This window comes from Bacillus sp. SRB_8, assembly GCF_003264205.1.
GTDB classification, from domain to species: domain Bacteria; phylum Bacillota; class Bacilli; order Bacillales; family Bacillaceae_G; genus Bacillus_A; species Bacillus_A mycoides.
This window is the reverse complement of sequence record NZ_NADT01000026.1, coordinates 149,131-379,816: the sequence shown is the minus strand read 5'-3', so window position 1 is coordinate 379,816 and position 230,686 is coordinate 149,131. Positions and strand designations below refer to the sequence as shown.

Annotated in this window: 231 protein-coding genes, 13 pseudogenes, 1 riboswitch and 4 other annotated features (1 of these 249 cut by a window edge); of the genes and pseudogenes, 68 read left to right on the top strand and 176 right to left on the bottom strand. The window is 34.5% G+C overall.

The features are described from left to right. Window positions 1-409: 409 nt before the first annotated feature. Both B5P40_RS23740 and B5P40_RS23735 read left to right on the top strand, forming a co-directional pair. Window positions 410-613, top strand: a complete 204-nt coding sequence (locus B5P40_RS23740) for a hypothetical protein (RefSeq protein WP_060749956.1) — start codon at window positions 410-412, stop codon at window positions 611-613. A gap of 233 nt (window positions 614-846) precedes the next feature. Further along, complete coding sequence (locus tag B5P40_RS23735; RefSeq protein WP_113710012.1) at window positions 847-1,050, top strand: hypothetical protein; 204 nt, start codon at window positions 847-849, stop codon at window positions 1,048-1,050. A gap of 77 nt (window positions 1,051-1,127) precedes the next feature. On the opposite strand, the gene B5P40_RS23730 is transcribed toward B5P40_RS23735, so the two are convergent. Continuing rightward, window positions 1,128-1,988, bottom strand: coding sequence for a DegV family protein (locus tag B5P40_RS23730; protein ID WP_002136810.1), 861 nt, complete (start codon window positions 1,986-1,988; stop codon window positions 1,128-1,130). A gap of 226 nt (window positions 1,989-2,214) precedes the next feature. On the opposite strand from B5P40_RS23730, the gene B5P40_RS23725 reads away from it, so the two are divergent. Next, window positions 2,215-2,646 carry a GNAT family N-acetyltransferase gene (locus B5P40_RS23725; RefSeq protein ID WP_012261114.1) on the top strand — a complete coding sequence of 144 codons (432 nt, stop codon included), beginning with the start codon at window positions 2,215-2,217 and terminating at the stop codon, window positions 2,644-2,646. Window positions 2,647-3,009: 363 nt separating this feature from the next. Here B5P40_RS23725 and B5P40_RS23720 read toward each other — a convergent pair whose 3' ends face one another. The 3 genes from B5P40_RS23720 to B5P40_RS23705 form a co-directional block, all read right to left on the bottom strand. After that, on the bottom strand, window positions 3,010-4,353 hold the full coding sequence (locus B5P40_RS23720; RefSeq protein WP_113710011.1) for a BC_2427 family protein: 1,344 nt from the start codon (window positions 4,351-4,353) through the stop codon (window positions 3,010-3,012). A gap of 127 nt (window positions 4,354-4,480) precedes the next feature. Continuing rightward, window positions 4,481-5,176: a CsxC family protein gene (locus tag B5P40_RS23710; RefSeq protein ID WP_060749952.1), complete on the bottom strand. Its 696-nt coding sequence runs from the start codon at window positions 5,174-5,176 to the stop codon at window positions 4,481-4,483. A 593-nt stretch (window positions 5,177-5,769) separates the two neighbouring features. Continuing rightward, complete coding sequence (locus tag B5P40_RS23705) at window positions 5,770-6,540, bottom strand: GNAT family N-acetyltransferase (RefSeq protein WP_113710010.1); 771 nt, start codon at window positions 6,538-6,540, stop codon at window positions 5,770-5,772. A 490-nt stretch (window positions 6,541-7,030) separates the two neighbouring features. On the opposite strand from B5P40_RS23705, the gene ycaC reads away from it, so the two are divergent. Then, complete coding sequence (gene ycaC, locus B5P40_RS23700; protein ID WP_113710009.1) at window positions 7,031-7,666, top strand: isochorismate family cysteine hydrolase YcaC; 636 nt, start codon at window positions 7,031-7,033, stop codon at window positions 7,664-7,666. Between the two features lie 543 nt (window positions 7,667-8,209). Here the strand turns inward: ycaC and B5P40_RS23695 are convergent. Further along, a complete protein-coding gene (locus B5P40_RS23695) occupies window positions 8,210-8,992 on the bottom strand; it encodes a BC_2878 family exosporium-associated protein (protein WP_016101230.1) in 783 nt (260 codons plus the stop codon). A 412-nt stretch (window positions 8,993-9,404) separates the two neighbouring features. Between B5P40_RS23695 and B5P40_RS23690 the strand changes: the two genes are divergently transcribed. After that, a complete protein-coding gene (locus B5P40_RS23690; protein ID WP_002189904.1) occupies window positions 9,405-9,725 on the top strand; it encodes a hypothetical protein in 321 nt (106 codons plus the stop codon). A gap of 54 nt (window positions 9,726-9,779) precedes the next feature. Here the strand turns inward: B5P40_RS23690 and B5P40_RS23685 are convergent, their stop codons facing one another. The 5 genes and pseudogenes from B5P40_RS23685 to B5P40_RS23665 form a co-directional block, all read right to left on the bottom strand. Next, window positions 9,780-11,315, bottom strand: a complete 1,536-nt coding sequence (locus B5P40_RS23685) for an MDR family MFS transporter (RefSeq protein WP_002127801.1) — start codon at window positions 11,313-11,315, stop codon at window positions 9,780-9,782. A gap of 23 nt (window positions 11,316-11,338) precedes the next feature. Beyond that, window positions 11,339-12,046 carry a polymer-forming cytoskeletal protein gene (locus B5P40_RS23680; RefSeq protein ID WP_113710008.1) on the bottom strand — a complete coding sequence of 236 codons (708 nt, stop codon included), beginning with the start codon at window positions 12,044-12,046 and terminating at the stop codon, window positions 11,339-11,341. Window positions 12,047-12,071: 25 nt separating this feature from the next. Continuing rightward, window positions 12,072-12,782, bottom strand: coding sequence for a bactofilin family protein (locus B5P40_RS23675; RefSeq protein WP_078176547.1), 711 nt, complete (start codon window positions 12,780-12,782; stop codon window positions 12,072-12,074). A 13-nt stretch (window positions 12,783-12,795) separates the two neighbouring features. Continuing rightward, the gene (locus B5P40_RS23670; protein ID WP_113710007.1) at window positions 12,796-13,419 is read right to left on the bottom strand and encodes a YhbD family protein; all 624 of its coding nucleotides are present in this window, start codon (window positions 13,417-13,419) and stop codon (window positions 12,796-12,798) included. 158 nt (window positions 13,420-13,577) lie between these two features. Next, a pseudogene (locus B5P40_RS23665) lies at window positions 13,578-15,353 on the bottom strand (ABC transporter substrate-binding protein). 62 nt (window positions 15,354-15,415) lie between these two features. Between B5P40_RS23665 and B5P40_RS23660 the strand changes: the two are divergent. Then, on the top strand, window positions 15,416-16,621 hold the full coding sequence (locus tag B5P40_RS23660; RefSeq protein ID WP_113710006.1) for an MDR family MFS transporter: 1,206 nt from the start codon (window positions 15,416-15,418) through the stop codon (window positions 16,619-16,621). A 14-nt stretch (window positions 16,622-16,635) separates the two neighbouring features. Here the strand turns inward: B5P40_RS23660 and B5P40_RS23655 are convergent, their stop codons facing one another. The 8 genes from B5P40_RS23655 to B5P40_RS23620 all read right to left on the bottom strand — a co-directional run bounded on the left by B5P40_RS23655 (window position 16,636) and on the right by B5P40_RS23620 (window position 21,961). Then, window positions 16,636-17,340: a YjgB family protein gene (locus B5P40_RS23655; RefSeq protein ID WP_113710005.1), complete on the bottom strand. Its 705-nt coding sequence runs from the start codon at window positions 17,338-17,340 to the stop codon at window positions 16,636-16,638. A gap of 24 nt (window positions 17,341-17,364) precedes the next feature. Beyond that, on the bottom strand, window positions 17,365-18,210 hold the full coding sequence (locus tag B5P40_RS23650) for a DUF5700 domain-containing putative Zn-dependent protease (protein ID WP_002165597.1): 846 nt from the start codon (window positions 18,208-18,210) through the stop codon (window positions 17,365-17,367). Window positions 18,211-18,463: 253 nt separating this feature from the next. Then, a complete protein-coding gene (locus B5P40_RS23645; protein ID WP_002084959.1) occupies window positions 18,464-18,859 on the bottom strand; it encodes a hypothetical protein in 396 nt (131 codons plus the stop codon). A 92-nt stretch (window positions 18,860-18,951) separates the two neighbouring features. Then, window positions 18,952-19,194, bottom strand: coding sequence for a GlsB/YeaQ/YmgE family stress response membrane protein (locus B5P40_RS23640; RefSeq protein ID WP_002013368.1), 243 nt, complete (start codon window positions 19,192-19,194; stop codon window positions 18,952-18,954). A gap of 124 nt (window positions 19,195-19,318) precedes the next feature. Further along, window positions 19,319-20,284 (bottom strand): nucleoside hydrolase, encoded by a 966-nt coding sequence (locus B5P40_RS23635; protein ID WP_078203356.1) that lies wholly within the window; start codon window positions 20,282-20,284, stop codon window positions 19,319-19,321. 77 nt (window positions 20,285-20,361) lie between these two features. Continuing rightward, a complete protein-coding gene (locus tag B5P40_RS23630; RefSeq protein WP_002065918.1) occupies window positions 20,362-20,550 on the bottom strand; it encodes a DUF3970 family protein in 189 nt (62 codons plus the stop codon). Window positions 20,551-20,619: 69 nt separating this feature from the next. Next, window positions 20,620-21,405 (bottom strand): class I SAM-dependent methyltransferase, encoded by a 786-nt coding sequence (locus B5P40_RS23625; RefSeq protein ID WP_002192837.1) that lies wholly within the window; start codon window positions 21,403-21,405, stop codon window positions 20,620-20,622. 217 nt (window positions 21,406-21,622) lie between these two features. Next, window positions 21,623-21,961: a hypothetical protein gene (locus B5P40_RS23620; protein ID WP_002127815.1), complete on the bottom strand. Its 339-nt coding sequence runs from the start codon at window positions 21,959-21,961 to the stop codon at window positions 21,623-21,625. Window positions 21,962-22,445: 484 nt separating this feature from the next. On the opposite strand from B5P40_RS23620, the gene B5P40_RS23615 reads away from it, so the two are divergent. Beyond that, the gene (locus tag B5P40_RS23615) at window positions 22,446-22,598 is read left to right on the top strand and encodes a YqbF domain-containing protein (RefSeq protein WP_080017262.1); all 153 of its coding nucleotides are present in this window, start codon (window positions 22,446-22,448) and stop codon (window positions 22,596-22,598) included. Between the two features lie 31 nt (window positions 22,599-22,629). Here B5P40_RS23615 and B5P40_RS23610 read toward each other — a convergent pair whose 3' ends face one another. Continuing rightward, the gene (locus B5P40_RS23610; RefSeq protein ID WP_002168183.1) at window positions 22,630-22,998 is read right to left on the bottom strand and encodes a hypothetical protein; all 369 of its coding nucleotides are present in this window, start codon (window positions 22,996-22,998) and stop codon (window positions 22,630-22,632) included. A 240-nt stretch (window positions 22,999-23,238) separates the two neighbouring features. Here B5P40_RS23610 and B5P40_RS23605 point away from each other — a divergent pair, with 240 nt between their 5' ends. From B5P40_RS23605 to coaW, 6 genes are all read left to right on the top strand, one after another. After that, window positions 23,239-24,441, top strand: coding sequence for an MFS transporter (locus tag B5P40_RS23605; protein WP_113710004.1), 1,203 nt, complete (start codon window positions 23,239-23,241; stop codon window positions 24,439-24,441). A 305-nt stretch (window positions 24,442-24,746) separates the two neighbouring features. Continuing rightward, window positions 24,747-25,052, top strand: coding sequence for a hypothetical protein (locus B5P40_RS23600; RefSeq protein WP_113710003.1), 306 nt, complete (start codon window positions 24,747-24,749; stop codon window positions 25,050-25,052). Window positions 25,053-25,231: 179 nt separating this feature from the next. Next, window positions 25,232-25,600 carry a hypothetical protein gene (locus B5P40_RS23595; protein WP_002127817.1) on the top strand — a complete coding sequence of 123 codons (369 nt, stop codon included), beginning with the start codon at window positions 25,232-25,234 and terminating at the stop codon, window positions 25,598-25,600. A 176-nt stretch (window positions 25,601-25,776) separates the two neighbouring features. Then, the gene (locus tag B5P40_RS23590; protein ID WP_002127818.1) at window positions 25,777-26,976 is read left to right on the top strand and encodes an LL-diaminopimelate aminotransferase; all 1,200 of its coding nucleotides are present in this window, start codon (window positions 25,777-25,779) and stop codon (window positions 26,974-26,976) included. A 55-nt stretch (window positions 26,977-27,031) separates the two neighbouring features. Then, window positions 27,032-27,430: a 3-hydroxyacyl-ACP dehydratase FabZ family protein gene (locus tag B5P40_RS23585; protein ID WP_002127819.1), complete on the top strand. Its 399-nt coding sequence runs from the start codon at window positions 27,032-27,034 to the stop codon at window positions 27,428-27,430. A 27-nt stretch (window positions 27,431-27,457) separates the two neighbouring features. Further along, window positions 27,458-28,279, top strand: a complete 822-nt coding sequence (gene coaW, locus B5P40_RS23580; RefSeq protein WP_002127820.1) for a type II pantothenate kinase — start codon at window positions 27,458-27,460, stop codon at window positions 28,277-28,279. Here coaW and B5P40_RS23575 read toward each other — a convergent pair. Then, a pseudogene (locus B5P40_RS23575) lies at window positions 28,264-28,461 on the bottom strand (hypothetical protein); the annotation flags it as partial. The gene coaW and the pseudogene B5P40_RS23575 overlap by 16 nt on opposite strands. Here B5P40_RS23575 and B5P40_RS32925 point away from each other — a divergent pair. Then, a complete protein-coding gene (locus B5P40_RS32925) occupies window positions 28,436-28,579 on the top strand; it encodes a hypothetical protein (protein WP_181462960.1) in 144 nt (47 codons plus the stop codon). The pseudogene B5P40_RS23575 and the gene B5P40_RS32925 overlap by 26 nt on opposite strands. A 34-nt stretch (window positions 28,580-28,613) precedes the next feature. On the opposite strand, the gene B5P40_RS23570 is transcribed toward B5P40_RS32925, so the two are convergent. From B5P40_RS23570 to B5P40_RS23550, 5 genes are all read right to left on the bottom strand, one after another. Beyond that, window positions 28,614-29,093, bottom strand: coding sequence for a CcdC family protein (locus B5P40_RS23570; protein WP_033729220.1), 480 nt, complete (start codon window positions 29,091-29,093; stop codon window positions 28,614-28,616). A 41-nt stretch (window positions 29,094-29,134) separates the two neighbouring features. Further along, complete coding sequence (locus tag B5P40_RS23565) at window positions 29,135-29,806, bottom strand: DUF4052 family protein (protein ID WP_113710002.1); 672 nt, start codon at window positions 29,804-29,806, stop codon at window positions 29,135-29,137. Beyond that, window positions 29,803-30,675, bottom strand: coding sequence for an ATP-binding cassette domain-containing protein (locus B5P40_RS23560; RefSeq protein WP_113710001.1), 873 nt, complete (start codon window positions 30,673-30,675; stop codon window positions 29,803-29,805). The genes B5P40_RS23565 and B5P40_RS23560 overlap by 4 nt, the downstream gene beginning before the upstream one ends. Beyond that, window positions 30,672-31,052, bottom strand: a complete 381-nt coding sequence (locus B5P40_RS23555; protein WP_000805181.1) for a GntR family transcriptional regulator — start codon at window positions 31,050-31,052, stop codon at window positions 30,672-30,674. The genes B5P40_RS23560 and B5P40_RS23555 overlap by 4 nt, the downstream gene beginning before the upstream one ends. A gap of 169 nt (window positions 31,053-31,221) precedes the next feature. Next, complete coding sequence (locus B5P40_RS23550) at window positions 31,222-31,815, bottom strand: DUF4825 domain-containing protein (RefSeq protein WP_002035178.1); 594 nt, start codon at window positions 31,813-31,815, stop codon at window positions 31,222-31,224. Between the two features lie 441 nt (window positions 31,816-32,256). Here B5P40_RS23550 and B5P40_RS23545 point away from each other — a divergent pair, with 441 nt between their 5' ends. From B5P40_RS23545 to B5P40_RS23515, 7 genes are read left to right on the top strand one after another with little or no spacing between them, the layout of a single operon-like run. Then, on the top strand, window positions 32,257-32,397 hold the full coding sequence (locus tag B5P40_RS23545; RefSeq protein WP_000156202.1) for a YrzI family small protein: 141 nt from the start codon (window positions 32,257-32,259) through the stop codon (window positions 32,395-32,397). Window positions 32,398-32,424: 27 nt separating this feature from the next. Next, window positions 32,425-32,568 carry a YrzI family small protein gene (locus B5P40_RS23540; RefSeq protein WP_000142704.1) on the top strand — a complete coding sequence of 48 codons (144 nt, stop codon included), beginning with the start codon at window positions 32,425-32,427 and terminating at the stop codon, window positions 32,566-32,568. 28 nt (window positions 32,569-32,596) lie between these two features. Then, window positions 32,597-32,740, top strand: coding sequence for a YrzI family small protein (locus tag B5P40_RS23535; protein ID WP_002013394.1), 144 nt, complete (start codon window positions 32,597-32,599; stop codon window positions 32,738-32,740). A 26-nt stretch (window positions 32,741-32,766) separates the two neighbouring features. Next, window positions 32,767-32,910: a YrzI family small protein gene (locus B5P40_RS23530; protein WP_002035179.1), complete on the top strand. Its 144-nt coding sequence runs from the start codon at window positions 32,767-32,769 to the stop codon at window positions 32,908-32,910. A 26-nt stretch (window positions 32,911-32,936) separates the two neighbouring features. After that, window positions 32,937-33,080, top strand: a complete 144-nt coding sequence (locus B5P40_RS23525; protein ID WP_002013394.1) for a YrzI family small protein — start codon at window positions 32,937-32,939, stop codon at window positions 33,078-33,080. A gap of 26 nt (window positions 33,081-33,106) precedes the next feature. Continuing rightward, a complete protein-coding gene (locus B5P40_RS23520; RefSeq protein WP_000672237.1) occupies window positions 33,107-33,247 on the top strand; it encodes a YrzI family small protein in 141 nt (46 codons plus the stop codon). A 27-nt stretch (window positions 33,248-33,274) separates the two neighbouring features. After that, window positions 33,275-33,415, top strand: a complete 141-nt coding sequence (locus B5P40_RS23515) for a YrzI family small protein (protein ID WP_113710000.1) — start codon at window positions 33,275-33,277, stop codon at window positions 33,413-33,415. 390 nt (window positions 33,416-33,805) lie between these two features. On the opposite strand, the gene B5P40_RS23510 is transcribed toward B5P40_RS23515, so the two are convergent. Continuing rightward, window positions 33,806-34,891, bottom strand: coding sequence for an AI-2E family transporter (locus tag B5P40_RS23510; protein ID WP_000837889.1), 1,086 nt, complete (start codon window positions 34,889-34,891; stop codon window positions 33,806-33,808). A gap of 149 nt (window positions 34,892-35,040) precedes the next feature. On the opposite strand from B5P40_RS23510, the gene B5P40_RS23505 reads away from it, so the two are divergent. Next, window positions 35,041-35,862, top strand: a complete 822-nt coding sequence (locus tag B5P40_RS23505; protein WP_000189680.1) for an HNH endonuclease — start codon at window positions 35,041-35,043, stop codon at window positions 35,860-35,862. 228 nt (window positions 35,863-36,090) lie between these two features. Here B5P40_RS23505 and B5P40_RS33095 read toward each other — a convergent pair whose 3' ends face one another. The 14 genes from B5P40_RS33095 to B5P40_RS23440 form a co-directional block, all read right to left on the bottom strand. Next, window positions 36,091-36,183, bottom strand: coding sequence for a putative holin-like toxin (locus B5P40_RS33095; protein WP_001289318.1), 93 nt, complete (start codon window positions 36,181-36,183; stop codon window positions 36,091-36,093). A 141-nt stretch (window positions 36,184-36,324) separates the two neighbouring features. Beyond that, complete coding sequence (locus tag B5P40_RS23500; protein WP_078176533.1) at window positions 36,325-36,852, bottom strand: ribonuclease FAU-1 family protein; 528 nt, start codon at window positions 36,850-36,852, stop codon at window positions 36,325-36,327. Window positions 36,853-37,070: 218 nt separating this feature from the next. Further along, complete coding sequence (locus tag B5P40_RS23495; protein WP_113709999.1) at window positions 37,071-38,126, bottom strand: hypothetical protein; 1,056 nt, start codon at window positions 38,124-38,126, stop codon at window positions 37,071-37,073. Window positions 38,127-38,138: 12 nt separating this feature from the next. Next, window positions 38,139-38,612 carry a tetratricopeptide repeat protein gene (locus tag B5P40_RS23490; RefSeq protein WP_002013416.1) on the bottom strand — a complete coding sequence of 158 codons (474 nt, stop codon included), beginning with the start codon at window positions 38,610-38,612 and terminating at the stop codon, window positions 38,139-38,141. A 183-nt stretch (window positions 38,613-38,795) separates the two neighbouring features. Next, window positions 38,796-39,485 (bottom strand): phosphopantothenoylcysteine decarboxylase domain-containing protein, encoded by a 690-nt coding sequence (locus B5P40_RS23485; protein WP_002165585.1) that lies wholly within the window; start codon window positions 39,483-39,485, stop codon window positions 38,796-38,798. A gap of 12 nt (window positions 39,486-39,497) precedes the next feature. Next, on the bottom strand, window positions 39,498-40,298 hold the full coding sequence (locus B5P40_RS23480; protein WP_125930143.1) for an AAC(3) family N-acetyltransferase: 801 nt from the start codon (window positions 40,296-40,298) through the stop codon (window positions 39,498-39,500). Window positions 40,299-40,546: 248 nt separating this feature from the next. Next, a complete protein-coding gene (locus B5P40_RS23475; protein ID WP_012261139.1) occupies window positions 40,547-40,948 on the bottom strand; it encodes a GNAT family N-acetyltransferase in 402 nt (133 codons plus the stop codon). Between the two features lie 61 nt (window positions 40,949-41,009). Next, entirely contained in the window at window positions 41,010-41,948 is a 939-nt protein-coding gene (locus tag B5P40_RS23470; RefSeq protein WP_113709998.1) for a DMT family transporter, read from the bottom strand. 72 nt (window positions 41,949-42,020) lie between these two features. Further along, window positions 42,021-42,539 carry a DinB family protein gene (locus B5P40_RS23465; protein ID WP_002127841.1) on the bottom strand — a complete coding sequence of 173 codons (519 nt, stop codon included), beginning with the start codon at window positions 42,537-42,539 and terminating at the stop codon, window positions 42,021-42,023. A gap of 15 nt (window positions 42,540-42,554) precedes the next feature. Continuing rightward, on the bottom strand, window positions 42,555-43,055 hold the full coding sequence (locus B5P40_RS23460; RefSeq protein ID WP_113709997.1) for a GNAT family N-acetyltransferase: 501 nt from the start codon (window positions 43,053-43,055) through the stop codon (window positions 42,555-42,557). Window positions 43,056-43,088: 33 nt separating this feature from the next. Next, entirely contained in the window at window positions 43,089-43,634 is a 546-nt protein-coding gene (locus B5P40_RS23455; protein WP_113709996.1) for a GNAT family N-acetyltransferase, read from the bottom strand. A gap of 15 nt (window positions 43,635-43,649) precedes the next feature. Next, window positions 43,650-44,351: a nucleotidyltransferase domain-containing protein gene (locus tag B5P40_RS23450; RefSeq protein ID WP_063225791.1), complete on the bottom strand. Its 702-nt coding sequence runs from the start codon at window positions 44,349-44,351 to the stop codon at window positions 43,650-43,652. Window positions 44,352-44,367: 16 nt separating this feature from the next. After that, window positions 44,368-45,051 (bottom strand): DNA alkylation repair protein, encoded by a 684-nt coding sequence (locus tag B5P40_RS23445; protein WP_012261143.1) that lies wholly within the window; start codon window positions 45,049-45,051, stop codon window positions 44,368-44,370. Window positions 45,052-45,198: 147 nt separating this feature from the next. Beyond that, window positions 45,199-45,867, bottom strand: coding sequence for a hypothetical protein (locus tag B5P40_RS23440; RefSeq protein WP_113709995.1), 669 nt, complete (start codon window positions 45,865-45,867; stop codon window positions 45,199-45,201). 219 nt (window positions 45,868-46,086) lie between these two features. Between B5P40_RS23440 and B5P40_RS23435 the strand changes: the two genes are divergently transcribed. After that, window positions 46,087-46,914, top strand: coding sequence for a peptidoglycan-N-acetylglucosamine deacetylase (locus tag B5P40_RS23435; RefSeq protein WP_002127847.1), 828 nt, complete (start codon window positions 46,087-46,089; stop codon window positions 46,912-46,914). 42 nt (window positions 46,915-46,956) lie between these two features. Here B5P40_RS23435 and B5P40_RS23430 read toward each other — a convergent pair whose 3' ends face one another. Both B5P40_RS23430 and B5P40_RS23425 read right to left on the bottom strand, forming a co-directional pair. Continuing rightward, on the bottom strand, window positions 46,957-47,382 hold the full coding sequence (locus B5P40_RS23430; RefSeq protein WP_002127848.1) for a WapI family immunity protein: 426 nt from the start codon (window positions 47,380-47,382) through the stop codon (window positions 46,957-46,959). A 118-nt stretch (window positions 47,383-47,500) separates the two neighbouring features. Next, the gene (locus tag B5P40_RS23425; protein WP_113709994.1) at window positions 47,501-48,046 is read right to left on the bottom strand and encodes a TetR/AcrR family transcriptional regulator; all 546 of its coding nucleotides are present in this window, start codon (window positions 48,044-48,046) and stop codon (window positions 47,501-47,503) included. Between the two features lie 173 nt (window positions 48,047-48,219). Between B5P40_RS23425 and B5P40_RS23420 the strand changes: the two genes are divergently transcribed. Continuing rightward, a complete protein-coding gene (locus tag B5P40_RS23420) occupies window positions 48,220-49,668 on the top strand; it encodes a DHA2 family efflux MFS transporter permease subunit (RefSeq protein ID WP_113709993.1) in 1,449 nt (482 codons plus the stop codon). A gap of 47 nt (window positions 49,669-49,715) precedes the next feature. On the opposite strand, the gene ltaS is transcribed toward B5P40_RS23420, so the two are convergent. The 7 genes from ltaS to B5P40_RS23380 form a co-directional block, all read right to left on the bottom strand. Next, window positions 49,716-51,689, bottom strand: coding sequence for a lipoteichoic acid synthase (gene ltaS, locus B5P40_RS23415; protein ID WP_078206849.1), 1,974 nt, complete (start codon window positions 51,687-51,689; stop codon window positions 49,716-49,718). A gap of 384 nt (window positions 51,690-52,073) precedes the next feature. Further along, window positions 52,074-52,292: an ATPase gene (locus tag B5P40_RS23410; protein WP_242473726.1), complete on the bottom strand. Its 219-nt coding sequence runs from the start codon at window positions 52,290-52,292 to the stop codon at window positions 52,074-52,076. A 4-nt stretch (window positions 52,293-52,296) separates the two neighbouring features. After that, entirely contained in the window at window positions 52,297-52,482 is a 186-nt protein-coding gene (locus tag B5P40_RS23405; protein WP_113709992.1) for an SRPBCC family protein, read from the bottom strand. 160 nt (window positions 52,483-52,642) lie between these two features. Further along, window positions 52,643-54,268, bottom strand: a complete 1,626-nt coding sequence (locus B5P40_RS23400) for an ABC-F family ATP-binding cassette domain-containing protein (protein WP_002032778.1) — start codon at window positions 54,266-54,268, stop codon at window positions 52,643-52,645. A 312-nt stretch (window positions 54,269-54,580) separates the two neighbouring features. Then, on the bottom strand, window positions 54,581-57,697 hold the full coding sequence (locus B5P40_RS23395) for an MMPL family transporter (RefSeq protein ID WP_113709991.1): 3,117 nt from the start codon (window positions 57,695-57,697) through the stop codon (window positions 54,581-54,583). Window positions 57,698-57,880: 183 nt separating this feature from the next. Next, window positions 57,881-58,447, bottom strand: a complete 567-nt coding sequence (locus B5P40_RS23385) for a TetR/AcrR family transcriptional regulator (RefSeq protein WP_113709990.1) — start codon at window positions 58,445-58,447, stop codon at window positions 57,881-57,883. A 186-nt stretch (window positions 58,448-58,633) separates the two neighbouring features. Continuing rightward, complete coding sequence (locus tag B5P40_RS23380; protein WP_113709989.1) at window positions 58,634-59,797, bottom strand: GNAT family N-acetyltransferase; 1,164 nt, start codon at window positions 59,795-59,797, stop codon at window positions 58,634-58,636. A gap of 127 nt (window positions 59,798-59,924) precedes the next feature. On the opposite strand from B5P40_RS23380, the pseudogene B5P40_RS34430 reads away from it, so the two are divergent. Continuing rightward, window positions 59,925-60,042 (top strand): annotated as a pseudogene (locus B5P40_RS34430) (IS1595 family transposase); the annotation flags it as partial. A gap of 44 nt (window positions 60,043-60,086) precedes the next feature. Here B5P40_RS34430 and B5P40_RS23375 read toward each other — a convergent pair. The 7 genes from B5P40_RS23375 to B5P40_RS23345 all read right to left on the bottom strand — a co-directional run bounded on the left by B5P40_RS23375 (window position 60,087) and on the right by B5P40_RS23345 (window position 71,001). Further along, a complete protein-coding gene (locus B5P40_RS23375; RefSeq protein WP_113709988.1) occupies window positions 60,087-60,593 on the bottom strand; it encodes a SpoIIAA family protein in 507 nt (168 codons plus the stop codon). Between the two features lie 17 nt (window positions 60,594-60,610). Then, entirely contained in the window at window positions 60,611-61,900 is a 1,290-nt protein-coding gene (gene aroA / locus B5P40_RS23370; protein WP_113709987.1) for a 3-phosphoshikimate 1-carboxyvinyltransferase, read from the bottom strand. A gap of 16 nt (window positions 61,901-61,916) precedes the next feature. Further along, entirely contained in the window at window positions 61,917-63,017 is a 1,101-nt protein-coding gene (gene tyrA, locus B5P40_RS23365; RefSeq protein WP_002084896.1) for a prephenate dehydrogenase, read from the bottom strand. Continuing rightward, window positions 63,010-64,110: a histidinol-phosphate transaminase gene (gene hisC, locus B5P40_RS23360; protein WP_113709986.1), complete on the bottom strand. Its 1,101-nt coding sequence runs from the start codon at window positions 64,108-64,110 to the stop codon at window positions 63,010-63,012. Before hisC ends, tyrA begins: the two co-directional genes overlap by 8 nt. Before the next feature lie 18 nt (window positions 64,111-64,128). Further along, entirely contained in the window at window positions 64,129-65,301 is a 1,173-nt protein-coding gene (gene aroC / locus B5P40_RS23355) for a chorismate synthase (protein WP_002013434.1), read from the bottom strand. A 53-nt stretch (window positions 65,302-65,354) separates the two neighbouring features. Continuing rightward, window positions 65,355-65,574: a binding site (T-box leader), on the bottom strand. A 9-nt stretch (window positions 65,575-65,583) separates the two neighbouring features. Beyond that, window positions 65,584-66,660, bottom strand: a complete 1,077-nt coding sequence (locus tag B5P40_RS23350) for a bifunctional 3-deoxy-7-phosphoheptulonate synthase/chorismate mutase (protein ID WP_002013433.1) — start codon at window positions 66,658-66,660, stop codon at window positions 65,584-65,586. A 194-nt stretch (window positions 66,661-66,854) separates the two neighbouring features. Next, window positions 66,855-67,089 (bottom strand) — a binding site (T-box leader). A 54-nt stretch (window positions 67,090-67,143) separates the two neighbouring features. Beyond that, window positions 67,144-67,380: a binding site (T-box leader), on the bottom strand. A gap of 108 nt (window positions 67,381-67,488) precedes the next feature. Further along, window positions 67,489-71,001, bottom strand: a complete 3,513-nt coding sequence (locus B5P40_RS23345; protein WP_113709985.1) for a DUF4020 domain-containing protein — start codon at window positions 70,999-71,001, stop codon at window positions 67,489-67,491. A gap of 150 nt (window positions 71,002-71,151) precedes the next feature. Between B5P40_RS23345 and B5P40_RS23340 the strand changes: the two genes are divergently transcribed. Further along, a complete protein-coding gene (locus B5P40_RS23340; RefSeq protein ID WP_113709984.1) occupies window positions 71,152-71,589 on the top strand; it encodes a YndM family protein in 438 nt (145 codons plus the stop codon). 204 nt (window positions 71,590-71,793) lie between these two features. On the opposite strand, the gene B5P40_RS23330 is transcribed toward B5P40_RS23340, so the two are convergent. The 3 genes and pseudogenes from B5P40_RS23330 to B5P40_RS23320 form a co-directional block, all read right to left on the bottom strand. Next, a complete protein-coding gene (locus tag B5P40_RS23330) occupies window positions 71,794-72,318 on the bottom strand; it encodes a cysteine hydrolase family protein (protein WP_078176516.1) in 525 nt (174 codons plus the stop codon). Between the two features lie 42 nt (window positions 72,319-72,360). Further along, window positions 72,361-72,900 carry a GNAT family N-acetyltransferase gene (locus B5P40_RS23325; RefSeq protein ID WP_113709983.1) on the bottom strand — a complete coding sequence of 180 codons (540 nt, stop codon included), beginning with the start codon at window positions 72,898-72,900 and terminating at the stop codon, window positions 72,361-72,363. A gap of 22 nt (window positions 72,901-72,922) precedes the next feature. After that, a pseudogene (locus B5P40_RS23320) lies at window positions 72,923-73,221 on the bottom strand (YfzA family protein); the annotation flags it as partial. Window positions 73,222-73,430: 209 nt separating this feature from the next. On the opposite strand from B5P40_RS23320, the gene B5P40_RS23315 reads away from it, so the two are divergent. Together B5P40_RS23315 and B5P40_RS23310 are read left to right on the top strand one after the other, a co-directional pair. Then, entirely contained in the window at window positions 73,431-73,850 is a 420-nt protein-coding gene (locus tag B5P40_RS23315; RefSeq protein WP_061674140.1) for an SgcJ/EcaC family oxidoreductase, read from the top strand. A 120-nt stretch (window positions 73,851-73,970) separates the two neighbouring features. Continuing rightward, window positions 73,971-74,474 (top strand): annotated as a pseudogene (locus B5P40_RS23310) (kinase). A gap of 28 nt (window positions 74,475-74,502) precedes the next feature. Here B5P40_RS23310 and B5P40_RS23305 read toward each other — a convergent pair. The 3 genes from B5P40_RS23305 to B5P40_RS23295 form a co-directional block, all read right to left on the bottom strand. Beyond that, the gene (locus B5P40_RS23305) at window positions 74,503-75,177 is read right to left on the bottom strand and encodes a hypothetical protein (protein ID WP_113709982.1); all 675 of its coding nucleotides are present in this window, start codon (window positions 75,175-75,177) and stop codon (window positions 74,503-74,505) included. 500 nt (window positions 75,178-75,677) lie between these two features. Further along, window positions 75,678-77,216 carry a cell wall-binding protein EntB gene (entB, locus tag B5P40_RS23300; RefSeq protein WP_113709981.1) on the bottom strand — a complete coding sequence of 513 codons (1,539 nt, stop codon included), beginning with the start codon at window positions 77,214-77,216 and terminating at the stop codon, window positions 75,678-75,680. 217 nt (window positions 77,217-77,433) lie between these two features. Further along, entirely contained in the window at window positions 77,434-77,925 is a 492-nt protein-coding gene (locus tag B5P40_RS23295) for a nitroreductase (RefSeq protein WP_078176511.1), read from the bottom strand. 260 nt (window positions 77,926-78,185) lie between these two features. On the opposite strand from B5P40_RS23295, the gene B5P40_RS23290 reads away from it, so the two are divergent. Beyond that, window positions 78,186-78,566 (top strand): VOC family protein, encoded by a 381-nt coding sequence (locus tag B5P40_RS23290; protein ID WP_113709980.1) that lies wholly within the window; start codon window positions 78,186-78,188, stop codon window positions 78,564-78,566. 52 nt (window positions 78,567-78,618) lie between these two features. Then, a complete protein-coding gene (locus B5P40_RS23285) occupies window positions 78,619-79,104 on the top strand; it encodes a GNAT family N-acetyltransferase (protein ID WP_113709979.1) in 486 nt (161 codons plus the stop codon). Between the two features lie 100 nt (window positions 79,105-79,204). Here the strand turns inward: B5P40_RS23285 and B5P40_RS23280 are convergent, their stop codons facing one another. The 6 genes from B5P40_RS23280 to B5P40_RS23255 all read right to left on the bottom strand — a co-directional run bounded on the left by B5P40_RS23280 (window position 79,205) and on the right by B5P40_RS23255 (window position 87,720). Next, window positions 79,205-79,750 carry an NADPH-dependent FMN reductase gene (locus B5P40_RS23280; RefSeq protein WP_113709978.1) on the bottom strand — a complete coding sequence of 182 codons (546 nt, stop codon included), beginning with the start codon at window positions 79,748-79,750 and terminating at the stop codon, window positions 79,205-79,207. Window positions 79,751-80,304: 554 nt separating this feature from the next. After that, window positions 80,305-81,741 carry a GntP family permease gene (locus tag B5P40_RS23275; protein ID WP_002168153.1) on the bottom strand — a complete coding sequence of 479 codons (1,437 nt, stop codon included), beginning with the start codon at window positions 81,739-81,741 and terminating at the stop codon, window positions 80,305-80,307. Between the two features lie 111 nt (window positions 81,742-81,852). Further along, window positions 81,853-82,644, bottom strand: coding sequence for an enoyl-CoA hydratase (locus tag B5P40_RS23270; RefSeq protein ID WP_002032823.1), 792 nt, complete (start codon window positions 82,642-82,644; stop codon window positions 81,853-81,855). A gap of 65 nt (window positions 82,645-82,709) precedes the next feature. Next, on the bottom strand, window positions 82,710-84,314 hold the full coding sequence (locus B5P40_RS23265) for an ATP-dependent acyl-CoA ligase (RefSeq protein ID WP_002142268.1): 1,605 nt from the start codon (window positions 84,312-84,314) through the stop codon (window positions 82,710-82,712). A 256-nt stretch (window positions 84,315-84,570) separates the two neighbouring features. Beyond that, the gene (locus tag B5P40_RS23260) at window positions 84,571-86,310 is read right to left on the bottom strand and encodes a sigma-54-dependent Fis family transcriptional regulator (protein ID WP_002168152.1); all 1,740 of its coding nucleotides are present in this window, start codon (window positions 86,308-86,310) and stop codon (window positions 84,571-84,573) included. Between the two features lie 363 nt (window positions 86,311-86,673). Next, on the bottom strand, window positions 86,674-87,720 hold the full coding sequence (locus B5P40_RS23255) for a DUF2332 domain-containing protein (protein ID WP_002189992.1): 1,047 nt from the start codon (window positions 87,718-87,720) through the stop codon (window positions 86,674-86,676). A gap of 420 nt (window positions 87,721-88,140) precedes the next feature. Here B5P40_RS23255 and B5P40_RS23250 point away from each other — a divergent pair, with 420 nt between their 5' ends. Then, window positions 88,141-89,643 carry a malate:quinone oxidoreductase gene (locus tag B5P40_RS23250; RefSeq protein ID WP_002142270.1) on the top strand — a complete coding sequence of 501 codons (1,503 nt, stop codon included), beginning with the start codon at window positions 88,141-88,143 and terminating at the stop codon, window positions 89,641-89,643. A 63-nt stretch (window positions 89,644-89,706) separates the two neighbouring features. On the opposite strand, the pseudogene lsrB reads toward B5P40_RS23250, so the two are convergent. The 4 genes and pseudogenes from lsrB to B5P40_RS23230 all read right to left on the bottom strand — a co-directional run bounded on the left by lsrB (window position 89,707) and on the right by B5P40_RS23230 (window position 94,200). Continuing rightward, window positions 89,707-90,750, bottom strand: a pseudogene (lsrB, locus tag B5P40_RS23245) (autoinducer 2 ABC transporter substrate-binding protein LsrB). Beyond that, complete coding sequence (locus B5P40_RS23240; protein WP_002189993.1) at window positions 90,747-91,745, bottom strand: ABC transporter permease; 999 nt, start codon at window positions 91,743-91,745, stop codon at window positions 90,747-90,749. Before B5P40_RS23240 ends, lsrB begins: the two are co-directional and overlap by 4 nt. Further along, entirely contained in the window at window positions 91,742-92,710 is a 969-nt protein-coding gene (locus tag B5P40_RS23235; protein WP_002142273.1) for an ABC transporter permease subunit, read from the bottom strand. Before B5P40_RS23235 ends, B5P40_RS23240 begins: the two co-directional genes overlap by 4 nt. Continuing rightward, window positions 92,707-94,200 (bottom strand): sugar ABC transporter ATP-binding protein, encoded by a 1,494-nt coding sequence (locus B5P40_RS23230; RefSeq protein ID WP_113709977.1) that lies wholly within the window; start codon window positions 94,198-94,200, stop codon window positions 92,707-92,709. The genes B5P40_RS23235 and B5P40_RS23230 overlap by 4 nt, the downstream gene beginning before the upstream one ends. A 197-nt stretch (window positions 94,201-94,397) precedes the next feature. On the opposite strand from B5P40_RS23230, the gene B5P40_RS23225 reads away from it, so the two are divergent. Genes B5P40_RS23225 through lsrF form a run of 4 tightly spaced genes read left to right on the top strand, consistent with a single transcriptional unit; the run spans window position 94,398 to window position 98,069 of the window. Further along, window positions 94,398-95,330 (top strand): sugar-binding transcriptional regulator, encoded by a 933-nt coding sequence (locus tag B5P40_RS23225; protein WP_002165567.1) that lies wholly within the window; start codon window positions 94,398-94,400, stop codon window positions 95,328-95,330. Further along, window positions 95,330-96,892, top strand: coding sequence for an autoinducer-2 kinase (lsrK, locus tag B5P40_RS23220; protein ID WP_113709976.1), 1,563 nt, complete (start codon window positions 95,330-95,332; stop codon window positions 96,890-96,892). The genes B5P40_RS23225 and lsrK overlap by 1 nt, the downstream gene beginning before the upstream one ends. A 25-nt stretch (window positions 96,893-96,917) precedes the next feature. Further along, window positions 96,918-97,280 (top strand): cupin domain-containing protein, encoded by a 363-nt coding sequence (locus B5P40_RS23215; protein ID WP_000909986.1) that lies wholly within the window; start codon window positions 96,918-96,920, stop codon window positions 97,278-97,280. Between the two features lie 6 nt (window positions 97,281-97,286). Further along, entirely contained in the window at window positions 97,287-98,069 is a 783-nt protein-coding gene (gene lsrF / locus B5P40_RS23210) for a 3-hydroxy-5-phosphonooxypentane-2,4-dione thiolase (RefSeq protein ID WP_113709975.1), read from the top strand. A gap of 166 nt (window positions 98,070-98,235) precedes the next feature. On the opposite strand, the gene B5P40_RS23205 is transcribed toward lsrF, so the two are convergent. Further along, entirely contained in the window at window positions 98,236-99,018 is a 783-nt protein-coding gene (locus tag B5P40_RS23205) for a class I SAM-dependent methyltransferase (protein ID WP_016101165.1), read from the bottom strand. A gap of 233 nt (window positions 99,019-99,251) precedes the next feature. Here B5P40_RS23205 and B5P40_RS23200 point away from each other — a divergent pair, with 233 nt between their 5' ends. Continuing rightward, window positions 99,252-99,854 (top strand): chorismate mutase, encoded by a 603-nt coding sequence (locus B5P40_RS23200; protein ID WP_012261172.1) that lies wholly within the window; start codon window positions 99,252-99,254, stop codon window positions 99,852-99,854. A 38-nt stretch (window positions 99,855-99,892) separates the two neighbouring features. On the opposite strand, the gene B5P40_RS23195 is transcribed toward B5P40_RS23200, so the two are convergent. From B5P40_RS23195 to B5P40_RS23175, 5 genes are all read right to left on the bottom strand, one after another. After that, a complete protein-coding gene (locus B5P40_RS23195) occupies window positions 99,893-100,600 on the bottom strand; it encodes a nucleotidyltransferase domain-containing protein (protein WP_113709974.1) in 708 nt (235 codons plus the stop codon). A 180-nt stretch (window positions 100,601-100,780) separates the two neighbouring features. Beyond that, the gene (locus B5P40_RS23190) at window positions 100,781-101,218 is read right to left on the bottom strand and encodes a VOC family protein (RefSeq protein ID WP_000250787.1); all 438 of its coding nucleotides are present in this window, start codon (window positions 101,216-101,218) and stop codon (window positions 100,781-100,783) included. Between the two features lie 184 nt (window positions 101,219-101,402). After that, window positions 101,403-101,729: a heme-degrading monooxygenase HmoA gene (gene hmoA, locus B5P40_RS23185; RefSeq protein ID WP_002084853.1), complete on the bottom strand. Its 327-nt coding sequence runs from the start codon at window positions 101,727-101,729 to the stop codon at window positions 101,403-101,405. A 97-nt stretch (window positions 101,730-101,826) separates the two neighbouring features. Next, window positions 101,827-103,041 carry an MFS transporter gene (locus tag B5P40_RS23180; RefSeq protein WP_113709973.1) on the bottom strand — a complete coding sequence of 405 codons (1,215 nt, stop codon included), beginning with the start codon at window positions 103,039-103,041 and terminating at the stop codon, window positions 101,827-101,829. A 57-nt stretch (window positions 103,042-103,098) separates the two neighbouring features. Beyond that, complete coding sequence (locus B5P40_RS23175; protein ID WP_113709972.1) at window positions 103,099-104,142, bottom strand: ArsR/SmtB family transcription factor; 1,044 nt, start codon at window positions 104,140-104,142, stop codon at window positions 103,099-103,101. Window positions 104,143-104,493: 351 nt separating this feature from the next. On the opposite strand from B5P40_RS23175, the gene B5P40_RS23170 reads away from it, so the two are divergent. Next, a complete protein-coding gene (locus B5P40_RS23170; protein ID WP_113709971.1) occupies window positions 104,494-104,985 on the top strand; it encodes a DinB family protein in 492 nt (163 codons plus the stop codon). 237 nt (window positions 104,986-105,222) lie between these two features. On the opposite strand, the gene B5P40_RS23165 is transcribed toward B5P40_RS23170, so the two are convergent. Continuing rightward, window positions 105,223-107,511, bottom strand: coding sequence for a glycoside hydrolase family 3 C-terminal domain-containing protein (locus B5P40_RS23165; protein WP_113709970.1), 2,289 nt, complete (start codon window positions 107,509-107,511; stop codon window positions 105,223-105,225). A 226-nt stretch (window positions 107,512-107,737) separates the two neighbouring features. Between B5P40_RS23165 and B5P40_RS23160 the strand changes: the two genes are divergently transcribed. From B5P40_RS23160 to B5P40_RS23150, 3 genes are all read left to right on the top strand, one after another. Continuing rightward, entirely contained in the window at window positions 107,738-108,973 is a 1,236-nt protein-coding gene (locus B5P40_RS23160; RefSeq protein WP_113709969.1) for a helix-turn-helix domain-containing protein, read from the top strand. A 246-nt stretch (window positions 108,974-109,219) separates the two neighbouring features. Next, the gene (locus B5P40_RS23155; protein ID WP_113709968.1) at window positions 109,220-110,413 is read left to right on the top strand and encodes a nucleoside transporter C-terminal domain-containing protein; all 1,194 of its coding nucleotides are present in this window, start codon (window positions 109,220-109,222) and stop codon (window positions 110,411-110,413) included. Window positions 110,414-110,739: 326 nt separating this feature from the next. Next, window positions 110,740-111,222: a DUF4367 domain-containing protein gene (locus B5P40_RS23150; RefSeq protein ID WP_060750435.1), complete on the top strand. Its 483-nt coding sequence runs from the start codon at window positions 110,740-110,742 to the stop codon at window positions 111,220-111,222. 372 nt (window positions 111,223-111,594) lie between these two features. Here the strand turns inward: B5P40_RS23150 and B5P40_RS23145 are convergent, their stop codons facing one another. Continuing rightward, window positions 111,595-112,842, bottom strand: a complete 1,248-nt coding sequence (locus B5P40_RS23145; RefSeq protein WP_113709967.1) for a glutamate-5-semialdehyde dehydrogenase — start codon at window positions 112,840-112,842, stop codon at window positions 111,595-111,597. Between the two features lie 123 nt (window positions 112,843-112,965). After that, complete coding sequence (proB, locus tag B5P40_RS23140) at window positions 112,966-114,069, bottom strand: glutamate 5-kinase (protein WP_113709966.1); 1,104 nt, start codon at window positions 114,067-114,069, stop codon at window positions 112,966-112,968. 144 nt (window positions 114,070-114,213) lie between these two features. Further along, window positions 114,214-114,424 (bottom strand) — a binding site (T-box leader). 381 nt (window positions 114,425-114,805) lie between these two features. Here proB and proC point away from each other — a divergent pair. After that, window positions 114,806-115,624 (top strand): pyrroline-5-carboxylate reductase, encoded by an 819-nt coding sequence (gene proC, locus B5P40_RS23135; protein WP_113709965.1) that lies wholly within the window; start codon window positions 114,806-114,808, stop codon window positions 115,622-115,624. A 537-nt stretch (window positions 115,625-116,161) separates the two neighbouring features. On the opposite strand, the gene desA is transcribed toward proC, so the two are convergent. Continuing rightward, window positions 116,162-117,193 carry a Delta(5) desaturase DesA gene (desA, locus tag B5P40_RS23130; RefSeq protein WP_002013512.1) on the bottom strand — a complete coding sequence of 344 codons (1,032 nt, stop codon included), beginning with the start codon at window positions 117,191-117,193 and terminating at the stop codon, window positions 116,162-116,164. Window positions 117,194-117,809: 616 nt separating this feature from the next. Here desA and B5P40_RS23120 point away from each other — a divergent pair. Beyond that, entirely contained in the window at window positions 117,810-118,400 is a 591-nt protein-coding gene (locus B5P40_RS23120) for a hypothetical protein (RefSeq protein WP_002190006.1), read from the top strand. 456 nt (window positions 118,401-118,856) lie between these two features. Here the strand turns inward: B5P40_RS23120 and B5P40_RS34110 are convergent. Next, window positions 118,857-119,387: pseudogene (locus B5P40_RS34110) on the bottom strand (ATP-binding cassette domain-containing protein); the annotation flags it as partial. Window positions 119,388-119,549: 162 nt separating this feature from the next. Here B5P40_RS34110 and B5P40_RS23110 point away from each other — a divergent pair. Both B5P40_RS23110 and B5P40_RS23105 read left to right on the top strand, forming a co-directional pair. Continuing rightward, a complete protein-coding gene (locus B5P40_RS23110) occupies window positions 119,550-120,032 on the top strand; it encodes a DUF2975 domain-containing protein (protein ID WP_113709964.1) in 483 nt (160 codons plus the stop codon). Between the two features lie 10 nt (window positions 120,033-120,042). Further along, a complete protein-coding gene (locus tag B5P40_RS23105; protein WP_000974615.1) occupies window positions 120,043-120,258 on the top strand; it encodes a helix-turn-helix domain-containing protein in 216 nt (71 codons plus the stop codon). 42 nt (window positions 120,259-120,300) lie between these two features. Here B5P40_RS23105 and B5P40_RS23100 read toward each other — a convergent pair whose 3' ends face one another. The 11 genes and pseudogenes from B5P40_RS23100 to B5P40_RS23055 all read right to left on the bottom strand — a co-directional run bounded on the left by B5P40_RS23100 (window position 120,301) and on the right by B5P40_RS23055 (window position 125,230). Further along, window positions 120,301-120,612, bottom strand: a complete 312-nt coding sequence (locus tag B5P40_RS23100; RefSeq protein ID WP_002190010.1) for a hypothetical protein — start codon at window positions 120,610-120,612, stop codon at window positions 120,301-120,303. Between the two features lie 108 nt (window positions 120,613-120,720). Next, window positions 120,721-120,885: pseudogene (locus B5P40_RS23095) on the bottom strand (DUF3887 domain-containing protein); the annotation flags it as partial. Between the two features lie 198 nt (window positions 120,886-121,083). Continuing rightward, window positions 121,084-121,668, bottom strand: a complete 585-nt coding sequence (locus tag B5P40_RS23090) for an SMI1/KNR4 family protein (protein WP_113709963.1) — start codon at window positions 121,666-121,668, stop codon at window positions 121,084-121,086. A gap of 210 nt (window positions 121,669-121,878) precedes the next feature. Then, on the bottom strand, window positions 121,879-122,067 hold the full coding sequence (locus B5P40_RS23085; protein ID WP_113709962.1) for a hypothetical protein: 189 nt from the start codon (window positions 122,065-122,067) through the stop codon (window positions 121,879-121,881). A 22-nt stretch (window positions 122,068-122,089) separates the two neighbouring features. Next, on the bottom strand, window positions 122,090-122,533 hold the full coding sequence (locus B5P40_RS23080) for a hypothetical protein (RefSeq protein ID WP_113709961.1): 444 nt from the start codon (window positions 122,531-122,533) through the stop codon (window positions 122,090-122,092). 23 nt (window positions 122,534-122,556) lie between these two features. Continuing rightward, window positions 122,557-122,919 carry a hypothetical protein gene (locus B5P40_RS23075; protein WP_002032883.1) on the bottom strand — a complete coding sequence of 121 codons (363 nt, stop codon included), beginning with the start codon at window positions 122,917-122,919 and terminating at the stop codon, window positions 122,557-122,559. A gap of 43 nt (window positions 122,920-122,962) precedes the next feature. Further along, a pseudogene (locus tag B5P40_RS23070) lies at window positions 122,963-123,288 on the bottom strand (hypothetical protein). Window positions 123,289-123,613: 325 nt separating this feature from the next. Next, a pseudogene (locus B5P40_RS34425) lies at window positions 123,614-123,715 on the bottom strand (DUF3887 domain-containing protein); the annotation flags it as partial. Beyond that, window positions 123,705-124,289, bottom strand: coding sequence for a kinase (locus tag B5P40_RS23065; RefSeq protein ID WP_113709960.1), 585 nt, complete (start codon window positions 124,287-124,289; stop codon window positions 123,705-123,707). The pseudogene B5P40_RS34425 and the gene B5P40_RS23065, both read right to left, overlap by 11 nt. After that, window positions 124,289-124,831 carry a GNAT family N-acetyltransferase gene (locus B5P40_RS23060; protein WP_113709959.1) on the bottom strand — a complete coding sequence of 181 codons (543 nt, stop codon included), beginning with the start codon at window positions 124,829-124,831 and terminating at the stop codon, window positions 124,289-124,291. Before B5P40_RS23060 ends, B5P40_RS23065 begins: the two co-directional genes overlap by 1 nt. 15 nt (window positions 124,832-124,846) lie before the next feature. Then, the gene (locus B5P40_RS23055; RefSeq protein WP_002013534.1) at window positions 124,847-125,230 is read right to left on the bottom strand and encodes a VOC family protein; all 384 of its coding nucleotides are present in this window, start codon (window positions 125,228-125,230) and stop codon (window positions 124,847-124,849) included. A gap of 298 nt (window positions 125,231-125,528) precedes the next feature. On the opposite strand from B5P40_RS23055, the gene B5P40_RS23050 reads away from it, so the two are divergent. Together B5P40_RS23050 and B5P40_RS33735 are read left to right on the top strand one after the other, a co-directional pair. Beyond that, the gene (locus B5P40_RS23050; protein WP_000433610.1) at window positions 125,529-125,777 is read left to right on the top strand and encodes a hypothetical protein; all 249 of its coding nucleotides are present in this window, start codon (window positions 125,529-125,531) and stop codon (window positions 125,775-125,777) included. 142 nt (window positions 125,778-125,919) lie between these two features. After that, window positions 125,920-126,215: pseudogene (locus B5P40_RS33735) on the top strand (hypothetical protein). 109 nt (window positions 126,216-126,324) lie between these two features. Here the strand turns inward: B5P40_RS33735 and B5P40_RS23040 are convergent. Then, on the bottom strand, window positions 126,325-126,861 hold the full coding sequence (locus tag B5P40_RS23040; protein WP_016120425.1) for a DUF2812 domain-containing protein: 537 nt from the start codon (window positions 126,859-126,861) through the stop codon (window positions 126,325-126,327). A 7-nt stretch (window positions 126,862-126,868) separates the two neighbouring features. Beyond that, window positions 126,869-127,186, bottom strand: coding sequence for a PadR family transcriptional regulator (locus tag B5P40_RS23035; protein ID WP_098238245.1), 318 nt, complete (start codon window positions 127,184-127,186; stop codon window positions 126,869-126,871). Between the two features lie 204 nt (window positions 127,187-127,390). Here B5P40_RS23035 and B5P40_RS23025 point away from each other — a divergent pair, with 204 nt between their 5' ends. From B5P40_RS23025 to B5P40_RS23015, 3 genes are read left to right on the top strand one after another with little or no spacing between them, the layout of a single operon-like run. Further along, the gene (locus tag B5P40_RS23025) at window positions 127,391-128,320 is read left to right on the top strand and encodes an AAA family ATPase (protein ID WP_113709958.1); all 930 of its coding nucleotides are present in this window, start codon (window positions 127,391-127,393) and stop codon (window positions 128,318-128,320) included. After that, a complete protein-coding gene (locus B5P40_RS23020; protein WP_016101150.1) occupies window positions 128,317-129,480 on the top strand; it encodes a DUF58 domain-containing protein in 1,164 nt (387 codons plus the stop codon). Before B5P40_RS23025 ends, B5P40_RS23020 begins: the two co-directional genes overlap by 4 nt. Further along, entirely contained in the window at window positions 129,455-130,564 is a 1,110-nt protein-coding gene (locus B5P40_RS23015; protein WP_113709957.1) for a DUF4018 domain-containing protein, read from the top strand. The genes B5P40_RS23020 and B5P40_RS23015 overlap by 26 nt, the downstream gene beginning before the upstream one ends. A gap of 68 nt (window positions 130,565-130,632) precedes the next feature. Here B5P40_RS23015 and B5P40_RS23010 read toward each other — a convergent pair whose 3' ends face one another. Together B5P40_RS23010 and B5P40_RS23005 are read right to left on the bottom strand one after the other, a co-directional pair. Continuing rightward, window positions 130,633-132,084 (bottom strand): MFS transporter, encoded by a 1,452-nt coding sequence (locus B5P40_RS23010; protein ID WP_012261183.1) that lies wholly within the window; start codon window positions 132,082-132,084, stop codon window positions 130,633-130,635. Between the two features lie 303 nt (window positions 132,085-132,387). After that, window positions 132,388-133,605: an aspartate aminotransferase family protein gene (locus tag B5P40_RS23005; RefSeq protein WP_002032900.1), complete on the bottom strand. Its 1,218-nt coding sequence runs from the start codon at window positions 133,603-133,605 to the stop codon at window positions 132,388-132,390. Between the two features lie 270 nt (window positions 133,606-133,875). Here B5P40_RS23005 and B5P40_RS23000 point away from each other — a divergent pair, with 270 nt between their 5' ends. Next, entirely contained in the window at window positions 133,876-135,255 is a 1,380-nt protein-coding gene (locus B5P40_RS23000; RefSeq protein ID WP_113709956.1) for a catalase, read from the top strand. A 218-nt stretch (window positions 135,256-135,473) separates the two neighbouring features. Here B5P40_RS23000 and colA read toward each other — a convergent pair whose 3' ends face one another. From colA to B5P40_RS22965, 7 genes are all read right to left on the bottom strand, one after another. Further along, entirely contained in the window at window positions 135,474-138,110 is a 2,637-nt protein-coding gene (colA, locus tag B5P40_RS22995; RefSeq protein ID WP_012261185.1) for a collagenase ColA, read from the bottom strand. A 500-nt stretch (window positions 138,111-138,610) separates the two neighbouring features. Further along, window positions 138,611-139,117 carry a hypothetical protein gene (locus tag B5P40_RS22990; protein ID WP_002032903.1) on the bottom strand — a complete coding sequence of 169 codons (507 nt, stop codon included), beginning with the start codon at window positions 139,115-139,117 and terminating at the stop codon, window positions 138,611-138,613. Between the two features lie 113 nt (window positions 139,118-139,230). Next, complete coding sequence (locus B5P40_RS22985; RefSeq protein WP_113709955.1) at window positions 139,231-140,985, bottom strand: adenine deaminase C-terminal domain-containing protein; 1,755 nt, start codon at window positions 140,983-140,985, stop codon at window positions 139,231-139,233. Between the two features lie 212 nt (window positions 140,986-141,197). After that, window positions 141,198-143,096, bottom strand: a complete 1,899-nt coding sequence (asnB, locus tag B5P40_RS22980; RefSeq protein ID WP_113710075.1) for an asparagine synthase (glutamine-hydrolyzing) — start codon at window positions 143,094-143,096, stop codon at window positions 141,198-141,200. Between the two features lie 166 nt (window positions 143,097-143,262). Then, entirely contained in the window at window positions 143,263-144,210 is a 948-nt protein-coding gene (locus tag B5P40_RS22975) for a LysR family transcriptional regulator (protein WP_113709954.1), read from the bottom strand. Between the two features lie 240 nt (window positions 144,211-144,450). Beyond that, window positions 144,451-144,771 carry an iron-sulfur cluster biosynthesis family protein gene (locus B5P40_RS22970; protein ID WP_113709953.1) on the bottom strand — a complete coding sequence of 107 codons (321 nt, stop codon included), beginning with the start codon at window positions 144,769-144,771 and terminating at the stop codon, window positions 144,451-144,453. An 18-nt stretch (window positions 144,772-144,789) separates the two neighbouring features. Continuing rightward, the gene (locus tag B5P40_RS22965; protein WP_181462959.1) at window positions 144,790-145,701 is read right to left on the bottom strand and encodes a pyridoxamine 5'-phosphate oxidase family protein; all 912 of its coding nucleotides are present in this window, start codon (window positions 145,699-145,701) and stop codon (window positions 144,790-144,792) included. 642 nt (window positions 145,702-146,343) lie between these two features. On the opposite strand from B5P40_RS22965, the gene B5P40_RS22960 reads away from it, so the two are divergent. Beyond that, window positions 146,344-146,982 (top strand): HD domain-containing protein, encoded by a 639-nt coding sequence (locus tag B5P40_RS22960; protein WP_088292134.1) that lies wholly within the window; start codon window positions 146,344-146,346, stop codon window positions 146,980-146,982. A gap of 217 nt (window positions 146,983-147,199) precedes the next feature. Here the strand turns inward: B5P40_RS22960 and B5P40_RS22955 are convergent, their stop codons facing one another. From B5P40_RS22955 to B5P40_RS22935, 5 genes are all read right to left on the bottom strand, one after another. Continuing rightward, on the bottom strand, window positions 147,200-148,366 hold the full coding sequence (locus tag B5P40_RS22955) for a serine hydrolase domain-containing protein (protein ID WP_113709951.1): 1,167 nt from the start codon (window positions 148,364-148,366) through the stop codon (window positions 147,200-147,202). A gap of 451 nt (window positions 148,367-148,817) precedes the next feature. After that, a complete protein-coding gene (locus B5P40_RS22950) occupies window positions 148,818-149,324 on the bottom strand; it encodes a DUF3902 family protein (protein ID WP_113709950.1) in 507 nt (168 codons plus the stop codon). A 305-nt stretch (window positions 149,325-149,629) separates the two neighbouring features. Beyond that, window positions 149,630-149,923: a putative quinol monooxygenase gene (locus B5P40_RS22945; protein WP_113709949.1), complete on the bottom strand. Its 294-nt coding sequence runs from the start codon at window positions 149,921-149,923 to the stop codon at window positions 149,630-149,632. Between the two features lie 46 nt (window positions 149,924-149,969). Then, the gene (locus tag B5P40_RS22940) at window positions 149,970-150,608 is read right to left on the bottom strand and encodes a nitroreductase family protein (RefSeq protein WP_000185377.1); all 639 of its coding nucleotides are present in this window, start codon (window positions 150,606-150,608) and stop codon (window positions 149,970-149,972) included. Window positions 150,609-150,626: 18 nt separating this feature from the next. Then, complete coding sequence (locus tag B5P40_RS22935; protein ID WP_000204168.1) at window positions 150,627-151,055, bottom strand: MarR family winged helix-turn-helix transcriptional regulator; 429 nt, start codon at window positions 151,053-151,055, stop codon at window positions 150,627-150,629. A gap of 266 nt (window positions 151,056-151,321) precedes the next feature. On the opposite strand from B5P40_RS22935, the gene B5P40_RS22925 reads away from it, so the two are divergent. Further along, window positions 151,322-153,265, top strand: coding sequence for an elongation factor G (locus tag B5P40_RS22925; protein ID WP_113709947.1), 1,944 nt, complete (start codon window positions 151,322-151,324; stop codon window positions 153,263-153,265). A 68-nt stretch (window positions 153,266-153,333) separates the two neighbouring features. On the opposite strand, the gene B5P40_RS22920 is transcribed toward B5P40_RS22925, so the two are convergent. The 21 genes from B5P40_RS22920 to B5P40_RS22815 all read right to left on the bottom strand — a co-directional run bounded on the left by B5P40_RS22920 (window position 153,334) and on the right by B5P40_RS22815 (window position 175,328). Then, entirely contained in the window at window positions 153,334-154,446 is a 1,113-nt protein-coding gene (locus B5P40_RS22920; RefSeq protein ID WP_113709946.1) for a cupin domain-containing protein, read from the bottom strand. Between the two features lie 14 nt (window positions 154,447-154,460). Then, on the bottom strand, window positions 154,461-154,961 hold the full coding sequence (locus B5P40_RS22915) for a DinB family protein (RefSeq protein ID WP_113709945.1): 501 nt from the start codon (window positions 154,959-154,961) through the stop codon (window positions 154,461-154,463). Continuing rightward, complete coding sequence (locus tag B5P40_RS22910) at window positions 154,958-155,902, bottom strand: fumarylacetoacetate hydrolase family protein (RefSeq protein WP_078175730.1); 945 nt, start codon at window positions 155,900-155,902, stop codon at window positions 154,958-154,960. Before B5P40_RS22910 ends, B5P40_RS22915 begins: the two co-directional genes overlap by 4 nt. An 80-nt stretch (window positions 155,903-155,982) precedes the next feature. Further along, a complete protein-coding gene (locus tag B5P40_RS22905) occupies window positions 155,983-156,540 on the bottom strand; it encodes a hypothetical protein (RefSeq protein WP_078175731.1) in 558 nt (185 codons plus the stop codon). A 55-nt stretch (window positions 156,541-156,595) separates the two neighbouring features. Next, window positions 156,596-157,825: an FAD-dependent oxidoreductase gene (locus tag B5P40_RS22900; protein ID WP_078175732.1), complete on the bottom strand. Its 1,230-nt coding sequence runs from the start codon at window positions 157,823-157,825 to the stop codon at window positions 156,596-156,598. A gap of 55 nt (window positions 157,826-157,880) precedes the next feature. Next, window positions 157,881-158,297 (bottom strand): acyl-CoA thioesterase, encoded by a 417-nt coding sequence (locus B5P40_RS22895; RefSeq protein WP_078175733.1) that lies wholly within the window; start codon window positions 158,295-158,297, stop codon window positions 157,881-157,883. A 20-nt stretch (window positions 158,298-158,317) separates the two neighbouring features. Beyond that, window positions 158,318-159,874, bottom strand: a complete 1,557-nt coding sequence (locus tag B5P40_RS22890) for a class I adenylate-forming enzyme family protein (protein ID WP_078175734.1) — start codon at window positions 159,872-159,874, stop codon at window positions 158,318-158,320. Window positions 159,875-159,982: 108 nt separating this feature from the next. Then, window positions 159,983-161,161 carry an acetyl-CoA C-acetyltransferase gene (locus tag B5P40_RS22885; protein WP_113709944.1) on the bottom strand — a complete coding sequence of 393 codons (1,179 nt, stop codon included), beginning with the start codon at window positions 161,159-161,161 and terminating at the stop codon, window positions 159,983-159,985. A gap of 15 nt (window positions 161,162-161,176) precedes the next feature. Next, entirely contained in the window at window positions 161,177-161,956 is a 780-nt protein-coding gene (locus B5P40_RS22880) for an enoyl-CoA hydratase/isomerase family protein (protein ID WP_044438180.1), read from the bottom strand. A gap of 18 nt (window positions 161,957-161,974) precedes the next feature. After that, window positions 161,975-162,829, bottom strand: coding sequence for a 3-hydroxyacyl-CoA dehydrogenase family protein (locus B5P40_RS22875; RefSeq protein WP_060750405.1), 855 nt, complete (start codon window positions 162,827-162,829; stop codon window positions 161,975-161,977). Window positions 162,830-163,086: 257 nt separating this feature from the next. After that, entirely contained in the window at window positions 163,087-164,472 is a 1,386-nt protein-coding gene (locus B5P40_RS22870) for a glycoside hydrolase family 1 protein (protein ID WP_078175736.1), read from the bottom strand. Window positions 164,473-164,521: 49 nt separating this feature from the next. Continuing rightward, on the bottom strand, window positions 164,522-164,842 hold the full coding sequence (locus B5P40_RS22865) for a PTS sugar transporter subunit IIA (protein WP_061674867.1): 321 nt from the start codon (window positions 164,840-164,842) through the stop codon (window positions 164,522-164,524). 113 nt (window positions 164,843-164,955) lie between these two features. Further along, on the bottom strand, window positions 164,956-166,257 hold the full coding sequence (locus B5P40_RS22860; protein ID WP_078175737.1) for a PTS sugar transporter subunit IIC: 1,302 nt from the start codon (window positions 166,255-166,257) through the stop codon (window positions 164,956-164,958). Between the two features lie 33 nt (window positions 166,258-166,290). Continuing rightward, entirely contained in the window at window positions 166,291-167,073 is a 783-nt protein-coding gene (locus B5P40_RS22855) for a histidine phosphatase family protein (RefSeq protein WP_113709943.1), read from the bottom strand. 87 nt (window positions 167,074-167,160) lie between these two features. Beyond that, a complete protein-coding gene (locus B5P40_RS22850) occupies window positions 167,161-168,453 on the bottom strand; it encodes a prolyl oligopeptidase family serine peptidase (protein WP_113710074.1) in 1,293 nt (430 codons plus the stop codon). Window positions 168,454-168,495: 42 nt separating this feature from the next. Then, complete coding sequence (locus B5P40_RS22845) at window positions 168,496-168,798, bottom strand: PTS sugar transporter subunit IIB (protein WP_078175740.1); 303 nt, start codon at window positions 168,796-168,798, stop codon at window positions 168,496-168,498. Between the two features lie 423 nt (window positions 168,799-169,221). Beyond that, complete coding sequence (locus tag B5P40_RS22835) at window positions 169,222-170,043, bottom strand: MerR family transcriptional regulator (protein ID WP_113709942.1); 822 nt, start codon at window positions 170,041-170,043, stop codon at window positions 169,222-169,224. 174 nt (window positions 170,044-170,217) lie between these two features. Then, window positions 170,218-172,422, bottom strand: a complete 2,205-nt coding sequence (locus tag B5P40_RS22830; protein WP_078175743.1) for a helix-turn-helix domain-containing protein — start codon at window positions 172,420-172,422, stop codon at window positions 170,218-170,220. A gap of 129 nt (window positions 172,423-172,551) precedes the next feature. Continuing rightward, entirely contained in the window at window positions 172,552-173,910 is a 1,359-nt protein-coding gene (locus tag B5P40_RS22825) for an MFS transporter (protein ID WP_044438168.1), read from the bottom strand. Between the two features lie 278 nt (window positions 173,911-174,188). Beyond that, window positions 174,189-174,839, bottom strand: coding sequence for an alpha/beta hydrolase (locus tag B5P40_RS22820; RefSeq protein WP_113709941.1), 651 nt, complete (start codon window positions 174,837-174,839; stop codon window positions 174,189-174,191). 21 nt (window positions 174,840-174,860) lie between these two features. Continuing rightward, window positions 174,861-175,328 (bottom strand): NUDIX hydrolase, encoded by a 468-nt coding sequence (locus tag B5P40_RS22815; RefSeq protein ID WP_078175745.1) that lies wholly within the window; start codon window positions 175,326-175,328, stop codon window positions 174,861-174,863. A 206-nt stretch (window positions 175,329-175,534) separates the two neighbouring features. Between B5P40_RS22815 and B5P40_RS22810 the strand changes: the two genes are divergently transcribed. After that, window positions 175,535-176,326 carry a DUF4240 domain-containing protein gene (locus tag B5P40_RS22810; RefSeq protein WP_078175746.1) on the top strand — a complete coding sequence of 264 codons (792 nt, stop codon included), beginning with the start codon at window positions 175,535-175,537 and terminating at the stop codon, window positions 176,324-176,326. Window positions 176,327-176,385: 59 nt separating this feature from the next. Here B5P40_RS22810 and B5P40_RS22805 read toward each other — a convergent pair whose 3' ends face one another. Together B5P40_RS22805 and B5P40_RS22800 are read right to left on the bottom strand one after the other, a co-directional pair. Further along, window positions 176,386-177,423 carry an SDR family oxidoreductase gene (locus B5P40_RS22805; RefSeq protein WP_113709940.1) on the bottom strand — a complete coding sequence of 346 codons (1,038 nt, stop codon included), beginning with the start codon at window positions 177,421-177,423 and terminating at the stop codon, window positions 176,386-176,388. 548 nt (window positions 177,424-177,971) lie between these two features. Next, window positions 177,972-178,271 (bottom strand): hypothetical protein, encoded by a 300-nt coding sequence (locus B5P40_RS22800; RefSeq protein ID WP_113709939.1) that lies wholly within the window; start codon window positions 178,269-178,271, stop codon window positions 177,972-177,974. Between the two features lie 173 nt (window positions 178,272-178,444). Here B5P40_RS22800 and B5P40_RS22795 point away from each other — a divergent pair, with 173 nt between their 5' ends. Then, on the top strand, window positions 178,445-179,200 hold the full coding sequence (locus B5P40_RS22795) for a CPBP family intramembrane glutamic endopeptidase (RefSeq protein ID WP_113709938.1): 756 nt from the start codon (window positions 178,445-178,447) through the stop codon (window positions 179,198-179,200). Between the two features lie 180 nt (window positions 179,201-179,380). Here the strand turns inward: B5P40_RS22795 and B5P40_RS22790 are convergent, their stop codons facing one another. The 4 genes from B5P40_RS22790 to B5P40_RS22775 are packed head-to-tail and all read right to left on the bottom strand — an operon-like array spanning window position 179,381 to window position 182,189. Continuing rightward, complete coding sequence (locus tag B5P40_RS22790; protein WP_113709937.1) at window positions 179,381-180,337, bottom strand: serine hydrolase domain-containing protein; 957 nt, start codon at window positions 180,335-180,337, stop codon at window positions 179,381-179,383. A 23-nt stretch (window positions 180,338-180,360) separates the two neighbouring features. After that, window positions 180,361-181,251, bottom strand: a complete 891-nt coding sequence (locus B5P40_RS22785) for an AraC family transcriptional regulator (protein WP_113709936.1) — start codon at window positions 181,249-181,251, stop codon at window positions 180,361-180,363. Between the two features lie 48 nt (window positions 181,252-181,299). Continuing rightward, window positions 181,300-181,770, bottom strand: coding sequence for a GNAT family N-acetyltransferase (locus B5P40_RS22780; RefSeq protein ID WP_113709935.1), 471 nt, complete (start codon window positions 181,768-181,770; stop codon window positions 181,300-181,302). A 17-nt stretch (window positions 181,771-181,787) separates the two neighbouring features. Further along, complete coding sequence (locus tag B5P40_RS22775; RefSeq protein WP_113709934.1) at window positions 181,788-182,189, bottom strand: DUF3980 domain-containing protein; 402 nt, start codon at window positions 182,187-182,189, stop codon at window positions 181,788-181,790. A 96-nt stretch (window positions 182,190-182,285) separates the two neighbouring features. Between B5P40_RS22775 and B5P40_RS22770 the strand changes: the two are divergent. Next, a pseudogene (locus B5P40_RS22770) lies at window positions 182,286-182,706 on the top strand (NUDIX domain-containing protein). 18 nt (window positions 182,707-182,724) lie between these two features. Here B5P40_RS22770 and B5P40_RS22765 read toward each other — a convergent pair. Next, the gene (locus B5P40_RS22765; RefSeq protein ID WP_113709933.1) at window positions 182,725-183,636 is read right to left on the bottom strand and encodes a DMT family transporter; all 912 of its coding nucleotides are present in this window, start codon (window positions 183,634-183,636) and stop codon (window positions 182,725-182,727) included. A gap of 124 nt (window positions 183,637-183,760) precedes the next feature. Here B5P40_RS22765 and pdxR point away from each other — a divergent pair, with 124 nt between their 5' ends. After that, a complete protein-coding gene (pdxR, locus tag B5P40_RS22760) occupies window positions 183,761-185,203 on the top strand; it encodes a MocR-like pyridoxine biosynthesis transcription factor PdxR (protein WP_113709932.1) in 1,443 nt (480 codons plus the stop codon). 80 nt (window positions 185,204-185,283) lie between these two features. Then, a complete protein-coding gene (locus B5P40_RS22755; protein WP_016101131.1) occupies window positions 185,284-185,724 on the top strand; it encodes a YaiI/YqxD family protein in 441 nt (146 codons plus the stop codon). Window positions 185,725-185,810: 86 nt separating this feature from the next. Here B5P40_RS22755 and B5P40_RS22750 read toward each other — a convergent pair whose 3' ends face one another. From B5P40_RS22750 to B5P40_RS22705, 10 genes and pseudogenes are all read right to left on the bottom strand, one after another. Beyond that, entirely contained in the window at window positions 185,811-186,125 is a 315-nt protein-coding gene (locus B5P40_RS22750) for a DUF3892 domain-containing protein (RefSeq protein WP_016101130.1), read from the bottom strand. Window positions 186,126-186,188: 63 nt separating this feature from the next. Further along, window positions 186,189-187,184 (bottom strand): sensor histidine kinase, encoded by a 996-nt coding sequence (locus tag B5P40_RS22745; RefSeq protein ID WP_088031502.1) that lies wholly within the window; start codon window positions 187,182-187,184, stop codon window positions 186,189-186,191. Continuing rightward, the gene (locus B5P40_RS22740; RefSeq protein ID WP_002032977.1) at window positions 187,181-187,852 is read right to left on the bottom strand and encodes a response regulator transcription factor; all 672 of its coding nucleotides are present in this window, start codon (window positions 187,850-187,852) and stop codon (window positions 187,181-187,183) included. Before B5P40_RS22740 ends, B5P40_RS22745 begins: the two co-directional genes overlap by 4 nt. 34 nt (window positions 187,853-187,886) lie before the next feature. Further along, window positions 187,887-188,873, bottom strand: a complete 987-nt coding sequence (locus B5P40_RS22735; protein WP_002168102.1) for an alpha/beta fold hydrolase — start codon at window positions 188,871-188,873, stop codon at window positions 187,887-187,889. A 133-nt stretch (window positions 188,874-189,006) separates the two neighbouring features. Continuing rightward, a complete protein-coding gene (locus B5P40_RS22730; RefSeq protein WP_002168101.1) occupies window positions 189,007-189,831 on the bottom strand; it encodes a DUF2785 domain-containing protein in 825 nt (274 codons plus the stop codon). Window positions 189,832-190,106: 275 nt separating this feature from the next. Next, window positions 190,107-190,649 (bottom strand): GrpB family protein, encoded by a 543-nt coding sequence (locus tag B5P40_RS22725; protein WP_113709931.1) that lies wholly within the window; start codon window positions 190,647-190,649, stop codon window positions 190,107-190,109. Window positions 190,650-190,698: 49 nt separating this feature from the next. Continuing rightward, the gene (locus B5P40_RS22720) at window positions 190,699-191,361 is read right to left on the bottom strand and encodes an AAA family ATPase (protein ID WP_113709930.1); all 663 of its coding nucleotides are present in this window, start codon (window positions 191,359-191,361) and stop codon (window positions 190,699-190,701) included. A gap of 144 nt (window positions 191,362-191,505) precedes the next feature. Further along, on the bottom strand, window positions 191,506-192,249 hold the full coding sequence (locus B5P40_RS22715) for a metallophosphoesterase family protein (protein WP_002013591.1): 744 nt from the start codon (window positions 192,247-192,249) through the stop codon (window positions 191,506-191,508). A 13-nt stretch (window positions 192,250-192,262) separates the two neighbouring features. Beyond that, window positions 192,263-193,200, bottom strand: a pseudogene (locus tag B5P40_RS22710) (aminoglycoside phosphotransferase family protein). A gap of 14 nt (window positions 193,201-193,214) precedes the next feature. After that, the gene (locus B5P40_RS22705; RefSeq protein WP_113709929.1) at window positions 193,215-194,012 is read right to left on the bottom strand and encodes a VOC family protein; all 798 of its coding nucleotides are present in this window, start codon (window positions 194,010-194,012) and stop codon (window positions 193,215-193,217) included. 207 nt (window positions 194,013-194,219) lie between these two features. Here B5P40_RS22705 and B5P40_RS22700 point away from each other — a divergent pair, with 207 nt between their 5' ends. Next, window positions 194,220-195,122, top strand: a complete 903-nt coding sequence (locus B5P40_RS22700; RefSeq protein ID WP_078175766.1) for a sulfite exporter TauE/SafE family protein — start codon at window positions 194,220-194,222, stop codon at window positions 195,120-195,122. Window positions 195,123-195,162: 40 nt separating this feature from the next. Here the strand turns inward: B5P40_RS22700 and B5P40_RS22695 are convergent, their stop codons facing one another. Then, window positions 195,163-195,612 (bottom strand): GNAT family N-acetyltransferase, encoded by a 450-nt coding sequence (locus tag B5P40_RS22695; RefSeq protein WP_113709928.1) that lies wholly within the window; start codon window positions 195,610-195,612, stop codon window positions 195,163-195,165. A gap of 384 nt (window positions 195,613-195,996) precedes the next feature. Further along, window positions 195,997-196,189: riboswitch (Lysine riboswitch) on the top strand. Between the two features lie 112 nt (window positions 196,190-196,301). Here B5P40_RS22695 and B5P40_RS22690 point away from each other — a divergent pair. The 3 genes from B5P40_RS22690 to B5P40_RS22680 all read left to right on the top strand — a co-directional run bounded on the left by B5P40_RS22690 (window position 196,302) and on the right by B5P40_RS22680 (window position 198,992). Further along, window positions 196,302-197,768 (top strand): amino acid permease, encoded by a 1,467-nt coding sequence (locus B5P40_RS22690; protein ID WP_002013597.1) that lies wholly within the window; start codon window positions 196,302-196,304, stop codon window positions 197,766-197,768. A gap of 114 nt (window positions 197,769-197,882) precedes the next feature. After that, window positions 197,883-198,188 carry an iron-sulfur cluster biosynthesis family protein gene (locus B5P40_RS22685; protein ID WP_113709927.1) on the top strand — a complete coding sequence of 102 codons (306 nt, stop codon included), beginning with the start codon at window positions 197,883-197,885 and terminating at the stop codon, window positions 198,186-198,188. Between the two features lie 33 nt (window positions 198,189-198,221). Continuing rightward, the gene (locus B5P40_RS22680) at window positions 198,222-198,992 is read left to right on the top strand and encodes a DNA alkylation repair protein (protein WP_113709926.1); all 771 of its coding nucleotides are present in this window, start codon (window positions 198,222-198,224) and stop codon (window positions 198,990-198,992) included. Window positions 198,993-199,102: 110 nt separating this feature from the next. Here B5P40_RS22680 and B5P40_RS22675 read toward each other — a convergent pair whose 3' ends face one another. After that, complete coding sequence (locus B5P40_RS22675; RefSeq protein ID WP_113709925.1) at window positions 199,103-200,083, bottom strand: hypothetical protein; 981 nt, start codon at window positions 200,081-200,083, stop codon at window positions 199,103-199,105. 486 nt (window positions 200,084-200,569) lie between these two features. Here B5P40_RS22675 and B5P40_RS22670 point away from each other — a divergent pair, with 486 nt between their 5' ends. Then, the gene (locus tag B5P40_RS22670; RefSeq protein WP_113709924.1) at window positions 200,570-201,334 is read left to right on the top strand and encodes a class I SAM-dependent methyltransferase; all 765 of its coding nucleotides are present in this window, start codon (window positions 200,570-200,572) and stop codon (window positions 201,332-201,334) included. 81 nt (window positions 201,335-201,415) lie between these two features. Here B5P40_RS22670 and B5P40_RS22665 read toward each other — a convergent pair whose 3' ends face one another. Beyond that, window positions 201,416-201,940: an NUDIX hydrolase gene (locus tag B5P40_RS22665; protein ID WP_113710073.1), complete on the bottom strand. Its 525-nt coding sequence runs from the start codon at window positions 201,938-201,940 to the stop codon at window positions 201,416-201,418. 182 nt (window positions 201,941-202,122) lie between these two features. On the opposite strand from B5P40_RS22665, the gene B5P40_RS22655 reads away from it, so the two are divergent. Next, window positions 202,123-202,746, top strand: coding sequence for a cephalosporin hydroxylase family protein (locus B5P40_RS22655; RefSeq protein WP_113709923.1), 624 nt, complete (start codon window positions 202,123-202,125; stop codon window positions 202,744-202,746). 189 nt (window positions 202,747-202,935) lie between these two features. On the opposite strand, the gene lepB (B5P40_RS22645) is transcribed toward B5P40_RS22655, so the two are convergent. The 3 genes from lepB (B5P40_RS22645) to B5P40_RS22635 all read right to left on the bottom strand — a co-directional run bounded on the left by lepB (B5P40_RS22645) (window position 202,936) and on the right by B5P40_RS22635 (window position 206,675). Continuing rightward, window positions 202,936-203,457, bottom strand: coding sequence for a signal peptidase I (lepB, locus tag B5P40_RS22645; protein WP_078175774.1), 522 nt, complete (start codon window positions 203,455-203,457; stop codon window positions 202,936-202,938). Between the two features lie 110 nt (window positions 203,458-203,567). Beyond that, window positions 203,568-205,724 (bottom strand): peptidoglycan D,D-transpeptidase FtsI family protein, encoded by a 2,157-nt coding sequence (locus tag B5P40_RS22640; protein ID WP_181462958.1) that lies wholly within the window; start codon window positions 205,722-205,724, stop codon window positions 203,568-203,570. 225 nt (window positions 205,725-205,949) lie between these two features. Further along, the gene (locus B5P40_RS22635) at window positions 205,950-206,675 is read right to left on the bottom strand and encodes an NAD-dependent protein deacylase (RefSeq protein WP_113709921.1); all 726 of its coding nucleotides are present in this window, start codon (window positions 206,673-206,675) and stop codon (window positions 205,950-205,952) included. 287 nt (window positions 206,676-206,962) lie between these two features. On the opposite strand from B5P40_RS22635, the gene B5P40_RS22630 reads away from it, so the two are divergent. Beyond that, window positions 206,963-208,450 carry a peptide MFS transporter gene (locus tag B5P40_RS22630; RefSeq protein ID WP_016101120.1) on the top strand — a complete coding sequence of 496 codons (1,488 nt, stop codon included), beginning with the start codon at window positions 206,963-206,965 and terminating at the stop codon, window positions 208,448-208,450. A gap of 492 nt (window positions 208,451-208,942) precedes the next feature. On the opposite strand, the gene pcp is transcribed toward B5P40_RS22630, so the two are convergent. The 9 genes from pcp to B5P40_RS22585 all read right to left on the bottom strand — a co-directional run bounded on the left by pcp (window position 208,943) and on the right by B5P40_RS22585 (window position 215,963). Next, complete coding sequence (gene pcp, locus B5P40_RS22625) at window positions 208,943-209,590, bottom strand: pyroglutamyl-peptidase I (RefSeq protein WP_113709920.1); 648 nt, start codon at window positions 209,588-209,590, stop codon at window positions 208,943-208,945. A gap of 16 nt (window positions 209,591-209,606) precedes the next feature. Next, window positions 209,607-210,569, bottom strand: a complete 963-nt coding sequence (locus tag B5P40_RS22620; protein WP_078175779.1) for a DUF979 domain-containing protein — start codon at window positions 210,567-210,569, stop codon at window positions 209,607-209,609. Window position 210,570: 1 nt separating this feature from the next. Beyond that, a complete protein-coding gene (locus B5P40_RS22615) occupies window positions 210,571-211,266 on the bottom strand; it encodes a DUF969 domain-containing protein (RefSeq protein WP_002142352.1) in 696 nt (231 codons plus the stop codon). 34 nt (window positions 211,267-211,300) lie between these two features. Then, the gene (gene pxpA, locus B5P40_RS22610) at window positions 211,301-212,074 is read right to left on the bottom strand and encodes a 5-oxoprolinase subunit PxpA (RefSeq protein WP_113709919.1); all 774 of its coding nucleotides are present in this window, start codon (window positions 212,072-212,074) and stop codon (window positions 211,301-211,303) included. Between the two features lie 18 nt (window positions 212,075-212,092). Continuing rightward, window positions 212,093-213,082: a 5-oxoprolinase subunit C family protein gene (locus B5P40_RS22605; RefSeq protein ID WP_113709918.1), complete on the bottom strand. Its 990-nt coding sequence runs from the start codon at window positions 213,080-213,082 to the stop codon at window positions 212,093-212,095. Next, window positions 213,073-213,786: a 5-oxoprolinase subunit PxpB gene (gene pxpB, locus B5P40_RS22600; protein WP_113709917.1), complete on the bottom strand. Its 714-nt coding sequence runs from the start codon at window positions 213,784-213,786 to the stop codon at window positions 213,073-213,075. The genes B5P40_RS22605 and pxpB overlap by 10 nt, the downstream gene beginning before the upstream one ends. 14 nt (window positions 213,787-213,800) lie before the next feature. Beyond that, the gene (locus B5P40_RS22595) at window positions 213,801-214,553 is read right to left on the bottom strand and encodes an IclR family transcriptional regulator (protein ID WP_113709916.1); all 753 of its coding nucleotides are present in this window, start codon (window positions 214,551-214,553) and stop codon (window positions 213,801-213,803) included. A 157-nt stretch (window positions 214,554-214,710) separates the two neighbouring features. Then, on the bottom strand, window positions 214,711-215,262 hold the full coding sequence (gene lepB, locus B5P40_RS22590; protein ID WP_113709915.1) for a signal peptidase I: 552 nt from the start codon (window positions 215,260-215,262) through the stop codon (window positions 214,711-214,713). A 23-nt stretch (window positions 215,263-215,285) separates the two neighbouring features. Continuing rightward, on the bottom strand, window positions 215,286-215,963 hold the full coding sequence (locus tag B5P40_RS22585) for a copper homeostasis protein CutC (RefSeq protein ID WP_113709914.1): 678 nt from the start codon (window positions 215,961-215,963) through the stop codon (window positions 215,286-215,288). A 187-nt stretch (window positions 215,964-216,150) separates the two neighbouring features. Here B5P40_RS22585 and B5P40_RS22580 point away from each other — a divergent pair, with 187 nt between their 5' ends. Further along, on the top strand, window positions 216,151-216,621 hold the full coding sequence (locus B5P40_RS22580; protein ID WP_113709913.1) for a hypothetical protein: 471 nt from the start codon (window positions 216,151-216,153) through the stop codon (window positions 216,619-216,621). Between the two features lie 164 nt (window positions 216,622-216,785). Here the strand turns inward: B5P40_RS22580 and B5P40_RS22575 are convergent, their stop codons facing one another. The 6 genes from B5P40_RS22575 to B5P40_RS22550 all read right to left on the bottom strand — a co-directional run bounded on the left by B5P40_RS22575 (window position 216,786) and on the right by B5P40_RS22550 (window position 221,152). Then, the gene (locus tag B5P40_RS22575; protein WP_113709912.1) at window positions 216,786-217,934 is read right to left on the bottom strand and encodes an acyl-CoA dehydrogenase family protein; all 1,149 of its coding nucleotides are present in this window, start codon (window positions 217,932-217,934) and stop codon (window positions 216,786-216,788) included. 154 nt (window positions 217,935-218,088) lie between these two features. Next, window positions 218,089-218,721: a YdcF family protein gene (locus B5P40_RS22570; RefSeq protein ID WP_002128006.1), complete on the bottom strand. Its 633-nt coding sequence runs from the start codon at window positions 218,719-218,721 to the stop codon at window positions 218,089-218,091. Between the two features lie 322 nt (window positions 218,722-219,043). Then, the gene (locus B5P40_RS22565; protein WP_078206973.1) at window positions 219,044-219,631 is read right to left on the bottom strand and encodes a GNAT family N-acetyltransferase; all 588 of its coding nucleotides are present in this window, start codon (window positions 219,629-219,631) and stop codon (window positions 219,044-219,046) included. 160 nt (window positions 219,632-219,791) lie between these two features. Further along, a complete protein-coding gene (locus B5P40_RS22560) occupies window positions 219,792-220,172 on the bottom strand; it encodes a VOC family protein (protein ID WP_002013657.1) in 381 nt (126 codons plus the stop codon). Window positions 220,173-220,262: 90 nt separating this feature from the next. Then, window positions 220,263-220,778, bottom strand: a complete 516-nt coding sequence (locus B5P40_RS22555) for an SRPBCC domain-containing protein (RefSeq protein WP_113709911.1) — start codon at window positions 220,776-220,778, stop codon at window positions 220,263-220,265. A gap of 29 nt (window positions 220,779-220,807) precedes the next feature. Next, window positions 220,808-221,152, bottom strand: a complete 345-nt coding sequence (locus B5P40_RS22550; protein WP_000014568.1) for an ArsR/SmtB family transcription factor — start codon at window positions 221,150-221,152, stop codon at window positions 220,808-220,810. A 439-nt stretch (window positions 221,153-221,591) separates the two neighbouring features. Here B5P40_RS22550 and B5P40_RS22540 point away from each other — a divergent pair, with 439 nt between their 5' ends. Then, a complete protein-coding gene (locus tag B5P40_RS22540; protein ID WP_242473724.1) occupies window positions 221,592-222,107 on the top strand; it encodes a hypothetical protein in 516 nt (171 codons plus the stop codon). Between the two features lie 249 nt (window positions 222,108-222,356). Further along, window positions 222,357-222,599, top strand: coding sequence for a hypothetical protein (locus B5P40_RS22535; RefSeq protein WP_080118808.1), 243 nt, complete (start codon window positions 222,357-222,359; stop codon window positions 222,597-222,599). 187 nt (window positions 222,600-222,786) lie between these two features. Here the strand turns inward: B5P40_RS22535 and B5P40_RS22530 are convergent, their stop codons facing one another. The 6 genes from B5P40_RS22530 to B5P40_RS22505 all read right to left on the bottom strand — a co-directional run bounded on the left by B5P40_RS22530 (window position 222,787) and on the right by B5P40_RS22505 (window position 228,152). Continuing rightward, window positions 222,787-224,115, bottom strand: a complete 1,329-nt coding sequence (locus B5P40_RS22530) for a YjiH family protein (RefSeq protein WP_113709910.1) — start codon at window positions 224,113-224,115, stop codon at window positions 222,787-222,789. A 125-nt stretch (window positions 224,116-224,240) separates the two neighbouring features. Next, window positions 224,241-225,119 (bottom strand): aminoglycoside phosphotransferase family protein, encoded by an 879-nt coding sequence (locus tag B5P40_RS22525; RefSeq protein WP_002142368.1) that lies wholly within the window; start codon window positions 225,117-225,119, stop codon window positions 224,241-224,243. Next, the gene (locus tag B5P40_RS22520; protein WP_002084694.1) at window positions 225,120-225,635 is read right to left on the bottom strand and encodes a GNAT family N-acetyltransferase; all 516 of its coding nucleotides are present in this window, start codon (window positions 225,633-225,635) and stop codon (window positions 225,120-225,122) included. It lies immediately after the preceding gene. 23 nt (window positions 225,636-225,658) lie between these two features. Further along, window positions 225,659-226,126, bottom strand: coding sequence for a DUF2691 family protein (locus B5P40_RS22515; protein ID WP_002013648.1), 468 nt, complete (start codon window positions 226,124-226,126; stop codon window positions 225,659-225,661). Between the two features lie 215 nt (window positions 226,127-226,341). Beyond that, the gene (locus B5P40_RS22510) at window positions 226,342-226,776 is read right to left on the bottom strand and encodes a ferritin-like domain-containing protein (protein WP_113709909.1); all 435 of its coding nucleotides are present in this window, start codon (window positions 226,774-226,776) and stop codon (window positions 226,342-226,344) included. A gap of 194 nt (window positions 226,777-226,970) precedes the next feature. Next, window positions 226,971-228,152 (bottom strand): YhgE/Pip domain-containing protein, encoded by a 1,182-nt coding sequence (locus tag B5P40_RS22505; protein WP_113709908.1) that lies wholly within the window; start codon window positions 228,150-228,152, stop codon window positions 226,971-226,973. 170 nt (window positions 228,153-228,322) lie between these two features. On the opposite strand from B5P40_RS22505, the gene B5P40_RS22500 reads away from it, so the two are divergent. Next, on the top strand, window positions 228,323-228,940 hold the full coding sequence (locus tag B5P40_RS22500; RefSeq protein ID WP_002084688.1) for a TetR/AcrR family transcriptional regulator: 618 nt from the start codon (window positions 228,323-228,325) through the stop codon (window positions 228,938-228,940). 55 nt (window positions 228,941-228,995) lie between these two features. On the opposite strand, the gene ppsA is transcribed toward B5P40_RS22500, so the two are convergent. Further along, a protein-coding gene (gene ppsA / locus B5P40_RS22495; protein ID WP_078422138.1) for a phosphoenolpyruvate synthase crosses the window boundary here: on the bottom strand, window positions 228,996-230,686 show its 3' portion. 916 nt of this gene lie beyond the right edge of the window; 1,691 of the gene's 2,607 nt are visible here — the last part of the coding sequence; its start codon lies off the right edge, out of view; it ends in the stop codon at window positions 228,996-228,998.

The window sequence follows — 230,686 nt, the reverse complement described above, 5'->3', positions numbered from 1 at the left end:
TACTCTCCCTGTTTAATCATTTCATGCTTTTTACTAATTAAGTCATTATGTATCTACATATTTTTCATACTAAATAAAATATACAATTTCACAAATGAAAAAAAATGTATCATTCATTTTAATATTACATTCATATTATGATTATTTCTAGATAGCTTGTTAAATTTAATGGTTTAAATTTAAGGTTTTTGCCCACTTTTTTCATACAATTTTACTTCTTGTTATTAACAAAGACGGCGCCATATACTTGAATTACGATAAACTTAATGAAAAGGATTTAACTACATGTAAGACATCTATTGTAAATGAAATGAAAATAAATTAAATGAGCTCAATAGATGAATTATCAATATCACATCCTAGAAATTAGTTTGTCGAATTATTTAGTAAACTCGAAAGGAAGATAAACATGATTGTAAGACTTAAAGATGAATCCGCACGAAAAATAGTAAGATATGTTGGAGGCGCTGTTTTACTTTTAATAATCGCTTCTTTCCTTTATCAGTGGAAAAATGACTTAGTAATTGATCATACTGAAAGAGTCAGCTTTGCACTAGCTATCACTACTTTCCTATCTACCTTCTTACCTTTTAAAGAGAAAGTTAAGAAGTAATTAAATATTTTTCATTCGCATAAAACAATTATTTTAGAATTTAAAAAGGATTGAATCAAAAGTTAACTATCATTCTTAATTTAAATAATATGATTGATTAAACTTGCCGATTACATATAGGGCATCTATTGTAAAGCAAAAATAAATTAAATAGGCTTAATAGATGAATTATAAATATCAATCCAATAAGTTAGTTTATCGAATTATTTATTAAATATGAAAGGATGATAAATATGATTGTAAAATTTAAAAATGATTCAACACGCAAAATAGCAAGATATGTTGGAGGCACTGCTACTCTTTTATTGCTAGCATCCTTCCTTTATCAGTGGAACAATGGTTTAGTAGTTGATGATACTGAAACATTTGGTTTCATGCTAGCCTTCACCGGTTTCCTAACTACCTTCTTACCTACTAAAAAGAAAGCTACTAACTAATAAAACATTACATATTTTTCATTCGCATAAAACAATTATATTAGAATTAAAAAAGGATTGATCAAAAGATCAATCCTTTACTCTACTTCATTTAAGAAGAACAACGTTAACGCACCTGGTCCTGTATGCGCTCCGATTGCAGCTCCAATTGTATTTACGATAAATACTTCACAACCGAATCTTTCAGTAATTAATGCTTTTAATGCTTCGGCAGTTTCTAAATCATCACCGTGAGTCATACCGATTGTTTGACCTTTAAGGTCTTTCCCACGCTCTTCCATAATATCAACAATTCGGCTTAATACTTTCTTTTTCCCTCGTACCTTTTCAAGTGGTACAAGTTTTCCTTCATCCACATTTAAGATTGGCTTAATGTTTAGCAAACCACCGATGAAACCGGCTACTTTACTTAAACGTCCACCTCTAACAAGGTACTGTAAGTCAGCTACAGTGAATATATGCTCCATATGCTCCATTAGAAAAGCGACACGGTTTAATATTTCTTCTTTTGATGCGCCCTCTTTTGCCATTTTTGCAGCCTCTAATACGACAATACCCTGACCGAGTGAGGCACATTTTGTATCGATAATTTCTAAATCTAAATCAGTGTATGTTTCTTTCACTTCTTTTTTAATGAGAACTGACGATTGATATGTACCAGACAATTCAGATGAAAAAGCTAAATATATACAAGGGTTACCTTCTTTTGCATAGGAAACAAATTTTTCTTGGAATGTTTCAAGTGAAGGCAATGACGTTTTATAAACTGCGCCTTCTCTCATTTTTTGCAGTAATGTAACCGATTTTAATGTAACCCCATCTAAATACTCTGTTTCTGCTTCATCATATACACGGAGTGGAATTAAATCAATATCATATGCTTGCAGCAATTCTAACGGTAAATCCGCCGCACTATCCGTAATGATTTTAACACCCATTTTTAAACCTCTATTCTGTTATAAATATATAATAAATAAAATAAAAAATATTACTTTTAAATTATATACGTAAAACTAAAATGAAGAAAGGAAAAGACTTTATATTGTATGCACTATTATTCAAAACTTGAACTGCAAATAAAAATGATTTCATTTTAACCTCTTTTTACAAGTTATTACACTGTGTATAATGAGAATATTACATTTTTTCTGAGGGAGGATACATATGAGTATTCAACTAGCTACATCTAATGATTTAGAATGGGTTAATAATCATTATGAATCGATAGGATTTGTACCAAGTGATTTAACACAAGACACAGTTGCGATCATTACATACAACAACGAGTATGCAGGTGTTGGACGTTTAGTCCAAATAGATGAAAATACTATTGAAATGGGTGGGATTTTTATTCTCCCTAAATTCAGGGGTCTACAATTAGCTGGGGAACTCGTATCATTTTTAGTACAAACTGCGAAAAAATTACAAATACAAAATGTGTATTGTCTTCCTTTCGAGGAACTAGAAAACTTTTATAAAAAATATGGCTATACTGAAGTCGATACTACGAAAGAAGTTGTCCACCCAATTATTCTAAAAAAATATAATTGGTGTTTGGAAAATTACGATAAACATGTTTTACTATTTAAATTGTGAGTTTTGTAAAAAAGGAGTCAATGCACTTTGTATTACACATCAGATTATACAAGCAATTATCTGTGAATTAGCTTCTTTATTCAAACAACATTTACGCCACATTTTATACCCGTTTTTAATAAGTGTTAGCAAGTTCGTTGACAAACTTGTTAGCACCTTTTTAAAACTTAAACCTGAAGAAATTCATACAATTAAGTAACTATCCTAGCTAGCAATAATATCATCCTTCATAAATATTAAAATGAATTCATTGAGGATAAACCGTTTGGAGGATATTCTATAGCACTGAATGATTTACAAAAGATTACGCATTAATACGCTACGAATAAAAATAATGAGCTAATCAAGGGAATATAATCATTTTTATGTAATTCGCACTTGTACTTCCTGTTCTTGTATCACTTGAATGATTAATTCCAATACAATATTTTGTACTAACTGATACACATTGTCATGAAATGTACTTTGTTCTGATATGTATTCAATACATTGATATATATATCCTTCTACCAATAAGCTCCCTTTTTCAACTGTAAATTTATTTTGTCCATTCTTTTTTACTTTTGGTACTAAAAATTCGGTTTTTGTCAAAACAATCTCCTGTTCCACCTCTTTTATTCCTATGACTTTTTCTGTAAATACCACTTTTTCTCGTAAACTAATTTCACCTTTATATCTTCCTATTTCTATTGGTAGTCTGGCTGTTATATAATTACTTACTTCTCCCCCATTTTCACTCTCTAATATTATGCTGTGAATAGGAATCCATGAAGATGTCTCTACCTTATTCTCTTCATTATTCCCTTTAACTTTTTGATTATATAATTCAACAAGCACTCTCTTTTCATGAAGATTTAAAGAAACTAATTTACAATAAGCCTCCGAATGATACTGTTGCACTGTAGTTAATAACTTAGAATCTAATTCACGCCCCTCCGCATCTTTTTCATTTCGAAATACAAATGCATCTTGATTTTTCACATTTATTTTTGGAAATACTTTAAAGCTAGACACTTCTGAAATAATAGAAAATGGCGTTTTCACTACCATTGAATGCACTGAAGTCTCTATTTTTGATCCTAAACCTATACTTTCTCTCTTTGATTCAGTTTCTTCACTTTTTTTCTCTGATTCATTTGCTACTTCTACTTTCTCTAATCCAATCACTTTATTTTCTTTTGCTGGTTCAGTCTCTTCACTTTCTTTGTTTGATTCAATTGCTATTTCTTCTTTCTCTAATTCTCTTTCTTCATATTCTTTTACTGATTCAATTTTCACCTCTTCTTCCTCTAATCCAATCGCTTTATTTTCTTTTGTTAATCCAGTTTTTTCACTCTCTTTCTCTATTCCAATTACTTTATCTTCTTTTTTTGACTCTGTTTCTTTACTTTCTTTCTCTATCCCCATTGCTTTATCTTCTTTTTTTGACTCTGTTTCTTTACTTTCTTTCTCTATTCCCATTGCTTTATCTTCTTTTTTTGACTCTGTTTCTTTACTTTTTTTCTCTATCCCCATTGCTTTATCTTCTTTTTTTGACTCTGTTTCTTTACTTTCTTTCTCTATTCCCATTGCTTTATCTTCTTTTTTTGACTCTGTTTCTTTACTTTCCTTTTTTTCTCTTATTTCGCGCGAATCATCTTGAACATTCAGCATTTTCCATTTGTAAACTTTGTTCCATATTTCCTTACCAACCCATGGCTTATTCATCACCATCCCCCCATCTGATGAAATTCATAAAAATATGCTTTTTGTACGCGACCATTCCATCATTATATATGTTTTATAATAATAAAAAAGACATTGTCTTTTTATTAAAGACAATGCTTTTTTAGTCTTATACTTGTACTTGTTGTACTTGTAAAACTTTTAAAGTAAGATCTAGTACAATTTTTTCACGAAGAGTTCCAAATGGCTCGTTTAATTCTGTTGGACAAGGTGAAAAGTCTAATTCAAAAAATTGTGCGCTTACTAATTCACAATATGGTTGTTCATTATAAAAAACTGTATTTTCGAAGAAGTATTTGTCTAAACGTGGTAAATCACCATTTTTAGGATTAATAAAGTGAGATGTAGTATCTGATGAAGAAGCTACTAAAGCTAGTGAAAGAAAATCAGCTGCTGTCAAATCTGCAAAACCAGAAAATGGAACATTTGCAATACGATCATATAGCACTCCATTACACTCATCATTTGCATATTCAATATTTTTACGAATATATCCTTGTACAAATAATTTTGCTCTTGTAACTCGGCGGTAATTTGTACCTGGTACTGGAGTAAATGCTACAGGAACTAACTTACATTGTGTTAAAAATACATTTTTTAACACACGTTTAATCTCAGTTGCTGGAGGATCTAATGAAATATCAGATTCTACAACAATTTGAATTGTTCTTTCTGCTAATACAACTGGTATTTTTACAATCGGTGTTCCTGGAGTAAGAATTGGTGTTGCAGCTGCATCACTTAATGGCGTTTGAGTTTGTCCATCTACCTGACATGGTACATTAATTGGGCATTGTTCGCTCATATTTTATAATCTCCTTTATACAATATTTTGGAGTTTTTTAACTCTCTATACTGTATATGTATCTCTTCTATTAATGCGTGGGTTTGTATAATAGTTACTTTCATCATTTACAAAAAAATAGCAAATTTATTGTTAGTTAAACACACATAACTTAATATATTAAGCCTTTATGATTATCTACCTATATAAAAAGAGAATTTCTGAACCCTCATCGTGGAAGTAGGAACTGATGTGTTAATTATATTCACTAGTAATAGAAGAAAAATCAATATTAGTATCACTCTACTGTTGAAAAAAATAAAAACCGACTAAAAAAAGTCGGTTTTTATACCCAAATTCTTGCGGAATCCCTTCATCCTTATCATTAATATCATTGTTTTATTCTCAAATTTTTCACTAAAATTTATCAACTCTTCTTAGGAAACCAATCTTGTCGTCATTCTTTTCCCTTAATTTCATTTATTAACATCTCTTTTAATACCTTTTTATCTTTGGATAGTTTAGTTTTTGTTTGCAATTATAAAAAATAAGACTACTAAACGTTAATTTACTAGTCTTATGACGTTGTACAATCCGTACACGCTCCCGTTCATTCACTTATTATTTACAAAATAAGTATCATATGCCTTATCAAAAACATACCCTAGCTTTTCTGCTAATTTGACAGAAGTACTATTCGCTGCGTCCCAGTTTGGATACCTCCCCTTTTCTAAACAATCCAATATTAAGGTCGCACAAACTACAGTTGCCAATCCCTTTCTTCTATGATCAAGATCAGTAGCAACTTCAATTTCAATACCATCATTATAAATACTATATGATGATGCACCGCATACGACTTCTCCATTATACAAAATGCTATAACCTATACCTCGATTTACATAATCATCTATTGATCGAAATTGACTTGTAAAATCTTCAGAAACGTTGTGTAATGTTGGATTATTTGCGATATGCTCATCTATTTTTCTTAATTCATATCCTTTTGGAAGTGCAGTTATAAAAGATTGTAATTTTGAGCGATTAAACACTTCTGCATTTCTTTTAAATTTATATCGTAAAAACTTATCTATTTTTCTTTCATGGAATGTTTCTAAACGCTTTTTCCATTGATCACTATTTACGATTACTAAAATTTTTTCAGGGATGTTACGTAATAACTCTTCTGTCTCTTTTGCATTTGGATCCCCAGCGTAAAATGTGAAAATCCCTACCGTAATTTGCGCTACTGTCGGGTTTTCAAGATCGTTCACCCAGGCATTGCCCATATGTCCTTGTAAATAAGAAAGTAGAACAACATTATTAAAATCCTCGAACATAGAAACTAATTTTTTTCTTGTATGTATTTTTGCCTCATATATCATTTACATTCCCGCTTTCTTTAAAATCAACTAGACTCAACATTTTCATGAGTTAACTTTTATTAGTATTCTTATACACACTTATTTATTATCTAAGTAAATGTCTATGAAACTCAACTCTAAAATATCAAATAATTATAAATTATACATAAATTAAATTTTATTATAACATCTAATTTCATTGAAATGATTTACCAATCAAGAATTGCTATTTTCAGATTCATTTTAGTCCTCATATCTCATTTTCTATTTACAGGTAAAAACATTATTATTCACAAATAATAGATAGCATTAGGACCATACCACATAGCTATCCACTCAATTAATACATTGTTTCCCAAAACGAAAAATTTGTAATTCCTCAATATGAAAATACATACATCCCAATATTCTAATGAAAACTATTTGTTGATAAATTTTTGCATGTATACCAAATCAAGATAAATAACTGTAAGATTGATTTGTAAATAAGCTTATTAAGGGGGATTATAAAATGTCTGATTTGTATTCTCGTCTTTCAAAAAGTGATGCCGCGGTTCTTCTAGTGGATCATCAAACAGGTCTTATTTCCAGTCTAGTGCGTGACTATGGTGTTGATGAATTCAAGAATAATGTTTTAGCTCTTGCGAATACCGCTAAGTTTTTTGATTTACCTGTTATTTTAACAACTAGCTTCGAAGACGGTCCTAATGGTCCACTCATGCAGCAATTAATCGAACTATTTCCAAATGCGCCTAAAATAGCGCGTCCTGGACAAATTAACGCGTTTGACAATGATGAATTTGTAAAAGCTATTGAAGCAACGGGTAAAAAACAGTTAATTATCGCAGGTGTCGTTACTGATGTTTGTGTTGCGTTCCCAGCTCTATCAGCTATAAATGCAGGGTATGAGGTATTTGTTGTAACGGATGCATCTGGAACTTTTAGTAAACAAGTTGCTGATGCCGCTCTTATGCGTATGGCTCATGGAGGGGTGCAACTAATGAACTGGTTTAGCGTTGCAGCAGAATTACAGCGTGACTGGCGAAATGATGTTGAAGGTTTCGGAGCTTTACTTGCTAAGCATCTTCCAAGTTATCAAAATATCATTGGAAGCTATATGGGGGCTCAAAGAGAGCTTAGCAAGTAAAATCTTAATATAAAATCAGAATTGGTATTGTATTTTCGTTAACTTGATAGCGATATATGGTAACAATGATGACTAATTATTCCTAATAAAATTCACTCTCAAAAAAACTTACAGCAGGTATTTACATAATTAAAAAAAGGGCTGTCGTAGCAGCCCTTTTTTTAATTATTTTACTAATATTGTATAATCCCCTACTCCACCGCTATATTTATTTACACTTAAATAAATATCCCCCTGCAATTGACTTCTTTCATATTTTGTTGCGTAAGCAGGGTACCTAATTTGCATGTTTATGGCAGTGACGCATTAAGGAATAACACGTATCAATTGATAGTACAAACCAGCCTATTTCCCGCTACTACGGCCTATACAGTATAGAAAACAATAAATACCTTTACTTTCATTAGTGTATCTAAAGAGAAGCTAAAAAATTTCCGATTCCACACAATAAATAGCTAAATTCAAATGTAACAATATTTCATTTAATCATTTTTATGTAAAAACCCTCATTATAGTGTACGAGGGTTAATTACGATAAATACGTTATAACTCCTTCTTAGAAATGTAAGATTCCGTCTCACCATTTTTATATATTCTAGTTAACTTAATAATTGAATTGTACATCATACTATTGTCGTTAATAATCTCTTTTTTCATCTCTTCTATTTCGGCATTTCCAGTTCCACTCTCTATTTTTAAACAGTTTGAAATGTTGAGGTATCCATTTGATGCGAAAAGAATGATAAACGTAATATCAGGGAAGTTAATAAACAGTAATCCAAATTTCAATGGATTTCCAGTTATATCCGATAAGATTAATCGAAAATCTAACAGTTCAGGTACCGGAACGAAATCTTTAGAAACAATCGCTTCACCTACTATAGTAATTTGCTTTACTACATTCCCAAGCTCATCTACAAATTCAATACATCTAGGTGGATCAATCGTTGTTGCCTGTAAAGATAAACTTAATTCAGGATTATTAAAATCGAAGAATAGTGTACTTCCCTCATTTAAACAATGTGGACAAACATTTCCAAGTAAACTGAATTCATCTTCAATAAATTTAACTTTCGTTTTACAACTACAAACTTTCCCTATTCGAATCGCATCAATTCTTGAACAATCTACAAATATTACCTCACTGTCTTCTTGTGCAAACGACACTATACCTTTTATCTCATTAAATGAAATAAAATAGGATACAACTATTTCGTTTCCGTCTATTACGATACTCTCAACCCTAGAATAAGGATGTAAACTTTTCAAAAATTCACATATACTATTTTGACAACATTGACAATCACGTTTCGGCTCACAATCCACTGATTCTCCATTCCTTTCCTATATGTTTTACCTAATAAATATAATATGAAAGGTATGTAAGAAAAGCTTGGACAATATAACTCTAATATTAGTCTAGATAAGTATACAGACATATGCCTGTCAAATTAAGAAACTCATCGTTCCTCAAATAAGTAATAAAATATATTTTTCACTATAAATGCATATAACAATTTCATCTTTCAACAAAAAAGCGTTATAATAAAGTGAAACTTCTATTAGCGGGGAGCTTTATCTCCTACTAATGGTTAGCCCTCACCAATCGGGCTCTTACGGGCAGTTATCTCCTGCCGTCCTCATCATTTGCTTCTTCACCTTGAGGCGGGAGTCTACTGCTCGTTATTGCGGGATGAATTGCAGCCTCTAAGATTACGTAATAAAGGAGATTAAAACAATGACTAAAATTAAAGTATATCAAGTAAAAGAAGAAAATATGGAAGCAGTAAAAAACATCATTGATGTTGAGGAACAAAACCCAACTGCTGAGAACTTACAAAATCTATATACATGTGTATTAGATACTGAAGATATGGCATTACCTGAATCATACGTTGAAGAAGATATCTTAATTGATTCTATGGAAGTTATGGTTAACGCTTCTCAAAGCAAGCTAAGAGACTTAGGTACATATGATGTAATCGAAGTTCAAAACAAGGGTAAGAAAACACAAATTTTATTATTAGCAGACGAAGAATACGAAATTATCGAAAGCTAATTCGACTCCGTACATAAGAAAAAGCTCCTTTCAAAATTGAAAGGAGCTTTTTCTTTATGCTTTTGATGTTTCACTTTTCACCTTGTTTTGTTCTTTTTTATATACCATGCGCTCATTTCCCATAAAGAAAACGAATACGAACGCTAAACTTGCGGGGACTAACGCCCACATAAATGTCTGAACGATTGAACTAGAGAGAGCTTCAATAATTTTATCTAATATTTGCGGCGGAATTTGAGATCTTGCCGATTCTGATAGAATAGCTCTTGAATCTCCTAAAGCGTTTGTATTCATTCCCCCGCTCATACCTTTAAACGATTCTTCTAATTGATCCTGGAAACCAGTTCTTTGAATCATTCCGAAGATTGTAATACCAAGTGTCATACCTAATGAACGAATGAAGTTACTCGTTGAAGTCGCAGAACCGCGTTGCTCCATACCGAAGTTATGAATAGCAGCCATACTTAGTACAGAGAATGAGAAACCAACTCCAAAACCGATAATAACCATATAAATTGTTAATAATATACGACTTGTTTCTGGCGTTAATGTACTTAATAAGAATAATCCGATTAGCATAATTACAGCAGAAATAATCATAATGTTTCGGTAGCTAAGTTTCGATGTTAAAAATCCACCTAACTGCGCTGTAACTACTGATCCTAACATCATTGGTAATAACAATAATCCTGAGTTTGTTGCGGTACCACCGTATACGCCTTGAATAAATAACGGAATGTACACAGTTGCTGACATAAATGCCGCCCCGTAACATAAGGCAATAATTGTACTCATTCCGAATAGACGTTGTTTAAACATCTCAAATGAAATGATTGGTTCTTCTACTTTTCGTTCAATAACAATAAAAGCAATTACTAAAATAGCGAACCCAGCAAATAAACTTAAAATAAAGCTAGAATCCCAATCATACTTTTGTCCGCCTAATTCTAAGGCGAACATTAAACAAATTACTGCACCAACTAAAGTAATTGCGCCAAACCAATCAATCTTTTGTTCTCTATGAACTCGTGACTCTTTATAAAATAATGTAATAAAAATAAGTGCTAAAATTCCAAGTGGTAAGTTAATATAAAACACCCAGTGCCAGCTAATATAATCCGTAATATATGCGCCAAGTAATGGCCCGAAAATACTTGATAAACCAAATACTGCTCCGAATAAACCACCCATTTTCCCGCGCTTTTCTGGAGGGAAAATATCAAAAACGATAGTAAATGCGATCGGCACTAGTGCCCCGCCGCCAATACCTTGAATGGCACGATAAATACCTAACTGTGTAATATTTTCAGCAGTACCACAAAGTGCCGAACCAATCATAAAGACGATTAAACCGAAAATAAAGAATCTCTTTCTACCATACATATCTGATAGTTTACCGAAAATCGGCATACCTGCCATTTCTGCAACCATATAGGCAGAAACAACCCATACAAAGTTTTCAAGACCTCCTAAATCACCAACGATTGTTCCCATCGCTGTTACGACAATGGTATTATCCATTGATGCCATTAAGATACCTAGCAATAAACCGGCAACAACGAAGCCGAGTTTATTATTCTTCTCAACCATAACCTTGCTCTCCCTCATACTACTTATATTTGTTTATGTTCTTTTACGACTGAATTCCCTTTCAGGTTAAAACTAGTATGATATTCTACTACACTAATTTCACAGCCAGGGCCAATTATAACATGATTTCCTCTAACTACGTCTGCTATTGTATGTTCTAAATAAATATCATCCCCTTCAATAATTGATGTTTGAAGGCTTCCTGCATGACTTGTAAAAGGAATAAATCTCGTTTTTTTACGTACTGTAATCTTTTTCCCACCGATTTCTCTCACTTTACTTCCTTCATAACGAAGTGAGATTTCAATATTTTCAGCATTAAGCAAACCATCACTTTCAAGACCACCAGTTAGTAATAATTCCTCTAGTTCTATATCTCCCTTCACATTTAAAGCGCCTTTCACATCTACGAAATCACCTGATAGCTTCCCTTTAAATTCTATCATACCTCTAACTTTTATTTTATTAATTTGTCCGTCGCCTTGTACTTGGGCATTGCCATATACTTTTACATATTCCGCCTCGATATTCCCCTGTACTTCACTATCTCCATACACGACATAATTTTTTGCTTTCATATTGCCACGTACTTCACTCGTACCATACGTTTTAAAATCATTACAACTCATATGATTAGAGATTGTTCCTTCGCCGCGTATCTTTACTTTGTTATAATCTCCACCTGCTGAGCTACCTGATCCATTTCCAGTAAGACTATGTTGATTTTCCATACCGATTCCTCTCTCCCTTTTAAACTTAAACTTGCTTAATTTCTTTTACATTTGCGCTTTTATCAACAGTAAGAACCCCAGTATATTCAATTAGTTCAATCTCACAGTTCGGCCCTACAGTAACATTGTTTCCCCTTACTGTTTTAATGTGAGCATAATCAATATCGATATTGTCACCTTCTAGCAGTTCAGCTTCTAACTGTAAGCCAAATACTGTTTTAAATAGTCTACTAAAAGCACTCAATCTATGTTTTACTTTAATGGTTTGGCCACCAATTTCTTTCGCTCTACATGTACCGTGAATATTTATATTAATTTCATCTGCGCTTAATAATCCACCAACTGTAAATTGCCCTTCTGAAGAAAAAATATCAACTTCACAATTACCATCAATCGTCGCTTGACCATTGATTTTAAATTCTTCACCAGTTACATTACCACCTATCGTCCCTTTTCCTGCAATTTTTAAAGTGGTCGCCTTTACATCTTGTGTAATTGTCCCTTTCCCATCGATTCGCATCATCTCTGCACTAACTGTACCCTCAACTTTACCTGATCCGCTAATTCTCGCATCGCTACTTTTCAAATCACCAGTAACAATTCCGTAACCATTACATTCAAATTGGTCGCACTCAACGTTTCCATTAACAGTTCCTTTTCCATTTAGTTGCACTTTATAAAACTCTCCACCGTTTGATGAACCATATCCGTTTATAATTAAATTTTCTGTACGCATTATTTCTCCTCCACTACAACAGTTTAGTTTTTAATGCTTCGGTATATTTCATAATTGCTACACGTAAAACAATCTTTGTTCCCTTTTCAAAAATTAAATCCTCAACGCTTGATACTAAGAAGCATGTAGAAATCCCTAACTTCCGAATAATAACTAAGTCACAATTTTTATGTTTAATCGCTTCATAATTTTCACGTAAAACTTGTAAAACCATTTTCCCTTCTTCTAAGCTAACGTCTCCTGATTGAAGAAGTTCTTCTAACACGTATACATAAAGAATATCTGCAAATTGAAAATCTGCCGTTTTGTTCGTTTGTTCTATAAAAAATTGTAAGACTGGTTCTGATGCAATACCCTTACGTAACAAATCATCCTTTGTTAAAAGAATTTCTGTTACGCTTGGTGAAAACATATTTGCCAATTCATCAAGCGATAGATCCTCTTTCATCGTTTGAATTTTATCAATACGCTCTAATATCTTTTCTTTTGGAAAAAATGTTTCCTGACCTGTGAACGTTGACTTCCGTACAAACCAATCTTCCGGTATTAAATTTTTTCTCTTCCACCTATATAACTGTCCGTATGAAATACCAGTTAACTCTAATAAATCTTTTTTTGAAATTAAATTTGTAATCAACTGTATATCACTCCTTCCTAATAACAATGTAACATAACACTGTTACACTGTAAATGGACTTTTATAACATGTAGCGTAACAATGTGCAAAACAAACTTCATTTCCATACAAAAAAGGTTCTTACACATCTTACTAAAATGCATAAGAACCTTTATATATCAAGCCTTAAACCATATTTGATAAAAATCAATCCAACCTTGTGGATTAATCATTATATTTTGCACTTTTTCGTGTGAACTTACTTGCTGTTTGTTACGATATAAAGGAATAGTATGAATTTGACGTAACAATGTGTCTTCAATATCGTGTAACAGTGTCATCCGTTTCTCTAATTGATTCTCTATAAAATAAGACTGCAATACTTCGTTAAATTTTATATTGCTATGTTGATGAATAAAGCTGTTTTTTGTAAGAAACATATATAGTAAACTTTCTTCAATACGCTCACTAATTGTCGCACTATCATGTATTATATCAGCCTTTTGTATCGTACTTGTTTGCAATAACTCTTTTGTTTCAAGAAAAACGACTTCAATAGTGACGCCATACTTCGCACACTCTTTTTGTATCCAATATGAGTCTTCAACATGATCTTGTTCTGTAAATGTATATAGTCGCAGTGTTTCATTACGGTAAGAGCTCTCTTTAATAAGCGTATATATGTCCTCATTTATATGTATAGTGCCACCCTTTGTTAGAACCAATTCTTCTGCTATTTCTCCGCGCGCTCCTTGCAATTCCTCGATAAGCGCATTGCTATGAATGATTTTATATAGAGCTTTCCGAAACATCGTGTTTTGCATAGGTCCTTCTTTTGCGGTATTTAATGTAATGTATGTTACATTCGACTCAAGTCTAGTTAGTTCTTTATGATGCTTTTCTATATTGTTATAGTGTGCTTTCGCTAAAATATCGCACGTATTTACGCTGTGCTCTACATTCCATAATTCAATTCGATCGAGAAATGGTCGCTCGCGAAAATATAAATCATTTGCTTCTAATACGAATACATCCTCATTCTTTTCACATAATCGAAACGGTCCAGTACCGATTAACCTTCCATCTCCATCTTCATTTACAATAGAACACTGTTCTGTACTTAAAGCATGTAAAAACAGCTTATTATCTGTAGATAAACGAATCTGCACAATGTAGTCATCAAGAATATGTAAACTTTCAACGTGCTGTAACATCCACGCATGCGGATTATTTTTCGCTTTCAAGAATCGTTTAAATGTATGTACAACGTCATAAGCAGTAAATTCTTTCCTGTTATGAAACTGAACACCTTTTCGTAAGTAGAAGGTCCATATATATTTCTGGTCATCATATTCCCAATAAAACGCAAGTCTTGGCTCTACACTGTTTGTATTTCCGTCTATATACACTAACGTGTCGTATATATGTTTTACCATATGACATTCCGAACGCATCGTAGCGTATACAGGATCTAATGCAATATCTAGATTCATTTGGACTTGCAAACGTAGCACATCTCTTCTCCCTTTAGATGTCCTTTCGACTTGATAACCGAATATCGAATCAATCCACGTTTGAAATTGCGTTTGAAGTGATGGAAAATACGAGCTATATCTTTCAATAAATGCACTTCCACTTTTTACGTCCCCTTGTTACGTTATTTCTTTTCCTCTTTCTAAAATTAAAGAAAGTGGATGTTTTTGAAATAACAACTTTGAACGATTTCCTCTCCCTCGGCCTGGAAACCACATAATCCAATTAAATTCTTCTAATTTTTTTATGATTAATTTACTATTTCGCTCTGTACAAAATAAAGTTTCAGATATATTTTGTATTGTTATTTCTAATTGTTCTCCCTCTGCTCTCCCATTTCCATACTGGAGCCACAGGTGCATATATTGCTCCAAAATAATCATAAAACGCCCCCTAAAAGATGAAAAATCTTCCTCTTTCATTCTACCCTTTTTCATTTCTGGCTTCCATCTTATCATTTCAATATAGAAAGGAGGAAATAAAAATGAAGTATCTTTTAAAACGTTATAATAAGCCTATTCTCATTCGATTGTTCGGTGAATTGTTAGTCCGAACGACTGAAGCGATGTTAGCTATCATTTTTATTGTTCACGTTAATAAAGCGTTAAATGGTAATGTCATCGTTACAATGCTTCTTTTCGGATTACAGCCTCTCGCTGATATTGTGTTTACATTAATCGCTGGGGGTGTAACAGATAAATACGGCCGAAAGAAAATAATGTTACTCGGATTACTTTTACAAGCTTTTGCCGTAAGCGGATTCGTTTTTGCTGAATCGGTCGCCTTTTTCGCCTTATTGTATGTAGTAAATGGTATTGGACGCTCTTTATATATTCCGGCACAGCGAGCACAAATCGCTGACTTAACGAAGGAAGAACAACAGGCAGAAATATTTGCTGTTCTGCATACTACGGGAGCAATCGGCTCTGTAATTGGCCCATTAATCGGCGCCTTTTTCTATACTAGTCACCCTGAGTATTTATTTATTTTGCAAGGTGTAGCCCTTACGCTATATGCTATTCTCGTTTGGACGCAGCTTCCTGAAACAGCTCCACTCATGAAAAACGTTAATAAAACTAAAGAAGTATATTCGCCAAAACAATTTATTTCAAAGCATTACGCTGTGTTTGGACTTATGGTTTCTACGCTACCGATTAGTTTTTTCTACGCCCAAACCGAATCAAATTATCGTATATTCGCCGAAAGTGTATTCCCAAATTTTCTATTTGTACTCGTGTTTATCTCAACTTGTAAAGCTGTCATGGAAGTGATTCTCCAAATTTCCCTTGTGAAATGGTCTGAACAGTTTTCTATGCCTAAAATCATTGTTATTTCCTATACTTGCTTTACGTTAGCTGCGATTGGCTACGGTTATTCCACAACAATATGGTCATTATTCTTCACATTGCTCTTTTTAGTAATTGGGCAAAGTATAGCTTTGAATCACTTACTACGATTCGTTTCACAAATCGCTCCAAGTCATAGACGCGGATTATATTTTTCTATATACGGTATACATTGGGATATTTCAAGAACTTGTGGGCCTTTTGTAGGTGCATTGTTATTAAGTAAATTAAGCGGTAGTACTCTATTTTATATTTGTGCCTTCTTATTAATAATCGGTGGTATCATTCAAGCTTTTTTTGTTCAATCGTTAGAAAGAAACAAAACAAAAGAGCTGTCCCTATAGGAACAGCTCTTCATTTAACCTGCCATTTTATTAATACTATCCTCCGGTGAGAACACAGAAATATGATGTACTTTACCAGTCGATTTTGGAATTACGAATTTCAATTCAAACTGGTCATTTACTTTATAAACATAAATTTTATCATTACCATTTTCTTTAACAGACGCTGGTTTTCCTAAAGCCTTTTCGATTTCTTGTAACGTAATCGATTTGAGCTCTGAATGGTAAGAGCGTACGTCAAAGACTTGTGATCCTTTATTAAAGCCAAATGCTACATTTTTACTTGTAAAAGTTGCATACATCCCGTTTCCTGCTTGCTCAGTCTTATCTGCCTTTCCCCATGCCTTCTCTATTTCTTCAATATCTCCTGTATGCGCTGCATATGGTACGTTAGGTACTTTACCTTCTTTCGCTTGCTCAAATAAATCTTTTACATGGTTAATTGATTTTTGATTAAGCACTGTATTTTTCGTATTAGACTTCGTTGAAGGTTTTACCGATTCTTGACCTTTTGGTTTTTCCACAGGTTCTTTCTCTTTTTTGGGAGCAGTCTCTTCATTCTTTTTACTCTTTTCTGACGTATCGCTCTTTTTTTCCGTACTATTTTCTGATGTTGAATTAGTTTGCTTCTTTTCCTCAGCGTTAGTACATGCAGTTAAAGCCGCTACACACGTTAAAGTTAGAAAAAATATAAGTACTTTCATATATACTTTCATCATTTTCAGCCTCCCTCTTCAACATATTCACTTTTGTAACCATTCCATTACACTACTCTTTAAATTATTTTTAGTCCAAAAAGTAAGTGCTTCGCTTTCCCCGAAAGTATTCACAATATACTCCATATACGATGTTCCTAAAAAATAACCGAGTCGGTTGCATCCGAAATAAGTCCCTCCTGATAAACGGAACCATTCTTTCTCTTTTTCATCTGTCCACCCTTTAACATAATCTTGTAAAAAATGTTTCTTAATATGATCTTTATGTTCTTCATAGCAATACAACCAATCGTCACCATCATTATCATATGAATAATAGACTGATTTACTTAATCCTTTAGCTATTCTTTGCGATAAATATGTCGCGACTCCCTCACGATATAAACTAACCGCTGCATCAGTCCATTGTGCTTTAGTCCAATCCATTCCACTCTCTTGCAATACGAAATTATGATATATATGACCAATTTCATGAGCAACGATAACACGAAGATGCTCCCTTTCAGGAGATAATTTTTCTGCCGAAAGAAATATATCCCCAATAATATCTCTTTCTACAAATGCATTGGAGCCAAACCCACCTACAAATAGATGAAAAGTCAAATCTATATTAAAACCAAATTGAATGTGATACTCCTCACTAATTTCTTGAATAATAGATGGTAAAGTTTCCGAAATAATACGGATGTCTTTTAGTTTTTCAGGATATTTTTTAATTGCACTAGAAAGACGTTCTTCCGTCTTAGGACAATGATAATTAAAATACTCTTCAAATGCTTCTGGATACATATCATAATATTTGTCCAAGTCATGTAATCCTATATCATCGCTTTCCAAAAGCTTCAAAAAGCTTGGAATTGTATTGTTAATCATCTTATTCATCTCCTTGTATACACCTTCTCTCCATACTCGCTATATCCTTTTTGTAACTTGAATTAAACTGCTACAAAATCTCCTTTAAATGCAAAAAACCAGCAGAAAGTGAATACTCATTCTCTGCTGATTTAATGTTTTGTTCCTTCTGAATCTTATTCAAATCATTTGTCATGATCAGAAATTCATTAAGATTAACTATTTATATAATTAAAAAAGCTGTCCTATTAAAGGACAGCCTCAATTATGTATTTTATACTTCGATAGATTTACCGTCTTCAACGATATGGTAAAGTAAGTGCGCTAAATGATGAATTGGACCATTTTCTTCCTCTTCTTCATTTGTCTCACCTTGGAATTCAAGATCATTTAAGTATAGTGCTAAAAATTGATAGAACAATTTCAAATCAAATCCGTAGCAAGCACTTGGTTCTTCATGATCTCCTTCATATTGTAACATTAAGTATTGCTCGTTTCCTTCTGTATCTTCAGCATCAAAGAATACGAAGAAACCAACGTTTGTATCTAAATCAAATAGATGACGAGTACCTTTTTCTGTTGCTTTCTCGAAGTCCTCTTCACTTAATTTATGTACTGTTGTTGCCTTTGCATTATCCTCTTGATGAAAATTTACTGTAAATGATTTCAATGCTGACACCTCCTGATTGTATAACAGTAGCATAACAGATTAGACAACATAATACAAAGGGACTGCTTACAAATGTAAACAGTCCCCTGTATTCATTTCCGCATTGCACGGAATATAAAGCTTACGATGAAAATCAAAACAATCGCGCCTATTAAAGCCGGAACAATCGCATATCCGCCTATAACAGGTCCGAATTTACCAAGTAACGCTGTACCAAGCCAAGAACCGACAATACCTGCAATAATATTACCGATTACACCGCCAGGTACATCCTTCCCAGTAATTAAACTTGCAAACCATCCTAATATACCACCAACGATTAAAGACCAAATCATATCATTTCCTCCTTTATAATTGACCAATAAAAATTATAATCAGAAACAATTGCTTACCATTAGTTATGTTACATTTTTCGTAAGTTATTCGTCTTATGAAAATCATTCAAATCTGCTCACCCTTTTAAGGACAATCTGGCTTCAATATTGTTCTCATAAATTCATCTTTAAACGCTTGATAATTAAATTCAACGGCAATTTTTTGTATAGGACGATTATCAAACGTCGTTGGCTCAGCTATTTTTCTAAAATCGGCAACACTTTGACCTCTCGTTACATCATTCGTCGTACTAATCCAAACTGCTGATTTTTTATATTCAAAAATATCATCATTTATAAATGAAATGAACGGAAGTAAATCGTGAATCGGACTCCCAGCAATACCTGGATATTCTTTTTTGTAAAAGTTCTCGTAATAAAAATCGATCATTGGCTTTATGAGTTTCGCCTGCCCTGTTCCTTCTTTATCAATAATATCGACCATTTCAGGGGTGATAAGAGCACGCTGCGTTACATTTAACGGATATATTGTAGCATTCTGCGCATATTTCATAACGATATTCGCGGCAATTGGATCACCGTAAAAATTAGCTTCTGATACAGGTGTAACGTTTCCCGGAAATAGAAAAGCACCGCCCATTATATAATAAGAACATACTCGATTCATTAAATTGGGGTACAATAAAAATAATGTTGCAAGTGTTGTTAATCGTCCCGTCGCGACTATAATAATATCTTCTGGACAAGGCTCAATTAATTTAATCAATTCACAAAAATTTTCTCTGTCACAAATTCTCATTTTCGGTGGAATAATTGGACCTAAACCGTGATCCCCATGAATTTCAGGGAAAAACAAAGGTTCTTCAGCTGTCATCGGTCTACTGGCACCTTCAATAATCTTCACTTTTGTAGCATAGTATCTTTCTAAAAAATAAACATTTTCCGTTACAATTTCTCTTGACACATTTCCATACTCTGCAACGATACCTATAATATCTAATTTGCATGTTTTATTCGCATAAATTAAGGTTACTGCATCATCAATACCAAAATCTCCGAAAAAGATTATTTTTTTATTAACATTCCTCACCCCTCTCCAGCATAATCTACTATCATTATTATGCGAAAAAGACAAGGTGGTGAAACGGAGATAATTAAAAAAGCCGCCTATTTATTGGCGACTTCAATCTTTTTATAAGATAAATATGCTAGTATACTTTTGCTTGAATCATATTTCGGATTATTCCCTTTTCTCGGTTCTCTCATATGTGTTTTTTCAAACCCAGGAATGTCAGGCATTTTCTCTAAAAATTCAAGCATCTCTTCCTCAGTTCCCTCAATACGTACACGAATCATTATTACTATTCCTCAATTCTCATTTTCTCTGTACTAAGTATATCGTACATCAGAAAGACTGCAAGAAATTTATCTTTTTAATGTTGAACTTTTTTTACATACGAACAGTGCCATTTCAGTATAAAACGATTCTATTTTATTGTTTCCAAATTGAATTTTGAAAAATTCTTGCATTTCATTTGATGTTTTCATCATACACTCTGTTAACTTTACACGTTTTTGCATAGGAACATCCATCATATCGCACCACCAATCAAAATCGAACTTCTTGTCAAAAGTATGACATGACTGCATTTGCAAACCATGTTTTTCTAATAAAGTAATCCATTCTGTTTTTTTCAAAGCTCGTTCATGGCTTGGATCTCTCTTCTTTTCGATAAAGTTATAAAATGTATCAAACTCATTATTTTCTGGTGAAACGTTATCAATTAATATAAATAATCCATTATCTTCTAACGTTCGATTTACTTCAAAAATAAATTGCAAAGGATCAACAAAGTGATGTGCTGCAATTCGGCATGTAATTGTATCAAAGGAATCATCAGCAAATGGTAACCTTTCTGCATGTCCTGCTACAAATGATACATTTTCATGTCCGTTCCCTTCTATAAAACCTTTTGCTTTTTCTAACATTTTTTCTGTTAAATCAAGAGCGACTACCTCTTTGAACATTGGGGCTAACAAATTAGCAACATGTCCACCACCAGTAGCAATATCAAGAAGACGAGTATTATGACGAGTTTCAACTTGCTGAACTACATATTGTAAATCCAGTCCTTTTGCATGAATTTTACTTTTCACATACTTCTCTGCATTACTACCAAATTGTTGTTTCACAAGTTCTTCTTTACTCACTTTTATCATCTTCTTTCTATAAAGTATTATATTTAATTTATAAGTTCTCTTTATATAATTTCAAATCCTCTTTTAGTTTAGTCTCGTCTCTTGTACTAGAGACCTTCTATCAAAAAATTTAACTCTTTTATTTTTAAGCACAAAACAAAAAAGGTTATGGGGAATTATCCCACAACCCCACAAAGTATCTCTTAAATTTGAGGATCTTCTTACACGTCTAATCCCCCTGTAACTTCACAATAACTTCTACTTCGCTATTAGTAGCCTCTCTTGCATGCAATCCATATTGGTCCATGCCAATCCATATCCACCCAGGACTATCATAAAGAATATCTATGTTGAAATGCTTCAACTTAGTAAGCTCTGACCTAATAAATTTATCCCTACTAGCGATTTCCTTATCAAGCAAGCCATATTCTTTCCCATTTTCAAATAGCGCTATCATCTTTCCTGCAAGTGGATGTATACGAACTATAAAGTGATATTCTTTTTCATTTATATTCGCTACAATCGTATTAGAATCAGGTACATCACATCTAGAATTCGGCATATTCATATCGGTCAGCTCCTTTATTGATTTCATTAATATCTTAACATGTTAATATTTAGATATTATTAATATAATGTAAAAAATGTAAAAGCTGACTTCCCTTTAGAAATCAGCTTTTACACATTGTTTATCTTTAAACTTTTTACAAATTTTATAATGTTTCTTTCTCTTCATCATTTCCGGAAACTAAATCTCCTAAAACATCCACCGTAACTTCAACTACAAATTCACAAATCCCTGCTACAACTTCTCCAATTACTTCCTCCATCTTTCTACCCCCTTGTTTTATGGAACCTATTTGTAGTATAGAAGATACTGGTTAATTTTAACTATCGGCAAAGGTGACAAAAACATTACAGATTTGTAAGCTATTTCAATGTTTTTTTGAATTTATACTTCTCCCCTTTGAAACTTTAAGTATTATTAACAACCAGATAGGTCATCATAATATAAAGTATTTAAGAATCCTAATTTAAAGGAGGCGTGTAAAATATACTACGTAAAACTAATTAAAGGTCAATCTTTCTATGCTTTTGATCATCGTTTCTTAATATCCGAGGAAAAAGAGGTTTCAGAGAAAATTTTTAATTACTTACGCCGGAATGAATTCTTCCAAGTACGTAAAGAGGAATACTCTGCCTAATTTACAAAGAATAAAAAAGGTCAACCTCCTCTCACATATGAGGAGATTGACCTTTTTTATTCCCTATATCAATGTTTATATTTTTCTTTATAAATTTATATGTTTCTAATTCTAACTCCGTTACTTTTTTTCTATATAAACCAAATTCATTCACATATATCCACAACCAACCTTCAAATAATTCCTTTTTTAATTGTTCTGATATTAAAATCCCCGTTTTCATAGCTTTCTCTTCGTGCAATAAAACATATTCCCTTTCATTTTCTACTAAACATAAGGTTTCTCCAACTAATTCGTCTTTACGAAGAAGAAATTTGTAAACTTCTCCTTCAACTAAAATCTTAATAATATATATGCCCTGTGGATTAACTTCATATAAATGTGCTTCTATGTTACCCACCTCCTTCCCACTATTTATATATTAACATTATAATATATAAATAGTATTAATTTATTGTAAAAATCTAATAATCCTTTCGTATATATTCATCCATTTTCAACAAATCAAAAAGATTGAAATCCAATAATGAAACAAGTAATATAGACTCTGACTCTAAAAAAAGCAAGTTGAAAAATTATAAATACATAAGGAGGTTTTATATACGAGTTGTTAATTTCAAAAGACTGAGAGGTTTAAATTATGTGGCGTAATAAAAATGTTTGGATCGTATTAATTGGGGAGTTTATTGCTGGTCTAGGGTTATGGCTTGGTATTCTTGGTAATCTTGAATTTATGCAAAAATACGTCCCTTCTGATTTTATGAAATCCGTTATATTATTTATCGGACTGTTAGCTGGCGTTCTAGTTGGTCCAATGGCTGGGCGTGTCATTGATCAATATGAAAAAAAGAAAGTTCTTCTTTACGCTGGATTTGGTCGTGTTATTAGTGTTATTTTCATGTTTTTCGCTATTCAATATGAAAGTATCGCCTTTATGGTTGCTTTTATGATTGCACTTCAAATTTCAGCAGCATTTTATTTCCCTGCATTACAATCTGTAATTCCACTCATCGTTAATGAACATGAGCTATTACAAATGAACGGTGTACATATGAATATCGGTACAATCGCTCGTATTGCAGGTACTTCACTAGGTGGCATTCTTTTAGTTGTAATGAGTTTACAGTATATGTATGCCTTCTCAATGGCAGCATACGCTTTATTATTCCTCTCAACTTTCTTCCTACAATTTGAAGATAAAAAATCCGCTACATTAAGTAAGCAATCAGCTAAAGATAATAGTTTTATGGAAGTATTTCGTATTTTAAAAGGAATTCCTATTGCTTTTACAGCACTTATATTAAGTATTATCCCTCTATTATTTATAGCTGGATTCAATTTAATGGTTATTAACATTAGCGAAATGCAACATGACCCAACGATTAAAGGATTCATATATACAATTGAAGGTGTAGCATTTATGTTAGGTGCCTTCGTTATTAAACGTTTATCTGATCATTTCAAACCTGAAAAGTTACTATACTTCTTCGCAATTTGTACCGCTTTTGCACACCTTTCGTTGTTCTTTAGCGATATTAAATGGATGGCACTTGCCTCATTTTGTTTGTTTGGATTTAGTGTAGGCTGCTTCTTCCCTATTATGTCGACAATTTTCCAAACGAAAGTCGAAAAAAGCTATCACGGACGTCTCTTCTCATTCCGTAATATGTTTGAAAGAGTTATGTTCCAAATTGTCTTACTCGGCACAGGCTTCTTCTTAGATACGATTGGATTACAGTATATGGTTCTAATTTTCGGAGTCATTTCATTGGTGATTATTTCCATTTCTCTTTCTAAGCAGAAACAATTTGAAAAACAATCATCACAATCTGCGAATTTATAAAGTGAAACTTTAATCAGTGGGGGTTTTGTTCATCTCCCACTGATTATTAGTCCTTACCAATCGGGATTTTACGGGGATTTACCCACCAAACCGCCTCGTATTCGCCGAATTTTGAGGTGGGCGTCTTACTGCCCGCAAATAACGGGATAAAACTAATATTTCTTAAGAATGGATCCAGTATTTTACTTGATCCATTCTTTTTCAATTTCTAGGATCCACCTTTATATAGTACGAATATTTAAAGGTGGATCGCCTACTGTTTTCGAATACAATAAACAATAGATTTTTCAAAAGGAGCTGTGGAAATGTCTGTTGGTATCCAATTATTAATTACCCTTCTGTTTTCATTCATTATGTTTGGCGCCCTTAATTTTTCAGCCATTTCCCTATCCCAAAATAACTTTAAAAGAAGAATTGTTGCAGGTTTCTTATTTTTACTGTTAACTCCCATTATCTTTTTGACTACTACAGCATTCGCTTCCATATTCTTCGATAAAGGTGGATTTGGCGCAGCTAACCTAGCCTTTATTATTGCAAATATATATATTGTAAATGGAATTGTCATTCTTCTTTCCGCTTCATTTATCCTCAAAAAACATAACATAAGATAGAGTACTAGGCATGAATCTAGCATTACACTAGATTCATGCCTTTTCATTTTAAAAACCTCACCTTTCTCCAAATTTTTATGTGAAATTTAAAAATTCTTTATGAAAATTTAAACTTTATTTTTTACAATATTCCTATCGTATTCGCACGTTTATAAAAACGAATAAGAAAGGAGTACACAATGAAAAAGTTTCTATTTATTTTCCCTATATTAATCGTTCTACTTAGTGGATGTAGCAATAATGATATATACGGCTCTTGGGAAGTCATTGATAATAAAAAAGGTGAATGCCCTGTATATTATAAATTTGAAACAGTTGTGAAAGAAGAAAAGAAAGAAAAGGTTGTTCACAATTTAGTGGAAATGCAAACAACAAATAAAAAAGAGGATTTATTTAAAGGATCGTTTGTTAAAAATTCTAACGTGTATCGTATTGATTATGGTAACTCGTTTACATCGGATCAATCTTTAAAAGTTGTCGATAATGAATTAAATGTATACTTTTTTACAACTGAAAACACATGTACATATAAAAAAACAAACAATTAATCTTCATTTATAACGTAGAAAATATTTTCTACGTTATTTTTATATTTCCCCTTATTATCCTCCCTCTAAATTTGTCAATCGTTTTAATTTTCATAAAAAAATGATAAAATGTAAACATGTGTTTTCAGAATAATTAAAAATACAGAAAGAAAACACTGTTTTTAGGAGGGGTTTTGATGACTTACACTTTAGCAACTAGAATGAAAGCATTCCAATCTTCTATATTTAGTGAATTAGGGGCCTATAAAAAAGAGAAAATTGCAGCAGGTCATAAAATGATCGATTTAAGTATCGGGAATCCTGATATGCCTCCTGCTGATTTTGTGAGAGAAGAAATGGTACATACAGCAAGTGCAAAAGAAAGTTACGGATATACATTATCTGGTATTCAAGAATTTCACGAAGCTGTAACTGAATATTACAACAACACTCATAACGTTATATTAAATGCTGAAAAAGAAGTTTTATTATTAATGGGTTCACAAGACGGACTCGTTCATTTACCTATGGTTTTTGCAAATCCGGGAGATATAATACTAGTTCCTGATCCAGGATATACAGCTTATGAAACAGGAATTCAAATGGCCGGTGCAACATCTTACTACATGCCATTAAAAAAAGAAAATGATTTCTTACCTAACTTAGAAGTTATCCCTGAAGAAATCGCCAATAAAGCAAAGATGATGATTTTGAACTTCCCAGGAAATCCAGTTCCAGCAATGGCACATGAAGATTTCTTTAAAGATGTAATCGCATTCGCGAAAAAACATAATATTATCGTTGTCCATGATTTTGCTTATGCTGAATTTTATTTTGATGGTCAAAAGCCAATTAGCTTCTTATCTGTACCTGGTGCAAAAGAAGTTGGCGTTGAAATTAATTCTTTATCTAAAAGTTATAGTTTAGCTGGTAGCCGTATTGGTTATATGATTGGTAACGAAGAAATTGTCAGCGCGCTTACGCAATTTAAGTCTAATACAGATTACGGTGTGTTTTTACCAATTCAAAAAGCTGCATCCGCTGCATTACGACACGGCGCTGCATTTTGTGAAAAAAACCGTGGAATTTACCAAGAACGTAGAGATACTTTAGTGGACGGATTCCGCAAATTCGGTTGGAATGTCAATAAACCAGCTGGAAGTATGTTCGTTTGGGCTGAAATTCCGAAAGGATGGACTTCGCTAGAGTTCGCTTATGCACTTATGGATCGTGCAAATGTCGTTGTCACACCAGGCCATGCATTTGGTCCTCATGGCGAAGGTTTTGTACGTATTGCACTTGTTCAAGATAAAGTAGTATTACAAGAAGCAGTTGAAAACATTAAAAATAGCGGTATTTTCTCTATTGAAAAAATAGAAGAATTAGTTAAGAATTAATAATAACTCCCCTGCTTAACTTTAGCAGGGGTATTATTATTCCTGGAGGTACGATATGAATATTAAAGATACTCTTCCCCATCGCTATCCATTTTTAATGATTGATAAAATTACAAACGTTAAAGAATCTCAATCAGCTACAGGATACAAACTGATCACAAATAACGAGTGGTTTATTAATGAAAATCAAAACTATATGCCTCATATGCTAATTGTAGAAGCACTGGCTCAACTTAGTGCTTTTGTAAGTACAGGTGAATCTGAAGGACTTGGTTTCCTCTCCTCTTTAGATGGGGTGGAATTTCATGAAAATGCGTATCCCGGTGATAAACTTGACTTACATTATGAATTAACACGTAACAGACGAGGTTTTGTTCTTGGGAAAGGAATTGCCTCTGTAAACGGTCAATCAATCGTTACCATTGAAAAGCTATTAATATATCAAGCTGATTAAACAGATTACATAGTAAGGGGTAGGGAAATGCGGAATGTTGTTGGTATTGATGCTGGGGGAACATTAACAAAAATTGCTTACTTTAACGAAATGAACAAATTAGTTTTTGAAAAATTTTATTCATATGAACATGAAAGAATTAAAGAATGGCTTCATAATAATAATTCAATTACACAATTATGCATTACAGGTGGTAAAGCTACACAGTTAGAACAACTCCTTTCAAGTTCATATAAAATAGTAGAATTAAACGAGTTTGAAGCTACTTTAGCAGGAGTACGATACATACTAAAAGAAGAAAAACGTGCTATAAACAGCTTTGTATTAACAAATATCGGTACAGGTACTTCCATTCACTATGTTCACGACAAGCAATATGTTCGCGCTGGTGGAACTGGAGTTGGCGGTGGTACTATTATGGGTCTTTCAAAACTATTAACAAATATAGATCATTTTGAAGACGTGATTCCGCTTACGAAAATTGGTTCAAGAAACAGTCTAGATATTACAGTTGGAGATATTTATGGCGGGATTCTCTCCCCTCTTGATAATAACTTAACTGCTAGCAATTTCGGAAAAGCGACCATTACAGACTCAAATTATAGTAGTTCAGATATACTAGCTACCGTTCAAGGACTTGTCGGTGAAGTCGTCACAGCATTAAGTCTTCAATTCGCCGAAGCAAAAAATATTGACCATATCATTTACATCGGTTCTACTCTATGTAATAACGTACATCTTCAAAATATTATTAGTAGCTATACAGAATATCAAAACAAAATACCAGTCTTTTTACAAGACGGCGGTTATAGTGGTGCAATTGGTGCTTTACTTCATAGTTCGAAATAAAAAAGCTGACTTTTGTCAGCTTTTTGCAATGGTACTTCAAATTCAATAATTGATTCTCCATTCTCACCAATTCGTTCCACACTAATTCTATCAATTACACAATTTAACTTCTCATGAAAACTAGGAATATCCTTCGCTATTTCAGTTGCTAACTCTGTGCTATGTTTTCTCCCAACTGTTACAGGAGCGACACCTCAAACAGAGCAATTTAAACGTGCAGTAAATGCTCGTATGAGGGCATATGAAATAGGTTCTGTTAAAGATGTTTCGAAACTTGTATTACAAGCAAATAGCCCATAAAAATAAAAACTTCTCAAATGAGAAGTTTTTATTTTTATATCACATGATTACTATTCCCGCGCCAAACTTTCCTGAATTTTATATAACAAGCAATTCTCCACGGAATAATATAAGACACCGCAACGACGTAAAATAATAAACCAATTATTTGCGGATCTAAGCCAACGATATATTGTCTTGAACTATATCTTAAAATAACAATTCCGATAAAAGTAATTAAAAAGGCAGCACTTTTTTTCGTATAAATGTTTCCGTCTTCTCTTCGCTCATAGTTTGTTAGAAATATAAGTGGGATTGCGAAAATCACCCCAATGGATGCTGCTATAGTCACCTGTAATATAGCTGGATGTACTGGACCAAAAAACAATAAAATACCCGGTGTTAAAAATAGTAATGGCCACAAAATACGTTTTCCCGTTCCCTTAATCGGCTTATACATAGAACGATATCGTCGCCAAAAAATTAGCAGTGCTACGCATAAAAAGACGGTTATTAGTGAAGAAGTATCTCCCATTTATTATTCCTTCTCTCCCAAAGTATATATTTAATTACACTTTAAATCGTTTGCTCAAATGATACTTTTCGAATGAATATACCGCTAGTCACGATATAGACGACAGTTAATCCAATTGAAATGACAGTAAAATATGGAATATCTATTAAAGATAGATTAGATGTAGAATTTAAATCCTGTATTCCTACTTCTCCATAAAGCACACTATTCAATGATATAAAAAGTGTTCCCCCTACCATAAGACCAATCCACTTAAACCGTTTCTTAATTACTACTGCTACTTGAAAGAAAGTTGCTATTGTAACATACAATAATAGTTGTACAATAAACTGTTTTACTGAGTGTTCTCCTAAACTAGTATTAGCTGTACTATACAATGTATTTTGTAAAAGAATCACTTGAAGGAATGAGAAAACCGCAGCCTGTAATATAATATAGCAAACTGATCCAATGAAAAACTGTAACCTCGTTACTCCAAACGAAACAGCTAAATGAAACAGATCATCCTGTATAATGAAGGTGCTTACTACTATAAAAAATATAATTACAATCGAAGGATTACTTAAAATATGTTGTAAAAACCCTTCCTTTATTCCTTTTAAATCCATTACACTTGTTATTCCTTTTATAAGTAATACTGCAATCCAAAATATAATAAATGCCTTATAATGAAAATTTATATGTAACTTCAACTGCTTCATTAACATCGTCATTTCACTTCACCACCAGTTATGTGAATAAATAGTTTTTGTAATGTAATTTCATCAACTGCTAATCCTTCTTTTTCAAGAGAGTAATAATCTTCATTAGTAAATTCTTCCCATATAACAGCAATGCCCTTATTTCCATAAACTTCTCGATTTATAACTTTTTTATTAATCGAAAGCGCATCTACTTTATCTTTTTTTCCTGAAATTATATGCCCCTGTTGTAATAAATCTTCCACCGATGATTGAACAACTAGTCTTCCTTCTTTTATGATAATTACGTCTTCAATAACATGGGTTACTTCTTCTACTAAATGTGTTGATAATATAATTGTTCGAGGATACTCACCGTAATCTTCTAATAGTAAACTATAAAATAACTCGCGATGTGCTGCGTCTAAACCAGTAGTTGGTTCATCAAAAATTGTAATTGGTGCCCTACTTGCTAGGCCCTGAATAATCCCTACCACTGTTTGCATTCCGTGTGATAATTTATGATATTTCTCTTTCATATTAAGCTGAAATTTACCTGCCAGTTCTTCAGCGTACTTCTGATTCCAATTTTTGTAAAACATGTTACATAACTTAAAAATTTCTTTTACTTTATAACTTAAATGCGCTTCTTCTTTCACTCTAACAAAACAAATGCTTCGCATCGCTTTTCTATTTTCAAAAACATTTTCGCCAAATACAGATACGCTTCCACTACTTGAAATAATCTGACCTGCGAGTATGTTTAATAAAGTTGTTTTCCCCGCTCCGTTTCTTCCAAGCAAACCATATATTTTATGCTCTTCCAATGAAATAGTTACTTCGTTAACAGCTAATTTCTTTTTATATTTTTTAGACAAGTTTTTCGTTTCAAGTGCAATCATCCCTCTTTCCCCTCCTTCGTAATTTTGTGTATCATGTCCATCAATTCGTCTTTTGATATTTCTAGTACTTTTGCTTCTTCCCACACTTTAGGTAAATACTCGGTCATAAAAACATGCTGTCTTTTTTTTAGTACGACTTCTTTTGCTCCCTTTGTAACAAACATCCCGATCCCTCTCTTTTTATATAAAATCCCCTCATCTACTAGTAGATTTACTCCTTTTGCAGCTGTAGCCGGATTAATTTGTAACATCTTCGCAAATTGATTTGTCGACGGAACTTGTTCTTCTTCAAGTAATATGTCTTTTAAAATATCAGATTCAATTGTTTCTGCAATTTGTATGTATATTAACTTATTTTGTTCTAGAGTAGGTTTCACGATTTCACCACCTTAGGTTCATAGGTTCATTACTTATGTAATTAACCATAGCACAACGTTATATTTTTTTCCATAATTTTCATCAAAAAAAGAATCATTCGATACTGAATGACTCCCTTTAAAAAATGTCCGTATTTTCAATCGTTAAATAACCACATCTTCCTCCATATCACTTAGATTCCCGCACAGGATGTTCATTAAAAAATTGCTTTCGAAAATCTTTATTATTAACTAGCTTTTCTATTTTTTCTTGATTACCGTAAAAGAAATTCATTACGATTCCCTTATTCCATATAAGATCATCCTTTGGCAAATCATTAAATTCTTTATACAGTATGGGTAAAAGTTCTTCTCTTTTTAATGCAAAACTTTGATTTTCAATCTGAAACTCATACCCTTTCGCATTCGGTACTAAAACTGCAAGATAAATAGCATTAAAGAGTAAATTCTTCTTCATCGTATCCTTCCCATCAAACCAATACGTCTCAATCATTTCTTCTGTAAGATTTCCATTCTCTTTTGCACCATATTCCACTTTAATATTTTCATTTTCTAAATTTAAACTTTGAACTGTTTCACCACCAGGTAAGTTTTTAACAATCGCAAACACATCGGAATTATTTCCAACGTATGTCCCCATATATTTTTTAAAAGCCCCAGGTTCAATATGTGATATTTCTTTTATTTGCTCCCCATTAGAACAAGCAGTAACAACTAATAAAATTGTTAGCATAACACCTGCTATTCTATTCATATACTTCATTAGACACCCCCACGTTCTATTTATTATCCAATCCATACAATGTATCCTTTAAAAAGCCCTTTTAAATATACGCATTTTAATCAAAATTAAAAATTTTCACTTTTTATGTTTACAATTATCCATTAATTGTATATAATTACTAACGTAAGAAAAATATTCTAAAAGGAGGTCGAAGGAAATGATGAAATTACAATTACATGCTTTAACTTTAGCGTTAACTGCACCTGTGTTTTTCGGACAATTAAATATGAATTCGACCACCCTAACGGAGAATTGAAAATCGTACTTTATTTCTATTAATTCATAAATTCGCCACAGGAGGTCGTATACTTTCCTGTGGCTTTTTCACGCCCAGCCATAGGAGAACGATATCTTCCTGTGGCTTTTTCGTGCGATTTTTTAGTCTCATACATTATTTTTTAAAGAAAGGAGCAACATTCGATGACTATTAGCGTATTGTTTTTAAGTATTACGATTCAAAGAAATACACTTTCCAAAGCTGAAATTCTTCATAATGAGCAAATTACAAAAGCTATGAATGATGTTAAGGAGCGCCAAGTGCTTTATTGCGATCACCTGTAATTCCTTTTCGAAAGGAGGAATTCGTCTATGACTTTTCATATTTTCTTTTTTACGACAGCACTTCAGAAAAAAACGTTATCTGAAGCTGAAATCTTTCGTAAACAACAATTAAAACAAACTATGGATAAAATAACGGACATTAAAAGTTCGTATTATACACAAATGTATTAAAAATATTTTTTAAAGGGGCAATATCCTAATGAAATTCAAAGCTTTCTTTTTAACGATTACCATTCAAAAACGCAAACTTTCAAAAGATGAAATTTCTCGTGAACAACAAATTAAAAATATTATGGATGATGTAAAAGAGCGCCAGTCCTCTTATTACAATCGTCTTTACTAAATAAATTATAAAGGGGTAATATCCTAATGAAATTTAAAGCTTTCTTTTTAACGATTACCATTCAAAAATGCAAACTTTCAAAAGATGAAATTTCTCGTGAGCAACAAATTAAAAACATTATGGATGATGTGAAAGAGCGCCAGTCCTCTTATTACAATCGTCTTTACTAAATAAATTATAAAGGGGTAATATCCTAATGAAATTTAAAGCTTTCTTTTTAACGATTACCATTCAAAAGCGTAAACTTTCAAAAGATGAAATTTCTCGTGAACAACAAATTAAAAATATTATGGATGATGTGAAAGAGCGCCAGTCCTCTTATTACAATCGTCTTTACTAAATAAATTATAAAGGGGTAAAAATCCAATGAAATTCAGAGTATTATTTTTAACGATTACCATTCAAAAAAATAAACTGTCTGAGTCTGATATGCTTCATGACCGACAAATTGAGCAGGCTATGTACAACGTAAAAGAACGACAAAGTCATTATTGTAGTCACCTGTAATTCCTATTCGAAAGGAGGAATTCATGTATGAGGTTTCACCTTTTCTTTTTAACCATTACGATTCAAAAAGACACTATATCTGCAAATGAAGTAAACCAAGAGGAACAGTATAAAAAGATTATAGATGAAATTCGTGATCGTAGAAGCAAGTACTACACTCACCTATAATTGTTTGAACTTATATTAGAAATGAAAGGAGTCGATTATGATGTTAATAACGCGGTGTAAAGAAATGATTTGGATAGTTCAGAGGGATTCCACATAGTTTATAAAGTGAAACTTTAATCAGTGGGGGGGTTTGTTCATCCCCCACTGATTATTAGCTCTCACCAATCGGGCGTTTACGCGCAGTTGATCTCCCACCTAACTTCTTTTTTCTTCACCTGAATTTTGAGGTGGGAGTTTTACTGCCCACAAATAGCGGGATAAAGTTTATTTAACAAAAATTCACCGCCTGATTTGATATGTAAAAATATATAATAATAATATGTATTTCATACACTAAAAAATAAAAGATACACCCCTTTTTATTAAGCGGTGTATCTTTCTCAACATATTCTATTTCCGTTTACTTCGTTTCGTCTTAAACAATCTCACTAAGTTCGAAACAACTGTTTTTGTTACCGCATAAGCTGGTACTGCTAAAATCATTCCGATAATTCCCGCGAAATTACCTACCCCTAAAATAAGGATGATAATTGTCAACGGATGGATATTTAATTTTGAACTCATAATACGCGGTGAAATGATGTTACTTTCAAACTGTTGTACGATTGTTACTATAATAATTACGTACAGAGCTTGCATCGGAGATACGAACAGACCTATAATGACAGCTGGTGCTGCTCCGATAAATGGACCTAAGTTCGGAATTATATTTGTAAATGCTGCGATAATTCCTAAAACGAAAGCATACGGTAAACCGATGATTAAATAACCAGTAAATGTAAAGGCACCAATAAACATACAAACGAGCGCTTGACCTTGAATATATGCAGATAATGTTTCGTTCGTTTCCTTTATGATACGAAGTCCTTCTTCACGGTAAGACTCTGGTAATACACTAACAGCTTTTCCTGGAAATGCATGTCCATCTTTAAACATATAAAATAAAATGAACGGTACTGTAAAGATAACTAACGCCACGTTCGTGATAATACCAAATAAAGCCGTTGCACTCGACGTAAGTGTGTTTGGTATTTCCTTTAAGTATTCAATTGCATTTTTCTCAATTGTCTCAATGGAAACGTAGTTTTGTGTAGATAGCCATTCAAATAATCTATGATGGGATAGATCTTGTATGTATACTTTTCCCTCTTTTATGTAAGTCGGCATATTTTTTACTAAATCCATTAACTGTTGTGAGATGGTTGGAACGACTACTCCAATAGCAACTCCAGTTAATGTAATAATAAAAAGGTACAGTAGTAAGATCGCTAAACCTCTAGGTACTTTTTTATTCTCCAAAAAGACTAACAATGGGTTAAATATGAAGTATAAAAATAACGCGATTAAAATTGGGAAAAATAATGTTGATATGAAGATACCAATCGGTTGAAATAGAAACGATATTTTTGTGCAAATAAATATAATTCCTACAACCATCAGCACTTCTAATGTCCAAAAGTGCACTTTCGATTTCAAAAAAACGTCCTCCTTTAAACTAGCACTTCTCTTCATTGTACCAAATTAAACTTAGATTTCACATAATATTTTCCTTTACAATATTCCAAAATCCCATTAAATACACTACAATGAGATTACAGACAAATTTGCAGGTAAAGGTGATAAATATGACACAATGCATCATTTGCAGAAAAGATACGAAAGAACTTAGTGAACAATATGTCATTCCAGAGATATTATGTGGATATTATTTCATAAACTCAATTTGTGATTCCTGTCATGAACATATGACAACAAATATTGACCGTCCTTTAATTAGACATAAATTAAGTCAATATAAGATTGAGCAAATGAAAAAACAAATCGACTCCCCTCTCTATACGAATGAACATGGTGAGGAGCTAGCAGCCGCTGAGACAGATGTAGTCGAAGTAAGTGATGAGATACTTTATTCCAATGCATTAATTATGAAACTATGTAAAAAGCACGATATTTCATTACATAATGAAATTTGGAAAGAAGAGCGCGTAACAAAAGTAGCTAGTTCTATTCAACGTGAATTGCTTTTAGATAACCGTAAATATAAAATGAGTGTATTAAAAATGGCTTATACTTTTGCTGTACAAACAATTGATGGCTACTTTGACGATCCAGATGCGATTGATATTTCTACCATTCTATTAAATGCCGATTTCATGGAATTAAAGGAAAAGAGTATCGTTCGTGACTTAAGCAAAAGCTCTTTATGGAATACATTAAATACAACGAGCGAAAACCATTACTTTATTTTACTTAGTGATAAAGACGGTCTATTCTGCTTCATTCGCCTATTTGATATTTTTGATGTTGTTGTTCATTTATCAGAAAAAAGATACAATCTTCCATCACCAATTGTCGGCGTAAATAATGTAGACAAAAAAGGATTTTTTGTGGAAAGTTTAAAACAGTATATGGATGGGCTATTTAAAGAAACTACACGTTCTATTTAATCCATATAGGAACATACGGTCTCCTTTCTTCATGAAAAGACACTGTGTTATAATGAGTGTGAAAAGAACAATACAATCACATAAAACAATTAAAACCTGTATATAAATAAAAAAGACTAGTGTGCGGCTACACACTAGTCCACGTAACTTAGCAGATTGGATTGTTCATTTATCCTATTTGTTTCGTACAAACACAACAACCCACTTTCTATAGGCATAGGTGGGTTGTTATTTTTTGAGCTTGTCAATTAAGACGACAATAAACGTTAACAATGCAATGAGAAACAGTCCACCTTGCAATAACAACGCAATTTCACTCACTTATTATCACCCCCCTCCTACTTTGGAGAAGTGATAATTGAACAACCAACCGTACCATAAGTTACCTCTTAATTTTATCATATTTTCTAATAGTTTACGATGAAAACCCGCAAGCTAGTAAGCTGCGAGTTTTTTTATTTTTCATGTAGAAAAAATCTCTTTCTGTTTAAATATAGTCTCCGTTTCTAAAATCATTTGAGGTAAGAAGACATGAATTGTATCCGTTAATACGTTAAGAGCTTCTTTCACATAACCATTTTCAAATTGATCTAATGACTCAGGTAATTCGACTTCATCTAATATGAAATACTCACCATTAGGAAGAACCATAATATCAATGATTAAATCTTCAAATGTTACTAACTCATTTCCTACATGTGTGTTTTTTATGATATTAAAATATGACCCTAAATAATGCCCAGCATCATCTCTCCATATGTATAGGTTATACGGACGATCTTCCCAATAATATGCGGTTGTATAACTACCTTTAGGAATAGTTAATTTTATTTCGTTTGCTGTCATAGTAAAAGGGTACTGTACCTCATGAAATAGTACGATTCTCTTCGGTTGTGCTTCTACTAATAAACAAACGTGATCTACAGTTGTAGAATCATAACGTATTTTTCTTTCTATAATTTCAATCCTTAATGTACGTAAACAATTCATTTTTTAGTTACCCCTTTTATCATATAGTCCGTTTTTAATTATATCCTTTACGCTCCTGATTAAGAAAGTATACCGTATTCCGCATCATAAAAACTCCTTCTATAATGGAAGGAGTTAATGAACTACTACTATTTTATTAACCACAATTCATATATGGTCTTTTATTTTTTTCAATACAAACTCCATATACACCAAACGCACGATGATATTTAGGAGCTTTACTCATGTTTTAACTTTCCCTTAACTACATCATAAAATTTCCGTTCATCGTCTACATTTAAGTGAATACGACTTACTGTTTTAGAAAATCCATATAACAACTGCGCTTTAATTGGCTCTTTTAACGTTATTTCAAAAGTTGGAGGTTCCTTTATAAATTCCATAACAGTTGCGTCAAGAACCTCTTTCTCTTCTTCTTTCTTTAAAGGTTCGCCTTTATAAAACGCAATGTTATCAATTTGTGTAAATGATATAACGATTTTCTTTCCTAATCCAATTTGAATAATCACTTTTTCTTCCGCAACGATAATTGGATTTTTACGCATCGCTTGTATTTCAGCTAAAAAATAAAACATCGCATATATGTTTAAGATGAGTAAAACCCAAGCTATTACTGGATTCCATTGATGAAGTAAATAATGAAAACCGATACTTTCAATTAATGTTGCATGAATAATCATGATATAAACACCTATTGCACCGGTCTTTTTATGATATGAGTATGTGGATTCACTTTCTAATACTTTTTCACGCCACGATAAAAAAGCATAATAGAGTAATTTACACTCTGTTAGAATGATATTTACTGTCTTACTTCTCTTCATATTAGCATCAAATGCTGCATCAATCGCATAAGAAAATGAAGAATACTCACTTCTATATTCTTTATATCGTTTTATTATTTTAGGAAGTACTCTTATAATTTTATATATAAGAAACAGTTCAAAACATACGAACACAATTTCTCCAGCAACTATTACATACGAAACAAATGAAAAAGCTTGTAAATAATCACTAGGAATTATAAATCTTGCGAATACATATCCAGCTATAACTACAGGAAACATATACGTTAACGAATATCTTTTCCGTATAATAAAGAAATATGTGATGACTGGAATTACAAACATAAAATCTAATAATGAACCGAGGACTACTTCTTTCGGGGCAGCTGGCACTATTGGCAGGGCATACAATAAATAGTTTGATAACATAATTAAAGATACGAGTCCAATCCAAATGCCTTTTTTCCTTCGTGAAATTGATGGATTCATTCCTTCTCTCCTCTATTCAAAAACCTCATTTAAATGGTCTTTATAAAATGAAATAGCACGTTCAAATTCTTTTATCTCATCTACTTTCACAACTGTCTCTAACAGTAATTTCATCGCTTCTTCATGTTCGTTTACGTTATATTTTGCTAATGATAAAAACACTTTCATCACGTCATTTTCCGGGAACTTCTTTATCCCTGCTTCTAATAAAGTAATCGCTTTATCATATTCCCCTATACAACGATACGTACTGCCAAGACCGATATACGCACCGCAAAGGGATTCACCATCAAGTCCGTTCGCAATTGCCTGTTCATAATACGGAACCGCCTCCGTTTCAAGACCCATTACATCATGTATCCAAGCGCATTGATATAGTACTTCTGCATCCCTCGTAAAGTTTGTTAATCCTATAAGTATCTCTCTAGACTGCGCATATTTCTTTTCATTTCTAAGTTTAATAGCTTGCTTTAATAAATGTTCCATACAATCCACTCCTCACAAAATGTTCATTATGCATATATCATGTATTACACATTTACGAGCAGCTAATGGCCTATTTATTCCATTGACTCAATTTAATAATTAGTGGGGGCTAAGTTCCCCCACTAATTTAATATTAACTCCATTACATACTATGCGACTGCATCTCTTTCTAAAAGCTTAAATTTACATCGCAGTGATACGATTACATAAATGCTCTAACATATTGACAATTTCTTTTGCAGTTTCATCTTTCCCATTACATAACTTCACATTACCGTCTTGTCCAATAACGTGATGCACAGCACCGCGAGAATATAAAGAATGCGGTGAGTTTGCTACCATTACACTTGCTTTTGCATCTTCCATTCTTTTACTTGCTCTTTCAATAAGTTCTGCTTCATTTACGTCACTTTCAAGTTTAAAGCCAACGAGTATCGTTTCTGAATCCCAACTCTTTACTTGTTTTAATACTTTTGGCGCTTTTTGAAAATGAATAATTGGAGCGATGTCACTTGAAATCTTTCCGTTCATATTAAGAATATTTCCATCTTGATCACAAATCTTTTCGACAACCCAATCTGAGCCAGCAGCAGCCATAATAACTGCATCTACTTTTTCATGTGTAATAATACTTTTCATCTTATCTTGTAAATCAATAATCCCCTCAAATGGGTGCAATTCTAATTGGTTATTTACATCCATTGGCTTCTCAGCGAAATAGCCATGCAAATATATTACATGTGCGCCCTTTGTCATTAGCTCTTCCGCAATAATTCTTCCAATCGTACCTTTTGCTAAATTTGTATGTCCACGTACTTGATCCCATTTTTCTAGGCAGCCGCCGCTCGTAATTAATACTTTTTTCCCTTGCATAATAACCATCCCTTATTGATTTTTCGCACGAAACCACTCTGTTCCAAAGTCAACTGCATCACGCTGCCTCATAAAACGGCACGTCGCATTCCCTATCTTCCCACGCGTAACTGTTCCTTTAAGCTCATATTCAACTCCGATTTCTACAAACGTATCAGAATCGTAATCCATTTCAACGAATTCTTTCCATACTCTTACACCTTCTTCTATAATAGGTGCTCCTACCTTTATTAACTCGCGTGCACCTGTACGTACCTCAGATAAATGTATAGACGTATTAGAGTCATAACCAACACCAAGTAATAATATGTATCCATCTAAATCGTATATTTTTCGTAATGGCGATTCTTCACCAAAACTTATGGAAAGTGAATGATTCGCTGTAATTTCTTCTGCGTGTTGCCCCCATGCTGCAAAACTACTGAGTGGATGATTACTGCGCAATACATTCGGATATGTACGAAAACATTCAACTACTTCTCCCATTGCCCTTGTTGGTGTTATACGTGGATCAAATGCTGGGACGTTATCCCGAATAATTTGCCACCATTCTTCTGGTACAGGTGGTCTTGACCAATGTTTTGGATCGGATAAATCCGAAGATTGCGTCGGCATAATTATCGTTCCTTCTTCTGTAACAACTTTCATTAACGCTTCTACTACGGCAACTGCACCGCCTGATATCCAACCGATTGAACTTAATGAAGAATGTACAATAACTGTCATTCCCTTTTCTATCCCTAATGCTTTTAAATCATTTGTAATTGTTTCGATTGTATTTGGAAATTGTGTATTCGCCACTATGTCATTCATTTTCACGATTGTTCCCCCATTTTGCTTTAAACTAATACATACATATATTATCATATTTTTCTTAATTTTTAACATAATCATACAGATTACTATAGACCTATCGTTCTTATCATATCGGAAACAGTTAAATTATGGTGTATTTATTTAAAATTAATATAGAAAGGTGAACACAATCAAAAACTTTCAATCTAGCAATCTTAATTTATACTAATATGAAATAGCCCATCACAAATGATGAGCTATTTATTTTATTCATTCTCTAAATAACAATTAAACCTTTCTATCCCCGGGTATTTTTCACCCAAACTTTCAATCTTAAAGTTACATTTCTTGTAAAAACCGACTGCCTCTGTATCTGTCTCAGCCTCAATATATGTTAACTCATATTCCCTAATTATTTCTTTAATCATTTGAAGTGCAATTCCTTGATTGCGATATTTTTCATCAACAGCTATGTGACACATTCTCGCTCTATTTGTATGAATTAGCGCTATACCTATGCAACCCTTATTCCCATATTTATATAGCACTGCCTGATCATTTTTATACATTGAAACTGCTTTAAATAAGCTTGCTTCACTCGGACCGGTCGCATGCTTTAATACTTTTTTAATGGGATCTATTTCTAAATACTCAACACGTTGTAACATCCTTTCTCCATCCTTTCTCATGAAAAAAGATTAGCTCTTTATTGAAAAAGAGCTAATCTTTTTATGCCGTTATTTTCTCTTCTTTTTTCACAACTACAGCTACATAACTATGAAGTATCATTCCGACAATTACAAGACTCATTCCAACCCACGATAAAGAAGACGGAATTGGAGCCGATAACCAGAGCAGCTCTCCTACTAATGCAAATAAAACTTCACCAGACTGTGTCGCCTCGACTGTTGCTAATTTTTGAGGATCATCTTTTACAAGATCTGTCGCAAAGAAGAATAATACCGTTGCGATTAACCCTGAACTAACTGCTACAATAAAACATTGGAAAACTTGACTACTTGACGGTAGTCCGCCTGTTGATACTTCATAACCAGATAGTAAAAACCAAAATGGTAAACTTGCTAATGTCATACCGAGAACTCGTTGGAAGACATCTAATTCGCCCTTACATACTTGCATCATTTTTCTATTTCCAAGTGGATATGCAAACGCAGCAATGAGTACAGGAACCACACATAAAATGGTTTCACGAATCCCTAAAGAAGAAGCGTGTTCTACTTGCATAAGAACAACACCGAATAAAATAATGCCTGACATTACTAATTCTTTCATTGGAAGTTTTTTATGTAATGGGTCTACCGCAAAAAATGGTGTTAACAAAATCCCTGCAACTATTGTAATTTGCCAAGTCGAAGCGACAAGCCACCCCGGTCCAAACGCACCCGCGAAACTAAGCGGTGCATAAAAGAGACCAAACCCTACAATACTCCATAACAACCACTCTTTCGGATTGTTTTTCATATATTGCAAGAGTTGTTTTAAATTCCCTCTATACATGACAATAAGTAGTAGCATTGGAACCATAAAGTAATACCGTAGTGATGCACTCCAAATCCAACTCCCGCCCCCTAAGTCCATCGACCGGTTTAACACAAAGGTAAAGGCAAAGAAAAACGATGCCAATATCCCTACTGCACTAGCTTTCATTATAAAACCCCTTATATAGTTTCTTTTTCTACTATATAACAAAATGAATATAATTAATATTCAAAAATTTAATCATACATGCGGTCTACTTCTATATAACTTTCGTAATCGACTAATATGAGCTTGATGGTACCGATTATGATCGGCTATATGCCATATTCCCCACCTTATAGTCGCATTTTCTCCCTTTTCATAAAAAACTTCTCGTGTTAAATCATTTTCTGTTAGTTTCATACATTCCTCATAAAACATATGTTGCACAGCTTCATAATCTTGCATTAATTCTTGTAATTTGTACTTTCTTAAACTAGGCAATTTTCCCATTTCATTCAACATTGGTCCATATTTATTTTCAAGTGCAGGCGGAACTCCCTCTCCTTTTAAACGGTACACCCAGTGTAAATCGACTACTGCTAAATGCTGAAGTAGCTGTCCAATGTTATTTTCATTATTTTCAGACCCTTTATAGGATAGTTCGTTCTTTTCAATACCTTCGACTAACCTTTGCAATCGTTTAAATGTATCAGTAACCGTTGCATACAAAATTGCCACGTTGGGGTTCATATCTTTTTCTAAATGGAGATCTTTCATGATAATATCCTTCCTTTAAAGAAACAACACCATATTTTCATCATCACTATACACACCATTCACCTTTATAGCTCTTTTTTCAATTCCATACGTTTTAAAGCCCATTGATTCATACAATTTTTTTGCTGGTTCGTTTGTAGATACAACACCTAATGTCAATTGCTCTAGTTTTATATCTCGCGCTCTTTGAATGGCATTTGTTATTAACTCACGTGCCAATCCGTTCCGCCTGTTTTGTGCATCTACATACATCGCAACGATATGACCTTTATGTTTATACGCCTCTCTCTCTTCTGTTAGTAAAGTGACAACTCCAACTAAATGATTTTCTTCATTAAATGCACCAAATGTACGACTAGTAGTAGCTGTTAAATTACTTTCCACTCGCTTAATAGGATTTTCCTGGCGAATCGCCTCTTCATAAGTTGTTACAAATGCCTCTGGATTTACTTGTAAAGCTTGTAAACGTAAGTCCCAATATTTTTCCGCATCTTCTTTCGTAAGTAATCGAATCATTTTCCCCATCCCCTTTTAGTTTACATAACATTTTTATAGACTATTAAATAAAGATTGATATTCTTCTTTTAACATACTATAACGATAGCGATGAATGAACTTCCCTTTACGTAACCGATCATTTCTCATTATTCCTTCACAAACAAATCCTGCTTTTTCATAACTCTTTCTAGCTTGTAAATTATCTTCGTCTACTCGTAGCCAAATTTTTTCTAATTTGAATTCAGAAAAACCGATTTGTAACATACTGTATAGGGCCGCCATTCCATATCCTTTACCCCAATATTCTTTATTTCCAATTGCAATCCCTAGTTCAGCATTTTTATTTGTATTATCAAAGTTTTTTAGGTCTACCCATCCAATGTGTATACCTTCCTTTGTAACGATAGCTCGTTGTTCATAACCATTCTTTCGACTTATGCATGCTTCAATCCATCTTCTCGTATCGCCACGAGTGAACGGTGGATATTGATCTGGTACAACTAAATGTTTTGTTACTTCTGTATCTAATGACCATTGATATCGATCTTCTACATCGTCTTGTGTCAATTCTCTTAATTGAACGAATGGTACATTCATTTTGCTATCCCCTTTTCATTTCCCTATAGAAAATCCTTCGAACATTCTTCCTCCGTATTGATCTAGCGTGTTTTCTACAAAAGTAATTAATTCATTTTTCTCCTCTGTTTTATAAAAATGATCAAAAGCCGCTACAAAATGTTCTGCATATTGCTCGTCATACCTTCTTAACACCCTAATAAACCATTTTGAATTTCCAAGCCATTGACCATTTACTCTTAAAACATATTCATGTACTAAATCAGCTAATAAATTGGCAATGAACAATTCTTCTTCTCTCTTTGTTGCACCAATGAAGTCATCCAAAGTATCCGTAATAAAATAACGCTTCTGCTTCATCGTTTCTTCTGTCCATTTTTTTGGTCCTTTATTTAATAAATCATTCGCTTCTCTTTTAAGTATCTCTACAATTTCATCTTTTCCTTTTAGCACAATCCCTTCTGAAACTAATTGAGGTAATGAAGGTCTCCCACGCTCACAATCACTTTTAAAAAAGGTTTTATACGTTTCAAAATTATGTACGAATACTTCAACAGGCCAGCCATTACTATAGAAAGATTCTCTATAACAAGATGACAAACTTTGGTCGAATATTACAATATCAAGGTCAGATGTTTTTGTAGCCTCTCCTCTAGCAACACTTCCCCCTAGTAAAGCAACATCACAATTCGAAAATTGTGATGTAATTATGCTTTGTGCCGCTTCCATTGGTTTCATAACCGTTCCCCTTTTCTTATTTCACTTTCTTTTTTTCAGCTCTTTCTCTCGCTTTTTTTATATACGGTTCTGCGTCTGGTGTTTTGCATGACGTTGCACCATGATCAACTTCTACTTTTCCAATTTCACGTGCAATTTCAATTGCTTGTTGCTCTAAAGCTTCATTTCGAATCCCTATCGCGATTAAAGCACTATTCATCGCTTCTTTTTTTCTATTTTTTTCATTATGTATATTTGCTTTAATTTCTTCTAGATACGGAGTGAAGAATTCATCATGTAACGTTTTATTTTTAATCGCTATATTTGCTAATAAAGACCAACCTGCTCTTCCAATCCATTCATCATCAGACTTCGTCCATTCTTCCATTCTTTCTATTGCGATTGGTGACGTACATATAGCTGTCATAAGAACGTCCATTAAACAATAGTAATCAACATCCTGAACCCATCTATTTAGTTGTTTTGACGTTAGTTTCTTCGGATCTAAAATCATCGTTGCTAAAGTCATTGCATCCATATTTTTCGTTTCCCATAATGAGATTGCTAAATCATGATCCTTTTTTATCCTCTTTTTCAACAATTTTAAATTTGCAAAACTAACTCCAAATAACGGCTCTTTCGCTCCGTGGTTTTTATACGTCTTACGAGTTTGTTCTGTCCCATACTCTTCTAGTTGCTGCATTACTTCTTCAAGTAACATATGCCCACCTCTTTTATGTTTTATGTTCACTTCATATATGTATGTACGATATATTCTACATTATTTTTTGGTTTTCCTATATTTATTTTTTAAATACGGTATGTGAAATTTTATTGATGTTCTTTAAAATAAAAAACATCCTCTTCCTTATTTTTCACACGGTTGTTCATTCACACTCTGTATACAATACTCCACAAGCGCATTCAACGGATTTATTATGTTCCTTCCTATTATATTTTCTACCCTTGTAGTAGCGTCTACCATAGATAATTGTGCAACTGAAAGCATTTCGTTTCTACCTTTCATAATTTCATATAAATACTTTTCTAATTTAACATCATGCTCTTCTTTACGACCTTGCATAATTAACTCAAATATCCCTTCTATCACTTCTACTTTTACATGTATGGATTTATTATTCTGCCGAGCGTATTGTTTTAAACGTTCCATCGTTCCTGAAACCGTACGATTATTTGTAAAAAGTATTGTTTGTGGCTCTTCAATATGACAAATCATTTCAAAAAATGGCTCATCAATTTTCAATATAGGTATGTCTATTTTGAAATTCTCATCTAATAGCGTAATATAATCTGTACAAGTTAATAAAAGTGTATCTACATCACTTTTGGCTATATACTTTATAATATCTTTTAAATTACTCCGTGCTTGTTCTTTTTCAAAATCGCAATCTTTTTTTAATATGCGTGATAAGATGGGATCTACAAAATGGAGTATTTCGATTCCAAAAGATTGCAATGCTCGGTCAATGTATTCAATATTTGAATGATGAGCATGTAAACAAGCTAATTTTTTCATACTTTTCCTCCCTTTCTAAAACAAAAAACGTGAATGAACCATTATTACATGCAGTTCCATTCATTTAATTCTTGTTTCATTTTTTCAAACCTGCAAAACAGTGAAATCTTACATGCTTTTTAACAAACTTTTTTGCGCTTGTAAAAAAGTTTTTTTGCATTTCCCCCTCTAAAATTGCTAATATAGTAGAGTAGAACTTTTATAGAGAGTAGGAAAATTATGCACAATGGAATTCGGATGACAACTTTAGTGAAAAGGGCTCTGTTGATTTGCGCTGGGGTATTATTTACATACGAAGCTGCTTACGGATCAACACATATCGCTCTAGCAAGTACAGAGGATGAAGCGAAATCTGTTCAACTTGTAAGTGAAATTCAAACGTCCCTTGCTCCGAAAGAAGCTCCAAAGCACTATAACGGGCAAGTTAGAAAAGTCGCTTACTTAACATTTGACGATGGTCCTGGAAAATACACAGCTGAGCTTTTAGATATGTTAAAGAGTGAAAATGCAAAAGCAACATTCTTCCTAATTGGTTCAAACGTAAAAGCTTTCCCTGATCTTGTAAAACGTGAAGATGCTGAAGGCCACTATGTTGGGATGCACAGTATGACTCATAACTACAAGAAACTTTACACAGAAGGTCATTACGTTGATGAAATGAAAGAAGACCAAGGCTTAATCGCTGGCGTTCTAGGAAAATCTCCAGTATTAACTCGTCCATCTTACGGCTCAATGCCAGGGTTAAATGAAGCTCTTCGCAACAAAGTTGTTGAAAATGGTTTAAAAGTTTGGGATTGGACAATTGATTCATTAGACTGGAAATACAACAAAATGCAAGTAGACGCTGCATCTGCTAAAATCGTAGAAAACGTTCTACATGGTGCTACAAACCCAACAGAAGTTATTCTAATGCATGATATTCATCCACAATCAGTTAAAGCAGTACCTGGTATTATTAAAGGGCTGAAAGAAAGAGGATATGAATTAGAAGCCTATAATGAGAACGAACACTTCCCATTAAACTTCTGGCATGATAATCGTATGTAATAAAAAGACTTGATTCCCTCTTGTAGGTTATCAAGTCTTTTTTTATCGTTTTGGGAATTTCCTTTGTTGCTCTTCAATAGAACGAATAATATTCTCCCTATCCTCTTGAGTTATACCGATAGAAAATTCGTATTCTTCTTCCTTACACCATGTGGGGTTAAGTTCCAGCGATAAGCGAATAACAATGTTAAACTCCCCTGCTTTTCCCCCCATAAATTCAAACGCTAAATTTGGTTCTATGAAATCTAGTTCGTTATATTTAGGGTTTGGTAAAGATTCAAACCATTTTATCATGTACTGTAAATCGTATGTTTGTAAAAAAGGATCCATCGTTTCAAAAACTTTATTTTCTTCTGATAGTTTCGCTTTTACTCTTAACCAATTTCTATCACACTCGTCTTTTGCATCTGCATATTGGTAATTTACAACCTCTAAATGTAATGATATTTTTTCATTTTGAAAATTCATGCATATCCCCCTTCTATCTCTGGATCTTTTGTTTTATAAATTTTTATTAATCCCGATACTTTAAATTATACTAGGTTATTTTAATCTTTTTTTAATACGGATAAATTGTTTGCATTTATTACCCTTTATACATAAAATAAATTTGATTTGCAATATAATCTGAACTAAAGTGAAGTCCATTCCTTATCCACCACATGATAATACCTACTAATGAAGCTGTTTTAATATCAACTGCAACATAATCGTCTGGTAAATCCTTTTTCGTATTCTCTCTTCTCGTTTCTATTAACTCTTTTAAAAATAAAAATAATTGCTCCTCAAATTGATTCATTTTAAATAATATAAATAAATAATTTCGATGGATATATAAATAATCAAGTAATTGTGCTAGCTTTTGTTTTTCTGATAAATCTTTTGCATGTATTAAATCAGCTATTTTATTTGAAAGTTCATTTGAAATCTCATTCGTGATTTGGTCTAGTAAATCTTGAATATCTTGATAATGTAAGTAAAAGGTTGTTCGGTTTAATCCTGCTTTTGTTGCGACTTTCTGAACCGTTAAACTTGAAATACTAGGATTCTCACATAGGAGAGAAAAAACAGCATTTTTAAACATTTCTCTTGAACGAACTGTACGAGGATCTTCTTTTTTAGGTGTAGACATTTTGAAACTCCTTTATAGATTTTCTCTTTACTTACTCGACAGTGCATACCTTCTATGTCGAGTAGTGAACATTTTCAACAAAACTGTTCATGGTCAAAGAAAATTTATTTTGTTACCATTAATTTTATCGACACAATGTCGATAAATCAAGACAACAATGAAGGAGTTTACCAATGCAAAAGGAAATATCAGAAAGAAATAAAAAAATTATATTAATTGTGCTCATTTCCGGTTTTTTTTTATCAACATTAAATCAGACGCTATTAAATGTAGCGATGAGTAATTTAATGGAAGTATTTGATGTTACAGCTGCAACCGTACAATGGCTATCAACAGGCTTTATGCTCATAAATGGCGTTCTAGTGCCAATTACTGCATTTTTAATGAAACGATTTACAACAAGGCAGCTGTTTATTAGCTCGATGCTCTCTTTGTTTATCGGGACTGTTCTTTGTGCATGCGCCATGAATTTTGGCATTTTGTTAACAGGAAGAATGATTCAAGCAGTTGGAGCAGGAATTATTATGCCACTAATGATGACAGTTATTTTATATTTATACCCTAGTGAAAAACGTGGCAGTATTATGGGAACCATCGGTTTTGCCATAATTTTTGCGCCAGCCATCGCTCCAACATTATCTGGCTTTATTATTGGATATGTATCATGGAGATGGTTATTTATTGGATTCGCTCCATTTGTATTAATCGTTATTATTCTCGCGCTAAAATATTTAATGAATGTTGCTGAGACAACAAAAGCAAAATTAGATATCGTAAGTGTCATTTTATCAACGATTGGCTTTGGTTGTATTATATTCGGATTTAGTAGTGCAGGAAGTAAAGGATGGGATCATCCAGTTGTTATTACTACAATTATCATCGGAATAATTGTTACAACTCTATTCTGTTTACGTCAAATAAAGTCTAGCGATCCACTATTAAATTTATCCGTATTTAAGTATAAAATTTTCACTCTTACATCAGTCATTAACATACTCATTACGATGATTATGTATGCTGATTTAATTCTTTTACCGATTTACTTGCAAAACGGACGAGGTTTTACTGCTTTTGAATCAGGTTTACTTCTATTACCTGGAGCTGTAATTAATGCATTCTTATCACCTATCACGGGTAAAATGTTTGATAAATATGGGGCAAAACCACTCTTTATTATAGGTTTAATATGTATCATTATATCGATGTGGGGTGTAATTGATTTGACCGAATCCACCACTTATATGTATTTAATGGTTCGTACCATTATTCTACGCATTGGACTAAGTTTCATTTCGATGCCTTTAAATACAGCAGGTTTAAACGCTTTACCAAGAGAACTGGGTTCACATGGTTCTGCAGTGAATAATACCGTACGTCAATTAGCAGGTGCTATAGGAACAGCAGTCATTATCACTGTGTATACAATTCAATCCACTTCACATACTTCACAGTTATCTAGTGAGAACGGAAGCATATCAGCTATGCAAGTAACGAAATTAGCTTCTATCTTCAGCTCAAGTGATGCCTACGTATTTATGTTAGTCTTATCCTTTGTAGCTTTGATTATAGCGTGTTTTATGCCTAAAAAAGTAGCACTCCAAAAATCCGAAAGTAAATCTTAAAACAAAAAATCCTACTCGTTTTCTATACGAGTAGGATTTTTTATTATTTATTTCGTTTCCCCGTCTTCAGTCGTCTTCACCTTCGTTTTATCTTTATCACGATTGTTATAGTTATATTTAGAAGGTTCTACCGGTGTAAATCCTTCTGGTGTGTAGAATCGTAATAAGTCACCGTTAACAACTTGGTCGGAGTATTTTAGTGATTTTTGAACCATTTGTTCATTTTGTTTTATTTCATCTGTAAATTCTACTGGTTTCCCAGTCGCTGTATCATAGTATTTGCCGTTAAGTGCAGTAACTGTTGGGCTTACGTAGTTACCGTTACGGAACGGAACGACTTGTTTATGCTCTGGTGATAATAAATCTGATCCGAATTGGACATAATTTTTCGTATCTGTACCTAGTAAGTGTAATAACGTTGGAAGAACGTCAATTTCTCCGCCGTATTGATGTTGTACGCCGCCTTCCATTCCTGGTACGCGAATGATTAATGGTACACGTTGTAATTGAGCATTTTCAAATGCGTTCATTTCTTTACCCATTATTTGAGACATTGCTGCACTATGATTATCTGAAATACCGTAATGATCACCGTACATAACGATAATTGAGTTATCGTATAGACCAGATTGTTTCAAGTAATCAATGAATCCTTTTACAGATTCATCTAAATAGCGTGCTGTTTGGAAGTACGTATCTACTGATGAATCACCTGTTTTAGCTGGTTCAATCGTTGCTTCCGCTTTATCAATCGGATAAGGGAAATGGTTCGATAACGTAATGAACTTCGTATAGAACGGTTGCTTCAACGTTTGTAATAACGGAATTGATTCATTAAAGAACGGTTTATCTTTTAAGCCATAGTTTACTACATCTTTTTCGTTCATATCATAGTAAGACGCATCAAAGAATTTATTAAAACCAAATGATTTATAAATATCATCACGGTTCCAGAACGTTTTATAGTTACCGTGGAACACTGCTGATGTGTATCCTTGTTGACCTAAAATAGCTGGTGCTGATTGATACGTGTTATGAGCTTTATTTGTAAAAACAGATCCTTGTGGTAATCCAAACATTGAGTTCTCTAACATGAACTCCGCATCAGATGTTTTACCCTGTCCTGTTTGATGGAAGAAGTTATCAAAGTATAACGTATTCGCATCTTTTGTAAATGAGTTTAAGAACGGTGTAACTTCTTGCCCATTTAATTTATAATCAATTAAAAAATTTTGGAATGACTCTAAATGAATATAAATTACGTTCATTCCTTTTCCTTTACCGAAATACTCAGGATTTGGACTTGCATAAGTTGATGTAAGATAGTTTCTAACTTCTGTCATATTATCTCCATCCGCTAATGCTCGTTCTGTTGATGCTTTCGCACTTTGAATACCATCATAAATCGTAAAGTTGTACGCCCCTAAATATTTCACGATATAATTGCGGTCAAATGTTCTAGTTAATAACTCAGGACGGTCAGATTCTGCCAGACCTAAGTTAACGCTAAAGAATAAAATACCTGCTACAAATACTAGAGATAATTTATGCTTCGCAACACGAATTGGTTTAGGATTTACAAATTTCGTTGCTACTAAAACAATTAAAATGATTGTATCTAAGAAATATAGTGGATCATATAAGTGTAGCAATGCAAAAATACTACCACCTAAATCTCCAAAGTTATTCGTTTGTGTTAATGTCGGGAACGTAATAAAGTCGCTGAAAAAGCGATAATATACTACGTTTGCGTATAAAAGTATAGACATTAGCAAATTAATAATAATTAACCAAATGTAAGCTCGTTTCCCTTTTGCGAATAATGCGAGCCCTAAAAATAGAACTGCTGAGCTTAACGGGTTGAAAAACAGTAAGAACTTTTGGATTGTGTTCGATATCCCTAAATTAAATTCTGTCACATATGCGGCATATGTTTTTAACCAAAGTAAAATAACAGCAAATACGAAAAATCCAAAATGATTACTTAATACTCGTTTACTCTTCAATAAAAATTGTTGCATCTCTCCACCTCTTTTGATCATCCAAGGCTTATTTTATATAAGTCTGTCTCTCTATTCAATTTTTCTTCTTCAAATAGATTTTATTTGTTTAACTATATGAAGAATATTAGTAATTATAATTTGTAGCTTTTATTTATTCAACTATTTCTTTTTAAACATTTTGACCTTGGTTTCTATTTAACAAAACACATTTGTAACATTTCCTGTTTTCTCCCAGGGGCTCATCCACTAATTATGACTCCACAAACTATAATCCTTTATTTCCTCATTTGCAAACTAACCTATCTCCAATTTTGGTACATTCATGTAAACTACCCAATTTCATAAAATAAAAAGTGTAGTTTGGGCAATTTGCTCAAACTACACTTTTTCGACTACCGTTTATCATCCTTTGTAGCTATCCCCTCTTCTTTTAACCAATTCTTTCAGTCCCATGAATATTACATTCCAACCATGCTCAGAGCCATCATGACACCCCTTTAAAGCTTTTTCAACATCATATTTTGTCCAATCTTCTTCATGAGCAACGATTATATTTTGTGAAAATATCATTTTAAATCCTTGTTGTTTCTCTTTTATTTCAACTGTGATTTTATCTAACAATTCACTAAACTGCGGCGTTTTTAATATAAATACTAATTTTTTTAGGACGATTCATTTCGATATATTCCCCAATTACTCGATGATTTTTTCCGCCACGATGGTCAATAGTTTCCCAACTCCCTCCTACTTCAGGAGTATTTCCCGTTACTTTATCCGTCCCTTCCAATGTAAAAAACCATTTCTTCATCATTTCAGGGTTTATCCACGCTTCAAAAATTTCTTACCATCGCTAATGTTATTTTTGAATAATTATTCATTTTAATCCTCCCCCCACTTTATATTAAAACGAATATTTGTTTACTTAAAAAACCCCCGCTCTCATAAAAGAAAGCGAGGGTTTTAATCATTTATTATTGACCTTTGTACATTGCATCAACTTGTTTTTGAAGTTCTTGACTTTCTAAGAACTCATCATACGTTGCTACCTTATCAACTACACCGTTTGGCGTTACTTCGATAATACGGTTTGCAATTGTTTGTACGAACTGATGGTCATGAGAAGTGAATAGTAATGTTCCTTTAAATGTGATTAAACCGTTGTTTAATGCTGTAATAGACTCAAGGTCTAAATGGTTCGTCGGATCATCAAGTGTTAATACGTTTGCACCGCTTAACATCATTTTAGATAACATACAACGAACCTTTTCTCCTCCAGATAAAACAGAAACATTTTTCTTTACTTCTTCACCAGAGAATAGCATACGGCCTAAGAAACCACGTAAGAAACTTTCTGACTCATCTTGTGGAGAGAACTGACGTAACCAATCAATTAAAGTGTAATCACTGTTCTCGAAGTACTCAGAGTTATCTCTTGGGAAATGAGCTTGAGATGTTGTTACACCCCATTTGAATGAACCGCTATCTGGCTCCATTTCACCCATAAGAATTTTAAATAATGTTGTCATCGCAATATCGTTACGTCCGATAAATGCAACTTTATCACCTTTATTTAAAGTGAAGTTCACATTATCTAATATTTTTTCGCCATCAATCGTTTTCGAAATACCTTCAACTGTTAATAGGTCATTTCCTACTTCACGTTCTGGTGTGAAACCAACGAACGGATAACGACGTGATGATGGTCTAATATCATCTAATGTAATTTTATCTAACAATTTTTTACGAGAAGTTGCCTGTTTCGCTTTAGATGCATTTGAGCTAAAGCGTGCAATAAAGTTTTGTAACTCTTTTACTTTTTCTTCTTTTTTCTTGTTAGAATCTTGCGTTAGTTTTAATGCTAATTGGCTTGATTCGTACCAGAAGTCATAGTTACCAACGTATAATTGAATTTTACCGAAATCAAGGTCAGCCATGTGCGTACATACTTTATTTAAGAAGTGACGGTCATGGGATACAACGATAACTGTATTTTCAAAGTTCATTAAGAAGTTTTCTAACCATTGAATCGCTTTTAAGTCCAAATGGTTGGTAGGCTCATCTAGTAATAGAATGTCAGGTTGACCGAATAAAGCTTGAGCAAGTAATACTTTTACTTTCTCTGCCCCTGTTAATTCAGACATCTTTTTATCATGAATATCTTCACCAATACCTAACCCTTTTAGAAGGATTGCAGCTTCTGACTCAGCTTCCCAACCGTTTAGCTCAGCGAACTCACCTTCAAGTTCTGCAGCACGCATGCCATCTTCATCACTAAAGTCTTCTTTCATGTAAATTGCATTTTTCTCTTGCATTACTTTATAAAGACGTGTGTGACCCATCATTACTGTTTCTAGTGCAGGGAATTCTTCATATTCGAAGTGATTCTGTTTTAATACTGCTAGACGCTCACCTGGCGTAATATGTATGTCACCCGTTGATTGGTCAATTTCTCCAGATAAAATCTTTAGAAATGTTGATTTACCAGCACCGTTTGCTCCAATTAAACCGTAGCAATTACCTGGCGTGAATTTTATGTTAACATCTTCAAATAATTTGCGATCTGCGAAACGCAAACTAACGTTACTTACTGTAATCATTTGTGTCCTCCTACTAATACCGCTTATTTCAGCGTTTTCTCACCGATTGTCTTAAAAAATCGCATATTACGACTCAATTATTGTAGACTATAGCTATTATATAGTAGAAGCTGGATGAATAGCAACGGTTGATTAGCTTTCTACAACGAAATCGAATAGTTTTTATCCATTCCCCTAGCTATTTTTTGTATATCATCGACTTCTTTCTAATATCCCTATTCGCTTCTCATTCTGTAATACATTGAATCATTTTTTCATTTCATATTTTATATACAAAAAACCTGTAGAGAAAACATTCCCTACAGGTTTTTCTTATTTCGTATTTATTATTTTCTCTTTATAACTCTTCAATTTACTCGTCAATCCTATTAAAGCAGGTAACAATATCGGCATTACAATTAAAGCTAATAGTAAAAGAGCAACGCCAACAACGGATGCTACTTGTATAAGTGTCAATACTCCTGAAGGAATTAACGCTGCAAATGTCCCTCCTAAAATAAGTGCCGCTGATAATACGACTCCTCCTATGTGACGAGATGCATTTACAATTTTCGTTACTGAATCCCCTTCTAGCTCATTGTATCGCATCATAACGAAGATGCTATAATCCACTCCTAAAGCGACAATCATAATGAAGCTAAAGAATGGAACATTCCAACTTAATGACTCTACGTTTAATACATATGCACTAATTTGTTCACTTATACCAAGTGATGCAAAGTACGCTAAAATTAACGACCCAATAATAAAGATTGAGTTTAAGAATGAGCGTGTAATCACGATTAATACAAGCGAAATCCCTAATAACATAATCGTAGCAGTACGTAGGAAATCTTGCCCGGTTACTTCTTTTAAATCAACGTTTCTAGCTGTTGTCCCGCCAATTGCTTTTTTCGCATCATTTAGTTCTGTTCCCTTTAACGTACCATCTATCGTTTTATTAATTTCTTGAATGATAGGCATCGCTTCTTTTGAATACGGGTTTACGTCTAAAATAATTGTCATTTTAGCAGTCTTTCTATCATGTGACATGTACGTATTCAATGCTTTTTGGAAATCTTCTCCTTCTAAAACTTCTTTCGGAATATAAAATTTCTCAGAGCTTTTCGACTCATTTAGCTCTCCTAAATATTTTTGAGCGTCACCTAGACCGTTACTTACTTTTCCTAAACCCTCTGTACTTTTAGATAAACCTGATTGCAATTGCCCCATCTTTTCTTGTAAATCTTTCAATCCAGTTAATAACTGTCCTTGCCCATCGTTTATTTTTGTTAATCCAGATTGTAAGTCAGCCGATTTGTTCGAAATTTGTTTTGAACCTGTAGCTCCTTCGTTCAATCCATTTTTCAATTCAGCAGCTCCTTTTTGTAGTTGCGTTACTCCATTGTTCATTTCCTTTAAACCATTATCTACTTTTAATAATGATTGATTTGCTTCTTTAAATGAACTCATCGCTGCTTTGTGCTGCGTCGCTAATTGATTTAATTCGTTGGAAAGCCCACTCAATTGCTTCTGAGCCCCTTTTGCAATTCCTAATGTTTGCTGCACATTAGGATCATTTGCTAATTCTGGTTTTGTTTGAATGAAATTGTTCATTAACGTTTCAATTTGTTCATATCCTTTTTTCGCACCATCAATCGCTTGAGAAATACTTCCGAAATATTGATCGTACGAACTTAAACCTTTTTCTAACTGAGCATAACCAGCATGAAGCTGCGAAGTTGCATTTGACAGGGCATTGATATTTCCGTTTAATGATGCTAGCCCATCCTCTATTTGCTTCGCTCCTTGTGCTCCATTGTTTATTCCATTCGATAATTGATTTAAAGCTGTCCCTAATGCTGATACGTCATTTTTCGCTTCATTTGTTCCATCAATTAACTTTTGAACATTTGCAAGACTATTTGAGTCATTACTACCCATTTTATCTTTCGCATCAGTTAATCCTTCATTAATTTCTTTTATGCCACCATTTGCATCTCCTAAGCCTGTATTCAATTCTCCGGCTTGTTTATTTATATATAATTCTTTAATCTTATCTCCAGTTGGACGCGTCGGTGAATATACTTCTGAGACTCCTTTAACTTTCGGGATTTTATCAGTAAGTTCATCTAAAGTTTGTAAAGAATTCGCCTCATCTAACTTTTTATCCGATTGAATGACTAACGTACTTGGTGAAGAAAAACCAGGCGGAAAATGCTCTTCTATTACGTTAATCCCCATTTTTGATTCATATTTATTATCCACTTCAAATAAATCATTGTAATTAAGCGTGTTAGAATATTTTAATACGAATGGAATCGATATCACGAATACGATAATTAAAGCGATAAATGGTCTTGCTACTGAATTTTTCGCAAAGAATCCCCATAAGCGACTATCCTCATGACCTTTAAATGTTTTAACTGGATAAAACATTCCTTTTCCTAAAAGCACCATGAAAAATGGATTTAAAGTGGTTAATACGAGTAGTAGTACTGCGACACCAATTGCTACCGCTGAAGTAGATTGATATAATTTAAAACTTGCTAAAGCAAGAGATGCAAAGCCAATTAGTACTGCTATCCCGCTATATAAAACGGTTTTACCTGCCGATTTAAACGTTTCTTTCGTAGCTAAATATGCATTTTCTTGTTTACTTAATTCTTCTTTAAATCTCGTATATAATAAAATGTTATAGTCTGTTCCTACTCCAAACAGGACGACAACTACAAACACTTGCGTAAAGTTTGAAAACGGAAAATTAAATTGATCAACAAGATGGGCAATAATCCCCATTGAAATTAAATACGAAACACCAACTGTAAGAAGAGAAATAATCGGAACAACTGGTGAACGGAATACAATGATTAATACTACAAGAATGAAAATGATCGAAATAACTTCTGTCTTTTTCACGCCCTCTTGAGAGGATGTAAGAAAATCACCCGCTATTAAATCACTTCCTGTTAAGTACGTTGTAACTCCTTTCGTTTGTACTTTTTTATGAAGATTATTTGCAATTTTTGACATTTTACCATGTTTTTTATCTACCGATATTTGCGTTAAAATAGTCGTATTATCTTTAGAAACTAATTGTTTCTGCAGTTCTTTATTATCTAAATGTGAAACGACTTCCTTAATTCCTAATTGCTCTTTTTCATTTTGCAGGGCATTGATCGTTTTCGTTATTTCCTCTTTTTGCTCATTTGTTAAAGCCTTCTTACTTCCACTATTAAAGACAGCTATAATTTCATACTTTTCAGCCCCTTCTTTATCCATCTCCTTTATCATCTTGTCAGCAATACTGCTTTGTTCTGTATTAGGAATCGTGATTTGCCCTTTTTCCTTCACTAACTGATCCATATTAGGCATCGTTACGATCATTGCAATAGTAATAACTATCCATAATAGAAAAGATAAACTTCTCCAACTTTTTAGCTTGCTCATTTGAATCATCTCCTGTTATTAGAGTTTCATGGTGCATAGAGAATGAATATTCATTCCCTGTTTTTGAAAATATCATTTCGGAATGAACGTTCATTCCTATTATCCTATTAAATTATTTTTCAATTCTATTAAATCACTCCCTGCGGAATGAATGTTCATTCCTGTCCTTATAAAGCTATAGAATCAAATGATTCTAATAGCATTCCAAGAGCTTTCTTCCAATTCTTTTACTAATTCTTTTGAGTATTCTAACTCCCCTGTCGCTATTACTTTTATTAATTTTTCAAGTGGTTGATATACAATAATAATTAAAGCAATTATAGGCAATGGACGAAGAAAACCTTTTTCGATTCCATCTTCAATAATATTCATAAAGAAGCCTATAAAATCGTCAAATATTTTCTTACTCTGTTCATCAAGAAAATAACTATCACAGTGCGAATTTGTAAAAAGAAAAGCATCCACATTGTTTCTCGCAAATTCAAATAAACGGTTATACGTATGACTAAACTGTTCTCGAATATTTGCTTCAATAGGAAAATCAGTTTTTATTGTTTCAGATAGCTGTAGCATGCTTTTTGAAAATAATGAGTTAACAAGTGCCTCTTTATTTTCAAAATAGCGATAAATAGTACCAGCGCCGACATTTGCTTTTTCAGCGATCATCGGAATTGTCGTACCATCGTAACCACGCTCTGCGAAAAGTTTTATAGCAGCATCAAAAATATCCTCTTGCTTATTTTTAGCCATTTTTCTCACCTCAATTTTCAGGAATGAAAATTCATTCCGTTTATAATTATAAATTACATGAATTAAAAGTCAAGGGGTTAACATTCATAATGCTTCGTTAAAAGCAGCAATGTACTATAACTAATTATGTTTAATTATAGTACATTGCTATTTACACATTAGTATGCCGCACAAAGCTTTACAAAATTAAAAGAAATCATAAATAAACGGCTTACGCACCGGCACTACATTCTCAAATGCACGTATCTCCTCTTCGCTACCGCTTATTAAGTCTATTTCATTTAATTCTAGCGGTCGCTTGTAACCAAACATAATAGTAGATAACGCATTAATATCGATTTGAATTCCATTTTCTTTTGCTGTTTCTTCTTTAACGATTGTTATTTCATTATTTTTAAGTTGAACCGTTACGTTATTCCACGGTGCAAATGAATCTGTAATATGTAAAATTACTTCTTGCTCTTCGTTGTTCCAGTTCCATTCATATTGTTTGAAAAACTGTTCTACATCTACAATTCTTCCCATGAAATATGGAGTTACTTCTGCTTTTACTCGTGGTTCTTGTAATGTGTAAAGAAGTGGTTCTGTCTCACTTAGTATCATTTCTAGATCTTTAATCATAGAATCATGTTGGCAGATGAAGTTCCAAAGACCAATTCTTGCTTCATTATGTAATGGGACAAATTCTTCTACTTTCATTTTAGAATTCTCTATTTTGTATAAAATGTAACCAGCCGCCGTTTTATTTTCATCATAGTAAACTGCCAATGTTAAATCATGATACACCGCTTGTAGCCACCATTTACGTCCGCGAACTAACATACCAGAAAATCGTTCTGCAAATGTTTCATATAGATTCTCTACTTCTTCTGGATGATTATCTTTACTAAAACGTTTCACTGTACCATTCACTTGTTTTTTAATTATTAAATCGCTCTTTGTCATCTGACATACGATTCGATTCGCACAAAGTTCCCAGCCGTATTTACGATAAAATGAAACGGCAAATGGATGTAACATCGATACACTATATCCATCTCTTTTCATAGTTTGCAGTGAATGCTGAAGTAACTCTTTTACATATCCACTTCTTCTATATTCCGGATACGTCGCTACCCCCGCAACGCCGCCCATTTTAAACTTTTCTTTTCCTATGTAAATATGAAAAGGAATTAAGTGCAACTTTGCAGCTAACTCTTCTCCTTCCATAATACCGTATATTTGATGGCTTTCCTTCATTCTTGCAATTTTCTGCTCTATCCATTCTTCATTTGCTTTATATTGAAAAGCATATTCTGATAAACGTAATGCTTCTCTAAACTTATCTTCTTTTAATTTTATAACGTTCATATATTTCTCCTCCATTCCTCGTTTGAATTATATCATAATTCAAACTATTATAGTTCGGTAAGTGAAATTACGAGGATGTTTCAACAAAAGATATCGATTTAGAAAAAATCTAACATAAATGCTCTTTTCAACTGCTTTATATTGGCGGCATAAGAATATTAAACGCCTTGCGTTCTCTTGGGTTTGCGAAGCTAAGAGGTACCATTGAAAGTGATGAAACTTATAACAACGGCAACATTACGGGCATAAAAAAAACAGTTGATTGAGAGAAACTGGTTCAATAAAGGTTTTATATTGGATATTCATTCAACCAAATTAATGCTTGTTCATAATCATCGAAAAATTTTACGGATTCTTTTGTATTGGATTGTTGTAAATAATTCATTATCTCCCCTTCTTCAAGGAGAAACGCAATTGCCTTACTGTGATTCAAAATGGTTTCATTGAAGAACTTATCTTTCCATGCTTTTTGAACAGAAAAATGATCTGGCGTGTATCCTTTTCTATCCACCAACAATTTGTATTTCCGCCCCTCGGAAATGAATTGCTGACAAACCTGCTCGAAGCCATGAAACCATTCATAAACATCAGCTGTATTAATCTTGCCAATTAGATGGGTAACAATTAAATCCCCCGAAACCGTTGTGCTAATATTCTGTTTACTCAACTTAGAATCCTCTCCCTTAGTTACAATTATGCGTAAAAATCTCATAAAATCAATAAGGATAAAATTCTTACACAATAAAGCAACATTATTTACGAAAAAAGCCAACATAAAAAAGCAGATACATTGCATATCTGCTTCTCATCACTTTATTTAGCTAACGTTTGCAGTTCTTCAAAAAATGTAGGATACGATACACCTACTGCTTCTGCATCTTCAATCGTTGTTTCTCCTTCAGCTATACAGCCGGCAATCGCAAGCATCATTCCAATGCGGTGATCACCGTGACTATGTACTGTATTTCCTTTTAGCTTACATTTACCGTAAATAATCATTCCGTCGTCGGTCGCTTCAATACGAGCTCCTAGTTTCGTTAGTTCAGCAACGACTGTATCGATACGATTCGTTTCTTTCACTTTTAGCTCGTGTGCATCTTTAATGACTGTAATTCCATCTGCTTGTGTTGCCGCTAAAGCTATAATTGGGATTTCATCAATCAGTCGTGGAATGATATCTCCACCGATTTCGATTCCTTTCAGCGGCGATGTTTCAATTGTAATATTTGCAGCAGGTTCTGATGCTCCTTCGTTAATCTGCTCTACAGTAAACGTAGCGCCCATTTTCTCAAGAACATCAATAATACCTGTACGAGTCGGATTCATTCCTACATTTTGTAATAGTAGTTTACTATTTGAAATAATTGCACTTGCTACTAAGAAAAATGCCGCTGATGATACATCACCTGGCACTTGAACGTCTGTTCCTTTTAGCTTTTGTCCACCAGCTAGTTTTACAGTTTTCCCCACGCGAGTTACTGTAACGCCAAACGCCTCAAGCATTCTTTCTGTATGATCGCGGGAAATGTGAGGTTCTGTAACAGCTGTTACACCTTCTGCGCGAAGGCCTGCAAGTAAAATAGCTGATTTCACTTGTGCACTTGCTACCGGTGAAGTATATTCAATCGCCTTTAAATTCCCGCCTCGTATTGTGAGCGGCGTAAACGTTCCTTCTTTTCGGCCATCAATTTTTGCACCCATTTGCTTTAGTGGATTTGTTACACGTTGCATCGGTCTCTTCGCAATTGAAGCATCACCTTGCACGCAAGAAAAGAATGGTGTGTTTACAAGTATTCCTGACATTAATCGAATCGTTGTACCAGAATTACCAACATCTAATACAGCTTTTGGCTCTTGTAAACCTTCTAATCCTGTTCCAATTACCGTAACTTCGTCTCTATTTTGTGTAATCTCTACTCCCATTTCTTTAAAACAAGAAATAGTACTTAAACAATCCGCACCAGGAAGAAATCCTTTAATTGTTGTTTTACCTTCCGCGATTGCGCCAAACATGACAGCGCGATGGGAAATTGATTTATCTCCAGGGATTGTAATTGTGCCATTCAATCCGTTATTTACAGTTTGTACTGTTTTTTCTTTCACGTTGTCACCCTCCTCGTTAAATTGTTTCATACGTTTGGTATTCTTCTTTTCCGAGCGCAATTTTTGCCTGCGTTCGATCCTCTTCTCTTTGGAAACTAATTCGTAAAACTCCGAGCAATCCTTCTCGCGCTTCTAATATTTGCAAGTTCGTAATACTAATTTCTTCTTCTGCTAGAATGCTTGTGATATGGGCTAATGCCCCTACTTTATCTAAAACGTCGACGTATAAGTCGTGATAGGCAGGAATCGCCCCTCTTTTTCGAACTGGTAAAGAGTCACGATATTCTTTCGCATCTGCAAAATAACTTTGTATTTCTCCTGCATCTCCTTTAGAAACCGTCTTATATAGCTCTTCCATTTCTGAAATCCATTCTTCTAATAGTTCCAATAAATGCCCGCGATTTTGCTTTACGATATCACTCCACATTTTCGGACTACTTGATGCAATACGTGTTATATCTTTAAATCCGCCTGCCGCTAGCTGATGAATAAGCGGATTATCACCAGCATGTTTCTCAACTTGTTTTACTAATCCTGCTGCAATTAAATGTGGGAAATGACTAACTATTCCTGTTATATAATCATGTTCTTTTGTATTTAATACAAGAAAATGAGAGCCTGTTCCTTTTAACCATTCTTTTAGCTCGTCTACTTGATCCGCCTGCACGTGATTCATTGGCGTTAAAATGTAAAATGCGTTTTCAAAAAGGTGTGCCTTTGCACTTTCAACTCCTGTTTTGTGAGAACCTGCCATCGGATGACCGCCGATAAATGAAACTTTCTTTGTTAATAAAGCTTCCGCTTCATTCATGATTGTCCCTTTCGTACTTCCTACATCGGTAACAATGACATCTTCTCGTAAATGAAATGATGCAAGTTTGTGTAACAACTTTTTCGTTTCTTCAACTGGAGAGGCAAATACAATTAAATTTGCCTCCTCACATGCACGCTGTAAATCTACTGCTACTTCATCAACTACATGTAATTCTTTTGCGCGCTCTACTTGCTCTTTAAATATGTCATAACCGATAATCGTTACATCGTGCTCTTTTTTAATCGCTAATGCAAGAGAGCCTCCTATTAATCCAGTACCGATTAATACTACCTTTTTACACATTTGCCTCATCTCGAGACTTACCTTTTTTATTTTCAAAGTGTTGTTTTAACACTGAAATCACTCCTTCATTTTGTTCCCTAGTTCCGATTGTAATACGGACACCATTTGGGAACGGACGAATAATAAACCCTGCATGCGCACAAGCTTCATAAATTTCCCCAGCATCATCTACCGGCAAGAAGATAAAGTTCGTTTGCGACGGATAAAATGGAATTTCATTTTCTGTACAAAAACTTTCGTATTGTTGTAATCCTTCTGTATTAACACGAACTATTTCTTCAATAAACGCTTCATCGTTAAAAGCAATCGTCGCTGCTTTTTGCGCTAATGAAGATACGTTAAATGGCAAACGTACGACATTTAATTTCTCGATTAACTCTTCCTGTCCAATCGCATAACCAACGCGGAAAGAAGCTAATCCGTAAGCTTTAGAAAACGTTCTAAGTACAAGAATGTTGTTATGTTTTTCTAGAAGCGGTAATGTCTTAGGGAAATCTTTTGCTGTTACGTATTCATAGTACGCTTCATCAATGACAATTAACGTATTTTCACTAATGCTTTCAATGAATTGAGTCAATTTTCGCTCATTCACATATGTGCCTGTCGGGTTGTTCGGATTACAAATCCATACGATTTTTGTATGTTCATCAACTGCTGAAGAAATTTCATCTAGATCATATACACCGTTCTTTAAAGCAATTTCTTTCACTTCACAGCCTTCAATAATTGCATGATGACGGTACTGAGGGAATGTCGCGCCAGCAGTTACGATATTATCTCCTTTACAGAGCACTGCACGACTTATAATTTGAATGACTTCATCAAGTCCACTACCACAAAGCACTTGTTCCATTTGCACTTGTAATTTCTCTGCAATTGTTTGACGGAGTACTTCAGCACCTCCATCAGGATATAAAGCATGTTCCTGCCACGATTTTTGTAATTCTCCTAAAACACGAGGTGAACAGCCAAATGGATTTTCATTTGATGCTAACTTAACAAATGAATGATTCCCGTATACTTCTTTCATTTGCTCTGGTGATTTACCTGGTTTATACGGTTGTAATGATGATAGTTGATCTTTTACTCGCATGTTAAATCCACCTTTTCATTAAAATTCTTTTGCGTATTTGTTATGTTGCGAAATATTTTGTTTTAGTAATTCCATGCGATCTTTTCCGAATTGCTCGACTAGTGCACCGGCAAGTTCCCATGCAACGACAGCTTCAGCTACAACACCTGCTGCTGGTACTGCACAGCTATCAGATCTCTCAATACTCGCTTGGAATGCTTCTTTCGTATCAATATCTACGCTTGCTAACGGTTTATATAATGTAGGAATTGGCTTCATTACGCCTCTTACGACAATTGGCATTCCTGTTGTCATACCGCCTTCTAAACCGCCGGCATTATTCGTATTTCTCGTGTATCCTTTTTCTTCATCCCATAAAATTTCATCGTGCACTTTACTTCCCGGCTGTCTTGCCGCTTCAAAACCAATTCCGATTTCAGCACCTTTAAACGCATTCACGCTCATAATAGCACCGGCAAGTTTTGCATCTAATTTGCGGTCGTAATGAACGTAGCTACCAACTCCAATTGGCATTCCTTCTGCAATGACTTCGACAATACCGCCTATAGAATCTCCGCTACTTTTCGCATCATCAATCGCATTCATCATCTCTTGTTCTACTTCTTTATCTAAACATCGAACTGGTGAATTTTCAGTTATCGTTTGAATTTCTTCAATTGGTAAGTTTGAAATACGCTTCGCTTGTACCCCACCAATTTCAAGAACATGCCCTGCAATTTCCACACCTAGTTCTTTCAAAATTTGTTTCGCAACTGCACCAGCAGCAACACGAACTGTCGTTTCTCTTGCAGAAGAGCGCTCTAATACGTTTCTTATATCACGATGTCCGTATTTAATTGCCCCGTTTAAATCCGCATGTCCTGGACGTGGTTTCGTTATAGTACGTTTCATTTCTTTACTTTCTTGCTCCGAAATTGGTTCAGCACCCATTACTTTCGTCCAATGTTTGAAATCATCATTTTTTACGATTAACGTAATTGGTGAACCAAGTGTCATTCCGTGACGTACACCACTTGCAATTTCAACTGTATCTGTTTCAATTTGCATGCGTCTTCCGCGCCCATGCCCTTTTTGTCTTCTTAATAATTCTTTATTAATATGTTCCGCTGTTAATGTTAAACCTGCTGGTACACCTTCTAAAATAACTGTTAACTGCGGCCCATGTGATTCTCCAGCTGTAATATATCTCATTTCTCTTGCCCCTTTACTATTTTTTTGTACAAAAAAGTCCCTACTGAGCGCTCAGTAGGGACGATGTTTATCGCGGTACCACCCTAGTTGTAGACTTCTTTCGTCTACCTCTCTTCTTCTTTAACGATCGTTTGACCGTCTTTCTCTCCAAAAGTTGGCGGGAAAGATGCTCCAAGGCTGTAATTCATGCTTACCTTTGTACTGATTCACACCGGCCATCAGCTCTCTTTAACAGTGAGATAAGCACTACTGTTTCCTCTTCAGTGCATTTATGATATGGAATTAAGATAATTTATTTTTGAAACCTTTTAACTCATCCATGAATCTATGGAATTCTGGAATATCCATTTGTTGCGCAGAATCTGATAACGCAACTGCTGGGTCTGGATGAACTTCAGCCATTACTGCATCTGCTCCAATAGCAAGTGCTGCTTTCGCTGTTGGTAATAGTAAATCTCTACGTCCAGTTGAATGTGTTACGTCAACGATAACTGGTAAATGTGTTTCTTTCTTTAAAATCGGTACTGCTGAAATATCTAATGTGTTACGTGTCGCTCTCTCGTATGTGCGAATACCGCGCTCACAAAGAATAATTTGGTCATTACCTTGTGCAATAATGTATTCCGCTGCATTAATGAACTCATCAATTGTTGCTGCTAATCCACGTTTTAGTAATACTGGCTTATTAACCTTTCCTACAGCTCGTAGTAAATCGAAGTTTTGCATGTTACGTGCACCAACTTGAATTACATCAACGTATTCTAGCGCCATTTCTACGTCATTCGGATTTAAAATTTCACTAATAATCGCTAAGTCGAACTCATCTGCTACTTGTCGTAAAATTTGTAAACCTTCTACTCCCAAACCTTGGAAATCGTATGGAGATGTTCTCGGTTTGAAAGCACCGCCGCGCATTAATTTTAAGCCTTGGTCTTTCATAGCTTGCCCTACCTGGCGAACTTGCTCTAAACTTTCTACCGCACAAGGTCCCATAATGAACGTTTGTGTTCCGTTTCCAATCAATTCACCTTTAACATTAACAATTGTATTTTCTTTTTTCTTTTTACGTGAAACTAGTAATGCTTTACGGTTATCATCTTCTTGCAATTCTAAGCTAGCTTTGAAAATCGTTTTGAAAATATGTTGAATCGTTGACGTTTCGAATGGTCCTTCGTTATGCTCTGCAAGCATATCAAGTACTTCACGCTCACGTACTGGATCAAAGCGTTTCGTACCTTGTACTTGTTTTTGCTCCCCAATCTTTTGAACGATTTCACCGCGTTTGTTTAATAGGTGTAATAGTTGTAAGTTAATTTCATCTACCTGTTTACGTAATTGATCTAATTCGTGATTTGCCATTTGGAAATCCTCCTCTAATGTTTTAAAAGTATAGTAAGAGAATAAAAAATTCTCTATTTTCTGAACTGGTTAATTATACAAATTTAAAGTGGAATCGATACCTCTTCTTATTTTAAACTAATAATTACCATAAAGACACTAACTAATAGTTAATAAGCCACTTTTTTGTACAAAAAAGCCCTACTGATTCAATCAGTAGGGACGATATTTATCGCGGTACCACCCTAGTTGTAGACTTCTTTCGTCTACCTCTCTTCATTGTTAACGATCAATGTGACCGTCTTTCCCTTCATAAAGATACATATCTTTACTACGAAAAAGATGCTCCAGGACTGTAATTCGCTCTTGTTTTTGTACTGGTTCACACCAACCACCAGCTCTCTGTTACAGGGAAACAACAACTACTGCTTTTCCTTTCAACGCATGTTTATTATATTTTCAAGTTGGACCGTCAAAATACAAAAAGTCCCTACTGAATAAATCAGTAGGGACGATATTTATCGCGGTACCACCCTAGTTGTAGACTAACTTTCCGTCTACCTCTCTTCACTGTTAACGATCAATTGACCGCTCTTTCTTCATAAAGACAATACTATCTTTACTACGAAAAAGATGCTCCAAGACTGTAATTCATGATTATCCCTGTACTGGTTCACACCAACCACCAGCTCTCTGTTACAGTAAGACTAACCACTACTGTGATCTCTTCATTGCACTTTGTTTATTCAAATGTTTTTGAAATTGAATAAGTATGATTCGTATTATAGAACGCTTTTCAAAACACTGTCAATAACTTTTTATATATTTTTTAAAAATTCCACTTCCGCCCTATGATTCCTCTTGTAAATTCTCCGTTACGATTCCGATGCGAATTATTTCATTTTCTATTAAATTTAATACATGTCTTTCTACTTCATACCTGGTTAATAGTTCTTTTATTTGTATGATCTCACTTTCAAGTAAATCGGCTTCTTGACACGTCTGCAGTAAAGTGAAAAACACATTTGCATACAATTCTTTATACGCTTTCATACGCTCTTTCTTTTCAAGTATCTCTATAAACAACTGTTTCATTTCTTCTTGATTAGATTGTCCTTCCACACCTTGAAATTTACTAGAAATAATATTTAATCCTTTTTCTAAAACCTCATCCATGCATAAAACAATACGTAAAAGCATCATATATTCTCTCGTTGTTATTAAGCCCATTTTCGGACGTTCTCTTAAAAACACACTAAGCCACGCTGTCCAAAATTTTTGTTGCTCCTTACCACTTAACGTTTTTACGTAGTAGCATAAATACTGCATAAATTTAATTTTATTCTCTTCGTTTTCTTGCATCAAAAGTGGATATAACCAATCTGTTTTTTGCTCCCAGTATAATACGCATTTAATAAATACAAAGCTAAGCCATTTTAAAAATGCTTCTCTCGTATATGGATGTAGTGCATCTAAATGTTCTACTGCATACTTAATATATCGTCTTATTTCTGTAAACAAAGGTAGATTAATTTGCGTATAACATAATCCCGCCCACGCATATTTCGTAAGCTCACTTTCTTTCTTTAAATCTAAGTAAGGTAGTACATTTTTCCGACACCATTGCTTCTCAATATGGTATAAAAACGTAATATCTGCTGTTAAACGAGCAAACATAAAGTTTGTACGTTCCGAAGTAACCCTTACCTGTTCCTCAAATAAAAATAAATATTCATACACATTGCGATCGTATAAATGATCATATGCTAACAGTTTTAATAATACGGCGGTCATCTTCCCAACAGGGTGCTGAATGGATTCATTGTAAAACTCTTGTTTTCCAATTTTAAAATCCGATTCCCCTCTCATAACTTGTGGAAGTACAGAAAAGGCAAAGCGTTTTACAATCCGTATACTATTTTCATCTAACTCTTCTAATCGATTACTAATTTCATATAAAAAACTACTAATTAACCAATGAAAAGCAGTATTTCTAATAAATTTCTGCAATAACGGAATGATTTTTTGAATTTGTTCATTCGTCAAATTCCGGTTATTTCGCCACTCTCTTATACACACAAACCATACTTCATTACTAATTTCGTGCACGCCTACTAGTTGATAAGCAAACGAAATACTCCACTCTACATTCAATTTACACGCTTTTGATAACATCTCTAAAAAATGGCGTTGTTCAAAAACACCGTCTCTTGAAATTTGCCGAACTTGCTCCATTATTTCATCGTCTTTCAGCTGCAGTAATCCATCAGCTGTTACATTGCATGTAATACGTTGTTCATTTGCCTCTTTCTTTGGAACACTGTATAGATCTGAAGAAAAATGGGGGTGTTTCTGTTTCATTAGCTCGTATCCTTCCGCCGTACACTTACTATTCGAATCACACGTGAATAGTAAGTCTAATACAAGACAAGCATCAAACGCCCTCTCTTCTGCAAGATACTCTAATACATGTTGAATTACTTCTTCTTTCGTTTCCTCTAAAGCATCTGCGTAATAATTCTTTAAAAGTTGAAACACTTCATGTTTACATGTGAAATCTAACAGAACATCTACATGTAACAACCACTTCAGTTTGTCATCCGCTGTAACGAATACATTATTAATCATTGCTTCAATTGCAATTCGCTTTTGAAGTACACTATCAGTTTCTATCATTTCTGTAATATAATGATTTGCTTTTTTCTCATTGTTTTCACATAAATATGTAAGACACTCTTTTACAATTTGAATTAAAAATGTAAAATCATTTTGTTGTAACTCCTGCTCTGAAATTTCTCTATCTCTTCTTTTCAGTGCATTTTGTCTTAATGACAATAGTTGTATCTTTTCTAACCCCGTAACCATAATCGGATTTGCGTAGTAAGTAATATGTGGTCTCATTTTCTCTTTCCAAATTCGCTCCACATGAGAAAAAATAGGCATTGGTATACGACTCGATTCCTCGAGTTCAATCGACTCTTGCGTATCATTTCCCCATCTTCTTACACGCTTCAATTTAAGTTTCCCGTCTAAAATAAACGTTAATAGCAACAAGCCAATTTCTTTATGCTCAGGGAAAGAACATTTTTGCAATAAATATGTGATCATTTCAATAGAGCTACTATCTTTCTCTGCTGTTTCTAATAAAAGCAATGTCCATCTTGCAAACAACAAAGGGTCCATCGTTTCTTTCGTTTCGTTTAAGTAAGTACAAATTGTTCGCCACCATAACGGGGATATTTTAGAATGATTTTTAAAAATCAATTGAAATAGTTCTTTTTGATGACTAAATAGAAATTGCTCCACTAACCATTCCGCAAGCAATTCATCTACTTCATCATAATTTGCTGTAAGCAGAAATAAATTTCTTAGTTTCCCTTCTGCTTCAAGCCATTCCACCCATTCATAATCACGAGCAAATTCAACGAAGTACCGAACGGTTTCAATTTTTTTTATTGACTGTTTTATATAGGATAATTGCTCCTGCTCTACTGATGGAGGAACGGTTACAATATCACGAATGCGCATTCTTTTCGTAATATAATTATCCCCCATTAATTCCGCCCACCGCTTCACCGCTTTCACAAGCGCCTGATGATTATTTGCTTTATTCGGATACACAATCGGTCTTATCCCTAAATGCTCCCAATGATATGTATTATCACCTTGTGCGACGAAAGCATAACGCCTTGTACTCGGTGGTAAGCCTGTTGCTAAATATTTCATTACAGGATCATTATGACTATACCCAACGAATAAAACAGTGTAATTTGAGAATAAATCAACTAAAAATCGTCTCGCCCATCCTTCTGTTAAGTAAGCCCTTCCAAAATCACCATCCGTTAAAATTAAAGCTTCTTTCTCTTGTTCTACATTCCCATGTATGTAAGCCAACCCTTTAAACGCTCTCCCTGTCGGTAAAGCAGGTGCATAATAAATATTCAGCTCTCTATTCATTTCTGTAATTACAGACGTAAAATGTTGATCAAAGTTTGTCGTTACAATTCGAACATCCGTATCTAACGGAAACAGCCTTGGAATCGCATAGTGTAATGGATTTGGTTTTGATTTTTCTATATTAACGAGGTCTCTTGCAACTTGATGCACATCTTTCGTTTTCGCAATTTTACCGAGATAATAATCGTGGGGTTCTGTCATCTCACGCCTTTCGACATATAAAGCTTTCGAAATTTCATCAACTAAATCATCGAAATTCGGTAAGTTTGATTTCCCCTTCATAGAAACTCCTGCTCCAACGAATAATACTAACTTACCTTGTTCAAGGTGATCGATTAACTCATCTGGAATTTCTACTTCTGAAGTTATCCACATCCCGGATTCCCCCTTACCTAAAAATGTCATACGCTCTCATTTCACTATAACATTTTTTAAATGTTTTTTTAATATTTAGATAAAATTTCAGCATGATAAAGTTTTATCTAAATTAAACCGTTCCAATGTATGAACTCCTGTATTTATTGTAAAACTATGTATAAATGGGAGGTGTAAATATTGAGTGATATTACTGTAATACTTATCAAATTTATATCATGCATCATCGCTTTTAGTATCGGACTAGCTCTATTTTTCCCAGCAACGCTCGTCCAAATCATTTCTTTTAGTCTCTTCGTCACAATCGTTTCTTATATGTTTGTTGATAAAATTATTTTAAATCGAATTGGCAATTCCGCTGCCATTATGACGGATTTCTTACTTACGTATTTAAGCGTTTGGATTTTTGGTAATATTTTATTAGACAACTACATGCAAATTGCATGGGGCAGTATCCTTTCTGCCATCGTCTTTACATTATCAGAAGTAATCGTCCATCGCTTTTCTGATTCCCACACAAGGCACAGCAATGATAACATTCGAATTAATCGCCGGTTTGCATATGGCACGGAGTTTGCTGAAGAACAGAATGTGTTGGATAAAGATAAGAAGAAATAAAGCCATAATTACTGGTGCAAAAAAGTAGCTGTCTCATCAGTCGAATTTTTGACGATGTGGCGCTCCTTTTTGTTTTTTGTACTATCAATACGGTGAATGAAATTATATCAACGATTCGACAAGAAATATCGATTTATCGACAACGTTTGATAGCCTATCTTCAAATAAAAAAGCTGCCCCATTAAGAGACAGCAACTTCTGTAATTACGCTTTTACTTTTAAATCTTTTAACGTAATAACATCTGCAAATGATCCAAATACAACATTATGATGTTTTACAATATCTTCAGCGCGTAATACATCTGTGTCAAATGTGCTATGTGCATCACTTACTAATGTTACTTTATACCCTTCACTAAACGCTCTTCGCGTTGTCGTATCAACACAGTACTCTGTTTGCATTCCTGAAATAATAACATGCTCAATCCCTTTTCCTAGTAACACTTCGTTTAAGTTTGTCTTATGGAATGAGTCTGGAGTCGTCTTTTCAACGACAAGCTCCCCTTCTCGCGGAGCAATCGCCGCATGCACTTTCCAGCCATCTGTACCTTTTTCTAACGGATGATCTTTTGGCCCGTTATGTTGTACATAAATAACCGGAATACCATTTGAACGACATTCCCCAATGAGCTCTTGCAACGTTTCTAAAAACTTTTCCCCATTATGTACTGGGATTCCTGCTGTATACATACCCGCTTGCACATCAATAACTAGTAATGCCTTTTTCATTTCACACAGCTCCCTTTATTTTTATAAGCCCCTGCATATTTATTATAATTGTTTATATTCTACCATCCAACAATCTTCTAATTTCCCCTCATGCAGTTCATGTTCCTTTAAAATCTTCACTTTTTTAAATCCGCATTTTTCATAACACTTTATCGCACGTTCGTTATTTACTCTAGGATCCATCGCGATTGCTTCCGCACCCAATTTCTCCATAATGTATGTAATAGCTGCTTGAACAAGTTTTGTTCCAATTCCTTTTCCCCAAAAGATCGGTTCACCGATAAATTGGTCCATTCCCCATACATTTTGTGATTCTTCATATCCATATAACGCTTTCCATTCAAAATCAACTGGATACATTTGAATGTAGCCGATCGGCATTTCATCAAATTCTACTAAGCATCTTTTTTCATTACTGTTTGGATTATGTATAAAATGGGCAAGTACCTCTTCTACAGATTGCGGATTATCTCGTCCTTCGTAATACTGCAGGACTTCTGGGTCTGTTAACCATTTTGAAATGATAGGTGCATCGTTTTTTATTACGTATCTAACCGATAAATTTTCTTTTTGAAATAGCATATTACACCTCTTTGTTAATAGCTTAAATCTTTGTATTTTCCCTTGATGTTAAATCTTTAATTGTGCCTATTAATGCGCATATGGTAGTAATGCAATGATAAAAAATGCTGTATACAAGTTAAATTGTGAAGTTTTATACGGAGCAAATGTTTCTGTAAAGAACTGTGAGTTCATAATTCTTTCAAATAATCCCCCTTCACTAAATTTGGGAGACCACCATGAGTTTAATTCACAGAAGAAAAGTATGAATTGCATAACAAGAAATGCAAAAAGAGTGCATACCCAGTCTCGCTTCCAAAAAGACTGAGACTTTTTTGTTACTTACTCTATTTAACATCCCTCTTTATTATCCATTACATTGATTATATACTTAACCTTATTCAATTACCGAAAAATTCATTTTATTCCCCTTACTACAAATCATACTTCCGCCTATATTTTAATTAAAATAAATACTACTATCGTTGGAGGATAATGTGATTTTCCCGTAATAAAATAAAAGTAATAAACAATAAATTGGAGGAATTCACATGACTAAATACTATAATTCCAAAGAAGAATTACAATTAGGGATAAAGCACATTGAACAAACCATTCATGAAGTTGAAGCTGCATTCAATAAACATGATGCCGATGAACTTGATCGTCACTTTACATTACACGCTTCATGGGTAAATGTCTTAGGAATTCGCCTCTCGGGCTGGAAACAAATCAATGAAGCTCACAAAATTCTTTTAGCAGGACCACTTCACAACTCTTATGCACAGTATGAAATTGAAGACATTCATTTCATACGTTCCGATGTAGCTATCGTACACATTAAACAATATCCAACAACTTCTGAAGGAACGATAATAGAAAATGAACAAAGTAGCCTCGCTATGTATGTTATGGTTAAAGAAAAAGATACGTGGAAAATTGCATCTGGACAAAATACATTCGTACAATAACTCTTCGCATAACACCACTCGTTTACAAAGCTAAAATAAGCTCTGTAAACGAGTTTATTCTAAAAATCTAGTATAGCCCTACTGAAAATTGTCTAATAAAAACACATAGGAGATGAGACTTTGAAATCGACATTAATCATTCTTCGTGGAAACTCCGCAAGTGGCAAAACAACAATCGCAAAGGAACTGCAAGAACATTTCGGGCAAGGAACACTTTTAGTCTCACAAGACGTTGTGCGCAGAGATATGCTAAAAGTTCACGATACAATAGGTAACTTATCTCATGATTTATTATTTGAAATTACGAAGTACGGAAAAGGAAAATGTGAATTTGTTATTTTAGAAGGTATACTGAGCAGTCGTAGATACGGTGATATGCTGAAAGAATTAATACATTTTTTTGATGAAAATACGTTTACATATTAATTCGATTTATCATTAGAGGAAACAATTAGACGCCATAACACAAGGGGAAAAAGGCATGAATTTGGTGAGGATGCATTACGGAAATGGTATAATCCTCACGATACAATTGAAGTTGCTAGAGAAACTGTATTTACAGATGATTTCACGCAAAAAGATGTATTTCACACTATTCTTAATGACGTTACACAACAAAAATAAGACTGAATCATTTGTCAGTCTTATTTTATTATGTTCCTTGTATTTCAGTTTTCATAACGGAACAATCTTTACATAAGTAATAATATATATTCATTTCCCCAAACTGAAAATCAACTACTGAAATAAGTTCCCGTTCTTCAAGGTCTTGTGTAATTGTAGCAACATATTTCATCTCTTTAGAACAAGTTGGACATCCTAAATCTTCTGGAACATCATCGTATAGGGGCGCTCCTAACAATCTACATACATATTCCGAACCGAATAAGTCAAAAGCTTCCCAGTAACGATCTTCATCAGTAGGTATATCTTCATTTTTCATATTCGTTAGCTTTACATTAGTTTTTGGAAGATTGACCGGTAGCTTATACTCAGCTTCCATAATCCACTCTTCCGTATTGTCTTGTTTTATTATTTGTGCCGTTTTGCCCCCATTACTTAATTGAAAATATTGCGGCTCCCACACCATCGCACAATTCAAGCAAGAGATGAATGGTAATACAATCAATTCATCATTTTTAAGTTCAGAAAGTTTCTCATCTTTCAAATCAAAACAAAAAATTTGATGCATTTTCTCACCGCATAACTTACACAATGGTAATTCACAATCTTGACCACCGAAATAATGATTATATGAATCTTTCCCTTCCATTACTCTATACCCTTTTATTCCATCCCAATGTTCGCCATATAATTCCATTGTCATATTCTATCCTCTTCTCGCTTATAAAGGTAATCCTCGATACTAATCTTTTAATAACTTTCGGTACATAAAATATTTTTTATTGTTGCTAATCATCATTTTTCTCATTCTTATCACCGTTATCTTTTTGGTATGAATACGATAATAAAATAATAACAATTTACAAGAAGACTGAGTTCTGTATCCATTCTGACACTATAGGGATTTGGAACGTTATAAACTCTAGTATAAGACTAAATAAAACAATTACTATTTTATGAATATTTTTCTCCTATTTATCTAATTGTATTTTAATAGTGATAGAAGAACAATATGGTTGTCAGAAATACAAATAAGGATTATATAATTCAATAGGGTTACTTTTACTGCTCACGGTACTCAGCAGCAAAATTAAGGTTTTATTCTTTTACATATCCTTCAAATTTTTTCAATGAATCACATTAAGGTAAAAAATAAAAGCCAGTCTCAATAAAGAGAACTGACTTCTATTTGGATAACCATTATTATAAAACTTTTACTTTAACAGTTTGTCTTCCCCAGTTCATAGCTTTACTTTTTGAACCCATTAAAACATCAATACGATTTCCTTTAATAGCACTACCAGTATCACCAGCAATAGCTTCTCCATAACCTTCTACCCATACTTTAGATCCTAATGGGATTACCTTCGGATCTACTGCGATAATTCTCATATTAGGATTTGCCGTTAAATCATGACCCATCGCAGTTAAAACGCGTCCACCATATGTACCATTTTCACTTGGATCAGCAGTATATGCTGTCGCTACTACCGTTAATTCACGTTTAGCAGACTGTGTGTTATTTTTAGATACTTCTTGTGTCTTTGTTGCTTCTTTTGCTTTCGCTTCTTCTTTCGCTTTTTCTATTTCTCGTGCTTGCGCTTCTTTCTTAGCCTTTGCTATTTCCTGCGCTTTTGCTTCTTCTTTTGCTTTTTCTATTTCTCGTGCTTTTGCTTCTTCCTTAGCCTTTGCTATTTCTTGTGCTTTTGTTTCTTCCTTTGCTTTTTCCTTAGCTTTTGCTATTTCTTGTGCTTTTGCTTCTTCCTTTGCTTCTTCCTTTGCTTTTTCCTTTGCTTTTTCCTTAGCTTTTGCTATTTCTTGTGCTCTTGCTTCTTCCTTTGCTTCTTCCTTTGCTTTTTCCTTAGCTTTTGCTATTTCTTGTGCTCTTGCTTCTTCCTTTGCTTTTTCTATTTCTCGTACTTTTTCTTCTGCCTTAGCTTTTGCTATTTCTTGTGCTTTCGCTTCTTCTTTTACTTTTTCTTCTTCCTTGGTCTTTACTATTTCTTCTGCTTTCGTTTCTTCCTTAACTTTTACTCTCTCTGTTACTTTCGCTTCTTCTTTAGGCTTTACTATTTCTTCTGCTTTCATTTCTTCCTTAACTTTTACTCTCTCTGTTACTTTCGCTTCTTCTTTAGGCTTTGCTATTTCTTTTACCTTCACTTCTTTCTGCTCTTTTGTTGTTTCTTTCGCTTTTGCTATTTCTTGTACTTTTGCTTCTTTCTGCGTTTTTACTTCTTCCTTTGCTTTAACTGCTTTTTGTACTTTCGCTACTCGCTTCGTTTTCTCTTCAGCTTTCTTTTCAATTGGTGCTGTACTTGATAGGAAAGAAACATTTGCATAAGCTGTTTTTCCTTTATACTCAAATTGCAGCCATCCATCTTTTACTTGATGTGTTGATTCAATTACATCATCTTGTTTCAGTCTGCCAAGAATTTCTGATTCTGTGTTTGCTTCAGTACGTACATTTAATAGGTTTGCTGTTACATGGTAAATATCTTTTGTAAACTCCGAACTTACAAATACTTCTTTACCATTTAACTCAATTTTTGACCATCCTTCTTCAGTATGTATGACCTTTAACTTTTGTCCTTCTTTTACTTTTTCGACAACTTTTGATTCCGTAGTTGGCTTTTCACGTACGTTGAGTACATCCGCTGTTACGATAGTTTCTGCGATAGCAGATGTGGTAAAAGCCCCCAATCCAAGAACTGTTGCTGTTGCTGCGCCAATTATTTTTTTCATATTAGCCTCCATTGCGTTTTTTTTGAGTTCTATCAAATGCTTCTATAAAATTAGGGAATTCCACAGAGTATCAAAACATTTGTAACAGTATATTAATACCACTTAATATACTGTTTTTAAAACTTTCTACTCCAATATTATCAAATTTTCATTTCTAATTCTATACATTATAAATCTACTTATCTTCTATAAACTCTTCATGACCTTCTACTTCACACTAGATAGTTGTCGCAATTCCTGCCAAAAATAAACTTACAATTGCTAAAAATGGCGTTCCAGCTATTGCACCTCTTAAGTGAAACTTATAGTCTTTATATCCTTTCATTCCCTCAGTACTAGGAATAACAACAAATCTTGGAGTAATCCAGCAAAATATAAGCCAATCGATTATTAATAAATCTACTAAATTGAAAATCATTACAATCCCAAAAGTATGTAAATAGGCTTCAATATACAATAATTTCCCATGGTGATGTAGTATATATGTAGAAACTAAAGGCGTTCCGAAGAGAATAATATTGTAAATAATTCCGAAATAAAATGTTTGTTTTTTTTCATTTATCGATTTTGGCAAAACTACTTTTTGAATATCTTTCGGATAATCATTTAACCAAAGGCGAGGATTATAATATGTAGACCCTAATATCATAATAGACAGTATAAAAGACATGGAAATACCGACAATCACCATTTGTTCAAATTGCCCCACAAATGCCCCTCCTTATTTGAAATTTTGACGTACGTAATTCACTTAATTAGACATTGTATGCATGTTATGACTTAAAAATTATCTAATACCATTAATAAAATTTTTCATTACAATCCGCTTTTTCCTAACGTCCATTCTTATTTCTTGCAATATGGTTGCAAATTTAATAAAGTGAACATCTAATTAGTGTTGTTGAATTTCGCTAATTATTACAGAGTACATATTTTTTAATTTACATAAAGAATGGATTGGTGAAACGAATGAAAATCGAACATATAGCAATTTGGGTAAATGATTTAGAATTAATGCGTACTTTCTATACAAAGTACTTTAACGGTAAAGCAAACTCTTTATATCATAATGAAGCGAAACACTTTGAATCTTATTTTATTACGTTCGAATCTGGAGCAAGGATTGAACTTATGCGTAAAAAAGGTATTGAAAATGAGCCTAATCTTAATATAACTGGCTATGCACATATGGCATTCTCTGTCGGTAGTGAAGAACGTGTAAATGAATTAACTTCAACATTAAAAGATGATGGTTATCCTTTATTAAATGGACCACGTTTCACTGGAGATGGCTATTACGAAAGTGTAATAAGCGATCCGGAAGGCAATCAAATAGAAATCACTATTTAACAATCGTTTATCTTTTCTGAAGAACAATTAAAAATTCGTTTGGAGGAATCCGATGCATAAACTACATTTCAAAAAATTTGAAGCAACAGATTTTAATCCATATTTCCAGCTCGTATCAAATGAAAGAGTGATGGCACAAATTACAGAGCGTGCTATTCCGCTAGAAGAGGCACAAAACGACTATGAAAAATTGTTAAGGCGCAATGAAAAGCATAAACTGTTTGGGTCTTATAAAGTTTATGACAGTGCAACAAATGAATTTATCGGCCTTGGACATGTAACAGTGAATGAAGATAATGTAAAAGAAGCTGAACTTGGATATATGATTTTGCCAGAGCACTGGGGAAAAAGATATGGTAGTGCAATTGCAAAGGAATTAATAAATATAGCGAAGCAGACAGATGTAAACGTACTAAAGGCAATTATCGATCCGAGCAATACCCCCTCTCGGAAGATTTTACTAAACGTTGGTTTTACATCTGAAAAAGTTTGCGAGATTGATGGATTACCTGGGGAGATTTTGAGTACATATATTTAAATATATAAAAAAGCAATGCTACATTTGAACTAGCCGTAGCATTGCCTTTATCTTTTTTTATTATAAAAGTCCCATTTTCACCTTAATACGAACTAAATCACTATTCCTTTATCTCGTCTACTACACTTTGAACTAAAGAGATAAGAGCTTTCTTTGTATCCTCATCTGTTACTTTTGCATCATCACTAAATTTAGTTCGCACAGATGGGATTAATAACGAGCCATTTTGAACGACAATTGTATCTAGCATACCTAGTGTAAGTAATAAAGATTCATGGGCTTTATCCCCTCCCGCAATTGATGGTGAAGCTGTTATAATAGCCACTGGCTTTTTATAAAGTTCCGCTGATGAAACAAGCCATTCTAAAGCATTCTTCAAAACTCCTGGAATACTTTTTGCATACTCTGGTGTACAAATAATAAGTGCATGTGCTTCACTTAATGTCTTTCGAAATTCTTCAACAACAACCGGTGCTCCAACTCGATCTACATCCGGATTAAAATGAGGTAGTTCCTCTATCCCATTATAAATAGTGTAATCTATACCTTCTGGAATAAATGCTGCTAAAGTTTTTAATATGTTTGTGTTGGATGATCCTTCCCTAATACTTCCTGAAATCGCTATGATTTTTTTGTGTATACTCATATGATCCCCTCCTACAAACATCATACTTATGCAGCCATAGAAAAATCAAAAATATTGAACTATTTAACAAGCTGTACATTCATCAATTTTGTTTACATAATAATATTATGGTTTATTTTTAACCTTTTATAAAATAGGTAAGGAAACTCCATATTTGTTATCCTATTTGAGAACGGACAAATCATGTTTGTAAATGGTTTTCACGACTATTATGAATGTTGGCCAGCTGGGGTCCAATGTGAGGATTTGCTTGTAGTTGCTGCACCTGTTATCAAAGGTGAAAAGTGGGTTATGACGCAATGGATGAGTAGAAGAGCATTGTTGTAACAAGTAAATTTACCGACTTTATCATTTTAACCGAGAAGCCCTCCTCCTCTAGACCAAGTGAAGGTTGGGATAGTTCAATTCCAATCTACAATTGAAGTTTTTTGTGAAATTCATTAAAAACATACAAACAGCCATCGTTTCATGGAATGATGGCTGTTTCTGTTTACCATTATACATAATCTTAACTTGGTGGCTGCGTTATTTATAACAGCCGATCAACCTTCCTACTATACAATAGAAAACATCATGTACACTCCAACAACGAAGAAAACGGCTAATGTCTTAATTATCGTAATACCAAAAATCTCTTTATAAGCTTCTCGGTGTGTTAATCCTGTAACTGCAAGTAAAGTTATAACTGCTCCGTTATGAGGGAGAGTATCCATACCTCCCGCTGCCATTGCAATTACACGATGCAGCACATCTAACGGAATATCAAAGTTCGCTGCCGCTTCAATATATTTATCTGCCATTAAACCTAATGTAATACTCATTCCACCCGAACCTGATCCCGTCAGACCGCACAAAATATTCGTCATGACCGCTCCGCTAATTAAAGGGTTTGAAAATGTACCTGTCAAAGAATTTTGAATCATGACAAATCCGGGTAAAGCTGCTATAACGGCACCAAATCCATACTCGGCTGCAGTGTTCATGGCAGCTAAGATTGAACCACTTACGCCCACGCTTGTAATAGATTGAAACTGTTCTTTTACCGCTTGGAAGTTTAATAATATAGCAGCAAGTATTCCGATAAGAAGTGCCATTTCCACTGACCAAATACCTACGACTTGTCCCATATCAATCGTTCCGTACTCCTTCAAACCTATAGATGCAAAATCAAATCCCTTTGTATACCAAACCGGGATGAATTCTGTAAAGACTTTATTCATCACTCCGACCAGTACAAGCGGAAGAAAAGCTACCCAATAACTAGCTGGAATAACATCGCTGGAAACAATAGGCGCTTGCACCAATTGTGCGCTAGTTGTGGCAGCCAGTTCAGAAGTGGCACCGCCTTTTCCGAAGTACCCCTCTCCCTTAGCAGCAGCCTTCTTCCTACACCTTTCCAAATACAGCATGCCACATATAAAGATAAACAGTGCTCCGATAATCCCTAATGTAGGAGCTGCATAAATATCTGTTTTAAAGAACGTAGTTGGAATAACATTTTGGATTTGAGGTGATCCAGGAAGTGAATCCATCGAAAACGTGAATGCACTGAATGCAATTGTCGCTGGAATGAGACGTTTCGGAATATCCGCCTCGCGAAATAATTGCGCCGCAAACGGATAAATCGCAAATACTGCGACAAATAAACTGACACCACTGTATGTAAGAATCGCTCCCATTAACACGATGGAAAGAATAGCTCTTTTCACGCCTATAAAATGGATGATAATTTTCGCGATTTTTTCTGCTATTCCAGTGATTTCTACCACTTTACCGAATATCGCTCCAAGCAAAAATACAGGAAAATATAATTTTATGAATCCGACCATCTTCGCCATAAAAACATTAGAAAAGAATGGTAAAACATTCGCCGGTTCCGTTAAAAATACAGCCAACAAAGCACATAACGGAGCGAATAAAATGACTGAGAATCCTCGGTAAGCTACAAATATAAGCAAGCCAAGCGATAGCAATACAATCAATAAATCCATAACCGCATTCCCCCTCAATAAAATAGATTCTCTTAAATTTACTTTACAGCCTTTTATATTTATATATATTATTGCAACACCTGCCAGAGGCAGGCATTACTTTTTGTTATTTTATTTATGATGAAAAAGCGGTACCCTCTTTTCTATAAAAGCCTCCACTCCCTCTCTTACATCACTCGTTTGAAATACATGGCCGAAATTCTCAGCTTCTATTTTTAGCCCGTCCTCAAGAGAAGAAGATAATCCCTTATTGATAGATTGCTTCATCAAAGATAAAGCAGGAAGGGAAAATTGAGCCATCTTCGCGGCTAGTTCCTTCGCCTTATTCAGCGCTTCGCCACGCGGAACAACATGATTCACCAAACCAACTCGCCAAGCTACCTCGGCAGTGAACGGTTCACCAGTGAACATCATTTCTTTCGCACTTGCAGTTCCTATTAATCGAGGCAAACGTTGCGTGCCTCCCGCACCTGGAAACAATCCTAACTTCACCTCTGGAAGTCCGATTTGGGCATGTTCTTCTATAATCCGTAAATCACATGATAAGGCTAATTCACACCCGCCCCCAAGCGCTAATCCGTTAATAGCAGCGATTACAGGCTTCGACAATCTTTCTATTTTATTTAATGGATTCTGAAGCCACAATGATTTTCCCTCTGCATATTCATTCCCTTTCCCAATCCATTCCGGAAATGACTTGATGTCTCCTCCTGCAACGAAGGCCTTTTCTCCAGCGCCAGTTAGAAGTACAGCAATTACTTCATCATCCCGTTCGATTTCATCGACCACCACCGTCAGTTGCTCAACCACAGCACAGCTCAGTACATTCACAGGAGGATTATCAATGATAATCGTCGCGATTCCTTTTTCTTTCGCCCATGTAACAACCCGCTTATTTTCCAATGAAATCCCTTCTTTCCAATATGTAATGAGATAAAAAGCAAACTGTTTTACTACCCTTCAACACATCAACTCGTTCTTTTAATTACATAGCCGACCTGTTCGCGATCCCAAGCAGTACTGATTCCTTCCTCCTTCAGCTTGAACTTCTGAATCCGTTCCGTCGCGGTTTTTGGGAAAGTTTCACTGAACTGAACATATCGCGGCACCATGAAGTAAGCCATACGTTCTTGACACCAATCTATAATCTCTTCATGGGACATCGTTTCTCCTTTCTTTACAATCACATATAATTTGACATCCTCTTCTCCCACTTCCGATGGAACACCGATGGCCGCTGATTCAAGTACTTTCGGGTGATTATTCACGACTTTTTCGATTTCCCAAGAGGAGATGTTTTCTCCACGCCTCCGGATACACTGTTTGATTCGATCGCAAAAATATAAGTAACCTTCCTCATCTAGATAACCGCGATCTCCTGTATGGAACCATCCCTCATTCATCGCCTCCTCTGTTTTATCCCGCATTTTATAGTAGCCTTCCATGAATGCTTGTCCCTGTAAGGAACGTATAAAAATCTCTCCAATTTCACCAGTCCGCGCTTCATTTCCATCCTCATTGACAATCTTCGTCTCTACGTAAGAATAAGGCTTTCCAATAGAAGGCGGCTTATTGGCATTCAATGGATTCGTTACACAAAAACCCGTCGTTTCCGTTAATCCGTAACCTTCTACAATCTGGACGCCAAACCTCTCCTCAAACGGCTTCCAAAATTCCTTAGGCGTAGCAGCACAAGCCGTCACCCTTACAAAATTTTCATTATCGTTTTCCTTTTCTGGTTGCTTGCAGAGAATAGGAATCATAGATCCTAAAGAATTAAAAATGGTTGCGCCATGACCGCGAATTTCATCCCAAAATCCAGAAGCACTAAACCGCTTGCCAAGAGCAATTGTCGCATTGGAAGAAATAGCACCGAGTACTGTATGGGCCTGGGCGTTAATATGGAATAACGGCAGCGCTGTAAATAAAATATCTTTCGAACTTGCGCCAACCATATAGGTGGCAAATGACTGCGCAGAATTTACATAGGCAGAATGACTTAACATGACCCCTTTAGGTAATCCAGTCGTTCCAGAGGTATAAAGAATACTGTTAATAGAAGAGGAGGAAACAAATTCAGTTGGAAGGTGATGATTATTTGTATTCAGTACATCTTTCAATTCGATTACCAGCGGTTCTTTACCATCGTTCAAAATAATTGCGCTTTCATCATTTCCGTAAACGACAATTTGAATGTCCCTTTGTATAAATGGCAAACAAGAAGCAATTTGAGGAACAAATTCCTTATCAACGATAATCAGCTTGCAATCAGAGTGAGATAAAATATACTGCAAACCTTCCCCTTTTAAATGCACATTCAGAGGCACCGCAATTGCTCCCATAAAAGATAAAGCAAACCATACATCCAGATATTCAGGAGCGTTATGAAGCATAATACAAACCTTATCCCCTTTTTGAATACCGAGCTCACAAAATCCCGCTGCAGCTTTTGTAATTCGATGATAGAGCTCCTCATACGTAACTCTTTGTTCTTCAAATTGTAAATAGACCTTACTTGGTGTTTTTTCAATACTTTGCATAATAAAATGTGGCAAACTGTGATTTTCCAGCATTGAATTCCATCCCTTCTTGCTATAATCTTTTTTATTTATATAGCAAGAAACATGCCAAAAATCGACTCATTCTCTATTCCCTTATTCCTTCAGGGACATACCCCAAGTCTCCCTTACATGTCCACCTTCACATGTCGCATTTGCGCTACAAATGATTACGATCATGTCGCATCTATAAGAAAGTGTCGCAAAAAAGAGACAGTATGTATTACTGCAAACCAAACAAAAAAAGGGCCTGTTTGCCCTTTGCTTCCTTTCACGAAATTCCATATTTTTCTATTTTACGATATAAGCTAGCCCGATGAATCCCTAAAAGCTTGGCTGCCTCTTTTATATTTCCAGCTGTCTTTTCCAAAGCCCTTGTAATCGCCCGTTTTTCAGCCGATTCCACTTCCTCCTGCAGTGAATAACTCATCTCATTCTTCTCTTGATCCACCGCAAATATTTCATGATATAACTCTTCTTCCAAATCTTTTTTCCGCAAATATACAGGAAGATGATGCACTTGAATAATCATTCCTTCTATAACATTCATCGCTCGTTCTAACACATTCTCTAGCTCCCTAATATTGCCTGGCCAATCATGCTCCATGAATATATTCCTTACTCTCTCATCCAATGAAAGAACGCTACTACCCAGCTCCCCATTCAATTTCCGAATTAAAAATTCCATTATATGTATCATATCTTCCTTTCTCTCTCGTAACGGAGGAATATCGATCGCAAACACATTCAACCTATAATATAAATCCTCCCTAAATTCCCCTCTTTGCACCATTTCACGAAGATTTCGATGTGTCGCCGCAATGAAACGGACATCAATCTTTTGAATTTTCGTACCACCAATTCTTTCAATCTCTTTCTCTTGCAACACACGCAGCAACTTCACCTGCATGTCCAAAGACATATCACCGATCTCATCTAAAAACAACGTTCCCTTATGGGCCAACTCAATCTTCCCAGGCTTACCACCTTTTTTCGCTCCTGTAAAAGCCCCCTCTTCGTATCCAAATAATTCAGCCTCCAAAAGATCCCTCGGAATCGCAGCACAATTCAAACGAATAAATGAACCCCTAGCACGCGGACTTGCACGATGTACCGCATGCGCAAAGAGCTCCTTCCCTGTACCGCTCTCTCCTCTTATCAAAACGGTAGACCGACTTTTAGAAACCTTCAAGGCCATCGTTTTAACTTCTTTCATTTTCGCACTCTCTCCTATAATACTTTGAAAGGACAACCTACCTTCTTGCAACCGCTGTAATTCAGTTTGATAGTAAGATAACTTTGATTCCATTGCACTAATCTGATCCCCCAAAGCTTTAAACTGCTGTATATCATGAAACATAATTTTACCAATCGCACCAATAACCTCACCGTCCTTAACAATAGGTATGCGAGTTGCGATAATATTCCGATTACTTATACGCTGGATATGCCCAATTTCCACCTGTCCCGTCTTCACGATAATATGCATCCTCGTATTCTCAACAACCTCCGTACAATGCTTACCTATCGCTTCCTTTGGATCATCAATCCCTAAAAATTGTGCATAAGAACCACTTAAAAAATTGACAATCCCTTGTTCATTTACCCCTAGAATACACTCCGACAGTAAATTCAAGGCATTTTCATACCGACTGATGATACTTTCCAAGGACTGTATACTTTTTTCCTTGTTTTCCAAAATGGCAATTGATCCATCTTCTTTCCCGCTCTGATATACACGGGATTCATTTATAATCAATACTTGGTTGCCCACCTTACACTCGTACTTGTACAAACTATCATTTTGATTCACTACTAGCTTTTTACGATCAGGAATAATCGTTGATATATGCTTACCTATTATTTCATTTTCTTTTTTATGTAACATGCTGCAGAATGGTTGGTTGCTGAATGTGATGATTCCATCATGACTTATGACAGCAATTCCGTTATTCATTACCTGAAGAGCCTGGCTTGTTAACTGCAAATTCATTCTTTCATCCATATGCATTTGGAAGCCCCCCCTATCAAATTGTGCTCTTTCTCGCATGTATTATATATTCATTTTAAACATTTACTTTCCTTCGGCTCTTCCGTTTGAAGTAATAATTTCTTGAACCAGTAATATAGCTGATTAACCGGTAGGTTCTTTTTTGACACCTGTCAGGTTTTAATAATCCAATTTCTTTAAATCCTTGGATGTAAGAAGATGAATCTCATGGGCTATTTACAACTTGTAGGTGAGGAATATTTGACGCTTACCTTAGATACCTAATGAGTTTTATGAAAAGTAAAAAACAGTTGATGGAGTGTCTTCCATCAGCTATTTTAATTACGAATTTTGGTGATGAAACCCATAATTATTAGATTTACTTTAGCATAGCTTCTTATCCCCCAATCCCCAACTAAACCATCTCCCATGCCCTTCCGTTTCCCCAACAGTTTCACAATATTCGTTTCCGTTAATATAATAATCAATATGAAGGTCCCGGTCCCACATATTGTTATATAGGTGGAATACATCACGTTTTGCACCGATTTCTTTAATTTGTTTTTCTAGCGCATGTTTTACTTGCTTAGGTATTTGATTTGCGACGTGTGTATGGAAAATGCAGATAACAGCATCTTCACTTATTTGTTCAATAATAGATGGCAACAGCTCTACACCGTCTCCTTCTATTAATCGGACGGATTCATTTTTAACTAAAGATGCTGCTTGATCGAACAGTTCAAGTCTTTCTTTATGTTCTGGCCAAATTAGTGCACGTAGCCATAAATAATCTTCCTCATTATGTAAATCATTCACATGTAAATCAAGCCCGATTCTTTCTACGACAGGTGGACTTTGTTTTAGAAAACGGGGCACATTCTCCCCTCTTATTTCAGAGGTTAAATGTACATTCGAATTTATATTTCCATATGTTTCATCTGTTCCGTACGAATAGCTATATTGGTCCCAGAACAGTTGTAATCCAGAACTTGTACCAATTTCAATTACCACTAACGGTTTATTCACTTTGTTAAATATGTAGCAGAAACTTGGGTATAAGTATGCACATCGTCTTACTTCATTCGTTTGAACGAGTTTCGTTTGTAATAAAGTAATGATTTCTTCTCGGTACTCATTACAGAAATCTTTAAATTGTTCAAAAGCTTTATCTAAATTTGTTTTAGCATTTTCAACTAAGCTACTATAATACGTTTTTAAATGATGGTCTTTCCCTTTTAGCAATAAATAATGTACTGCACCTAATAATAAGTTTGGGATTGGTTGTCCTACTTGAGCGTAGGAAGATAGTGTAAGCACTTCCTCATCTTCAGAAATCTTCATTGATAAGTATTCGTATAAATCACTTGATCCTTTACATTCCTTGATTGAAAAATTTCGAAATAAGTTTGCGACTTGTTCTTTTGTAAGCATTGGTATCCCTCCTTGATTATTTTCAGAATAATCTTATCATTTATTTGTTATTTACTCTATTTTTTCAAATTAGATGTTACAAAAATAGAATTTTACTAGTTTTCAAAGATGAAACATAAAAATAGAAGCTTTTTTGAGATAACATCAAAATGGAATTCTTCTCCAAATTCCGCTTTACTACTATGCTTTTTACCCTTATGACAGAAGAATTCTATGAAATAAAACGTTAAATAGTTTAAAATTATCAGATAACACTAGATATTTTAGTCTATTAATTATTATAATAGACTATGAGATGGTTATATAATTGAGACAAAAAAGGTAAGTACCTAGGTGGGGCCTAGGCGGTGTTTTCTTTTTACGGCTTAGATATAAAAACACCTACTCTTTTTTGCCAATATAGGGGATGGAGAGATTATCATGAGCAACATGCAGCAAAAAACAGACGTTATCTTAATTGGCGCAGGAATTATGAGCGCAACGTTAGGATCATTACTTAAAGAATTGGCACCTGAATGGGAAATTAAAGTATTTGAAAAACTCGCTAATGCCGGAGAAGAAAGTTCTAACGAATGGAATAATGCTGGTACAGGACATTCTGCGCTATGTGAGCTTAACTATACATCCGAAAAATCTGACGGGTCTATAGATATTGGTAAAGCTGTAAAAGTAAATGAGCAATTTCAACTTTCAAGACAATTTTGGGCTTATCTTGTAAAAAGAAACTTAATTCGTAATCCACAAGATTTTATTATGCCACTACCTCATATGAGTTTGGTGCAAGGGGAAAAAAATGTAGAGTTTCTAAAAAAACGTTTTGAAGCGCTTTCAAAAAACGCTCTATTCCAAGGAATGGAATTTTCTGATGCACCTGACACATTAAAAAAATGGCTTCCACTCATTATGGAAGGTCGTAATTCTAATGAAGCTATGGCTGCAACGAAAATTGACTCTGGAACAGATGTTAACTTCGGTGCGTTAACGCGCATGTTATTTGATTACTTAAAAACTAAAAATGTTGAGCTAAACTACAAACATAGTGTTGAAAATATTAAACGCACGAAGAATGGTTTGTGGGAAGTAAAAGTACATGATATGAATAGTGGCAAAATCGAACATCATACTGCAAAATTCGTCTTTATCGGCGGCGGTGGCGGTAGTCTACCTCTACTTCAAAAGACTGGTATTCCTGAGTCAAAACATATTGGAGGATTCCCAGTAAGTGGACTATTTATGGTATGTAAAAACCAAAAAATTGTAGAGCAGCATCATGCAAAAGTATACGGAAAAGCTAAAGTTGGTGCTCCACCAATGTCTGTACCTCACCTTGATACGAGATATATAGACAATAAAAAAGCTTTACTGTTTGGACCATTTGCAGGCTTCTCACCTAAATTCTTAAAAACTGGCTCAAACCTTGATTTAATTGGTTCTGTAAAACCGAATAACGTCTTAACGATGTTAGCCGCCGGTGTAAAAGAAATGGGATTAACAAAATACTTAATCCAACAAGTTATGTTATCACACGAAAAGCGTATGGAAGAATTACGTGAGTTTATTCCGAACGCTAAAAGTGAAGATTGGGATACTGTCGTTGCTGGACAACGTGTGCAGGTAATTAAAGATACTGATGCAGGTGGTAAAGGAACACTTCAATTTGGTACAGAAGTTGTTAGTGCAAATGACGGATCAATCGCTGCGTTACTTGGCGCTTCTCCAGGTGCTTCTACTGCTGTTCACGTTATGCTTGAAGTATTAGAAAAATGCTTCCCAGAACGTATACTAGAATGGGAGCCAAAGATAAAAGAAATGGTCCCTTCTTACGGCGTGTCACTTACGGAAAATCCAAGACTGTTCCAAGAGCTTCACGCTTCAACAGGACGCACACTTGGGTTAAATGAAAAAGAAGCTGTTCACAATTAATGAATAGATTAAAAAAACGACATAATAAAAACGTCCGATATATTCGGACGTTTTTATTTTCTACTAGAAAGTATACTTATCAATATTATCCTTCGTAAATACAACTCGTTCAGGTAATACGATAATACCATTTCCTTCTGCCTCATAGTCATACCCTTGAATAGAGTTCGGCTCTACTTTCACTTTTCCGATTCCTTTTACTTCAAAGCTATCCCCGACTTTTAACTTCTTCCCTTTTACAACAATTTCATTTGCAACATACGTTGCGAGGGCACCTTGTTGTTTTACATCCCATAATCCAAATTGTTGTACTGTTCCTCGTTTTACATAATCACGCATAACATTCGGTGTCGAAAATCCCGTTACGACTACTTTCTTATCCATTTTCAAATTCTCAGCTGCTTGCGCCATTGCTGGTAGTGCTGTTGCATCTGGACATATTACTGCGTTAATATCTGGATACGTTTTTAAAATACTCTCCCCTACCGATAAAGATTTTTGCGCATTATTTTCACCGTATTGCGTCGTTACAATTTCCCAATTCGGATATTTTTCTTTAATAATCTCTTTCGCCTTCGTTACCCATTGATTTTGATCTGTTACAGTCGGGCTTGAATAAAAGAATGCGACCTTCCCTTTATCTCCAATTTGCTTAGATGTCATTTCTATTAATAACTTTGCTAGTTGGTCTGGTGTACCTTGGCTAATATAAAACGAACGGTCTTTCGGATTCACATCAGAATCTCACGTTAATACGGTCATCCCCTTTTTCTTTGCACGTTGTAATGATTGCGAGAGACCATCAACTGACGTAGATGAAACCATAATTGCATCGTAGTTTTGATTAATAAAATTGTTTATATATTTTACTTGCCCTGATACGCTCGCTTCAGAAGGTCCATCATATTTCACTTGTACACCTAACTTATCTCCCATCTCTTTTGCACCTTCACCGCCTGATGTAAAGAAGCCAACTCCCGTTAATTTCGGAATGAATGCAAATTTCACATCATCTGCTTTTTTCTTGTCCGCTGTTTGGCTAGAACAAGCAATTAAACCGATTAAACAAATACACATAATAATAACAATCCCCAGTTTTCTCTTCATGACATTTCCCCCTTATGCAAATTCCTTCTTTTCCCCGTAGTGAATCGTTGTAATTTAAAATGTCTCATAATAACAGAAACAATAAGGATAATACCTATTACTACATTAGATTGTTCATTCGTTAAGCCCGTCATTTGTAAACCGTACTGCATGAGTCCTATAAAAATACTCGCTAGTACTGTCCCAATAATACTCCCTTTTCCGCCTGTAATAAGTGTGCCGCCTAATACAACTGCCGTAATTACTGGCAAAATCGTTTCACTTCCAATATCTGCACGAGCTGAACCGAAATAAGCTGTTAAGAAAGCTCCTCCTAATCCACCTCCTAACCCAGAAAGTACGTAAGCAATAATTACTACTTTCTTCGTTCGAATGCCGGAATATCTCGCCGTACTTTCATTTGCGCCAGTTAATTTTGCGTAGCGACCATATGTTGTACGGTGAAACAATATCGTAAATACTATCGTTAAAATGACAAGGAGCCATAATAGATTAGGTATACCGATAAAACTACCATTTGCCATTTGCACATACGAATCTGGTAAACCACTTATTCCTTCATAGCCCGCTGCACCCGAACCACCTGAAATAACAAGGGCGATTCCTGCATATAAAAACATCGTTCCAAGTGTAACGACAAGAGGTTCTACATCTGTCATTTTTATAATAAGTCCATTTAATCCGCCCGCTATGCAACTTATTACGAGCGCAATGATAACGGCCAACAGTATAGGCATGCCATTCATCCAAAGTGCTCCGATAAGAATCGAAGTAAGCCCCATAATAGATCCTACTGATACATCAATTCCGCCAGTTACAATGACAAATGTCATCGGAATAGCCGCGATTGAAATAATGAGGAAATCGTTCATACTAAAAAGGAGGTTACTAATGTTTAAGAAATCACTATTTATGAAACTAAAGAGAATGAGTTCTACGAGAAGCAATATGAGAAGAACCCCTTCCCATCTATACAAACTACGTATTCCCCTCATAGATTCACCCTTCTTTCTTCTAGTTGCCGGAGTTTCTTCCATTTTTTCAAGACACTATCTAATATGATGATGAGTAAAAGTAAAAATCCTGAAATAGCACTATTCCAAAATGCAGGTATTTTTAAAAAGACGAGTGAACTGCTTATCACTTCTAAAAAAAATGCACCTAATGCCGCTCCAAATATAGAACCTGTTCCTCCTTTTAAATGTATACCACCTAAAACAGCAGCGGCGATAACTTGCAATTCTATCCCTGTACCTGTTTGATTTGGAACGAATCCAATATTCATTACGAATATACATCCAGCGAGCCCAGCGCTTATGCCTGATATGATAAACGCGTATATTTTCACTTTATCTACATGTATTCCAATAAGCCTTGCACCATCTTCATTATCACCGACAGCATAAAAATATCTTCCAATTTGTACTTTCATTAAAAAGAAATATAGTAGTAGTAATATGATAAGAACGGTCCATACCGTTACCGGAATGCCTAACATCATAATAGAAGAAATTTGTTTATACTCATTCGGAATATCTTCAATCCACTTTCCGCCCGTGAATAGTAACATTGCACCTCTAATAATACCGAGCATTCCTAATGTCATAATGATAGCTGGCACTCGAAATTTCGTAACGCCAATTCCATTTACCATACCAATAAGAGCACCAAGTATAATTGCCACAAATATTGAAATAAAGGCACTGTATCCATCTGTTAACAACATCCCGCAAACCGCAGCGCTTAATCCCATAATAGATCCTACTGATACATCTATATTTTTCGTAAACAATACGAAAGATTGACCAATTGCCAAAATAACTAAAATAACGCTTGATTTCATAATTAAAGATAAAGAGCTAAACTGAACAAAACTAGGATTCATTACTCCAACGAAGGCTATGTAAAGAAGTAATAAAATAATAATAGACGTCTCATGCATTTTAAATAAACGGTTCACTCCGTTACACCTCCCTTTCCTCCGTACGCAAGGCGTGTAACTTCATCAATACAAATTTCCTTCTTCTCCAAATGAGAGACGAATCCTCCGTTTCTCATCACATAAACACGATTCGCTAATTGAGCGATTTCTTCCATATCTGAAGAAATTAATATGAGCGCAAGTCCCTTTCTCTTCAAACTTTGTATCGTTTCGTATACTTCTAATCTTGCTTTCGCATCAATACCACGGGTCGGTTCATCAAGAATAATCACTTTCGGATTACATGCAAGATATTTCGCTAGCACGACCTTCTGTTGGTTCCCACCTGATAAAGACGTCAGCTCTTCATTCATATGAGGGACAACAATTCTAAACTGTTTTATATACAATTCAGATAAAGCGCTTTCTTTTTTGCTATTTAAAAAGAAGCTACTCATACTGTTTAAAGATGCAGATGTTATATTTTCCTTAACAGACGCAATTGAAAAAATACCATTCCCTGCTCGATCCTCCGGTACATACACCATACCTTCCTTTATTCGCTTATGTACCGAATACTTTGTAATGGATTTCCCATCTAATAAAACAGAACCTGATTTCAAAGGCTTTAATCCACATAACGATTCAGCTAGTTCAGTCCTACCTGATCCAACGATCCCAGCAATCCCAACAACTTCTCCAGCGTGTACAGTAAATGATACATTTTGAAACGCATAGCTTGACGCATTCGTGACATCTAATAGTTTTTCCGCATGCTCTGTTTCCTCTTGTATGATCTCTTTTTTCTCCTCAAATTTATATCCTTTCGGTAATAACCCCTCCATTAGCATGTCATATGTATACCTTGATACATCACCTTGACTTACAATCATTCCGTCACGTAAAATTGCTACTTTATTCGCAATTTCAAAGATTTCTGGAAAACGATGCGTAATATAAATCATGCCAATTCCTTTTTCTCTTAAACTTTTCATCAACACAAAAAGACTCTTAATTTCGTGAGTTGTTAATGTCGATGTTGGCTCATCTAAAATAAGAATCTCAGCTTCTCTTATTAATCCCCTCAATATTTCTACTAATTGTTGCTGTGCGATGGATAACGATACCCCTAGCTCACGAAGTTGAATGTTCCACCCTAAGTCTTCTAGCAACTTTTTAATTTTATTTCGAAGCTCTTTCTTTTTCGCTTTCATTCCGATACAAATGTTCTCTTCAATTGTCATATGAGGAAAGATGAGCGGCTCTTGTGGTATTAAGTAAATACCATGTTGATGCGCCTCTGCTGTGTTTGAAAACTTTTGTATTTCCCCCTTCACATACATTTTGCCAGCATCGTATGAATACAAGCCCGTTAGTATTTTCATTAACGTTGATTTCCCGGCACCATTTCCTCCAACTAAAGCGTATATATCTCCACGCTCTAATTGTAAATTGACTTCTTTTAATACGAGTTGATCTGCAAATGATTTACTCATCTTTGTAACTTGTAATAAGGGCACGCTCTCCACATGTTGTCACCTGCCTTTATGCAGAACATTTTTTGAGAAAATGATTTTTTGTTCTACTTGTTTTGTAGCATTGTATATTTCTTTTTTCATATCTAGAACACTTTTTTCACTGGGCTATTTATCGCCTCAACTGGAATAAACAAAATAACGAGCACATATGTTTAAGCAGTGGTCAATTGTTGAAAGGGATGAAGAGCATGTCACAGCTGAACTTTGAAGACAATTTGTTAACAAAAGTAGCTTGGTACTATTATAAAGATCAATTAACCCAGCAAGAAATTGCTTCACTTCTTCACATTTCAAGAAATAAAGTCGTTCGGTTGTTAGATAAAGCACGGACGGAAGGTGTCGTCACATTTCACGTAAAAGGTACTGGTTTGCACTGTTTAAGCATCGAACGTGATCTTATGAAAAAATTCCATCTAAAAGATGCTTTCGTTATTCCAACGCCAACTGAGGATTATGCATTTTCACTCGGAAAAGCTGCCGCACAATATTTAGAAACTCAGTTGCAACAAGGTGATTTACTTGGGATTGGCTGGGGAGAGACGATAAGTAAAATGCTAGAAAACATTCATTTTGATAGCTCTATGAGTCTTTCAATCGTTACTCTTACAGGAGGCGTAAATCACTATATTCCAAGAAATCAAAGCTATTTAAACTACATGCAAGGCGATCTTCATATTATTCCTACCCCTTTTCTAACATCTACAAACGAAATGACACAAATTATTCTATCTGAACCGAGCGTGAAAGATATGCTTCACGTCGCTTCACTCGCTCATACAGCAGTAGTTGGCATTGGCAGCTTATCTCAAGACGCCACAATTGTGAAAGAAGAAAAATTAACACTACGTGAAATGACTTATATACGTAGTCAACACGGGGCTGGAGATATTTTAGGGCAATTTTATAATACTGACGGAAAACAATTAGAACTTCCCCATCATAACCGTCTTATCGGCACACCACTCTCTGTTCTTCAAAATATGAAACATGTCGTTGGTGTAGCTGGCGGTACGGAAAAGATAGCTGCAATTTACGGCGCCTTAAAAGGAAAGTTCATTCATACATTAATTACCGATGAAGAAACTGCCCTCTCCTTATTAAGAAAGGAAGGTGACTCTTAATGTCTACTCTATTAGCTTACGACGCTGGTACAGGGAGCATTCGAGCAGTTCTTTTTGATTTAAACGGTAATCAACTTGCTGTTAGTCAAAAAGAATGGATTCATAAATCAGATAGTCGTTATCCCGGTTCTATGAATTTTGATGTAAAAGAAAACTGGAAACTCGTTCAAGAGTGTACGAAGGATGTTCTGCAAAAAAATAATACGTCCCCCTCATCTATTAAAGGTATTAGTGCAACGAGTATGCGTGAAGGCTTTGTTTTATACGATAAAAACGGGCAGGAAATATGGGCTTGTGCAAATGTTGATGGCCGCGCGTCAGCGGAAGTTAGTGAACTAAAACAAATTCGTTCCGAAATTGAAAAGGATTTATATAAAAAATCCGGTCAAACTTTTTCATTAGGTGCTTTACCTCGCTTACTTTGGATTAAAAAACATGAACCCGACGTGTACAGGAGCATTCATTCTTTCACGATGTTAAACGATTGGATTTTATATAAATTGTGCGGCGTACTACAAATTGATTCTTCAAATGGATGTACGTCCGGTATATTCGATTTACAAAATAGAGCTTGGGATAACTGGGTTGCTGAGCAATGCGGTCTTACTCTAGCCTTTTCTCCAAAAGTAAATGAAGCTGGTACAGTTATCGGGAATATCATAAAACGAAGTGCTGAGTTAACAGGATTACATGAAGGAACACCGGTCGTTGCTGGCGGCGGAGATGCACAAATGGCATCGCTTGGAACTGGAGTTGTAAAACCTGAACAAACATTTATATGCGGGGGCAGTTTTTGGCAACAAGAAGTAAATATAACAAAACCAGAAACTGATCCAAATGCGGCACTTCGCGTAAATTGCCATGTCGTTCCTAACCTATGGCAATACGAAACAATCGCTTTCTTCCCTGGCCTTGTTATGAGGTGGTTTCGAGATGCCTTTTGCCATGAAGAAAAACGGCTCGCTGAAAAACTCGGTGTAGATGCTTATGAATTACTAGAAGAACAAGCGAAAGAAGTTCCTGTAGGCTCACATGGCATAATCCCCACTTTTTCAAATGTAATGAATTATATTTCTTGGCGACATGCTGCACCATCCTTTTTAAATTTGAGCTTAGATGCTGATAAATGTGGGAAGAAAGAGATGTTTCGTGCAATTGAAGAGAATGCGGCCTTCGTTACACTTGGCAACTTGAAATTAATTGAAGCTCTCACTGGTAAATTCCCTTCTGAAGTAATCTTTGCTGGCGGTGCTGCTAAAGGAAAACTATGGCCACAAATTCTTTCAGACGTACTCGGAATTCCTGTGAAAGTACCAGTTGTAAAAGAAGCAGCAGCTTTAGGAACTGCAATTGCTGCTGGGGTTGGTGCTGGCATATATTCATCTATGGCAGAGACTGCCGAACAGTTTGTACAGTGGGAAAAAACATTTGAGCCAGTCACTGAAAATCATGAACTATATAAGGAATTCTATGAAACATGGAAAACTGTGTATAACAGTCAGCTCGCTTTAGCCGATAAAGGGCTCACCTCACATATGTGGATTGCACCCGGTGCTCTGTAACACATTACATAAAGGAGTGAAATGTATGTTAAAAGCGAATGAAAATGATTTCTCCTATCGCTTCGGTGATAACGGGCCTAAATATTTAATACAAGGTCCAAATATCGATCTTGGCCTAGTCGTGATTCAACCTGGGCAAGAGTTTCAAAATCACTATCATACAACGTGCGAAGAGGTCTTCTATGCGTTAGAAGGCGAAATAGATTTCTATGTGAATAACGAGAGAGTTCCGATCAAACAAGGGGATGTCTTGCAAGTTCGACCTCATGAATCCCATTATCTTATTAACCATTCTGATAAGCCTTTTAAAGCTGTTTTTATAAAGTCACCACATTTACCAAATAAAGATACTGTACAAACTGAAAATCCAACATTAACGAAGGAGTGATTCCTAATGACTTGGGGATTTAAAAATCGATTAAACACAATTTTACCTGACGGCAGAGCGGTTATGTTAGCGATAGATCACGGCTACTTTTTAGGGCCAATTCACGGACTTGAACAACCGTTAGAAACAGTTAAAAACTTGCTCCCATATACTGATTCCCTCTTTTTAACACGAGGCGTATTAAGTTCCTGTATTCCTGAAAACTGCAACACACCGATGGTTATGCGTGTATCAGGCGGGGCAACTGTAGTAGGCAAAGATTTAGCGAATGAAACAATTGTTACACCTGTGAAAGAAGCAGTAAAACAAAACGCAATTGGCGTCGGCGTTTCTGTCTTTGTTGGATCAGACTATGAAACACAAACTGTTTCAAATCTCGCAAACGTAGTCTCTGAAGCTCACGATTACGGCCTGCCAGTACTCGGTATTACCGCCGTTGCGAAAGAACTACAAAAACGTGAAGCTCGCTTTCTAGCACTCGCCTCCCGCGTATGTGTTGAAATGGGGGCTGATATTATTAAAACGTACTACTGCGAAGGATTCGAAAAAATCACAAGCACATGCCCTACTCCAGTCGTAATCGCGGGAGGACCGAAACTAGATTCAATCGAAGACGCATTAAACATTACGTACAATGCGCTGCAAGAAGGCGCAATCGGAGTAGACATGGGCCGAAACATATGGCAATCCGAACATCCAACTGCGATGATTCAAGCGATTCATGGCATTGTAAAAAATAGATTGAATGTGAAAGAGGCGCTGGAACTATATAATGATGTGAAAAATTAATGTAAAAAGATGGACTATTTATTATAACGGGTTCAGTTAAGAAGAGTAACAATTGTTTTGACACTCAAACTACACAAGGAAAAGGATGGCAAGTGCCATCCTTTTTGACATACATTGAACTTTTACTGTTTTCAAGTTTCCTTCTTCGACTAACGAGCCAAAAATTTTAATCAACCTTTAACTTTATAGCTTTTGTAGCAATAAAAGTTTTAATATGCTTATCTAATATCCTTGTTCCACCAAAATCATCCTCGTAAAAACCCGTTATAACAAAACCAGCTTCAACCTGACCTTGGATTTGATCTTCTAGAGTATGTGCGTATTCTATTGTTTGATTTAAATTAATATAATCTTGAACTTCATCCTCTGGTAAATAATCCAATGTTGATGAAGGTATTGAATGTTTAACATCCAAAATACCTTTTTGTTCTTGGTTGTCATCAAAAATCCATAGTAAAGGATTTGTAAATCCAGAAATAAGAATACCTTTATTCTTTAAAACCCTTGAAATCTCATTCCATACAAGATGAACATCTTTTACAAACAAATTAGAAACAGGATTTACGACAATATCAAAATATTCATCTTCAAAATCACTAAGGTCTGACATATCTCCTTGTACTGTTTTTAAAGTTAATCCATCACGTTCCGCTACCATTTCATCTTGTTCCAATTGCTTCTTAGATATATCAGTAACTGTTACATCTGCTCCAGCAGCAGCCAGTACTGGTGCTTGTTGCCCTCCACCTGATGCTAAACAAAGTATCTTTAATCCCTCTAATGACTTTGGAAACCAGTCTCTAGGAACTGATTTTTCTGTGGTGACTGTGATTTCCCATTCACCTGATTTACTTTTTTCAATAACCTCACTACTTACAGGCTCAGTGTATCTAGAACCTTCTTCAACCTTCTTATCCCATGCATTACTGTTTTGTTGTGTAGTATCCATTATAATCATTCCTCCTAACTATCTAGTTGCATTTTAATTGTGACATTATTAACTATTTACACCCTTTGTCTATTAACCTGCCGATAGTTAATAAATGGTTTTCTATATTTATTTTAACACATAAACATCCTATTTTTCTAAATATTTAAATTAATTGATTATATTGTAAAAAATGAGAATTGTTTCAGTTATAATAAAATATGAAAACAAAATAAAGGAAAAGAGGAATGATTATGCAACGAATGCCTTTTGAACGCCCTACTGATCATTATGATGAACGCTTATCTTCTATTGATGAAAAAATTTGCTCTTTATTAAAAGAACGGAAAGAACTTTCGAATGGGAATCCGGGTTTCCCACCAGATGAAGCCATTTCTAATTGGGCAAAGCAGAACGGGTTATATCCCGATTATTTAAATTCATTATTCTCATCTATGATGGACGAAGATGAGTTTAAACCTCGCGTCGAACCGACTAAGTTTAAAAAACATATACCCGTTTTAAAAACTTATGAACATAAAGAAACTGTGTATACTGTAACCTTTATTCGTCAATATTCTAACGCTAGTGTAATTAATTTATATAAGGAATGGGATCCAAAAAACAATACACTTAATGAGAATAATACACATAGCCTTGTTGAATTATCGATAAATGATACATACGATTGCTGGGCAGAAGGATGGACTGGAACAGATGGACATACAAGTTACCAATTCGTCATTTCCCCTGCTCTTCCTGATAACCCGTCTGGTATTAGCTTTTTATTTACAGAACGTAGTATGCCTTTTTCGGACAAGCATGAACGGCTTGAATTTGAAATTAAGCTAGATTAGATTAAAATAACGGACATATTATACGGTTAATATGTCCGTTATTTTTTGTTCTCTAGATTCACTAAAACCCACTCAATCACGATAATTGCCGAATGAATACGTTCCTTCGTATCCCCTAAGAACACTTTATTAAGCAAATCATCAAAATTAGTCGGTCTACTAGGTAATGCTTGAATATACCTTAAAGCAGATCCAGCTGGAGGTGTTGGTCTGTTATTAATAACCCATATTCCCTCTAGCAATGTCCACATTGATGTGTGAACTATGTATGAAGCTTTTAACTCATCTTTTGCTTTCAAAGCAGCCTGAATTTTAATAAGCGAACTATGTAACCAATGAGAAATGCCTTTTACTTTATCACTAGAAACAGCATAATTTTCATAATTATGTTGAGCTATTTCCTTTAACCTTCTCAACTCACCGTTACTATCAAATAAAATTTCTCCTTCTAAAAAAGAGTATAATTCCATTGGATTATTTTTAAGGTTTAATTGAATTCTATTAAAATCTGCATACTTATATTCAATTAAAATACCTTCTCTCATTTCTGAATGAAAATCCTTCTTTTGTCCATTCTCTAAAAGAACATATACGTCTATATCGGATTCGGGGTATGCGTCACCTCTTGCGATAGATCCGATGAGCATTAACCCACTCACTTCATTCCTAGCGATATATTCATTTAGAATTTTATGTACTAACTCTTTATGGCTTTCATATGTAATAAATGAAAGATTTTCTAACATTTCTATCCTCCAAGTTATCGATCTATTCTTATAAGAATAGATCGATATTTCTCAGTTTCTAAAATAAGCAAACACCTTTTAAACGATATTGAATTATATTTTTTCTCATACATTTCCATTATACACACTGCTAATTTTACATACCGAGCTCTATTTTATTTTCACATACTTGTGAAATGCTTAGTCGCATTGCTTTCTATTAATTCTTTGTGCAATTGGGTGATCATCCTTTAGTTGCAGTAGATCCCATAAATTCCCGTATAAGTCCTTAAATACTGCAACAATTCCGTATGATTGCTCTTTCGGCTCTCTCACAAATTCTATTCCTCTTGAAATCATTTCATTATAATCTCTCCAAAAATCGTCAGTATTTAAGAAAAGAAATACTCTACCGCCTGATTGGTTACCAATAAAGGGCTCTTGCTCAGGTTTAGATGCCCTGGCTAGTAATATTGTTGTGCCGACTGAACCTGGAGGAGATACCACTACCCACCGTTTGTTTTCTTCTGGCTGATAAATATCTTCAACTAATGTGAAATTTAGTTTCTTTGTATAAAATTCTATTGCCTCATCATAGTCTTTTACTACTAATGCGATATGAACTATCGATTGAACCATTATTGTTCCTCCTAATCTTACTCACTGATCGAGTTTATATTATAACATTTCTAGTTTTAACTTATCCGTTAATTATTCTTACATCACATGCGAATCATTCTCTTTATTCAATATAAATAACCATCTATCAGTAAGCAGATAGATGGTTATTTATTCGAAAGAATATAATTAAACAAATGTATTTTTACGACTGTTGATAAGCCGATTTCGATGATTTCACATAATAAACTCCGTGCTCAACCTTAATGATATGATCTGGTTTTGGCTTACCGCGGCCCGCTCTATGTCCAGCTAAGTGCTCTTCACTCGTTTCCCAGTTCTTCCATGCTTCTTCCGATTCCCACCGAATCATAACTACAACTTCTTCGTCTCCACGTCTTACTTTTTTAACGAGAACACTTAAGTCGATGAATCCTTCAAATTTTTCAATAATGCCTTCTCCTGTGAAACGCTCTACAACTATATCTGATGTACCTTCTTTTACTGTAAATGTCTTCGTTTCGATAAACATATATTCCACTCCCTCTTTGTAATACGAATACTAGTATTCTTCTATTATAATTGATTATGATAATTGTTTTCAATTATAAAGTTTCAAATCTTTAGAATTATGCTGACTTCTCCTCAATCGCCTCATCTAAAAATTTGAAATACGGAAGCAATATTCCTATTAAAGAAGTGACACATATAATCGAGCCAATGATAAAGTATAGTACTCTCACTCCCCACATTTCACTCAGTATTCCCCCTATTAACACACCTAATGGCATTGCCGATCGTATGAAAAATAATCGCACTGAAAATACTTTTCCTATCATATTACTTGGGACAGTTTGTTGGCATATCGTCGTGTTATGAACATTGAAAAATGCAATACATATACCAGCAATTACCTCGATTACAATCGCAATAATAATACTATTATTTAAACCTAGTGAAATGTAAGTAAGGCCCCCTACGAATAATCCTCCAAGCATAAGTAATCTACGGCTTCTATACTTCACTTTCCCAACTAATATGGAACCAACTACATAGCCAAGTGGGAATCCTGCCATAAAATAACCGTATTCAGCATACCCTGCCGATAGTTCATCTTTAATATAAGGAAGATTCGTAACCATCGTTACTCCTACTCCAAATTGAACGAATGTTAGAAAGATACCAAGCCAAACGATAACTGGTTTTGTGAAAAAATATGTAAAGCCGTGAAGAAACTCTTCTAGCCACGTTTTTCGAAGTTCTTGCTTTATCCTCTTTTCTGTAATGAAAAGTAATAATCCTCCACTTATAAATAGACAAACGCACACAAAAAATAATGTAAGCTTCATTCCAATAAAATGAATGACGATACCACCTAATACTGGCGCTAGAAACATCATAAGACGAGTCATTCCATCTATATACGCATTTGCATCTTGAAGCTGCTCTTTACTTACAATGCTCGGTGTAATCGCTTGACTGGCGGGTGTATACAGCGGCGTAATGAGCCCTACTATAATTTGAACAACGTAAATGTGCCATACTTCTACACTGTTAGTAACTAGCATTACTAAAGGCAGTAAGAAAACAGAGGCCCGCATCCATTGCGAAAAAATCATAATCCACTTTCTGCTCCATTTATCAATATATGGCCCGCTTATAAGTTGCAGTATGAGTGACGGGATAAAATATAGTAACCACATGCTACTTAATGCTGTTTTTGATCCTGTTAATTCATAAACAAGAATTGAATTACATAACGTCCCGAAAGCCCCGCCTAATTCTGAAATTGCACTGCCAATCCACATAAAAAAGAATGAACGATTTTTCAATACACTATTCACTATAGCTCACCAACTTTTCTATTAAATTCCTCCCTTTATGTACATTCCCGTTGTATATTATCTATTCAAAAATGCATCTAATTCTTTCGCTAACGACTGTACTGCTTTCTTTCTCAATACATATTTTCCGTCATGAATATCTACTAACTTTGCTGAACGTAACAATTTCAAATGATGATGTACTGTCGATTTTCCTAGTTGTAATCTTTCCGTTATTTCTTGCAATGTACGTTCTTTTTCAAACAACATTTTTACAATTCGTAATCTCGCTTCATCCCCGAGCGCCTTATGTTTATGAACTAAAAAATAACTTGGTTCATACTGATCTTCCGGATGTATACTTTCATTTGCGACCGGATAATGAAACACTTTCGTATCTTCAATATCAGCTTCTATGTTCCACGGTCTGTACGTAATTTGCGGGATAAGAAGTACGTGATGCACACTTGGCTCTGACATATATATAACACCACCTGTAGCCCACTCGACAAACTCTTCCGGTTTCATCTTTTTATTCATTTCATTTTTCGCTTCATAATCTCGCTTTAATATAGAGAGCAGTTGCTCCTCTTCTTTCTTAATAACACCCTCATACCATCCTGTCATAACCGCGATTAAATGACCCTTTAGTTCTTGTACATCTGCATCACATATAAAGCCAATATAAGTAGAGAAAAACTGGTGATCATGTGTCAGTTCCTTTAATTCATGTATTGCAGTTACGTCTCCATTTGCTGCTAAACGTCTTTTTCCTTGATGCATTTCTCCTAAAAACGGTAAGCACACATATTTAAAATCTACTTCCGATAACGAATTGATATTGTGAACAAACTGAGATAAATCCGTAAAATCTCCATCATACAGTAACTGTAGCAACGCTTTCCACGTATTATGCTTCTCAACAAATTGTAAATGCTCTATCATTTCATGTGATAAAGATTGTCTAATTTCTTCCCATTCGCTTTGAGATTTTTCAAGCGTGTCAATTAACCTCTTATGAGTAATTGCCGCAATGCCAAGTGCGCATTCGAAAAGTATCGAATACTTCATTTGAACGTTGTATGTTTCCCTTTTTCTACTCGTCACGTGAAAGACTTCCATTTTATCCCCTCCTTATTTGCTATGTATTAAATTCTATATCCATCGAATTATACCTTCTAACTTTTTAGAATTTTAAAACTCTCTGAAACTTTATATTGCTACAAGTTTTTAAATTTAAGCTGCAGTTAATTTTCTTGTTCAACTATGAGGCAGGTTTATTGAAGAGAAAGGAGAATTTATTACGTTTATAAAAATGATTTTGAAAGCATAAGTTTATTTCTGCAATTACTACAACGGCGCCGTATTGTTCTTTTAAAAACTTCCAAACATCAATCAGATGATAAGTAGGTACGTTTCTAATTTCTCTAACACTTGTTGTTGGTCTATCTCATAGTTAAGGAGGCTATACGAATGAGTAAAAAAGAAATATTACAAAATGGAGTCAAGCAAGTTTTTTACGAAGAAGAATGGTACCCACCGATATCAGAAGCGTTAAAGAATCTTACTGCTGCACAAGCATGTTGGCACCCAGAAGGAACGGCCAGTAATACGATTTGGGAAAATGCAAACCATTTACTAATCTTTAAAGAGCGCTTACTTTCCCGCTTACATCAAGATGACACATTTGTTGCTCCACAAAATAATGATGACACGTTTGTCCAAGGTGGACCTAATGATGATGGTGCTTGGCAACAAACAGTGAAGCGAACGCTCCAAGTACATGATGCCTTACAATCTTCATTAACATCCCTTCAAGAAGCAGAACTGGATCAACCAAGTCCGTCTCTACCAGTTTGGCAACAATATATGAATATCCTATTGCACGATGCATATCATACAGGTCAAATTATACAACTTCGTAAACTCCAAGGTTCATGGCCATCTCATCGTTCATATTTATAAGCAACGATTAAAGATGATAGATAAGCATATGATTCTTCATTTAGCAAAATAAGCACGCAAAAAAGCAAATGAGATTCTAACTCTCATTTGCCTTTTTGCGTGCTGGAGAAACATCCTGCAATGAATTATTAAGCTTAATTAATATTCAACAAAGAATTTTCAATGGATAAAGTAAAACTTTAATTAGGCATTTCCGGGCCATTATCTCCCGCCTAACTTCCTCGCATTCGCCGCTTATCAATTCATCTGCGCATCGTTCAATATCCCAATTATTTCACTTAACATTTCTTCTGTAAAAGCACCTGCGCTAAAGTTCACTAATGCTCGTAATGGCATATAGTTCAGCATAGCGTCCATCATTTCAGATGCATCACTATCCCCTTCAGTCATACTACCAAACGGACTGTCTTTTAATGCTTTTTCCATAAGCCCTTTTGCGATTGGTGCTAAGATTGGGTCCGTAAATATGTCCCCAAGTAACGTATTACGATGCACTGGTTTTTGAGTTATAGTCGTTGATTGAACATACATGCTATCATGTAAAACGATCTCTTTTGAAGACTTTCCTACTAAAATCTCAAATTCACCTGTTTCAACATGCCAGTCCTTTAATTCAACATTATAATAAGCAAATGATCTTTTATTTAAAGTAAAGCTAACCGTTTTTTCTTCTCCCGGTTGCAATTCTACTTTTTCAAATCCTTTTAGCTCTTTTTCAGGACGAGTCATACTGCTTTCAACATCTTTTATATAAAGCTGAACAATTTCTTTCCCTGCTCTACTACCAGTATTTTTCACGTTCATACTGATAGAAACAGTGTCCGTATCCGTTATCTCTTTCTTATTTATTGAAAGATTACTATACTCAAAATTTGTATAGCTTAATCCAAAACCAAATGGGAACAACGGTTCAATATTTTTCGCATCGTAGTAACGGTATCCGACGAACACACCTTCTTTGTATTCCACTTTGTCCCCTTCACCAGGGAAGTTTAAGTAAGAAGGATTATCGCTTAACACTTTCGGGAATGTTTCCGCTAATTTCCCGCTTGGATTCGCATCACCAAATAATATATCGGCAATCGCCCCGCCTAATGCTTGGCCACCTAAATAGCCTTCAAGTATTCCTTTTACTTTACCTATCCATGGCATTTCAATTGGAGCACCGTTACTTAAAACTACAACGATATTACTTTGAACTTCAGCGATAGCCTCAATTAATTGCACATGATTTTCTGGCATTTGTAAATGCTTTCGATCAAAGCCTTCAGATTCATAACGATCTGGAAGTCCAACGAAAAGGACCGCTGTATCTGCTCGCTCTGCTATTTTTTTTGCTTCATTAACCATGCTTTCATTTACATCATCACTTGCAATGTCATAGCCTTGGGCAAATAATATGTTCGTTTTTTCACCTGATACCGTTTCAATTTCTTCGAGAATACTTTCAAGATTTGTTGGATTAATATGAGAGCTTCCGCCACCTTGAAAACGTGGTTGCTTTGCAAATCCTCCAATTACTGCTACCGTTCCCTCTTTTTTCAGCGGAAGAATGGAAGCTTCATTTTGTAACATAACCATACTTTCACTTGCAACTTCTCTTGCAAGCTGATGATGCGCGTCCTTACTATACACAGCGTTTTCTAATTGGTTATCATAAGCTTTAAAAATAATGTAAAGAAGACGCTCTGCCGCTTGATCAAGCTTTTCTACAGATAGCTTACCACAGTTAACTGCGTCGACAATTTTCTTCTCACCAATTCCAAAGCTTGAAGGCATTTCTAACTCCAAACCGTTAGCTAAACTTGCAACACGCTCATTTACTGCACCCCAATCAGAAACGACAAAACCTTCAAATCCCCATTCATCTTTTAAAATATCATTTAATAGATAGTTATTTTCCGAAGCGTATTCACCATTCACTTTGTTGTAAGCGCTCATTACTGTCCAAGGCTGTGCTTCCTTAATAACATCTTCAAAGCTAGCAAGATAGATTTCACGCAATGTTCTTTCATCAACAATTGCATCTACAGACATTCTACGATGCTCCTGATTATTAGCAGCGAAATGTTTTAATGACGTTCCAACCCCTTGACTTTGTACACCTTTAACATGGTTTGCAGCCATTTGTGATGATAAATATGGGTCCTCTGAAAAATATTCAAAGTTTCTTCCGCATAGCGGCGAACGTTTAATATTTGCACCTGGTCCAAGGAGAACTCCTACATTTTCAGCCTGACATTCTTCTCCTAATGCAACTCCTACTTGTTTTATTAATTCTTTATTCCATGTACTAGCTAACCCTACTGCTGAAGGGAAACAAGTCGCTGGAATACTGTTATAAATCCCTAAGTGATCTGCTCCCTCTGCCTGTTTTCTAAGGCCGTGTGGTCCATCAGTTACCATAATTGAAGGAATTCCTAATCGCTCAATCCCTTTTGTATTCCAAAAGTCTAATCCAGAACATAGACTTGCCTTTTCTTCTAATGTCATTTGTGAAATGATTTTCTTAATATCCCTTTTCATGATAGCCCTCCTAAAAAATAATTAAGTAAACGCTTTCTTAATGTTATTATAGTTATTATTTTTTAGATATTATGGTATATTTTTTAGAATAATGGTAAAAATTTTATCTGATTATATTTATGGTTATACCGTACTCTCTTTCGCTCTTATTTTAAAACCTTTGCTTAGGAGAGGATTTTAACTTGTACATATATAGGCCAATGTTTAAAGAATAGAGGTTAAAATAATGAATTGCTCCAAACTTGAAGATTTATATTATATTTGTAAGTTGGTCTTTGACATACATAAAACACCTATCTTTTTCATTGATAACAAAGGGGATTTGGCATTTGAAATCTCGCCCCATTTTCAGCATAACCCATTGTATTCTTCAAAAGAGGTGTTACTTAATCAAGTATTTAGAGAAAATCCTCCCTATACTTTTCCAGTACTTGAAGAGACTGCCTTTCTTGAAAATTTTTTCTCAATTAACTTACGTTTAAACGATCAACTTAGCGGGAATATCCTCGTTGGACCAGTCCTTTATTCCAGGTTATCAGAAACCTCAATTAAAGGAATCGTTAATGATCTTCAACTAAAAATAGACAAAGAGGAAATGATTCGCTATTATCAATCTCTCCCTGTTTTAAGCAATTTACAATTTTTAAATATAAGCATGGTTCTTTATTACATGCTGTATCAACAAAAATTAGACATTGCTGATATTTTGCAAAAAAATATACTGTTAAAAAAGGATGATTTTGAAATTGAACAGCCCGCTATACATATATCGGAGCAACGTCAAAGTACACTAACTCATATCGATCCACTAGTTGAAAGGAAAATATTTGAGTGTATTAAAGAAGGAAAAAAGGATGATTTAATTAAAAATCTAAAAAAATTACCTGAATCAGGAGATCTTGGGGTGTTGTCAAAAACAAGCCACCTGCGAAGCCAGAAAAATTCTGCCATCGCAGCAATTACACTTGCGACAAGGTCGGCTATAGATGGCGGACTATTCCCTGAAATTGCATATACCCTCAGTGATTTATTAATTCAAAAACTCGAAGAAATAAAAAAAAGTGAAGCCATTTCCCCATTTTTAGAGAATGCTTTACTTGAGTTCTCAGAACAAGTTAAAAACGGGAAAATGCAAAAACATTTAAAGCCTATAAACATATGTCAAAATTATATATTTACTCATCTTTACGAAGATATTACACTATCCCATCTAGCAGAAATAGTCGCATTAAATCCTAGTTATCTATCTTCCCTTTTCAAAAAAGAGGTTGGAATTTCATTAGGCGAATATATTCAGCGCGCTAAGATAGATGAGTCAAAAAGCTTAATGACCTATACAAAACATTCTATATCAGAAATCTCCACACTATTAAATTTCCATGACCAAAGTTATTTTACAAAGGTCTTTAAAAAACATACTGGTATTTCACCTAAACAATTTAAAAATGGATACAGTTATTAGTTTAGAAAATTTCATCATACTTCCAATAATTGTTGTCCTTCGTTCTACCAATAGATTTATTTTGTTGCTTTACATTATTAATACATATCCTTTATAAAGCGAAAAAACATTAATTTTTAGTACATAAATTGAAATAGACTAATCCCAAACATAATTTACATTCTTCATAACTTCTGATCATAATCCAAATTTGGAAGAATAGGGGCTTTTTTATATACAAATAATAAGCCTCAAGGAGTTGTTGACATGCATTTCATATTAAATATGTTAGGGATTTTCGTTGTAATATTAATCGTTTTCCTATGTTCGCCTAATAAAAGAAAAATAAAATGGAGACCAATTGTTATTCTAATAATATTGGAGCTTTTTATTACGTGGTTTATGTTAGGCACGAAATTGGGCAGTATTATCATTAATAAAATTGCGTCATTTTTCAGTTGGCTACTATCATGTGCGAATGAAGGAATTCGATTTGTATTTCCTTCAGCTATGGAAAATCAAACAGTTGATTTCTTCTTTAGCGCCTTACTTCCTATCATTTTTGTTATCACTTTCTTTGATATTCTTTCGTATTTTGGAATCTTAACTTGGATTATCGATAAAGTTGGTGCAATCATTTCAAAGATTTCTCGTTTACCAAAGTTAGAAAGCTTCTTTTCCATTCAAATGATGTTTTTAGGAAATACGGAAGCACTTGCAGTTGTTCGTGATCAATTATCTGTGTTAAAAGAAAATCGTTTGTTGACTTTTGGAATTATGAGTATGAGTAGCGTCAGCGGATCCATTCTTGGTGCTTATCTATCAATGGTTCCAGCAACATATATTTTCAGCGCTATTCCTTTAAACTGTATTAACGCATTAATCTTGGCTAATGTTTTAAATCCTGTAGAAGTTACTAAAGAAGATGATGTTATTTATTCACCTGCAAAAAATGAAAAAAAAGATTTCTTTTCTACTATTTCAAACAGTATGTTAGTTGGGATGAATATGGTTATTGTTATTTTAGCGATGGTAATTGGGTATGTAGCTTTAACAGCATGTTTAAATGGTATTTTAAGCTTTTTTGTAACAGGTTTAACAATTCAAAAAATCTTCTCTATTATCTTTAGTCCCTTTGCTTTTTTACTCGGTTTAACAGGCAAAGATGCTATGTATGTAGCTGAATTAATGGGGATAAAAATAACAACGAATGAATTTGTTGCAATGATGGATTTAAAATCAAACTTAAAATCTTTACAGCCACATACAATTGCAGTTGCAACTACATTTCTAGCTTCTTTTGCAAACTTTAGTACAGTAGGTATGATTTATGGAACTTACAATTCATTATTTGGCGGGGAAAAATCATCAATAATCGGTAAAAATGTTTGGAAGCTTCTTGTTAGCGGCATGGCTGTTTCCTTATTAAGCGCTATGCTCGTTGGGCTATTTGTATGGTAAATAATCTTTAAAATAAAAGACACTCACTATATGTTAAAGATATATAACTACAATTAAGTATTATAATTAAAAGCCTCTATCAAAAATTACTAAGTAACTTTTGATAGAGGCTCCTTTTATTTAGGTCGCTCTATATTCATCCAAAAAATTGAATACTACTTTACAGAGTTCCTTCTTTTTCCTCTCTACCGATAATGATGCGTTAACTGAATATGTATGAAATATACATGATTCCTCGTTAAACAAAAGAGACAGGTTATTTAATAAAAAATAATAGTTTGGAAATACTACCTGTCAGAAAATCAAATTAGAATCGAGGTAATAAATTGATAGCTCCATTTCGTTTATTCATTACCTTAATACTTTTAATTAGTTACCCAATGACAATCATTGCTAAAGAAATTAAGTATAATCACAACAGCACTACTATTCCAGAAATACAGAAAAAAGTTAATTTCACTATTTTATCTCCAAAAAAGATTCCAGATGATTGGACATTAGATACAAAAACATCTCCTTGGATAAGCCTACATTATATGGATAGCAAGGATACAAAGCTAATGGTTGCTATTCACTTGAGTAGGAGAATTCCATTATCTGATAAAGACTTCACCCATGCTGAACAAATTGTGATTAACGGAAATAAAGGTTATTTTTCAGCATGGGGAAATAGTGGAACACTGGACAAGAATGGAGAACTCATTACAGGTGGTTTACTCTGTTGGACACAAGCTGGAACATATGTAGAAATGCAAAGTACAAGATTACCAAAGGAAAAAATGCTAGAAATCGCAAGGTCAATGAATTAACGTTATTTACTTGTAGAGCAATAATAAGTATTGAATAAATTAAATACAATAACTTCCTATATCGAAAATTATGTAAATAAGCTGTCCATATGGGCAGCTTATTGTATTTTTGTCTTAGCTTGTTTTTTCAAAATTCGCCGATCCTCCTTTACTACGTCTACAATTTTGACAATTTACCAAGTAAAATGGCATTGTCTTTTTTAGTTTTTTGTTTTCTTCATCCACGACCTTTTACTAAGCTAAGCATTCATTTTTTAGGTAAGGTCCTTAAACTACCTTTTATTACCAATCTAAAATTATGCATAAAAAAAGGACATTAGGAACATCGTCCCTTACTGTCCTTACTCATATATAAAACTAATTGCGTGTCTTTTATCTTCGAATCTGACCATTTCCACGAATCACATATTTTGTAGAAGTTAATGCAGGTAGCCCCATTGGTCCCCTTACGTGTAGCTTTTGTGTACTAATGCCAATTTCTGCACCGAATCCGAATTCAGATCCATCTGTAAAACGAGTCGATGCATTATGGTAGAGTGCTGCGGCATCAACGGATGTGAAAAACTTACTGACGTTTTCCTCGTTCTCTGTAATAATCGCTTCGGAATGCATGGATCCATACGTATTTATATGATGAATCGCTTCTTCTGTAGTGGAAACCACTTTAACTGCCAGTGTGAGAGATAAAAACTCTGTTTCCCAATCTTCTTCTGAAGCTAATGCAATAGAAGTATCAATTGCCAATGCTTTACTATCTCCACGTAGCTCCACGCCTCTTTCCTTCAAAGAAGAAAACAGCTCGCTACCAAATTGCTGCGCCCACTTCTCATGAAGTACAATCGTTTCTATTGCATTACATACAGATGGACGCTGCGTTTTTGCGTTTATAATAATATCAAATGCCATTTGTTTATCCGCTGTTTCATCAATGAAAATATGACAATTTCCCGCACCTGTTTCAAGTACTGGAACAGATGCTTCTCTCACTACAGTATCTATTAACTGCTTGCCGCCTCTTGGGATAAGAACATCTAAGTACTCATTCAATGTAAACAACTGCTTTGCACTATCTCGCGTTGTATCTTCTATGAGCTGTACACTTTCTGGAGGCAAGCTTGTTTGTTTGAGCGCTCGGTGAATAACGCTAACGATGGCTTTGTTAGAATTGATAGCAGAAGAACTACCACGTAATATGACTGCGTTTCCTGTTTTCAAACAAATTGTAGCAGCATCTACCGTTACATTCGGTCTTGCCTCGTAAATCATTCCGACAACACCAAGTGGTACGCGCATCTCCTGAATAGATAATCCATTTGGTCGTTCCCATGCACTTACACGCTCTCCAACAGGATCACGTAAATCAATTAGCTGCTTAATTCCCTCAGTCATATCGATGATACGCTGTTCATTCAGCATAAGACGATCAAGGAGTGACCCAGAAAATCCTTTTGCCTTCCCTTCTTCAATATCTCGTTTGTTTTCCTCTAAAATATAAGCTGTTTCTACTATCAGCTGATCAGCAATTACGGCAAGTGCTTCATTTTTTTGATCTGTAGATTTAAGCACAAGTTCTCTAGCAACCTCTTTCGCCTTTTTCCCCTTTGCCAACACTTCATTCATTTTTATTTCCTCCTTTTAAAAAGTTAATAAGTAAAAATTAAAGACCCGTTTATCTCCACCAACTAAGTGTTTCCCGCCTATGGAATTAAAGAATTTGAGCAATGGACTCTGCCCTCGCTATTCTTAAAATGAAACCCAATGATCCCTATGGATAACTTCATAACTATGCCTTTCGCCTCTTGCTTGAATATCTTGGCTTTGCATACCTTTTAAATTCCTTAGTTCCTCTGCGCTATATGTGCATTGTCCTTTTCCTATTACGCGCCCTTGTTGCGTAATTACTTCCACGACTTCATCCACTTGGAAAAATCCAGACACACTAGTAACACCAGCAGGAAGTAAACTCTTTCCATGTTGAATGATGGCAGTGGCTGCCCCCGCATCTACTTCAATTTGTCCGCTAACAAGCGAATGCAAGGCGATCCATTGCTTGTTCATCTTAATCACTTTTTGAGGAGCATTCCCGATATATGTTCCATCACCTTTGCCCTTCATAACATCTAAAAACTTCTCCTGTCCACATCCCGTTCCGATAAATACACTCACTCCAAGAGATAGTGCCGTCTTTGCAGCATCGATTTTTGATTTCATACCGCCAGTCCCAAGTTTTGAGCCAGCATCTCCTGCAAGAGAAGCAATTTCTTCCGTTACCTCAGGAAGGAAATGATATTTTTTCGCATCCGCATTTTTCTGAGGATTTTGGTCATATAAACCGTTCACATCGGTAAAAATCATGAGCATATCTGCCGAAACAAGTCCGCTTACTAAAGCTGACAGCATATCATTATCACCGAACGTCAGCTCTTCTAAAGAAATGGAATCATTTTCATTGATTATTGGAAGAGCTGAACGGTTTAGTAGCTCTCCTAAAGTAGCGTAAGCGTTACTGTATTGTTCTTTTCTAGAAAAATCACTTCTCGTTAGTAAAAGTTGTGCAGTAACGATACCATATTTACGGAATTCCTCCGTGTATGCCTGCATTAATAAACTTTGTCCGACAGCAGCAGCAGCCTGTTTCCCTTTAATTGTCACAGGTCTACTAGAATACCCTAGAGCAGAAAAACCTGCAGCGACTGCCCCAGATGTAATCAACAAAACTTCATGCCCTTCCTCTTTCAATCGTGCCAATGCAGCAACGTGATCTGAAAGTTGTTCTTTAGAGATGCCTCCATGACTTGCTGCCAAGGAACTGCTCCCAATCTTTACAACAATTCGTTGTTTTTTCACTTTTTTATCCCCCAAGTCTAAAATCAAAGTTTTTATAAATTACACTTTTATTTATACAGTTTGCAGCTATGTCTATCCTCATCAATGCTGCACCTATAGTATTAGAGGGCAAAATAAAAATGACCGCTTCGCCCTTAATAAAATAAAAAGGACGAAACGGTCATTGTTCCGCGGTACCACCTTAATTGATATACACAGATATCCACTTGGCGCCTATAACGCAGGCGTACGCCTAAACTTTCATTTAAGACTCTGGGATAGGTTCGATACATTCTATACGAGGAATCTTTCAGCCGGTGAATTCCACTCTCTTTCGCAAGAAGACATATGTACTATTTCCCTTCAACGATTTTCCATTTGATTTTTTATATTATGCTATATATTTCGTTTTTGTGTCAAGAGGTATTTTGCAAAATGAATAGAGCGACAAGCTTTAAGTATGAAATTATGTACACACTTATGAATATCACCATATCTAGAAAAAGTTGATATAACTATACCTATTCTCCAACATGCTTTTAAACGTTACCAAATAGTAAATAACATAAAATATTAAATAATTGAGAATGCACTTGTTTAGTACAGAATAAAATTGATTTCTTTATTTTTTGTATTGCAAAAAAGAACGTATTCTCTTAGAATGTTTCTTTATATTGCACTTGGATGTTATTGTTATTTTAGAATAATAATTCGAAACCGATATAATTTATGATAAAAGGAGCCAGATTGAGTTATTATGGACAAACAAATTGGATTCATCGGATGCGGAAATATGGGAATGGCTATGATTGGCGGGATGATAAACAAAAATATAGTGTCTTCAAATAAAATCATTTGTTCAGATTTAAACACTACGAATTTAAAACATGCTAGTGAAAAATATGGACTAACTATAACAACTGACAACAATGAAGTAGCTAAAAATGCTGATATTTTAATTTTATCAATTAAACCAGACCTATACGCATCAATCATTAACGAAATAAAAGAAATAATCAAAAACGATGTTATCGTCGTAACGATCGCTGCCGGGAAAAGCATTAAAAGTACTGAAGAGGCTTTTGCTAAAAAATTAAAGGTTGTAAGAGTAATGCCTAACACCCCTGCTCTTGTTGGAGAAGGAATGTCTGCGTTATGCCCTAATGAAATGGTGACAGAAAAAGATTTAGAAGATGTGCTAAACATTTTCAATAGCCTTGGTCAAACAGAGATCGTAAGCGAAAAATTAATGGACGTTGTAACATCTGTAAGTGGTTCGTCGCCAGCATACGTATATATGATTATAGAAGCGATGGCAGATGCAGCTGTATTAGATGGTATGCCTAGAAATCAAGCATATAAATTCGCTGCTCAAGCTGTGTTAGGCTCTGCAAAAATGGTACTAGAAACAGGCATACATCCAGGTGAATTGAAAGATATGGTTTGTTCTCCTGGCGGAACAACGATAGAAGCTGTAGCAACATTAGAGGAAAAAGGCTTACGAACAGCCATCATTTCAGCTATGCAGCGTTGTACGCAAAAATCTGTTGAACTATCTAGGCAAACTAAAAAGTAATAAATTAGTGTAAAGAAACCCACTTTAAATACATTCACATATCTTTAAACAGTTTTAGACTATATACACATTTCATTTACATACTCCTCCTTTTTCACCAGTAACTGAACGGACAAATTCAAGGGTAATTGAGTTTGTCTGTTTTGCATTTTATTATCCTAAAATAATTAGCCTGTTCTTATTATCATTTATTTTATAGCGTAATACCCTTTTATTATTAAGGGAACATCATTTTCATATGTATTTGCTGCAGATTTTATCAAGTTTTAAATTATACGTTTCTTGTAAGACATGATACACACCAGATGAAATATACTCAAAGACTAAGCATAATATCTATTGAAAAAAGTAATATCAATCTCCTCAAATTGTTAACATAATATTTTTATCGTCCTCTAATATTAATTACTATTTCCTAATCCACCTCCATTACAATTTAAATCATTTAAGTTTTCTCCATATCGTGCATCTACTAGTTAAACAAAAACTCCCCTTAAATCGAAAATGATTAAGGGGAGTCAGTCATATTTGATGAAGTTATAGTTCTGATTTCACTGGAATAGAAACATTATTTTTCACTAAATTTTTAACTTCTTTAAAGCTAACAAAATTGTTGTTTTGCTCATCCCAAAGACGGAAACGGAGTGACCGCAAACTTGTAGCAAGAGTAATCGTTGGTACATTCTTTAAAGGAAGCGTATTATTGTGTGCCTCTTCTAATTTATAATTAGGTACTCTTGGACTTAAATGGTGAACATGATGAAATCCAATATTACCAGTTAAAAATTGCAAGATTTTAGGTAGTTTATAAAAAGAACTTCCTTCCACTGCCGCTTTCACATATTCCCACTCTTTATCTTCTTCAAAATAAGAATCCTCGAATGTGTGCTGTACGTAAAACAGCCAAATACCTATTGAACCTGCTATTAAGAATATGGAACCATGTACTAAAAGAAACGATTGCCATCCGAGTGTCCAGCAAAGTAACCCTACTAAAGCAACGATTAAAACATTCGTCAAATAGGTATTCATGCGTTCCTTCTTTCTAGCACCTTTTCTGTTAAATCTATTTTTAAGTAGGAAAACATAAATCGGACCTAACCCAAACATAACCAATGGATTGCGATATAAACGATATGCTAAACGGAGTCTAAATGGCGCTGCCAAATATTCATTCACTGTAAGTGTCCAAATATCTCCTGTACCTCGCTTATCCAAATTACCACTTGTAGCGTGATGAACGGAATGCTCATGCCCCCATTGATCAAACGGGAATAAAGTTAAAACACCCATACATGTCCCTACTATTCTATTTACACGACGGCTTTTAAAGAAAGAATGATGGGTACAATCATGAAAAATAATGAAAACCCGTGTCATAAATCCCGCGGCTAACACAGCTGGAACTAATGCTAACCAATAAGAAACGGACAAACTTTTATAAGCAAGGTACCATAAGATAATAAATGGCACTACCGTATTGATGATTTGCCAAACACTTTTTTTTGCCGTTGATTTTTCAAAAGGAGCAACTTGTTTTTTTAAATTTTTAGTATTTTGTAAGGTCATTTTTTCTAATTCCTTTCCTTTATGTTGCTAATTTGTATTATAACACATTATTAGTAGTAGGTGTTATACGTAGGTATAATAAATATTTTATACTATGAAAATCTCTTTTTTCTTACTCATTCCTTACAAATTACTTACGTCCAGAATAGCTTCTATTATAGGATAGAAGGAGCATTTGTGCCGGAAATTTCGAAGTTTTTCCCAATAAATATATTAATTAAAAAGAAACACAGAATTTTTCCACTTCTGTACTGCCCCGTTTCCACAATCAGAAGTGAACTGTCCCATAAGTCGGTGTCACCGACTTTGATATGCTCCTCTTAGTTTCGTAATGTTCACTTGTTGCAATTGATTTTACCGGAACTGGATCTATTTCATGAAACTAATCAAATTACATTTCAAATAAAAAACTAGTCTATTTTGAAAACTTCCCTCACTTTTATTCTATATAAAATGTAAAAATTTAATGTCCGTTTATTTAATTTCAAATCTATGATATATTCAAAATATTAATCAAACAAAGTTAATAAAATGAAACTAAGGGAAATTTATGAAAAACACATTTTATATTCATACTAAAATCATATGTTTTTAGTATAGAAAGGAGATTCAAAATTTGAATAAGAATTTAACCAAAATTACATTAATAAGCGGTATCGCTCTTATACTTTATCATTTTTTCAAATGGTATTTAGTTGAATTCCTTACCCCATTTGTTATGCCATTTCTTTCAATAATAGTTCATGGATTGTTTTTTTTAATATTAATTTTCACAATCATACATCTCATTAAATACAAAAATTGGAAACCGTTAATTGTTCAACTAATCATAGTGATTACTTGGATATGTATACCATTTAATGAGATTTATATAAATTTAGATTTTATTATCTATAAAGAAGACCGTGAAAAAGTTATAGCACTTATAGAACATAAAGAGTTAACTCCTAATGTTCATTATGATAGTAGACAAATTCATTTACCTAAACAGTTTGCATCCACTTCCAAAAACGGTGGGGATGTAATTATTCAACAAAATAAAAATGGTATTTCTGTTTTCTTTTTTACTTATCGTGGTATATCAGATAATTTTTCAGGATTTATTTACACACCAAATGATACTAGACCAAACAAATACGACTTTAATAATGAATATAAAGAGATCACAAAAATAGAAAAAAACTGGTATTATGTCACATCATATTAAAGAACACAAAAATCTTCTTTTAATTATATTAAAAACATACCGTATTTATAGAAAGGGAATGCTTGTATACTATATACTGATTTGTACTGCATTCCCTAATTAGGCCCGACACGAATTCTTGTCGTATTAGCTCATTCAAGGCGATACATCTTTTTTATCATATACGTCGCTTTAACACCACTCAATATAGAGGTTGCTGTTTCAAATGACTCGAACCTTAACATAGGAGTAGCATCATACATCCATCAACTTAAGAATTTTCTCGTTTTGGATTATTTGTTTTTCTCAGCTTGATTGTGACAGGGCACTGCCAACAAAAAGCGATTTTCGTACGCTAAGCGATCTTTTATATAAAAAAGTCGATTTCCTGTAATCTAAAGGATAATCGGCTTTTTACTATTCATTTATTTGTAGTAGTTGAAGACATTCTAAGGGTATAATCATATTAATTATTATCTATAAAATAATTCGCTTCTCAGTTTTAGAGTCGAAACAATGAACTTTATCCATATTCAAAACTAAATCTATATTAGATTGACTTTGCACATCTAAAGATGTGTCCACACGTGCAACAAAAGATTGACCATTAATGTTAGAATATAAATATGTTTCTGTCCCCCATTAATTCTGCTACATCAATCGGTACTGTTACTTTTGCGTTATATGGTAAGGCCTCGATTGCTTTTCCATAATAAAAGTCTTCCGGACGTATCCCTATTATGATTTCTTTATTCGTATATCCATTGTTTCGCAAGCTCTTCATCTTCTCTTCTGGCACTTCAATTTTCCACTTATCAATAATTACTGCATTATCTGTTAATACTCCTTTGAAAAAATTCATTCCAGGAGAGCCAATGAATCCTCCGACAAATACATTCTCTGGATTATCATACACTTCTTTCGGTGTACCGACTTGTTGTACAATCCCGTCTTTTAGCACAACAAGGCGAGTGCCATCGTCATAGCTTCTATTTGATCGTGAGTAACTTTGTTCGGTGCCTTTTTTCATAAAGAGCAGTACTTTTTATTTTCATCTAAAATTTAAATTTACTTAACAATAAAAACAAGATTAAAATAAATAAAAGTTTATTGTTAAACGATAAATTTCATGTTAGATTAAATAGATAATATTTAAATGAGGTGCTTTATATGAAACAAGGATCAACACTCTTTTTAAAGACAGCTATTATTCTGATTGGAATCCCTGTTCTTGCTTTATGTATATTTTTAGTTCCTAACATAGGGAAATATGCAGCGGAATTGTTCCCGGATATTGCATTTATAAAATATCTTGTTTTAATCAATCTATATGCAACCGTGATACCTTTTTATTTTTCTCTATATCAAGCCTTTAAACTTGTAAGCTTCATTGACAAGGGTAACGCTTTCTCGAAATTATCTGTTAGTGCTTTAAAAAAGATAAAAAACTGCGCAGTAACAATCAGTATTTTATATGTGGTAGGTATGCCACTCTTCTATCTTGTAGCAGAGAGAGATGACGCACCAGGTATTATTATACTTGGCATGCTCCTAATCTTTGCTTCAATGGTTATCGCAGTCTTTGCTGCCGTTCTCCAAAGACTTTTAAAAGATGCGATAGATATAAAATCAGAAAATGATTTAACGGTCTGAGGTGAATAACATGGCAATAATAATTAATATTGATGTAATGTTAGCTAAAAGAAAAATGAGTGTAACAGAGCTTTCGGAGAAGGTTGGAATTACAATGGCTAACCTTTCTATATTAAAAAATGGAAAAGCAAAAGCAATTAGAATTACAACTTTAGATGCTATTTGTAAAGCATTAGAATGCCAACCTGGGGATATTTTAGAATATCAACCTGAAGATACCGAATAAAAAAGAGTCCTTCTATTAATGAAGGACTCTTTTTATTGCTCATTACGGCGCGAAGCTAACTTGACCCGTCAAAACTAAAATAATTGCGATGATCCAAAATATAAAAAATGATGAGGACAGTACTAATGAAATAATAGCTATCCCCTTTTTCTCTGTTTTTTTCGTCATTGTGATTATTGAAAGTATAATACCTACACCTGTAAGAGCAATCGTTACATAATCTCCAACTATATTTCCCGCATTCGCTATTCTCGTCGGAGTTATAAAAACGAATAAAAAACACATAATTCCGATGAGTAAAGATATATAGCTTATTATACTGTACTTCTTTTTGGGAACTATTTCGGTTTTCATAATACCCACCCCTTTTATATAGCTATGTGTTCATATTAGCGTGAATAACCATAATTTGGTTAAAACATAAAAAACAGATACAGTGGAAACTTCCACTGTATCTGTTTTTTATTTAATATATAAACCTGCTATTTCCTCTTTATCATTATAAGTTATGATAAAGGTACGTTGTTCTTTACTATATTTTGCTACAAGAACAACAGTATATAAACCATCTTTTTCTTCAATCGACTTTTTTTCAATCTTTTCGAATATACCAGCTTTTTCAATTACATGTAAAGTGATAATAATGTTATTTAATTCTGATTTAATAATATAAGAGCCTCGCTACAAATCATATTGTAGTAAGGCTCTTTAAAGTTGTTTAATTTCTAACCTTTTAAATGAGTTTGTAGACAAATATAAATAATAAATTTGTTTAAATCTTGTTCAACTAAAGCTCCCATTAGTTGAAGTGTAATTCTTCACAAATTATTGAGATTCTTCTTCTAGAAAATTAAAATCACCATCAATAAGATCCTGTAAATACTCATCAAAGCTGTTTGCAATCACTTCATATTCATCAGGGTCGTGCAAAAAACGAATTATTTGACCACATACACCTTCATCAGAAGGGTTAAAATCAATATAGAGTCTTGATGTTCCACCATTGTTCATACAGTCTGAAAAACGAATATAAGTGCCAGGGAGAAGTCCTTTTGGATTTATCTTAGAATCAACAGTATCCTCGTCATCTTGGTATTCTAAAAGATAGGAGACGTCTTCTTCTTCTTTTGAACTTTCGAGCATCTGCTGTGTAGAAAGCAAATAATATGGATACTCTTCAACATCTGAGCCTAAAATACATACCGCAACTTTGTTTTCTCCATATTTCCGCCAATATGTACCATCAATATTTTCAAGTAAAGAGATTAGTGATTCTGGACAATTTGGATATTCTGACCTTAATGTATCAATATCATCTTTTGTAGCACCGTACGCTTTATTTAGTGCCTCGAGATCATCTGTTGATAATGCTGCTCTCAAGCCGTTTAAAAATTTGTTTACCAAATCCATTATTTCGTCCTCCCAATAATAAAATATAAAATTTTTTTATTAGTCTATATACCTAACATAAATAAGATTATTCACTTTTATCGAAAGCCTCATTTCATCTTTTTGTTCAAGCAAATGTAAGCAGATAATACCATTGTAATTATTGATAGGATGAGTTGAGCATATTTTCCCACTTGAAATATGTCCGTAAATATCAAAATTAGGTCATTTTCACTCTACTATGATAAAACCTTCTAACTCGAATGCCATTGATGGTTCACTATTTACTTGTGTATGTAAGTTACCTTCTTCGTCTATTACTACAACTGTGTCTATTAACCTATCTGCACTTAATATATCACCTAATTTTAAGTCTTGACCCTTTACCGTTTTGATACCTAGTTCTATATTTGGAATCATGTTCCTACCCTCCTATTAGAAATTAGAAATTATAATTTAAAAATGGTAACTTTACACTAGTGTCTACTTCTCCTGTATACAACTCTACAAATGCATTTGAAGTTTCATGCGGTATATAGATTGTTGTGACTTTCTCGTCAATATGTACGTAAGCAATTACTTCCATGTATTCATCACAGTCTTTCATAGGTACAAAGGTTAGACAAGGAGATACCCCTAAAGGTACTTCTTTCTTATCTATAAATTCCTTACACATGACAGTCTTCTCTACTTGATATGTAGTTATATGTACATTGTCTACTTCTGTTATTTTTACATTAGTCGGTATCTCTATCCCTAATAGATTACACCAACTGTTTAAGATGGACCTTTTCTCTGTATTTAATATAATGTCACCTTCACCATTTAAAACAAAAAGAGACTCCTTTTGGTCTCTCCCTACTTTTACCTGTTTCATCTCAATCATATTGCATACCCCTTTGTGAGATATTAGTTGAAGTATTGTTTCAGTAACTCACTACCTGTTTTAAGTCTTGTATAATATTGCCCATCTTTCTTCTCGAATTCACCGTTGTTAGCAAATTCTTTCTTTACACTTTCTAAGTTTGATGAATCAATAATACCAAACACATCGCCTATTTCAAAGTTACCTTCTTCATTTATACACTCTTCTAATAAGTAGTATTTGTCTTCTTCTAAAGGAACTATCTTACCTTTTGTAATCGAATACAGATGTTTTGTTTCCTCTACCTGTACCGTAATAAAAATCCAACCAACTCTTACAATGGTACATGGCGTTAACCCCTCAAATGTAAGTGCAACTACTTTTTGGTCTTTCTTGAATTTCCCCATCCTTGATACCCCTTTTAAATAGATTTATTTCTCCTAAAGTCTACTATTTTATAGCGTAACCATAGTCACTCAAACATCTATCTGCCCTAAGTAATCCATCTCTAAGAGTTTCCTTTTCTGTATATCCTAGTTCACTAATCTTTTTTTTGCATATTCTAGTTCACTATCAATCGTATTCCAGTATACTTTACCGTATTTCGTTACAGTTTCTACATGAATATCCTCAACATAAGCTTCGTGTCGTTCCATTACATCTTTACCGTTTTCTCTGTATCCTAAATACTTATAGAATGCACCTACCCCTAAGTCTTCTCCTGTACCACTTACCTTAGTAAAACCTGCTCTTGCACTACCTATATGGAATGGCATGTTCTATCCCTCTCTTATTTTAATATGATATTATAACGTTCTCTTTGTTGTGAACTCATAAACTGCCCTACAAATTGTAGTTCATGCCATTTAAACTCTTTCATGGCAACATAGATGACAGTTTGCTCCACAAAACTTATTGTCTACCATTCCATAATATACCCATTCTTGCTTTGCCTTTGAAAAATTATGCTTTTCTACCCTTTGTAATAAATTGAAATTTTTTTATAGAGCTAACCTGCATGGTTAGTTCTATAAGAATTAAAGAACTTTATTATTTTTCAAAGGATTTTATTATTTTTTAAACAACTTTATTATCGCTTAACATTACAGGCGTAAGATCTTTCATTTTCCCCTCTGATAATGCGGTTTTCATCTTGCTATCAAATTTTCCATGCATTTCTTGATACTTAGCTTCATTTTGTAATTACTAAATCTGCCCTATCCCTCGGCGATTCCGCTTCCCAATAATACTCCTCAGCTTTCCAATACCTACTTTGAAATTTTGAAAGGTTCTTCTGCGTTTCTGGACTTTCACGTAGAAACCTTGTCTCTCTTGAACAATCCAAATACACCATATAATGAAAGAAATCTCTCCATTCTTTTCGCTGCAGAAAAACGCCTTCTACAATTATTACACCTACTAAAGGAAGCTGTATTTCTTTCATTTCACATGAATCTGTTTCATCATGATAAAAAGGTAATTCTAATTCAATGTCGCTTTGTAACTTTTGAAAAAGGTTTCGCAGCAACCAATCGATATCCCATTGAAGGTTGTAGTACTCATACCACTCTGCAAATCCAGTATGATATCGCTTATTCCGCTCGGTAATGTGATCATCAATATGAAAAATATGAAACGGGATTCCATTGCGTTTCATATTTTCTTCTAATTTTTTAACCAACGTTGTTTTACCCGAACGACTTAGTCCGTCTATACCTAGTATAAATCGCTCATCATTTTGTTCCTTAATAACTTTCATTATTTCATTTGTGCTCATTAATTTTGCCAATCTTCTTTCAATAATGAATAAACGACCGTGTCATGAGCAACATCATTTTGAATCATATATTTCCGAAGTAATCCTTCTTCTTGAAACCCTGCTTTTTTTAATAAATTACGGGAAGCTTCATTTTCTATATATACGACAGCTGCAATTCTTATTAAGTGCAATGTTTCAAATCCGTAAGCTAACATTGCTTGCAGTGCTTCGGTTGCGTATCCTTGTCCCCAATATGTATCATCTAGCTCATAACCAATTTCAGCTCGTTTATGATGCTTGTTAATTAAATGAAACCCACACGTACCAATTAATTGATCCGTGCCTTTCTTCTCTATTCCCCAGCGAAATACGCTTCCCTCTTCATTACGCTTTCTAAACGTTTGAATAGTCGTTTTCGCTTGCTCAATATTTTCGAAAGAGTCCATTCCGAAATAACGAATAACGGATTCTTTTGAAAAATAATGGAACATCGCTTCTGCATCTAATAGTGTAAGTTCTCTTAATAGTAAACGTTCTGTTTCTAATTTTGGAAACCCCATCCTCTTTTTCTCCTTCTATTCTAATGAACTACAAATTTCAATATAATTACCGTCTGGATCGGCAATGTAAGCAATTGTTTGTCCCCACGGTTTTACGATTGGCTCAACTAGAACTTTAACCCCTTGTTCTTTTAATTTCTCAATCGTTCCCTTTACATCTTCTACAACAAACCCTAACTCAAAATGAGAAGATTGTAGTACACCTTCTGTAAGAGGTAGTCCCGTTAACTCCTTAACATCCTCTCGTGTATTCATCGCTAAAATTGTTGCTCCTGTTTCAAATTCAATATATGTACCGTGCTCTGCTCTTATTGGCAATCTTAAAATTTCTTTATAAAACTGAAGACATTGCTCAAACTTTTCTACATATAAAATAATGTATTTCATTTTTAAGTTCATAATTATTCCCCCTTAACCTTCACCTCTAAAAATTCGACAAATGTTTTTAAAAACCTTGTACCTTATAGAGATGAGCACAAAAAAATGAGGCCGATTTCTCGGCCCCCAGCTTATTGGCATAAAACAGGAGATTTGGTTTGGACATAACCAGTTCTTACATTTATTATATTTTATTTTTTCTGAATTTTAAATATAATATACACCTATTTATGTTGAGAAAGTTTTTTCTACGTGATCATAAAACTATGTGCATAAAATCATACCGCTTAAGAAATGCTAAAAATGGAGGTGTATACATATGGAACCAATGCTATGTCCAAGCTGTAAAACGAACCGAACTCGCTTTAATATTCTTGAGCAACAAGTAAAACCAGTGAAATTAAATCCACAAACTGGTCAAGTAGAAGAAGAATACACAAACGAAACGATGAATGCTTTTCATATGGCTTATCAAGGACCTACTTATCGCGTCCAATGTGCTGTATGCGGGCTTGTTGAAAACCCAGAGCAATTTATAAAACCTGCGCAAAATCAGTCTTTCTCATAAAATCGTTACTATCCCTTATGGAAATAGATTTTTCTATAAGGGATTTTTCCGTTTAATACGGTAATAAAAAATGTATTTCTTCCTTATTATATTTGAAACTCCACACCCTTCTGGTAATACTTACATAAAAGAGGTGAAACAAATGATTTTAAATAAAAAGTTAATGATTCCATCTACATTTCTACTATTAACTTGTCACATAGTCATTTTTACTTTTGGATCTTCGATTGGAAGAAGATCTCGACTCCTTACGGTCTAGCTATATGGATTATTTCTACTGTTTGCGGCTTTTTACTTTATTACCACTTTAAACATCAAAACTCTAATAAAATAGTATTAATCGGTAGTTCATTATTATTAATCGTTTCTTCTTCATTTATGATTTTTTTAGGTATTGTTACTGGGATTATCTTTGTAACTGTTAATTCTATGTCTTAAATATATAGTTTTTTATTGTGTAAAAAAGAACGAACAAAATAGAATTACATAAAAATTAAAGAAGATGATTCCGATAATCATATCATCTTCTTTAAAAATCCACTCTTTGTTATAATATTTCGTTTTTCAATTTCTTAATTTTCCAAGAGATCCTTATAAAGAGATACATATACATACAACCAACAAACCCCAGCATAACTTTCGCCCAAATTGGCACTCTTGATTCTGTTGAACTTAAAAATGCATTATACATTGAGGGTAATATAGTTATTGAAATAAATGCAAAAAATTGTAGTAATTCCTTCATTTTTTGTACCTTCGTCTCTTTTTCTGAGTAAATGTCAGGTAACTCATTATCATCTTCTACCTCTTTACAAAAATAATTCCATTTTGCAAAACTCGTTACATGTTTCCACCCACACATTTCATATATATCAATATATTCTTTTTGTTTTTCTTTTGAATCTTTATAATCCAATCTGAAATCCGCTTTATATACTACATCTTTCGGCTTAGTTTTCTTAAATGTATACATTATATTATATTTTTGTAATGCCCAGCCTTGTTGGTGCATATTCCGTAAAAAAGCTTCTTCTTTTTCTACGCTCCATACCGCGAAAGGTTTGAATATCTTCTTTGTCTCCATCTTCCATTCACTCCCCTAATATACTGTTTCCATTCCTTACAGATCTCTGCAGTCTGTTATACTCTAGCTCTAACACTTCTCTACCAAATGGTGTTAACTCGTAGCACTTCTTTCTGTCTGTAGAGGCAACTTCAACAATTAACTTCTCTTTTAGTAACTTCGTCGTATTCCCATATAAAGTACCAGGACCGAGTTTTACTTCCCCATTTGTCATCTCTTCTACCATTTGCATAATTCCGTAACCATGCATTGGCTTCACAAGTGACAATAATATGTAATAAGTTGCCTCAGTTAACGGAATATATTTTTTCGCTTTCGCATTCATTATAACTACCTCCGATACATCGCTTCATGATATATCGACTTGCGATACATCGTATAACGATATTGTATAATCATATTCCAAAATATGCAAGTGTAATATTAAAATTAAATATCTATTTCTTCGGATTAAAAAATAATACCAATTTTCTGAATAATTTGTTAAAATATAGAAATATCCACTTTTATTTTGAAAGGAATGATACATATGATAAATAAATTAAAAGAAAACATAGGATCTGTTTTTGTCGGTAAGGAAAATGTAATTGATTTACTCCTCGTTTCACTGCTTGCTGATGGACATGTACTGCTTGAAGACGTTCCTGGCACCGGGAAAACATTACTAGCAAAAACAATTTCTAAAAGCATTGGTGGTAATTTTTCTCGCGTTCAATTTACCCCTGATGTACTTCCGAGTGATGTAACAGGTATTGAATATTTCAATCCAAAAACTAGTGAATTCGAGTTAAGACTTGGACCAGTCGTGACAAACATATTACTTGCGGATGAAATTAACCGTGCGATGCCGAGAACACAATCTAGTTTGTTAGAAGCGATGGAAGAACGACAAGTAACGCTTGAAAAGCAGTCTACTCCTCTTCCGAAACCTTTCTTTGTTATTGCGACGCAAAACCCGATTGAATCACAAGGAACTTTCCCTCTTCCAGATGCACAGCTTGATCGCTTTTTAATGACGATTTCAATTGGTTATCCGTCTCCTGAAGATGAATTAAAAATGATGCGCCGTTTTCGTAACAATGCACCGTTAGAAAGCGTCACATCTGTCATTTCTTTAGAAGACATTTTAGAAGCACAGAAACAAGTGAAAGAAATTTTCGTATCAGAACCGTTAGAACATTACATTATTAAGCTTGCTCACGCTACAAGAAATCATGATTACATTGCCAATGGTGTAAGCCCGCGTGCCACATTAGCTTTAGTACGTGCCGTTCAAGCATTAGCCTTTTTACGCGGGAGAGAATATTGCACGCCTGAAGATATACAATTTTTAGTTCCTTCTGTTTGGAATCACCGTATCGTCTTGTCAATGGAAGGAGCTTTACGTACGACAAAAAATGAATTAATGCAAAGGATTTTAAAAGAAGTAGACGTACCTGTGGAGATTGAACAAGCATGAATGGACAGCGCGTTGTAACTGTACCTTTATTTTTTCAGCTCCATATTATTCAATTAACTGTGCCAGGCGCTATACTATTTACGTTTTTTCTGCCGCAACGAATTATTATGTTTCTCTTTTTCTTCTACTATTTATTTGCGATTTTTATTTATAAATATGTCGCTTACATAGAGAAAAAGTTTCAAGTAATAAACGAGAAACAAACAACTCGGCTTTTCCCTGATGAATCTGGACAGTTTTTTATTCATTTAAAAAATGGGGCAAATATACCACTCGTTAATGGTGTTTGTTATTTTCATTTAGATTCTTCCCTTATACCGCATAAAGATCAAGGGATTGAACAAATATCGAAAACGTTATTTTCTTTCCCATTTTCACAACCTGCTCATTCAGCACAAAAATGGGATTTAACATTAACCGCAACGAAGCGTGGTGTGTTTCAAATTGAACAGTTCGAATGTGTTTTAAAAGATCCTTTTCATCTTTTAACTGTACATTTACCTGTTTTCGATAAGTTAAAGACTGAAATTATTGTGTACCCTTCTCCTAAAGAGGTAGCCGGTTTACAAGAACTTCAGCAACTATTAACAGGTTCGTATCGAACGAATTTCTCTTTTTACAATGATGAAACATCTATTATCGGTGTTAAACGATATGAACGTGAATCTTTCCGCTCTATTCATTGGAAAGCATCTGCTAAAATGCAGGCGTTACAAGCGAAGCAATATGAACCTGTAAAAAATTATAGTTGGACAATTTGTCTTTCTTTAGCTGCTGATCGTGGGTTTGGTTGGAAAGAGAATGTAGAAGACCTTATTTCTTTTACAACATACATTTGCCAATACGCAACGAAGCATCAAATTCCGTTTGAGTTATTTATTAGCGTTTTAGCAGAAGGTGGCCCTTTGCTTTTACCATTAAACGAAGGACAAACACATTACGCCAAAGCGTTAGAAGAATTAGCACGTATTTCAGATGATAGTACGCTACTTCCGAAACAAGGATTTCTTCACTATGTAACGAGAAAAAGGGAACGCTCATCTACAATGATATACATTGGTTTGCAGAAAAAGGAGCTCCCTCTTCTATCTCAGCCTACGTTCCTCATTAATAATGAAGGGATGGTGGAAAAGCTTGAAAACTTGGCTCTATCACGTTAATGACTTTATTCTGCTCCTCCTTCTTTCATTATTAACAGAAAGGGACGAACTAGTTGGTATTGCTATATTTTTAGTGACCGGTTATGTAGGAATATTTCTTATTCATAAATTTATGAAGAAAAAAACAACAGGTTTTGTACTACTGTTAGTTATTCAAATAATCGGTTGTTCTTTATTTCTACCTTTCTCTATTTTAGGCACAATATTATTACCACTGTTTTTCTTTATCGTACACTCTGTTGGACCGGGATATCCAGTACAAAAATCGTTAGGCGGTATTGTATGGTTTGTCGTTTCATCTATATTTTATGCCCCCTTTCCGTCATTGTGGAAATTGTTACTATTAACTTTACACATTATGATTACATTTTGGTTAACAGGTTCCAATCGTAATCAACAGCTATTACGTTTCACTTCTATTATTACGATTGGAATAATTAGCGCTTTACTTATTCCGGTATTTCCTTATATTCGGCTTCTTTTTTCTTATATCATACAAGTAGTTGCCTTAGGATTTGGTTATGCTTTAAATCCATTGTTCTCGGCAGCTGCATTAAAAGATACAGACGACTTTTGGTCGAATAAAGGAAATTTAAAAGATCCTCAAATTAAAGAGGAACTGGGGCAGCGTCCTTTTGATCCAACTCTCATAAATAGCATTACAATAATAGCATGTACAGCCATCGCTATTTACGTCGTTTGGAAAATAGTAAAAAAACGAAAACATTTAAGTTTACCAAATATGCCTGTCTTTGAATCTACAATCATTACTGATAAAGAAGGCATTAGCCAAAAACGCTTCAAACGAAATAAATCACCAAATAACGAAATTCGGAAAGAAATTTTCAAACTCGAGAGTAAGCTATCTCCTCCTTTAAACCGAGAACGAGGAGAAACTGTTGAAGCTTGGCTAGAAAGAATTAATGATGAAGAAGAGGTAAATATTCAGAGTCATATTATTATAGACGCGTATAATGCAGTGCGTTATTCAAATGGTGAAAACACTGTACTTCTGCATGAATTTAAGGAAGAGGTTCATAAGCTTTATGCGTATCAGAAGAGTTTGAAGAAGAAGAGAAAATGATGTATACAAAAAGACTCCTATTAAACTAGGAGTCTTTTTGTGTAAAAGTCCACGTTGCTTTTCACAAATTATGCTTTTTTTCCTGCTTCAATTTCTAAAGATTCTTCATGCCACCAAAGTGTTTCTTCAGGATCCTCTTTAGCAATTTGATGTGCTTCTTTTTTCGATTCTACAGTAGGATAAGAACCTTTTAGTGCACGTCCTGAGGTTGTGACAAACAGTACACTAAACACAATTAATCCAATTACACTTACACCTGTTAAATAAAATGCTGGTGCCAGTGGATTACCAGTAGCATGAACTAAGTATGAACATACGAGCGGTGTTGTACCACCGAATATAGATACAGAAATATTAAAGGAGATAGAAAGCGCACGATAACGTACATCGGTGAAAAAGAGTGCTGGTAATAACGAAGGCAATGTTCCTTCATAAACACTAAGGAAGAAACCTAAAATGAAAATACCCGCAAACATGGCTACAATATGTCCGTTACCAATTAATAAAAATGCTGGAATTGAACATAATGCTAAACCAAGTAAACCAATTTGTACTACGCGTTTATTACCTACTTTATCACTTAATTTACCGAAATAAAGTGCCAGTGGAATCATAAGTGCCATCGTAATTGAAATAATTAATAAGCCAGTTGTTTCTTTGACTTTTAGTACTTGTGTTAAATAAGAAGGAATATACGAAAGGATCATATAGTTTGTAATGTTAAAGAAGGCAACAATTACTGTGCTTAATAAGAAGTCTTTTTTGTGATATTTTAATATATCCATAAATGAAAATTGTTCGTTGTCTTCAGATTCCTCTTGTGCTTTTTCCATCTCTTGAAAGATTGGAGATTCATCTAAATGACGTCGTAAATATAAACCGACCAAACCAATTGGTGCAGCAATTAAGAAAGGAATACGCCATCCCCAGCTGAGCATTTGCTCATCTGTTAATAATAACGTCAAAATGGTAACAATTACCGAGGCAGCAATGTAACCTGAGAGTGTTCCAATTTCAAGACCACTACCGAGTATACCACGCTTTTTATCTGGAGAAGATTCTGCGATATAAACCATTGCTCCTGAATATTCGCCGCCTGTAGAGAAGCCTTGAATCATTCGAGCAATTAAAAGTAGTATTGGTGCCCATACACCAATTTGTTCATAGGTTGGTAGTAATGCGATGAATAATGTAGAAAGTGCCATTAAAATAATAGTTGTACTTAAAACAATCTTTCGGCCGTATTTATCTCCTATTCTACCAAAGAAAATACCTCCGATTGGTCGAACGAGAAAGGCCGCCGCAAATGTACCAAATGTTAGTACAAGTTGCAAACCACTATTATCCACACCTGAGAAGAATAATTGACTTAATATTACCGCTAAATACGCGTATAATCCAAAGTCAAACCACTCCATTGCATTCCCAATGCCAGTAGCAATAACTGCTTTTTTCGCTTGTTTAGAATTGACAATATTAACGTCTTGAGGTTCAAAATTTAAATCATTATTTTGTTGCATATAGTAAAACAGCCCCTTATTTAATTTAACTTCTTTAAGCACACCTTCTCTTACTAGAATAAATTCAATACGAAGCACTTAAGGAAAAGCAACGTCTCCTTATCTGTTATTATTGTTTCACATAATTAATTATTTGTCCAACGAGATGCTTCCTAGATTAAGTAATTTACTATTTTAAAAAGCTGAAGAAGGAGCTATACGAGTACCTTTTTCAGCTTTTTATTTTAATATCTAAATTTATTTTTTTCACCCCTATTTTCTTCCTATTTGAATTAAAAATAAGGTGCTTTTTTATAAAGTTTTTTAAACACTCGCTATAGCTGATAAGCTATGAATACAGGAGATAAACTCATAAATAAATGCATCAATTTCTTCTTTAGTAATTATATATGGAGGAAGTAAACGGATGATGTTCCCTTGTGTAACATCAACTAACATTCCTTTCTCCATTAGCTCCACCTGTAATTTCTTAACATTTTCATTCTTATCATTCAAACTAATTCCAAACATCATTCCAGCATGACGTACTTCCTGAATATAATAAGAATTTTCTTTCTGAATTTCTTGCAATTTATCATTTAGATAGTGTGATGTTTCATACGCTTCTTGCATTAAACCATCGTCAATCAATGTATTTAAAACCGTTAACCCTAAAGCCGTTCCCATTGAAGAATGAGCAAACGTTGTGCCGTGATCTCCTGGTGCAAATACGTCACATAACTTTTCACCTACAATAATTCCGCCAAGCGGTATCCCGCCTCCTGCTCCCTTACCAATTTGAATAATATCCGGTGTAATATTGAAATTTTGATAAGCAAATAGTTTACCAGTTCTCCCCATACCACTTTGAACTTCATCAACGATAAGAATGACATTATATTTATCACATAAGTTTTGAACACCATGTAAATATTCACCCGATAAAGGGTATATCCCCCCGCTACCTAATACAGGCTCTAGCATAATCGCAATTGGATTTTCTTTAACAATTGTTTCTTCTAATTGCTCTATATTCTCGCGCTCTACTTCATATACTGGAATCGATGTTTTAGGGAAATTTTGATATACACTTTCTTGTCTCGTAAAATGAAGTGCCCCTAACGTACGCCCGTGGAAGCTATTCTTCAGCACTACGATTCCTTCACGTTCCTCATGCGTATTCACTCTATATTTATCAATTAATTTCAACGTTGTTTCTGTCGCTTCCGTACCAGAGTTTGTAAAAAAGACTTTTCCATTTTTTAAAGAGCAATCAACTAATTTCTTTGCATACTCAATCGCAACTGGGTTTAAAAAATGAAATGGGAGATGCAGAGATTTCGTAACTTGTTCCATTGTCGTTTGCACGATTTTCGGGTGATTATACCCTAATACGTTCACTCCGACACCAGAAAATAAATCTACATACTCTTTACCATCCACATCATAAAGCTTGCACCCTTCTCCTCTTTCTATTGCAACCTTCGTACGACAATACGTAGGCATCATATATTCTTTATCTAATTGAAACCAATCCGACATTTTAAATTCCTCCTAGTTATTTTCCCTGTTTATTTATGTTCATTCTCTATAAAGTCATGTATAAATTCATTTTTAAGATTGTAATTGTAATAGTAATTTTCTTCCCGATATTCATTTTTCCATAATTTCTTCTATTTCAACAGGTCCACTACATACACGTTTTTTTCATCTAGCGGTCTGTTACTATTTTGAACTTTGCGTGTCATACATAATCAAGGCTATAAAATCATATTTAGTAACAATGGAAAAAAAGATTTGGAGGCTATATCGATGGATGAAAACTATGATAAACAGGGACAATCTTTACTAGGAAAAGGCTTTAATGAAAATGGAGAACGTAATGACCAAGCTAAACTTCACTCTCAAACAGTTGGTTCACGTGGACCTATTTTAAAGCAAGATAATGTACTGCACGAGGCGTTACAAGAATTTATTCACGAAAAAATTTTAGAAAGACCTGTTCATGCAAAAGGATTTGGTGCATTCGGTTATTTTCAAACGATATATCCGATGTCTGAACATACAAAACTAAGCTTTTTACAAAATTCAAATGAGAAAGTTCCTGTTATGGTTCGATTTTCATTAGCTGTTAGTACGAAAGGAACACCTGATACTTCTAGAAATGTACGGGGTTTTGCTACAAAATTTTATACAAAAGAAGGCGTATTTGATCTTTTATGTAATCACCTTCCTGTCTTTTCTGTTCGTGATCCGATGCGTTTCCCTGAAACTATTAATGCGTTATTGCCTTCACCTAAAAATAACTTAATAGACCCTGATAGATTTTGGGATTTTGTTGCTAGAGCACCCGAATCCATTCACTTTGTTGTCCGTTTATACTCTGATGCTGGTACGGCAAAAAGTCTTCGCCACATCCCAGGACATAGTGTAAATACATATGTTTGGAGAAATGCTCAAGGTTATCGAAAGTACGTAAAGTATCATTGGTATCCATTTGAAGGTGTACAATTCATTACTAGTGAGGAAGCAAATAAACTGGCTGCCGAAAATCCTGATTATAGCGGGAAAGATTTATACGATACAATTGAGGCTGGTAAAGCAGTGGAATATGGTTTATATGTCCAGCTCATGGATCCTAAAGATGAAACAAACCTTTCTTATGACCCTTTAGATGATACAAAAGTATGGGATGAAAAGGAGTATCCTCTTATACCAGTAGGCAAAATGGTATTAAATAAAAATCCTGAAAACTATAAAGAACAAGTAGAAAAAGTCGCTTTCTCCCCTTCTAATTTACTAGACGGTGCAGAACTATCAGATGATAAAATGCTGCAAGGTCGTGTTAACATTTATAGTGATTCTCAAAGAAGAAGAATTGGACCTGAATTTCGTAAAATAGCGATCAACCAACAGCAAGATTGGACACCTGCTAATCAAGCAACTAGCGGTGACGGAAGATACGTTGAAGGAAAACTTGAAAGAGCTTCTATAACTAAGAAAGACGACTTTGGGCAGCCTGGTGAATTTTATGAAAAGTTAACACAAATAGAGAAAGAACACCTTGCTGAAAATTTAGCTAGTGATTTGAACGTTATATCCGATGATATTAGGAAGATAGTTTTGGGGTATTTCGATCAAGTATCAACTGATTTGAAAACAAGCATTGGGACAAAAATGAAAGAGCATTAAGAAGATTAAAACATGCTTTACGAATGAGAATTCAAATCTATATTAATTATTTTCTTGTCAAAATCCAATGAGGTTATATAATTTAAAAATATAAAACCAATATACCCCTGTTCTAATTATAGAACAGGGGTATATTGAAGTAGTTTAATGTTTAACATTAAATACTTTATTTAACTAAAAAATGCGATAAGTAGCCTTTCAAAACAAACTATAGTAAATTATTTTACTTGCACTGTATAATTCCCTGTTCCACCGCCATACTTATATACACTTAAGTAATATTTCCCTGGCTTCGCATTATAATTTCCAAGCAATTTGTTTCCATCACGTTTAGTTGCATAAGCTACATAATTATTTAGATCTGATTCAGAATATAATACCCAGTTCATTCCAAGGTTTTGTTCGTTCGTAACAGAAATCTGTAAATCTTTTTGATCCTTTACATCGATAACAAATTTATCCCCCTGATCTTGATCGCTTAAGTTTCCTCTTAATAAAGTGTTCAAAGATAGTGGATTCGCTGTATCAAATGAATTATTCGGTTCTTTTTCTACAGCCGTACCTTCTTCCGTATTCACTCCGCTAAATACAATATCATATTCAAATTGTCCAGCATTATTAACACGGTAATTTACAAAATAAGCAGTCAATGTTTTATATCCAGTCCACTCTTTTCCTGAAAGACGTTTCAACATATCATTTGTTGCTTGATTCATCACTTTCCAGTCCTCAATTTCTCCTTTTGCCGCACTTCCTGTATATGTCCCCTGTAGTGTAAATGTATTAAAGAATTGTGATTTATTTTTTGTTACCTTCACATCTTTTAACTTTGCCTCATTTGTGATATCTGATGTAACATCCGAAATCGATTTTGGATCATGCTGCGCTAAGTACTCATCTGATACTTGTGGAATTGTATACTTATCGCGATTATCAATAAGCATTTGCATATAAGATTGATAGTCTTCATTTAATTTATTATCTTTGCTTAATGTAGAACGATATGCGTCGTAACTTGAAACATCATTTGCACGAATTAAATCATGCACTTTATCGAACATTTCAGGACGGTTATTATACATATATGATTGCAATGCAAACGAATAGTTATAAAAATCCCACGTTCCATATTTCGCATTTAATGTTTGTGCTGCTGTATAACGTTTTGCAGGATCATAAGATAATCCACCAATTATACTTTTTCGTGGTACTACACTATCTAATCGCGTTGAACCTGCAAAAAACTCTGCATTCCCTTCTTCAAACCATGTTAAACGTTCATTTTGATACATTTCCCCTTGGCCCCATAATCCCTGAACCTCGTATCTTCCCTGTAAGTAGTGTGTAAATTCATGGCGGAACAATTCTTCCAAACTATAAATACTTTGCTCTGGTGTACGTTCATATGTAAAGAAAGTTCCCGTTCCTTCAATGTACATTCCACCATTATTCGTTTCATATCCATACAATTGACGGTTAAATTGATATTCATCTGGACTATTATAAATAACCATCGTTAACACATCATCAACATGTCCACTTTCAAGTGGTTTATCACTACCAACTGTACGATAAAATTGAGAGCGTACTTCTTTTGCCGCCCAGTATAGACGTTTAATTTTCTCTTCGCTAACTTTATCCCCTGTTTTAAAGACAATAGCTCCATCATCAAACGTATACGTTTTCGGTAAATATTTCTTTTTACCCTCTTCTCGAATTTGATCTAAACTTATTGTTTTTCCGTTCGCATCTACTCCTCCGTAATTTGTAGTAATTTGTTCTGCTGCAACAAAATATTGCTCCCCTAAATGTGGATAAATCCGCATCGCTTCTGTAACAACTTGCTGGCCTTTTGTTGGTGTACTATAAAGCTTGCCTAATCGACCAGCATAGTAAATTCCATTATTAATTAACCATCCGTTTTTATTTGTTACAGTACCAATTAGTGCAAAACGATTTACTTCATTAATAAAGTTATCAATATTGCGATACCACATCGTATCTTTTGGCTCTTTTCCAGTCGTGTACATATCCGTCTGAATATCAAAGTCAATTCCCTTCATCAACTCATAAATAGCGTCTCCTTTCGTTCGGTCTTCAATGAAAGTTGCAAGATTATCGTTATATTGTTTAAAAATTTCACCTGCATATAAAACCGTTTCAACATCAGCCGATGCATTTCCAATTAATTTCCCATATGATGAAATAACTTTATTTTGTTCTGATGTACCAAGTTTGAAATTCGGATTTTTTGCAATTGTTTTTAAAGCCGGTAAACATTTATCATGGTAGCTACGCTCATTTAGTTTGCTTAATTCATCATGGTAAAAACCTAAATAAAATGCTGCACGTAGAGCTTCTACTAACGTTTCAATCCCTTTTGAATCATCTTTCGTATAAGTTTGACCTTGTTCTGCTAGTTTATTAATGATTGCTTGCATTCGGCTATCATCTTGATAGAACTTGAGACTATCACTATTAAACTGAAATAACTCCGGGATTTGATACCATTTAATCGTCACAAGAAGATCAGTTAATTGTTTGTTACTTAATTGATTTAACTCAGCCATCGAATACTTTTTTTCTTCAGCTAACGGTTTAACATCCTCGTTTGGTGCTAGCGGACGCTGCGATAAATCCGATAACTTTAACCGTTTTGTAAAAGATGCATTTTCTTGTACTGTTGAAGAGTGCGCCAACTCATCAACAGATTTCTGTATTCCTACCGGCTCCATTTGTAATACGCTCTTCACATTTTTCTCTTTTGTCTCTGCTTGAATTTGCAAACCATTACATGATATTGTCACTAGTCCCACACCAAGAATCAGCTTAGAAATTTTCGAATATTTAACCATACCATTGCCCCCTAATAATTTTAAAGAAAATTCAGAATATTAAAACCAGAACATACTTATTTGTATGTATTTACAGTTCCGCTATAAATACAAGTATGATCAATGATGCAATAGTAGCTTGTTTTATACTATTACGAATACAGATTCCTTACATACAATTCCCCTTCCTTACATTTAATACAAGCAAAAACTGTGCCAATGCTATTTCTTATGAATAGCCAACATTCTTTTATTAATACTGTAGAATAAAATATACATAGATGGTTCAGCACTGTATAAATCTTTTGACACAAAATCTAATTTTTATGAAGAATAAATTCATTGAATGTTATGTTCATTAGCCAGTAAATAATTTTCAACTAACAACATCCCAAATTTTTAAATCTCTCAAAAAAAGGTAAACAAACATATTACATAAAGCTAATATGTTTGTTTACCTTTTCCTATTTCAAATCAACAGAAAATATCGTTTGATAAAAACAGCATTAATAAGTATTTTGTTATTCATTTCTCTTTTTCAGATAATCTTTTTCACATTGTAACGTTTTGTATTCCACTATTTTTCCTGGCTTCTTTTTCGTTTCGGTAACGATCCACTCCCCTTTTTCAAGTTTAAGATGTTTCATAACATTTGTATCGTCTATTTCTTTATAAAGTAAAAATGCTTCAAGCGGCTTTACAAACAACCTAGGCTCTCCTCTATATCCACCACTTTCAAAAGCTTTAGTTAACGAATTATAATAAGTATCATTTTCCCGTCCACCATACATGAAGTGTGCAGCGTCTAAATCTCTTTTACTGACTTCCATAAACCCACTCTCATCAATCTTCAAATTAAAAGCGGATTGAATATCCTTCATTATATTTCTCACATACTTTTCATCACGTATTTTACTTTCTTCCAGACAATCCGAAGAAAGCCTTGGTACATCTGTTTGAGAATGTACAACCTGTTGAATAGATACACACAAAATAAATATACTTAAAACATACAATAGTTTTTTCATATTTAAACATCACCTCAAGTAATTTAGATACTATATTATTTGAGGCTTAAGATATTCTTATGCTAGGAATGTGAAAGGTCCTATAAAATATACTTTTTATAGGACCTTTCCTTTTAATATTGGTTTATTAAATTTTCCGGCGAAGCAAGTACCTTACTACTTTTCACATCATATAATCCTATAGGTGTTACCCTTATAAAAGGCAAGTGCGTCGCAGAAAAGAATAAAATCGTAAATGATGGGTCGTTATAAGCGTATCCTCGCTCTTGTAGTAATTCCACCATCTTTTTCTCTTTATGTATTAATGCGCTCATTTTTAAATCGGACATAATCCCGAGCAATGGTAATGCAATTTCGTGTAACACTTCATTTCTTTCCGCTATTACCATACCGCCACCTAGCTCTTTTACTCTATGAAAAGCTGTAAGCATATCTTCTTTCCTTTTTCCAATAAGAATTATGTCACCTGTACCGGAATAAGAGCTAGCAAGACCTCCTAATCCATTCGCAAAACCTTTCACAACTGTATTCACTCGCCAAGTGCCATCACGAGCAATCATCATAAGGAAACATTCATCATGTTCCATGGAAAGTTCCTCACAATCTAAGTCGATTTCGTTAACATATGGTTTTGTTATAACATTGTTTAACAAGTGTATACCCGTTTTATCAGAAAAAATCATATCCTCTTTTTCTATGGACCAGTCTAATGATAATGGAGTTACTTTAAATTCACTCCAGTCTATATGTAATGATTTATTTTTGTTTACTCCGTCACGCTTCACCCATTTCCCCTTTGCTATTACACTAATTGGTGCCGGGTTTTCTTTACTTTCCAAAATATTAATATTGGCGATTCTACCTGTGGCAATCGAACCATGTAAATGCTCCATATTATAATAACGAGCAATATTATAACTTGCCATATGATAAGCATCTATTACTGGAACTCCTTGCTTAATCGCTATTTCTATCATCATATTTGTCATTCCGTTTTCATAAAATGACGGATGTGAACCGTCTGTTGTGAAAATGAATCTATCAAATTGTTTCACACCTAATTCCAATAGTTCTTTCAGTAAAACTTCTAAATCCGGCCGAATAGAAGAGTTTCTTAGAGAAACAGTATAACCTTGCATGAGCCGAGTTAACGCCTCTTGCCCTGTCATCGCTTCATGATCACAATCCGTACCTAATAGTTTTAACTTTGCTAAAGTTGTTTCAGATGCTCCGGGAAAATGTCCTTCTACTTTTTTCTGTAATCGTTTTGTTTCCTGCACCCAATTTAACATTTCATCATCGCCATGTAATAGTTTTGGCCACGCTGTTAACTCGCCGCCTTGAAGAACCGCTTCATGCTTTAACCATTCTATTATTTCTTCACTATTAAATAAAGATTCCCCGTTTTGCAGCTCCGTCTGCCCATCAAAACGACACCACCAATACATACTTGCTGGAATCTTTTTAAATTCATCTAATAAACGAAATGCTTCTTCACGTTGTAATGTGAAAAATAAAGTTAAATTATCATTAATAAAAGTTGTTGTCCCAAATTGCATCGCATGATTTGCTAAAGTTTCTGGATTGTATAATTGATATGGATGTGCATGCGGTTCTATGTAACTAGGAACTACATACTGCCCTTCGCAATCAATAACTTCACATTCATGTAGTTGCTCTGGTAATTTTCCTCCTACGTATACAATTCGGTCATCATATACCCAAATATTTGCTTGCATCCACTCACGCAAATAAGAATTTAAGTATGTTGCATTCTTTAATAATATGTGTGGGCTTCTTGTGCCATCTAATACTTCAACATGCTCTCGTAATTGCTTGTTAGTCCATTTAAAATGATTTTGTTCCACTGTATTCAACTCCAAATCAAGTCATAATTATTTTGGTTAAAACGAGAAATATTTAACTAACTAAAGTATTTTCTATTCATAACTCCCCTATAGATACCCCTATACCTTTCATTATATGGAATGATTGTAAAAATAACAATTTTCAGAACTCTACATGTACCTCTTTGATCCACAATAAAAAGGATGTCATGCAACTGACATCCTTTTTATTTTTATACTAAGCTATAAGATTGGCTTTCACTTTGAAATACACCTGTATCGTATTTATGTTCTACATATACTTGATGCCATACCATAAATGCTAGTACTGTCCATATTTTACGGCTATAATCACCTTTATCTGCGCAATGTGATTCTAATAAGTTTAATACGTAATTTTTATCGATTACATGTTCTGTTTTACTTTCTTTAATAATGTTAACAGCCCATTCATACATCTCGTCTTTTAACCAGTGACGGATTGGAACTGGAAACCCTAGTTTTTTACGATCTAATACATGATCTGGAACAATTCCACGTACTGCTTCACGTAATATTGCTTTCGTAGTACCATTTGCAATTTTCAATTCTGTTGGTATGTTAGATGCAACGCGAAAAACTTCTTTATCTAAAAATGGAACTCGTAATTCTAACGAGTGAGCTGTAGACATTTTGTCCGCTTTTAATAAAATATCTCCGCGTAACCATGTAAACATGTCTATATACTGCATTTTACTTACATCATCGTAGTCTTTACTTTCAGTATACAATGATTTTGTAATGTCCGTATATTTTATATTTTCATTGTAATACTTCATGAATTCCATTTTCTCTTCTTCACGGAAAATTTTCGCATTTCCATAATAACGATCTTCAATCGGTGTACATCCACGTTCTAAAAAACTTTTCCCTTTAAATCCTTCTTTTAGTGCTCCACTTAAAGATTTTAACACCCTTTTCCCTGGAGCTGGAATGTAAGAAAACATTTTTAAAGAGTTCGGTTCACGATAAATATTGTATCCACCAAATAATTCATCTGAACCTTCACCAGAAAGTACGACAGTTACATGTTTACGCGCTTCTTTAGCAACGAAGTACAGTGGTACTGTTGCTGGATCCGCTAATGGATCATCCATATGCCACATAATTTTAGGGAATTCATTCATAAATTCTTCTGCTGTTACGGTTACACTATAGTTTTTCAAACCTAGCTTCTCAGCAGTTTCTTTCGCCACATCTACTTCACTAAAACCACGGTGCTCAAAACCGACAGAGAATGTTAAGAGATTCGGATTCATTTCTTTAGCAATTGAAGCAATAATAGATGAATCAATTCCACCAGATAAGAATGAACCTACTGGAACATCACTACGCATATGTATTTTTACTGAATCATATAATACATCACGAATCGCTTGAATATGCTCCTCTTTCGTTGCGTTTGAAGCATTGAAATATGGCTTCCAATAGCGGTGTATCTCCATCTCCTTACCAACTTCTTTCACGAAATAATGACCAGGTTCAATTTTATGAATATCCGTCGTTAACGTATTTGGTTCAGGTGCATATTGATATGTAAAATAATGTTGTAAAGAAGTTGGATTAACACCTTTATCTTGCATTGCATACATTATACTTTTCTTTTCAGATGCAAAGAATGTTGCACCTCCTTCTTCTGTAATATAAAGTGGTTTAATACCGAAATGGTCGCGTGCATCAAATAATTTTTTCTCTTGCCGATCCCAAATAACAAAAGTATACATACCACGAAAGTAATTTACACACTCTTCTTTTACCTGAGCATATAACGCAACAATAACTTCCGTATCTGATTGAGTAGCAAAACTTGCTCCTTGCTCCTGTAACATTTCACGTAATTCTATATAATTATAAATTTCACCGTTAAACATAAGTACATAACGTTCATTTTCATACGTTAATGGTTGATGTCCTCCATCCAAATCAATAATGCTTAATCTTCTAAATCCAAATTGTATATGCTCATCACGAAAATACCCTTCAGCGTTTGGACCTCGGTGGTATAAAAGCTTCGTCATATTTTCAAATTGTTTTATTTCACATTCCGAATAATCTCTTACAGTATTATACATACACCCTACATAGCCACACATTTTTTTACCTGCTTTCATCTTAACTAATTTCTCTTAATCCTTTGTAAACTCAAAAGTTTTAAGCTTTAATTAAATTATAAATCCGTAGCAATATAGAGCAATGTAGCTTTTTCTATCATAATTATTGATACCATCTATCATTCAACGATAGTTACTGGAAATTGAATTATTCATTAGTTAATGCACGGATTTGTTTTTTACTTTGTTCTGACATAGGAAAACCTAACTTGATAATTTCATTTGTAAGTAATTCAATAAAGTTTCTCGTTCCAAATCCGATAAATTTATCTTTACGTAAAATAAGACTTACTTCCCGACTAATATTTGGATTTACAATTGGAATAGCTAACAAATCACTCTCTTCATTAAGATCTAATAAAGTTTTAGACACAATTGTTACCCCAAATTCACTTCTTACTAAATCGAACAACGAATCGATACTAGATGTCTCAATAATTGGATCCAGCGAAATTTGCTGCGGAACACATGTATAATTTAATAACTTTCTACATTCATGGCTTTCTGGGAACAAAATTAATGATAACTTCTTCAATTCAGAGAACTGGATTTCCTTTTCATTCGCTAATGGATGATTATTTGCTGCTACTAAAAATAACTCTTCCCTATACAATGGTATTTTTACAATTTTCTCATCTTCAAACACATAGTTAGAAGAAACGATTGTTACAGCAAAATTAACTTGATTCTCATTAATTAACGGTAAGATTTCATCTGAACTAATTACTTTTACGGCTACTTCAGGGTAATTTTTATGAAAGTCCAATAATAAAGTTGAGACTAAATCTGTTAGCTCTCCAGGTAAAGTAGCAATTGCGATTTTCCCTCCCTTTATCTCTTTCAATTCACCTATTCGTTCTTTTGCATTATGTAATGCATTGAAAATCGTATTACATTCCTTTGCTAAAATGTATCCCACATCCGTTATAGCAATTTTCTTTCCTAATCGGTCAAATAACGGCATACCTATTTCATCCTCGAGAGCTTTAATTTGATGACTTAATGTAGGTTGTGTAATACCTAATTTATCTGCCGCTCGTGTAAAATGCAGTTCCTTACAAAGTGTTATAAAATACTCTAATTGTCTTAATTCCATATAAAAATAATCTCCTTACTTAATTAATTGACTTCTCAAAATCCTTCGATTCCCTCCCTATCCTTTATCATTTCATTCATTCATAAAAAACGTAATTTCTCCTAATTAAATGTATTAAGAAAAATTACGTTCCTTATTTATGTTATGGTATACATACTTTAAGAAAAGATTATATAGTCTATTATAGAAAATAGGCCGCTCATTCTATACTAAGTTCACTTTATTTATTAATCGTAATACTTATTCTTCAACTTCTAAAGGTACATTATGACTATAAGTTTGATTAGAACTTTTAATTTGAAATCCTTCAAAGAAATCTATCGTTATATTGTCGTCAACAAAAGCTAAAGATGCTTTGTTTATATATAATGGTTTCCAGTTTGTTTGCATTTCTTCATAGCCAATACTTGATTTAATAAGTTTAACTCTCAATACTCCGTCTAATGGAATTCCACATCCTCCCATTTCATATTGAAGGAATCGAAGGTGATTTGGATATTTAGCCTCTAAATTTTCGAATTGTTTTATAGCAGCTTCTGTAACAGTAATTTGAATTTGCATATTATTTTCCCACCTTGTCTATTTTGGATTAAAAAATGAATATGTTACGAACTCCCACTGATTTGTGTTACGATTCATTGTTTGAATGGCTTCAACTAGTTGAAAATGGATTAATCTCTGAGCTCCAGGAAATTTAGAAATACTACTTTCGTCTACATCCCAAATGATACTTGCTTTCCCAGTTAGTTGTAATGTGTCACCAGTAGCAAAATCAAAGAACAATAGTCCTACATTAGGATTTTCAATAATATTTCCGAGCGTATTGAATAGCATATTACCTGAGTAATCAGGAAAGACTATTTTTTGTTCGCTTATAATGTGAATAAACCCTGGCATCCCACCTCGATGGGAAATGTCCAGTTTCCCTTCTGAACTGGAACTCGCAATAATGAAAGTATCAGCTTGATTAATCAATTCCTGCTGTTTTTCATTTAAAGTATACAGCTTATTAAATTGCTTAGTTCCGCCAACAGCTGTTTCGCTATAAGTGAAATTTCTCGCCTGAATGTATTTAGGACAGTTCCCAAATACTTGTTCAGTTTTAACTTCAAAACTTCCATCCGAAAATTTGTTTACAACCGAACCATTTATACGAATTCTTATCCTGGAAGCAAAATCAATTACGATGATGCCAACTTCTTTATTGTGAAGAATATTTGTGAATAATGGATCACCTTCATTTATACCAACATTTATTTTAATTAAATCGCAATCTACTGCTTGAATAATCCCTTCTTTTCCTGCTAAAAATGAACTCCACACTCGCCCATTTTCATCCATAGAAGATATCATGAATGAATTTTGTCCATTTAGAAACGCCATAAATTTTTTTGTCATTGTTGGCTGAATCATTGCACTAGCAGTATTCGCGATTTTTTGTACACCAAGCATATTGTGTACAGCACGTTCCCCAGAATGGAAAACATCCATATACATCCCTCCGATTTACTTATCAATAGGACGCTTAGTAAAGGCTACTCTACAAAACACTATTATTTCGCCTCCTACGGAAACTTTTTCTAACAAAGTTCCTTGCTATTGTTTTTTGTTGTCTTGTAAAGCACCTTCATTCTAACTCTGACATATCCTTTTATCAATTCTATCGTTTCTATAATTATCATAGATGCTATCTATCATTAAATTAGAACGTAAAAAACTGCACTTAAATTCATGTTATTGAATAATACTTCTTATTGCATACATATAACTATCATTTATGCCGTATTCTTCTATATGTAAAAAAGATATAGAGCTAATTATTACAGATACTGTTAATAGTGAAACACACTCTAAATAGACCATTGTCATTATTTATATCTTTTCATGGCTAGTACTACAAGAATAGCTTCTTTATCGATACTTTCTTAAAATAATTCCCTTTATGTACCTATAAATATATAATTTCAAACATTCATCTAAAACTACAAAAGGAGTAATTTATCATAGATAACATCTATTAATTATATAGAAATCATCGCATTGATAAATAAACGATGATTTCTATAATAAAGGTAAGCTCATGAGCCAAACATTACATTCAAAAAACATTTAATCAAAAAGGAGCTAACTTATATGAAAAAAACAGTTGCAGGTATCGTAATTCCAGATAGTAAAATCGCAATAGAGGCACAAGAAATCCTCCGTGAATACGGTAATGATTTACTTTGGAATCACTCAAACCGCGTTTATTTATTTGGTGCACTTCAAGGAAAAAAAGCTGATCTTAAGTTTGATGAAGAATTATTATATGTTAGTGCGTTATTCCATGACCTTGGACTTACTAAAGAATTCAGCAGTCCAGATAAACGATTTGAAGTAGATGGTGCAAATGCTGCACGTAGTTTCCTTCAACAACATCGTATGGATGATGAATCGATTAGACTTGTTTGGGACGCAATTGCTTTACACACTACAATTGGTATTGCTGAACATAAAGAACCACAAGTTTCATTAATCTATTCTGGAGTAGGATATGATGTTATGGGTGATGGATACGATGAAATCACTGAGGAATTACGTGAACAAGTTGTAACTGCTTTCCCACGAGATAATTTCAAACAAAAAATTCTTCCTGCTTTCCTTGAAGGATTTGCACATAAACCAGAAACTACTTTCGGTAACATTAAAGCTGACGTATGTTCACTTCTTCTTCCTGGATTTAAACGTAAAAACTTCTGTGATTGTGTTTTACATTCCCCTTGGAAAGAATAATTAATTCACTTTTATAAGCATAAATAACTTTAAATACATCGTTTGCTTTCCTGTAATATCACATAAAGATCCCGAATCATGAGAACTAATTTGCTCATAATTCGGGATTTTTTAAGACTATAGTTTTAATATCGATTAAATCACATCAAAGTCCATATTTGCGAATTTGAAAAAGTACCTCTTTTATATACAGCTAAAGCAGAATCCAATTCATTTTCTATTTCTTAAATTCAATTTGCATCATTTTATTAAACTGCGTATTAATATCAATCGCACCTAAAGAGTTAATACTAATAGCCAATGTATGTTTGCCTCCAATTGCTCCCCCAGCAAAAGTGGTGAATCCAGGAATCCCTCCTGTATGCCCCCAAACTGAAACACCGTTTGGAAGCTTAGTCTCATAGATTCCAAGACCATATCCATGGCCAAGTTCTTTAATCCCTGTAGGAACTGTAGTAAGCATTTCTTTTAGCTGCTTTTCCTTCAGTAACTTACCTCCAAGTAAAGATGAAAAGAATTTATTTAAATCGTCCGCATTAGAAATCATATCTCCAGCTGAATTAGCTAGACTTGGATTATAATACGTCATGTCTTTCAATTCACTTGTTTCGTCTATTTTCATATACCCACGAGCATGATCCTTTCCTGGAATAACGGGTGAATTCCCTGGTAAAAACGTATTTGACAGATCCAAAGGTTCAATAATTCGCTTTTCAATTTCTTCCGCATAACTATTTCCAGTTATTTTTTCAATAAGCATTCCCAATATTACGTATCCTGTGTTTGAATACGCCCATCCTTTACCTGGCGAAAAATCTGGGGGTAGAGAAAGTCCCATTTTCACTATTTCTTCTGCTGTATACGTTTTTTTCGAATTCATAATATCAGCGTCTTTTGACTTTAAGTATTCAGCTATACCACTCGTATGATTCAAAAGTTGACGTATCGTAATTTGATTGCCATCATACCCATTTCCTTGAATGAGACCCGGTAGCCACTTTTCAATTGGATCGTCAAGTTGCACGCGATTTTCTCCTACTAATTGAAGAACAGTCGTAGCGGTAAAAGTCTTCGTCACACTCCCAATCCGAAAACGATAATCCGATTTCATTGTTTTCTTTGTATTTAAATCCGCGACGCCAGCAGTATAACTACTAATCTTTCCATTGTTAGACGTCTTCGCTAATATTCCTGGGGTTCCAAGCTGAACTGTTTCCTGCATTACTTGTTTCCAACCATTCCGATTCTTTTGATCATGTGATTGTGACGGACTAGATAAATTTTGAACAGACTCTGCTTTCACAGTAAAACCTGGTGTGAATAGAGTAGTACCCGCTAATAAAACTGCCAAACTTGCTAACTTAATTGAATTACATTTTTTCATAAGGCTCCCTCTCTTCTATTAATATCGGATTGATTCAAGTTATACTTTAATCCTATATGATAAAACTCTCTTTTTTCTTATCCATTCCTTACGAAATACTTACGTTTAAATTTTGATACGATAAACTGAGAAAGAGCTATGCATGAAAATAAAAAGGGCATATAAAATAAGGACAGCCACTTAACTGCCCTTATTTTCATTTCACCTCGTCTTTATTATTTTTAAGATGATTCATTAATTGTGTTCGTTTCAAAGGTACATATATGTTTGTTCCAGTAACATATCTTTTTCCCAATCGAATTATCTTATAAATTTAAGGAGTTCATATTAAGATTAACAATAAAAAAGAACGTGTTTTCAATTTATCAGAACACGTTCTCTTACATACTTAAAACCCTATATCAACTTTTCATTTCATTCACTTCTTTAAACTACTAATCTTTATTCAGTTTTACCATCCTGCACTAGCATTCATACCATTTCCAAGAATAGTAAGAAATAGTGGCCACAATACTGGTCCTAACGTAAGAAGTAAATTTAGAAGTATAAGTAATCTATATACCCCGGGGAAATTTTGATCTTTACGATTTACAAATACTAAAATAACTAATAATATTATGGTCGTTAAAAATAAAAGTAGAGTTAGCAACCAATACCAAACCATTAAACTGAGACTCCATGGTGTTAATAGCTCGTGTATTATACCAAATATGATTCCTAATACTCCAAAACTAAAGGTAGTAACTGTTGATTTTATAAGCACTATATTGAATGTTTTTTCGTATGTATTTTTACAATATAAATCTATTAAAGTGTATAAAGATAAATATGCCATTAATACACCTATCCAAGACAATAACCAGTCTCCGCCTCCTCTAAATAACATGAACAGCAACCAACACATCCCTACTGCAGAAAAAGCAAAGGAAATAAGTATGCTTTTCAATACCGGTTTCATTATATTTTCACACCCTTAAAAATAAATTATAAGTTTTTACTAGACTCATGTAATTTTTTATTAACATGCTACCCGTTAATCGTTTAGCTCTAATGCATCCTTTTTTCATTCTATATTAATAATACAAAGATATACTCATGAACAATTAAAGAAGCAATACTCTACAAAGAGTTCCATATAGCTTGTATATTCTTTTTCCATTGGTAGAGATATTAAAAAATTAAGTATACATTAACATGCAATTAAATATAAGTAAATAAAAAAGATGACCCCAGCATACGCCAAAGTCATCTTCTATAACCATATTATTTTACTCGTTCACCGCTATAAACCTTTATATCAAGCGGAGCAGTTAAAAACTGTGATGCTTTACTAACGAAAGATGTGAAGTGTTCACTCGTATTATGACTCGCAACTGCTGCTTCATCTTTCCATACTTCTACCATCGTATAAACACTTTCTTTTTCAGTATCTTTATATAAATCGTAAGATACATTTCCACTTTCTTCTCTTGAACCATGAAGTAATGGCTGAATTTCTTCTAAAAATGATTGTTGTTTTGCTGGATCTACTTGAAATATTGCGTGAATAATAATCATGGTGTTTCCCCTCTCATATCTCACTTATTTCTGTTTTGTTATAAAATTACTTCCACTCAGCAACTTTTTCAATTGGAAGACGTACTGATGGATAACCACTGTCAGCAGCTTTTCCGATTGAAATTAACATAACTGGTACGTGACGCTCTTTGTCTAATCCGAAAGCTTCTGCGATTTGGTCTTTTTCAAATCCACCAATTGGGCAAGTATCATAGCCGTGAGCACGTGCTGCTAACATAAATTGCATCGCTACAAGACCACCGTCAATTAGTACAGTATCTTTCATTACTTCTGGTGTAACCATTGAGAAGTAACCTGAAAGTTTTTTCATTTGATCTTCTTTTACTTCAGCTGGCATAAGTCCGCGCTCTACTGCTGTACCGTAAATTTCTTCTGCGTTATCAAAGTTGTTTAAGTCACCAAATACAGCAATCATCGCTGAAGATGTTTCTACTTGAGATTGATTGAATTTTGCAAGTGGAGCCAGTGTTGCTTTTGCTTCGTCACTTTCAATAACAAGGAATCTCCATGGTTGCATGTTTACTGAAGATGGTGCAAGTGTTGCTTCTGTAAGAATTTCAGTCATTTCTTCTTTGCTAATTTTCACTGAAGGATCGTACTTACGGATTGAACGGCGTCCTGTTAAAATTTCGTTAAAATCATTTGTTTTTACTGAGTTAGTCATAGTTGTATTCTCCCTTTTTTAAAGTTCTTTTATATTTTCTTGAATGCGGTCTAACATCGTTAAAAGATTGTCGCGTTCTTCTTCACTTAATCCTTTAAATGCTGAAGTAGCGAAACGCTCTTTTTCCTCTTGATACACTTGAATTTTATTTCGTCCCTCTTCTGTAAGAGAAACTAACGTAATTCTGTTATCATCTGGATTTTTACGTCTTGTAATCATTCCGTTTGCTTCCAGCTGTTTTAAATGCCTCGTAATCGCGGCATTATCAATATTCACTTCTTGCTGAAGTGCTTTTTGACTAATTTCATCTACTTCATATAACTGAAGTATGAGCTCTAATCTAGACTGACTCATACCCGTACACCCTTCAAATTTTGAACTTACTTCTTTGTTTAGAAAGTGTAATTTATATAAAATTATTGCTTCTTTTGAGCATGAACTTGTCAAATTACCCCTCCTTTACATCCAATACAAAAAACATTTGATGCATCAATAGTTGATATGTCAATTAATATAATCTATATCGATTTAGAATGCAAGCATTTTGTTTTCATTTTTATTTTTTCCAAATTAAGGCGCTTTGTCGCGTTACAAAAAATGTAAATTACATTATAATAGTAATAATTCAAATGACTGGAGAGTGATTGTAATGCGGCAATACACAAATAGAAATGAGGAAATGAAAATGGAAAATGAAATGAGGAGATTTATATATGACAACAATAAATATAGGGATTGTCGCGCACGTAGATGCTGGCAAGACGAGTTTGACTGAGCGTATTCTTTATGAAACGAATGTGATTAAAGAAGTTGGCCGAGTAGATAGTGGCAATACGCAAACTGACTCAATGGAATTAGAAAGACAACGCGGAATTACGATTAAAGCATCTGTCGTTTCTTTCTTTATTGATGATTTAAAAGTAAATGTTATTGATACACCTGGACATGCTGATTTTATCGCTGAAGTGGAGCGATCATTCCGTGTTTTAGACGGTGCCATTTTAGTTATATCTGCCGTTGAAGGTGTGCAAGCACAAACGAAGATTTTAATGCGGACATTACAGAAATTAAACATACCTACTATATTATTTGTTAATAAAATAGACCGTAGTGGCGCAAATACTGAAAAAGTTGTGAAACAAATAAAAGAGCTTCTTTCAAATGAAGCATACCCCTTCTACTCTGTAGAAAACGAAGGTACAAAGGAAGTACGGATTATTGAATATAAATCCTATGACGATTGTATGGAACGATTAGCACCATTTAACGAATCATTGCTTGAGTCATATGTAAATAACGAAATAATACCGGATGCACTATTAAGAAAAGAACTCGAAAAGCAAATACTGCAAGCAAATGTGTTTCCTATCTTTTTTGGTTCAGCAATGACAGGTATAGGAGTAACTGAATTACTTAAAAATATTTCAGCCTTAATTCCAGCTACTAAATCGGCACAAGATGAAACATTATCCGGTGTTGTTTTTAAAATTGAACGTGAATCTTCTGGCGAAAAGATTGCTTACGTAAGACTATTTTCTGGTTGTTTACACGTTAGAAAATATGTTGATATACAGCGCAGTGAGTCTCTACCACATAAGGAAAAGATTAAAAAAATGTGCATATTTCATAATGGAAATGCAGTTCAAGCCTCTACTGTTCATAGTGGAGAGTTTTGCAAAGTATGGGGACTTACGAATATCAAAATTGGTGATATTATCGGTGAGTGGACGGATTATATAAAAGATATTCACTTTGCCGAACCGCAAATGGAAGCTGCTATTGAAGCAGTACCTAAAGAGCGAATTCATGATCTATACGCTGCACTTATGGAGCTATGCGAAGAAGATCCGCTCATTAAAGTGTGGAAAGATGATATTCATAATGAACTATATATTCACCTTTTCGGGGAAGTACAAAAAGAAGTAATTGAAACAACACTTTTTGAGAAATATAATTTGCAGGTTACTTTCTCAAATACGCGGGTTGTATGTATTGAGAAACCAATTGGCATTGGGAATTCTGCTGAATTAATGGGAGAAAAAACGAATCCATTTTACGCGACAATCGGCTTCAAAGTTGAACGTGGTGAACTGAATTCTGGCATAACATATAAGTTAGGTGTTGAGCTTGGATCATTGCCTTTAGCATTTCATAAAGCGATTGAAGATACTGTATTTCAAACGTTAAAACAAGGTTTGTACGGATGGGAAGTTACGGACATTATCGTCACGTTAACACATACTGGTTATGCAAGCCCTGTTACAATAGCAAGTGACTTTAGAAATTTAACACCACTCGTTTTAATGGATGCTTTAAAGCACGCTGAAACATGTGCATTTGAACCAGTAAACGAGTTCGAATTAACTGTACCGGAGCACGCAATTAGTACCGCAATGTATAAGCTTGCTGCTATTCCAGCAACTTTTGCAGAGCCTACGTTGCATAATGATTCTTACCATTTAACAGGATCATTACCTGTTGCAAAAATAGAGGATTTTAAACGAATGCTCCATTCATTTACTGAAGGAGAAGGTATCTTTATAACAAAGCCAACTGGTTTCACAAAGCTGACGGCTCCCTTCCCTACTCGAAAACGTGTTGACTTTAATCCGCTAAATCGGAAAGATTATTTACTTCATGTGTTGAAGGCTTATTAATTAACAAATAGAAAAAGTGCCCTCTTGTATGATATTTTCTTTACTAGAGGGCACTTTTTTATACAATATCAAGGTAGAGCTGGTTCAAACTCTCCAGTGATCGTTTGATATCCGTTATTATTCTCATATTCCTGTTTCCGCTCTAACCCGAACTTTTCTAAAATAGGCAGGTCGTTTGTTGAAAATACATAACTATTTTCTAGCGCAACGTGTTCGTGCCATGCCCAGTTTGGTACAACAAAGAAGTCTCCTTTCGACCAGTCAAAGCGAACACTATTAATAATCGTATATCCTGCCCCTTCATGCACATGATAGATTGATGCATGCGTATGACGATGCGCTTTTCCTTTGAATCCCTTCGGCAATTTTTGCATCCAAGCTGCAATCGTTGGACACGCTGTTTCACCGTTCGATGGATTTATATATTCAACAGCATAACCATCGTAAGCATCTGGTTCAAAACGACTTAATCCGTTAAGCGCTGCTGCCGTCCCTGCCCATTTGTAGGAACTAAGTGGAGCTTTCTTTGCATATCGGTCCGAAACCGGTCGAACCATTCCACCTTCATAACGCTGAGCAGTATAATTGTCCGGCACGTTTGGCTGTTCAATTTTTTCTGGATACGGCTCAAAGAACGTACCGCCGAGATAATAAATGGTCGGAATATCAAGGCAATCCATCCAAATCATCGGTTTGTCACCTGTGTGACCATGTCCGTGCCACAGTCCATTTGGAGTTGTTAAAAAGTCTCCTCGTTCCATGAAAATACGCTCTCCTTGCACAATTGAGTAAGCCCCTTCTCCTTCCATGACGAAACGTAATGCATTTTGAACATGCCGATGTGACGGAGCGGTTTCTCCAGGTTGTATTAATTGAACCGCTGCATATAATGTTTGGGTGGTCGATGCCCATCCCCAAGGTTTTCTATAATTAAGTCCAGGATTTTGAAAGTAGATGGCCCGGCGTTCTCCCCCGCGGTCTGGTGTAAATATTTGTGTCGCCTCCGTTAACTTCTTTTGAAGCAATTCAGATTTCCAAAGGTACGCTTGTGCATGAGGCTCAGGTGTATGTTTCATTAAATCTGGGATCGCGTTCCAAAGTGGTCCGAGATGATATTGTTCTATATCACGATTGAAATCTTGTACGAGTGTACTTTCAAAAAAAGCATTTTTTCCCGCCATTTTATTTGCCCCCTTTATTGCTCATTAAATTTACATAAATTCCGTTCGATTTGTTTATAATGCTTTTCTGTATGTTCTACGATGAGGTGATTCACGATAAAGTCAATCGGCTTATTGTTAAAACGAGGATTACGACTTGGAGCCTGAATATTTAACTCTTCGTCTGTTAATGTGTTTAGTACATTTTCTATGATGAGTGGTATAGAAGACAGCTGCTCTATGACTTCTTCTATAGATTTTTTGTTTATATTCTCTTCTGATACTGCTTGTAGACGTACTTCATCTGTTAAACCGCGGCCCCATACGTTTTCAGGGTTTACTTTAATATTGTTAATTTCTTTTGCCCAATATGGGATAGCTTCCGCTACATGTGTAATAATTTGCATAATTGACCATTCATCTTCTGAAGGTTTCCAATAGATGATTTCCTCTGGCAAAGACTTAACAATAGTCTTGATTTTATCGATTGATTCATAAACAGACTCGGCTGCCTGGATTTGCAAGCTTTTCGTCATAGTACTGGCACCTCTACTGTTTGTCTTACTTTATTTTCAAGTACGCCTACTCCATCAACTTCAATACGAACGATATCTCCATCTTTAAGAAATACTTGCGGATTACGTGCAACACCTACACCACCTGGCGTACCTGTTAAAATGACATCCCCTGGTTCTAGTGTCATTAAACCGGATAAAAACGAAACGAGATATTGCACCGAGAATACTAAATTAGCAGTATTAGATTGCTGACGTGTCTCTCCATTCACTGTTAAGACTATTTCCAAGCCAGATGGGTTCGTTAATTCATCTGAAGTAATTAACCATGGTCCGATCGGAGCACTTCCTTCAACTGTCTTCCCTTGAAGCCATTGAATCGTACGGCGCTGAATATCACGATAAGTAATATCATTCGCAATTGTGTAACCAGCTACATATTGGAGGGCATCTCCTTCTGAAATATTTCGAGCACGCTTTCCGATTACAAAAGCAAATTCAGCTTCGTAATCTAGTTGTTCAGAAATCGGGTAATACGGAATATCATCTTCTGGACCGATTACTGTATTGGCAAACTTCGCAAAGATGACTGGAAATGCAGGTAATTCGCGTTTCATTTCCAAAATATGTTCACGATAATTGTGACCTACACATATAATTTTTCCTGGCGCAGGTACTGGAGCTTCTATTTTCACTTCACCTTCTGCAAAAACCAATTTATCTTCATGGTTTTTCATAAGCGCATAAGCGATTGCATCTTTTGCTAAATTCATACTTTCCGTTCCACCTTGTAAAAATCCATTCATATCCTTTGGTATATACGCCTCTGCAATTTGAGCGGCCCGAAGGTTTCCTTCGCTTGTCAATTTCGCTTTAAAAGCAGCATGTAAATCAATCAAATTCCCGTTCTCTAACGCAGCAATTCTCGTTTCTCCATTACGTGTAAAAGTAACAAGTTTCATAGTAATCTCCCTTTCCTTTAAATGAATGAAAATTCTACCCTGAACGATAGTAACGTATAACTTTCCAGCCTTACTCTTTGTTATAAAAGATATAAAGTATTTCCTTCTGGACCAAGTGGTACATGTCCCATTTCTATTAACTCTATAATTGGCAGCAATACATTTTTTTCTTCAGCTAATTCAGCAGCGCATGCAAGAACACTTACATACATCGCATGCCCGACGAGAAATTTCACTGTTTTTTCCTCTCCGAAATGCTTGAAAACTTCTTTATAAACACCATGAAAGATTGCTTCTGGTACTTTATCTACTACATCTACAAGAAGTTTTTCGTTACCAGCGCGTACAATTTTTTCTTTCAATTGATCTGGCACTTCTGCTAGTGCCCCCCATAAAGCATTACCTTCAAAGGAAATCCGCCCGATTGTCTCATGTAATTGGTTTCTTGAAATCCATTTGATTTCATATTCACTAACGTTTAGAGAACTCATAAATTGATCTATTTTCTTCTCAGCCTCTAGATTTTGCTGTCCAATGTTCCTATACCAGTTCATCGTCATTAACCGCTCAATCATTCCATTTGTAGAACGGGCATGAGAACCATACTTTTCTTCATTCATGAATTGAGACAAAACCATTTCTTATCGCTCCTTTCATCTTGTTCACGTTACTCATCTAATTTTTTTTATATTTTTAATATTTCGTTGTCAGTTCAGGAGGTCCAAATTTCGGTCCGTATGGTCCCTCATCAAGCCATCTTCCAAGCCTCGGAACGATAGATACCATTGAGGCAGCAATGTCGCGTTTCATGTTCATTTCAGGAGAATTTCCCTGAAGGTGATGAAGCGCAGTGGTTGAAGCATCGCGGTTCCATTTCGCTGCAATTCGGCGTTCGTTTGCAGCTGCTTCAATCGCGCACACTCGCTCTTCTTCAGAATGAGATTGTAGTGCTTTCTCAATACCTCTCGCAGCAAGAACTGCATCTGGAACTCCAGAATTTAATCCACGTGCACCGAACGGGGCGAATAAATGTGCTGCTTCTCCAGCTAGAAGAACACGACGTTTTACGTCAGTAAATGAATTTGCCACTACTTGATGGAAACGGTAGGAAGACACCCATGTAATCCTATCAGCGTACTTAGCATCCATTACTTTTGGCAACCATTTCTTAGCACTTTCAATATTTGTATAATCATCTGGATTATCTGACTCAAGCAGTTGTAAATCAATACGCCATCCGCCTTTAAACGGAACAAACATTACATTTCTTCCCTCCATAGCTGGATGCTGGTAATGGAATATTCTTTCTAAAGGAAGTGGATCTGTTTCATCTTCTTTTGCATCCACAACGATAAAAGTATCTGCCGTGCGTGGGCCTTCAAACTTTAATCCCGCTTCCTCTCTTACGATTGAACGAGCTCCATCACATCCAATTACATACTGCGCCTTCAAGATTTCGTCATTTGTGATTGTTACTTCTACTCCAGAGTCTGTAATGTGTAAATTTTTAACTGGAGCATCCCAAAGGAATTCAACGCCCGCTTTTATACACGCCTCATACATATGCTTTTCGATCTCATCTTGATGAAGAGCTGTGAAATGAGGCAATCGGTTAAACTTAAGATTTTCATCCTTACCGTAATTTCGTACATATACTTCTTTCCCTTTATAAAACGTTCGTTTTACAGGCCAAATAATTCCGTTATGAGCAAGTGTGAAACCGAGGCCTTCTGAAGTCTCCTCCAGTAGTTTTAACGAAGCACTGTGTAAATAAATTGCTCTACTTCCTGGACGTGGTCTTCCAAATGAATCTCCCTCTATTACTAAAGTTGATATCCCCTTCTTTTGTAATGCAAGTCCTGCTACAAGTCCTACCGGGCCCGCACCAACAACAATGGCATCATATTTTTTTTCTTTTCCCATCAATATCTCCCCTTTATTAACAATTTCCCATTATGATTTCCTCACTCTTCTTTCTTTAACTCCCTACAGTTTTTATCTCCGGCATCATCTTCTTCCGAATATCCTCAGGTATTGGATGCGCTTTCGCTTTTTCTTTGAAAGAAGTCCATGCACGAGTTTCATACCCTTCAGCTATAACCCGTTCCCCTTTTACAAAAACATGCTGAATTGTAAAAACTTTATTATGCAATTCGTTCACAGTACTTTTCACAACTACTTGATCTTCAAAACGAAGAGGTGACTTAAATTGGCATTTTGCTTCTAGTAAGGGCAAACCAATTTGTTGTTCTTCGTAAAGTTCGGCGGAAGGAAAACCAATTTTTTTAAAATATTCATGAGTTGCTTCGTCCATCCATTTATAAAAATTAGGATAGTACACAATGCCCGCAGCATCTGTGTCTCCCCACCTTACTTGAAAAGTATATTCTTCCATTATGCCTTCCCTCCTATCTATCAAACTGTTGGACTAATATTTGAAGATACTTGTTCTCTCAGTTTCAACTTTTGAATTTTCCCACTTGCTGTTACAGGGAATTCATCAGTAAAGATCACTTTCTCTGGTAGTTTATAAATTGCCATTTTCTCTTTAAGATAGAGTTTCATTTCTTCTTCTGAACTTACTTCTCCATTTTTTAACCGTATGACCGCACACGCAACTTCCCCGAGCACTTTATCTGGAAGACCTACAACTGCAGCTTCGATTACTTTTGGATGTTTCATAATGACTGCTTCAATCTCCTGTGGATAAACGTTTAAGCCACCTCTTATAATCATCTCTTTCTTTCGCCCTACAAACCTTAAATATCCTTGATGATCAAGGGTGCCTAAATCTCCTGAATAATACCAACCATCATTATCCAAAACCTGTTTTGTCTGTTCAGGCATATTATAATAACCTTTCATTACTCCAAATCCCTTAACTGCGATTTCGCCCACTTCCCCTGGCGGGAGCGCTACTCTATTTTCATCGACAATTTTCAATGTTACTCCTGGGATAGCCTTTCCAAGAGTTTCTGTTATGTTCTGCTTTGTATCACCATACGAGGTCATCGTAATAGAAACCGTTTCAGTTATCCCAAATGATTGACAAAGGTTCATTCCCATCCGTTCTCGTATCTCCGTCACTGTTTTTGCCGGAATAGGTGCAGCTCCAACTAATCCAGCACGCAATGAAGATAAATCATATTTATTAAAATCCTCTAATTCTAGTTCTTTTATAAACATTGTTGGTACGCCTTTTTGGATGGTTACCTTTTCTTGTTCAATTAATTGTAAAGTTTCTCGCGGACGGAATTTTTCTTGTAGTATCATTCGTCCTCCCATCGCTACTGCACAAAGCATATTAATTGCCATACCGAAAATATGAAACAGTGGTGCTGAAATAATAAATACATCATCTTGTGTACAATGCAGCTCTATTCCTATCGTTTGTGCAGATTGTACAACAGCACGGTGTGTAACCATTACACCTTTTGGAGTTCCCGTCGTTCCTGACGTATATAATATACAAAACAAATCTTCATTCACATTTATATTTACTTGTTCAATATCTATTGTTTCTGTACGCATTAACTGCTCATAGGAACTGATATTCTCTTGCGGAAACCGTACTGTAATAGCTTTTTGTACCATAGTAAGTACTTTTTCAAAACCAACATTCTTTTCAAATTCTCCGGATGCTATTAATAACTTCGGAGCTGAACTTTTCAATATAAATTCAATTTCATATGATTTATATTTTGGATTAAAAGGAACGATTATTGCTCCTAATTTTGCTGCTGCAAAATAAATTACTACTGTTTCGGACCAGTTTGGTAGAGATACGGCGATACGGTCTCCTTTACTTACTCCTAGTCTCTTAAATGCAGTAGCCAAACAATCTACTTCATTTTTCAATTGTTTGTATGTAATTCGTCTCGTTAAATCATATATCGCTTCTTTTTCACCATAAGATGAAGTAACAGATTCTAACAGCTCATACACCGCTAATAAGTTCCTATTCTTTTTCATTCTCTCACTCACTTTCTATCGTCTTACCTACTAGCTCGCGTTTTTTATCCCATACTTATAGCAGGACAAACGATGTAGGAAAACCAGGAAGGACTCTCCCTGGTTTTTCTAGTACAACGCTTCCCAAATTGCTGCAATTCCTTGCCCTCCGCCAATACAAACAGCGGATACCCCATACTTTTTATTTCTTCTTCTTAATTCATAAATTAAGGATAGAGAAATTCTTGTTCCACTCGCAGCAAGTGGATGGCCTATCGCAATTGCCCCTCCATTTACATTCGCTTTATCAAGATCGAACCCTAATTCTTTTTGACAAGCTAAGTACTGCGCTGAAAATGCTTCATTAATTTCAATCAAATCTAAGTCTGCTAAAGTTAGATTCTCTTTTTCTAATGCACTTTGAATAGCTGGAACCGGTCCAATCCCCATATACTTCGGTTCTACTCCAACAACAGCCCAAGAAATGAGCTTAGCAATCGGTTTTAATCCTCTATCATTTGCATAATCACTAGATGCTAAAACAACTGCCGCTGCACCATCCACCATCCCGCTTGCACTACCTGGAGTTACGACACCATTTTCAGCAAAACGGGGTTTTAATTTCGCTAATTTTTCTAGACTCGTATGACGGATATGCTCATCTTCATGTATAAGCTGTTCTCCTTTTCTTCCTTTCACTGTTACTGGAACAATCTCTTCTTTTAAATATCCTTTTTCCCTTGCTAAAAGAGCTCGTTCATGGCTAGAGAGTGCATGCTGATCTACTTCTTCTCTCGTTAAGTTATATTTTGCAGCCAAATTCTCGGCTGTTTCTCCCATCGTACATTTACCATACGTATCATAAAGACCATCCCATAACCAATCTTCTAAAGCCGGACCGCCGAGTGGACTTCCCCATCTCATTCCAGGTATTACATGAGGAACTTGGCTCATGTTCTCAGTTCCTCCGGCAAGTGCAACGTCTGCTTCTCCGCAAAGAATATAACGAGCTGCCGTTAAAATAGATTCAACACCAGTTCCGCAAAGACGATTAATCGTCAAAGCTGGGACATGAGTAGGTGCTCCGGCTTTTAATCCAACATGCCTTGCCAATAAATGTGCATCTTTACTAGACTGCTGAACATTACCAAATACAACTTGATTAATATCTTCAGCAGATATAGAAGCTTTTCGTATTGCTTCCTTAGCGGCAATTGCCCCTAATTCTGTTGCATTTAATCCTTTGAACGAGCCCGAAATTTCAGCGAACGGAGTCCTAGCTCCCTCCAATAAAACAATCTCTTTCATATCCCATTCACCTCATCATTTCCCTAAATAAACTGGTTTTCTTTTTTCAACGAATGCTTGTAATCCTTCTTTACGATCCTCTGTTGCGAACGCATTTCCAAAACAGGTGCTTTCAATTATTAAGCCTGTTTCAAGATCAGCATTACTACCTACATTTACCGCCGTTTTTAACATTTGAAGTGCTACTGGTGGTTTTTTTGCCAATTTATATGCCCATCCCTTTGCAAACTCAAACAACTCTTCCGCAGGTACTACCTTGTTGACAATATGTAAATCGAACGCACGATGAGCATCAAACATATCTCCGAAATAAAGTAATTCTTTCGCTATACCTTGGCCGACAATCTTTTGAAGACGCTGTGTACCTCCGCCTCCAGGAATAATTCCGAGTCCCACTTCTGGAAAAGCGAATTTTGCTTGATCCGAACAAATACGTAAGTCACATGCGAGTGCGAGTTCAAAACCACCGCCAAGAGCTAATCCATTTATCGCCGCAATAACTGGTTTTGACATATTTTCAATTTTGCTAAATACTGTTCGTGAAGTCTTATTCATTTTGTTTACACCGACAAGATCAAGTGCTGCCATTTCATTAATATCAGCGCCTGCGACAAATGCCTTCCTTCCGCTTCCTGTAAGAACGATTACTCGTACTTCTTCATTTGCCTCTAGTTCACCAAATAGAACGGAAAGTTCATGAAACACTTGTGTATTCAATGGATTTACAGGTGGTCGATTAATTGTAACAATCGCAACTCTATTTTCAATTTCACAAATTAAAAACTCATAATTCATAACTTAATCCCCCATTCTTTATTCATAATCATAAAAACCTGCACCTGTTTTTTTGCCGTGTCTACCTGCTCTAACTAGTTGTTTTAAAAGCAGCGGCGGCGCGTATTGATCATTATTTAATTCTTCTTTGAAGTACTCCATCACATGATAACCAATGTCTACACCTGCAAAATCCTGAAGTGTAAATGGTCCCATCGGATAATTAAGACCGAGTGTAACAGCCTTATCAATATCTTCTGCAGAGGCAACGCCATCTTCTAGCAATTTAATTGCCTCTATAAATTGCGGAATCATAATTCGATTCACAATAAATCCTGGGGAATCCTTCTTTACTTCAACTGGTTCTTTCGAAAGCTCTTTAGATAGCGCTTTCAATTCTTTGACTGTTTCATCACTCGTTCGATAACCACGAACAACTTCTACAAGTTTCATAAGTTGTGCGGGATTAAAGAAATGCATGCCCGCCACACGTTCTGGACGGTTCGTTGCTGAAGCAATCTCTGTTATAGACATGGATGAAGTATTTGTTGCAAGTATAACCCCTTCAGGAACGATTCGATCTAGAGCTGCAAACACTTCCCTCTTCAAATCTAATTTTTCTAATACGGCTTCAATAACTACATCCGCATCCTTCATATCTTCTAAAGTTGTAGTGAGTCGAATTCGGCCAAGCGCTTTTTCTTTATCTTCTTCCGTCATCTTTCCTCTTGTAACACTCTTAGTCATAAAACCATTCATACGTTGTATTGCATTATCTAAATAACGCTCTTCAATATCATGTAAAATAACTGTAAACCCATTTAATGCGGCTAAATTTGCAATGCCAGACCCCATAGATCCTGCACCGACAATACCAATTGTTTGAATCGCCATTCTTCTACCCCCTTGAATAACTTTTAAAATGTTCTGTAAATAAATTATATCTATATCCAAAAAGTTTTTGTATATACATAGTGTAGGAAATATACATATTTCTTTCGTACATTTTGATGGTATTCATTTCGGTTCAAACTGCTTTATTTTTCATTTAGTAAGAGGTACAGTTATTTTTCATAAAAAAGTGCGCACCTCAAAATAAATAATTTTCCCTTGAGGTACGCACTCTATGATGTGAAATTCGAAACTATATGTTATCGTTCTTTTCCATTTGATGAAATAACTTCTTTATACCAATAGAAGCTCTGTTTCTTTATTCTTTTTAAATCTTTTAAATCGTCTTCATCACGATTTATATAAATAAAACCATATCTTTTTCTGAAACCTTGATGCGTAGAAATTAAATCGATTGCCGCCCAAGGGCAATAACCAATTACATCCACTCCATCTGCAATTGCCAATTCCATCTGTTCAATATGTTTTTTCAAATAATCAATTCGGTAGTGATCTTGCACTGATCCATCTTCATCTACTTTGTCGTAAGCACCTATCCCATTCTCTGTAACGATAATTGGCAAGTTATAACGATCATTCACTTCTCTTAATGTAACTCGGAAGCCAATTGGGTCGATTTCCCAACCGAAATCGGTTAATTCTAGATGTTCATTATCGTCACCCATGAAGAACCCTTCTTCACCTACTTCAATTTGTTGATCAGCAGCTTCATCGATTACAAAGTTCTCATCATATTCACTAACAGTAATAGAAGAATAATAGTTAAACGCTATATAATCTGGTTTTGAACTAGATAGAATCTCCATATCTCCCTCTAGAATGACTGGTTCGATATTTTTTCTTTTCATGAAATTCCACGCTATATTGTTATATCTACCATATACAGCCATATCGAGATATAGCCAATTACGAATTGCGTTACAATTTTGAGCTGCAATAATGTCATTCGGCTTACATGTTTTCGGATACACATAACTAATATTTGGTGCTGGACCAATTTTTGCATCACGTATCATCTCGTGACATAAGTTTGTTACCTTTGCCTCTGCTAAAAGCATATGATGATTTTGCTGATATAGCTCTTTTTGAGATACTATCGATGTCCCAACAGCTTGTCCATGTAATATCATCATGTTCTGTTCATTAATTGTTAACCAATTCTTTACTCGGTCTCCAAAACGTTCAAACAGGATTTCACAATATGTAACAAATGCATCGATAGTAGCACGGTTACTCCATCCACCCTTTTTCTCTAATTCATACGGTAAATCAAAATGATACATCGTTACTAACGGTACGATATCATGCTTCAGCAATTCATCAATAAGATTGCTATAGAATGTAATACCTTTTTCATTCACTTCTCCCGTACCATTTGGAAGAATTCGAGTCCAAGCTATTGAAAACCGATATACTTTTAGCCCTAATTCAGAAAAAAGCTTCACATCTTCTTTAAAATGATGATAATGATCACTACAAACTGTAAAATCTGACGTACCTTCAGGAATAACTTTCACATCTTGAACAGAAAGGCCTTTTCCATCTTTATTATTGGCCCCTTCTACTTGGTAAGCACTTGTGGAAGCTCCCCATAAAAAGTCTTTTTTAAATGAACTATTGAGCATAATTTTTACCTTTCCTTTTCAAAAATAGTATTGTTATAGTTTGTTTATATTAAACTTGTTTCACTAAAAATGTTTCATAAACGCTTATAAGCTCTTCTGCTATAATTTTAAATCCTTCTGCACTCATTAATTGATCTTCTGCATGTGCTAGTAATAAGCTAACTTCTACTTTTTCACCAGCCGCTTCTCTACTAATCAGTCCAGCATGCGCTCTATGGCCTTCAATAAAAGTTTCACTACCCTCATTCATTAATTGTCTCGCTTGTTCAAAGTTACCCATTTTTGCTTCTTGAATTGCTTCAATATATGAAGATCGTGCGCTACCTACTGTTGATATAATTTTAAATACTACTAATTCATTTTGTTCCATAACGATTCTCCTAACATTTTTTTATTTTTATAAATCAAAAAACAATCAGTGGGGTTTCGTTCATCCCCACTGATTACTAGCCCACAACAATCGGGCTTTTGAGGGATACATTATTATTGCTCAGTTGCTGCTTGTTGTTCTGCCTCATAAGCTTTCTTATCTCCCATTTTAAAGAACGGATAATATAGTAGAATTTGAGAGATAATAATTAATACCGTCATGATTAATAGTAACCAACCACCAGAAATATAACCTGCAAATGGTGCTGGTGTTACCCATGGCAATTCAATAAGTGGGTTAAAGGTAGATAAAATTCCCGTGATTTTAAGGAATACGATACCAATTAACCCGCCAACTATCGAAGATGCTACTAATGGAATAAAATATATTGGATTCAGAACAAGCGGTAATCCAAATACAATCGGCTCATTAATATTAAAGATATTTGGGACGATACCGATTTTTCCAAGTGATTTATATTGCTCCGATTTCGCAAATAGTAGGTTTATTGCTAAACCTAACGTATTTCCTGTTCCACCAATGGCAACTGCAAAATGCATCAAGCTAAATGCTAAGTAAGGAATTTCCGAAAATGGTGTTCCTGAAGCGAAAGCTGTAATTGCTGCTGTAAATAACGGAGCCGTCGCACTATACCATACATTTATAATTGGTGCTGGATGCAAACCGAAGAACCAACATATATTCATAAAAGTAAAGATAGCAATAACTGACCAAACAGATGATCCGATTACTTTTACAGGTAACGAGATTACTTGACTTACAAAGTTAAAAATATTTTCATATGGAGTATAGCCAAATATTACTCTAATAAAGAAGATAATCGTGAAAATGATGATTGAAATAAATACTGGATTAATTGCATCAGCTACCATAGGTGGTACTGATTCCGGTAATTTCACTCCAATATTTTTTCTTTTTAATGCACAGTACAATTTACCGGTGAACACGCCGACAAACATGGCAACGAATATTCCATCACTACCTAAATACTGATTTAAAATAGCTGGAATTTGTTCTTCTCCAACCTTAATTGACATTGGCATTAAGCATAAGAAACTACCTAATGCTATAACAGCAGCTGTCATTCCGTTCATACCTTCTTCTTTCACATAAGAATAAGCAATAATGACAACCATATATACTGCTAGCAAGCTAAGTGTCGCACTAATCATGTCCTGCATGTGCGTATATAAACCAATTTTAATTAAAAATTCTTTCCACCCTTTAAATGGTAAGTTACCTAAAATAGCAAACAATGTAACACCGATCGTAACAGGAATTGTCATCATCATTCCTGATGTAATAGCATTCACTACTTTACTATTTCCGAGATAATTTGTTAGTGGTGTGATGATTCGTTCTAGTCCGTTTTTTGTCCCTTCTAACAGCTTCATAATTACCTCCAATATTTCTGATTTTTAATTAATTTACTTTTTTCCTTTTTCTACGTAGCTCATATCATTTACAGACTCAACTTTATATTTCCCATCTTTATATGTAACTTTTGAAACACTTGCATTAGCTAGACCACCATCAAGATTATTAAGGGATTCAGGAGATATTGTATATAACAACGCCATTAACGATATTCCATGCGATACAACAAGCGCGTTACCGCCCCCATCTTCAGCTACTTCTGCTACAAGTTTATCGATTTCTTTTTTTACTCTCTTTGAGACTACTTCAGTACTTTCAGCCTGTTTACTTTTATCAATCTTAGCTGCAGTATTAAGCATCATATCAACATCGAAATTATTCTTAAATTCTTCTAATGTCATATTATTAGCTTCTGCACGTTTCTCGTGAAAAGTATGATTCAATTCTCCTTCAAACTCACCGAAACATGCTTCCCGCAAATTTTTACTTTGATTGATATTCATATCTTTATTTCCACTTTGATTTAACACAATTTTCGCTGTTTCTACCGCACGTCCACTATCGCTACTATATGCCTTTTCAAACTTAACTCCTTTTAAACCTTTTCCAAGGTACTCTGCTACTTCAACACCATCTTTTGTAAGTAGTGCATCCGCCCAACCTTGTACTCTATCATTCGTATTTAACATCGTTTTTCCATGCCTTACCAAATAAAGTTCCACAGGTTTTTCTTCTTTTTTCTCTTTCACTTTTTGGCCTTCATTTGCTGAACATCCAAATAATGAAACTGTTAAAGAAACTAACAAGCAAAGTGATAATATTTTTTTACTCATTATGAATTCTCCTTATCGGTTTATAAAAATATGCATGTACCACCTACATGAGTAGAATGCTATTTTTATAATTAAGATATTTAAAAATTATTTTGACTGATTAAACATCCAATTTATCATCTCTTTATCCTGCAAAGCTGGTACCCAAGAGAAGTGTCCCATAGGTTGAACGATTCCAGTTGGATATTCTGTATACTTGATCAAAGAACCACCTAGTTCTTTAATCGCTCGTACAGCATCTCTGCTATATCTCACATCAACCAGCGGATCATCTTCTGCATGGAAGACCCAAATTGGCATATCTTTAATATCCTTGAATACTGAAGTATCTTGCATCGGTCCATATTCACCAACAAGCTTATTTCCCGGCAAATCTCCTATTCCACAAATCGGAACAGCAGCTGCGAAAAGACCTGGGTTTTTCTTAATAACATTCCAAGTTCCAATTCCACCATTGGACATACCAACAACATATATGCGATTTTTATCAATATCATATTTATCGATGGTTTCTTTTAGTAAATTCATCATAGTAGTATAGTTAGGTTCCTCGGTCCAATATGCTGTAAGGTTTTCAGTTGCTTCAACCTGAGGAGCTAACACGTATGCAGGATTTTTCTTTTGCTGTTCTGGATTAGCCCACGCTACAGCGCCCTGATTCCCTACGACTTGCATATAGTTGTCATTTCCTCGTTCACCTGATCCATGTAAAAATAAGACTAATGGATATTTTTTGTTAGGATCTTTTTTAGGCTCAAAAAGTCTATATTGTATTTTGCTTCCAGATGCATCTTGATATACTCCTTTTTTAAAATCATCTACAACAGGAGTAACTACATTTGAAATTTTATTTTTCTGTTCAGATGCTTTAAAAGTTGCACCTTCTTTTGTTTTAATTTCTTTCGTAAGAGTTAACTTATAATCTAAATTATCTCTTGTGCTTAAAAATTTTTCTTCATCAAATGTTGAAGTAGATGCATGTTTATCGTTTTCATCTAATTCGATCACAACGTATTGTCCGTCTTTTGAAGCCTCTGATACCTCAGCTTTATTATTTGTATACACTTTATTTATTTTTCTATTTTGAGGTTTTCCATTCACTTCCACCTCAACTTTGAAACTATCTTTTGTTAATTTTGAACTATCTATTGTATCTCCAAAGTCACAAACGACGGTAGCTCCTACTTCCCCATACGGAAGAACATTCGTTATAAGTGTTATATCTGAGTCTTTTAAAGCCTTATCTTTGCTTTCTGATGAACATCCTGAAAGTACCAAACCACCTGCCAAGCTCCCTATTACCATACATAAAATTGGAAATTTCTTTATCTTTTTCAGACGATGACCTCCCTCAAAATATGTACTTTTTATAACTGACATAAATCGTATAAAGCTCGTTAATCGTTCCAAATGCAGAAACTTTTAATCACCTAAAATGGTTTTCACTCGTTCAATTACTTTTTTCCCATCTAACATGCCGTAAGCTGCCATATCAATTACTTCAATATGCTTTTCTGGCAATTGTTTTTTCACATTATTTAATGCATATCGAACTTGTGGTCCTAATAAAATGATGTCTGCTGTTGGTCCAACATTTTTTGCTTCAGTTAGTGCATAAGCATTAATTTCACAGTTATAACCTGCTGATTCTGCATACCCTCTCATTTTGTTCATTAACATACTTGTAGACATACCTGCATTACATAAAAGTACGATATTTCTCATATTAAAAACCTCCAATATTTATTTTAAGTGCTTTGCATACTCTCTATCTATGCAAGCGCTTTCTTTATAGGTTCAATATAAACTATGGTCTAAGACTAGGGTCAATAGCTTAATTTAATTAATTCATTTATTTTGTATAATTTGTATAAAGTGAAGCTTTAATCAACCGGATTTTGTTCATTCCCCACTGATTATTAGCCCATACCAATCGGGCGTTTACGGACAGCCCGACTCCCACCTAACTTCTTTGCTCCACCTGAATTTTGAGGTGGGAGTTTTACTGCCCACAAATAGCTGGATAAACTTAACTGGACACCGCGTGAAAATTCTTTTGTTCCAAAAAAAAGGTGCATGTAATTGTAGACTGTGTCTAACAATTACATGCACCTTTTTCATTTCCTTCTCTACTTCACATTTACGAGGTCACCTTGCATTATTTGATTTCATAATAGGAATCATAATAATATAATGTTCAACTGTTTTGTCTTGACTCTTTGTTTCACAAACGTATCGACATAAAACATCTCCGTTAAGAGCGTATCCCTGTTCCTGCATAATATCGAATGGTTCATCTAATATCAACGATGATAACGGTTCATCCACGTCTTTTTCATATAAATAATTCAAGCACTCTCCCATATGTATTTGAATAACCGAATCATCCATAGGTAATTGACATTCTTTCACCTTTGATTCAGAGATAGCCATTACCCAATAACTGTTATCTATATTTTTCAATCTATATTCTTCAAGCGGAATACATAATGCTGGAGAAACTGTTGGCAAGAAATTCAACCACTTTTTTAATAAGGGATTTGCATATAATGTTCCTTCATTTAAATGAACATGTTTGAGAAAATAATAAGTCTCAGCTTGTTTTATAACCCATCGCTTATCTTCTTGTTTATATTCTTGTAATAAGTTCATAAATTCATTTATTTGCTTTGTTTCTAACTCTAACTGTTTTATCGCTTCATTTTTTTCAGCTATTTTATCATTACATTTTTTCATTATGTCATCATATTCTAAACCGTTAAAAACCGATCCAATTTCCTTAACATGAAAACCCATTTGTCTAAAACTTCTAATTGCTAAAAATACTCCAAAATCCTCATATGTATAAAATCTAAAACCATTATCTTTGTCCTTTTGTGGTTTTAGGAACCCTTTCTTTTCATAAAACCTTAAAGCATCTATTGAAACTCCAAATTCCTTTCCTACTTCTCCTATTTTATATTTCTTCATGTATATCACCTTCAACTCTATAATTCCTTTAAATACCTATATAGTGTAACAAGTTTTGAAAAACAATTATATAAAAATAAAGTGCAACTTTAATCAGTGGGATAAAAGAGATTTCGGATAAAAGTGAAACCTCCTTTTATCAAAATAGAACATCACTGGAAATATAAACTTCTATTATCCTACTACTTCCCCATGCATATCATAAAGCTTTAATGCCATCATTAAATTAAATCTCACTTCCGCATGATTTAAATCAACTGAAATGAGTGATTCAATTTTTTCTAACCTGTACAAGAGAGAACTTCTATGAATAAAAAGTTCTTCTGCAGCACTTTTTACATTTCCATTGTTTTGTAAGAACACATGTAATGTATTATATAAATCAATATTCTTCCCTTCTGAATATTCAATCAGTGGACCAATTTGTTTCTTTACAAAAAGATCTACAGCGGTTGGATGGTTTAAATGATGTAAAATGGCATACGATCCTAGATCTTCAAATAGCGCAAACCCCTGTTTGCGAAAGCGACTATCTAAAATATTTAAAGTCTGTATAGCTTGCTGATAACTAATATAATAGTCTTCCAATTGTTTTGTAACACCGCCAATCCCTAATAAAACACGACAGCCTATAGGTGATGAACCAATCCATTTTTTTATGCTATAAAACATCGATTCCCAAAATGTATCAGCGATTTTTTTCTGATTTTCAATAGGAACAATTAAAAGTTGTTCATCATTATGGGATACTGCTAAAATGCCTGTCCCGAGTTCTGGAAGACGCGTCTTAATCAAGTCCCATATAAGTGACTTTTTCGCTTGTTGTTCGAGTAGGTTTCCTTTCTTTAATTCTTTCTCATCGAGTGAAATTGATAATACCGCTACTCGATGTTTTTTGAAAAGATTCCATTGATATAAATTAGCATATTGCAAAATATTATCTCGATCCTCAATTTTTTCAGTTAATAATTTACTAATAAAACTGTCTTTCATCTGTTCTTTCGTATCTAGAACTAGCTTTTGTTTAATAAACTGGATGGAGCATATATTTCGGGCTAAATCAACCGTTAATTGATCAAATTCATCCATCCCTCCACTAGATCTTCGTACTGCTAAATAACCTAAAAAATTACCGCCCCCATTAATAATCCAAAACGAAAAACAATAATCACTATTATTCGGATCATTAATTTGGAAAGTATCAGTAAATCTTTGCTCTTTACGTTCTTCTCTCGTTAGTTCAGCTAAATGTTCTGCTAAGCGACTATCCTTTTCATCATTAAATGCTATAGGTTGCATAAATCTATCAAAAATAAATACTGTATCTTGAAACAGACTACCAAGCATTGTTGTAATACCTTCAAAATTATTATCATCGACCGTTTCTTTTAATAACGCTTGCTGATAATCCAATAGAAAATGAAGACGTTGCTTATGTTCTTTCTCGCCATTATATAATCTTGCATTATCTAGTATAGTGGCCAAATGATTTGCAATCATTTCAAGTGATTTTGAATCTGCCTCCGTAAAAACCCCTTCACATTTCTTTTCAACGTGTAATACTCCAATCGGTTTCATATCAATAATGATTGGAGCAGTAAACTGTTCACCACCAATCGTTTCAAAAAATGGAAAGTGTTCTTTTAATACATATTTATCCTCAACCATAATTTTGTATGGCCTTCTCATTTCTCCATATGATGGTGGTTGTAGGACAAAACAATTTTCCGTCTCGTTATACAAGTAAACACATGCAAAATGCGAATTTGTTTCCATTCCCGCTTTAGAAGTTACTTCATATACATGCTTTTCTAACGGCACATCTAGTGACAGATTTTTGCTAATCCATCCAAAGCCTTCAATCTTTTTCAACTGCGACTCTTTTTGCCTTGCGACAGCTATTGCCACTGCTATATCTTTTCCGAACTCTGCAAATGATATTTCCATATCTAAAAGCGGGACATGATTTAAAAAGGCGACAATACAAAACCCAAAATGCTGGATATCATCTTTTAACGGGACGGTAAACCAAGTCTCCGCACCAGCACTTTTCAATGTTTCAGATAGAAGACACACTTCTGGTTCATCTGCCGTTTGATCCGTTATGCTTTGATATTGTAGTTTGGAAGAACATTCATCAGCATGAAGAGGAAACGCTGAAGCTAAAGAAGTTAAATTTCCACTCCATGCTTTTGGCAAAAACTGTCCTCCTTCATTAATAATTACAGCAACGAAATCACAATGTAATTCTGCGCAAAAAGAATGAGTTAAATACTGAAGCGCCTCTTCTTCCGTATCGATTTTAATAAGCTGCCTTGATGTATTTCGTAAATGATATTCTATTCTTTTCATTAATCTCTCTCTTTTATTACTAGACACGCCCCATCCCCCATTTCACCTTTTTATCTATTGTATAAGAAACGTCACATAAAATAAAAGTAAATATTCTAATTATTCACTAAACATTTTTAAATCCCGAAGAAATGTGTCCCCGGGATTGATCATTCACTATTTTGCTGTAGTTACATTATTATTTCCACTAGCAATCTCTTTTTTCTCTTTATAATAAATCCCATGTTCTTCCTTAACAAATAACAATGCTATACCACCGATTACAGCAGCAGTCGCAATTGCCGCAAAATTATATTGAGGCAATAAATGCATGGAAAGAAGAATACCTACCAACGTCGGAGCTACCACACCTCCAAGACGCCCAAAGGCCATTGTACTTCCTACTGCTGTTGAGCGCATATTACTAGGATAATATTGAGAAACGAATGCATTTGACATATTTTGAAGTCCGACAGAAGAAGCCCCAATCACTGAAATTAACAAAAACCCCAAAAACATATTATTTACAAATCCGATGAGTGATAACGCAATTGCTCCACAGAAAAATAATGGGACAAGTACCTTTTTAAATCCGATTTTATCTACTATTGGACCGAATATGAGTGTTCCAACAATAGCTCCAATTTGCATGACAGCCGTAAATGTGAGACTTGATTTAAGATCGTACCCTGACTGCATCATAAGCCTTGGTAACCATGTACTCATAGAGTAAATGAGTACGAAAGCACTGAAACATGAAATCCAAAACATAATTGTACTTACGGCGCGCTTTTCCTCAAATAACTTAACAACCGGAGAACCAGCTTCTTTAGTTGATGGTTTTGTAAATTCAATTGCCACATCTTTACTTAATTGTGGATTTACCTTAGCTATTACTTTTTTAGCTTCTTCTATTTTTCCTTTCATTAAAAGAAAACCAACAGACTCAGGAATACTTTTCATTAAAAACGGGATAAACAATAACGGAATTCCTGCTAACCAAAAAACGGGCTCCCATCCTGCTGTCGTAAGAAGGGAACGACTTGTAAGTGCTGCTGCCATTGCTCCAACTGAATATCCGCAAAAAATAAAAGATACGATAGCAGTTCGAACTCGTTTCGGCGAGAATTCTGTTGCTATAGCAATTACATTCGGCATAACTCCGCCAAGCCCTATACCTGCGATAATACGGAAAACCGCAAACATTACAGGACCGTTCGCAAAACCAGCTAGACATGTAAATAGACTAAATAAGATTGTAGTTACTAGTATGATATTTTTACGACCTATTTTATCAGCTAATAAACCAAAGAAAGCAGCACCAATTGCCGTTCCTATAGCTGTATAACTACCAATTGCCCCTGCTGTAACATCCGATATTCCCCACTCTTTAATGAGCGAAGGTACTGTTGCTCCATAAATAACAGCATCATATCCATCAAATGCAATTACGATAAACAACCAAAATATTAACCAAATATGCATGGAATGAATACGACTCTCGTCTATCACATTCATCGGGTTAATCGATTTCATCTTAATAGCCTCCTTATATGGGAATTTTCCCTTTCTTGTATTTCAAAATCAGTAAACGCTTTCAATTACCTCCTCTTAAGTTCCTAAAACTTTTCTGAATTTTCCGTATTTAAATTGTAATAACTACTATTAAAAATTGTTATCCGCTTTTTATAGGAAAAAGAAAAGTAATATTCCTATTTAATGCCGGCTTCGCTTCATAGGAATTAAAATTTGAACATAAAAAAAGAGGTGCAATAAGCACCTCTTTTGCATGTATTTTGATAATTATTATTCATTCAAACTTTAATTGTTTCTATTGTTTCTTCAAGTTTTTCTATTATTTTTGCTATAACTGTAATTGAATTCCCTGTTTCAAATTCCCCAACATTTAAAGAATGGTTTGCATTTTTAACAATCTCAATCTTTAAATTGGATTGCTCTAATCGCTCCATTTGACTTGCATTGTATTGATGATCTTTGTCTCCGATTACTAAAAGCCCGTCGTGATGACTATGTAAGATAGAATCAAAAATCGAATCAACAGTTAGTAATGGTGTAAGCAATATCATTTTTGAATGTGCAAATTCTTCTCTCTTCAATAAATCATTCGCAATCGGGATTGTTCCGAGTGATTTTCCTAAAAACATCGAATCGTTGTATTCTCCACTTTTTAGCACTTCATTAATAATAGGATTAATATCATCCATCATTACTTTCGTTACTTCTTCCATTGGTTTTTCCATTAACTGTCCATCATAGGAATAATGAATATGAACTACATCTATTTTATTTTCAAGCATAAGCATCGTTGCATAATAAAATAACGGCTTGTCATAATTGTAGCCTGAACCTGAGAACATAAAACAAATTGTATTAGAACCTTTTTCGATATGTGTGTAACGAATGACTTTATCATCTATATGTATCTCTTTTTTAGTCCCCTTCACCGTTTTCCCCTCCAAGCACGCTTACTTTTGTAAAACGATATGTTCTGTATGAACTGATACATCCTTTACTTTATCTTTTATAAACGCTGGCTGTAAGTTATATGCATGTAACTCTTCTACCGGCACCCACTTAAATAAATATTTTCTACCTTCTTCTTCAAGAATATATTGATCCGCCCCATTTGCAGGTAATTCATGCAATTCTACTTCATAATAAAAACTAATCTCATGAAACTTTCGCTCAGAAAGTGTAAAGAAGTTTTCTACTGACCATATTAATCTCTTCACTTCAATAGGTACGCCTAGTTCTTCTGCAAGCTCTCGTTTTAACGCATCTTCACTATTTTCTAGCATTTTCACTCTTCCGCCTGGTACGTACCAAAAATCTTCACCGTCACCTTGCAGAATGAGTATTTTATTATCATGTTTACAAATTGCTCCGACTCGGTAATTAAAACATGTTTCCTCTACTTTAAACGTAAGATCCATCCTGAATGCCCCCTATATATTATTTAAATATCAAATCATTACAAAACTATTATGTATGTGCTGTACAAATAAGATTACTAAATTTTTCTATTTCATTCAATGGTTTTCGAACTTTCCGAAAACTACACTTACCTTTTTGTCATTACAGGTATTTATACATATGTTACAATCACAATGCATACTAGAAAAGCAATATGGGGGTACGAATGGAAACGTTATTAATCCAGCAAACTGAGAAATCAAATAAGTTTTGGAAAATCGTTGTGAAAGATAGAGACTACGTTGTGTTTTACGGAAAAATCGGCACAGCTGGTAGTGTGAAAGCGAAAGAGTTTGAAACAGAAGAAGAATGCATAAAAGAAGCTAACAAACTAATCGCTAACAAACGAAAAAAAGGATATACCGACCCTATTCTAGGGGAAGATTATATAAAAGAAAAAACGATAACAGAAGAAGAATTTTGGGAACTACTCGCTCGTGCAAAATCGAAAGGCGAAGACCAAGAAGAACAAATAGAATGGCTCACTTCTCACCTTGCTAAACGTACAGTACATGAAATTGTAGCTTTTGACACACATATGCACCATATTTTAAAAGCTTCCTATACGTCTCACTTATGGGCGGCTGCTTATATAATTATGGGCGGTTGTTCGGATGATAGTTTTGATTACTTCCGCGGGTGGTTATTATATCAAGGAAAAGAAACATACGAAGCGTGTATTGAAGATTCAGAACTTTTAATTCCTGTATTAGAAAATTTGAGCGAGTATGATGTTCCAGAAATAGAAGAACTTACGCTATATTTCGGACAAGAAGTATATATGGAGAAGACTGGGGATGAAGATGATACATACTTTACACTATACCATGTCTTATCAAATGAAGAATTTGAGGAAGTTGATATCGAGTTAGACTGGGATGAAGATGACGAAGAAGGTTTGAAAAAGATGTTTCCTAAGCTATGGGAAATGTACGGGGAAGAACCGATTGAGTGGTAGACTAATATTAGGACTCTGTTTAACCAATAGACAGAGTCCTTTTTTCATAAGATTCCTATTTAAGCTCTCTTTATTTCATACCACTTATCTAACAGCACCTTTTCTCTTTCAATTGAAATACCTGCCTTTAATTCCCTACCTTTCGTTTCTTTCATCCACTCATACACGTCTGTAACTGTATCTTCTAAACTCCTAAAAGTAAGACCCTCTTTAACTGCGCTCTCTATATTAATAGAGAATCCACCTTTCCACGGATCTGTTTCACCTTCTAATGAAAAAGTTTCTGGAAGCCATAATGGCATTTCTGTCCATGGCCCTACTTTATGTTCATTCATAAACGATTCATCAACCCAAACGAATTCAGCGTCGCTATTCGTAACCTTTTTATTCATATTTAATAGCTCTTCCATCGTCAGCTCATCTTTCGGACCCGTTACATTAAATGTACCTACTTTATTGTTTTCTGCCATGTTTAGTCCAAAGCTTGCGACATCTTTTATATCAACGAACTGTACTGGGCGGTCTTTCCTTCCTGGCACTAACACTTTCCCACCCTTCGATACACGCTGAATCCAGTATGGAAGTCGATCTGTATAATCAAACATTCCTGAAAGAAGTCCTGCTCTTACGTGTAAAACACGCCCCGGCCAATACTTCTCTGCTTCTTTTTCACATAGTACTTTAAGCGCACCGTAATACTCATAAGGGGATACTTCACCATTCTCCACAGCCTTTATTTGATCACTTGATGGTTCGGGTTGTAATATATAATCTTCTTTTATGTGATACGGAATCCAATCTTTATATACGGAAAGGCTTGAGATGAATGTATAATGCTTTATATTATCTTTAAGTACTTCTCCTACATTCCTAATGTGATGAGGAGAAAATCCACACGTATCCATGACCAAATCCCATTTTCGATTTTCTAAACTTGAAACATCATCATTTCTGTCACCGATTAACTGCTTCACTTCAGGAAAAATTTCTTTATTTGTTCCACGATTAAATAATGTAACTTCATGCCCTCTTTTTAAAACCTCTTCTACAAAAGCTCTTCCTAAAAATCGTGTACCACCTAGAATTAGAATCTTCATGGTTCTCCCCCATTCGTGATAAAAAATCTATTCATTTGTTTAACGATTTTTTGTTGTGAAAAGTTACGGGGGATTTGTTGTTTTACTTCAATTAAATATTTAACTATTTTCGGGCCGTGACCTCATTATATAAGAAAAAAAACAACAGAAAAGTAGAAAATTCTTTTAATTAACGTTTTTACGTATTTTTTACATTTACTCTAACAAAATGACATAAATTCTAAGTTACGCTATTTTTAAAATTGACTGCTGATTTTCATACACTAAGATTTTTCCTAATCCTGCTTTATTTCTCTCTGTACATTCAGATGAGCAACTTACTGATCATTAATATCCCAATAATATACCCTGTTTTAAAAAAGCCTTCTGTAGTTATACGGAATGTTTACTTTTCAACATTTTCATAGATTTAGACCTGATTAATATTAAATCTTAGTTGCTCATGTCCACTCATTAATCTATAACATGAGGTCATCTAATCTAAATCATTCATATTCATACAAACAATGCTCCTATCAAATTGACAGGAGCATTGTTTTTTTCAACCCCTATTTACTTTTATACATTTGAATTGAAATTATCGAAATTAAACTGAGAAACCCCATAAATAAACAAATCGCACCTAGAATTGTATAAGAATTTCCGTATCCTTGTAATAAAGCTAAATACGTACTTGTATCCATATGACCGCCCTGCTCTGCAACAGATTCACTTGTTGCCTTACTCCCCATTTCTGGTGCATTTATTAGTACATACACACCGATAATAGCTACTAATGCTGAAATGATTTCTACAACATTAGACTTTGTCATCATACCCTCACCTTTCAAACAACGCCTTTTATCCATCTAGTGAAGTCTCTTTCTATCTCTTACTATACTAGCAAAAAAAAGAGATATAATTTAATCCCCTTCTCTATTACTAGAATCAACAATATGAAAATATTCATTCTGTCTATTTCCATTTCATATATAATTAAAATATCCAATATTTGATTAACAAATTATACGTACTTAGGTAGGTGATAAATATTAATAAAAACATAGTTTATCATTCAACATTTTACATTTATTCTCTCACATCGTTCTTTTATATCTTTTTGCTAAACATAGAAAATGGTCGTAGTTATTTGGGTTTCACGATGGTTGTTCCGTTGTTAGCCGTTATTTTATATCAAAAAGCATATAAGAAACAAGAAATTTTCCATACATTTGGCATTTCACGTCCAACATTAAAATCACTAATTTTCTCCATTTTATTCCCACTACTTCTAGGTCTATGTCTCCATTTCTATTTTTATATTTATAATATAAAGTTCTTATTTAATCACTGCAATGAATTGGGATTTCTCCTACTCATTGGTCTTACAATTGCAGCTTTGTCTGCATTTTTTGAGGAAATTATTTGGCGCGGGAATCTTCATTACTATTTACGAAAAAAATATTCATTAATACAAACCGCAATAATTACAGCTTCACTTTGGTCTTTATGGCATTTACCAGTAGCACTCTTTTATAAAAACTATGAGTTATGGTTTGTAGGAATATTAAGTTATCTATCGTTATTATTTATATTATCTATAATTTTGACGTACACGAGAGAGTACGGTCGTTCTGTAATACCACCCGCAATTTTACATGGTATGTTTAATGTATTTTTTTTAACAGATGGATTGCAAAACAAGTGGGATGCCAGCCTAATGGAGTTAATTAAATTTATCTTTTTAGCAATTGCGCTCTGCATTATGTATCTTATACATCGAAAAGTTAAAAAATAGTTAACAATTAAAAAAAGTGTTTCAGTTTAATGTACCTTAATTAGCTCATTAAGTACTTCAACACCTTTCAATTATTCAATAATCGTATAGGTGTTGAAGTTTTCTAATTTTAATTGAACGACTCCGTTCTCACAGCACTTATTTCAATTATGTAGAACATAGCAAGTTTAACTATTTCTCTTATTGTAACTTTTGTAAAACTTTTAAATAAGGAAATATACACTCTTTGATTAATCTCCATCTATCCTGCGCTTCCGGTATAATCTCCGAAGCAATCACCACAAGCAATTCCTTCTCCGGAATACAACAAATCATATTCCCACCATCACCCATGGCACAGTATGAAAAGACCCCATCTTCTTCTCGTAACCACCATAAGTAACCGTATTGATTTGAATTCATCGCTATTGATTCTTGTACCCACGATTTTGAAAGAATTTCCTTTCCATTATGAATACCTTCATTCAAATACATCTGTCCAAACTTAGCCATATCTTTAACTGTTAACGTTAGTCCCCAGCCGCCTGTCGAAATACCATTTGGATCATGAACCCATCCCTTTACATCTTTTCCGAATAAGTCATCGAATCCAAATGCTTTCATATTGTAGTTTGGAATTTCTCTTATACCGATAGGCTTGAATAGATATTCGTTCGCAAACTCACGAGCACTTTTCCCTGTTACACTCGTAATAATTGCTGATAGTACATGTGCGCCTGCCGATGAATATTTAAAAGGTCCAATTTCTCCACCTTTTCCTGCCCTATTTAACGTATACTTCACCCAGTCCATTTGTGTACATAGTTCTTCTAACGGTTCCTGCCAGTCTATATAAGGATATGGAGCTGTCATTGTAAGTAGATGCCGAACTGTTACTTCAGATGCCTTAAGATTATATTCAGGAAAAAACTCTATTACTTTTTGATTAACACTTTTGATATATCCTTTATCTATACATATCCCAATTAACGCAGAGATTATCGTTTTTGTGACCGATGCTACATGAAATGTATCATCTGGACCGTAACCATTATAATAATTTTCAAAAGTAACATTACCTTTTTGTACAACTAATACACCATTTATATTTTTATAGTTTTCTTTTATAGTCCAATCTAACTGTTCAGCAGTTTTCATCGTTCTTCCCCCTTAATCTATGATTAAAAAGGTTCGATAGGTACATATATATCGACTATATGTTTATTTTCCGGGTGCTGCCTTGGATCATTTCTATATACTTCGAAAGGATACGAATCTCTCGGTTTATATCCACTATTCGGTAGCCACTCGCCGTATAAAAAATCCCATGCCCCTTTATATTCATCTGGCAATATTTCAAAGTGGCCTACTGCATATTTACCTGATGGTATTGTCATCAATCCAATATCACTATTTCCTTCTACTACTTCATCTAGAATCGTTATACATAGACTTGTTCTTAAATGATAGTCTTCTGTGAACTCATGATGATCATGGTAAATTGTTAATACCTTCGTATCCTCGAATGCATGATAGTTTTGCTCCGATGCGTAATGAAATAGTTTTTCTATCATTTCCGGAAAATCTATAGCTAAATCTTTATATGTACCTACATGTCTTATGTATGCGACGTTTACTTTGTCCGCTGTTACAATTTCAACATTTCCTCGAACCTTCTTATACTCATTGTATTGAGAAGTTCCGCTTACGTCTTTGCAATTCTTGCTATTGTTATTTCTATAGTGAGACGGACTTACTCCGTAATAACTTTTAAATGTCCGGGAGAAAACTGCTGAATCTGTGAACCCGAAGTAATACCCAATGTCTGTAATCGTCATATCTGTACGATAAGTAAGAAGGTGTGTTGCCCTCTCTAATTTCAAACGATTCACATACCGAGATAACGGCTCATCCATCATCCCTTTAAAAATTCTATGAAAATGAAATTTTGAGAAGCCTGCCACATTAGCTAAATCTTCAATTGAAAGTGAATCATTTATATGTGATTCTATATAGTCTTGCACTTTATAAACACGTCGTAAATACTCGTTTCTACTTTGAGAACTCTCCATATTTATCCCTCCTCACAACAAAAAGGCTAACGTTAAGCTAGCCTCCTTTTACACATTTTTTAAAAATAACACTCTACTACCGCCGTTCCCATCATAATTTGTATGTACCGATACCCCCTCTACCTCATCATCCCCAGCCTCAATTCGAAAGCCAGTTTCTTGATGGAACTGTATCGACTTTTTATTAATTGGTGACGTAATTGCTTTTACAACTTTACGGTTATTTGCACGAGCAGCATCAAAGAAATAAGAATACAATGTCGATGCGATTCCTCTTCTTCTAAACTTCGGATTTACACCTATAAAATGAACATATGCTTCATCTTTATATGTTTGTGAAAAGAATCCACATAAGAAACCTAACGTTTCGCCATCTTCTTCAATGATAAAACTCGTTTCTTGAAAGTGAACGAAAAACAACTTCGGCAACATACTAGCCATATCTCTTCCGCCCCACCAATCATTTAATACAGAATGAATCTTTACATAATCTTCCCCTTGAATGTTTCTTACTCGCATGTATTTCTCCCTCTCACTCACTTCATTTTTTCATATATTTTAATAACCGTTTCGACTAACAGAATGAATACCCAAATACCTGAAAATACAAGAACAGACTGGAATATCGATCCAATTACCATAACACCAACTGCACCTGTTATTGAAAATGATATTCCACCAAGCCCTGGATCCTGTATAAGTGCTCCAGCAGAAAAAGCAGTTATAATAGATACTATTAAATAAATAACACTCATTATTTTTAATATTTTTATAGAAAGATACGAAGTTTGTTCTTCTTCCACTTGTGATAATTCGATTTCCCCACTCGCAATTCCTTTTTTAAGACAATCCTCACACAAAAATTCTTCATTTATTTTTTTACCACCATGTATTGTACCTGTTATTTCTTTACATCGTGAACACTTTCGATTTATCATGTTGATATCACTCCACTCATATAAGATTATACTTACATAATTCTACATTTACCTTAATATCCCTTTTATGTATTTTATAGAGAAAGGTCGTGTTTTATGATTTCGAAACCGACATTTATCTCTAAAAACCCTACCGTCCAGTATGTATTACGGCCTAGTTGCTATGCGGTTATTTTTAACAATACTTGCTCAAAAATAGCTATCATCGAAAAAGGAGAACATTACTTTTTACCTGGTGACGGTATGGAAAGTACGGAAACGAAAGAAGCATGTTTACATCGTGAATTACTAGAGGAATTAGGTTGGGCGATTGAAATTGATCGTTCTATCGGTAATGCAGCACGATATTTTTATGCCGAAAAAGAAGATTCATGAAGTTGAAGTTCATGAATAAGACCATATTTTACAATGGATGTCTCCATCGCTTGCTATAGAACATTTAATTCATGATCATCAAAAATGGGCTGTTGAACAAGCACTTTTACTACTAAATAAAAAAGGATCTCCTTCTATATGAAAGAGATCCTTTTTACTGTTAGCTCACTTTTTTCAAATTGAGAGCTGGCTTTTTGATTCCGCCTTTTTTTACAACATATAAACCGATAAAGATAATAAGACCGCCAACAAGTTGCATCATATTGATTTGCTCTCCAATTGTTACAGCTGCAAAGATAACTGCGAACAATGGTACGAGATACATATAAACCATTACTTTCGTTGAACCTATTTTACTAATACCGACATACCACATTGCAAGTCCGAAGATTGTCGCAAAGACGATTGAATATGCTAGTGATCCCCAGCTTGGCGTATCTACTGGCCACGTTAATGTATTTACATTGAATAAACAGTATATAACGAGAGGTACAATTCCAATTAAAGTAGACCATGATGTGACTCTCATTGCGGAGTATTTTGTGATAAGTGGTTGCGCTAAAATGGGATACCATCCCCACGCAATTGCTGCGACTAATCCAATTACATTTCCGAGCCACGCATACTCGTATGTAGCTCCTCCCGTATGCCCTGTTAATAAAACGAATGCTGCACCAATAAACGCTACTATTGAACCAATTTGTACTTTCATCGAAAAACGTTCTTGTTTGTGCGATACTGCTAATATTCCTGTAAAAATAGGTGACATCGCAATTAGTAATGAGGCGTTCGTTGCTGAAGTATATTTTACAGATAGCATAAACATCGTTTGATACATTGTCGTTCCAACGATACCGACTGCTACTAATCGTAACCAATCTTTTCTTTCAATGCGAAGTGAGCGTTCCATTAAAAATGTAATAAGTAATAATACCGGAGATGCTACTAAAAATCGTAAACTATTAAATTGAATGGATGACATATATGCCACGCCATACTTTCCAATTGTATAATTTGCTCCCCATACTAATGCTACTGATACTAGGAGCCATTCCATTTGCCATCGTTTCATCCGAATCTCCCCTTCCCTATTTAGCATAGTAAAATTGGCTGGATATAACACCGTCCAATTGGCTGTTTTTTTACCCAGCCAATTTGTTATACTTAATGTATATAAGATTTGCGGAGGCGTTTGTATGGAATGGAAGCTAGATAACGACAGTAAAATCCCAATTTATCAGCAAGTTGTTGACTTTATTGAAAAACGTATTACATACGGAGAACTTCCCCCAGGTAGCTTCCTCCCTTCAGAACGGAAATTAGCTACGCAGTTAAATGTAAACCGAAGTACGGTAACAACTGCTTATAATGAACTACGTGCTATGGGAATTGTAGAAAGTACGACTGGTAAAGGTACACGTGTAAGTACACATATGTGGGGCGTTTCTCCAACATTAACACCGAACTGGAGAAATTTCGTAGAAGGTGGTACGTTTTTACCAAACTTACCGTTACTTCGCCATATTCGATCAGAAGTACAACAAAATGAAAATATTATAGATTTCGCAAACGGAGAGCTCGGTTGTAATCTCTATCCTCACGATCAACTACAAACGATTTTACGAGAACAACCTTTAACGCATTCATTAAGTTACGATCATCCGCAAGGCTATCTCCCGCTAAGACAAGCGGTAGTGAAATATATGAAGGAATATTTAAAAGTTGAAGCGACTGAACAATCCATTATGATTACATCTGGCGCACAGCAAGCACTTCACCTTATCGTACAATGTTTATTAAATCCAGGTGATGCAGTCGCTTTCGAAAGTCCTTCTCACTGCTATTCATTACCGTTATTCCAATCAGCAGGTATTCGTATTTTCCCATTACCTGTCGATGAGCATGGTATTAATCCGGATGATGTGCAAGAGTTATATAGAAAGCATCGTATTAAAATGATCTTTCTAAATCCAAATTTCCAAAACCCTACGGGAACAATGCTTCATCCAAACCGTAGAAAAAAACTGTTATCACTTTGCGCAGACTTACGAATCGCGATCGTTGAAGATGATCCATCTAGTTTACTTGCGTTAGAAAATAAACAACCTTGCCCTACTTTAAAATCGATTGATGAAAACGGAACTGTCATTTATGTACATTCCTTATCAAAAATGATTGCGCCAGGTTTACGAGTTGGCTGGCTTGTCGCCCCGCAGTCAGTAGTAGAACGTTTATCAGATGCACGACACCAAATGGAATTAGGAATGAGCATCTTCCCCCAGTGGCTTATGCAGCAATTTTTTGAAACTGTACCATTTCAGTCGCATATCGTACCGTTACGAAAACAACTAGCAGAAAAAAGAGACGTTATCGTCCGTGCCCTAAATGAGCAACTTCACGATAAAATCTCTTTCTCAAGCCCAACCGGTGGTATATACATATGGGGAAAATTAAACGAACCTATAAACGAAAAACAACTCATTATGCAAAGCTTAAAACAAGAAATCGCCTTTATGCCGGGTAGTATTTTCGGTGCTAAAGATGGTTATATTCGTTTATCTTACGGGAAAGTGAATATTGATCAAATTGAAAAAGGTATTTCTCGTTTGCGTGAGGCTATTTTGGTTTGTGGAAAATAACTTTAAATAAAGCTTTCTCGTTTGACAAAAGAAAAATCTACCATTATCATCAACTCGAACCTAGTTTTAGGAGTGATAAAATGAAAATTTACGTTGATGCAGATGCTTGTCCTGTAAAAGATGTGATTATTTATGAAGCTACGAATGCTGAAATTCCTGTTACCCTCGTTACTAGTTTTTCTCATTATTCTAATGCGGAACAGCCATCAGGAGTAGAAACAATTTATGTTGATTCCGGAGCGGATGCTGCGGATTACCGGATTATGCAGTTAGCAAAAAAAGAAGATTTAATCGTAACGCAAGATTACGGTCTTGCTTCGCTTGCTTTAGCAAAAGGCTGTATCGTTCTACACCATAAAGGCTATAAGTATACGAATGAAAACATTGAACAATTGTTACAAACACGGTATTTAAGTGCAATGGTTCGAAAAAGCGGTAAGCGTACAAAGGGACCGAAACCATTTACAGCAGAAGATAAAGAGAAGTTTAGAGTGCTCTTTAAAAGTATAATCGCACTTTAAAAATGAACCGTCTATTTGCAAGGAAAACTTCGCAAAACAAAGAAGAGAATATCCAAATGAACATTCTCTTCTTGAGGTTTACCTGTTTAAAATGAAGGTAAATTATCTAAGTTATTTTCCTTTATTCCATCAGGTTCACTACGTATAATATCTCTACCATACTTATGAAATACGTCCACATGAACTAACTTCCCTGATTTCGCTTCACTAAGAGCAGTAATATAATCTAACTCTCTCCCGCTACTTGTCTTAAAAGCAATTAAATCCCCATCATCATTTTTACGAACGGCAACAATTTGTTCTGCTCCTGAATTGACTTCATTGTCTACTTCAAATTGAGCTTGCTCTTCTCCTTGATGTAAGTAATCATTATAAACTTTTTCAAAGTCTTTTTTGTCCATAAATTTCACCTCCAACACATTTTATTAGTATGGTTGTGAGGTGTTGGTTTTATGTAAATTGCTCTAAACTTTAGTATTTTCAAATGAAAACATAGTCCCCTCACTATTTGATTGTAAAGTGTATTTTATATCGAACATCTTTGATATATCTTCAATATTTTTCAAACCAAGTCCCGTTCCTTTTTTATTTATATCAAACCCCATCCCGTTATCTCTAAAGGAAACAATATCTTCATCTATAATGATTTTGAGTTTTTTAGCTTTTGAATGTTTAAGGACATTTTGAAAAATATTATCAAATAGCCTTTGAATCCATAACTCATTACTATTCCATATCAACTCTTTATCTTGTGGATTATATACTAATTCAATTTTATGAATGCTATACAAATAGCTCCATTTTTTAATCATATTTTCTATTAAATTATGTATATTCACTTCATCATTCACAATATAAGTATTTTCTAAGGTCTCTGTAGATTGAATATTAAATTCGTTAGTTAAATCACTTATGTATTGTATCTGCCCATACATTGATTCAAGTACTTGTGCTTGTCCTTCGTATTCGCCTTCTAAATAATATAATTGTAATCTAACCGCTGTTAAGGGTGTATTAATATCATGCCGTAATTTATTTAATAGTTCCTTTTTTATTTGTTCCTGTTGTTGTAGTTCTAATTCTCGATAAGTCGTTCTTTCTATTAGCAAGTTTACTGATCTAATCAGTTCCCCCATTTCATCATCGCTTTTGACATCTATTATATTAGGGATTTTTTTATCACTTGCTAAATCTCGAATCGTTTGATTTAATACATTAATTTTATTTAATAATGAATTAATCGATTTTGAAAATACAAAAGCTAATACTAATAGTGATAATAAAAATATGATTAACATAGTAGGATATGCAAAGGATTCATGAAAAGGAATGTTCTTGTTTTTAGTTTTAAAGGCAACATTATAAATAACTGATACAAAGATACTAATCGACAATAATAACAATGGTACGCTAATAATAGCAGTGAATAGTAATAACTGATATTTCTTCTTTAATTTCATTTCTTCATAAAGGTATTTAATCTATACCCTTCTCCATATATGTTCTGAATTATGTTACCTGTTTTATCATCGATTTTGGTCCTAATTTTCTTTATATGTACGTTCATGATATTTTGATTTCTATCTTCGAGTTGCCATAAGTAATCAAAGAAGTGTTCTTTTGTTAGAATTCTATCCCTATTTTCATACAAATAGAAAAATATTTTACGCTCAATCGCTGTAAACACAACTTCATCACGCAAACCATTAATGAAAACCCTTTTATATTCTGCATCTATAAATAAATGTTTAATTTGCGTGAAAGTACCATATTGATTATCTAACATTTTCTGAATTCTTAACAATAATTCTCGAGGATCAAAAGGTTTTATCATGTATTCTTCTCCAATGGTAAGACCTTTTAGTTTACTATCAATATCATTCCGAGCTGATAAAAATATGATTGGAATATTTAATCCTAGATTTTTTATTTTCTTTGTAATTTGATAACCATCTTCACCTGGTAACATAACATCCATTATGACTAAATCTATTTCATGGATTACATCTAGAACATTCTTTCCTTCTTTCTCCCAATACACTTTATACTTCTCACGCTGCAAAATTTTTTGTAATAAATCTCCTATCATCAAATCATCTTCAACAATTAATATGTTATATTCTTTCATTATGTAGACCTTCCATCACTAAAATAACAATAGCTTAGTTCTTCACTACTTTATTATTAATAAAATCCATTACAAGTTTGTATATTTCATCAGGAGCGTATAAATAAATACTATGTGTACCTTCAATTTTTTTCACATCAGCTATCAATAACTTGCTAGCAAACTCCTCATAATCTCTGTTTTTTTGCTTTGTATATTTCGAGTTTTTATTTTCCCTAGCAATCGCATCTATAAATAAAATTGGTGTTTCTTTTGGGAATGATAAAGAATTAGATTTGTTACTGTTATTGTAACTTTGTAAAAGTTCTTGCTTCATATCATCATTAAAAGCTTGTTTATATGAGAGGGCTTTATAAATAGTTTTTTCCTGTTCGGTTAAAAAGGATTGCTGAATTACTTCGGGATTATAAGTAATAGAAGGAACTAATCGCTGAAAACCAATTTTCGTTAAAATATTCATCCCTTTTATTATTAATGAATCAACCTCGTCTATTTTATGAGTTACGTACTGATTAGGTAAACCAATATCTAACGCAATAATCCCTTTTACTTCACTTGGGTATTTTTGTGCCCAATAAATAGCCTCTATACCCGATAGAGAGTGTGGCACTAAAATATAGGGAGGTTTATTTCCACTTCTAATAAGCGCTTCTCTCGTTTGTTCTAATATCGTATCAATATCTCTATCATCATGAAAAACATCACTGTATCCATAACCAGCTCTCTCAATTACAGAAACCTTGTTTTCTTTCGAAAATTCACTATATAATCCTTTCAATTCATAAACAGGAGCGGCAATTCCAGATCCGGTCATAAATACAAAAGTATCCTTCCCGCTCCCCTCGTTATAAACATTCACTTTTTTATTATTGAAATTAACAAGTTCCCCTTCATTGTTCATTAATTTCGATTCCATTCTTAATTGATAGTTATGATATATGAATACAGCGCCTGTTCCAAGAAAAATAATGCTGCTACATACAAAAAATATAATCTTTACTATCTTCAATATTTTTTTCATTTGACACCCCTTTCAGCCTATACTGAAAGGGTACAATGTAAAAATAAATTTCTAATAAATTTTTCAAAATTAATATTTTCTCTTTGTTTCTAAGTATGGATTTCTTTTAAAATTTCCAATTCAAACGCTATTTTTAATACCTACGCAAATCCTTCAAAGTCTCCAATATATCATCTGTAAAGGCAGTAGCGCCCTCTTTCTCTAAAGCTCTGAAATATAAACTTCTTAAGAAAGCTCTAATATTTTGTACTAAAATATCATGTTGAGGATGTGGGATATCTTCAACAATTGCTATACTATGTAGCCAATTGCTCCACTCTTCTTCAGTTAAAATATTTTGGTTACGCAACGACATAATTGGCGTTACTAATCTCTCATCCTCAAAGTGTATGTATACGTAGTCATTCAATCGAACCTTCTGACGAACAGCAGCTAGTATTGCATATGAAAACTCACGATTTTGTATTGTACGTGCTAAAGCATCTAGTGCATCTGCCGCATGTGCAGTAGAATGTGCCCAGCCTTTTCCTTCTACGTAACCCCTTACATCTTCTTCTAAATAGACATATTCCAGAACTTGTTCTGCCACACTATACAGCTGTTCTTCAGATAACAGTGGTTCTCTTTCATGAACAGATAAAATAAGCGGCGGAATTAATACGGAGAACGCACGTTTAAATACAGAATCTGTTCCCTTTTCACCAATTTTATAAAATAAATAATCAGGACTAATTGCTTGTAACATTAATCCTCGTAATTCTTTTTGTCTAAATACATCATTTGTAATCCATTTGTGAAGCGTACTATAAATCAAATCATCACGTAATTCAGCATCAGGTGATCCGATATAATCTAACATCCACTGTGCGTATGGATATGCGTCTACGTCTTCTGGCACAGCATAATTATTATTTTGAATTTGTTGTAATTCTTCTTTTAGTTCTAGTACTTCTGTCATTATATTTCCTGTCCCCTTTTTACGTTTTTCAACTTCTTTTCGCCTTATCCCCTGTAATTTCCCTCATAAAATTAAGTCGACTTTTAATATAGTTTTAGTCCCTATCTTTCTATGAACTTGATTCAATTATATAAATTTCTCCCGAGAAATAAAAGGAAATACATTGGAACACCAAAGCTTCTCACTTTGTTTACATGCATTTCATGTAAGTTTAAGTTATAAAATAAAGTATTTTTTTCATTTGTATTCAAACGTATTTACAATCAAAAATTAAATCATTTTAGAACTTGTTTAATAAACTCTGTTTTAGCTTTTGTGTATGCTTCTCTATCTTGGTTATATCTTTTAGCTAAATCTTGTTTCAGATTTGAATAATCATAAACTAATTGTGGATTTTCTCGTAAGCGGTTACGAAATAAAAGTTGTTGCTCCCATCGCTCAGTTCCTTTAACCATTAAATGCAGGTGAGCTACACGCCTATTATTCTTCACTTTCACAAAGAACCTTCTCCAAGGTCTTTCATCTAATTCTGGGCCTACATAATGCCAATCATATATAGACAATTTTGCTGAAATATCGAGCACTCTATCAAATGAGTCTGTTTCAGCCATTAGATCAATGATAGGTTTTGCAGGTAAACCAGGTATGGATGTACTTCCTATATGTATTACTTTGCTAATACCGAGAGGAGTAAGCAGTTCATAAAGTTGCTGTTCTTCACATCGTCCTTTATCTTGCCAATCAGGATTTGCATTAATTATCTCTACTGACTCATTCGCCCATACAGGCCAATCGTTCGGATTATCTTTTTTATCCACCCAACGCATCCCCTTTCACGAACTTTTTGCTATATAAACGATTTTAAATTCATTTAAATACAACTACCGGATCATCAAAATTACTATTCTGAAATATAACATTCGCACATTCTTTCGGATTATGCTCATCTATATACATCTTACAAGCCGCATGATATCTGTTTATAAACATTTTCTCTGCTTCTTCATAACTTCCAAAAGCCTCAGTCTCGCGCTCTGCACCACGGTTTCTCGCAATCTCAAAATCTGTATCTACGAAAATTTTATAGTCAAATAGATACTCAATTTCTTTTTTCAATAAAAATGTTCCATCTACTATTAGCACCATATTTGGCGAGGCCACTAGCGGCGTATTATGTACAGGCATGTCCGTTATTAAGTTATGAGAAATCGTTTCATACTGTAAATCCCCGTTAGGTCCTAAAGGTTTTAATAGCCTTTCTTTGAAAGCTGTATAATCGTGTGCATCTTCATAATACCCTCTTGCAGACTCTTTTCCTTGTGCATAACGAATCACTCTCGGGTTATGAAAATCGTCAATGCTGGTGCGTATTACTTGCACTCCCCGATTTTTCATTTCCTCTGCCAGTTCGTTTGCAAATGTTGTCTTTCCTGAAGCTGTTATACCATTTACTCCAACTCTTATTGGATGGGTTAATTTTAACGTTAAAATATGATCAGCAATTTCTTTCATGTATTGTTTTCGGAGCATGACATTCCCTCCTGTATATTGTTTACATAATATAATTGCAGTAAATTAATTTTATCGCTATTTGTTGGTAAATCGATATATTGAAAAAAATCGTTGATATATTTTAAGTTATGATAGATATATTTTTATTGATTTATATTTTCCTTATTTCCCCTTAAACCCTCGATATAAAGCAGTCCGTAATTCTTGCTTGTATTCTTCAATTTCTGGCATATCCAGCTCCTCAGCTAGTCGGATGGCTAGTTCAATATCATATGGTACACGTACGAGTTGAATGGAAAAGCTTGCTGCTTCTTTTTCATTGTATGTTCCTTCAAAAATTAAATAGGAAGCTTGTGTAATTTCAAGTGGATTACCTACACTACCAGCATTACATAGCGTTTTCCCTCTAAAATTTTGCACATACGCCTGATGAACGTCACCGTAACAAACGACATCTGGTTTTCTTTCCCCTTCTATATTCTCTGTGAGCTCACTATTTTCGAACATACTAATACGCTCTTCTCTTGTTGCATGTGGTTGAATTCTTTCATATAAACTTCTTGGTGAAGCGTGGAACATACGAATCAGTTTCCCACTCATATAAAACTCGATTGAAAATGGTAAGCTTCTTAAATACTCATTTTGTTCTTCTGACAATTGTTTTTGATGCCATTTTAACGCTTCAAATTCAGTCGGTTTTGTAATGAAATCATCCCAGTTTCCCATTACGGTTCCTTCACATTCTTTACGAACGATTTCAATTACTTCGCTAGAATGCGGACCTTTTCCTACTAAATCTCCAAGACAAATAATACGTTCAATTCCTCTTAATTTAATATCTTTCAGTACTGATTCTAATGCCGGAATATTACCATGTATATCTGAAATTACCGCAATTTTATCCAAATGAATCCCTCCGTTATTTATTGTTTATTATATCCTCATGTTGTGATTGATACCATTTTGGAATATAAGATGAAAAATGATTATGATCTTCTATAATTCGGTTCAATCTTTCTTTCATATCCTCTACTAAATGTGGTGTAGTTCGGTTTGTCCATACGATATCCGCTGGGAATGTCATCGCTGCATATAATGAATACAGTTTCCAAAAATGGAGTGGCGGATTGCCTCCGCAATAACCGTGAACTTGTCCAACCGCAAATGGTTTGCTTATTCTTGTAGTAAAAATCGCTACGTTATAAAAATCGTGTATTGGATCGCCAAAATCATATCCACTAAAATCGATAACGATAAATTCATTATTATGAATCATACTATTTGCTGGGTGGTAATCATCGTGTAAAAATGTGATAGGCCAATTTTCAATAAGTCTTTATGATTTTCTACAAAGGTTAATACTGGCTTCAAATCCAGAAAATTCACCTCATAATCTGCTAATGTCTCTATGTACCTTTCATACTTATTCCACCTAAATATTTCCCATTTATTACTTGCACTTTCTCTTTCTATCGAGTGAATTCTCTTTAATATTTCCCCTGCTTTTCTTCCTGCATTATACTGTTCTTCCACCGATAGCTTGTTTAAGCTCTCTTCACCATTTACACCTTGGGTCCATTCAAATACTTGAACACATTTATTTAATTCCTCAAGTTTTATGAAATGAATTAACTTCGGCGTTGGAATATGTAATAACTCCAATTGTTTCATATACATATATTCTTCTTGTTTTCGTTCATAATTAGAAGAATCACACACTTTTACAAAATAAGTTTCTCGATTCTCTAGGTCAATTTTATACTTCTCTTCGTGTGAAAAACCTTTTGTAATTGCTGTACATTTTACAATACGTGACCTCTCTAGTTTTCTTTCTATCTCTCTTAACATTTCTTCCACAAAACTCACCTCTATCAATATACGAACAAACTACCTAACACTTCATACTCTCGTTTATTTTCCCCTTTAAACTCCACTGCAAATGGATATTCGCCATGATGCTTCAAACGTTCTAGTACTAGCCCTTCTCCAACTGGTTCACAAAACTGCACATGAACATCACCAAACGATACACTTTGACACTCAGCATTCCATTCTTCATTTTGTATGATTGAATTTGCAGTTAGCTCCATTACTTCTTTCCATTTCCGCACTGTTTCTCGAACATTTTTCACCGTATAATGAATCGTTTCAATTTCTTGTACTTTATTTTTATGTTCAGTGATCGTCCCTATTTTACGTAAATCGTTTCTTCTTTCTTCATCCGTTTCATTCCACTGTATAAAGAATGGTAATTTCGGTCCATTCTCTTCTTGCTTTACAAATAACATTTTCCATTCTAAAAGCCGACCATCTTTTCTCATCCGTTTCCCTTCAAATGGTCCTATCGTATGTAAGCCGTGCTTATTAAACTTATTTGCTAGTTCTTCAATTGCATCTGTTCGAATTGCGATTTGTAGCATCCCTTCTCTATTTTTTAATTTCACCACTGTTTCTTGTACTAATGGATTTTCCGCTTCTTTCGCTTTTTCTTCATGCTGAACTGCTAAAAATTCTATATATGATAAATCAAAATAACATAAACTATTCCAAGTACCCCAAGTCGTATGCTCACCGCCTAATGCAGTATGAAATCCATGCTCCTGCATTTGTTTTGCCGCTTCCCCCGGTGTACAATGCACTGCGTGAACGAGATGATCAAATGCTAACATATTCTTTCTCCCCTTTCTCTCCATCCTTTTATTGTATATTTTATTTTTCTTTCATTCAATTCCAAAAACTTAAAAACCTAGTTGATTTATAAGATTAATATGTATTATAATAAAACAAATTAATATGTTGCTGATTGGAAAAACCAAAGGCACTTTTCTCACACGGGAAAAGTGCCTTTTTCATTTATTATTACAGGGGGATTATTTATGCAGAAATTAATTATCTTTGCTATTATTGGATTTTTCGCTCAATTGATCGATGGCGCACTTGGTATGGCGTACGGGGTAACGTCTACCTCACTATTATTAATGTTTGGTATCGCACCAGCTGTAGCTTCCGCATCAGTTCATTTAGCTGAAGTCGTTACAACCGCCGCTTCTGGTGCATCTCACATCAAATTTGGAAACGTTGATAAATATACAGTTTCTAGGCTTACATTACCAGGAGCAATTGGCGCATTTATTGGGGCATGTTTTTTAAGCAATTTACCTGGTGATGTAATTAAACCGTACATTTCCATATTTTTATTTACTTTAGGGGTTTATATTTTATTACGATTCATCATTCAAAAACAAATTGTTGCTTCAAATAAACGTATGTCTGCAAAACAACTTGTACCACTTGGCTTATTCGCTGGATTCGTCGATTCAACTGGCGGCGGTGGTTGGGGGCCTATTACGACACCTGTTCTACTTGCAAAAGGAAATGATGCTAGAAAAGTTATTGGATCTGTAGATACGAGCGAATTTCCTGTTTCACTCGCTGCAACAATCGGCTTTTTCATCTCACTTGGCTGGGAACAAATAAGCTGGGTTTGGGTATTTGCCCTCATGCTTGGTGGTATTGTTGCCGCACCAATCGCCGCATGGTTAGTACGCATCGTTCCTTCTCATTTACTTGGCGTACTCGTTGGCGGACTTATTATCTTTACGAATATTCGTACACTGCTTACTACATTTAAAGTAGATCCAACTATTATTACACTTTCTTATGTTGCAGTTGGTCTTGTCGTTATTATATCTATTTTTATTGCTGTTCGTAATCATTCCAATCGTTCTAACGTATCGACAGCCGGCTATCCGAAAGATCAAAAACAAATGCTACCATAATTAGTAATAATACCGCCCGATTTACTTCGAGCGGTATTTTTTATTTTTCTATTTTCCAATTGACCATCGTTTCAGTACTATTTACTCTTTTCATATGTAATTTCTCTAATACACGAATGGAGCTATAGTTATCAAGGAGTGTCTCCGCTATAATCGTTTCCACTTCCCCTGTTTGAAAAGCCCATTTCATTAATTCACTAACTGCTTCTGTTGCATACCCTTTATTCCAATATTTATCAATAAATCCATAACCAATTTCTACTGTATGTTGCTCATTCGGTTTCCCTTTAAATCCTATATCACCTAGAACCACATCATCCTCTTTCCGAATAACATACCACGGTCCCCACGGTAATGAAGCTACATCTCGTTTTACATTTTCTATATGCCCTACAATATGTGGGCCACTATTGTATCCTTGATTATTCGCAATTTGAATCCATTCTTCTGTACACGGTACTATATATAATCTTTCCGTTTCTAATTTCATAATGATATCCCCTTTTCAATTAAACAATACCTCAATTTTATCAGAAATAAAAAGAATATTCATTCTATTTATCGAATTTATACTTATTCTTTGAAACGAATTTAAGGAATAATCCCCTTCTGATAGTTATGTCGAATTATATTTTCTGAATTTTCTTTTAATTTTAAAGGGTTTTTCAATATTTTTTGCGAAACATTTGTATAACAATTTTTTCTTTGCTTATTGCTACATAATAGTAGGTTCGGGTGGAGTTATGCAAGCGTTTCCTATACAATAACCGATATTTTTTGACTTTTCCTAACAAAATTCCTTGCAATATATTCAGAAAGTCATTACAATTGCCATATATTAAATATCTTAGCAATATATAAATCCTCATCAATCCGATGAGGTAGAGGTTGCGACTTTTAAAAGTAAAATGGACGAGACACAGCGAATGTCACTGACTCCGTTTGAAAGGAAAAGTTGCCGAAGTTTATATTTCTTCTCTGGAAATATGAGCTGGGGCTGTCTCCGAAAGGAACAGAACTGTCACGTTTACAAAATTACCGTGTAAACGTGGTGTGCTATCTTAACGGAAGGGTATGATGGGGTGGTTATTTGTGAAACGTTCCGCCTAATTCCTTTGGCGGTTTTTTGTATTTTTCTCCCCCGCTCCTTCCTAACCTACAAGAAAAGGAGTGTTGAACATGAATAGCGCAACAAATCAATCTACCTCTAAAACGCAAACTACACAAGGACAAGGTGAATTAAAACGCGGATTAAAATCTCGTCACCTTACGATGATTTCTCTCGGTGGTACAATCGGTACCGGATTATTTCTTGCCAGTGGTGGTGTTATCCATTCAGCTGGTCCTGGCGGTGCATTAGTCGCATATGCCGCAATTGGAATTATGGTTTATTTTTTAATGACAAGCTTAGCAGAACTCGCGGCTTACATGCCTGTTACTGGATCTTTTAGTACTTATGCAACAAAATTTGTTGATCCATCACTTGGTTTTGCACTTGGATGGAACTATTGGTATAACTGGGCGATTACGATTGCAGCTGAACTAGCGGCCGTAACATTAATTATGAAATTTTGGTTCCCAGATACCCCTTCTCTTATTTGGAGTGGACTTTGTTTAGCTATTATTTTTCTCTTAAACTATTTATCTGTTAAAGGTTTTGGTGAATCTGAATATTGGTTCGCACTTATTAAAGTAGTTACTATTATTATCTTTTTAATTGTCGGTTTTATGATGATTTTTGGAATTATGGGCGGCGAATCTGTTGGCTTTAAAAACTTCACTGTTGCAGATGCACCATTTAATGGCGGCATCATGGCAATTATCGGTGTATTTATGGCTGCTGGTTTCTCATTCCAAGGAACTGAATTATTAGGAGTAGCTGCTGGTGAAACTGCTGATCCAGAACGCAATATTCCGAAAGCAATTCGTTCTATCTTTTGGCGCATTTTATTATTCTATATTTTAGCAATTCTCGTTATCGGTTTATTAATTCCTTATACAACTGAAAGCCTTGCAGCAAGTGATGTTACAGTAAGTCCATTTACACTTGTATTTGAAAAAGCGGGCGTTGCCTTCGCTGCTTCTGTTATGAACGCTGTTATTTTAACTGCAGTACTTTCTGCTGGTAACTCTGGAATGTATGCATCAACTCGTATGCTTTGGGATTTAGCTCGCCAAGGAAAAGCACCAAAGTTCTTAGGGAAATTAGATAGCCGCGGTGTACCTGTTAACGCATTAATCGCAACATCAGTAGTTGGTAGCGTCGCTTTCATCGCTTCTTTATTCGGTGACGGTGTTGTATACATTTGGTTATTAAATGCTTCTGGGATGTCAGGATTTATTGCTTGGGTAGGGATTGCTATTAGTCATTACCGTTTCCGTAAAGCCTATATTGCACAAGGGAAAGATTTGAAAGATTTACCATATCAAGCGAAATGGTTCCCGTTCGGTCCAATCTTTGCATTTACACTTTGTGTTATTGTTATTTTAGGTCAAAACTACGGAGCATTTACAGGAGCATCTATCGACTGGAACGGTGTACTCGTTTCTTACATCGGTTTACCACTCTTCTTAGTACTATGGTTAGGTTATAAATTTACTAAGAAAACGAAAGTCATTCCACTTGATAAATGTGAACTGAAATAAAGTAAAACGAGCAAACAAAATTGTTTGCTCGTTTTTTTAATGCAATGCTTCTCCCTTCCCTATTTCTCCTGTTTTTGCAATAATAGAGGAAATATAAATAAAGGTTGGGATTACATGAACATTCGTATTACTGATGAAGCAAAAGCAGCTATACATAGACTAGAACGTGAAGACAAAAAGATCATTCGCATTAGAGGAACTATGACAAACTCTTGCAGTATTTTCGTTGATGTCGATTTAATTTGGGATACATATAATGCGGATGATGTTGTATATGAAGATGCGGAGCTTATCGTACAAATGGATTCATTCACGAGAGATTACACTGGTGATACGGTGAAACTTGATTATAAGACGACAGGTTTTAGTATTACGACTCCTAGTGAGACTTTGGTGTATGGATTGTCGATTAAAAAATAAACATTGTTTTTATCCGACCAATGGGGTGAAAAAATGGGCAAATATGTTCCGTTAAAATTTTTATTTAACAAAGAATTAGCAGAAAAAATGGCTGATTCTATTTGTAAACACGATCCTAATTTCTCTAAAAGAAACTTTGTATCTACCGTAACATATAAAGTTGAAAATTTAGAGTTAAAGCAACGTATAGAAGTAATAGCAGATGAATTACACAATGCATTACAAAAAGATTTTAATGAAGCAATACATATATTACTGAAAACATTAGGACCAGAAAATACAACAGAAGTCGGCACATTTACAAAGGGTTATATGTATATGCCTATCGCAAAATACGTTGAAAAATATGGGCTTAACGATTTTGACTCCTCATTCAACGCAATGTATGAAATAACAAAAAGAAATACTGCTGAATATGCCATTCGTCCTTATCTTGAAAAATACCATGAAGAAACCTTGGACATATTGCAGCAATGGTTACGTGATGAAAACAGCCACATTAGAAGATTAGCTTCAGAAGGTACTAGGCCAAGACTTCCTTGGGCAAAAAAAATAGGAGCTTTGAAAGGTGACTTCAGAAATAATTTAAAGCTTCTTGAGCCATTAATGAATGACCCTTCTAAGTATGTTCAAAAATCTGTAGCCAATCACATTAATGATATTACGAAAGAAGATAAAGAACTCGTTTTTCGATGGTTGCGAGAATTACTCGATAAAAACCATCCTGTTAATCCTTGGATTATGAAACATGGATTAAGAACGGTGATAAAAAATGGCACTTTACCAAAAGATTTTTGTTTTTAAGTATTTTATACAAAAACGCTTATGCTTCAAAAATGAAGTATAAGCGTTTTTTCCTTTTGAATAAAGCAATTATAAACGTAAAAAGTGCTTTAAAATCCTTCTTTATACCTTTATTTTACTAGCTCTTCTATGTTATTACTTTTCTTGATTTTTTCTGATGATAGCCAGAGTGAATAACTTGTTCCATCCTTGTTCCTTAAAAATATGTTAAATTCCTTATTATATAGTTCTTCTTTAAGAATAGTGACTACCTTTCTCAAATCCTCTATTACATATGAATCATTTCTATATTTTATCTCACTGTCATTGAAAACTAAAGTCAATTCATACTCTAGACAATTGCCGTCTTTCGGGTTTGAACAAGTAATATCTTCCATTCCAAAACGATCATTTTGAATTTCATTTAACCTTTCGCCTACTTTTGTTTCAGTTTGAATCAAATATGTCCAATAACCGCTTACGGTGTTTTTCATTGTCAAAAGCAGTTCTTCTTTCGTTATAGCTTTTTGCACATTATAAAAAGGTAAGCCTATAGATTCACCATTATAATCCTCAATTTCAAGTTTTGTTATCTTTCTATTACTCTTCTGAATGAATTGGATTAGAGCATATAAACGATCTAATTCTTTTGATTCAAATTGACTGTAATCAATCTTGTCACTCGTTTTTAAAGTTAATAATAACTTATCAGTTGGTTTCTCCTCTATATCATCATCCACTATATATTGAAAAACATTTTTATTTTCAGGTTCCACGTAACCTAATTTTCCAATTTCCTCTATCATTGGTTTAAATTCCTTATATTCCTCATATGTTTTTTTCCCGTATTGATATTCATCACCTTTTATTGTTGAATATAAGATGCCATCTACCTCTACTCTAAATTGAATATTTTTGTTATTTTTCGCTTGAACAGTATGGTATGTATGTCCCATATTCCCTTCATGTATAGCACCCCAATCTGTTACAACCACATCAATTCCGTGCTTTTTTTTCACATATTTTTTCACCTGATCTTCATCTTCATAATTACAACCACTTAAACATAAGAAACACAACACTAGCAACATTACATTTTTCATTCTTTTCATCTAGCCCCTTACCCTTTTTTCCTAAAAATAAAATATTCCATATATAAACAATACTAAATTATCGAATGTTTTCAAATAATTAAAACGTTTTTATATTCAGTTTATATATCTATTTCTTGTATTAATAAAAATATCCCCATAGATAAGTACATCCAAAGGGATAAAACGGTTCCACTTTTTTATAAACAGTACGACTTTATTGTTATGTAACAGAAATGTGAAATATCATATTTCACAAAATATCTTGGCAAAATGCAGTTTCACTGTATAACCCCATCCAAAATTTGATCGTACTTTCACCTTCCCTAATTACTTCAAAGGATTTTCACTCGATACTCCCGAATATATAAATAACCATTCTCGCAAGGAGCTAATTTATATGAATCTATTCGAACACGAAACATAAAACCGTTCCACTTTAATAAGAGGTCCTCCCTTTTTCTTTTCTTACTATATCATTTATTAACGAAATAGGAGGACAACAATATGAAACGTGATCCATTATTTTCAGCACTATTAGAAAGTGCAAAGACTAACTTTAGCGGCTGGGATTTTTCTTTCATTGCAGAAACTGGCCGTATGAATAGTGAGCCTTTATCATGGTCATACGGTAGCACTGCTTTCCAGCTTATGCAACGTGCAAAATCAATGCTAGATATGGGGACTGGTGGCGGAGAGTTTTTATCTATGTTACAACCGTTCCCGTCAACTATTTATGCGACTGAGGGCTATGCTCCGAATGTCCCAATTGCACGAAAGAAATTAGAACCTTTAGGAGTTATAGTCGTAGAAGTGACTGATGATACTGCTTTACCATTTCAAGATGGTCAGTTTGATTTAATTGTGAATCAACATGAATCCTATTCTGCTTCTGAAGTGAAAAGAAGTCTTTCCATCAATGGAACATTTCTTACACAACAAGTCGGTGGTCTTGATTGTGCGGAACTGAATGAGCAGTTTGGCACACCGCTGAATAGCGAATTTTCAAGTTGGTCACTCGAAACGGCATGTAGTGAATTAGAACAAAATGGATTTACTATTTTAGAAGCGAAAGAAGAATTCCCTCTTCAGCGTTTTTATGATGTCGGTGCTGTTGTCTATTACTTAAAAGCAATTCCGTGGCAAATCCCTGATTTTATAGTAGATAGCTATACCGAGGAATTGTATCGCATACATGAAATTATCTTACAAAAGGGATATTTCGATGTGAAGCAACACCGCTTTATTATTAAAGCAAATTATGAAGAGTAAAATTTGAATTAGCATTCCTTGTAAAAAGCCAAATTCCCATAAAGAATTTGGCTTCCTCTTCGTATTTTAACGTTTCTTCTCTTATTGAGAAACGAGATATTTTTCATATCGTTTTTTCGTATTATCTTCTATCAAAAGTGTAGTTTTGCAATCAATAATATTCCGATTATCATATATAAATATATGCTCTAAATTGTTGTCCTCACTTAATAATGTCGGTAAATATCTTTGCAAATTGCTAACTACACCTCTATTATCACCATCTAATATCCAATCAATTGACTTCCATTCTAATATACCTTCATCTGTGCTTAGTGGTGTGTCAATATGCACTCCTACTGGTAAATCAGCAAGGAATACATACATTCCCTCACTACCCAAAGGTTCGTCTTTAACTTTAAAAATAACATTCCCTTTATACGTTACACTTGGAAGCTCTATTCCCGTTTCCTCAAATGTTTCTCTAATGACTCCTTCGTATGGCGTTTCATACTCTTCTATTTTCCCTCCGACACCATTCCACATTCCCATTGTCGGCTTCTTGTTTCTATTTAGTAGAAGTATTCTATCTCCTTTTCTAATGAAGCAAATTGTGTACTTATACATACGATCATTTCCTTTCATTTACATCTTCTTTTGTAAGCAATTCATTTTCCACATGTGTTATTTGGCTTATTTTCACGTGAAAACACTCGCCTTATAATCCCTTACCACATAATATATAGTACAACTTTCATACGTAAACTCTTTACGTATGAAAGAATCCTTTTTAGAAAGGAGAATTCAAAATCGATAACATTAGTAGCGAATTTCTAAAACAATATTACGACAGCAACGTTTGGTTACATGGTACACACTGGTTCGGGGTTCCAAGCTGCAAACTTCCTTCTGATCTCTTTTTGTATCAAGAAATATTATACGAATTAAAGCCTGATTTAATTATTGAATGCGGAACTTTTCACGGTGGTAGTGCACTGTTTTTAGCTTCTATGTTAGATTTAATTGGAAAAGGTCACGTACTTACTATCGATATAACTCCGCAACCAAATCGGCCATCCCATAATCGAATTACGTATTTAACAGCTTCATCTGTTTCTGTACAGGCCGTCCAATCAATATTAAGTATGCGCAAACCTGATGATGTGATTTTAGTTATTTTAGATTCTGATCATAGTAAAGAACATGTATCGAAAGAACTCTTACTTTATAAATCTATTGTAACCACTGGCAGTTACATGATTGTAGAAGATACAAGTATTAACGGAAATCCTCTCCTTCCTGATTGGGGCCCTGGCCCAATGGAAGCTGTGGAAGAGTTTTTAACTAAAAATAGCAATTTCATAATCGATGAATCTAAACATAAGTTTTTCATATCATTTAATCCAAAAGGTTTTTTAAAGAAGATAAAGTGAAACTTTAATAAGTGGGGGAGTTTTGTCCATCCCCCACTTATTATTAGCCTTCACCAATCGGGCTTTTACGGGCAGTTGATCTCCCACCTAACTTCTTTGCCCCAGCTGAATTTTAAAGTGGGAGTCTTACTGCCCGCAAATAGCGGGATAAAGTGAAACTTTAATAAGTGGGGTTTTGTGAATCCCCACTTATTTTATGATTTTCATTTTCGAAAAAGGATAGTACACAAATTCCACTTTTCCTATTATATTATCTTCTTCAATATATCCTAAACCATTTCGACTATCCTTACTTTGTTCACGATTGTCTCCCATTACAAATAACTTATTTGGCGGAATCTTTGTCTTTTGAAAGTTGTAAAACACTTGTGTATTGTTATATAATTCTTTATTTATATAAGGTTCATCTTGCTTTTTGTCATTTACGTATACAGTTCCATTCGTTATGTTAATTACGTCACCAGGAAGCCCTATTACACGTTTCACATAATATTTCGACTCATCCTCTTCCTTAATAATGACGATTTCTCCGTGCTGTAAGCTAGAAAAATGTACCGCAGCTTTATTTACAAATACGTAGTCTTCTTCATGTAAAGTTGGCTGCATTGATTTTCCTTCCACTTTACATAAAGTGAAAGACTGGTACGTTACTACTAGGACAAATATAAATAGTATGTACTTTCCCCAACCTCTCTTATTCTCCTCTTTCATATCCATTCCCACCTTATCAAAACACTTTTTAACTCAAAAATATATCACTGCACCTGTTCATTTGCGCAGTGATATACTACAATTTGAATTTTTTACTGTGCCTTACTCGGCTATTGTGTTACTGGGACTGGACTTACACCCGATCTCTGCGTTTTTAAATCAAAATATGCATCCAAAACCTCTTTACCAATTGCAGAATTAATACCTGATTTATCATTATTTACCCATGGCACAACAACAGAAAAAGCAACTTCCGGATCAGCATCATATGGCGCATACCCGGCGAGAGTTAAATTATAACATTTTTTTCGATAGTTGTTTTCATCTCTTCCAATATCACTTTCTCCACCGTACACTGTTTCTGCTGTTCCTGTTTTCCCAGCCGGTTTATACGGTAAACCTTTAAAAGTTCCAGCACCGGTCCCATCTACCTCTTGGAAAACCCTTCTAAACCCTTCTTTCACATGATTTATATATGAAAGATCCATATCCACTCGATTTAACACGACTGGTTCCATCGATTGCATAACTTTCCCGACTTCCTCTGGTCTATTCGGTTGCTCTCTAATTTCTTGTACAATTTGTGGTTTCATTCGGTAACCACCATTTGCAATCGTTGACATATATTGCGCAAGCTGAAGCGGCGTATATGTATCATATTGTCCAATGGCATAGTCAAGTAAAAAACCAGGTATATTATCTGTTCTACCCATTTGACCAATCGATTCATTTGGAAGGTCAATACCGGTTGGTACACCTAAACCAAATTGTCTAAAGTAATAGCGCATTTTATTGAATGTTTCTTGCCTAATATCTAACGGATTGTTTGGTACATAATCAATCCCCGCAATCTTTAACGCCGTATTAAACATGTAGACATTGGATGAAACTTGCAATGCTCTTAAATCATCAATATCTCCAAAGTCTTTCCACGATTTCTTCGGCTTCGAACTTCCTTTAAAAAACATTGGTGCATCGAAAAAATGCGTATATGGCTTAATAGCTTCTGTTTGATATCCCGCTAATACCGTAGCTCCTTTCACCGTTGATCCTAACTCGTAAGAACTTATCATCGTTCCTAAAGCGTAGTCTTCTATTTGCATCCCGCCATCTTTATTTACAATTTTCTTTCCTGCTAATGATAGAATTTGACCATTTTTCGGATTCATCATAACGACGAATGCACGATCCATCATCGGTTCAGAAGAATGAAATGCCCTTAAATTCCTTTCAAGACTTTCCTCCACTTTTTTCTGCAAATCCATATCAACTGTTAGCATTAAATTATTTCCACTTTTTCCTTTTGTCACTTTTTCAGTCCGAATAATATTTCCAGCTTTATCCGTAATATTTTTAGACTGTTCTTTCGTTCCATGTAACACATCTTCGTATTGTTTTTCGATGTAACTCTTACCAATACGATCATTTCGGTTATAATCTCGCACTAAATAATAGTCTAATTGCTCCCTTGGTAATCCCTCATTCTCAGTAGAAACACTACCAAGTACAGAACGTAGTATTTTGTCATTTGGATATTCGCGCTCCCAATCCACAGTCGTATCTACGCCTGGCAAGCTCGATAATCCTTCACTCACTACTGCATATTCATTTTGACTTACATCTTTTTTGACGATTTGTGGCGTCATTTTATATCCCGCATTCATTTTGCTTTTAATTGCTAGTACTTCTATATCCTCTTTCGAAAGCTCGTTTAATTCTTCTTGTGTAATTCTTTCTCGTCTCAACTCTTCTACTTTCTTATCTAAGTCTTTCCCTTCTATTTCCTGTTTCCTAAATTTACTCTCATCTTCTTTCGTTACTTTTGTTGCTGCACGTTTTTCATTTAACTGCATCCAAAAATCTTTTTTATCTGTCTCTGTTAACTTGTCCATATCTTCTTGCGGCATTTCAATTAGCTTTGCTAAATTTCTTGCCACTATTAAAACCTCTTTTGAGTCCACTCCTTTCATCTTCGTATATGTAACAGTTCGTAACGGTTTATTATTTACAATAACTTTCCCTTCCCGGTCAAACATCTTCCCTCTCGGAACTGGAGTACTCACCGTTATATCTTCCTTTTTATTCACTTCATTTCGATACGTTTCTCCGTCGATGATTTGTACTTTACCTAATTGAATAATAATAGCTGAAAATAAAAGAAAAACGATAAAAAATAGTACATTTAACCGAAATGGAATATGAGTCTTTTTCTTTTTCGACTGTTTCTGTTTCTCCTTTTTCTGTCTCATTTTGCTCCCTCGCTTCATTCTATTAACATTTCTACGCTTGAACCATTATGTATTAAATTTATTTATATGCTATATATAGAATTTTATATTAATTACAAAAGAAATAAAAGATTTAATTTTCAGTTTTTGATTTTCTCATCCTATTTATTACCATTCCCCTTATACGCAATAACATGAATATAATTCATACAAAAAAACTGAGGTGGACATCATTCACCTCAATTTCTTTACGAAAACAAAAACTTATTTAATCGAAGATAACCCTTTGGCAAATTCACCAATCTTATTTTGAAAAACAAAATCAAAATTGTATTCTTGCCCTGTTAACTCTTCATTTACTAAAATTGTTGTTGCGCCTACTTCTCTCTTTGCGATTTCTGGTAATGAAGCGACAGGTTGCACTTTTAATGACGTTCCCATTACGAGAAGTACATCTGTTTCATATAAACGTTTTATTGCATTTTGATATTGTGGTAACGTATCTCCGTATAAAACAACATCTGGGTTTAGAATGAAATTACACTTCCCGCAACGCGGTACTTCATGATCAATCATATATTGTAAATCATATCCCGTTTTACACTTCGGACAATGTGCAGTTTGAAGTGTTCCATGTAAATCAATTACATGTTTACTACCACCTACTTGATGCAAACCATCAATATTTTGCGTTAAAATCGTTATGTCTTTCCCTTGTTCTTCTAACTCCGCTAAAAAGCGATGCCCTCGATTTGGTTTATATTGATGAAACGTATTAATTTGAAAGATTTCTTTATAATGCTTCCAAAACTCTTTCGGATTTCTATTATAATAGCCTCTCGACAAATACATCTCTACATTCGCATCAGCATATAATCCATTTGCTGAACGAAAATCAGGGATTCCACTTTCTGTGCTTGCACCAGCACCTGTTAACACTGTAATTTTCTTCGCTTTTTCTAAAATTGAACGTACTTCTTCAAATTGCACAAAAATCACCTCTATGTATATTCCTAAACTTATTATACCAGTTGTTTACAATAGTTGTTGTACAATTCATTTTACTTACTTCATTGCATGAATTAACCCCCAACTTTTTTGGGTGTAATTAAAGTTTCAAAGATAACTACTGTTCAATTAAAATAAAGTTATCATTTAGAAAGCAGCCAGAAGGCTGCTTTTCTTCATCGGTAGGCTTAGATAGTTATGGACTACTGGGAGCCTCTTAAGTTATACTTGTATAATATCAAAAATTAATAAGGGGTAATATTAACATTATGAAAGAAAAAAACGAACTTGTTCAAAGTATTCCTCAAACAGGATTTTTTGGGCATCCAAAAGGATTATTCTCTTTATTCTTCACTGAGTTTTGGGAAAGGTTTTCTCATTACGGAATGAGAGCTATTTTACTGTATTATATGTACTATTCGGTCGCAAAAGGTGGATTAGGAATTGAACAATCTACCGCAACCTCGATAATGGCAATTTACGGTTCCTTACTGTTCATGTCTAGTATTATCGGTGGATGGATATCGGATCGTTTATTTGGTCCAAGTAAAACCGTATTCTTTGGTGGCGTTTTAATTATGATTGGCCATCTTATTTTAGCTTTACCGGGTAGTAAAAGTGCGTTATTTATCTCTATGGTCTTCTTAGTTCTAGGAACAGGGTTGTTAAAGCCTAACATATCGAACATCGTAGGAAGTTTATACAGTGAAACAGATGCGCGTCGTGACTCAGGGTTCAGTATATTCTACATGGGTATTAACTTAGGTGCCTTACTTGCACCTTTAGTTGTCGGAACATTAGGTCAGCAATATAATTTCCACCTTGGTTTTGGAGTTGCGGCAATTGGTATGGCAATTGGGTTAGGGGTATTTGTTGGAACAAAACAGAAAAACCTTGGTCTAGTCGGTACGCAAGTACCTAATCCATTATCAGATTCGGAAAGAAAAAAGACTATTAAGTATTTCAGTGTTGGTCTGGTTGTATTAACATTGCTAGGTGTGGTTACAATTCCAACTGGGTTGTTAACTATAAATCGTTTTACATTCCTGATTAGTATCTTAGGGATTGTTATTCCAACCTATTATTTCATTTATATGTATCGTAGTCCTAAAACAACAAAAGTAGAGCAATCTCGTCTTCTTGCGTATATACCACTCTTTATTGCAGCTACAATATTTTGGTCTATACAAGAACAAGGTGCTATTATCTTAGCGACATACGCGGATCAACGAACTCAATTACAGTTCAATGGAATTACATTGCATTCCGCTTGGTTCCAATCATTAAGTCCAATCTTTATCGTAACGCTTGCCCCGATTTTTGCATGGGTTTGGATAAAGTTAGGCAAGAAGCAGCCTTCAACGGCAAAAAAATTCGCTATTGGATTGCTATTTGCAGGTTTATCATTCTTAGTTATGATTATTCCGGCTTTAATCAACGGTACTCACTCTTTAGTGAATCCTATGTGGTTAGTCCTTAGCTTCTTTTTAATTGTAATTGGAGAAGTTTGTTTATCTCCTTCAGGGTTATCAATAACGACGAAGCTGGCTCCAGCTGCTTTCTCTTCGCAAACCATGAGCTTATGGTTCTTATCAACTGCGTCTGCGCAAGCAATAAATGCCCAAGTTGTTAAACTGTATAATCCTGCAACAGAAGCAATTTACTTTGGTATTATTGGTGCTATCTCCATTTTAGTTAGCATCCTGCTGTTTACATTATCATCAAAAATCCAAAATTTCATGAAGGGACTTCAATAACGGTCTCTTATTGAAATGAACAAATACAAGTTTCTATGTGAAGAGTAGCCAAACGGGTTACTCTTTTTTGTAAAAGTTAGATAAATATTGCATTCTTACCGTACTTATATTTAAATTTATCAGTTTTGAAAAATCATAGTACAATTAACAATTCTGATGATTATCTCTTACCCAATTATACTTTACTAATGGAAAAAATTCACTCTGTTTGTTTTACATAAAAATGGTGTGATATTTTTATCACACCATTTTAAAATCATTACTTTGTATGTCTTTGAGTTTATCAGAACTTAACTTTTTATCCATTCATATAGACGAAAATTCTACATCATTAAGAAACTATTTAAAAAGTTCCCTTTTATTTGGAACAATTCCATATTTGTTAGAATACTCCCATTGCAACCTTTCCCTTTATATTCTATACTGCATCTTCAATTACAAAATACAAACACACAAAGAGGGCTGCATCAGCCCTCTTTAATCTACTATTATTTAATGTGTCGTACCCCCAATTTCTACAATATCCACCTCAACTTCCATCGCTACCTCAATTGCCAATTCTATCCCTTTACTAATAGTAGAAAGTGACATACTCGGTTGACCTGGATAGTTAGTAGCTTGTTCTGGTAAGAACGGAATATGAACAAATCCGCCTTTTATTTTCTTATCATGTTTCTCTAGTTCGTGCATGAGACCATAGAATAAATGATTACAAACGAATGTACCTGCCGTTTGTGAAACAGATGATGGTATACCTTCTTCACGAAGTTTTTTCACGATTGCTTTCATCGGAAGTGTAGACCAATACGCATTAGGTCCTTCTTCTACAACCGGCATATCCACCGGCTTGTTCCCTTCATTATCAGCAATTCTTGCATCATCAATATTAATTGCTACACGCTCTATCGTAATATCTGGTCTGCCCCCAGCTTGTCCAATACATATAATCATTTCAGGCGACAACTCTTCTATATACTCTTTTAATACTCTTATTGATTTATGAAATACGGTTGGAACTTGTTTACTAATAATCTTGTACTCTCCGATTGTTTTTTCATGCAAACTTTTTGCGACTTCCCAAGCTGGGTTGATACTTTCTCCCCCGAACGGATCAAATCCTGTTACTAATACTGTTTTCATAGTTTCACTCTCCTAATTAGAAACGATATACAAGGCCGTACATAATAAACATATTTATAATAAAAATGGAAAGAGCAATTGGTACTTGTGCTTTAATGACTGCATTTTTATCTTTCAATTCTAAAAGCATCGCAGGTACGATATTAAAGTTTGCTGCCATTGGAGTAAGCAGCGTTCCGCAATATCCAGCAAACATACCTAGTGCTGCCATAATTGCTGGGTTTCCTCCGTGCATTTGCACAATTAAAGGTAAGCCGATTCCACCAGTGATTACTGCAAACGCTGCGAATGCATTCCCCATTACGACTGTAAATAGCATCATTCCTAAACAATAGGCCATAACAGCAACGAATGGATACTCTGTCGGTAACACTTGTCCGACTAAATCAGAAACAACTTGTCCAACGCCAGACTTCGCGAAAATACCGCCAAGTGCCGCTAACATTTGTGGTAAAATAACTGCCCAACCAACAGCTTGTAATAACCTACTTCCTTCTTGAACAGGCGTTGTTATTTTGGATTTCGTAATACGCATCGCCGCAATGAATGCGAGTAATGCTCCTAACGCTAATGCAACTAATGTCACTTTATCTGGATCAACAAGTGCGACATTTCCCCATTTGATTTTCCCTAACGTTAACGTACCGATTATCGTAAAAATAGGAATTAATAGTGCAGGCATGAAAATTTTATTCTTTAATTTCTCAGCATGTTTCACACGTTCTTGCACTGGTACTTCTTTCTCCTCGGATTTTGTTACTTTATTCAATGAAGCTAACACGACCATAGCGAGCACAATACAACCAACGTAAAATGAAGGGATTACATTTCCGAATATAAATGTAACTGCAAACAATGCCCAAAATAAGCTAGAACCAAATCGGTTTGGATGTTCACGATCAAATGCAATACGAACGGCGATAAATGCAACGATTATACCTAATACATAATAAATTGTATCCATTGTTATGATGTTCATCTTATATAGCCTCCTTCTCTTGTTTTTCTTCTGCTTTCATTGTTTTCTCTATATACTTATCAAACCTTCTAAACCTGATCCAGCTCACAATAAGGGCAGATATCGCAGTTGGAATGCCCCAAAGCGCCATATCCCATACACCGACATGCATACCTACTGAATCGAAGAACCCTTTCATTAATAAAATGGCACCAGTTGCGATAAAAATATCTTCTCCGAAAAACCAAGCTGTGTTTTCCGCAGCTGCTGCATTTGCTTTAATTTTTTCTCTCAATTTTTCAGGGAGTTTACCATATTTACCTTGCGCAGCCCCTTCTGCCATCGGCGCAACAAGCGGTCTTACCGTTTGTGCATGCCCACCAATATTCAGTCCAAGTGCTGCTGATGATTCTCTTATCGTAAAATATGACATTAATACTCTTCCAGTTGTTGCTCCTTTTGATTTCGTTATAAGTGCTTCTGCTCTTTCTTTTAAACCATAACGTTCTAAAATTCCGATTACCGGTAAAGTTAATATGATTGGCATAGACATATATCTGTTTTCTATGAAAAATTTACCGAACATGCTAATCACATCATAAAAACTTAAGCCTGAAACCATACCAGTAACAATACCCGCAACCATAACTACTAACAGTGTATTTAGCCTAAATAAAAACCCAACCGCAACAAGTAAAATCCCAATTAATTTCACCAATTTTAACACTTCCTCTCATTTTTAATCCCGCAAATTAAAGTTTCACTTTATTTGGTGCGCATATAGAAATACCATTAAGTTCGAATGTTCTGTATATTTTTCCCGCAAATTGGACTGCTTTCTCTCCATCCCCGTGTAAACATATCGTTTGCGCTTGAACTGCTACTTTCCCGCCATTAACCGATTCTACATACCCTTCTTTCACCATTTGAAGTACTTGTTTTATTGCTTCATCTTCATTTTTTATAAGAGCATTTTCTTCTGTACGGCTCGTTAAAGTTCCATCCTGCTTATACGTACGATCAGCAAAAGCTTCTTGTACGAGAGTTATATTATATTTTTCTGTTGCCTTTATAAATGCCTCACTATTCGCTAATCCGTAAAGTAATAATCCAGGGTTAATATGATAAATTGCCTTTGCGATTGCATCCGCAATTTCCGAATCAATTGCCGCCATATTATATAAGGCACCGTGCGGTTTTACATGTTGCATCTTCCCACCGGCAGCTTTAACAAATCCTTCTAATGCGCCAATTTGATATAAAACATAATCGTATACTTCACTTGCTGAAACGTGCATGTTCCTTCTCCCAAATCCAATTAAATCAGGAAATCCAGGGTGTGCTCCTATTGCTACATTATGTTGTAATGCTTTTTCAACTGTTTGCCGCATAATGGCCGGATCACCAGCATGAAAACCACAAGCAACGTTTATAGAGGAAACGAACGGAAGAATTTCATCATCATTCCCCATTTTATAAGCTCCAAAACTTTCTCCTAAATCACAGTTTAAATCGATTGTAGTCACGATGTTTTCCTCCTAATCTCAGCTTCGTAAAGCGATGAATTTCTTTAATAGACTCATACTTGTTTCCTGCTTTATATATAATTGTGTAGCTTCTTCCATAGTTATTTTTTCAAAAGTTACATAGTCTCCTGGTTTCAGCTGCGCTAGAAGAGGTAAATCTACTGAAATTACATTTCCAATTCTCGGATAACCACCTGTCGTTTGTCTATCCGCCATTAATATAATAGGCTGTCCACCATTCGGTACTTGAATTGTTCCGAATGTAACTGGGCTCGATAAGATTTCTATCTCTTTAACTCTATTTAAAACATCTCCATCAAGCCTATATCCCATGCGATCAGCATAATTGGATACTTTATACTCTTTCGAAAAAAACGACTTTATACTTTCTTCTGTGAATTGATCATATTCAAAGTCTGTTATAACGCGAAGAATAGGATGCTTCTTATATTTTGGTAAAGCATTGTTACAAATTCCCCACTTCGTTTTTATACGCTTTTCTTCTTGTAAATTTTGAATGAAGCGACTTGCAACTTCTGCCCCTGTACCAATTTGAAAATAATCTCCTTTTTTCAGCATTCTCCCTTCAATACCGCCAAGAGCAGCACGTATGTAAGTACTTTTACTTCCCATCGTACGATTAATATTTATACCGCCCGCAAAAGTCACATATGCTCTGCAACCGCTTTTCGCTTTTCCGAGGCAAAGCATGCTTCCTTCTTCAGCTAATATGGGGCGCCATAATGGAATGCGTTCTCCATTTAATAACGGTTCCATATCCGCACCGCCAATCGCGAGCAATGTCGTTTTCTTTATTAACAATTTAGGTCCCATTATTGTAATTTCGAGTCCAGCCTCATTCTCCTCATTACCTACTAACATATTAATCATCCTGAGTGCATTTTTATCCATAGCCCCGCCAACAGGTACACCGTATTGTTGATAATGAGATCGCCCTAAATCTTGGACTGTTGTAAACATTCCTGCATGCAAAATCTCTACATCCATTCTTTAGCCCCCTCAAGCGATACGTACTCTTCCTTTGTTATTGGTATAAATCGTAAATACATACCACTTTGAATATATGTTGGTGTTTCTTCTTTTGGATTAAACAGAGAAATAGGTGTTCGGCCGATAATATTCCAGCCTCCTGGTGTTTCAAGCGGATAAATACCCGTTTGATTTCCGCCAATCCCTACTGAACCAGGAGCGATTTGTAACCGTGGTGTTTCTTTTCTAGGTGTTTCTAGTTCTTTTGATAATCCCCCTAAATAAGGGAAGCCAGGCGTAAAGCCTAACATATACACGAAATATGTTGTTTCACTATGTATTCGAATAACATCCTCTACTTGTAATCCTTGATAATGCGCAACCTCTTCTAAATCTGGTCCATATTCTCCCCCGTAACACACTGGTATAGAAATATGTTTCACATCTCGGTTCACTTCTTCTTTATATGAATCACACAGCTCCCGTATATACTGGCAAACATAATCATATGGTCTTATATTTCTATCATTTTTCATCCATACTTCGTACAAATTGTAGTACACCGCTAATGAAGTAAACGACGGAACGCATTCAACCATTCCTGCAAATGGATGCCGCCTTAGCGCTTGAAATAACCGTTGCACTTTTTCGTATATATCCATCCCAATTTCTTCACCAAATGTAACAATAATTGCTTGATCCCCTAACGCAGAAAATTTCATCCCACTCCCTCTTTCTATGCCAAAAAGCCGAGTTCTTTCGAAATGCGATTCGCTGTTTCTTTCACTTTCGCAGTAAAATACGCAATGTTACTTTCGCTATACTCAATTGCTAAACCTGAAATACTAATACCTGCTACAACCGTTCCATCATTCGCAAAAATCGGAGCTGCTATAGCCGCTGTATGATTTTCTAATTCAGAATAACTAATTGTATATCCAGCTTGTTTTGCCATATGTAATACTTCTAACAAATGCTCCTTATTCACAATCGTTCCATCTGCAAACTGCTTTAAATCCGTTTCCTCTATGTACTTTCTTTTCTCTTCCTCAGAAAAATACGATAGTAAAATTCTCGGACATGCACCCGCATACAGTGGAGCCCTTCTTCCAACCGCCGTATAAACACGTACTGGCTGAGCTCCTTCCATCTTCTCAACATAAATCGCGTCATTACCATCTTGAATAATTAAATTTACTGCTTGCCCTAAACTATCTCTAAGCTCTTTCATATAAGGAATCGCAATATTTCTTACGGATAACCTTTGTGAAACAAGTTGACCAAATCGTAAAAAAACGACTCCGAGACGATACTTGCCCTTTTCTGTTTTTTGTAAAAAGTCCATTTCTTCTAACGAGCCAATTAAACGATAAACAGATGTTTTCGGCATATTCGTAAGCTGAACCATCTCTGTCAAACTTAGCTCCTCATGCTCATAAAACAACTCTAAAATATCCATTGTCTTAACTGCCGTTTTATTTATACTCATTCTATCTCCTTCTCGTTCCGAATTTCGGAACTTCAATTCCGTTTTTCGAAACAAACATATAATTTAAAATTATAAAATATTCTTTCAATTCTATCAATCTTTTTTTTACAAACAAAAAAAGTATGGAAGAATATTTCTCCCATACTTTCGCTTTACTTTATAACGCTCTCACTTGTTTCAACGGCCAGAAAACAGCTTGTCCTTTTCCGACAATTTCATCTTCTGAAATAAATCCAAACATACGACCGTCTTTAGATACTTCACGATTATCTCCTAAAACAAACACTTGGCCTTCTGGCACTTTCGTTTTCCCTGTGATTTGTTCTAACGTAAAATCAGGAGTTAATACACGACCAGACGCCTTTTCTTTAAATTCTTTTAAATACGGTTCTTCCATCGCTTTTCCGTTTACATATAAAACATCATCTTTATACTCAACTGTATCACCCGGTAAACCAATTACTCGTTTTACTAAATCATACCCTTCTTTTCCTTGGAAGACGATAACGTCAAAACGGTCTAATCCACTTATACTATAACCAATCTTATTCACGAGAACTCGTTCGTTATTTTCTAAAGTGGGCATCATCGATTCCCCTTGTACTAATGAAGGTGTAAATAAAACACCGCGAATAATAGCGATTAATACAAGGGTAAATCCTATCGTTTTAGCCCATGAGAATAATTCTTTCTTCGTATTTTCCTTCATCGTTTCTCCTCTTTCTTAAGTGTTTATTTTATTATTTGAACTAATTCTTGTACTAAATTAGGATCAATTTCAGAAAAACATGATTTCCCTTCTCTTACCGCTGTACCGACATGAGCTTGAGAAATTCCAGTTTCATCTAGCAATTGTTTTACATTCTTTTTCGTTACTCCGCTTCCGACAACAAGCTGTATATTCCCTTCACTTTTCTTTTGCATTGCTGCAAGAACCGGAATATTATCTACTACATTTCCTTGTCCGCCTGAACTTAAAACGTGAGTAACTTTATTGAATTTCTTCAAAACTTTCATCGCTTCTACTGGATTTTCTGTATCATCTATCGCACGGTGATACGTTACATTTATTCCATCTACAACAGATAATAAATCTACTAATTTCTCTTCATCAACTTCATTTTGTTCATTTAACACACCTAATACAACACCAGCAGCTCCAAGATTTTGAGCAACTACAATATCTTCTTTCATCATTTCAATTTCTTCTTCCGTATATGTAAAAGACTTCGCATGCGGACGAATCATAACATGAACTGGTATTTGCACTGCATCTACTGCTTTTTTTATAAAAGCATAGCTCGGTGTTAAACCACCTTCCGTATATGATGAAATGAGTTCAATTCGATTTCCACCAGCCTTTTCAATTCGCTTCACATCTTCTAAACAAGTTGCAATAACCTCTAGCATGAGATAACCTCTTTTCGTACTTTTTTCTTATTATACAGTAGGTGAAATAAGAAACATAGCATTCCACTATAAAACTATAAAAAGAAGAATGAAAAGAAAGATTTATTGAATTGATAATAAATATCATATATGTTATGTTTTTCTTAAAATTATACATTCTTATATTCTTATAAAAGGAGAGAAATATATGCTTCTTACAAAAAAACGGTTCGTTATCTCTAGTTCATTTATTGTAATTGCATCACTTTGCGCGATTACTTTATTAACAAAACCAAATACAAAACTAGCTTCCTCACCTTCAAGTATAGAAAAAGAAACTATTACCCTTTCATCAGGTAATAAAGAAGAATTTCAAACCTTTCATTCATCTTCATTTAACAATACACATACATTCCGCGGGGACATGGGTACTGAATTTGACTTTAGTGGCCAAGGTGACTTAAATATTACGATTAAAAATACTGGTACAAACAGTTTCACTTATTCAATTAAATTCAAAGAAGATCGTCTAGTAACACACACGTTACAGCCAAATGAAAGTAAATCCTTTACTTTACGTTCACTTATCGCTAACCCTTTACCAGGTGATTATTCGATATTTGCACATAATCAAGACGGTTCTGAAAGTAGTATGAATCTTGAAGTGCAGCCACAATAGAACAAATTAAAAAGGCGATCCTCTTACCAAAAGGATAGCCTTTTTAATTTGTAAAACGAGAATTCCCTCTTCTTTGAACAATGACATAATACATGGAATTATATCAACGATTCACCGACAACGAAAAGCCTGTTCCTGAACGGAACAGACTTTATATTTCTTCATTACGACCGAAACGCCGCATCCGCCAGCATAGACAGTGTTGCATCATCCATCGGCGGATTGTGTAGTCCTGCTCTTACGTTTAAATAATAACGATGAAGCGGATTTTTTTCTGATAAACTTTTCGCCCCGACAATACGCATTGCTTTATCTACAATAGATATTGCCGCGTTCGTTACAACATATTTTGCAGCTGCTAGTTCGGCTTGCAATGATAATTTATCTTCTGCCTCATCGTATTTTTTCGCAATTTGATATAAAAAGACACGAGCTTGCATAAGCCCAAGTTCTAATTCTCCAACTAACCTTCTAACATTCGGTAATAAACTTATAGAATGATTTAAACTGTTTGGCTTGTATGATACCGCAAACTGAACTGCATAATTTCTTGCTGATTGTGCAATTCCTAAATAACATGCTGGTATATGTAGCAACCAGCCAATACCCTTAGCTTTAACTTTTGAACCCTTTATATCAGTGAAAAAGCGATCTGGTATCTCTACATTTTGTAAAACGAGATCATGGCTCGCAGTTCCTCGCATTGCGATGCTATCCCACGTTTCTTCAATTGTCACGCCTTGCGTATTCTTTGGAATGACAAACTCTCCGATATCTTCCTGGCCTTCAATACTTGGTGAAATGATAAAATAATCAAGTACTGGTGCCATTGTCGTAAACGTTTTTCTTCCATTTATAATCCACTTCTCACCTTTTTTTACAGCTAATGTCTCTGGTTTCCCGCCGCGCGTAGGACTACCTGTATTCGGCTCTGTTGCAGCTCTATTAAAAAGCGTACCATTACGTACTTCTTCACAAAACCAAGTGAACATTTCCTCATTCCAAGAGCGATTTTCAGCTAATTCCTTTACAATGCCAAGGTGCCATCCAATTGATAATGCGGTAGCACCGCAGCCTTCTGCTATTTTCTCTTGAAATAAAACGAAGTCATATAAAGAAATCGCATTGCCTCCCAATTCTTTTGGCAACGTTAATTTCGTATATCCGATATCTTTCAAATTATTAATATTTTCATACGGAAATGATCCTAATTCACTTAGTTGATGCTCCCTTTCCATGAACTTCGGAATCAATTTATTTATTTTCTCAATAACTAAAGATTGTTCTTCTGTTTCAACAAATGAGAGTGCCATACATAATCTCCTTTATGTTCGATTCATAAACCGTTCATTTTGTCATTATGATTATATGAAGTTACTTCTCTATTGTTTCACTATTCCGATAAAAATACAATGCTTTTGAACAATAAGAAAAGTTCCTATAAAAAAGATAGGTTCTTTTCTTATATTAATCCCCTTTCAATGCCTTTAATGGCAAAGAGGTTACATATCCAATATACGAGCATAATTCTTTAAAAAAGAAAGGGATTTCTGTATCTAACGTTTTATACGCTGACGTTGGAGTTGGTGATGCATACGCTTCAATTTTAATATGTTTTGCAATTTTCATTGCACGTTTCATATGAAGTGGATCACTCACAATCGTATATGTGCGTATTCCGTTCTCTATTCCAACTTGCTTTGCATTCTTTAAATTGTCCTCTGTGAAAAGGGATTTTGTTTCAATTAGAATATCCTCTTCTTTCACACCATGTTTCAGTGCATACACTCTAGCAGTACGCGCTTCCTCAAGCTCTGCCTCAAACTTTGTACCACCTGTGAAAATAATCTTTTTAATATTACCGTTCTTATATAAGGAAATTGCATGATTAATTCTTTCTTTAAATACAGGAGATGGTTTTCCGTTCCATGAAGCTGCTCCCAGCACGATACCAGCATCTGTCTTCACACCATCATCTGTTTTAAAGCGATAACTCCAAATATCGTAAGCTGCATAACTTACATATAAAATAATAGAACAAATCATAAGCAAGAATACTTGCAAGATTTTTCTTTTCTTACTTTTCTTATTTTCTTTCATTTATAACTGCCTCCGTACATCATCCATACTTCTATATAAAAACGTATATATCAAATCATTTTGTTTGAATTTGTTTAAAAGAAGGAATTTTTCTTATCATATATATGCATTAAAGGGTTTTCATTTAAAATTGAGGATTATCAATTCATTTTTCGTTTGCGGTTTTCATTACATTTGTGTAATTTATAAGTTTATTACCATACAACTACATTGTAACGAATTTTTTATCATAATGGAATGATGAAACAAAAGAAGTAACTGTTTTGTAAGAAAAAAGGTATATTTTTCATCTTGACGATCAATACACCTTTAATAATATGAATTATCGTTTTTCTGTATATGACTCTAATTTTTCTAATAACCTTTCCTTTACAGCTGGCCATTCATTTGCAATAACACTATATACAACTGCATCTCTAACATGCCCACTCGGTAATTTTCTTTCGTTTCTAAGTACACCCTCTTTTACTGCGCCGAGTCTTTCAATTGCTCTTTGTGCTTTTTCATTTCGTGCATCCGTCTTAATTTGTACCCTCCGCATATGCAACTTTTCAAAAGCATATTGTAATAACATATACTTACATTCTGTATTCATACTCGTACGTTGCACACTTGGGTCATACCACGTTTTCCCTAATTCCACCGTCTTATCTTCAACTGAAATGTTATATAAGCGTGTACTCCCTACTATTTCATTTGTCTTTTGATCAACAACAACAAATGGCAAATCCTTCCCCGCCCCATAAGCTTTTATCGCCTTTTGAACATATTGCTGCATATCTTGAACAGTATCCATTTTAGAGATTAAATACGCCCAAATATCTCGATTTCCTTCCACGATTGAAAACATTTTTTCGACATCATTGCTATCCATTAACCGTAACTTTGCTCTTTCGTGAATAATTTCCATTTGTAAGCCCCCTTTGTTGTAACTATATCATACTCCATCACCGTTATATCGTTATATAAGAACATAAAATTATTTTTATATCAAGGAATAAAATATATCTTTAAAATAAAAAGTGCGATGCCTTTTATTCAAGCATCGCACTCATAAATTGAATTGAAATTTACTTCTTTTCCATTACTGCAAAATAATTATTTTCGCTATCTGCAAAATTAAATATTCTACCTGAAGGCATATTTACAATTTCTCCGACTGTAACGTTTTTGTTTACTAAATCACTATATAAACGATCGAATTCTTTTGAGAAGAACATTAAAGAAGGTGTGCCAAGATTTAACTCCGGCTGCATTTTAGCAATTAGCTCCTTATTATGGAGAATAATACTTGTTTCAGCTTCTTTAGTTGGAGCAATTTCAATCCATCGCATTCCTTGACCGTTATCTTCCTCTGAAATGACACTAAACCCTACTTTCTCTGTCCAAAACTCCTTCACTTCATCTTGGTTATTCACATACAACATGATTTGACCAACATTATTAATCATTTATTTTAACGCTCCTTTATAAACAATTTTTATTAAACTCCATACACTTATACCTAATTATCACCGAAAATAAAGTTGCGGTGCAAAAATCTATTTCAGCGACTCCAATCGCTCATTCAAACGATCCCAAGTTTCGGTGATACCTTGTAGCATGCCCATGTCCATAACGGTCTTAAGGGCTTCTTCGGAAACATATTCAGCACGGTTTATTAGCTTTGTCTTTCCACCTAAATCGATGAATTCCAATGTCATCTCGGTTGACGGCATAGAATCATTTACATTGCCTTCAGCATCTGAAAAGTAATCAGTGTAGACGATTTTTTCTGGCTCAATAATCTCTTTATAGACTGCTTTTCCCCATGATTCCATACCAAAAAATTGCTCCAAGTTCTGATTGATACACTTCATACAGTAGTGCCAAACGCCTCCCGGACGGAAGTCGACAGTGCATGCTGGAATTTCCCAACCTCTTGGTCCCCACCAATGTTTCAAATGCTCTGGTTCTTTAAACATACTGAATACAAGATCACGCGGCGCATCGAAAACGCGCTCCAGTACTAATACCCGATCGTTCTCTACTCTTGATACCATTGTATTGTTTGACATGTTAATTCCTCCTTAAATATGAACTGATTTTATGACTTTTCCTTGTTTTGCAATTCCTTCAAATACTCATCTAAATTATCGAATCTCTCTTCCATCACACGCTTAAATGACTGCACCCAACAATCAAGTGCTTGGAAAGGCTCAGGTCGGAGTTTGTAAATCCGGCGATTAGCTTCAGCCTGCACTTCCACAATCCCTGTATCGCTTAACACTTTTAGGTGTTTCGAAGTTTGTGGTTGCCTTAATCCCAAATGTTCGGCGATTTCCCCAACGGTTAAGGGACCGTCACGCAAGAGTTCAACGATATTCATACGATTCGGTTCAGATAAAGCGCTCAACGTCGTCATATTCACGCCCGGAATTTTCCCCGACATATCACTCACCTCGTTAAGTGATGGTCTCCGGTTATAACACATCAATATCATCACTAATATTTTTTTCCTGTTGAATCGATTATAACCAAATAGGAATATTCCCGTCAAGGAATATTCGAAAACTAAAGTAATACCAAATCGTTACTTAATAATAAAAATGGATTAAAAACATTTCACAAGCCTATGTTTTACGATAAAGTGATGCTTTAGTCAGTGGGTTTTGGAACGATTTCCGCGAAGGCTTTGTTTTTATCTGGTCCAAGAAAGCTTTAACACTTTTAATACTATTTAACGCTACAGTATTTTTTGTCCCCTTTTTATTTGATAGTTTAGGCGTTTTATTGGTAGGTTCTTTCTACTTTCCACAAATTATCCCTTAAATTATATCAGTATAATTATTATACTGAATATAGGAATATATTTAAGGAGTTGTTTTTATTTGTTAACTGTATTTATGTTTTTATTTTTGCTACTTTCTATTAGTGCGATAGTAGCTTTAGTCGTAGGTCTTATTAAGCCGGAAAGAGTGATCCGTTGGGGTGCTACTCGTACTCGCCCACGGGTATTATTAATTACAGTACCTACTATTCTTGTTTCGTTTATATTCGCTAGTTATTTCGCTTCTAAATCTATTACACCGGAAGAAAAATTAGCTATGGATAAAAAAAGAGAAGAACAACAAATAGCTAAAGAACAAGAAAAAAAGAAAAAAGCTGAAGAGAAAAAAATCCAGCAAGAAAATGAAAAGAAAGAAAAAGAAGAAAATGAGCGTAAACAAAGGGAAGCTAAAGAAAAAAAGGCCCAAGAAGAAGCTGAGGATAAAGTTAAAAAAGAGGCTGAAGAACAACAAAAACAAGCCGAATTAGAAAAGAAAAAGCAAGAGCAACAAGAGAAAAAAGCTCAAGAAGAGGCTGAGGATAAAGTTAAAAAAGAGGCTGAAGAACAACAAAAATAAGCCGAATTAGAAAAGAAAAAGCAAGAGCAACAAGAGAAGAAGGCTCAAGAAGAATTAAAAAAACAAGAAAAAGAGGCAGCTGCATTCGAAAATAACGTCAAAAAAGTTGTTAATAAAAAATTTGGCGAGAAAAAAGTAGAGTCTATCCAAATAAACGATAATTTAGGAACAGAAAACGAAAATGATAAGATTGTATTAATTACCGCTGAAGGTAAAGAAAATGTATCTAAAAACTATACAAAAAAAGGTATGTGGACAGATACAGTATCTATTTTAAAAGATTTAAGTAACGAAAAAAATATCAGTGAAATTACTTTCTTTTACAAATACCCACTGATTGATGCTTATGGTAACGAGAAAAAAGATACTGTCATGAAAATCAACCTTAACCGTGACACTTTGGATAAAATAAATTTCGATAATTTCTCATATGATAATCTACCGAAAATTTCTAACCAATACTGGGAACACCCTGCTTTTAATAAAAAATAACAAACAAAAGAACCCAACCTTTACGGAAAGGTTCTTTTTTATAGCTTTATCTCTTTAAAACTCAGAAATAACTGTTCCCGCATATATATCAAATGTATATTACTAATATTTTTATCACAAATATTAATTTTCAAATCTGCTTTTTTATACTTTTCCAGCTTTCCCCTTTTGATAATACCTTTCCTTTTTAAAGCAACAAATAAGCAATCGGTGTAATAATAAGCAACGTTAAAATCGTTCTTTGCACATATAAAATAATAAGTTCAGATACTTTTAACGGAATATCTGTCGATAATATGCAAGGGATTGATGCGGAGAAAAACAAAATGGATGAAACGGACACAACCGCAATAACAAACTTTGTAACAAGCGGTGCACTTACAACTAAAAGAGAAGGTAAAAACATTTCTGCAATACCAACTGATACTGCTTTAGCAGCTAGGTCTGCTTCTGGTAATTGTAATAGCCACGTAAATGGATAGAAAATGTAACTTACCCAATCAAATATTGGCGTAAACTTTGCTAAGACGATACCAATTAATCCTACTGACATAATTGATGGTAAAATCCCCATCGTCATTATAAATCCGTCTTTTAAATTCACTGCGATATTTTTCATAATACTTGGCGCAGACTTCGATACTTCTAATGCATCTTCCCAAGCTCGCTCTAACATTTTCTCTTTATAAACGGGCTCTGGGAACCCTTCTTTCGTAATATATGTATCTGGTTTTCTACTAAGAGGCGGGATTCTTACGGTGATAGCGGTCACGATGAATGTTACAACAAGAGTAGTCCAAAAGTAAACATTCCATAAATGCATAATATCTAATGTTTTTGCGATGATGATCATAAATGTTGCGGATACTGTTGAAAAACCTGTTGCGATAATTGCTGCTTCTTTCGTCGTATACTTTCCTTCTTTGTAAACACGGTTCGTAATTAATAAGGCTAACGAATAGCTTCCTACAAAGGAAGCAACCGCATCAATTGCTGATCGCCCAGGTGTTTTCCATAACGGTCTCATAATTGGACGACAAAACGTGCCGATAAACTCAAGCAATCCGTACCCGACTAATAACGCTAAAAATGCTGAGCCAATTGGAACGAGTAAACTTACTGATATAACTAACTTCTCATACAAAAACGGTCCAACATCTGGCGCAAAGAACCATGCTGGTCCTACTTTCAAACAATATAATACGCCGAAAACAACACCTACTACTTTTAAAATAGAAAAACAAATGTCTACAATAGATGCATTCCATTTCTTCGTATAAAACGGATAAATCGCACCCATTGCCATAACAAGTAGTGCGTAATAAAGTACTACGCTCGGAACCGAAGTCCTAATCCATGATACGATATGATCAATCATAATAGACGAAGCACCGTTTATCGTAACAGGAACAAAAAACATAAACACACCAACTAGACTAGCAAGTATAAAGCGAAGTATAATCCCCTTCTCTCGCCCTGTCTTAATTACATTACTTTTTAATTCAATTTCATTCAAAATTAGACACCTCCTATTATCTAAATATTCTGTATAATAACGTCGGATTCCTTCTTTTAATTCTGAATATTTAATCATGCAAAAATGCCTATTTTGAAATATACAATCAAAATAAGCTTTTTCTATTACCTCTTATAATCATCCACAATTACTTGAATTACACGATAAGATTCTTCTGCCACTTTTTTATTACTATCCCTATTCGCATCATATGTAATTAACGCCTTCCAAAGCGCCCATCCTCTCGCCCTATTCCACGTTTCTTCATCCATCTGTAATACTTCTTTAAATACGTTTCTACTATTCTTATCAAAAAACGTCCATGCCATCGCTGCATCACAAGCAGGATCTCCTACTCCTAATATACCAAAATCAATTACGGCACAAAGCTTTCCATCCTTAACGAGTAAATTCCCTGGCACTACATCTCCATGAACCCAAACTGGTTTGCGATCCCATGTTGACCTAAGTGCTAAATCCCAAAGATGCTTTAACAATGTCTCATCAAAAACATCCTTATTATTTTCAATAGCCACTCTCGCTTCTTCATCGTATACAGATATAAGCCCGCCTCGGTAAAAATTATGTTCTCCAGCTATTGGCCCGTTACTCGCATCAATTGATTGTAACTCTATTAAAAACGAGCCTAAGTCCGCCGCAAATCCATTTAAGTCACGAACATTTTGTTTCGTAACGGTCTCCCCCTCGATCCACTTATTAATAGACCAAGGCCATAGATATTCTTCAGATGGACTCCCTTTCACAATTGGTGCAGAAATTGGTAAAGAAAGTTCCTTACTTAATATTGGAAGCCACTTATTTTCTTTCTCTACTTGCGGTGCATATGCTGCATCACTTGGCAATCTTACACTCATCTCATCCCCTAAGTGAAACGTCCTATTATCATGCCCACTAAACTTTACAGGTTTCACTTCTAAATGGGCCCATTCGGGAAACTGTTGTTGTATTAACTGTTCAACTAAACTTACGTTAATTTGATTCATTCACTCTCCTCTTTTCTTTTGAAACTTACTAAGTCCATCCGTACTGCCAACATAGTCAAAACCACTTCTCTTATAAAAATCATTCAATATACGATTATGCCGGACGCAATCTAACTTCAAATACTCTTTGTCATGTTGCACATTCTCTTCTACCCACCGTATAATCCATTCTCCTATTCCATCCCCCTTATACTTCCGTTTCACCGCAAATCTATGAATATATAATGAATTAGAAACTTCCTCTTTTCCAAAAATATGTTCATCCCATTCATTTTGTTTAGGAGAAGCTGTAACCGTACCAACTATTTCATCTTCTTTCATAACAACATATGTATATTTCTCTCTTATACATTCTAGTATTTCAGCCGTAGCTTCCTCTCCTAAAAGATACTGCCACTGATCCACTTCTTTATATTGTAGCCATTGTGCTACTTCTTTTAATAAAATGATAATACTATCACTTTGATCTTCAGTAGCAATTCGAATTGTATATTCTTTACTTATATTTCTCTCCATATTGCCGTTCCCCTTTCAAATTGCTACCATACTGACATACGAGTCCTTCCATCATTTTCATCTGTAATATATTCTACATAAAATCCTTGATTCAGTGCGTTTTCATATATCATTTCAATCTCTTCTTGGTTTTTCGCATAAATTTGTATGTAATCACCATCCGCTACTAATACGACTACTTCACACTTACTCTTCTTAAATTCTTCATATGTTTCAATTTCTCCTAGTACTTTCCCTTTTGGATATGCTTTTAAGTCTACAAATAAAAGATAATATATGTTATCTTTTATTAGCTTTTTTAATTCTGATCCTTCCATGATCTCGTTATCTTCTGAAAATAATTCTGGACCTAATTCATTCCCTATTATTGTATAAGCTTCCTCCCTTCCCATGACTTGCCAATCAAATGCAGTAATATCAATTGGCTTTAACACTTTCCAAAGTAAATTATCATATCCATCTAGAATATCTACTGTAATCCCTCTTTTCATATGTCTGCTCCTAGCTTATTTATTTTTATTTCATACATTATATATCAAATTTAATTACTATATTTTGTCGATACCTATGCACATCATAAAAAACCGCTCCACTACTAGTGAAACGGTTTCCTTCTGCTTACATTTACATATCTTATTCAATTGTTGCACCGCGTTTTAAAATAATTTCTAATATGTTCAGCACATCAGCCATTCATTTTGAACACTCACTTCGACTTCACAAAATAATATAAAAACCACACCGCATGATTTTGTTCATCTGCAGCTATTCTGCGCAATAACTCTTTCATAGATGCATCTGCTGCTTCATCTGAAATTTCCAAGTAAAAATCTACGGTCTTTTGCTCATCTTGTATAGCGAACTCTAATCCCTGTAAGTACGTATTAGGGCAATTTTCCATAATCTGTGGTTTCGGCTGTCTGCCAGTTAAATTCGTATAGATTTGTACAAAATGATGAAAATGCCTTATTTCATCATTACGGATTTCAAGAATTTGTTTTTGTTCTACTTGATTTGGAGCCATGTTAGCTAATTTTGCATAGCAACTTATAGCGCTATACTCTCCGTTTATAGCTTTTTCAATATCACTAATTAGCTTATCATTCTGTCTATACCAATCATCATAATTCGAATTATACATCGTATCCCCTCCGTTATTTCACATAACATTTTATGCATTTTGAAATAGTAGGAGCATGTATATATAAAGGGACAGCAAATACTAGTTCTTCACTCACCTTTAAAACATCGAAAAAGCCTATCTATCATTGAATTATTTCCCTATCGATTTCATCACAAAAAACCGTTTCACTACGAGTGAAACGGTTTTTATTTTTAAGCATTTAATTCCGTTTTATGCTCCTTTACTACACTACGTTTGAAAGCTGTTCCAAGTATAATAACCACGCTTACTACACCAATCCAAACGAGTACAGTAAGAGGAGTATTCCAAGCTAATCCTTTTCCAAAGAAGAATATTTCTCTAAGCCCTTCAATCATAAATCGCATTGGCAACCATGCGTACACCCAATCTTGATAAAATGGTGACATCATTTCTGGCGCTAATGCTAATAGCGGTGCCCCAAAGAAAAGTAATAGAGCGAATATACCTATACCCTTTAGTCCAACTAATGAAAGCACCGCAGAAATCATTAAGAAGAAACAAAAAGAAGTAATGGATAAGAACAAAGCCGTATCCGTGAAATTCGGGATATTTAATCCTACCATTCCATCCGCAATCCATGTAAGACCAAATCCAATTACAAGTGTAGCAATTGCTCCTGTTACTATTTGTTTTAGTTTCAATACGAAGTTCTCTTTTCTTGTACCCACTTGCGTTTTACTTATCGCAATAAAGATAATTGCTGCGCTCGCTAAACTTGCAATCCATAACGGCTGGAATAAAGACATTGGCGAGTTACCGTTCGCACTATTTTTGCCGATTTCATTCACATTTGTCACTTTCTTCGTAATAGGTGTTACTACATTTGAAACTTGGTCTGCTGTTAATGTAGCTCCTTTTGCTTTCAATCCTTCTAATAGTTGTGTACGAACAGTATTGTTCATATTATCAACGATCGCATTTAACATTTGTCCTGCCATAGTTGATGCTGCTGTATTCATTCCTTGATTGATGAATATTTCTACCTCTGGCGAAGATGGCTGTGGTGTTCGTAATGATGCTTGTTTTGTGCTAAAGTCTTTCGGAATAACCAATGCTGCATAATATTCTTGATTATTTAAGCCTTTTTGAACTGCTTCTTTATTTTGCACTTCTACCCACTTTACCGCAGGTTCTTCCTCTGATTTTGATGTCTTTTTCATATTATCAACAATCGTTTGCCCCATATTCATCTTCGGTTGATTCGGAATTTCTACTCCTTGATCCTCATTTACAATTGCGATTGGTAAGTTTTTCGGCTTAGGTTGAACGGTTGGAAATAATGTTAATGAAAAAATAAAAACAACAAGTAGTGCAATAACTGGAGATAACAATAAAAGTTTGTTTTTAAACATTTTCTTTTCTCCTCCTTTAATTTGATTTATAATAACCAACAACGTGTTGTTTATTTATATTTGAATTATATGTTCGAGTTGAACCCTATACAATAATCAAAAATCGTGAATGTGTCGTTTATAAGACACATCCTTGAAATGTGTTGGCTAAAATTAAGGAGGGACATACTTTGCGCGATAGTAATTTAGATTTACGTGTTATTCGTACGAAAACTGCCATACGAAATGCATTAGTGGAATTAATTGAGGAAAAAGGTTTTGACGCCATAACAGTGAAAGATATTACTACGAAAGCAAACATAAATCGTGGTACATTTTATACACATTACCAAGATAAATTTGATTTAATGACAAAATGCCAAGAAGAAATTATGTATGAATTTTCTAGCATTGCTAAACAGAGATTACCGGAAGTTATTGCTGATCTTGGATCAAGCCCTTCCCCAACAATGCCATTTATACTTATCGCTTCTATTCTTGAATTTCTAAATGAAAATAGTGATTTTATGAAAGCTGTACTAAGCCCAAAAGGAGATTTATCTTTCCAAACGAAACTGAAAGACTTTATGTGGAAAACACTATTTGAAGATACGAATGGTCCTCTCATTAATAAGGAGAATTTACTTGTCCCAAGCCAATACTTAGCTTCTTATATGGCATCTGCTCATATAGGTGTCATTCAACAATGGTTAAATAACGGACAAAAAGAAACACCTGAGGAGATTGCTCGTATTTTATCAACAATCGCAGTTCATGGACCTTTTTATGCGGCTGGTTTAAAGAAATAAGTCCGCTATATAATAAAAGATCATCCACTATAATAGCGGATGATCTTTTATTTCATTACAACACTTCAATATAGCCTTCTGTTCCATGTACCCGAATTCGTTGTCCGTCTTTTATTAATTTCGTAGCATTCTCTACCCCGACGACTGCTGGTAATCCATATTCACGTGCAATAACTGCTCCGTGTGTCATGAGCCCACCGACTTCAGTGACTAACCCTTTTATAGACACAAACAATGGTGTCCAGCCAGGATCAGTAAAGGCAGTAACTAATATATCTCCATCTTCTAAATTCGCATCTTCCATATTTAAAATAACGCGTGCTCTCCCCTCAATCACTCCTGAAGAAACAGGCAGACCTACGATTGCTTCAGCCGGGAGATTTTCTCGTTTGTACTTCCCAGTAATGATTTCTCCATCAGACGTCATTACACGTGGAGGCGTTAGTTTTTCATATAATTTGTAATCATTTTTTTGTTTATGAATAAGCTCGTAATCTAGTTTATTCGTAAGGACAACTTCGTGAAGTTCTTCAAAAGTTAGATAGTATATATCTTCTACTTCATCAATAACTTTATTTTGCACGAGTTGCTCGGCTTCTTTCAATATTGCCTGCTTATATATGAAATAGCGATTAATCATACCGTATTTTGGATATTCACGATAACCGATAAAATTCCGGATGTTACGAATCATTCGCTTCGTCTCTTCTACTTTTTGTTTACCATCCGGCAAATGCTGCAATCGATCTACTAACTCTTCTTCTTTTTTCAAAGCTTCCTGCAGTCCTTCTTCAAATTTCCGTTTACTAGCACCATCTTCAAAATCTCTTATATTATTTAAAATCATCGGGATAATGGTTGTTGGCTTTTCACTCCAGCGCGTTTTCGTAATGTCGATTTCTCCGCTGCATCTCATTCCGTATTTATTTAGAAAAGTTAGAATGGCATCTCTAGCTTTTTCTCCGCCTTTAAATTGAACGAATTCATCTAAAAAGTTATCATTTTCTACATGTTGTAAATACGCAATAACTTCTGGATATGGCCGAATCACATCAGCAACATCGAGTAATGCTAGCCCCATTTCAGACGTAATATTGTTTTGTACTGATTGAGAAAGTGTGTCTGCTGCATTCTTTTCGCCTAGCCATTGCTCCATTTTTTCATTGATCCATGTTGAAGCATCCATACCTGCCATAATGACAGCCATACTTTGCGGATGAAATAATATTTTCTTTAATTGCTGCATATCTTCCAAAATAAAATCAAGTACATCCACCCCTGATTTCGTTTGCATGTTTCGTTTTAACTCTTCGATTGATGCTTGATTCATCTTTATTAAATCCGTAACGATTGCTCGATTGTTTTCGATTTTTGGTTGTGAACTTGCAGGTGGTCCACTTTTACCAACACTCTTTTCTTTTTCATCATCTGGTAACAATGTAATAAAATCATCTCGCTCGACTACAGTTGTTAATGCATCTTTAATAAGCGGTTCCGAATTCCCTATCATATTTAATAAAAGTTCTCTACTAGTAGGCGAAGCCAATCTTTGTGCAACATCAACAAACAACCTTCCTCCAGCTTGAAACCTCTGTCCAAAAGATGTTAACTGGAATAAAGACATTCCTAATGGCTTCAAGGGGTCGGTCATCATTTGCTGGTGACCAACCGATACATACACATGATTTTCCCCATCATTTACTTCTGGTATTGGATATAAAGTCGTGATTGGGCGACTTTGGACAA

Coding starts and splice junctions, on each gene's coding strand:
- B5P40_RS23525 (WP_002013394.1), top strand. CDS start 32,937: ATGAAATTTAAAGCTTTCTTTTTAACGATTACCATTCAAAAGCGTAAA.
- B5P40_RS23240 (WP_002189993.1), bottom strand. CDS start 91,745: ATGAGGGGAATACGTAGTTTGTATAGATGGGAAGGGGTTCTTCTCATA.
- B5P40_RS23275 (WP_002168153.1), bottom strand. CDS start 81,741: ATGGATTTATTGATTGTATTGCTATCGCTTGGCTTGCTTATATTTGTA.
- B5P40_RS22685 (WP_113709927.1), top strand. CDS start 197,883: ATGAACATTCGTATTACTGATGAAGCAAAAGCAGCTATACATAGACTA.
- B5P40_RS23205 (WP_016101165.1), bottom strand. CDS start 99,018: ATGGATACTACACAACAAAACAGTAATGCATGGGATAAGAAGGTTGAA.
- B5P40_RS22865 (WP_061674867.1), bottom strand. CDS start 164,842: ATGGAACAAAATGAATTAGTAGTATTTAAAATTATATCAACAGTAGGT.
- hisC (WP_113709986.1), bottom strand. CDS start 64,110: ATGCGAGTAAAAGATCAACTATCATCATTACAACCGTATAAACCAGGT.
- B5P40_RS23330 (WP_078176516.1), bottom strand. CDS start 72,318: ATGAAAAAGGCATTACTAGTTATTGATGTGCAAGCGGGTATGTATACA.
- B5P40_RS23175 (WP_113709972.1), bottom strand. CDS start 104,142: ATGGAAGTCTTTCACGTGACGAGTAGAAAAAGGGAAACATACAACGTT.
- B5P40_RS22695 (WP_113709928.1), bottom strand. CDS start 195,612: ATGAAATTAGAAACGGAAAGATTATATATAGTACCGTGTACAGAAGAA.
- B5P40_RS23515 (WP_113710000.1), top strand. CDS start 33,275: ATGAGGTTTCACCTTTTCTTTTTAACCATTACGATTCAAAAAGACACT.
- B5P40_RS22940 (WP_000185377.1), bottom strand. CDS start 150,608: ATGACTAACTCAGTAAAAACAAATGATTTTAACGAAATTTTAACAGGA.
- B5P40_RS22575 (WP_113709912.1), bottom strand. CDS start 217,934: ATGGCACTCTCATTTGTTGAAACAGAAGAACAATCTTTAGTTATTGAG.
- B5P40_RS22730 (WP_002168101.1), bottom strand. CDS start 189,831: ATGACAGAAGTACTAGAACTAAAAGAAGAATTACAACAAATTCAAAAT.
- B5P40_RS23560 (WP_113710001.1), bottom strand. CDS start 30,675: ATGATTGCACTTGAAACGAAAAACTTGTCTAAAAAATATAAAAAGAAA.
- B5P40_RS23590 (WP_002127818.1), top strand. CDS start 25,777: ATGACTTACACTTTAGCAACTAGAATGAAAGCATTCCAATCTTCTATA.
- B5P40_RS23650 (WP_002165597.1), bottom strand. CDS start 18,210: ATGATTAACAATACAATTCCAAGCTTTTTGAAGCTTTTGGAAAGCGAT.
- B5P40_RS22895 (WP_078175733.1), bottom strand. CDS start 158,297: ATGGAAGAATATACTTTTCAAGTAAGGTGGGGAGACACAGATGCTGCG.
- B5P40_RS23260 (WP_002168152.1), bottom strand. CDS start 86,310: ATGCATATGGATGAAAGAATGAATTTGCAGTTAACAAGCCAGGCTCTT.
- B5P40_RS22515 (WP_002013648.1), bottom strand. CDS start 226,126: ATGAAAAGAGGGATTACAGTAGATATTCTAGATGGATATGATAATTTA.
- B5P40_RS23195 (WP_113709974.1), bottom strand. CDS start 100,600: ATGTTAGAAAATCTTTCATTTATTACATATGAAAGCCATAAAGAGTTA.
- B5P40_RS22705 (WP_113709929.1), bottom strand. CDS start 194,012: ATGTTAGCATTTGATCATCTCGTTCACGCAGTGCATTGTACACCGGGG.
- B5P40_RS22630 (WP_016101120.1), top strand. CDS start 206,963: ATGAAAGAAAAAAACGAACTTGTTCAAAGTATTCCTCAAACAGGATTT.
- B5P40_RS22950 (WP_113709950.1), bottom strand. CDS start 149,324: ATGAAACCGGTATTGAAAAGCATACTTATTTCCTTTGCTTTTTCTGCA.
- B5P40_RS23290 (WP_113709980.1), top strand. CDS start 78,186: ATGAAAATCGAACATATAGCAATTTGGGTAAATGATTTAGAATTAATG.
- B5P40_RS23075 (WP_002032883.1), bottom strand. CDS start 122,919: ATGGGGAAATTCAAGAAAGACCAAAAAGTAGTTGCACTTACATTTGAG.
- B5P40_RS22505 (WP_113709908.1), bottom strand. CDS start 228,152: ATGTTTAAAAACAAACTTTTATTGTTATCTCCAGTTATTGCACTACTT.
- B5P40_RS23105 (WP_000974615.1), top strand. CDS start 120,043: ATGGCAATAATAATTAATATTGATGTAATGTTAGCTAAAAGAAAAATG.
- B5P40_RS23080 (WP_113709961.1), bottom strand. CDS start 122,533: ATGATTGAGATGAAACAGGTAAAAGTAGGGAGAGACCAAAAGGAGTCT.
- B5P40_RS22765 (WP_113709933.1), bottom strand. CDS start 183,636: ATGAAACGATGGCAAATGGAATGGCTCCTAGTATCAGTAGCATTAGTA.
- B5P40_RS23190 (WP_000250787.1), bottom strand. CDS start 101,218: ATGGTTCAATCGATAGTTCATATCGCATTAGTAGTAAAAGACTATGAT.
- B5P40_RS23170 (WP_113709971.1), top strand. CDS start 104,494: ATGAGTAAAAAAGAAATATTACAAAATGGAGTCAAGCAAGTTTTTTAC.
- B5P40_RS23725 (WP_012261114.1), top strand. CDS start 2,215: ATGAGTATTCAACTAGCTACATCTAATGATTTAGAATGGGTTAATAAT.
- B5P40_RS23420 (WP_113709993.1), top strand. CDS start 48,220: ATGCAAAAGGAAATATCAGAAAGAAATAAAAAAATTATATTAATTGTG.
- B5P40_RS22835 (WP_113709942.1), bottom strand. CDS start 170,043: ATGAAGAAATATAAAATAGGAGAAGTAGGAAAGGAATTTGGAGTTTCA.
- B5P40_RS23055 (WP_002013534.1), bottom strand. CDS start 125,230: ATGAACTTAAAAATGAAATACATTATTTTATATGTAGAAAAGTTTGAG.
- B5P40_RS23740 (WP_060749956.1), top strand. CDS start 410: ATGATTGTAAGACTTAAAGATGAATCCGCACGAAAAATAGTAAGATAT.
- B5P40_RS23460 (WP_113709997.1), bottom strand. CDS start 43,055: ATGATTCGATTACTTACGAAAGAAGATGCGGAAAAATATTGGGACTTA.
- B5P40_RS23495 (WP_113709999.1), bottom strand. CDS start 38,126: ATGAATCCATCAATTTCACGAAGGAAAAAAGGCATTTGGATTGGACTC.
- B5P40_RS23165 (WP_113709970.1), bottom strand. CDS start 107,511: ATGAAAAGGGATATTAAGAAAATCATTTCACAAATGACATTAGAAGAA.
- B5P40_RS23405 (WP_113709992.1), bottom strand. CDS start 52,482: ATGATGAAGAAATGGTTTTTTACATTGGAAGGGACGGATAAAGTAACG.
- B5P40_RS22910 (WP_078175730.1), bottom strand. CDS start 155,902: ATGAAACTTGTTACTTTTACACGTAATGGAGAAACGAGAATTGCTGCG.
- B5P40_RS23490 (WP_002013416.1), bottom strand. CDS start 38,612: ATGGAACATTTATTAAAGCAAGCTATTAAACTTAGAAATGAAAAGAAA.
- B5P40_RS22965 (WP_181462959.1), bottom strand. CDS start 145,701: ATGGATGTTTTCCATTCTGGGGAACGTGCTGTACACAATATGCTTGGT.
- B5P40_RS22810 (WP_078175746.1), top strand. CDS start 175,535: ATGGAAACGTTATTAATCCAGCAAACTGAGAAATCAAATAAGTTTTGG.
- B5P40_RS23430 (WP_002127848.1), bottom strand. CDS start 47,382: ATGAATTTTCAAAATGAAAAAATATCATTACATTTAGAGGTTGTAAAT.
- B5P40_RS23465 (WP_002127841.1), bottom strand. CDS start 42,539: ATGAAAGATCTCCATTTAGAAAAAGATATGAACCCCAACGTGGCAATT.
- B5P40_RS23400 (WP_002032778.1), bottom strand. CDS start 54,268: ATGATTACAGTAAGTAACGTTAGTTTGCGTTTCGCAGATCGCAAATTA.
- B5P40_RS23425 (WP_113709994.1), bottom strand. CDS start 48,046: ATGTCTACACCTAAAAAAGAAGATCCTCGTACAGTTCGTTCAAGAGAA.
- B5P40_RS22905 (WP_078175731.1), bottom strand. CDS start 156,540: ATGGTTTTGTCTCAATTCATGAATGAAGAAAAGTATGGTTCTCATGCC.
- B5P40_RS22925 (WP_113709947.1), top strand. CDS start 151,322: ATGACAACAATAAATATAGGGATTGTCGCGCACGTAGATGCTGGCAAG.
- B5P40_RS22555 (WP_113709911.1), bottom strand. CDS start 220,778: ATGTCAAACAATACAATGGTATCAAGAGTAGAGAACGATCGGGTATTA.
- B5P40_RS22640 (WP_181462958.1), bottom strand. CDS start 205,724: ATGAAGCGAGGGAGCAAAATGAGACAGAAAAAGGAGAAACAGAAACAG.
- B5P40_RS23435 (WP_002127847.1), top strand. CDS start 46,087: ATGCACAATGGAATTCGGATGACAACTTTAGTGAAAAGGGCTCTGTTG.
- B5P40_RS23710 (WP_060749952.1), bottom strand. CDS start 5,176: ATGAGCGAACAATGCCCAATTAATGTACCATGTCAGGTAGATGGACAA.
- B5P40_RS22605 (WP_113709918.1), bottom strand. CDS start 213,082: ATGGATGTAGAGATTTTGCATGCAGGAATGTTTACAACAGTCCAAGAT.
- B5P40_RS23730 (WP_002136810.1), bottom strand. CDS start 1,988: ATGGGTGTTAAAATCATTACGGATAGTGCGGCGGATTTACCGTTAGAA.
- B5P40_RS23480 (WP_125930143.1), bottom strand. CDS start 40,298: ATGAATGACATAGTGGCGAATACACAATTTCCAAATACAATCGAAACA.
- B5P40_RS22920 (WP_113709946.1), bottom strand. CDS start 154,446: ATGGCGGGAAAAAATGCTTTTTTTGAAAGTACACTCGTACAAGATTTC.
- B5P40_RS22755 (WP_016101131.1), top strand. CDS start 185,284: ATGAAAATTTACGTTGATGCAGATGCTTGTCCTGTAAAAGATGTGATT.
- B5P40_RS22565 (WP_078206973.1), bottom strand. CDS start 219,631: ATGGAAATTATTCACGAAAGAGCAAAGTTACGGTTAATGGATAGCAAT.
- aroC (WP_002013434.1), bottom strand. CDS start 65,301: ATGAGATATATTACAGCTGGAGAATCACATGGGCCGCAGTTAACAGTT.
- colA (WP_012261185.1), bottom strand. CDS start 138,110: ATGGTTAAATATTCGAAAATTTCTAAGCTGATTCTTGGTGTGGGACTA.
- B5P40_RS22975 (WP_113709954.1), bottom strand. CDS start 144,210: ATGGAATTAAGACAATTAGAGTATTTTATAACACTTTGTAAGGAACTG.
- B5P40_RS22790 (WP_113709937.1), bottom strand. CDS start 180,337: ATGAAAACTGCTGAACAGTTAGATTGGACTATAAAAGAAAACTATAAA.
- B5P40_RS22780 (WP_113709935.1), bottom strand. CDS start 181,770: ATGCGAGTAAGAAACATTCAAGGGGAAGATTATGTAAAGATTCATTCT.
- B5P40_RS23455 (WP_113709996.1), bottom strand. CDS start 43,634: ATGAATGTACCATTCGTTCAATTAAGAGAATTGACACAAGACGATGTA.
- B5P40_RS22785 (WP_113709936.1), bottom strand. CDS start 181,251: ATGGAGAGTTCTCAAAGTAGAAACGAGTATTTACGACGTGTTTATAAA.
- B5P40_RS22880 (WP_044438180.1), bottom strand. CDS start 161,956: ATGAATTATGAGTTTTTAATTTGTGAAATTGAAAATAGAGTTGCGATT.
- B5P40_RS23345 (WP_113709985.1), bottom strand. CDS start 71,001: ATGACATTTTTAGGTAAGGGGGAATCCGGGATGTGGATAACTTCAGAA.
- B5P40_RS22900 (WP_078175732.1), bottom strand. CDS start 157,825: ATGGGAAAAGAAAAAAAATATGATGCCATTGTTGTTGGTGCGGGCCCG.
- B5P40_RS23600 (WP_113710003.1), top strand. CDS start 24,747: ATGTCTGTTGGTATCCAATTATTAATTACCCTTCTGTTTTCATTCATT.
- B5P40_RS23585 (WP_002127819.1), top strand. CDS start 27,032: ATGAATATTAAAGATACTCTTCCCCATCGCTATCCATTTTTAATGATT.
- B5P40_RS22915 (WP_113709945.1), bottom strand. CDS start 154,961: ATGACGAAAAGCTTGCAAATCCAGGCAGCCGAGTCTGTTTATGAATCA.
- B5P40_RS23265 (WP_002142268.1), bottom strand. CDS start 84,314: ATGCTGGAAAATCACAGTTTGCCACATTTTATTATGCAAAGTATTGAA.
- B5P40_RS23380 (WP_113709989.1), bottom strand. CDS start 59,797: ATGAACGTTATAAAATTAAAAGAAGATAAGTTTAGAGAAGCATTACGT.
- B5P40_RS22960 (WP_088292134.1), top strand. CDS start 146,344: ATGAAAAAAACAGTTGCAGGTATCGTAATTCCAGATAGTAAAATCGCA.
- B5P40_RS23485 (WP_002165585.1), bottom strand. CDS start 39,485: ATGCAAGGGAAAAAAGTATTAATTACGAGCGGCGGCTGCCTAGAAAAA.
- B5P40_RS23060 (WP_113709959.1), bottom strand. CDS start 124,831: ATGGGGTTTCCAAAATTAGAAACAGAACGTTTACTATTAAGAGAACTT.
- B5P40_RS23640 (WP_002013368.1), bottom strand. CDS start 19,194: ATGATTTGGTCTTTAATCGTTGGTGGTATATTAGGATGGTTTGCAAGT.
- B5P40_RS23145 (WP_113709967.1), bottom strand. CDS start 112,842: ATGAATGAAGTGTTGGCAAAGGGGAAAAAGGCGAAAGAGGTTGCTAGA.
- B5P40_RS23025 (WP_113709958.1), top strand. CDS start 127,391: ATGATAAATAAATTAAAAGAAAACATAGGATCTGTTTTTGTCGGTAAG.
- B5P40_RS23470 (WP_113709998.1), bottom strand. CDS start 41,948: ATGAAAGCTAGTGCAGTAGGGATATTGGCATCGTTTTTCTTTGCCTTT.
- B5P40_RS23250 (WP_002142270.1), top strand. CDS start 88,141: ATGAGCAACATGCAGCAAAAAACAGACGTTATCTTAATTGGCGCAGGA.
- B5P40_RS23065 (WP_113709960.1), bottom strand. CDS start 124,289: ATGAGCACAAATGAAATAATGAAAGTTATTAAGGAACAAAATGATGAG.
- B5P40_RS22675 (WP_113709925.1), bottom strand. CDS start 200,083: ATGAAAAGAATGAAAAATGTAATGTTGCTAGTGTTGTGTTTCTTATGT.
- B5P40_RS23255 (WP_002189992.1), bottom strand. CDS start 87,720: ATGCTTACAAAAGAACAAGTCGCAAACTTATTTCGAAATTTTTCAATC.
- B5P40_RS23325 (WP_113709983.1), bottom strand. CDS start 72,900: ATGCTATTTCAAAAAGAAAATTTATCGGTTAGATACGTAATAAAAAAC.
- B5P40_RS23520 (WP_000672237.1), top strand. CDS start 33,107: ATGAAATTCAGAGTATTATTTTTAACGATTACCATTCAAAAAAATAAA.
- lepB (WP_113709915.1), bottom strand. CDS start 215,262: ATGAAGGAAAATACGAAGAAAGAATTATTCTCATGGGCTAAAACGATA.
- B5P40_RS23690 (WP_002189904.1), top strand. CDS start 9,405: ATGACTAAAATTAAAGTATATCAAGTAAAAGAAGAAAATATGGAAGCA.
- B5P40_RS23280 (WP_113709978.1), bottom strand. CDS start 79,750: ATGAGTATACACAAAAAAATCATAGCGATTTCAGGAAGTATTAGGGAA.
- desA (WP_002013512.1), bottom strand. CDS start 117,193: ATGACCTTACAAAATACTAAAAATTTAAAAAAACAAGTTGCTCCTTTT.
- B5P40_RS22585 (WP_113709914.1), bottom strand. CDS start 215,963: ATGCTAGAGGTTATTGCAACTTGTTTAGAAGATGTGAAGCGAATTGAA.
- B5P40_RS22510 (WP_113709909.1), bottom strand. CDS start 226,776: ATGTATAATTCGAATTATGATGATTGGTATAGACAGAATGATAAGCTA.
- B5P40_RS23085 (WP_113709962.1), bottom strand. CDS start 122,067: ATGATTCCAAATATAGAACTAGGTATCAAAACGGTAAAGGGTCAAGAC.
- B5P40_RS23675 (WP_078176547.1), bottom strand. CDS start 12,782: ATGCGTACAGAAAATTTAATTATAAACGGATATGGTTCATCAAACGGT.
- B5P40_RS22850 (WP_113710074.1), bottom strand. CDS start 168,453: ATGTCAGTTATAAAAAGTACATATTTTGAGGGAGGTCATCGTCTGAAA.
- B5P40_RS23035 (WP_098238245.1), bottom strand. CDS start 127,186: ATGAATGCGAAAGCGAAAAAATATATTCCGTTAACTGAGGCAACTTAT.
- B5P40_RS22815 (WP_078175745.1), bottom strand. CDS start 175,328: ATGGATCTTACGTTTAAAGTAGAGGAAACATGTTTTAATTACCGAGTC.
- pxpB (WP_113709917.1), bottom strand. CDS start 213,786: ATGAAATTTTCTGCGTTAGGGGATCAAGCAATTATTGTTACATTTGGT.
- B5P40_RS22805 (WP_113709940.1), bottom strand. CDS start 177,423: ATGAAGATTCTAATTCTAGGTGGTACACGATTTTTAGGAAGAGCTTTT.
- B5P40_RS23475 (WP_012261139.1), bottom strand. CDS start 40,948: ATGTTACAACGTGTTGAGTATTTAGAAATAGATCCCATTAAAAAAGTA.
- B5P40_RS22665 (WP_113710073.1), bottom strand. CDS start 201,940: ATGTATAAGTACACAATTTGCTTCATTAGAAAAGGAGATAGAATACTT.
- B5P40_RS23090 (WP_113709963.1), bottom strand. CDS start 121,668: ATGGATTTGGTAAACAAATTTTTAAACGGCTTGAGAGCAGCATTATCA.
- B5P40_RS22955 (WP_113709951.1), bottom strand. CDS start 148,366: ATGAAAAAATGTAATTCAATTAAGTTAGCAAGTTTGGCAGTTTTATTA.
- entB (WP_113709981.1), bottom strand. CDS start 77,216: ATGAAAAAAATAATTGGCGCAGCAACAGCAACAGTTCTTGGATTGGGG.
- B5P40_RS22750 (WP_016101130.1), bottom strand. CDS start 186,125: ATGGACAAAAAAGACTTTGAAAAAGTTTATAATGATTACTTACATCAA.
- B5P40_RS22970 (WP_113709953.1), bottom strand. CDS start 144,771: ATGCAAATTCAAATTACTGTTACAGAAGCTGCTATAAAACAATTCGAA.
- hmoA (WP_002084853.1), bottom strand. CDS start 101,729: ATGTTTATCGAAACGAAGACATTTACAGTAAAAGAAGGTACATCAGAT.
- B5P40_RS23505 (WP_000189680.1), top strand. CDS start 35,041: ATGACACAATGCATCATTTGCAGAAAAGATACGAAAGAACTTAGTGAA.
- B5P40_RS22845 (WP_078175740.1), bottom strand. CDS start 168,798: ATGAGAAATATCGTACTTTTATGTAATGCAGGTATGTCTACAAGTATG.
- B5P40_RS23595 (WP_002127817.1), top strand. CDS start 25,232: ATGAAAAAGTTTCTATTTATTTTCCCTATATTAATCGTTCTACTTAGT.
- B5P40_RS22875 (WP_060750405.1), bottom strand. CDS start 162,829: ATGGCGATTCAAACAATTGGTATTGTCGGTGCAGGATCTATGGGGTCT.
- B5P40_RS22990 (WP_002032903.1), bottom strand. CDS start 139,117: ATGAAAAAACTATTGTATGTTTTAAGTATATTTATTTTGTGTGTATCT.
- B5P40_RS22550 (WP_000014568.1), bottom strand. CDS start 221,152: ATGTCGGGGAAAATTCCGGGCGTGAATATGACGACGTTGAGCGCTTTA.
- B5P40_RS23720 (WP_113710011.1), bottom strand. CDS start 4,353: ATGAATAAGCCATGGGTTGGTAAGGAAATATGGAACAAAGTTTACAAA.
- B5P40_RS23685 (WP_002127801.1), bottom strand. CDS start 11,315: ATGGTTGAGAAGAATAATAAACTCGGCTTCGTTGTTGCCGGTTTATTG.
- B5P40_RS22580 (WP_113709913.1), top strand. CDS start 216,151: ATGCTTCTTACAAAAAAACGGTTCGTTATCTCTAGTTCATTTATTGTA.
- B5P40_RS23215 (WP_000909986.1), top strand. CDS start 96,918: ATGTTAAAAGCGAATGAAAATGATTTCTCCTATCGCTTCGGTGATAAC.
- B5P40_RS23545 (WP_000156202.1), top strand. CDS start 32,257: ATGACTATTAGCGTATTGTTTTTAAGTATTACGATTCAAAGAAATACA.
- asnB (WP_113710075.1), bottom strand. CDS start 143,096: ATGTGTGGCTATGTAGGGTGTATGTATAATACTGTAAGAGATTATTCG.
- B5P40_RS23110 (WP_113709964.1), top strand. CDS start 119,550: ATGAAACAAGGATCAACACTCTTTTTAAAGACAGCTATTATTCTGATT.
- B5P40_RS23005 (WP_002032900.1), bottom strand. CDS start 133,605: ATGTCGGATTGGTTTCAATTAGATAAAGAATATATGATGCCTACGTAT.
- B5P40_RS22620 (WP_078175779.1), bottom strand. CDS start 210,569: ATGAACATCATAACAATGGATACAATTTATTATGTATTAGGTATAATC.
- B5P40_RS23385 (WP_113709990.1), bottom strand. CDS start 58,447: ATGGCTAAAAATAAGCAAGAGGATATTTTTGATGCTGCTATAAAACTT.
- B5P40_RS22800 (WP_113709939.1), bottom strand. CDS start 178,271: ATGGATAAAAGGCGTTGTTTGAAAGGTGAGGGTATGATGACAAAGTCT.
- B5P40_RS22520 (WP_002084694.1), bottom strand. CDS start 225,635: ATGGAGAGAAATATAAGTAAAGAATATACAATTCGAATTGCTACTGAA.
- B5P40_RS23445 (WP_012261143.1), bottom strand. CDS start 45,051: ATGTTACTTGAAGAAGTAATGCAGCAACTAGAAGAGTATGGGACAGAA.
- B5P40_RS22735 (WP_002168102.1), bottom strand. CDS start 188,873: ATGAAAAAAATATTGAAGATAGTAAAGATTATATTTTTTGTATGTAGC.
- tyrA (WP_002084896.1), bottom strand. CDS start 63,017: ATGTGTAAAAAGGTAGTATTAATCGGTACTGGATTAATAGGAGGCTCT.
- B5P40_RS22700 (WP_078175766.1), top strand. CDS start 194,220: ATGCAGAAATTAATTATCTTTGCTATTATTGGATTTTTCGCTCAATTG.
- B5P40_RS23540 (WP_000142704.1), top strand. CDS start 32,425: ATGACTTTTCATATTTTCTTTTTTACGACAGCACTTCAGAAAAAAACG.
- B5P40_RS22890 (WP_078175734.1), bottom strand. CDS start 159,874: ATGAAAAAGAATAGGAACTTATTAGCGGTGTATGAGCTGTTAGAATCT.
- B5P40_RS23395 (WP_113709991.1), bottom strand. CDS start 57,697: ATGAGCAAGCTAAAAAGTTGGAGAAGTTTATCTTTTCTATTATGGATA.
- B5P40_RS23200 (WP_012261172.1), top strand. CDS start 99,252: ATGCAACGAATGCCTTTTGAACGCCCTACTGATCATTATGATGAACGC.
- B5P40_RS23100 (WP_002190010.1), bottom strand. CDS start 120,612: ATGAAAACCGAAATAGTTCCCAAAAAGAAGTACAGTATAATAAGCTAT.
- B5P40_RS22720 (WP_113709930.1), bottom strand. CDS start 191,361: ATGCTCCGAAAACAATACATGAAAGAAATTGCTGATCATATTTTAACG.
- B5P40_RS23655 (WP_113710005.1), bottom strand. CDS start 17,340: ATGATGAAAGTATATATGAAAGTACTTATATTTTTTCTAACTTTAACG.
- B5P40_RS22870 (WP_078175736.1), bottom strand. CDS start 164,472: ATGCTCAATAGTTCATTTAAAAAAGACTTTTTATGGGGAGCTTCCACA.
- B5P40_RS23000 (WP_113709956.1), top strand. CDS start 133,876: ATGGATGAAAACTATGATAAACAGGGACAATCTTTACTAGGAAAAGGC.
- B5P40_RS23160 (WP_113709969.1), top strand. CDS start 107,738: ATGAATTGCTCCAAACTTGAAGATTTATATTATATTTGTAAGTTGGTC.
- B5P40_RS23660 (WP_113710006.1), top strand. CDS start 15,416: ATGAAGTATCTTTTAAAACGTTATAATAAGCCTATTCTCATTCGATTG.
- B5P40_RS22855 (WP_113709943.1), bottom strand. CDS start 167,073: ATGAGTAAAAAAATATTATCACTTTGCTTGTTAGTTTCTTTAACAGTT.
- ycaC (WP_113710009.1), top strand. CDS start 7,031: ATGTCTGATTTGTATTCTCGTCTTTCAAAAAGTGATGCCGCGGTTCTT.
- B5P40_RS23375 (WP_113709988.1), bottom strand. CDS start 60,593: ATGCAATGTATCTGCTTTTTTATGTTGGCTTTTTTCGTAAATAATGTT.
- B5P40_RS23020 (WP_016101150.1), top strand. CDS start 128,317: ATGAATGGACAGCGCGTTGTAACTGTACCTTTATTTTTTCAGCTCCAT.
- B5P40_RS22680 (WP_113709926.1), top strand. CDS start 198,222: ATGGGCAAATATGTTCCGTTAAAATTTTTATTTAACAAAGAATTAGCA.
- B5P40_RS22860 (WP_078175737.1), bottom strand. CDS start 166,257: ATGAAGCTGTTAGAAGGGACAAAAAACGGACTAGAACGAATCATCACA.
- B5P40_RS23565 (WP_113710002.1), bottom strand. CDS start 29,806: ATGACGATGTTAATGAAGCAGTTGAAGTTACATATAAATTTTCATTAT.
- lsrK (WP_113709976.1), top strand. CDS start 95,330: ATGTCTACTCTATTAGCTTACGACGCTGGTACAGGGAGCATTCGAGCA.
- B5P40_RS22570 (WP_002128006.1), bottom strand. CDS start 218,721: ATGAAAGAAAATAAGAAAAGTAAGAAAAGAAAAATCTTGCAAGTATTC.
- B5P40_RS23440 (WP_113709995.1), bottom strand. CDS start 45,867: ATGAAAAAATTAGCTTGTTTACATGCTCATCATTCAAATATTGAATAC.
- B5P40_RS23535 (WP_002013394.1), top strand. CDS start 32,597: ATGAAATTCAAAGCTTTCTTTTTAACGATTACCATTCAAAAACGCAAA.
- B5P40_RS23305 (WP_113709982.1), bottom strand. CDS start 75,177: ATGACAATGGAATTATATGGCGAACATTGGGATGGAATAAAAGGGTAT.
- B5P40_RS22595 (WP_113709916.1), bottom strand. CDS start 214,553: ATGAGTATAAATAAAACGGCAGTTAAGACAATGGATATTTTAGAGTTG.
- ltaS (WP_078206849.1), bottom strand. CDS start 51,689: ATGCAACAATTTTTATTGAAGAGTAAACGAGTATTAAGTAATCATTTT.
- B5P40_RS22945 (WP_113709949.1), bottom strand. CDS start 149,923: ATGATTATTATTCACGCAATATTTCAAGTAGATCCAGCAAAACAACAA.
- B5P40_RS22535 (WP_080118808.1), top strand. CDS start 222,357: ATGTGGACAGATACAGTATCTATTTTAAAAGATTTAAGTAACGAAAAA.
- B5P40_RS22745 (WP_088031502.1), bottom strand. CDS start 187,184: ATGAAATTAAAGAAGAAATATCAGTTATTACTATTCACTGCTATTATT.
- B5P40_RS22560 (WP_002013657.1), bottom strand. CDS start 220,172: ATGATTAATAATGTTGGTCAAATCATGTTGTATGTGAATAACCAAGAT.
- B5P40_RS23285 (WP_113709979.1), top strand. CDS start 78,619: ATGCATAAACTACATTTCAAAAAATTTGAAGCAACAGATTTTAATCCA.
- B5P40_RS22885 (WP_113709944.1), bottom strand. CDS start 161,161: ATGAAAGAGATTGTTTTATTGGAGGGAGCTAGGACTCCGTTCGCTGAA.
- B5P40_RS23705 (WP_113710010.1), bottom strand. CDS start 6,540: ATGATATATGAGGCAAAAATACATACAAGAAAAAAATTAGTTTCTATG.
- B5P40_RS22825 (WP_044438168.1), bottom strand. CDS start 173,910: ATGAAATCGATTAACCCGATGAATGTGATAGACGAGAGTCGTATTCAT.
- B5P40_RS22670 (WP_113709924.1), top strand. CDS start 200,570: ATGAAACGTGATCCATTATTTTCAGCACTATTAGAAAGTGCAAAGACT.
- B5P40_RS23050 (WP_000433610.1), top strand. CDS start 125,529: ATGGAACCAATGCTATGTCCAAGCTGTAAAACGAACCGAACTCGCTTT.
- B5P40_RS23010 (WP_012261183.1), bottom strand. CDS start 132,084: ATGCAACAAAATAATGATTTAAATTTTGAACCTCAAGACGTTAATATT.
- B5P40_RS23225 (WP_002165567.1), top strand. CDS start 94,398: ATGTCACAGCTGAACTTTGAAGACAATTTGTTAACAAAAGTAGCTTGG.
- B5P40_RS22525 (WP_002142368.1), bottom strand. CDS start 225,119: ATGAATCAAATTAACGTAAGTTTAGTTGAACAGTTAATACAACAACAG.
- lepB (WP_078175774.1), bottom strand. CDS start 203,457: ATGAAAGAGGAGAATAAGAGAGGTTGGGGAAAGTACATACTATTTATA.
- B5P40_RS23040 (WP_016120425.1), bottom strand. CDS start 126,861: ATGGAGACAAAGAAGATATTCAAACCTTTCGCGGTATGGAGCGTAGAA.
- B5P40_RS23530 (WP_002035179.1), top strand. CDS start 32,767: ATGAAATTTAAAGCTTTCTTTTTAACGATTACCATTCAAAAATGCAAA.
- pdxR (WP_113709932.1), top strand. CDS start 183,761: ATGGAATGGAAGCTAGATAACGACAGTAAAATCCCAATTTATCAGCAA.
- coaW (WP_002127820.1), top strand. CDS start 27,458: ATGCGGAATGTTGTTGGTATTGATGCTGGGGGAACATTAACAAAAATT.
- B5P40_RS23155 (WP_113709968.1), top strand. CDS start 109,220: ATGCATTTCATATTAAATATGTTAGGGATTTTCGTTGTAATATTAATC.
- B5P40_RS22690 (WP_002013597.1), top strand. CDS start 196,302: ATGAATAGCGCAACAAATCAATCTACCTCTAAAACGCAAACTACACAA.
- pcp (WP_113709920.1), bottom strand. CDS start 209,590: ATGAAAACAGTATTAGTAACAGGATTTGATCCGTTCGGGGGAGAAAGT.
- B5P40_RS23605 (WP_113710004.1), top strand. CDS start 23,239: ATGTGGCGTAATAAAAATGTTTGGATCGTATTAATTGGGGAGTTTATT.
- B5P40_RS23450 (WP_063225791.1), bottom strand. CDS start 44,351: ATGAAACCAATGGAAGCGGCACAAAGCATAATTACATCACAATTTTCG.
- B5P40_RS23315 (WP_061674140.1), top strand. CDS start 73,431: ATGACTAAATACTATAATTCCAAAGAAGAATTACAATTAGGGATAAAG.
- B5P40_RS23630 (WP_002065918.1), bottom strand. CDS start 20,550: ATGATTCGTGTACGTATTGAGGGAACTGAGGAAGAGATGCTTGAATTT.
- proC (WP_113709965.1), top strand. CDS start 114,806: ATGGACAAACAAATTGGATTCATCGGATGCGGAAATATGGGAATGGCT.
- B5P40_RS23550 (WP_002035178.1), bottom strand. CDS start 31,815: ATGAAGTATATGAATAGAATAGCAGGTGTTATGCTAACAATTTTATTA.
- B5P40_RS23620 (WP_002127815.1), bottom strand. CDS start 21,961: ATGAATATGCCGAATTCTAGATGTGATGTACCTGATTCTAATACGATT.
- B5P40_RS22740 (WP_002032977.1), bottom strand. CDS start 187,852: ATGAAAGAATATAACATATTAATTGTTGAAGATGATTTGATGATAGGA.
- B5P40_RS23570 (WP_033729220.1), bottom strand. CDS start 29,093: ATGGGAGATACTTCTTCACTAATAACCGTCTTTTTATGCGTAGCACTG.
- B5P40_RS23500 (WP_078176533.1), bottom strand. CDS start 36,852: ATGAATTGTTTACGTACATTAAGGATTGAAATTATAGAAAGAAAAATA.
- B5P40_RS23350 (WP_002013433.1), bottom strand. CDS start 66,660: ATGGCAAATCACGAATTAGATCAATTACGTAAACAGGTAGATGAAATT.
- B5P40_RS22775 (WP_113709934.1), bottom strand. CDS start 182,189: ATGATAAATCGAAAGTGTTCACGATGTAAAGAAATAACAGGTACAATA.
- B5P40_RS23680 (WP_113710008.1), bottom strand. CDS start 12,046: ATGGAAAATCAACATAGTCTTACTGGAAATGGATCAGGTAGCTCAGCA.
- B5P40_RS23735 (WP_113710012.1), top strand. CDS start 847: ATGATTGTAAAATTTAAAAATGATTCAACACGCAAAATAGCAAGATAT.
- lsrF (WP_113709975.1), top strand. CDS start 97,287: ATGACTTGGGGATTTAAAAATCGATTAAACACAATTTTACCTGACGGC.